Source organism: Desulfosporosinus youngiae DSM 17734, assembly GCF_000244895.1.
Classification (GTDB): Bacteria; Bacillota; Desulfitobacteriia; order Desulfitobacteriales; family Desulfitobacteriaceae; genus Desulfosporosinus; species Desulfosporosinus youngiae.
Genome location: NZ_CM001441.1, coordinates 1 through 230,686, shown reverse-complemented (window position 1 = coordinate 230,686; position 230,686 = coordinate 1). Strand labels below are relative to the sequence as shown.

The following is a 230,686-nucleotide window of genomic DNA, read 5'->3' as shown; positions in this document are numbered from 1 at the left end:
TACTAATATAAAATTACCACTATGTACAGATTGGAGAAAAAATGATTTATCTGGACAACGCCGCTACAACCCTGACAAAACCCGATTGCGTCAAGAAAGCCGTTTTGCGGGCCATGGATACGTTTGGCAACGCTTCACGCGGAGCACACACACCAGCTCTTGACGCCCTCCGTATGTTGATGGAAGCACGGATAGCATTAGCCTCGCTCTTTGGGCTTAGTGACCCTATGCGCGTTGTATTCACACCCAATGCCACTGTCGCCTTAAACATTGCCATTTCCGGAATCAAGGGACATATTGTCACAACCGCCGCGGAGCACAACTCGGTACTGAGACCCATTTACAGGCATGAAAATTATACCATTGTTCCTTGTGACAGCTTAGGATGTATTTCGATAGATGCAATTTCCTCTGCCATCCGGCCAGATACTGAGGCAGTGGTACATACACATGCTTCCAATGTCACAGGCAACGTATTCGACATCCAGTCCATCGGTGAATTATGTACAGCACGTGGTGTGCACTTCATTGTAGACGCCTCACAAAGCGCCGGACTTTTGCCTATCGATATGAAAAATATATCAGCACTTTGCTTTACAGGCCACAAATCACTCTTCGGGCCCCAAGGCACCGGCGGGCTCTGTTTAGGGACCAATTACATGCCTCAATCCTTATATGTTGGAGGAAGCGGCCATCATTCCTTCGACTACAAACATCCCCAGGAATTACCCGATGCACTAGAAGCCGGTACACAAAATGCACACGGGATCGCGGGACTGTTAGCCGGCGTACAATATTTACAATCCGCCGGACTATCGACCATTCATAACCAGGCAGATACATTGGCACGCCTGTTTGCACATTCGCTTGAAGATACTCCGGGAGTCACACTATACGGCGATTTAGCTGCGCCTCTCCGTGCACCCATAGTCTCTCTTAATATCGAGGGATATGATTCCGCTCAAGTAGCGTTTCAGCTTTTTGAGAAGTATGGCATCGCGGTGCGCGCGGGAGCCCATTGTGCACCATTGATCCATAATGGGCTCAGCCTGTCAGGCTCCGTCCGGTTTTCTTTCTCGCATTTCAACACACGGGAAGAGACTCAATTCGCTATCGACGCCGTTCGTACTTTGGCTAACCGATAATGGAATAAATACCAAATTTTCATGGACACACTTACTTATAATGATTTCATAGAGCCATATTTTGAAAAAGTAACGACCTGCTTCCGCCGGTTTCCCTAATGTTCTCCAGGTAGCAGCAAAGCGCTAAAAAATCTTCATATCGATTAATTTTAGCCAAATTTCTCAAATCAATAAGAATACCGGATCTTGAGTGTTTTATAAATTCCATATTTGACAGTTTTGTTTCCTCAAACAATCCGCTTTTCCAATTGTAGATGCATGGTGCGAAATCCTGCCAGTTTTGATCAAAATACTTAACTTTAGCGTAGCAAAGTTTATAGATGTAAAAGATCATGCCTAAAGGAGATGATCTCTTGGCAAATTTATGGCTGAAGTATTCTTGTACAGGCTGGTGCTCATGGTGCCGTTCCCAGTAAAGACGGGTGTTGCTTGTCAATTGGTACTTGTCTAATATCTCACACTTTTCTTCTCCGAGTTCATGCCTTAGATAGTCATTCCTGGTCTCCTGTGAAGAAGTTTTTAATAATTGGTAATTCAATGAGAACCCTCCTTCAAGAATAGACTCTATAAGACGTTGACTGACAATCTGTATAATTGTTTAATAATGATTTTATATTACTTACTAATTATATATATCCATATTCTATTTTACAAGAATATAAATCAAATGATAGGTCTGGGAACTATATCCATACGGACGAATCAAATGAGCCAGACGTTATGACGATCTGGCTTAGTTGTCTTGAAGTTAAGATGTATCTACTATCTTTAGAACTGTGTCATCACTGTTTCCGTCTTGCTTATAACCTTCATATTCAAAGCCAAAATAACATCGTACAAGGTATTGAGCTCAATAATTTCGACATTCTTAAATCTAGAGGTATCCTTGACGGTATGCTTGGCAACATAAACGCGCTTAAACCCCATCCTGTCGATTTCACGTATTCGAGCTTCAATAGCAGGTACCTTTTTCAGTTCTCCTGTTAGCCCTACATCCGCAACAAAAACGATATCATTAGGGATCGCTTTGTCCTTTACCGATGAAACAATGCACATGATGATAGCTAAGCTTACCGATTGTTCTTTGAGTTGCAATCCGCCCGTCGTTTTTATAACGACATCTTTATCGTAGAGGCTAATTTTACCTCTTTGCTCAAGAATAGCTATCAGAGTATTTAACTGATCTTTTCTCAAACATTCCGCAATTCGGGATGGATAGGGAGTAAACGACTTTGAGACAAGACTTTCAACTTCAACAATAATAGGTCGTGTTCCTTCTTTGATCACTGTTAAGGCGCTGCCCGAAACCGATTGCCCCTCTGCTCTTTGGGTCATAAAGAACTCAGACGGATTATCAATGGATAGCATTCCCCGTTCGGTCATTGAGAAGAAGCCTATTTCCCCTGTGCTGCCAAACCGGTTCTTGGAGCACCAAGCTGCCCTTAATTCCTCTCCATTTTCTCCATTAAGGATTAATACGGCATCAACCAAATGCTCAAGGGCACGAAGTCCTGCTATTTCGTCTTCTTTCGTCATTTGTCCGACCATGATCACCGCTCTGGGACGGCTGCTATTTTTGGCAACCTTTAAAAGTTCGTTGGCACATTCCATGGTCTGAATAGGTGAGCCGGGACGAGAATTATGTTCTTCGAGGGTAAAGGTCTGAATGCTGTCAATAATAATCAAATCAGGGTCTAGCTCTTCCATAGAGGCCAGCACATGATTCATACTTGTATCCGAATAAATCCATATGTTGCTCTTGCTTCCATTCAGGATACGATCGGACCGATTTTTAATCTGACTATCGCTCTCTTCAGCTGAAGCGTATAAAACCTTGTAGCCCTTCTTGGCAACATCATCCGCAACCTGTAAAAGCAAGGTTGATTTTCCTGCACCAGGCCTAGCTGTCAAAATAATAATGGAATCTTTAACGATACCTCCTCCAAGAACCCTATTAAATTCACGGATGCTTGTCACAATACGATCACTATTGCCAGCTAAAACGTCAGATAGCTTCTTCGGATAAGTCTTTCTCTTACTCGGGGAAGCCGATATTCTGGGTTGACTCTCTGACTCTTCGAAGGTATTCCATTCCTCACATTTTGGGCACTTCCCCAACCATTTAGGACTTTCTGATCCGCAATTAGAACACCTATAAATTACCTTGGTCTTCATGCAACACCCCATTTCCATAAAGAATTCAAAACCCTAACAATAACACTCCTATTAAAAAATAGCATATTCATTTTTAATGAAGCAGGGGCAATTCGCAAATTGCCCCTGCTTTCCTCAATTATTCTTGTTTCATTACCACACTAGCTTAAATCTTGGAAAACTTCATTTTCCCCTCTTCAGCTTCCACACGAACCCGATCTCCGTTTTTGAATTCTCCTTCGAGTATTTTCTCAGACAGAGCATCCTCGATCAGCCGTTGAATGGCCCGACGAAGAGGACGAGCCCCAAAAATCGGATCATTCCCCTCCTTGGCAATCAATTCGATGGCACTTTTCTCAACCTGAAGCTCCAACCCATTTTCAATCAGACGCTTATTAACTTGGCGAACCAATATCTCTGAGATCTTCATCAAGTGTTCTGCTTGGAGGGAATGGAAGACAACCAGTTCGTCAATCCGATTTAAAAACTCCGGACGGAAGGAGCGTTTTAATTCTTCCATAACATGTCCCCGCATATTTTTATAATCAGTCTTTTCATCCTTTTTGGCAGCAAAGCCCATGGCTTCTTTTTTAAGGAAAGAGGATCCAACATTGGATGTCATAATTATGACCGTATTTCGGAAGTCAACAGTTCTTCCTTTAGTGTCTGTCAGACGCCCATCTTCAAGGACTTGGAGCAATATATTGAAGGCCTCAGGATGTGCCTTTTCTATCTCATCCAACAAAACGACACTATAAGGTTTTCGTCTTACCGCCTCTGTGAGCTGACCGCCTTCGTCATGTCCGATATATCCCGGAGGTGCTCCCACAAGTCTGGAAACCGCATGTTTTTCCATATACTCTGACATATCAATGCGAATTAAGGCTTTTTCATCCCCGAACATCCCTTCAGCCAAAGCCAGCCCAAGTTCAGTCTTGCCAACCCCTGTGGGCCCAAGGAAAATAAAGGAACCGATTGGCCGTTTCGGGTCTTTCAGGCCTGCCCGGGCACGGCGTACTGCCCGAGCCACTGCGGTCACAGCATCCTCTTGCCCAATAAGCCGTTGATGAAGAAGATCCTCAAGATGCAGCAGCCGCTCACTTTCTTCTTCCGCAAGTTTTTTAACAGGAATTCCTGTCCAGCTCGCCACTATTTGGGCGATGTCATCTCCAGTAACCATGACATTTTCTTTATAGCGCTTATTTTGCCACACATCTCGTTGTTCAGCCAGTTCACTGCGAACTTTCTGTTCCTGATCCCGGATTTGGGCAGCTTTCTCAAATTCTTGACTAGAAACGGCTGCTTCTTTTTCTTTTTTTAAGCGTTCCGCTTCTTCTTCGAGTAATTTTAGATCCGGAGGAGCAGTATAACTAGTGAGTCGAACACGTGATGCTGCCTCGTCCATTAAATCAATCGCTTTATCCGGCAGGAATCGGTCAGAAATATAACGATCAGATAGACGCGCGGCGGCCTCAATCGCCTCATCCGTTATCTTCACCCGATGATGGGCTTCGTAACGATCTCTTAGACCGCTTAGGATTCCTATTGCTTCCTCTACGGTTGGCTCACCAACCGTAATCGGTTGGAAACGACGTTCTAAGGCTGTATCCTTCTCGATGTATTTGCGGTATTCTTCTAATGTTGTAGCCCCGATGCATTGCAGTTCACCTCTGGCTAAGGCAGGCTTTAAGATATTTGCAGCGTCAATTGCGCCTTCTGCAGCTCCCGCTCCGATCAAGGTATGGAGTTCGTCAATAAAGAGTATGATATTCCCGTCCGCACGGATCTCTTCCATAACCTTTTTCAGGCGCTCTTCAAATTCTCCACGGTATTTGCTTCCAGCTACCATTGCCGAAAGATCTAAGGTGATAACCCGTTTGTTGACTAAAATTTCCGGCACTCTATTGTTAACAATACCTTGGGCCAATCCCTCGGCAATGGCTGTTTTGCCAACCCCGGGTTCTCCAATAAGGGCCGGATTATTTTTGGTTCGTCGGCTTAAGACCTGAATGACCCGTTCTATTTCCTTTTCCCTTCCAATCACGGGGTCCAGGCGTCCTTCGCGTGCTTGTAACGTAAGATCCCGGCCAAATTCATTGAGCGCAGGTGTATTCACCGGGCCAGCGTTCTTAGAAGCGGGAATAGAGCTAGGCGTTGGTATTGCTGAGTCATCTAATTCTCCACCTAATAATTTGATAACTTGTTTCCATACCCTTTCAGGACTTACGTTGAGGTTCGCTAAAATACGGGCTGCGATGCCCTCCCCTTCCATAATGAGGCCTAAAAGCAAATGCTCGGTTCCAATATAATTAACCTCTTGTCGATGAGCTTCCTCATTCGCCAATTCTAAAACCTTTTTAACCCGGGGTGTAAACCCAACATCTCCTTTAAAAGGCTGACCTACTCCGGCAATTTGTTCAACCTGACTGTGTATTTTAGCAAGGTCTAAATTCATGGCTATTAAGGCTTGGGCAGCAATGCCTTCTCCTTCTTGAATCAGGCCAAGCAAAACATGTTCTGTCCCTACTACTTGATGTCCCATTCGTTTGGCTTCACTATGAGCTATCGCTAATACCTTTTGGGCACGTTCAGTATAACGTCCTTTCATATTCTTTCATCCTTCCTATTCGTAGACTTATATTTAAGAGCAGAGAAATCCAGGCATTTTAATGATCAATCAAAGTAAGCGCGCAGATTAATCATTCTTTCTCGTATCATTCGAGCCCGTTCCTCGTCCCGTTTGCTGGGATCAAGTTCCCGATCGAGGATGTATTGCAGGCATCCCGGGCGGGTGTCGACGATTAACGTGGCAAAGCAATCTTTAGTCTTGGGCAATATTCCCATATCGGATCCTAACCTATCATGGGACAAAAGATGCATGGCATCTTCTGAAGAGAGTAAGCGTGCATTTTGCAGAGCACCTCGTGCCCGCCAGACCTTATCCTCTAGAAGTATAGGCATTTGCTGGCGGAGGTGTTCTCGCGCTTGAAGCTCATGCTCTACGATCTGTCTGGTGACCGCATCTAAATGTGTCAGAATATCTTCTTCACTTTTTCCAAGGGTAATCTGGTTGGAGATTTGATAAATGTGGCCGAAAGCCTGAGAACCTTCCCCATATAACCCTCGGACCGCTAGACCTAACCGAGCAGCCGCGCCTAAAACCTGTTGAACTTGCTTTGTAATAGCCAAGCCCGGCAAGTGGACCATAACTGAAGCTCGAAGTCCCGTCCCTACATTTGTAGGGCAAGCTGTGAGGTACCCTTGACTTTCTCTATAGGCAAAATCCAGTTTCTCTTCCAAACGATCATCTAAGGCTGTAGCCAAGCGATGGGTTTCTAATAGCTGATTACCCGGTAAAAGAACTTGAAGCCTTAAATGGTCTTCTTCATTAACCATTAAAGCATAACGATGATCAGAGTTCAGAGCTACACCACATGAACCTGTTGTGCTGCCTAAACTAGGGCTAATTAAATGCTTTTCAATAAGCACTTGCTTTTCGACATTACTCAGCTCGGTTAAGGGCATATAGTGTAGTTTCTCATTATTCCCATCTATATCACCCAAAACCTGGGAAATATTTTTTTCAACCTGATCGGCACTTTCTTGGTTCAAACCCTGGGGAAACGGATAATCCTCAAGGTTACGTGCTAATCTCACACGACTGCTGATAACGACCGGAGAATCGGTTTCGCTCATCCAAGCACTTTGTTGTAAAAGTAGCTCCTTACGAATCACATTTTTCCCCTCCCGTCGATTGCTCAATTTTGCGAATCTGATCCCTGACGATAGCGGCCTCCTCAAAGGCTTCCTGCTCAATCAAGGTCTTAAGCTTTTCTTTAAGTTGTCGTTGTTCCACACGATTTCTGATCTCAGCTCCTCGCCTGACGGGAATCTTGCCTACATGCTGCCCTCCGCCATGAACACGTCGGAGCAAGGGTTCAAGCTGAGTTTCAAAGGTTTCATAACAAGTACTGCACCCCAACTTTCCGGCTTGGGTGATTCTAGAAAAGCTAATTCCACACTTAGGACACTTCATCTCCATCGGTTGCTCTTTTGCAGCAGCATTAAAACCAAAAAGTGCTTGCAAAAATTCCGGTACAATCGCAGGATGAAAAACAAAACTTACTTGTTGGCTTTTTTTAGCGCAAGTCTCGCAAAGATAGACCTCCCGTGTCTGTCCGTTTTCCGTTATAAACAACTGCATAATTGCTTCTTTCTGTTGACAATGTTGACAAAGCATTCTTAACTCCTCCTTTACACCAAATCATCCCGGCTTAACGTTGTTAATATATCCTTCATGAGACGAGCTCTCAAAGAGTCCCAATCTCTGAATTCCCCACTTAAATTGTTTCCAGAAAGCACGCTCTTAATCAGTGCTGCTTCCCTAGGGGTTACTAATTCTTCATCTAAGAGCCGTTCTACCAAAGCATTCGATCGGTCACGGGAAAGCCGCTCTCCAATCAATTGACGCATAACCTGTTGATACTGCCCTTCAATTCCCAGCCCTAAGCGAATAATTCGCAGATATCCTCCGCCCCCCCGGCGGCTTTCGACTAGATACCCTCGTTCAACTGTAAAACGAGTATCTAAAACATAGTTAATCTGGGACGGAACACATGCAAACTCACCCGCAAGTTCACTACGTTGCAACACAATATATCCTTCTGACGTATTTTCTAGAATCTGTTTCAAGTATTCTTCAATGCGATCCGCTAGGTTTCCCATTGCTTATGTCTCCTTGTCACGTAATATTTCTAGAATACAAATTATTGACCTTTCCTGACCTTAATTATATGATACCCAAAATTGAGTGATTTTGCAAAGATTTTTATAAAAAAAATCAATTGGGAAGGGCATGCCTGAAAAGCTTGCTCCTTCCCAAAAAATCAAATTATTTTTTGACAATTACTTTGAAAATAAGACAAAGTACAACCAAGAGGATAGGGTTAAAAAGCCAACACTGCCCAGCAGCCAAATTACAGGCTGACCCTCAATTCTTTTCGAATGAATTCTTTTTTCCTTTGATGAATCCAGTTGTACTTGTTCAGGCTTGGGAATGGTTGGCTCATATGGTGATTTGTTTAATGATTCATTAAGTTTGCGCATTCCAGCCCTGGACGAGGTAACTCGGGGCAATATATCAATCCATTGTAGTGAGCCTTTAAGCATAAGTTGAAGTTCTTTGGGACTGAGCCAAACGTATTTCTCTTTCATGGTCTCCTCCACCCGTATTCGATCGATCCGATTAAGATAAGGTTTCCAAATCTAAAACTTTAACCCATTCTGAGAATTCGCTGCCTACGAAAAAAATCCCTGCAGCATGTGCAGGGACGTTATCCTGAAATTTCTACAATATAGACCGATATCTTCCATCATTATGGTTTATGAATGTGCGTAACTTAATTGAACAGTCAATCATTTATCCTGGACGACCAAGTTCGCTTATATAACTATTAATTCTCTTGGAGTGAACGAAAGATACCTGGCGCCCCTTTCAGCTTCAATGACAACCGTATCTTCAATCCCTACCGCTCCAATACCTGGAAATACGAACTTAGGTTCGATTGCCACTACCATTCCAGCTCTCAGCACTTCTTTAGATCCCTTACTGATAGTCGGAAGCTCATCAAGCTCTAGTCCCACCCCATGCCCTACAAAGCTCACCCTACTTGTACCATAGCCCATAAAATTATGTTCATAAGGAGTATTTTCACGAACCCAGGCCAGGATCTCTTCATAGACTTCTCCTGCAACTCTCCCTGGGATTAAGGCACTACGAATTTTCTCTTCGACGCGCCTGGCTGCCTCATAGGCCTTAATCAGCTCTTCAGATAAAGAGCCCAGACTCAAGATCCGAGTTTGATCAATCTGATAGCCATGGACCACTGTGACCATATCTACAACGATTGGTTCTCCTCTTTGAATCGGCACCATAGAGGCACCATTCGGATGGGAAATGGAGATGCCTTGTCCTGTAACCGGTCCATCGAAACAGCCAGATGCTGCTGCCCGAGCTCCTGAAGTGACGGCACCAACATGAAACTCCGAATTAAAACCACGCATTCGGACATGACCACCGTGACCAAGCGCCCTAGCTTTACTTTCAAGCAACCCTTCAAGCTGAACTTCAGTCATTCCAGGGTGAAGAATTTCCTTGGCAAACTCTAATACCGCAGGTAAGATCTGCGCACTTTCCTCGAGTCGGGCTAACTCCCAATCGGACTTTGCGGCACGCTGTCGACGGATCTCAGCAGAAACATCAACCAAAGTAACGTTGGGAAATGTTTTACGATAGCGCTCAAATTGATTGACTGAAAGAACATCTAGTTCTAAGCCAAGTATTCCCGGTAAGGGGAGTCCAGCTTCCTGGATATTATTTGGGATTTTCGATATGCCTTTAAGGGGTAAGACTTCCCACGAACTTTCTTTCTGAGCTCTGGCAAAATCCCGATAGGCCAGAACGATTGGCTTACCTGTAACCGGAACGTAGAGATGAACATTTTGGGCAGTTCCTGTATAATAGAGGGTATCCGCTCGTTGAACCAATAGTGCTCCTTCAATTTCCCTCGTTTTCATACTGACCTGGAAATCGGCAACTCGTTTTTCTAATTCCTTTACAGGTACTTTCATTCCCTCTCCTCCGATTTTGTGTAATATTCTGAATCTTATAGCTACTATTATGTTCATAATCCCTTGAAATTGCAAGTTAAATTATCCACCTAGTGAAGTAAACTATAAAACACCCACTTGGAAGGAGTGGGTGTCTTAAATGTGGATAGATTAATAGTTCTCAGGCAGTTCCTCAAAGTATCCCTGAGGATGTGCACAGGCCGGACATTCATCAGGTGCTTCCGGGCCTTCGTGGATATAGCCACAGTTTGTGCATTTCCATACAGTTGACGTGTCCTTTCTGAAAATGGTTCCTCTTTGAATTTCATCAGCATAATGATCGAAACGAGTCATATGGTGCTTCTCGATTTCAGCAATTGTTTGAAAGGCTCTTTTAATATCTGCAAATCCTTCCTTTTCAGCAACACTGGCAAACTTTGAATATATTTCTGCCCATTCTTCTCTTTCACCGGCAGCCGCAGCTCTTAAATTCGTCAAAGTATCTTGATAAACTAACGGATAATCGGCATCCACATGTATAATGTTAGTTTCTTCCCGGGTATGGGCAACAAGCAACTTATAGAACACCTTGGCATGTTCCTTCTCATTGTCAGCCGTTTCCTCAAAAACAGCTTGAATATGTTGATACCCTTCTTTCTTAGCCACACCAGCGAAAAAAGCATAACGATTGCGCGCTTGAGACTCGCCTGCAAAGGCATCACTTAGATTTTTGAATGATTCGGTTTCAGAAAACTTCATGCTTCACACTCCTTTTCAAATAGTTTCTCATATAGGCTGCTATTTATGCCTATTTAGAGGTTTTGCTTTCATTCGATTCGAATGCCAAATTATCATAGTCATAAAAAAACTGACAGACGCCAGCGACCTTCTGCTAGTTTTAATAAACTTAAGGTGGTCTTTATTTTGAAATTCAAACCTTTAAATATTCCCCGGCCCGTATTAATTCTAATTATTGGCGGATTTATACAGTCCACTGGCAATTCTCTGATGTGGCCTTTGAATAGCCTTTTTATGCATACAGTTTTAAACCGCACCTTGACAGAAGCCGGCACCCTTCTTGCCCTTCAATCCGCAGTTTCTTTACTTGGTCAAATCTTGAGTGGTTTTTTAGCCGATCGCTATGGACCCAGAAAAGTAATGATTGTCGGGCTTGTTGGCGCAGTTCTTTTCCTCGGAGCTATGGGTATTCTACCGATCTGGGGAGTTTACGCCCCTGCGCTTATACTCTTTGGCTTAGCCCAAGCATTTATCTTCGTTCCACTTTATACACTGTTAAATGCAGTTTGGCCGGAAGGTGGGCGCCGGGGCTTTAATCTTCTATATGTCTCCAATAATGCGGGGGTAGCGGTCGGTACCGCCATCGGAGGATTTATTGCTCAGGCTTCGTTTCGTTTCGTATTCTCTCTCAATGCAATCGCTTTCCTAATCTATCTGATCTTAGTGCTCATCGGTATTTCTGAACGCAGCGCGCCCACTCATTTGTTATCACCGAAACAGCAACCTCAGCAGATCACTAAAGACAAGAGCTTTAAAGTGCTTCTAACCTTAGCAGGGGGGATATTCCTTGTCTGGGGCGCTTATGTTCAGCTCGTAACGATTCTGCCTGTTGTAATGACCCAGTACGGTTTTTCTCTCGTTTCTTACAGCGTGCTTTGGACGCTCAATGGTATTTTTATCGTGACGTTACAGCCTCTTTTAACTTCAGTAATTGAAACTTGGGCCCGCTCCTTCAAACGTCAATTTTACCTCGGTGGACTTCTCTTAACTATTGGATTTATAATCCTGTTAGGAAAGTTTCCATATTGGACCTATGTTTTAGCGATGCTCATTATTACGCTGGGAGAAATGCTTATTCTACCCGCTGTTCCTGCTGCCGCAGCTCAGATTTCCCCGCCGGGAAAAGAGGGTGCTTATCAAGGGTTTGTCGGAGGTGCTACATCTGGAGGACGTATGATTGGCCCCTTTTTCGGTGGAATAATGTATGACTTTGGCGGGGGCTCTAGTGTATGGCTGCTCGCAATTTCCTTTTTAGGCATGTCAGCGATAATCTTCTTCATCTACGGTAAAGCTGTTCAAAACTTTCTTCTTGAAAAGGAGACCAAAGAACTCAAAATCGAATGTTAAACCTTAACTCCCGGCTAAAAAAATCTTCACCAGATTAACTGTTAGAAAGGAAATGACTATGTCAAACTACACAGTCCCTTATGGTTTCTGCCCAGTATGTGCCGAACCTCTGGAAACGTCGACTATTGACAACCATCTTCGCAGCTCATGTCCTAACTGTTCCTATATCGATTGGGGGAGTTTCTCCCTCGGGGTCGGAGGGATCCTTTGGAACGAAGGCAAAGTCCTTTTGGTTCAACGTGCCCACAACCCTGGCAAAGGAATATGGACGATCCCTGGAGGATATGTGAATCAAGGAGAATCCATCGGGGATGCAATTGTACGCGAAATGCAAGAAGAGACCGGTATCAAGGCAAAACCTCTTTCAATTATTGCCCTACGAGATCGCCCTTCAAATTGTTCAACCGAAAAACATGACACCTATATTATTTTTCAAATGAGCTTGCTTGAGGGAACTCTTCACGCTCAACCAGAAGAAGTCAGTAATTTGGGGTTCTTTACCTTTGAAGAATGTCGAACCCTTAAGATCTCCTCGTTGACTCTGAGTGCCATCCAGGCATGTCGCTCTATTTCTCAGGGCCTCATCTTAAATAAGGACGCGGATCTTATAGGCAGGTTATCAACTCTCTATCAAATCTCATCCAACTGGTCTATTTAGCTATTATCCTCCTTTTCCTTCTTCATTCCATCAAATAAGTGTCTTATTGCCGCAATTGGATGAGTATATATCATCTTGGGACCCGAATAACGCATTATCTCTTGGATTCGTTTACGCATTTGCGGTTTATAGCAATGCACCGTACATTTAGCACAGGTTGGTTTACTTTCTTGAAATTTGCAATGAGAGAGACGAGTCATAGCATACTCTAATAATTCCTGGCAGTCTGAACATAATTGTCTTTCAGGGCGGTGATGAGCTTTACAGTATAACTCGATCATCATCTGTACCGTTGATTTTTCACGCTCTAACCTTGACATTCCGAAACAACTCCATTTCTCACTTTATCATCTAGTTTGCGCGATGCATGTTATCAGTAAATCAGGGGATTATAGTTGTGAAACTCTAAAGGGGGTAAAAACGAAATGGCTAAGAAAACTAACAATAAATCGCGTAAACCAGATAACACAGAGAAGATTCCCTTCCCCCATGATTCTGATAAAATTGGCAAAAATGTATCAAAAGACCGGGTGTAAACCCGGTTTTTTCTTTTGGAGAGTCTTAGTTGCATAGCCTATATGAATAAACCCTAAGCTTTAATTAATAAGTCCCGAATCTTAGTAACCCTTTGATGCGCCTTCATAAGAAAATTCTCTGGCGAATCTTCACGCTCTTCGTTCGTTGGATAAGCTTCAAGGGTCAAATAACCGCTAAACTTTGTGGGAAAGTGTTTAGTTACTTCATTCCAATTAATAATACCCTGTCCAGGAAGCCAATGCCGATCTTTTATCCCATCATTATCCGACAAATGCGTCGCAACTAATCGTCCCCCATAGTTATCTAACAGATGGAAATCCTGCTTATCCGTTAAAAAATAATGGGAACTATCATAACAAAACCCTAAATATTCCGATTGAATTTTATCAAGTATATAGGGAACATTGTCACTCCTTTGAGTGTTTTCTATGGCGATTGTTACTCCAAGCTTCTCGGCAGCTTTTACGAGTTGCAACATACTTTCTACGCCATATGTATTAGGAACTGGATGATTGCCGTCCTCTGTCAAGTGCATGACCATGATGGGTATTTTATGCTTTGCGCAGGCATCAAGCCAATGAAGATGGCTCTCAATCATTCGGGATCGTTCCAATTCTTGCTCTGACCACAACTCACCCGAGTTATTAAAGGGAACATGAATATTCTCAACAATTAACCCCATATCCCTAACTAACTGAGGCATGCTCTCTTTTTTTATCGGCCATGGCATTTCTTCGTCTTCCCACCATATAGAAGTAGCTGTAAACCCGGCTTCTTTGATCAGACGAATTCTGTCTTTAAAAGGAAGCATATAACCAAACCACGAAAATATCCCCAGCGGATACTGACCCATCTTTTGATTCACCAACGACAATCCATCCCTTCACTATTGTTTGAACAGATTTAAGAATTCCTGCGGAATATCTGTCTCATAACGAACCTCTTCTCCAGTGATCGGATGCTTAAACGCTAAAACTCGAGCATGAAGTCCTAGTCGCGCAATAGGGTGCTTTGTCGCCCCATACTTCTTGTCCCCAATTACACTATGCCCTATATCTTTCATATGGACACGAATTTGATTTTTTCTTCCAGTTTCTAATTTTACTTCTAATAAAGAATAGTGTTTATTCTTCTTAAGGACTTTATAATGTGTTATTGCTTTTTGACCATCATTAGGAGTGCGGCTGGAGTACATAATAAACGCTTTGTTCTCCTTCAGCCAAGAAGTGATCGTTCCTTGCTCCTTGCCCACTGTACCCTCCACAACAACCACATAAGTTCTCTCTAAAACAGCTTCCTTCCAAGACGTTTGCATGATTTGCTGGATTTTCTCACTTTTCGCAAACATCATCACCCCAGACGTCTCTCGATCAAGACGATGTAAGATAAAGATCTTGTTCTTTGGATCCCTTTTCTTAACATGCTCACTTAAGATACTATAAGCTGTTTGCTCTCTTTCTGTGTCCGTTGCAATGGAGAGCAGTCCGGCCTGTTTTTCAATGATTATAATATAGTCATCTTCTAATACAATATTTAGACCTTGAGGCTGCTCTTCTATTAATACTTTAGCCCAATTGACCACAACTTGCTGCCCTTTTATGAGGGGATGATTAAATTGGGTGATGACTTCATTGTCCACTGAAATTTGACGATGAGCTAAAAGCGACTTAATATCTTTACGGCTTTTAGCCGGAAATTCTTCCGTTAAAAACTTCATTAGCTCTGAGGGTGTGGTTACTTCAATATAAGTACATTTACGTTTTTCCTTATTCATACTAAACTTAGCTTTACCACTTGGTGTATGCATACTAGTTACCCCTTTATCCAATTTCTAAACATCCTCATAAATAACTAAACAAAGCAAATTCTATCAGTTACCATAAAAATGGTCAATAAACTCCCCACTCTTCCTACGGCCCTTAAACCAATCATACCCAAATTCTAATCTCTGCATAGCTTATAGTATAAGTTATAGTCTTTAAGACAACGCAAAAAAAGGACCATATTAATGGCCCTTTTTAGTCAGAGAAGCACTAATTATTTATATTGGTTTGCTAATCTCTTTTTAAGGTTTTCTGCTACACTGGCAGGATCAATGGGATTTCTGGCAATTCCACTTTCAATGGCTGCTCTTGCAGTTGCAGCTGCAACTGCTGGGGCTACCTCTGGATTCAAGGTGCTAGGCATAATGAAACTCGCATTAAGTTCCTCCGCAGAGACACAATCCGCAATGGCTTTAGCTGCAGCGATCTTCATAGCATCATTGATGTCAGTTGCTCTAACATCGATAGCGCCACGGAACATTCCAGGGAAGGCTAATACATTGTTGATTTGATTAATTACATCAGACCGACCAGTCGAAATAACTGCGGCACCTGCTTCGATAGCTCGTTCAATCGGCCAGATCTCAGGAATTGGGTTGGCCTGACAGAAGCAAATAGGATCTTTGGCCATCGATTTAATCATATCTTCATTAAGTACATCTGCTGCTGAGACGCCAATAAACACGTCGGCACCTACAAGTGCTCCGGTAAGATCTCCGCTATACTTATCCGGGTTGGTTGCCGCAGCAATTTGTTCTTTCCAAGGATTCATACCTACTGTCCGGCCTTCGTAAATGGCTCCTTTTGTGTCACACATAATGACATTTTTCAAACCAACGCTCATCAAGAGTTTAATAATTGCGATTCCAGCGGCCCCTGCGCCATTTGCGACAACTTTGACATCTTCGATTTTCTTGCCGACAACCTTAAGCGCATTATAAAGTCCGGCCAAGGTGACAACCGCCGTTCCATGCTGGTCATCATGGAAAATAGGTCCTTTAAATATTCCGCGATTTTTGAGGCCTTCCTCGATTTGGAAGCATTCAGGAGCTTTAATATCCTCTAAATTAACTCCGCCAAACGTAGGAGCCGTTAATTCGACGATCTCAATGATTTTGTCAACATCCTTAGTATTGACACAGATCGGGAAGGCATCTACATCTCCAAAGGTTTTGAAGAGAAGAGCTTTACCTTCCATAACCGGCATGGAGGCAGCCGCCCCGAGATCGCCAAGTCCAAGAATAGCCGTACCGTTAGAAACAATGCTGACAAAGTTGGCATGGTTGGTATAAATATCGAGGTTTTCGATGTCTTTGCCGATCTCCTTAACAGGTTCCGCGACTCCGGGGGAATAAGCGAGAGTCAAATCGTCTCTGTCTTGTGCCGGACACGTTACCCTAACTTCGAGTTTACCTGGTTTCACTGCATGAAATGCCAAGGCCTCTTCGCGAAGATCCTTAATACGGCTCATGTTCATCTTCCTCCTTTTAACCCTTTTTCTAATTTTTACCTAAGAAAATCCTACACCTATTTTAATAAACAAGCAAGAAATTGTTTGGTCACCTCATTTATAGAGGTAACCAAACAATTATTGTGCAGTTAATAGTGTCTTACTTAGCGTTTTTAGCATCAATCTCAGCTTGAGCTGCTAAGATATCTTTAGCATTTTCATAAACAGGGGTATCCACCATCTTGCCGTTATAAGAAACGGAGGCCTTACCCTTAGCAATACCCTCTTCTTCAAACACTTTCACAACGCCAGTAGCCCACTCAACATCGGCAGGATCAGGAGAATACATACGATTGGAAGGCTCAACTTGTCCTGGGTGAATGATCATACGCCCTTCATAACCCATTTGACGTCCTTCCGCTACGTTTCTTTCAAAAGCTTCAATATTCTTGAAGTCTACGAAAGGAGCATCAATAGCGATGATTCTAGCTGCACGGCATGCAACTGCCACGTGAGCACGACCGTATTGCTGCTCTACCCCTTCATTGGTTAGTTTAACGCGCATATCACGGCAATAGTCTACCGCACCGAAAATAGCGTTAACATTACGTTTGCTTGCTAAGCAGCACTCTGCTGCATTAATGATTCCCTTTGCAGTTTCAAGAAGCATAGAGATCTTAACTGACCCTACTTCTAAGCCACGACGACGCTCAAGTTCTTCAAGTTTCCAATCCAGACGTTGTACGTCTGCAGCACAACCTGTTTTAGCTAAGGTTACTCCATGCAGTCCTTCATGAACAATAGCTTCTAAATCATCGTTGGTTAATTCTGTTTCCCAGTTATTAATACGTACAAATACTTGTGCTCCACCTTGGGCAGCATATTTGAGGTTTTCGGCAACAATTTTACGAGCAGCTTCTTTTTCAGCCGGTGGAACAGAATCCTCAAGGTCAAGTGTAATAATGTCAGCCGGGAACTCAGGAGCTTTTGCCACCATTTTAGGATTGTTTCCAGGAATATACATAATAGATCTCATAATCGCCATACTATTTTACCCCCTAATAATTTTTAAATATAATCTAGGTAACCCTAGAAAAGCTATTCTTAGTGAGCTTACTCTTTAATTTTTTCTTTTAAGATTAATGGAATATCGGTTGGAGTCTCAGCAACAAACCCTCCAGCCTTTGTAACCGCTTCCATTTTACTTTTAGCGGATCCACGACCACGTTCTACGATATTAGAAGCATGGGAGAATCTCATACCTGCAGGCGCCCACGCACCAGCTACATAAATTACAAAAGGCTTTGTAAATTTACCAGATGCAATAACTTCAGCACACTCCTCTTCTTGTGTACCGCCGATCTCAGCATAAACTGCCACACCCTTTGTCTCTGGGTCCGCTTCAAATAAGGGCAGTAAATCCGCCATCGAGGTTCCTAAGACCGGCTCTGTCCCTGTATGAATTACGGTACTTACCCCAAATCCGCCTTCTCTGAGCAACCAGGGAATGGTTCCCGACTGACCACCACTTCGAGAGAAAACTCCAATATTACCTCTTTGGAAGAATTTATTAGCCCACTCTTTATTTCCCCCAAGCCAGCCTACGACAGCTTCACCTGGCGTAATTATTCCGATAGACCCAGGTCCCAGAAGTCTTGAACCTTTCGATTTTGCATAGGCTATCATTTCCATAATGTCATGGATTGGAGTGCCCTCAACGCAAGGGATAATATTCTTAACTCCCGCGTCAACTGCTTCGTAAACGGCTGTTTTTAAGATTTTTCCCGGAACAAAGATAACACTGAAATCGATTTCTCCTTGTTCTCGGACAATCTCCTTTACGGTGTTAAAAACAGGAATGTCATGAACCAGTTCTCCTGCTTTTCCCGGGCTGGTTCCTCCGATTACTCTCGTACCGTATTCTTTCATGTATTTTGTCCGAACGGACCCTTCCCGACCTGTGATCCCTTGGACGATAACCTTGGTACTCTTATTGATCAAAATGCCCATTTTCATCCCTCATTTAACATTTTGCTTCGTTCTATCCAGACGATAATACTAACTTTGCCCTTGACTATTGGCGCTTTAGAAGGTACTCATCCAAACCTTTAACAGGAATGTCAATGGTTATAGCATTGTTGCCTTTGGTCTTACAAGCAAGTTCACATGCTAAACATTCAGTTCCGAGACGCAAAACCTCTTCCGCATCACGGTGTGCGACAGAAGCTCTGCCTTGGTCATCAATCCCAAGCAAGCCTCTGGCAAACTTTTTGCATGCGTCGACACATGCCTTAGTTTCACATGTATCACACTTGCTGGTATCGATTTTGACAGTGAGAGTTTTTTCTGCGAATTCCAGCACAAGTTTCCCCTACTTTCCTTGAGATTCTTTCTCAGCTCGATAGTCTTTACTAAGAGCCAAGAGTCTTTGTCCAATGAATTTAGTATCAGTTACATACTCTTTACCATAAATTTCGATTCTTTTGCCTGGTCCATCAGGAGTCATAAGATCCGCAAGACCCGTTCTGAGAATCTCCAGTGATTCATCTTCCCTGTTGCCACAGAGCAGAAGAACACATGGCAGCCCCGGTTTCTGAGTTGGGAGAATTTCTTGGAGTACTTTAACAATCGCGTGAGCATGATGCCACTGTTCCTGATTGGCCATCATGAAACCGCCGAGCAGATATCCATCGATATTTGGCTGAGATAGAACACTCTTGGCTACACGATAAATCTTTGATCCGACTGGGTTACCACTGGTGTCTGCATAGTTTGCCGGCTTAAGGCCCACTTGATTCAAAGCGTCCAGCCCCATCATTGCTGAGCCGCCGCCAATGGGATGATAGCCAATATAACCAGGGCTTACCTCATCATAGCCCATATTCATGAGGAAGCCTGTGCCGCGAGCATCAGTCTCTTCAATACTCCAGCCAATCAGGTCTAACTCTGTAGGAGCGCCGGGCAGGTCCCTGGCAATTTTGATACCGAACTCCGGATGACGTCCAACCGAACTATTGTCAATTTCCATCTTGCAATCTGCGCAAACTAAATTGCCGCTTCCCGTCATTACAAATGGATTTATCTCCAGCGTTTGGCAATCTAATTTCTTGTAAGCCTGTGAAAGCTTTGACAAGAAACTTGCAAACTTATTCAAATCTTGAGCGGGAATTCCAGCTCGGGCACAGACATCAAGCGCATCATATATTTGCAGACCATTGATCGGATCAATATTGACTTTGAATAGTAATTCCTCAGGAACGCTTTCAATCTCCATTCCGCCCTCGGCACTAAACATGAGCATTGGAGAACGGGCTTCTCTGGCACCATTGATTACGAAGGAACAATAATACTCTTTTTTGATATCCAGTTTTTCCTCAATAAGAACCTGTTTAATAGGATTTCCACCGATGGTTTTAGCAAGAATTTCTTCAGCAGCAGCTGCCGCCTCATCAGGAGTATTAACTAATTTCACAATTCCCGCTTTACCACGTCCCCCGGCTTGAACCTGTCCTTTTACAGCAACAGCCTTGCCAATCTCCTCTGCAACCTTTTTGGCTTCTTCCGGAGTAGAGGCTACACGTCCTTGTGGCACCGGCAGTCCTGATTTTCTAAGCCATTCTTTCCCTTGGAATTCTAGAAATTTTGCCATACATTATCACTTCCATAATGAAATTTTCTGCAACTTTAGGTCGCCCTGAGAAGACCAGTTATTGTACTAGACATAAACCCTCTAGTAATTTCGGTACCAAATCGTAAAAAGAGAACCGTCCCTCCCTTCCACTTTAGATTCTTGCAAGTTCGAGAGGCTTATAAACGCTGCTTCCCTATCACATAGTAGTAGTAATTACAAAGAGGAGTGGAAAATTTCCGGGAGACGATTATTTGTTTTATATCGTGAAACCCAGTTTCATTTTCCCTTAGGACCATTATCCATCTTATTTGCTAAATAGTCAACAGTATAATTTGAATATTTTTCGTAATTTTGAAATTAAGTTTCATTTTTAAAGCTTGACTGTCTCCACAGGGACCGGACCAGCAATCCCAATGAAAATAAACCGATCTTTCCCTGTATTGCGCATGCCATGTGTTTGACCCGCCTTAGCAAGGATTGCCATCCCTTTGTTTATTTCTACTTCTTGATCTTCTCCTGCAAAATAAAGCCCGGACTCGCCCTCCAGGCAAATCCATACATCGTCGGCATTAGGGTGTTGATGAAGGAATACTTCTTGGCCTGGTTCTAAACACCACATAGCACCTAAGGTTTTATCCGTCTGATAAACCATCACTTTCTGGGGTATGTTTGCATCAAACTGTGCTAAATCATCAAGTTTAAAGACCCTGTCTTCCATAAGTTCACCTCCACTTATTGTTAGTCAACGGGTAAATATCTATGTATACTGAAAATTTCGACAATTTAAGTTGATTCTTAGCTTTCTCACCAAGACTTCCTTTATATTAGTTTACCGCTTCTTTAACTATTAAATTCACGTTTTTAATATAGCTGTTTGAAGCTACCTACTCTTATTAAGCCTGTAAGGATACAGCTCCAGTGTAAGAAGCACTAGAGCTGTATCCACACGCTACCAAAAGATCGATAGCCAGCCCAAACTCGCATACAGATTTCTCTGCTGTATAGACTCGTTCTGCTTCGTCATGGTTTTTTGGGTCTAAAATTACTATCTGCAAATTGAAGTCTTTCTTCTTACTTTATAGGTCGATGACCTTCCCTGGGTTAAAGCGATTGCTCGGATCAAAGCTTCTCTTAATCTTTCTAAAGGCTTCCATAGCAACGGGTGTAAACTCGGAATGAAGATACCCCTTCTTAACGAGTCCGATCCCGTGCTCACCACTTATTGTGCCCTTGAGATCAAGAGCCATCATACAGAGCGCCTGCTCGGCAGCATGAACGGTTTCAGTTTCCTCTTTATTCCGTTGATCGAAAAGAATCAGCGGATGGAGATTTCCGTCACCGGCATGGGCCACAACTCCGATCGTCACACCAAAATCCTTGGCTACCTTAAGAACTCCTCCAATCGCTTTTGGGAAATTACTCCTCGGAACCGTAATGTCATTAACACCATAGGATGGTCTGACGCGGGCAACAGATCCGAAAGCACTGCGCCTTGACGTCCAAATTTGATCCACTTCAACTGCGGTTTGAGCAACTTTAAATTCTTTGGCAATTTTTTTAGCTATGTCACCAATCGTCTTAACTTGCCCGTCCATATCTTCCGGATATCCGTCAACCTCAATAATGAGAACAGCTCCGGCGTCACGGGGAATCCCGGCATGAGTAAAATCCTCAGTCGTATTGATAAGCAAATTATCCATCAATTCCAGAGTCGTCGGAATAATACCGGCAGCAACTATATCGGCAACCGTCTGAGAAGCATCTTCAACTTTGTCGTAAATAGCCAGCATTGTTTTCTTGGCTCTTGGCATCGGTATGATACGGACGAAAACTTTGGTGACCAATCCTAGAGTTCCTTCCGCACCAACAATGATCCGAGTCAAATCATAACCCGGCTCACTTTGGAAATTACGCCCGCCCGTTTGAATGACTTTGCCATTCGGGAGAACGACTTCCAGACCTAAGATATAATCTCGGGTAACCCCATATTTAAAGCATTTCGGTCCACCGGAGCATTCACCAACATTCCCTCCTATTGTTGAGGCCTTAAAGGAGGAGGGGTCGGGAGGAAAATAGAATTTTTTCTTTTCAAGTTCAACTTGAAGGTCAAAATTGATCACTCCAGGTTCAACGACTGCTACAAAGTTTTCAGTGTCTATCTCATGAATTTTAGTCATTTTAGTAAAGCTAATCACTACAGAGTCTTGAGTAGGAATGGTTCCACCGCTCTCATTCGTACCAGCACCCCGGGGGACAAGTTTAATATTTTGCTCGTTCATCAATTTGACGATTTCTACGACTTGTTCCGTTGTTTGAGGAGAAACGACTCCTAACGCTTGACCAGATAATAACGTGCCGTCATAACCATAGGTCAACAGGCCAACTTTATCTGTAACCACGTTTTTCTCCCCAACAATTCCCTTCAACCGCTTAACAACCGCTTGGCTTAACATATTCAGACCTCCTTCTTCTTAAGCCTCTAGACTTACCCCAGGGTTGAGAATCCCTTTGGGATCAAATTGTCGACGCAGTTCACAGAGCAAACCTGTGGTTTGCTTCCACATTTCCGCATCATTGTAAACTTCAGCTTTGAGCTTATGACCCAAGAGGCCCTTCACGTTCCCGCCCAGGGACATGGCCAGTTTATTCACTTTTCTGGCTAAATCAAGTTTATCGGTTTCCTCTGGCAGAGCCAAACAAACATATCCGAGAAGTCCTTCGACAATTACGCCAGGATAAGCCCCCAGATCTCCTGTAAACGCTTCGAGCTGTGCCAGAGCTTGAGGCATTTTCATCGGGCCAACTGTAAACTCCACGGTTCGCTCCGGTTTAGCATTGAGGTCGGCGCGGACCTTAAGCCAGCCATTGATCACTTGATCATACTCAACCTCGTCCTCAATGATCTTTACATCAGAACCTCCGCCTAAGGTAAGAACTGCAGCAACTTCATTAGCGATGTTTTTACCCGACTCTTTAAATCCTTGCAAATCAATAATCACAAGTTGCCCTTCCGTTCCGGGTTTAGCATTTTTTGCCAGAGATGCATTGATGAGATTCATCCGGGTCGGCTGCACATTCCGCTTAATCAAAGTATTGAAGGTTTGATTCGCCTTATGCATAGATGGGAAAGTTCCAATCACTGCTTTTTTAGCCTCCGGTGCAGGTAAGAGCTTCACCAGAAGTTTGGTGAAAATCCCAAATGTTCCTTGGCTTCCGACAGCGAAGTGGATGAAATCTAAACCAGAAACGTTCTTAATACATTTATTGCCGATATCCAGGATTTCCCCTGTCGGGAGAACCATTTCAAATCCTAAAAGGAACGTCCGAGTAGGGCCATATTCAAAGGATTTAGAATCGGAATCTCCAATCGCAAAGCAGCCGCCAACCGAACTGGTTTCGACTTCATAGGGCTCCGGAGGAAAGTTTAATCCGGCTTCCGAAACTTTAAGAAGAAATTCTTTATGAAGAAGTCCCGGTTCGACGACCGCCACAAGGTTTAGCTGATCCATTTCTAAAATCTGGTTCATCCGGGACATAACCATCGCGATCCCACCCGTAATCCCCTGGGTATCGACGACTGCCCCGCCTACCGCTAATTTCACATTCTGTTCATTGGCCAATTTGACGATACTTGAAACTTCAGACGTTTTCCCAGGTAAGACGACAACTGCAGGCTTACCTTTTCCTTTTAGGTATCTAGCCATTTCTGAAGGAGAGTCGATGACATTGGCATCACCGACAATCCCCTTTAACTTACTGATATTAACGTTACTCATGACTACCCGCCCTTCCACTCATTTACTAGAACTTGCGGTCAGCATGTTCCGCAAAGGGAAATTTTCAATTTTCGGCCAGACCATGATGAGTTGTAATGGTCAGACCTTATATAAAGTTAATGTAATTCTTACGTTCAATTAGTCTTCGTAAGCTTTAGCCATTAAATCAGCAACATGCATAACCTTTTGTTTTTGGCCGGCTTTATTTATGCCGCCTTGAAGTCTCAACATGCAAGCCGGGCAACTTGTAGCCACCAAATCCGCATTGGTATCCTTGATGTTTTGTGTCTTCTGATCTGTGATATCGGTTGATACCTCATGATAGAATGCTTGTATTAAACCGGCTGCCCCGCAACAACGGTTAGCTTCAAACATTTCCTTATAGTCAACCCGAGGAATCATTTGCAGCAATTGCCGGGGCTGCTTTGTTACCTTAAGACCCCGAACCATGTGGCAAGGATCATGATAGGTGACTGTTAGAGGACTTGAATTGTGAAGTTTGCTCTGATCGACACCAATTTTGTCCATATATTCGGAAAACTCAACCACTTTTTCACAGAACAATTTAACTTTGGGGAGATAGGACGGCTCATCAGCAAAGAGCTTCAGATAATCATGTTTAAGCATCGCGGCACAGGACGCGCATGCGGAGAGAACAACTTCGGCATCCTTATACTTATCTAAAAAAGTATTTATAGTTTGGCGGGCGTTTTCTTTCGCTGTTTCGAAGTCACCATAGCAATATTGCGGAAGACCGCAGCACACTTGATCTTTTGGAATAATAACCTCACAGTCATTCTTCGTTAAGACCTTAACCACAGAATGAGCGGTTTGGTCTAAGGAGTAATTGAGAAAACAGCCCACATAAAACCCAACTTTATGCTTCGGCTGCTGCACCGTAATCCTCTCCGGGACCTGGTCCAAAAAAGGCTTTTTGGCAGTAGGGAAGTTTTTAATATCAATACCGCGAAAATAATCCAGTCCGTCAAGTTTATTGAGGACACTTTTGCCCATTCCTCCGAAAAGACGGAATCCCATACCCAACCTTTTCGGACTTGCCAAGGTTTTTAAAGCAAAGGACTTAGCAAATGGCTTGATTCCTTTTCTTAGTTTCAGATCTCGCCGCGCTGCCATGACAAGTTCATTGCCATGTACACCGTTTGGACAAGTGACTGCACATTCTCCACACAACAAACAACTCATGATAGAATCTTCATACTCTTGATTAGGTTCTAATTTCCCATCGGCGACAGCTTTGATGAGCTGGATTCTGCCGCGTGCAACCATTGTCTCTTCCCCGGTCAATTTATAGGTCTTACAAGCTGTATGGCAGCCACCACACTTGTTACACGTGTTTAGCATTTCATATACGTCTGCTAAAACTCCCACTGATCCTTCCCCCTTCATTTACAGCTTTCAAATATAGACCTGACACCTTGATTTGTCGCTCCTTTCCCTCAAACTGTCAATTTGTTTCATTTATCAAAACATTGTTTCAAATTACTTATGACTATATTATTGCTCTATATGCCTCAATCGTCAATAGAATTTTTCAAAAATTTTAGTTTTTACTCACATTTTTACAAAAACCCTATCTCCCTTTTATTACTTTTGGTAAAAGCCAAACCCTAGTTTAGCCGAGATCAATTCTCCTGACTTTTTCAGCTCTTCCCCAATCCACTCAATTCCCTTTTCATCAATCCTGCTTGCTGGTCCGGAAACACTGATCGCTCCAATCGCCCGCCCAGAATAGTCAAAAATAGGGGTTCCTAAACATATGATTCCTATCTCATTTTCTTCCCTTTCAACAGAAATCTTGCTGAATCGAATTTCTTCCAAGCCCGTCAATAAGATTTCCGGGTCTGTAATGGTGTTAGGAGTATATCTTGTCATACCTTTAAGCTCAAGAATATGCCGAACCTCCTCTTCCGGTAAGGTTGACAGTATTGCTTTTCCTACTGCTGTACAATGCATTGGAGCTCTGCGTCCTACTTTAGAATGCATACTAACCACTTGAGAACTTTCTGCTCTGTCGATGTAGACAATTTCTCCGTCGTCAGGAAGCACCAGGTGGACGACTTCATCAAGTACCTTTACTAAGTCACTTAGAGCAGGAGCCGCAACTTTCCGTATTTCCAAATCGTTAAAGAAGCGAATTCCCAGTTCAATAATTTTGATACCCAATTGATAGCGCTCACTATCGGACTTTCTCTCCACATAGCCTCGATGACACAAAGTTTGTAAAATTCGGTGAACTGTACTTTTGTGCAGGCTAACACGACTTCCAATTTCTGTAACCCCTAACGGTTCCTCAGCATGAGCCAGAACTTCAAGAACATCCAGCGACCGTTCGAGGGTTTGCACATATTTTTCTGACACGGGTAGATCCTCCAATCTGGAATAAGTTTCAATATATAAAACTATGTTTTAATCTTTTCTGTAGTATGATCTTTTTTTATACTTTAGTCAATACTAAATTTTCAAATTAGATAAAAAATAATTAATGTGAATAAAAGGATCTTTGATAATACTAGTTATATTAGCTCTCTAAGCCATTTCCAGTCTAACCTTGCTCCCACTCCCGCCATCCTGAGCGGGAGTAAGGATCAATCTGCGAGAAAGGCGATTTTTTAGTTCCGGCACGTGACTGATAATACCAATCGTTAGGTTTTGCAGGCGAAGTTTCTCAAGTGTATTCATCACATTCTCCAGAAGATTCGCATCCAGCGTTCCAAACCCTTCATCGAGGAAAAAAAACTCCAAAGGCGATTCTCCACGGAGCTGGATCTGGGTAGATAATGCCAAGGCAAGGGCTAACGCGGTTAGGAAGGTTTCTCCACCTGATAGACTGCTTACAGGACGGCGTACTCCACCGTTAGCATCGTCACGCATAATAAATCCACCCTCAGCATCGACTTCCAAAGCATAACGTTGGTTGGTTAACTGTTTCAAACGTTCAGATGCATGGAGAGATACATTGGTTAATTGTTCTTGCGCAATGAATTCAACAAAAGCACTTCCTTTGAAAACCGTCTGTAAGGTTTTGAGTAAATTTTGGTGGTGGTTAAGGGAGCTTCGTTCACATTCCAAGCGCATCCATTCTTCATGGGCGGCTTTGAGTTTTTCCAGCCTTTGTTGGCCGGCACCCCGCTGTTCGCTGACTTCAGTATGAGCCTCTTGAAGTTTCTTGAGCCGAACCGGCCAAGCCAGCCATTCCTCGGGAAGAAGACATCGCCCGTTAAGTATCTCTTCCACATCGTCCCGTTTTTGTTTATTGACCAATACGTTTTGTCGATAGCTTGAAATAGTCTGTTCCATTTTTAACCGCTCCGAGCCTTCACATAAGGCACTTTGGGCCGCTGCCGCAGTCGCAAATTTTGCTGTCTGAAGACCCAAGTCCAGCTTTCTCTGAGCTATTTTAAACCCTTCTTGAGTTAACTCCAGGGTTTTATAGCTGACTGCCTGAGTTTGTTCCGCCTGTTTGCATACCTCTTTAGCCTGCTCATAAGCCTGCTTAAATGCTTCTTCCGTCCCTGTTACAAGGGACAAGTCGTGTTTAACTTGCTCAATTCGTTCATTAGCGGGCTTTCCTTCAGTTAACGTATCCCATTTCTTCTGAAGTTCTTCTAAATCACGCGCCGCTTCTGTACCTACAGTTTTTAGATTTTGGAGTTCCAGTTCACAGTTGGTCTTTTCCCGAGCGAATCCCTCCAGAGCCTCGTCCTCTTTCCGCAGCTCTTTCTCAAACCCAGTCAATTTCTGATTTAAAGCGCTTAATAACTCATCCCAGTTTGCGTATTGCTTTTGCAGTATCACGATATCGTTTATCCCAATCTCACCACGCAAATTATCTAAAACATCTTTTCGCTGTTTTTTATCATCCAGCAGTTGGTTTAGACGATTGCGAAGCTCTTTTCCCACTCCCTCTAACGTTGCAATTTGGGCACCCGTTTTATGCAGCATTTTTTCTGCTTCAGCTAGCTTTTGCTGGGCATCCTCCAACTGCCGGTTCCATTTTTCTTGATCCGTTCTCCACAAGTTCAAGACCCGTCGTTGGTTAGCTAACTTATTTTCTTGTTCAATAAGCTCGGCCTTTAGAGTGTGAAGATTCTTATTGCGGTCTGCCTCAGTCAATTCCTCACGATAAGCAACTACAGCACGTCCTTTGGCCGCAACAAGATCTGTTTGTTTTTGCATCAACTCTTTTTGGGACGACATCTGAACCTTAGCTACGGCAAGAGCAGTCTTAGCTTCCGCACTTTCCCTTTCCCCATTCCGGAGTTCTATTGAAGCCCGCTCAAGTTCAATCCTCGCCTTGTCCATCCTCTCATTTTCCAATCTCTGAGCAGGTTTGGGATGGTGAATTGAACCACAAACCGGGCACGTTTCACCTTCTACCAAGTTTTCAACCAGTAACCCAGCAAGGTTTTCTCGCTTTAGCTCTTCCACTTCAGCCGTTTTTCTCTCAACAAATAATGTTAAATCGCTAACAGCTTTCGAAATCTTATCCATGGCCTTTTGCTTAATTTCTATATCAGCTTCTGATTTTCGGCAGCCCTCCAAGATTATGTGCAACCGCTCTTGTTCTTCGAGTTCTTCCTGCTCAGCACGCTCAATATTAGCGATCTTATGCCGATCACGTTCCAATCCTTGAGCTTGTTGACTTAAGATTTCCTCCTGAATGGGTGGGTCTTGGTGCGTCCCCATCAAGGTCTCTTTCAGTTGCCTTACTATCCTCTGCGCAGTATGAACATCCCCTTGAGCCATCTGCAATTCTAATTGCCGCTCTTCAATTTCAGATAAATTTCTGTCCAAGTCCTTTTGCAAGCCCTCCACTTGCTTAGCGACCATCTCATACCCTTCTAAGGTTTGGGCAGACTCATTAACCCGCCTCCTTTGGGCAGGATCGACTGTAATTTGGTTAATATGATTCTTTACATCTTGTTGCTGTTTTTGAATCTCTGCTTTTCTATCGCTAGCGACTTTAATCGTTTGCTCTAATTCCTTCCGAGTTCGGTCAAGCACGCTGTATTTGAGACGTGCTTCATTTAAGCGTCCTTGCCGTGCTTGAATCTCACTTTCCAGTTCTTTGGCTTGCTCAAGTTGTTCTAATCTGCGCAGACAGAAAGGTTCGGTCTCTTGCCGTTTTTGATTTGCGGCAAACCATTTACCTTCGGCAGTTTCCTTATCGAGCTTGGCCGCAATAAGCTGCTTATCTGAGTCTTCGGCCTGATCTCTGGCCTCTTTAAATCGCTGTTCTGATACTGTTATTTCCTCCAGGAGTGACCGAATTGATTCTGCACGTCCAGCTAGGCCTAAGCGTTCCTCAAGTTTAGTAATGTTTGGATTTTGCAGCATCAGCCCGGCCTCTTCGTGCTTAAGGTGCTGCAGCTGCTCTTGAAGACTCCAGATCATCTTTGCTTCGTCATACTGGATGTTTAAATTATATAACTCTTTGGAAATCTCTTCAGACTTTGCAGCAATACTTTTTAAATTAGCCTCTGCTTCTTTAACCCGCTCTGCCGACGCATCTCCCAAACCCTGTTGCCTTTGTTCTACACCGTTTAGGTTGAATCTGGTATTCTCCATCATTTCTGTAAGACGAGCTGTTAGTTCCCTTCCATAGGCTTCAAGGGAAAATAGCCGTTCTAACATTAGCCGTCTATCCTTAGGTTTAATTGTAAGAAACTCTGCAAATTTACCCTGAGGAAGAACCACGGCTCGCGTAAAATCCTGAACATTAAGACCTAACACCGCTTCGATTTGTTTAGTCATCTCATCGGCCTTGGAGGCCAAGACCGTTTCAACTTCATCAACTATTTTAACAAATCGACAAGTCGAAGCTTTAACCGTACGCTCTCCAGAGCGTCGATAAGCCCTTTCTGCACGGTAAGTTGTCCGTTGATCCCCTTCAGCTAATGAGAAGGTATATTCTACACTAAGTTGAACTTCCGCATGATTAAGAATTCCCTGGGTATTGTTAGCCGCCCGTTCGACGGTTCCGTATAGGGCCAAGGTGATGGCATCAAGGATTGTCGATTTTCCGCTGCCAGTTGAACCAAAAATCCCAAACACGCCGGTTTCACATAATTTTGCAAAATCTATTTCCTGAGCTTCTCTAAAGCTGTTCAAACCAGCTATTCTTAAGTAAATCGGCCTCATGCTGTTTCCGCCTCCTCATCCCCTCTTCTTTGTGTCTTAATGCCTTCCGAAAGTGTAGCTTTGTCTGAATCAATCAAGGATAAGAATAAACTGACCAATTCCTGCTCCGGCTCTGCTCCGCCCATTCGCTCCTGGTAAAATTTACGAAAAAGCTCATCAATAGGCAGTTTTGAGCGAGCTTCCGCAGCGAGCTTCTCGGTTTCAGGAAAAACGGGACGGATATTAATAAGACGTTCCCTCCGCTGGCGCAGATTATGGATATCCTGAGGCTGAAGTGCATTTGTCACAAAGACCTCTAAATCAATCCAGGCATTAAAATCCCTGCCCTCATCGATCCACTGCTGTACTTGACCCAATCCCTCTTTAGCCTGCCATTTGACAAGAGGATAACCGGCGCTTAAGAAGATTTCCCGGGTCGTCACCTCTTGACCGGGAAAAGCCTCGACAAGAATTACGGATTTGGCATACCCTGTTTCTGAAAAACTATAGGCTAACGGAGAACCAGAATAACGAGTTGGTACAGCTGTCCCTTTGACCGCCTGAGCACGGTGTAAATGACCAAGGGCAACATATTGTGCACCAATGGGCATCGCCTCCGCTTCGACAGTGGGAGCACTTCCCAATTGAATTGGACGCTCTGACTCAGACTCCAGCCCGCCTCGGACAAAGAGATGACTCATACCGAGATTGACCGCATCTGGTCGAAAGTGCTGCCCAAAGGAGGAGAATAGCTGCTGCACTCGTTTAGAGTATTCTGCACGAAGGATTTCTTCATCTAAGCTTTCAGTTAGAACTTCATTAAGTCTGGACTCAGAAGGGTACGGCAACATAGCAACAATGGCCGGATCAGGACAGCTAGGAATATGTAACTCCGCCCACCCTTGGCCAGCGGCGACTCTTGTAACCCTTCTCTGATTCGACTGGGCTAAGAAAGTAGGACTAGGCGTCAATATCTCTCTGGGAAGGCCGTATAATGTTATTCCATTCCGCACCGCAAGAGGGCTCGACGCACAAAGTCTCTCCGGATTGTCGTGATTCCCGGCGATTGCCGCTACGGCCCGGGTTCCGCCGGCCGACAACCGATTTAAAGCATCATAAAAAAGTTCTTCTGCAATGGCAGGAGGATTAACTGTATCGAAAACGTCGCCCGCAATCAAAACAAGATCCACTGCTTCATCTTCCACAATCCTGCAAAGTTCATTAATAAACTTCACTTGTTCCTCAATCCGGCTGCGCCCCTCAAGCGTACGTCCAAGGTGCCAATCCGAGGTGTGTAAAATCCTCATTAGTTACTAGCTCCTTTCATACTATCTCTATAGTTTCATTATAGAGCATTTCCCAGCCAAAAAATTGTGGTCTTTTTTAGAAACAGGCAAAGCTATACACCCCTGAGAAATTTTCTATACATGCTTCTGCAGCATATAGATTAGGATCGAACTATATGTTATCCTTATTCAAAGGATTAAAATGGTTACAAATCAATCAGTAACGAGAAAAGGAATAGAAGCCATGGCAGTACAAGCGGATTGGAAAAGACTACTTGATGATGAAATAAAAAAGGACTATTATCTTCAATTATTAGCTTGGGTAAAAAACGAATATCGACATAAACAGATCTTCCCTAAGAAGGAAGATGTATTTAACGCTTTGGTCTTTACCTCATACGAAAATACTAAAGCAGTCATTTTGGGACAAGACCCCTATCCTAATGTTGGCCAGGGAATGGGACTTAGTTTTTCTGTTAATATTGGAGTACCCTTTCCCAAATCACTTCAGAATATATTCAAAGAACTCCAGTCCGACCTAGGGTGTAAAATACCTAAACATGGCTCACTTCGAAAATGGGCAGAACAGGGTGTATTGCTCCTCAATACTTCACTTACCGTTGAAGCCGGAAAGCCCAATTCTCATCAAAACAAGGGTTGGGAGATCTTTACAGATAGAATCATTTCGTTAGTTAACGATAAAAGTGATCCTGTGGTCTTTATTTTATGGGGTAATAATGCTCGTTCTAAGAAGAGGCTTATTACCAATCCCCATCATTTAATCATCGAATCTGCTCATCCAAGCCCCTTATCTGCCAGCAGAGGTTTTTTCGGAAGTAAACCGTTTTCCCGAGCAAATAACTTTTTAATCTCTAATAATAGAGTCCCCATTGACTGGCAGATCGAATAATTCAATAATCGCTGACTATCCAGGCTTTGATAAGCTTTCCTATAGATGTTGAAGTCTACTTTTAAGACTTAATCCTATGATTTACATAATTAGAATTTAAAAACTTCGGACTATGGGTTTACATAGTCCGAAGTTTTTCGTAAGTCGTGCATTCCTTATACTATTATCGAACTATAATATTTATCCCTTTACCCACACTTTGAGTACCCACAGTGTGTGCATACGACACAGCCACTTTCGTGGTTAATGGATTTACCACACTCTGGGCAGGCATTCGCAGAAGCGACTTTGGCTCGGGCCTTTTTCACAGTAACCTTTCCTGAAGGGGCAGACCCCGGTTTATCTGGGCCGGTACCTTCACGTACTAGCGCTGTTTCCTTGGCTTTCATCTGGACATCGGAAAAATTAATCCCAACTTCACTGTATTTCCTAATGACACGAGCAATAGCATCCGGGCAAGATGTGACATTAACCCCCTCGCGTCGTATACAAGCCGGGCAGCGTATTCCTTTAACCTGCTCAGTAATTGCATCGACCGATAGGCCTGAACGCAGTGCAATAGAAATCAAACGAGCGGTTGCCTCAGATTGGGATGAACACCCCCCGGCACGACCAGTATTCGTAAAGACTTCACAAATTCCTTTTTCGTCTGCATTAACACTCACATAGAGGTTCCCACAACCAATTTTAATTTTCTCTGTAACCCCTACAGTCGTCGTTGGGCGCGGGCGAGGGACAACCGTATTTACTTCCGGAATAAACGGTGTTTTTGGAATAACCCACTCGCTTGATTCTTCAGTTTCACTTTGTCCCGCTGAAGTTCCTGTGGAAAGCACTTGTTCTTCCCGACTGCCATCGCGATAGACGGTTAAACCTTTACAATTCAGTTCATCAGCCAATCGATAGGCCTCAGCTATTTCTTCACGTGTGGCAGAGTTAGCAAAATTAATGGTCTTTGAAACAGCATTATCCGTATACTTCTGAAAGGCGGCCTGAATACGAATATGCCATTCGGGCGCAATCTCTTGAGCTGTAGTAAAAACTTCCTGTACCCAGTTTGGGACTTCAGGCAAGCCCAGGACAGTCCCTCTATCGGCGATTTTCCGCATGAGTTCCTCAGAATAAAAGCCAAATTCTTTAGCAAAGGCTTCAAAGAGTGGATTAACTTCGACTAAGGCCGTTCCATCCATCACAGTTTTAGTATAAGCTACCGCAAAGAGAGGTTCTACTCCACTAGAAGCACTACAAATCATGGAAATAGTTCCTGTCGGAGCGATCGTTGTTAAAGTGGCATTGCGCAGTTTCATAACTCCGTCATAAATAGAGCCTTCATAGTTCGGAAAGGTTCCCCTTTCTTCAGCTAAACGTTGGGACTCAATGCGGGCTTCTGTTTGAATGAATTTCATTACTTTCTCTGCATACTCGACAGCGTCTTCAGTCGAGTACGAGGCCTGAAGCAAAATGAGCATATCTGCAAATCCCATGACACCTAGGCCAATTTTACGATTCCCTTTTACCACTGTTTCAATAATTTGCAGAGGATACTGATTCGCATCAATTACGTTGTCCAGAAAACGGACAGATAGTCTCGTTACTTGACTCAGTCTTTCCCAGTTGATGACCATTTTTCCGTCTTTTTCGATCACCATTAGTTTTAGATTAATCGAGCCTAAATTACAGGCTTCATTTGGAAGCAAAGGCTGCTCACCACAAGGATTTGTAGCTTCAATTTCCCCTAACAACGGGGTAGGATTCCCTTCATTTAATCGATCAATAAAGACAATCCCCGGTTCTCCATTTTGCCAGGCATGATCTACAATTTTATTAAAGATTTCCGGCGCAGATAATTGCCCGACTGTACTGTTAGTATGGGGGTCAATTAAATCATAAGGACGCCCCTCTCGAACAGCTTGCATAAATTTGTTCGTAATTCCAACAGAGATATTAAAGTTTGTAATTTCTTTGTTATCTTCTTTGCATTGAATGAAATCTATAATATCAGGATGATCCACCCGGAGAATTCCCATATTGGCTCCCCGTCGAGTACCTCCTTGTTTAACTGCTTCCGTCGCCGAATTAAACACTTTCATAAAAGAAACCGGACCGGAGGCTACTCCACCCGTTGAACGAACCATGCTGTTTTTAGGGCGTAAACGAGAAAAGCTGAAACCAGTTCCTCCACCCGATTTATGAATAATGGCCGCATTTTTTATTGCATCAAAAATCTCTTCCATGCTGTCTTCAACCGGCAGAACAAAGCAAGCGCTCAATTGGCCAAGATCTCGCCCTGCATTCATCAGGGTAGGCGAGTTCGGCATAAACTCGAGATTGGCCATCATGGTATAAAATTCTTTGACCAAAGCTTTTGTTGCTTCTTTGCCCTTCCCATATAGATCCTCTTCAATCCTTGCGACTACACTAGCTACTCGATAAATCATATCCTCAGCAGTTTCGACTACTTGTCCATTTTCTTGTTTTAAATACCTTCTGGCCAATACAACTTGTGCATTAGGCGTTAAATTAACCTTCGGCCAGTTTTTTGGTGCTTGTCCCACGAAACTCAACTCGTATCCCCAACTTTCCTTCATCACTATTTAAACTAATCTCTTTTGTTAATAGTACCCCGCTTCTCGATAAGTTCATGTAACTCTTCCATAAAGCGTTGTATGTCTTGGAACTGACGATAGACCGAAGCAAAACGTATGTAAGCAACCTCATCCATATTAAATAATTGCTCTAACACAGCTTCTCCAACTTCTGAACTGGACACCTCTCGCTCATGACGGTTACGCAGTCTCTTTTCAATCACAAAGGCTGCGTTTTCGATTTCTTCTATAGAAATCGATCGTTTTTCACACGCCCTGAGCATACCGGCCATCATCTTAGAGCGAGAAAAACCTTCTCGTCTCCCCTCTTTTTTTACAACAACAAGGGGAGAATCCTCAAACTTTTCAAAGGTGGTAAAACGACGCAAACAGCGTTCACATTCCCTACGTCTACGGACCGCAGATCCTTCTTCAACTTGACGAGAATCATGAACTTTTGTTTCCTCGTTTCCGCAGAATGGACAGTGCACAACTCCACCCCCAACATATAGTGCCCCTATGAATTTAACCACACTATATATTGTGTGTCAACACTCTCTTAGGCTGTTATTTTGCCCTCTTCTTCTCTCCCTCGCTTATTTCTATTCACAATCGTTTTCTTTCCTTAGATTTCTACATAAGCTACTTTTATTAATTCAAAATAGTAATCCTCATGTAAAAAGGGCAAACTAGTTTTGTTGATATTAGATAACCGGTTATCTTAGGAAGGAGTGACCTAAAAGTGATTAAGAAATTTCCTGAAAGAAACGCCAACCCTAATACTAAGCCCATTCCATCCCGTCCGGAAGATCAGCCCAGCATGGATTCAAGAGACGGACATGGATTATCCAAAGAAGAAGCCTTAAGATCCAAGAAGTAAGATTGGTGAACTACGAAATTTAGTATATTTAAAAGAAACGCCCTTCACTATATAAAGCGGCAGTCTTAAAAGCAGACAAAAAGGAGGCATCCAGATTAGGATACCTCCTTTTTGTCCTTCATACACCATAGCAAAGAGAGCATCATTGCGGCTCCCTTTGCTATGCTATTTATCGTTAGATGAACAAGTTTACTATACGTTAATGCTTTCTGTGAGCTCTTCTGTAGCAGCTACCTCGGCTTTCGCACCAGCATTTTCTTGGAGCAACATTCTTTCTCGCTCTTCATCAACTAAGTAACGACGCAAAACTTTCCCTACAGCCGTCTTGGGCAAGCTCTCACGAAATTCAATCTGCTTAGGAATTTTAAACGTCGCCAGCTTATCTTGGCAATAGTTCAAAATCTCCTCTTCTGTTACGTTAGATCCCTCTTTAGTAACGATATATGCCTTAACCATTTCTCCCCAATACGGGTTAGCAATTCCGGCACATACTGCCTCTCTCACAGCCGGATGAGTATAAAGCACTTCTTCCACATCGCGCGGATAAACGTTATAACCACCACTGATAATCATATCCTTCTTCCGGTCAACAATATAGAAAAAACCATCTTCATCTTTATAGGCTATATCTCCCGTGTAAAGCCAGCCATCTTGTAAAACAGCTGCTGTCTCCTCAGGTTTTTGCCAATATCCTGACATAACCTGATCCCCTTTAACCACCAGTTCCCCGATCTCCCCCGCCGGGAGTTCCTTTTGTCCCGTCTCTAAGTCCATAATTTTAGCATCTGTATTCGGTGCTGGAACACCGATTGAGCCAACGCGGGAATTAAATATCGGATTCAGGTGAGTAGCCGGCGAAGCTTCCGATAAACCGTAGGCCTCGACCAACCTTCCGCCCGTTAGTTCCCCAAAACGAATCGCAACTTCTTTAGGAAGCGGGGCTGATCCACTTAAACAACACCGAATTGATGAGACTTTATATTCCTTAATCCGGGGGTGATTAATGACTGCAACATACATGGTCGGGGCACCTGGAAAGAACGTCGGTTCATAATCATTGATGTGTTGAAGCACGGCATCGATATCAAACCTAGGCAGAATAATCATAGCTCCTCCGGATAGTATTGAAAAGTTCATACAAGCTGTTAAAGCGTAGATATGGAATAAAGGTAACACCGTTAATATTCTTTCTTTTCCCTCATGACCCACAATCCATTCCCACGCTTGTAAGGCGTTGGCTACAAGGTTATAGTGGGTTAACATAACCCCTTTAGCCGTTCCGGTCGTCCCTCCCGTGTACTGCAAAACTGCTGTATCATTAGATTGGCATACAAACGGAGGAGTCTCCAACTCATCTATACTTGGATCAGAGAGTTTTTCCTCCAGATCAATATAGACAGGATTATCTGCTAATCCCAACCCCGCTAATCCAGATACTTTGCTTAAATAGTCTAAGGCGATAAATTCAAGTCCTACCTCCGCTTGAATTGGGGAAATTCGGGGCAAAAGCGGTGGTATAGAAACGATTCCTATAGCCCCGGAATCTTGTAATAAAGCTTTTAATTCACTTTCCACATAGAGAGGATTCGTCTGTACGACGATTGCTCCTACTCTTTGAATTGCAAAGAATGAGATGACCCAGTTAGCACTATTAGGCATAAATATAGAAATTCGATCTCCTTTTTTTACTCCTCTTTGCCTAAGTACTTTAGCCATTCGCTCAATAAGACTGTCCATTTCTCTATACGTAATTGTTTTTCCCCCGAAAATCAATGCTGGGTTCTCAGGAAACTTTAACGTTGTTTGTTTTAACATTTCAACCAAGGTTATTTCAGGAATTTCTACCCGCCTCCGAACATTGAGCTCATAAAAACGAAACCATGGTTTTTCAAAGGTAGCTGCTTCCATATTCCCATCCCCCTTCGAGTCTTGAATGTTTACTCATTCATTTTCAATTTTAGCACATCTTTTTCTGTTTGAATATGGATTTATCTCAATATTCTATATATTATTATTATTCAGTTAACTCATTCTTGTTACTATCTATTTTTGAGCCTATACTGTGTACTGACACATTTACGTTTTTTTTAAACGGTAATTTCAAAACTATTCAACCTGCTATCAATAAAATCAGGGTATAATATAACAAAACGCTCATCCTTTCGGATAAGCGTTTTTTCTTTGAATGCATAAAATTACCGTTATAGCCTATTGAGACCTTAGTAAATCATTCTTTAATAAGATAAAATTTGTTATCTTGTATATTGTAAAATAGTGGTGCAACTAATATTTTCGGATATCTTAATCTTAATCGTGCAGCCTCACTTAAAACAAAATCTATTTCGTTGCCAATTTCATACATTGGAGCAAAATTCATATAATGCTCCTCTGCATATTTTTTGTTCCATCCTGCATTTTCAACTAACCCCTCAATAAATTTCTCCTTTTTGGAATAAAGATTTACCATACCACAATTATTATGGCCTAGCAGAGCTATGGCCTTTACGCCGCCAATAGCAATCGCATACGATACTTTAAACTCACTGTAACGTAAATTCCCCCCACCGCTGCGGATTATATAGGCAAAATTATCTGGAATGCGAAGATATTTCCGATTATCCATACACATTCCTATTAATAATTGCGCTTTCGAATATGAATCAAATGAACGATGAAGATTATGGTATTCCAAAAGAAGCCCAACCGGGGTTTCTCTATATTCTGGAAAAATATCGTCCTTACTTGATACGCGAATTAATTTGTCCACTTCACCATTCCCTTCCAAACAAATCCAAATTCCGTCCAGAGGACTTTATTTTTTGATCTCCAAACAGGAATTGACTTCTAATTGTTGGTAAGCTTCACATTTGATCATATCGTAAACTTCTTTAAGGGGTATCTGCTGCTCTTCTGCTAGTCTTCGGCAATCCTCATATTCTGGAGCCACATTACGCAGGCTATCCTGATAACGGGCAACTTTCACCTTAGCTTGACCTAGCTTGGTTTGTATAGTCCTAATTTCATAAGGCAGCATATACTTGATCACAGGATAAACTCTAACTCCGATGGATGTTGTCTCAGAAAATATCTGCTGATAGAATGTTTCCAATTGGTGGGTATGAATCAATAAACTTAAGACTATGGCCGGGCGATTTTTCTTCATTTGGATTTTTCTCAAAAAAACATCCATCGCCCCAGCTTTAAGGAATTTGTTAATCAGGTAATCATAGAACTCCGGGTTCATGTCATCGATATTGGCTTCCATCATCAGGGCTTCTCCTTGGTGGACATGTCCCTTGCCGCCATAACGAATATGTCCGTCGGAACCAACGTGATCCAGTTTTTCACCAATGGTTACACGCAGCAAGTTTGGAATGACTAAATCATGCCCACCTGCCCCATAACCGGTGTTATCAACCCGCATCGGCGGCATATTGCCGAAATTCTGACAATAGGTTGTAATAATTGCCGCTCCGGTTGGAGTCACTAATTCTTTTTCAATATCCTTCGAATAAACAGGAACTCCTTGCAATAGTTCCAGGGTCGCAGGTGCAGGAACTGGCATGATGCCGTGGGCACATTCCGAAAAACCGGTTCCGGTATGCACTGGTGAAGCATATACTTCCTCAATCCCCAGCCTCCACAAACCGATAACTGAACCAACAATATCAATAATGGCATCCATGGCTCCGACTTCATGAAAGTGAATTTTGTCAACAGAGGTTTGATGTATTTTGGCCTCAGCTTCAGCCAAGCGAGTAAAAACCTGGATACTTTTTTCTTTAACAACTTCCGGCAGCGTACTACTATTAATGATTTCCCGAACATCCCGCAGATGCCGGTGTACATGGCCTTCCTCCGTTAAAACGTGTACCTTGGTCCCGCTGATACCTTTTTTAATCACTTTTTCCCTTTGCAATTGATAACCAGTCAACGGAAGCTTGGCTAAATCTGTTTGCAGTTGCTCCCAATCTAAACCAGCATCAACTAAAGCACCTAAGGTCATATCTCCACTTATCCCGGCAAAACAATGAAAGTAGGCGATTCTCATACATCGACCTCCCCTAATTTATTAATTAAACTGGCCTGATAACCTGCACCGAAACCATTATCGATGTTAACCACACTGACACCACTGGCACAGCTGTTCAGCATAGCCAGCAATGCGGCCAAGCCGCCGAAACTGGCACCATAACCAACACTGGTGGGCACAGCAATCACCGGTTTGTCCACCAACCCTCCGACTACACTGGCAAGGGCTCCTTCCATTCCAGCAACTACGATTAAAACCCGTGCGGCCAAAAGCTTATCTTTTTGGCTTAATAAACGATGAATACCGGCTACCCCTGTGTCATAAAGGCGTTCCACCCGGTTGCCCATTACTTCGGCGGTAATAGCCGCTTCTTCTGCGACAGGAAGATCTGAGGTTCCGGCACTGAGCACTAAGATATGTCCTCGTTTTGCCTGTTCACCCCGTCGTATCACAATTAAGCGAGCTAAATCATAATACTCAGCGTTAGGAATTCGTGCAGCAACAGCTTCATAAACATCATGATTAGCCCTAGTGGCCAGAATGTTCGTATCTGCTCTTTCGGCCAGCTTTTCGGCGATGGTAACGATTTGTTCAGTTGTTTTGCCTGCACTATAAATAACTTCAGGAAATCCTTGCCTGAGCTGGCGATGATGATCGATTTTAACAAAGCCCAAATCTTCAAAGGGCAGATCCTTCAATTTTTCTAATCCGGCATCCACACTAATTTCGTGATGCTTGATTCCTATGAGCAAATCACGCAGGCTTTTTTCATTCATACGTTTTTGTCCTCTTCATTTAAAGTTTCATTCATACTCCCCGTCCGGTAACCTTGAAGGTCCATGGTAACATAACTAAAGCCACAAGCTTTTAGCTCCTCAACAACTTGGTCTACTTTTTCTACCATAAGCAGGAATTGATCCCGGGGGATCTCGATCCGGGCAATTTCACCATGGTGACGTAAGCGAAACTGTTGAAAGCCCAAGGAACGCAGCAGCATTTCTCCTCGATCTACTTGGGTCAACTTTTCTTTCGTTATTCTTGAATTATACGGAAAACGGGAACTAAGGCAGGCAAAGGAAGGCTTATTCCAAGTTGATAAGCCCATTTCCTTAGAAAAAAAACGAATTTCCGCCTTAGTGATACCTGCTTCTTTCAGAGGACTGCGTACGCCCAATTCTTTGGCTGCCTTCATTCCCGGTCTGTGGTCATTTAAATCATCGAAATTGGAACCATCAAGCACGTAATTTATTCCCTCATCCTTGGCAACTGTCAGCAATTTGGAGAATAGTTCATTCTTACAGTAATAGCACCGGTTTGGCGGATTATCCGCAAACCCTTCAATCTCCAATTCTTCCGAAACGATTAGTTTATGTCTGGCCCCTAATTCGCGAGCCAGTTTTTGAGCTTCCGCCTGCTCCTGAGCAGGATAGGTTGAGGAAGTCGCTGTGACCGCTAAGGCTTTGTCGCCCAATACTTCCAGCGCAACTTTAAGCAGAAAAGTACTGTCAACTCCACCTGAAAAAGCAATAAGGACACTTCCCATATCCCTTAAGTTTTTACGCAGTTTATCCAGTTTCTCCCTATCAACTGCTTTCATCAAATTCCCTCCTGTACCTTCCAAATGTATTTGAATTTTAGTTGCTCTATCTTATCGGCTCAGATCAACTCGCTTAATTGACAAGTCGTAAGTCCCGTTATGCTCTTATTTAGGGAGCAGCGGGCGACAGTCGCCGCCCGCTAGCTTATTTTTACTTCTAGATCCTTTAAGAACTATACCAGAATGAGGAATTGAGGTAATACCTATTTATTTTGCTGCTTCAATAGCTTCAGAATTCTCAATCTTGTCAGCTCTAAAGTCCGCTCTTTCAACTATGAAAGAGGTCAGGAGACCAAGAAAGATTGCCCACAGAGGAGCTCCGATATTCAAGATCGAGAGGTTTGTAACCGCGATAAAGAAAGCGACTAAAGCACCCATTCTAAATTTGCCGGCAAAAGCTCCTTCAAAGGCACTTCTAAAGACTTCAAACATAGCTAACCCTGCTAAAACAGCCGTAAATTCTTTGGGAACCATTTTCACCGAGTCTACAATAATCTTGGCCAACAATGCAAAGGTTACCCAAAAGACCCCTTCTGAGAAAGCCGCGATAAAGCGGAACTCTTTCTTTTCACCCGCGGCAGGACTAGCACAAATAGCCGTACTCGGACCCGCAGTTACAGCCGGATGAGCTCCGAATAAAGAGTTAATAAAGGTGCCGATAGCGGGTACCACATACATGGCATTGATCGGTACTTTATATCCTGCGGCCATGAGAACCCCAACCGCTTGAATGTTTTGAACTCCAATGACTAAGAAAAAGAGAGGAATACTGATATCTAAAATTGCACGCAAGCTAAACGTCGGCAATGCTAAAACCGGTTTGGCGATTTCCAAGGATAGCGGAATGGGCGTAATCAGATTAAAGAATCCCAGGGCAGCGATTCCGATAATAATCGCGACAACAATCGGGGGAACCTTTTTAGAGAAACCTTTAAACGCCATTGATAGGAAAAACGCGGCTATCATGACACCATAAATTTGAGGCATATTAATAGCTGCGGTAAACATACTTGTAGCAAAGCTTAATAATACACCGCCAACCATGCCCAACATGACCGGTACAGGAATGCGCTCCACCAATTTCTTCATAACCCCTGTTAAGGTAAGCACTAAGGTGACCACAGCCACTACAATATATGCACCTATGGCCTCACTAAAAGCAAAATTCGGGAGTATCTTCGCGAGCATGACTGCTCCTGGGATACTAAACGCTGTAACAACCGGGATACGGTAACGCAAAGACATAAACATCGTCGATAGTCCACCAATAAGGTAGATTCCCAGGAGCCAGGAAATAGCTTGGGCGTCCGTCAAACCGCCTGACTTAGCAGCGTTCATAACAATCAGACCTGGTCCCATAGTGCTAAAGAGGGTAGCTACTAAACCTGTGGCGATGGCAGCAGCATTTTTGTTTTTCCATAAAACTCCCAAACTTTCCCGTAAATCATATCCCTTTTCAATGATCACATAATTTCCTCCTCTTTATCCGCTTCAAACCTCTTACTTCTCTATGCTCCGGCTCCCTACTCACAGCCACCATAGCCCAGCCGATATTAACAATCTTCGCTTTCCACATCAAGACTAAAATCAAGTAATGGAGCATCAAGAATGGCTCGACCAACATCGATAATATCCGGTCCAAGTGCTGCGATGTTCTTTAATTCTTCCGCAGATACCCCTCCGGCAAAGGCTAACTGTACACTTTTTCGCCAGCCATCTGCTGCGGCGGCAGCCCTTACAGCCTTAAAGTCCTCCAGACTACCGGTATCCACCATCAAAATGCCTGCCCCGGCCTGTACCGCTGTTCTGGCCTCTTCGACAATATCTTGGGCCTCACCTCGTAATTGGGCGACTACCAACCGGTCTGGGTCAAATAATTTTGCCCGGCCTACAGCCTCGGCAACTCCGCCAAACATCCGGATATAGTTTTTGTCTAAATAAACAAAGGGTTGTTCGGACATCCGCAGTCCTGCCCCACTTGTTATAACCGCCTGGCGTAGTTCTCCTTTAGTAGATTGACTTATCTTTTTCCAAGCACCGCAAACTACTTTTACCGGATTGGCCTTTCTGACGATGTCTGCGGTGGCAGTGGCTACTCCGGAGGGTTTTCCAATGACCCCCATAAGAGTTTCTTCTGCCTTAGTAACCATCTCAGCATCCCCTCTAGCGGCAAATACCGCCGTACCGGGAACTAGCAATGTTCCTTCGTGAGCGACTGATATAACTTCCAATCCCAGTTCCACCGCCAGTTCTTTCATCCTGGCTACTCCTGACAGTATTCCATTTTCCCGGGCTCTGATTGCGAAGGAATATGACCTATCTTTAAGTGGTTTAAACAAAAACTCTCTCAACTCCATTGCAATCACCTCCTCCTATATAATCTCCGTTTTTTTACAAGCGCTATCCCTGATTGATATCTCCTGGCCTATCCTTATTACTCCAGCTCAGATATCTCTGATGTCCGCTATAACCTTCTCTCCCTAATTGAATTGAACGGGTTCTTAAGGCAGATTAGTCAGCACGACATTACCTGTACCTCTTACCAACACTGTATCCGTGATACGAGGACCGCCAAATTTCGGTTCGTAAATTGTCGGAAGCAACAAATCTACCACCATATTTTCCTGAATTACGTGGCCTATTCCCTTACCGATCACGGGATAAAATTCCGACTGCCTGATTCCTACACCATAGCCGATTACTTCCATAAACTTCTTTGCATAACCATGGTCGTGAATAACCTTAGACACTTTCTCAAAGATTTCACTAGAAACCGCCCCCGGTTTCAATGCTTCTATCCCAACGTTTTGGGCCTCGATCAGCAATTTATAAATATCATTTATCTCCCGGGCAACTTCTCCTAAAAATGCAGTACGACACATTTTAGCTACATACCCTTTGTAAGACGCACCCAAATGAATTACCACAGGCTGATTATTTTCGATCACATAGTTGCCGGCGTAAGGATGCATCAATTGCTGACGGTCGTGCCGCAAAACCTGCATGCGGAATGTTGCCCCCTCTGATCCCGCTTTGCGCATGGCATACTCGGCCTCTGCAAGAATGTCTGTTTCTTTAATCCCTGGCCGAAGGGATTCCATGGCCGCTTTCATCCCTACTGCAACAAACTCAGCAGCTTTTGAAATGTAGTTAATTTCCTGTTCACTTTTAATTGAACGCAACCTGTAGCATGCTTCCGCAATATCGCCGAAATAGATTCCGGGTACGGTATCGCGCAGGCACTGAAAATCCTTTAAATTAATAAAATACCTGGTGAATCCAATTCGCGGATTGGAGATGCCCAGATTTAGTACCATTTCGGCGGTTTTTTGACTGACATTCTCGTTCGGAAAGAAATAAGGAACCACTTCCAGCCCTGATTGATCCCGCATATGGCGAGCGTCCAACCACAAGCAAATTAGTTTCGGTTCACCTTGGGCCGGAACAATCAGAGCTCCTCCTTCAATGTCTTCACTGTTTGCAAAGTAGATTAGATTCTCCCTATCCATAATGACGGCGGCATCCAGTTCGTGAACCTTCAGTTCCTGTTGGAGCGCGGCAATTCTCTTGACAACAATCTCGTTCATAAACACTGCTCCTCATTATTCGAAAAGGGGGATATTATTGCCCCCCTTTTTCATATAATCTTGCAAGGTTAAAGAATGTGGGATTAGGCTTTCAATTCCAAAATAGAAAGATCGACACCCCTTTGCTTGAGCCACTTTGGCAGAAGCTCCTTATCAACCTTTTCACTGACCAGCGGGGCTCTTTCGATCAAAAGCTTAGCCAATGATTCGCTGACATTTAGACCGCCCATAGCGCCGTCAAAGATAATGACTTGATCTGTTCCGCTGACATTGTAGGCAAAATCCATGGCATTTTCTGCAGTTCTAGCGGTTACGGCATAATCCATATAGCCAATATTCATGGAATCCGTATCAAATAGTTTTCCCTGCTCATCGCCCACGACAACAGTCGGAATATTCTTAGAGAAGAATTCGGAGGGATATCCTGTCCAGGCATAGTTATGCACACACATTTTGATCGCGGGGTTCATGGGAGGGGTCTCCTCCAGCAACGGCTTTCCGTTCTTACGATAGAAAGCCTCGGTATACCAAGTATAAGAGGGCAATGGCGTATTAAGGTCATATAAATCGGAATTGGCACCCAGGAAATTCGCATAAATAACTCCCGCTGAAAATACATAGGGTACCGGGCAAGGGAAATCGAGAACCGCAATACATTTGTCAATTTCGCCGAATAAAGTCATAATCTTTCCGTACAGCTGGCAGCCAACAAAGGTCGCCCGGTCATTAAGGGCGTACAGATCGTTGTCACAGTCCGCACCGATTACACCATGGGGCCCGCAATTTAGAAAAGCAGCAAAGGCAAATTTGCTTTGCACAAACTCGGACTCGAAAATAGCACGGGCAGTAAAGTTTGCGGCACGGGGCCCAAGGTTCTGATGGTAGGTACTGCGGGTTTCACAGCGCGCATAGGACATACCAAAGGGTTTTACAGCTTTATCAACCTGTCTGTGGAAATGCACTTCACGAACGTCAGTATGATGGGCATGAATGATCCAGGTTGCGTCATAAACCCGCTTAAGCCCGTAAAGAGTTCCGATTTCGGTCTCAATAGCAATCCCTTCATCGATGGGAGCTACTCCGACTGCTTTTCCTTTATAATAGGTGTCTAAGCCATAACGCTTCATATATTCTTCCGTTTCACGGAAGCGCATGCCTACACCCGCACGCAGCCGAATATCCGTGCAGCCGGTTCTTTCTGCTACAACATCTCTGATTGCCTTAAGCAGCTCTGCATAGGGTTCGCCGCCAAAAAGAGTGAATCCATGGTGGGAAGCCAGGACATTAACGGAATGTTCCGGTTTGATCATACTCATGTCGACCTTCATCAGGGCATCATGGGCAGCTTGACGAACATCATTGATTGCATCCGGTCCACCCGGCAGGAGCACAGGAGGCAGATCCGGGAACAATTCGCGCAGATAAAGAGAAACCATTCCAGGAAGTTCGGAAACACGGGTTTTTACAAGTTCCGGGTCAATGCCATACATAGAAGGTTTGGGAGGAATCGGCTTAATTGGTGCGTGCATCAAATCCTTATAATTCATTACATATCCTCTCCTTCCGCTTTAGTATTAACAACGCGATCCAATAAATCTCTATCTTCTTGGAAATAGAAACCTCTCTTACTGTATTTCTCAACAACCGTTTCAGGAAGAGTCCAGGCAGTAGGGGTAACGCCGTACCACTGCCAACCATTTTCAACCCGTTTCAGCTCAAGGCCTGCAGCTTCGATCATCCGAAGCAGGGGCTGTACACATTCAATCGTGCAGCCTGTGCGAATACCGGTTCTTGAGGATACTTCTTCAGGGGTTTTCGCTCCTTCCAGGATAGCAGCGGCAACTTCTTCAGCACGCACACCCACACAGTAACATAAGATCTGTTCCGGATTGAGATGGGCTTTTTCACACATCTCACGAATTGCTTTGGCATCATGCTTGGATGCGTCCACTCCGATGGTAAAGGGTTCCTCGCGCTTAACCATTTTAATCGCATAGAATGGGCAGCGGGATTCGCAGTTGGTGCATCCTCGACATTCATCCGCCTTTACATTGGCCTTCTTATCAGAAACTGAAATCGCTAAAACCGGACAGACTTTCTCGCATACTTTACATCCCCTGCACACGTCGTGCTGTACTTCGGCCAACAGGGTTACTCTTTTCATCTGTCAAACCTCTCCCTTCATTCTTGTCATACGGCATTCCCTTGATTAACGTCCAAGCACAATCTGCTCCTCTGTCAATCCCCCCTCTCGGACTCCCCCATTTCTGTGGAATTATCCCTCTGATTTTTTGTTCTTCTGAGATAATTCAAACGCCACATCTATGATCATATCTTCCTGTCCGCCTACCATTCTCCGCTTGCCCAGTTCCACAAGAATATCCCTGGGATTCAGTCGGAATTTTTCAGCGGCTTTATAGGTGTGGAGTAAAAAGCTAGAGTAAACACCGGCATAGCCCAACATTAAAGAAGCGGTGTTAATAACCTGGGGACGCTGCATGATCGGCTCGACAATTTCCTCTGCTACGTCCATGATGCCGTTTAGGTTAATCCCTGTGTCATACCCTAACCGGTCCAGCACCGCACATAACACTTCATTCTGGGTATTTCCGGCACCCGCACCCAGACCGCGGCAGGTAGCATCCAGGTAGACAGCGCCTTCTTCTACAGCAGCAATTGAATTCGCGACAGACAGACCTAAATTATTATGAGAGTGGAAGCCAATCGGAATATCAATCGCTTTTTTGAGGGCACTGACTCTGGCTCGGACATCATCCGGCAACATATAACCTGCTGAATCCGCGAGGTTAATATAATCCGCGCCGCAGTCTACAAAAATTTCAGCTTGCTCAACAATCTTTTCCGGTGCTGCCATATGGGACATCATCAGGAACCCTACCGTCATCATTCCGATGCTCTTGGCATATTTGATATGTTGAATCGCGATATCCGCTTCGGTCACATGAGTGGCAACCCGCACAGCCTGAGCACCATTTTCCTTGGCTTCCTGCAAATCTTCTATCGTCCCAATTCCGGGAAGCAGCAGAACTGTCAGCTTGGCGTTCTTAACCACCTTGCTGGCCGCCTTAAGTAGTTCGATTTCATTGGTTTTTGAGAACCCATAGTTGACGGAAGAACCGGTGATGCCATCTCCATGGCTCACTTCTATCAGACTGACACCAACCTTATCCAATCCTTCGGCGACTGAGGTTACCTGATCAACCGTAAAACTATGACTGACCGCGTGACTCCCATCTCGAAGCGTCGTATCGACAATATTAATTTTTCTTTTTTCCATTTAGTGTTCCCCCTCCTTGTTCAACAGATTCTCTGCTACTTTTTCGGCAACAGCGACGGCTGCCTGATTGATGATATCAAGGTTCCCTGAATACATGGGTAAAAAGTCGCCGGCACCCTGTACCTGAACAATTACGGTAACTTTGTTTCCATCTATGACAGGGGGAACACGGAGCTTATAACCGGGCACATAGGCTTGAACTTGCTTGACAATCTCATTAACGGATTCAATGATTTTTTTCTCATCCGGATTCTTTACTATAGAATAAATGGTATTGGTCATCATAATGGGCGGTTCGGCGGGGTTCAGAACAATGATGGCTTTGGCTTTGTCTGCACCGCCAACGATTTCAAGAGCCTTTTTGGTCGTCTGAGTGAACTCGTCAATGTTGGCACGGGTTCCCGGGCCTGCGCTCTTAGAGGAAAGGGCCGCCACAATCTCGGTATACTCGGAATCCGCAACCCGGTTAATCGCATGGGCAATGGGAATCGTTGCCTGTCCGCCGCAGGTTACCATGTTAAAGTTATCCACATGGGCCAAATTGTCAAGATTGACACAGGGAACCACGTAGGGGCCTACTGCAGCAGGAGTCATATCCATAACGATTTTGCCTGCAGCTTTTAATATGGGTGCATTATATAAATGCGCTTTTGCACTTGTTGCATCAAAGACAATCTTGATATCGGGGTCCGCGGCCACAGCGCTGACACCTTCCAGTGAAGTCTTAAAGCCCAGTCCGGCTGCTCTTTTAATCCCCTCAGATTCCACGATACCGGTCATTAAGTGCATTTGCAGATGTTTGCTTTTCATAACCTTATACATCAGGTCAGACCCGATATTTCCGGGACCGATGATGCCTACTTTGATTTTCTCCATTCTCCTTCTCCTTCTATAACTGTTATTTAAATTTAGCCGTCACACTACCCATGCCGTGAAAGGTTACCGTAAAGCTGTCATTTTTTGCAGCTGGAATTGCAGCAGTGACTGCACCGGCCAAGACGATATTTCCCTCTTTCAGTTCAATATCAAATTCAGACAGTTTATTCGCCAGCCAAGCAACCGCTGCCGCAGGATTCCCCCACACTTCCGCGCAGGTTCCGCTGTTAACCAGTTCCCCGTTCTTCTCTAATGTCATGCCCGTTAAACGCATATCCACATCACCAATCGGCGTCATGCGTCCGCCCAAAATGAAGCGGGCACTGGAACCATTGTCAGCAATAGTGTCGGAAAGCGTAATCTTCCAGTCCTTAATCCGGCTGTCAACAATTTCAATGGCGGGAACCACCCAGTCCGTAGCATTATAGACATCAGCGATGGTTACACCGGGCCCGCGCAAGGTTTTCTTAAGACAAAACGCCAGCTCCCCTTCAACCTTTGGCTGATTCAGTTCATCTATCGGGCAAAAACCGCCCTCCAGCACCAGCATTTTATCGGTCAGGTGACCGTAATCTGGTTCATTGACATGCAAGAGATTTTGCATGGCTTTGCTGGTCAGCCCTACCTTCATGCCAATCACTTTTTCCCCTGCGGCAACTCTTTTGGCAACATTTTCGAGCTGAATGGCGTAAGCGTCTTCCACCGACATATCCGGATGGGAGGCGGTCAGCATTTCAATCTGATAGTGTCCTTTTTCAGCGTCAAGCAATTCCTGGGCAATTTTATTACAGTCCATACGTTTTCTCCTTCTCTCCTACGAAAGTTTATTTAAGCCATGATGATCATGGTGGAAACCCTTTTTCATTAGTTTTTCCGCAAGTACCGCAGCGATTTGTTGAGCAGTGACCTCTTTATCACAGTTGCGTTTCAAACATTCCACCAGTACGCCCGCGGCGAGCCGGACTTCGTCGTTGGGGCCGGGAAAGGAAACCATCATGGACGGACCCACTGTTCCCACCGCGATTCGCACTCCGTCCTTAACATGGCGTCCCGTTCCCTGTTGAAACTTGACAATATACGGCGTCGCTGCCTGGGGATCGACCCGCAGCACACTTTCCACAGTTTTGTCCTTGTCCTCGGCACCTACACCGCCGGTGGTAATAATCAACCCAAAGGCGCGGGAAACCGCATCGGAAAGCTTAAATTCCATATCGTCCAAATCGTCTTCCATAACATCCCCGATGGTCACTTTATAGCCTTCTCCCTCTAAAAGGTTTTTTAAATAGGGAGTATTAGTGTCCTCAATCAAATTCTGTTTCAGTTCAAAGCCCGTCGGAAAGATGATCGCTCGCTTTGAAATACGCTCTTTAATTTCATCCACCATGTGGTTGACTGTCGTGCTCATTTCCACCGGATTTTCCCCTTCCAGACAGATCAGACCGAGAATCCCGTTGGAGTGCAGGCAGGAATCCTCGTAGAGGCGGACGCCTTTCAGTTTGGCAAGCGCGTCAAGCACCGCCCGCTCTTTACCAATAATGTTTTCAGTGGGAATATCGTTTTCCATAATGTCGAGGGTGATATGGTCCGGACGAACATCGACCACCAGTACTTTACTTCTTTCTAGCCCCAGCACATCCGCCACCGTCTGGGCGAGCTGAGTCAAATTTACATGATCGAGGGTAATATGGTTGATCCAGAGTTCCGTTTTTTCCAAAAGATTCAAACCCATCTTCAGAATCTCCTTTCGTCTTAAACGTTCAAATTTCAACATCAAAGTTAATATTTTTCCATCTTATTTAATGATTTATGCACTAATAGGATAGAAGAATCATCAATAGTTCGTCATTAACGAACATCGTTCGGATATTATCTTGGAAAAATAGCGTTCTTTTTAACGCCACTTTAACCCTGTTTAAAAGAGTACAATTTTCTAAGATATTTATCATCATATTATTCTGTCGAATTCGTTATTACCGAACGTCGTTCCGATATTACTCCTGAAAAAATAGCGTTCTTTTAATACGCCATTTAACTCTGTTAAAAAAGAAGTTTCATAGGATTTTTAGTCAGCCTCTATACCCTAGTCTTTGTGAGATCTGGAGAGCGTGATATTGTACATCCTTGGCGATAGCCTCAATTTGTTCTAACGGCAACCGAACTGTCGGAGCGGAAACACTAATGGCCGCCACCGGCTGATTCATATAATTGAAAATTGGAGCTGCGATACAACGCAGGCCAGTCTCAATTTCCTCATTGTCAACAGCATATCCCCGTGAATGAATACGCTCCAGTTCGCGGTACAATTCCTCTGGATCCGTGATTGTATGTTCTGTATATTTTTTGAAATCTCCTTTTGCAAAAACCTGCTTCAATTCATCATCGCTCAAAAAAGCCAGGATTGCTTTGCCCACACCTGTACAATGCATAGGGGCGCACTTACCTGTCTGGGAATAAACAATTACAGCCTCGGGGGCATCAACCTTATCTATATAAACAATCTCATCACCATAATGAGCGGCCAGATGCACGGTGGTATTGTATTTACCGCCAAGCTCCTCACAAAATACTTTGGCTTCGTTTCGCAAATCCATGCGGTTATACACCAGAGTGCCCAGCTCAAACAGCTTGATTCCCAGTCGATAGCGTTTTGTTTGGGGATTCTGTTCCAGATAACCTTTTGTAAGCAGTGTATTCACCAATCCGTAAACCGTACTCTTGCTTAGCTGCATTCTTTCGGAAATTTCCGAAATACCTAATTCTATAGCTTGTCCTTTAAAACATCCAAGAATATCTAACGCCCGATCTACAGACTGCACGATTACACCTGATGCACTTGCCATTAACATTTTCCTTTCAATTCAGAAAGCCAAAACCGTGATATAAAAATTTGACTTCATAGCAAATTATAAGGTGTGCTTTCAAAAGAGTCAATATTATTTCATGTATTATACATCTGAAACTTTTTCCAAGTAAATCATTGCTTTCAGTCAATACCTGATCACCACTGTTCAAGGGTCTGTGGTATTCTACCCTTTATTGATTCCTGCACCTTCAAAAGCCCGGCCACATATTCTATCAATAAAGGACGGAAAAGGTCATGAATGATGTGATCATGGAACGTACACCCCTTGTGATCGCGGCTGTCAGCGAAAAGAACCAGGCGATCAAGGACAGAGATCAGGCCCGCGCGGAAAGGGCCTCAGGCCATTAAAGTTTTGCGCTTAGCATTACCAAGTTTTAAGTGCAGTGATGGGCCTGCTTTGAAGCAGATAAAACTCCCCTGCGCCATAGCTCCACTCAATATCTTGAGGTACTCCGTTGAAATGTTTTTCTATCCGAAGACATAGACAAGCCAGTTCCCGAACCTGCTGGGAGGTTAAACACCCTCGCGCAGGACGCCCAGTATGAGGGAGCAGTGAAGAGGATTGTCCCTTCTGCGGAGCAGGAGTGAATTTAAGAACTGCACCATCAGGACGTCTGGCAAGCCATTGATCAGGAATGATTTCTCCTTGAACCAACGCTTCCCCGACACCTTTTGCAGCATTAATGATCAGCTCACATGAGTCGTTTAAAAGAGGGTTAACCGTAAAGACCACTCCGGCGACCTCATGCGGTGCCATTTCTTGAATGACCACGGCAAGAGCGACTTCACTCTCGCCAAATCCTTGTAAGGAACGATACTGCACTGCCCGGGGTGCCCAAAGTGAAGCCCAGCATTTTTTTATGGCATCGAGAACGGCATCTTCCCCTTGGATATTAAGATAAGTTTCTTGTTGACCTGCAAAACTTGCACCGGGTAAATCTTCTGCTGTAGCTGAGGAGCGAACAGCGACTTTAGGGCAACACATCCTTCTGTAAGCTTCCAGGACTTCTGCCATTACTTCATCAGGCAAGTAAACATTTTCTATTTCCATCTGAATCTTAGAAGTTACAGCTTCTAAAGCCGCTAAGTCATGGACGTTAATTTTCGGTAAATGAACATCCGTTATGCAACGCCGGTAGCCATCAACGGTTAAAACAAAACCCTGGGGTACTTTCATTCCTGCTAATACTAATTCACCTAGATTAGCCCCTTTTCCGCCAGCTAAAGATAGGTCTTCTCTTCTTAATTCTTGAAGCAACCGTACATATTTCATGGCAATATCTCCATTTAGCTATTTTACTTTAGGTATTCTCAATCTAGGACTTGAATCTTTCCAGCGGCTCCGTCCACACGGACACGTTGCCCATTATGCAATATCTTTGTTGCCTTAATCGTCCCGACTACCGAAGGAAGTCTGTACTCCCGAGCAACGATTGCTGCGTGGCATAATGCTCCACCCGAATCGGTGATTAACGCCGCCACATGCGGAAATAGAACCGTCCAAGTCGGAGTCGTTAAAGGACAGACTAAGACTTCCCCTTCCTGGACCAAGGGGAACTCTTCAGCCGTATGAATAATGCGCACGGGTCCTTCGGCAACTCCTGGAGAACCTGGGGTACCAAACAGCTCTCCCTCAGGAGATAGCTCCATCGTGGCTTCCGGTTCTGCTTCAAGAAGGGAAAATTGTTTTAGAAAAATCTTCATCCCCTCCGCTGCAAGAGGGGGAAATACATCTAAAGGGAGTTCGATGGGCATTTTTCCAATAGTCTGTGGAGGTACTAAGGAGAAATTTTTGGTATGTTCAGCCTTCCTCTCAGCCACCAGCCCTTTCAAGCTGGCAAGGGTGTAATCTCCTCTCAATGCTGAGAGTAACTCTTCTCGATATAGGAATAGAGTGTCCTCCGGAGAATCAAGAATACAATCCTGAACAAATCTTCTGCCAGCCTCAATTGCAGCATAACGCGTATAGCTAAGGGGAACGGTCCATAAAATGTAGTCATGAATTTCGCTTAAGGGTTGAGCTTGCTCTGCTAATTCAAGCCAGGCGTCAAACTCCTTCCGATCCGCTCCCGTTAAAGTGCTGCGGAGTTGATTGATCCGCTGAAGTCGGTACACTTGAAAGTCAGAGTCTTCTTCTGTCATAGAGTCATCTGAGTCCATTAACCCCTTGATAATCCCAACCACGATCTCCGGCATCTCTCTCCACGTGGGTGTGAATTCAAAACTATCTGCAGGCCGATCTCCCTCATCTTCTAAGAATTGATCGAGTTCTTCCTTAAACCAAGTATTAGCTAGACTTTGAAGTGCTTTTTCGCTAGGTAAAGAAGACAAACTATCGCTAACCGTCGGGTCTGCAGCAGCACGCCGGGCCAAGGTTAAAAGACGATTCGTTGTGTTTAATACTGCAGGATCATTCATCTGAACCAATTCGTAAGCTTCAAAATTTGTTAGATTAAGAAGCTTTTCGCATGCCTCCACCCAGCGCCCACGTATGTACATACCAAGCGCGACAATTTTTACATGCAGATTCCAGGACCAGCATAAAAAGTCATAGCATTGATCAAGGTGATTGGCCAGTTCTTCTAAACTCGCATTGGCGCGATCAAAATTCCGAATCGGCTCGAGACGCTTCCGAGCTTCCGGCTCCCATACATCCTTCCAGGCATGGACATGATTCTCAAACCCTTTTTCCTTAAGAAACTGTCCAAAACCCAAGACCCGGCTGCGGAGCTTCGGGTTAATCCGCCACAAATGAAAAAGAAACGGAAACCGCTCCATAATCGCCGGAGTATCTCCCCCAATGGGCTCAATACGTTGAAAGACATAGCCATGGAGAACAAGATAGGCATTTTTAAGAGAAGGCATAGACCATTCCTCATAAGCACGAGCAGACCCGACTTCGACAGGAATGAGTCCATAAGAGACAAAAAGTGGGTGTACCGGCCTCGGCCAATGAATATTATCCCGCATCCAGAATCCCTTAGCTTCCCAAAGAGACATTTCTTTCTACCTCCCCCAATTTTATAATTGATTTCTCACGGTTTTAACAACGCACCTGATAAATAGGTGTTAACTGCAGATAGAAGAGTAGATAAGAGGTCGTTTTGTTGACCATAATGATACCATCTCACCGTGTGAACTATATATAATCCCTCAATATCGCTGGCAAACTCCTGTGGAGGTCGTTCTCTTGTTACTACTCCAGCGATCTGACCACGTTCAAAGGCTTCTGTTATCATCCTCCGAAAGAGAGTCCCATTCGAATGTTCCGGCGTTCGTCCACGCTTCATCTTTTCCAGTAGGGTGACTAAGTAGAGTTCTGGTCTTTTTAGGGTCCACTCGACAGCACTAGCAATGATTGCCTGAATTTGATTATCTGTTCCTGAAGTGGCAGCAAAAAAAACATCAACTTGCTTTGCTGTTAATTCTTCTGTCTCGTAAAATATCTCAAGTGCTAAATCTTCTTTTGTCTGAAAATAATTATAGAAAGTTCCCCTTGCCACCCCGGCTGTGCCAGTAATCTCCTCAATGGTTGTTTCCGTAAACCCATTAGTCCTGAAAAGCTCTTCACCGGCTCGTAAAAGGGCTGATTTAACTTCCGCCTTTTGTTTATCTCTTAATTTCATTACAATTTTCCCCTCAATTAAAATAATAAATGGAAATAACTTTGCGCAAATAATATACACTGTACATTAAATGAATTAATTCATTATATTTACAAACACTTCAACTGTCAATAATATGTTTTTCATTACTATAATTTAAATGCCGGATACAAGACCTTCCCCTTGTATCCGGCATTTAAAACAGCAGCTTCTATATCCAAATTAAGTCTGAAAAAACTCATCCGAGTTGAAAAAGTTCCAATATCAGTTCATAGTTCAACTAAAAACCCAGCTGCCGTTTTAGAACCGATCAATCTAAATAGCCCACTATATCTGATTCTGATAAGCAAGACCTTATGGAGATATACTCTCTCCTAAAGATCTTTGAATTCATAGGTTATATTCTTGCCCATTACCGTCACCTCAAGATAGTTTGCTGCCGTGGGCTTTTCCTGAGAAAAATCAGGGATACTAAAACCGGCATAGGAACTATAGCGAACTCCCCGATCCAATTCACTTTGATTGCCCCCCCCCTGAAACAAGACCCAGACATTTTTTCCGGTTTTCTGCCGATATTCGGCCAAGATATCCTTGAACAGCTCACCTTCTTTGGCATTAATAAACCTAGCCGGAGGGTCCGACATGAGGATAAAAACATTGCTGCCAGCTAAATTGTCTAATTCCTCAAATAGCCATAGCCATTGTTCCGGATCACTTCTCCGAAGGCCGCCTTGGCTGGTATCCAACTGAATAAAGCTGCAGTTCTTATAATTATAGGTTTTATATTCAGCTTCAGTAATTAGGGCAGGTTTCTCAATATCCCTGACAGCGGAGATAGCTTGGCCGGTATAAACTGCCATGTCCAAATTTTCATTAATATAGCTGGTCATTTTGTTCAACCATTGATCTTCCAGAGTAGTATCGCTTTCCTGGCTACTGCTAAAAACAGCAAACTTAAAATTATCAGGACCTGATACAAACTTTATTGCCCTATTGGCCTCATCTTGGGGGATGGAATCCTGAGGTATTTTACTTGGGTCAATGACCGGATGATTGACCACCCTTGCCGTAAGGTCATCAAAATAAATCTTTCCCGAGCCCTCAACAGGATCACTAGCTTGCACATAGAGTCTCCTGAGCTTGGTTGGCTTCTTGATCTTTTCCAGGGAAACCTCCATTCTCTGCCAACCTTTCCAATCTAATTTCGGAGCAATTTCCAACGAATATCTTTTTCCTGTGTCATCCAGGACTTCGCCAAGAATCCGGTTTGAATTTTCGCGAGTATTGTAAATCCAGACAGCTAACTCGGAAGTGTCAGAAGCAAGGGAAAGTCCCGCTCCTTTAAAAAGCAAGGAGACTTCACCCGAACTATTCGTGTCGAAGAAATCGTAGACTAATTGTCCTGAAGTATTTCCTCCGTGTACCTGATCCGGGGAAAGCTGAAAACTCCCCTGGGCTATCTGTGGGTTAGCTTGGAATGAAGCCTGGTCGTCTTCGAAGGCATAGATTGTTTCAGTAGAATCTTCATAAATCGATACCGCAGTATAGGCATGGACATCCCCAACACCTGCTTTGATATATCCTGCACCAACAGTAGTCGCTTTAAGAGTTCCCTCTTGGAAATCCTTAACTTCCCCGCTCACTGCCCACTGAACATCTTCCGGCTCAATATTCGCCTTAAAGCCCTGTTGGTCGTAGCCTGTCACCTCAAGGGTTTGGCTCTCTCCAAGCGCTATCTCTAACTTATCTGAACTGAGTTCAAGCTTGACGGGAGCACTTAAAGAGCGGATATCCAGCTCGCCTGTTATTTTCCCTACTTTAGCAATCACTTGGCCCTGGCCTATGGAGGTGGGCTGAAACTGATTATCTATAAATCTTCCTTCAATTCCCCTTACACTCCATTCTATCTGTTGAGGGTTAACCATTACCGGATTAGAGAAGCTGTCCACTCCCCTAAGTGTATAGTTTCTTGAAGTGTGCACAAAAACATTAGGATCTTCGGTTTCCAAAATCAGCTTGGCCAGAGGAGCCGGAGAGGCCTGAGAAAAGACTCCGATACCGTTGGCAACAGAACGCAAAGACCCCTCGGAAGGTATATTGACAAGGTCTAAGCTGGAAGTCCCCGGCTTTCTGGCTACCATGGTAGTAGATCCGCCGCCATCAAAAGCTAAAGCATTGTAAGCTCCCAACTCCTGCATGAGTTGAGCAGACTCGGTTTGGGTAAGTCCCACACTATTATCCTGTCTGCCATCCACCGTGACCAAAATCAGTTGTTTTCCATCCTGAGAACTTCCTGCCAAGGTTCGAGGGTTTTTCTTATCAAAGCCGCCAGTGCTATAAGAAAAAACCTCGGGAATCTGCCCCTCCTTGACCAGTATGGAGGAGCCGGTTGCCGACATTTGCAGGTCAGACCAGTCCGGGTTGGAGGTGACGGTAAATTTTGCTGGTTCTCCCGTCCGAAAGCTTTCCAGAAGTTTGACAGCTTGTTCTCCCCGAGAAATCACAACATAACCTTCAGCAGGTATCGTTGAGGCAGGCAAGGCCTGGCGAACTTCGATGACTCGTCCCTGGGAAATAAGAATTTCCACCAAATCAGGATACTTTTCCGAAGCTCCGAGAGTGCTAGGTCCCCATTTATTATCCAACACGGTAATATCCATATATTGCTGACGGCTGGGCTGGTTGTACTGAGCCACCACAAATGAAGCATTGTTGAATCCGGTCAAAGTAAGGGAGTTTTTCCAATAATTAAAAAGTATCTGACCGGAATTATCGAGAGAGAAGGAAGCCATTTCATCGTTGTTTTGATTGTACCAGCCAGCTGTGGCTAAAAGGTCTCCACCTCGAACGAGGGGGCCGTCAGGATATCCGGTACCACCACCCATCGGATTAAAGAAACTGGCGTTCACGGCGGCTACCGCACCATTTTTCTCGGCTAAAGCAAGGACTGTGGAAAATGCATCCGTGATCCGGCCATTAGCCAGGGTATCTATTTTGATATTAGGATTCGTAGTATCAATACGCAACACTTTGATGTTTAACCAACCGTCGGCTGTCAAGCGGGAGATATGTTCCAGTGTTGCTCCATCTGTGATGGTATGTTGAGAGCTAGTCTCATAGAGAGTCTTCGGTTGGGCCAGCGCTGTACCGGAAATTGTTATGACAGCGAAGGCTGTTGCCAGAAAGGCTACCAGCACTTTTTTTAAATAAGTCATTCCTTTCCTCCCTGTTCGATTTTTCACAATAAGGTCTCAGCTTTTCGATGCTTGAAATTGGCCACTAAGCATTCTACTAGGTATTCTACAATTCTTGAGAAATTCCTCTTAAAATACACAACACTCTGACAATCCTAGCGTATGTACTTGGAAATACACCATTGCCGCAGTATTTGTCAAGACATTTTAATTAACCTTGACACTAATCTACAAATGAAAGTATTTTAGCTCATGGATTCAGCAATTTTTATCAACATGTCTCGATCAGCGCCACTACAAAAAACTCTGAACCAATACTCACCATCAGACCAGTGGACAAAACGAGGTGATGCTGTTTCTGTCTGAAAAACCATTAGACCATCGTATCTACCGATTTTCACCTTTTCTACGGTGAATCCTTGGTCCGGGTTAACAATTGTTACATCAGATGAATTTGTTTGCCGGATATCCAGTAATTCAAACTCTTCCTCACTGATTCTACCAGCTCTATCTTTGACAAGAAACTTTTCAGTAACTCTTATGGCAACTGTTTCGGCCGAGCTAAAGCGACCCACTAAAGTGGGGGTATCGCCGTTCAGAGTTACGCCTTCAGGAAGGTAGGCAGGAAGTCTGATTGGCATTTTAGCAACTTGTTTCGCATGGGAAAGCGTTGTTGGTAAAAAGAGGGTAGGGGTTACTTCTGCTACCTTTTCACCGATATTTTGCACAAATGTTAGGGTAAAGGTACCTAGTTCATTTTTCAGAAACCAGGACTTCTCGATATTGGCAACAGCAGGAGTTATCGTACAAAGGGGTATACTAAGAGCCAGCAACAACACGGCGGCAGCTAACCCTATCCTGCGTATATACCGTCTTCTCATACGTCGAAACCCTTGCTTTGCTTGAATATTCTCCCACAATCCTTGCGGTATTTCAATGCCGTCTACCGCTCTGTGGAGCCCTGCTCTTATAAGACTTTCAGGCATGGTTGGCACCTCCCAATATCTTCATCATCTCAGGAAAATCCTTTCGCAAACCTTCCCTGCCCCTATTTAAACGAGACTTTACAGTGCCTAATGCAATGTGCAGGGTTTTAGAGATTTCGTCTTCACTTAGGTCTGCATAGTATCGAAGTACCAAGGGGACCCGTAATTTGGCTGGTAACCTTTGAACTAACTCCCAAATTTCAATGCACTGTTCCTTACTTATAGCAACAAATTCCGGATCGTTCGCCGACGGCGACAAACTATTAGGGATTTTATCCGTTGGAATTGGCCAGCGTTTCAGTCTCCGAGTCAATCGCATTGCTTCGTTAACTACTATGCGATAAAACCATGCTCGGAAGGATTCACCGTCCCGAAAACGGTTTATATTCTTGAAAGCCCTGAGAAAGGATTCCTGGCAGACATCTGCCGCAATATTCGGATTTCTCACTAAAATAAGTGCCGTTCCATATGCGAACTGAACATGTTGCTGATAGAGTTCTGCAAATGCGGCTTCATCCCGAATTTTGCACCTCCGAATGAGTTCTACCTCTTCACTAGGCATTTATGAACAACTCCTCCCTCCTTGATTAACGACTCACTAGTAATACCCTTGTTTAGTGAATTTAGTTCCATTGTTAGATAAGTTTTTTTACTCTTTGTTTTCACAGAAACAAGGCTGGAAAGTCTCATGCCTCCAACCTTTAATTTCTATTGAAATAATTTCATCGGTTGCTCCTACGGCTATGCATTTGGCATACGTATAAAGTCTCGAATACTTTTATGGCAAAGGCCATCTCGTAAGCTCTTCAGTTTCCAGATTAATCCGGCCAAAACCAATCGGCTGGCCCGATCTGCAGAACAGACCAACTAACTCTGGATAGATTGTTGCCAACAATATTTAGTCCCAAAATCTCCCGGTAGTACATACCCTAATATATAAACTGTAAGGGGTGGAAATAAAGTAGTATTCCCTAATGAACAAATGCCCATTGTTGGATCCCTGCAAGCAATACGGGAGGGATCGCACGACTTGTCTAGGGAAAAACTTCTTCCTAAATAATAAGAAAATACGACTCGCTGGGAAGGCTGGCGATAACTATGAAAATTGGTATACCAAGAGCACTTTTATATTATAAATATAAGCACCTCTGGGAAACGTTTTTTGATGAACTGGACATTGATTATATCGTAAGCCCAGAAACAAACAAGGACATTATTGGTAAAGGCATAACCTATGCTATTGATGAATCGTGCTTGTCCTCCAAGATCTACCTTGGACATGTGGAATGGTTAATGGATAAATGTGACTATATTCTCGTTCCTCGTATTTCAGACGGTAGTGATGGAACGGTGTGCACCAAGTTTCAAGCCCTTTACGATGTCGTGGTCAACACTTTCAGAGATAGTCATCCTAATTTATTATATTATAATATCGATCCTGAAGTTGCTGATTTTGAGATGACCGCCTTTCTCAAAATGGGTAAAGCCCTTGGCAAAAGGAAGTCTCAAAGCTTATACGCCTACCTTATAGCCAAGCAAGTTCAAAAAAGGGCCCATTTAAGAGAGATATATGAACAGGAATGTTTGCTAAGGGAAAATAGGCTTAAGGTTAAGATCTTATTGATAGCACATTCTTATAATATTTACGACAAATATATTGGTGAACCTATCACCAACTTTCTACGTGAGCTGGGGGCTGTTCCGGTCATTGGCGATATCGCTCCCAAACGAGAGGCTATAGTCAAGTCCGGCGAAATCAGCCAGACATTACCCTGGGCCTTTAACAAAGAGCTGGTTGGTTCCATCCCAATTTACAAAGACAGAGTCGACGGCATTATCCTAATGAGCGCCTTTCCCTGTGGACCGGATTCTCTGGTTAACGAGATCCTTATCCGACGGATCAAGGATAAACCGATCCTCAATCTCATGATTGACGGACAGGAAGGAAACGCCGGAATAGAAACCCGTTTGGAAAGTTTTGTCGATATTATCCGGTTTAAAAAGGATGATCTTCATGGATAAAATTAAAGCAAGTATGCCTCAGCTAGGCAACTATTCCACTCCAATGGAGGTCTTATTCACTGCAGGATTCGGTGTGGAATATATTGTACCTCCGCCCATCACCAAAAAGACATTAGCTCTAGGAAGCCGTTACAGCCCGGATTATGTATGTGCTCCTTTCAAATATAACCTCGGAAACTATATCGAGACGATTGAGGCTGGTGCAAATACCCTTGTCCAAACTGATGGTGTATGTAGACTAGGTTATTATGGAGAGCTTCACGAACAAATCCTCCGGGATTTGGGGTATAAGGTTCAGTTTGTAAACATGGCCAAGTTTCAAGACCCAAAACCAATCAAATTTTACAAAGGGTTTAAAGAAATAAACCCGGATCTTTCCCTGAAGAAACTAGCGAAAATCATCCCAGTTGTATTAAAGATGATTGAGTATATCGACGAGGCTGAAGACTTCATCCGTAAAAATATCGGCTTTGAACGTGAGATAGGCACCTTTGACAAAGTTCATGCTGATTTCTTAAACGATCTGCGTCCTGTCCGTGACCAGAAAGAGCTTAAAAACACATACCGGAATTATATGAAAACTTTCCAAGAAATTGAGATCAAAAAGCCTAGACATCCTCTGAAAGTAGGGATTATCGGGGAATTTTACACCATTATGGAGCCGTTCAGCAATTATTATATAGAGAAAGAACTGGCGCAAATGGGGATTGTCGTTGACAGATGGCTGAACGTTTCCAATACGTTGCTTCATTATCCAAAAAAGCAAATTGAAGTGCATATTGAAGATTACGCCAAATACCAGATGGGTGCTACCAGCATGGCAACCATAGACAGAGCGTTGGATTTTGCTAAAAAAGGCTATGATGGCATCATTCATGTCAAGTCCTTCGGCTGTACACCGGAAATCGATGCCATACCAGCTCTACAGAACATCAGCAATGATTATAAAATTCCAATTCTCTATTTTAGCTTTGACACTCAAACTAGTGAGACGGGTTTCAATACTCGTCTTGAAGCCTTTTACGACATGATCATCATGAGAAAGGAAACAAAGAAATGAGCAAGGCCTATTTGGGAGTCGATATCGGATCAATTTCTACCAAAGGATTAGTCATGGACGAAAACAATCAGATTAAGGCAAGTGCTTATCTGTGGACAGAGGGAGATCCTCTGTCAGCCGTCAAACGACTATTGTCCGTTCTGAAAGCCCAGCTTGACGGCAATGAAAAAATTGTCGCCGTTGGCACCACAGGCAGTGCCCGCAAACTCATAGGCGCAATGACGGGTGCCGCTGTAGTAAAAAACGAGATAACTGCTCACGCTATGGGGGCAATGTCTGTTCATCCTGATGTCCGTACGATTATTGAAATAGGCGGTCAGGATTCTAAATTGATTCTGATCGAAAACGGTATCGTTATCGATTATGCCATGAACACACTTTGCGCCGCCGGAACGGGTGCTTTCCTATCCAGCCAGGCCCAGCGCCTGCACATCAATATCGAGGATTTTGGGAGCATTGCCCTACAATCTACTAAAGCGACACCCATTGCTGCCCGCTGCACAGTTTTCGCAGAATCCGATCTGGTGCACAAAGCCCAAATGGGCTATAAGAAAGAGGACCTTGTTGCTGGTTTATGCAAGGCCGTTGTTACCAACTATCTCAATAATGTGGGTAAGGGAAAAAAGATCGTCCCTCCTGTTGTTTTTCAAGGTGGTGTAAGCAAGAACGCAGGCGTTATTAAAGCCTTTGAGGAATCACTTGGAATGCCCGTCACAGTGGATCCTAACAGCCATTTGACCGGTGCCCTCGGCGTGGCAATTCTGGCGAAAAAATCGAGAGTTGAAAGCGAGTTCTTCTTCGACATCACTGATATCGAATTTAAAACTATGAGTTATGAATGTAAGAAATGTTCCAACAACTGTGAAATCATCTGCATTTACAGGGAAAATGAAATCATAGACGCCTGGGGAAATAAATGTGACAATGGAGCGGTCCATAGATCTCAATCTCATCTTTCCACTATCCGTACGTGTTAGAGACTTTCACCATTAAATTATGCCCATGCAGGACGAACCACAAAAGGCTACCCCTTTTATGAGGCAGCCTTTTTGCTTGTTTACCTGGCGATGACCTGCTTTCCCAGGGGCTATGCCCCAAGTATCCTTGGCCCTGGAACGAAAGGCGGACGAGCCTTTCGCCACACTGCGACTTGTAACGCACACTCCTGCAGTGTGGATTCTTAACTTCCGTGTTCGGTATACGAAAAGCACGATAGTGTCCGGTGGACAGTATCGCCGAGCCACCCACCCAAAAGGAAGACTTCGTGGCGAAGGAATGAGCTTTTCGCCACACTGCGTCCCCAAACGCATTCTCCTGCAGTGTGGATCGAACGGGTGGAACCCCGGACCTCGCTGCTTTCATTATGCAATACCACTATCACTGATACACGCTGATACACAAAAAGGCCATCTCGTTAGAGATGGCCTTTCGCTTGTTACCTGGCGATGACCTGCTTTCCCAGGAGCTATGCTCCAAGTATCCTTGGCCCTGGAGGTCTTAACTTCCGTGTTCGGTATGGGAACGGGTGGAACCCCTCCGGCATAATCACCAGATGCTGTGCGACGTTCGAGGCGCGATGCTCGAAGTTCGAACTTGAATTGTTTTCTTCGAAAACAAGCATTAAAGATGTTATTCTTTAATCCCTATTCTCTCAAAACTGCACAGAGTCGTTTATCTAGTATCGTCTTAGAATTTGAGCCACTCACCTAGCGTACTCGATTTAGGTCAAGCCCTCGACCGATTAGTACCAGTCAGCTCCACACGTCACCGTGCTTCCACACCTGGCCTATCTACCTGATCTTCCTTCAGGGGTCTTACCAGCTTTTGCTGTGGGAAATCTCATCTTGAGGCCGGTTTCGCGCTTAGATGCTTTCAGCGCTTATCCGCTCCGAATATAGCTACCCAGCTGTGCCTCTGGCGAGACAACTGGTACACCAGGGATTCGTCCATCCCGGTCCTCTCGTACTAGGGACAGATCCTCTCAAATTTCCTGCGCCTGCGACGGATAGGGACCGAACTGTCTCACGACGTTCTGAACCCAGCTCACGTACCGCTTTAATGGGCGAACAGCCCAACCCTTGGGACCTACTACAGCCCCAGGATGCGATGAGCCGACATCGAGGTGCCAAACCTCCCCGTCGATATGGACTCTTGGGGGAGATAAGCCTGTTATCCCCAGGGTAGCTTTTATCCGTTGAGCGATGGCCCTTCCACTCGGTACCACCGGATCACTAAGCCCTACTTTCGTACCTGCCCGACTTGTTGGTCTCGCAGTCAAGCTCCCTTTTGCCTTTACACTCTTCGCGCGATTTCCAACCGCGCTGAGGGAACCTTTGGGCGCCTCCGTTACTCTTTAGGAGGCGACCGCCCCAGTCAAACTGCCCACCTGATACTGTCCCCAACCCCGCTTCAGGGGCCTAGGTTAGAACTTCAGTACAAAAAGAGTGGTATCCCACCGGCGACTCCACCAAGGCTGGCGCCCTAGCTTCTCGGTCTCCCACCTATCCTGTACATTTTATACCAAAATCCAATGTCAAGCTGCAGTAAAGCTCCATGGGGTCTTTCTGTCCTGTCGCAGGTAACCCGCATCTTCACGGGTATTACAATTTCGCCGAGTCCCTCGTTGAGACAGTGTCCAGATCGTTACACCTTTCGTGCGGGTCAGAACTTACCTGACAAGGAATTTCGCTACCTTAGGACCGTTATAGTTACGGCCGCCGTTTACTGGGGCTTCAATTCAAAGCTTCGGGTTGCCCCTAACCTCTCCTCTTAACCTTCCAGCACCGGGCAGGTGTCAGCCCCTATACTTCTCCTTTCGGATTTGCAGGGACCTGTGTTTTTGTTAAACAGTCGCCTGGACCATTTCTCTGCGGCTCACTCTTCAGTGAGCGCCCCTTCTCCCGAAGTTACGGGGCTATTTTGCCGAGTTCCTTAACGAGGGTTTTCTCGCGCGCCTTAGGATTCTCACCCCATCTACCTGTGTCGGTTTACGGTACGGGCACCTGGTCACTCACTAGAGGTTTTTCTTGACAGCCTGGAGTCGGTTACTTCGCTACTTATGTTCGCTCCCCATCACGTCTCAGAGTCTCGCAGGGCGGATTTGCCTACCCTACCTCCTACTCGCTTGGGCGTGCTCGACCAACGGCACGCTTAACCTATCCTTCTGTGTCACCCCATTGCTCAGACATTTCCAGGTGGTACTGGAATTTCAGCCAGTTGTCCATCACCTACGCCTTTCGGCCTCGGCTTAGGTCCCGACTTACCCTGGGCGGACGAGCCTTCCCCAGGAAACCTTAGATTTTCGGCGGGAAGGATTCTCACCTTCCTTTTCGCATACTCATACCGGCATTCTCACTTCTATCCACTCCACCATTCCTTACAGAATGACTTCTCTGCTGATAGAACGCTCCCCTACCCCTGCGCATCAAGCGCAAGCCATAGCTTCGGTGATACACTTGAGCCCCGTTACATTTTCGGCGCAGAACCACTCGACCAGTGAGCTATTACGCACTCTTTAAATGGTGGCTGCTTCTGAGCCAACATCCTGGTTGTCTGTGCAATTCCACATCCTTTCCCACTTAGTGTATACTTTGGGACCTTAGCTGATGGTCTGGGCTGTTTCCCTTTCGACTATGAAGCTTATCCCCCACAGTCTGACTCCCAATCTAAATCCAATGGCATTCGGAGTTTGATAAGGTTCGGTAACCTGGTAAGGCCCCTAGCCTATTCAGTGCTCTACCGCCATCGCTCATCAATTGAGGCTAGCCCTAAAGCTATTTCGGGGAGAACCAGCTATCTCCGTGTTCGATTGGCATTTCACCCCTACCCACAGCTCATCCCCTGCCTTTTCAACGACAGTGAGTTCGGGCCTCCAGTGGGTTTTACCCCACCTTCACCCTGGCCATGGGTAGATCACACGGTTTCGGGTCTACAGCATGCAACTTTCGCCCTCTTCAGACTCGCTTTCGCTTCGGCTCCGGCTTCCCGCCTTAACCTCGCTGCATACCGTAACTCGCCGGTTCATTCTACAAAAGGCACGCCACTACACCAACGTGCTGTGACTGCTTGTAAGCGCACGGTTTCAGGTTCTTTTTCACTCCTCTTCCGAGGTGCTTTTCACCTTTCCCTCACGGTACTGGTTCGCTATCGGTCGCTAAGTAGTATTTAGCCTTGGGAGGTGGTCCTCCCTGCTTCCCACGGGGTTTCACGTGTCCCGCGGTACTCAGGATTCCCTCACAGTTTGGTTTTCTTTCGTCTACAGGAGTGTTACCTTCTTTGCTCGACCTTTCCAGATCGGTTCGACTAGAAATCCATTCTTAAAAGAGGGTCCTACAACCCCGAATCCCGAAGGATTCGGTTTGGGCTCTTCCCGTTTCGCTCGCCGCTACTCAGGGAATCGATGATTCTTTCTTTTCCTCCGGGTACTTAGATGTTTCAGTTCCCCGGGTTGTCTTCTTTAACCTATGGATTCAGCTAAAGATAACCGGACATGACTCCGGTTGGGTTGCCCCATTCGGGTATCCACGGATCAAGACCTGCTTACGATTCCCCGTGGCATTTCGCTGTTAACCGCGCCCTTCTTCGACTCTTAGCGCCTAGGCATCCACCGTACGCCCTTAGTAGCTTGACCTATTGATCGCTACGTCTAGGTTTACTCAAAACTTGCGTTTTGATGTGAATTCTTTGACTTTACTAGTTTTCTTCTCTATGCAGTTTTCAAAGAACATATGAGAATACACAAAATGCACGGCTCGACGTACGAGATAATATTAATCTAATAATCCTATCATTCGTCATCTTATTGCATTTTTCTAATTGAGTTCCTAGAATCAGCACTACTACCGAAGTTCTCTCGAACTTCGAATTTCGCGCTTCGGTAGCTCGATATGATTGGTGGAGGTAAGCGGGATCGAACCGCTGACCTCTTGAATGCCATTCAAGCGCTCTCCCAGCTGAGCTATACCCCCACAATATTGAGTTACCCTTCTGGTCTCTCAAAACTAAACAACAGCTCTCTCCAATGAGTTGCCGATCCCTCGGCTTGAGTCTTGCGACTCGTATTGATCTCTCGTCAAACTCAGTTTCTCAACCTTACTCTCCGAAAGAACCGACCAATAGGATGTTCGTCTAAAGCCTTAGCTCTAAACCGTTCTCCTTAGAAAGGAGGTGATCCAGCCGCACCTTCCGATACGGCTACCTTGTTACGACTTCACCCCAATCATCGGCCCCACCTTCGACGGCTAGCTCCCTTTCGGGTTACCTCACCGGCTTCGGGTGTTGCAGACTTTCGTGGTGTGACGGGCGGTGTGTACAAGGCCCGGGAACGTATTCACCGCAGTATGCTGACCTGCGATTACTAGCGATTCCGACTTCATGCAGGCGAGTTGCAGCCTGCAATCCGAACTGAGACCGGCTTTCTCGGATTGGCTTCACCTCGCGGCTTCGCTTCCGTCTGTACCGGCCATTGTAGCACGTGTGTAGCCCAAGACATAAGGGGCATGATGATTTGACGTCATCCCCACCTTCCTCCGGTTTATCACCGGCAGTCTATCTAGAGTGCTCAACTTCACTTGTTAGCAACTAAATACAGGGGTTGCGCTCGTTGCGGGACTTAACCCAACATCTCACGACACGAGCTGACGACAACCATGCACCACCTGTCTCTCTGCTCCCCGAAGGGCACCCCCATGTTTCCACGGGGTTCAGAGGATGTCAAGCCTTGGTAAGGTTCTTCGCGTTGCGTCGAATTAAACCACATGCTCCACCGCTTGTGCGGGCCCCCGTCAATTCCTTTGAGTTTCAACCTTGCGGCCGTACTCCCCAGGCGGAGTGCTTATTGTGTTAACTGCGGCACAGAAGGGGTCGATACCCTCTACACCTAGCACTCATCGTTTACGGCGTGGACTACCAGGGTATCTAATCCTGTTTGCTCCCCACGCTTTCGCGCCTCAGCGTCAGTTACAGTCCAGAAAGTCGCCTTCGCCACTGGTGTTCCTCCACATATCTACGCATTTCACCGCTACACGTGGAATTCCACTTTCCTCTCCTGTCCTCAAGATCTCCAGTTTCCGATGCACTCTCAGGGTTGAGCCCTGATCTTTCACACCAGACTTAAAAATCCGCCTACGCGCCCTTTACGCCCAATAATTCCGGACAACGCTTGCCCCCTACGTATTACCGCGGCTGCTGGCACGTAGTTAGCCGGGGCTTCCTCCTTGGGTACCGTCATGTGAAATCAATCTTTTCAACCTCACCGTTCTTCCCCAAAGACAGTACTTTACAATCCGAAGACCTTCATCATACACGCGGCGTTGCTCCGTCAGACTTTCGTCCATTGCGGAAGATTCCCCACTGCTGCCTCCCGTAGGAGTCTGGGCCGTGTCTCAGTCCCAGTGTGGCCGTTCACCCTCTCAGGCCGGCTACTGATCGTCGCCTTGGTAGGCCTTTACCCCACCAACCAGCTAATCAGACGCGGGTCCATCCATAATCGATAGCATATTCAGAGGCCATCTTTCCTTAAGTCGTGATGCCACGTCTTAAGATTATCCGGTATTAGCCCTCGTTTCCAAGGGTTGTCCCGGCTTTATGGGTAGGTTACCCACGCGTTACTCACCCGTCCGCCACTAAAACTTTCTCTGAGTAAACTCTTCGAAAGTCTCCGTTCGACTTGCATGTGTTAGGCACGCCGCCAGCGTTCGTCCTGAGCCAGGATCAAACTCTCCAAAAAAAGTTATTTCACTTCTTCTAGAAGAAGATGATTGACTCATGATTTCTTTTGAAACTCTTGCGAGTCTCTCTCATTGGCTGTCCTTGTTGTTTAGTTTTCAAAGACCATTTTTTTCTTGCCCTCAGGGCCGGAATTACATATTAGCATTTTCAGCTTACGCTGTCAATCACTAATTTTCGCAACAAACATTCAACTACCATCATGCGTTTGCTTTAGGTCGTTAATTTTGCGGCACTTCGATATATTACCATTTGATGATTGTATTGTCAATCACTTTTCCGAGTTATTTCTCAATTTTTTTCGGGAATTTGAATTTTTAGTAAAATTAAACCCTTCTGATTTTCAATAAACTTTAGTAGAGACAACACTTACTTCCGGAGACACTAAGTAATCTCTACGACGAACTGCTGCCTGACAGCAGTTCGTCACTTGTGTTAACCAGGATTAGTTTGAGAGTTATGCTTGGAATTTAAGCAGATAGTAGTTTTTCTTTCCCCGCCGTACGACAAGATATTTACCATCTAATCGATCCAGCTGAGAAATGGTTGCTTCTACGTTAGTATTACGAATATCGTTAATATAGATTGCACCATTCTCGATTGATTCCCGAGCTTGACGTTTTGAAGAAACCGCTCCCACTTGAACTAATGCATCAACTAGACTGGTTTCTGGAACTTCAATGGTCGTTGAAGGCACATCACTAAATCCCTCTTCAATCTCCACAGCGGTCAGACTCCCAAGTCCTCCTCCAAAAAATGCATTTGAGATTTTCTCTGCCCGCTCGAGCGCCTCCTGCCCATGGACTAGCTTTGTTACATCTTGTGCCAAGGCACGCTGCGCTCTTCTCTTTTCAGGCTCTTTTTCTACCCCTTGGGCAAGTTCTTCAATTTCTTCTATAGTTAAGAAGGTAAAGTATTTCAAAAACTTAACAACATCTTGGTCATCTGTGTTCAACCAAAATTGATAGAATTTATATGGAGACATCTTCTCAGCATCTAACCAAACTGCTCCTCCTTCAGTTTTGCCGAACTTTGTTCCATCACTTTTAGTAACGAGAGGTAAGGTTAGGCCGTGCATTTCCTTTTCTTCGGTCGAAGTCCGGCGAATTAATTCAATTCCGGAAGTAATGTTACCCCATTGGTCACTGCCGCCAATCTGCATCTCACATCCATACATTTCATTTAGTTTTAAGTAATCATAAGATTGCAGAATCATATAGCTGAATTCCGTAAAGGAAATCCCTTTGCTTAAACGGGACTCGACGGAGTCCTTGGCAAGCATCGCCCCCAAGGGGAAGTTTTTGCCGATATCCCGCAGAAATTCAATGACTTTAAGGGAACCCAGCCAGTCATAATTGTTGGCAAGTATCGCAGGATTGTCCTTTGTTTCAAAATCCAGGAAACGGCCGAATTGATCCTTAATCTTTTGCGTCCACTGTTCAACAACCTCTTGGGGATTTAAGGTCCGTTCGGATACTTTTCCGCTTGGATCACCGATTAAACCAGTCCCTCCTCCTACTAAGGCGATCGCTTTATGTCCAGCCAGTTGGAATCTCCTTAACACTAAAAGTGGCAGCAAGTGTCCAATATGCAAGCTGTCCGCAGTTGGATCGAATCCACAATAAAGCGCCATTGGCCCTTTGGCTAATCTGTTACGCAGTGCATTCTCATCTGTGTGTTGATAAACAAGGCCTCGATCCTTTAACTCTTTAAACATGTCCATACACTTAATCCCCTTTTATTTTTTAGATTGATTTGGCGCGAAGGGCATCTTGAACCTCATTAATTAAGCCAACTTCGAAATCGGGCTTAAAAACAAGGAAGTCCCTCAACAAAACGTTGAGGGACGAAAACACTTCCGCGGTACCACCCACATTGAATCCGTTTTTGAACGGACATCCAGCTTCATCAGCGATAACGAGCTGATCCGGGAGCTTTTCAGACTCCGGTCCTGAGGCGTAACCCTTGGTTTCTGGGCCGGTTCGCACCTAACACCGGCTCTCTGCAACCTTCCGCCAAGATCTTTCTCAGTCATACCATTGACACTATCCACATAAGCTTACATTTGATTATATTATACAGATTCTCCGGCATGCTCGCAACTCCTGGACACACATCTGTCCGGCAGCGAAACTATCCGGAAATAGTACATGATTACTTAGAAGTTCCTAGTCCTTGCAAAAGTATGATATAATTCTAAGAAATTAAATAGCGTCTAGCCTCATTCTTTTTATTTATAGGAGGTTGTCTTATGCCGTTGTCCCGAAAACCAAAGGATCCTAAGCGCTCTAAGCGCCATTCAAAACGACTTCGAATTATACTCTTGTCAATCACGTCCTTAATTGCACTTATGATAGCCGGCTTAGCAATTTTTGTGGTAGTTGCAGCGGCCGGCACCCCAAAATGGGATCCTGCCTTACTAGATAACACCAAGCAATCCTCGTATGTTTATGACAAAGACGGCACCCAATTTGCTCTGTTGCACGGATATGAAAATCGCCAAACTGTAGAGTATTCGAATATCCCCGACCTTGTTAAGGAAACCTTTATTGCTGTGGAAGACAAACGCTTTAAACAACACTTTGGTGTTGATCCTATTCGGATTGTCGGTTCCGCTCTGAATGATATCCGAACCAGAAGCACCAGAGAAGGGGCCAGCACCATTACTATTCAACTTGCCAGTAATGCCTTTATCGCCAACCCTAACGAGGATAGCCTTATCCGAAAGTTACAGGTAAAAATTCAGGAAGCGATTCTTGCTATTCAACTGGAACGGGAATACACCAAAGAAGAAATCCTTACGTTTTACCTAAATAGAATCTTCCTTGGCGAGTCGTCCTTCGGGATCCAAGCTGCTGCCAAGACTTACTTCGGCAAAGATTTAGATGATTTGACTCCAGCTGAAGTTGCTTTGTTGGCAGGTTTACCACAAGCCCCCAGTCAATATAATCCCTATTATCATCCCGATTCAGCCAAAACCCGACGCAATATTGTCCTCAGCGTAATGCGGGATGCCGGCATTATCACCCCAGAAGAGTACGATAAAGAAAAGGAAGTCCCTTTTACCTATGTCCAGTCTATGAAAGAAAGCCGCGGTGGCGCTCAGAAAACAGAAGTTGCTAGTGCAAGCTATAAGTTTCCTTATTTTGTGGATTACGTTATCGAAGAACTTGAAACAACCTATAATTTAACTCCTGACCAGATTTTCAGCGGGGGGTTGCATATTTATACAACCTTAAATCCAAAAATTCAAAGCGCCGCTGAAGCTGCCTTTGCAGATCCGGCTAATTTTCCCCAGGGGATCAATGACAAGAAAGTCGAAGGTGCCATGACAGTTATCGACCATTCCACCGGAGAAATTCAGGCAATGGTCGGGGGCAGGGACTATACACCGCGAGGCCTGAACAGAGCCTGGCAATCCAAGCGACAACCGGGATCAACCATTAAACCATTAGTCGTTTACGGTCCGGCCCTTGAAAAAGGTGGATATTTCCCCGGAACCGTTCTTGATGATATGCCTGTAACCTATAACTTTGGCGGAAGCTCCTGGTCTCCGACTAACTTTGATACGGCAACTAAAGGCTGGAAAGGCCTTATTACCATGCGTTATGCTGTCGAACAGTCTGTCAATATCTATGCAGTTAAACTCCTTGACCTCATTGGAGTCGATTATGGCTGGTCGTTTGGCAAGAATAATCTGGGACTGCCTCTTGAACCAGAAGACCAGGTTTTAAGTCTGGCATTAGGTACAACACATGCAAGTACGCTGGACATGGCAGCAGCTTACGGGGTTTATGCCAACAACGGGGTTAGCATCACAGATCACGCAGTAGTGCAAGTCTTAGACTCTAAAAAAAATATCGTGGTTGACCCTAAGGTTACCAAAAACCGGGTGATGAAGGAAACAACCGCCTATATCATCAACAGTATGCTGCGCAGCGTCGTAACCAGCGGCACAGGAACCAGTGCCCAATTCGGGAACTGGGCTGTTGCAGGCAAAACCGGTACATCTTCGTTACCTGATAACCTCAAAAATAAGACCGGTAACACGGATGCGTGGTTTGCCGGATATACACCTATCTACACAGGTATTGTTTGGATGGGTTATGATTCCAACCCTGACCTGGATAAAAACGGGACTCCAGGACCCTATTATTTGCGCAGCGTGTACGGCGGCGGCTTCCCGGCTAAAATCTGGAAACAAGTCATGACGGCTGCTCATCAGGATCTCACAGTACAGACCAAATTTGAACAACCCTCAGGAATTGTTAGTGGATCCTTTGATACAAAGTCCGGACTCCTTCCCAGCAGCTTAACCCCCTCAAGCTTTATCGCGACGGAGATAGCTGCTCAAGGAGACTTACCCACTCGGATCAGTGATGTCTGGATTCAAAAGGATGTTGATGCAGATCATCCAACTATGTTAGCCTCCCCGAATTCGAAAAACACCATTACCAAAACCTTTTTAAATTTACCGAATCGTAACCCCTCCTGGACTTGGCCTTCCAATGAAGCGCCTTACAAACCTCCGACAGAGGTGGCTCCCGATACAGTTACAGATCCTACTGACGATCCAAAAAATCCCGACGACGATCTCCCTCAAGATACTTCCCTCCCCACACCTGTGCTTGGGGATGTCCAATATAATACCAAAAACTCACGGGTAGTCATCCCGATTACCGGACCACCAGGAAGTCAGAAATATTCCGCTGTCGTCTATGTACAGCGCCCGGGTCAGCCTATTGGCAGCATTCCGGTTAAAATCTCCAATGGAGCCCTTTCATTTACGTTAGCAATAGACGACAAAGCTCCCGGTCCTGGTTCCTATTTCTTCCGGGCCTCATTCCAAGACCCCAAAAAATCAGAGGTTGGTCCCTCTTCCAATTTGGTTAAATTAGTACTGACCAATTAGTATGTGAGTCTGTTACAAAAACGAGCTGAAACCTTCGACGAAGGTCTCAGCTCGTTTTCACTACACCAAGTGTGTATCTTCCTTACTTTAGTTCTACAACCGTCACTCCGGAATCTCCCTCGCCGTACTCTCCCAGCCTGAAACTTCGCACATGAGGATGCCCTCTCAGAAATTCCTGTATCCCCGCTCGCATAGCGCCGGTTCCTTTGCCGTGAATTACATAAATCAGACCGATTCCGCCGAGAACAGCATCATCCATATATTTATCTAAGGCTTCCCTGCCCTCTTCGACAAGCATTCCCCGCAAATCTATTTCGCTGCGGATCTCTTCTGCTTTTCGCACCCCAATGCCCATTTCCCGTGAATATTTGGGCGTGACTTTTTTCTTTTCCTCCTGAGCCAATTTTAATTCTGTCAGTGGTACCATGACTTTCATGATACCCGCCTGTACAAGAACTTCGCCACTGGCATTCGGAAGCTTCACGACTTGCCCTTTCTGCCGGAGCTTGGTCATATAAACTGTCTGCCCCAGCATGATCTGATCTGCAGTCAATTCACTGCCTGACCGTTTTACTTGCCGGCCATGATCTAACTTTGCTGATATACGGTGAAATCCCTGACGGGCTTTTTCAATATCTTGCTGCTGCTTGTTTTCCTTTTTTAAAGCAGCTTTTAACTCTTCAATGATGGCATCGGCTTCCCTTTTGACTCCTCGAATAAGCTCGTTTGCCTCATCCCTTGCCATAGCCATTAATAGTTCAAATTCTTCATCTAAACGTATTGACTTTTCTTCGAGTGCTTTCGTTTGTTTTTCAACCGCACGCCGCCCTGTTTCGGCCTTTTCCTTCTCTAATTCAATCTCTCGGTGGGTTTCGCCCAAATTTTCGATAAGGTCGGCCACTTGCATTTCCCGCTCTGTAACAAAGGTATTGGCCTTTTCCAAGACCCGCTCACTTAAACCCAAGCGTCCTGCAATAGTGAAAGCATTGCTTTTCCCGGGAATACCAATTAACAAACGATAGGTCGGACGCAAGGTTTCAGTGTCAAACTCTACGGAAGCATTTTTGACTCGTGGGGTTTCGTAAGCAAATGTTTTTAGGGCTCCATAGTGGGTTGTTGAAACAGTTCGGCATCCTCGTTCATGCAGTTCTGCAAGAATACCCATCGCAAGGGCTGCCCCTTCTGTCGGATCTGTCCCAGCTCCAACTTCATCAAGCAATACCAAAGAACGCCCGTCTGCCCGATTAATAATTTCCACGATGTTTTTCATATGCCCTGAGAAGGTACTTAGGGATTGCTCGACACTTTGTTCGTCGCCAATGTCGGCAAATATCTGAGTGAAAACTCCCATGCGCGAATCACTTTCCGCGGGAATTTGTAAACCAGATTGATTCATAGCTGCCATGAGTCCGACAACTTTGAGAGCTACCGTTTTCCCTCCAGTATTAGGCCCGGTAATCACTAAGGTATCGAAATCAATCCCTAATTCTAAGGAAAGTGGAACAACTCCGCCACTAATTAATGGATGCCTGGCTTGGACGAGCTTCATTTGCTGCCCTGCAACCAATTCGGGGGTACCTGCATTCATAGTTACACTTAAATGAGCTTTGGCAACCACAAGATCTAATTGAGCTAAAGCCTCATGCAGATCTGCAATCTCATCCGCACGAGCCTCGATTTGAGCTGAGAGCATTTGCAGAATCCGTTGAACTTCACGTTGTTCTTTCAAAATCACTTCACGTAGTTCGTTGCCTAAATGAACCACCGGCATGGGTTCAATGAATAAGGTTGCTCCGCTCGCCGATTGATCGTGGACAATACCGGGAAATGAAGTGCGGTATTCTTGCTTGATCGGTATTACATAACGATCCGATCGCTGTGTAATAATAGGATCTTGCAGCATTTTCTGATAACCGGAGTTCCGCAAAGTTCCTTCAAGGCTTTCCCGAATACGGTTCTGCAAACGGTTTATAGATCGCCTTAAGTCCGCCAGTTCCGGAGAGGCATTGTCCGCCACCTTTCCATCTTCTGAAATACAGCGGGTGATTTCATCTTCGAGAACCTTTTGCGGCTCGATGGGAAACACGATATCCCATAGCCCGGGAAACTCCTCTCTGGATTCCAGCAGGAGTTGTTTTGTCTTGCGTCCGACTCGCAGAGTGTCCCGGATTTCAAGAAGTTCTTCTCCTTGAATCACCCCTCCACGTAAACATCGCTCTATATAGGACCGGATTTCTTTAGATCCGCGGACGGAAAAAAGCGGATTTCCTCGCAGGAGATTCTTTGCTTCTTCCGTCTTTTGCAGCTCTGTGCGAACCCATTCCAACTCGACATAAGGTTTTAAGCCAATGGCTAATTCCTTTGCCCGCGGAAGAATACAGTATTCGGCTAAACGTGATAATACTTTTGGAAAGTCCAGTTTATTAAGGACCTTATTATCGATTTCCATGGTTCCTCCTTCATTCATTCGAAACACCCATATTATCCAAGAAACCTGCTTCGCTGAAGCCTCACGCTCGTGAACTCGTTTAACAATTGATAAAAAGAATGTAAACTATAACACGCCGCGGAAGAAATGCCCTTTTGTAAATCCTTCGGGGAAAAGAGCGGCTAACTCAGACATCCCGTCATTTGAGGCGGACATCCCTTTCTTGCCGACCTTTAATCCATCCCAGGCCTCATTAAACAAACGTACAATCTGATGAACTTGTGTGGGCGTTTGTCTTGTCAATTGCAAGCGAATCGTTGAAAATCCCATACGCCGTATTTGGGCGAGCTCTTCATAGAGGTTAAGGATTTTAACATTAAAAAGGTGCATCCGGCACTCCTGGTCGGTTTCCACCGGAAAATCATAACGCATGCGATCACGTAAAAAGTAAGGTTCTTTTACACATGCTCTGTTACAGTGTTCACCTTTTTTTCCTCCCAGAGTTGACCCTACTGGGCAGTATTCACTCACCATCATCTCCAGATCTCCAAACACAATGACCTCCGCACCCTGCCATTTAGCTAAATGAGCAAGTTGTTCATGGTGCAGCTCGGGAGAAAGGGTTATCTTTTTTGCTCCTTGCCGATAAAAATAGGCAAGACTTGCTTCATTAAAAACATTTAAGGAATAATCCACTTCAAACGGCCAATCCGGATTAATAGACTTCAATAGTTCCAACTCACCGAGGTTGGCAACCATTACGTTTGGAGTTTCTCCCCACCCGGCTGCTTTTTTTAAATCTAAGAGAAGCCTTTCACTCTGAGCTTGATTCAGTACACGCGGCAAACGCCACACACAATCAATTCCCTGCCTTCTGCAAGTTTTAATACTAGTCTGAATCTCTTCCAAAGAAAAAGCGCCCCGTGAGCGCCAATGCTCGCCCCCAATCAATACCCGTTGTGCTCCCGCTTTCAGAGCGGCTTCCATTGTTAGCCTATCGCTGACCGCCACAGAAATCTGAGGGACCGTATCTGTATTTTTATTAAACCTTGCACGATCATCTGCCTGACGTTGTTTCCATTGCTGAATTCTCTGCTTATATACTTGCTTATCAACCCTTTGTCGCGGTTCCGTTTTTAATAACCTCTCAACTGCTAAGCGGCGCATTTCGTTAAGCTCACTAACGGGGAGCATAATATCCTCATCTATCTCCAGCTCCAGCTTGTCTAACCAAAAGGGTGTTGTCCCTAATCGTCCCAACTGCTGAAAGGCGTAGTCCAACGTCAGCGGCCTCTTCAAAGCCTTCTGAGCTGCGCTCGCCGAAAAAACCGTGGTTGTACGCCGGGCGTCTGCCACCTCTAAGCACAATTTATCCCCTAGATGTCCGGATAACCGCATGGTTAACGGGCTTTTCCGCTGTTCTCGGCCCTCTTGAAAACTTTGTCGGGCTTTTTCCATGAGTAACGCATCATTGGTTTTAAAAACCCTGTCTCCAGATTGTGCTGTTCCGGAAAACTCTATCTGTACGGTTTCCCCTGGCACTCCTCCATTAACCTCTTTTCCATTGTTCCAAATCAGACCAACAGTAATCCCTTCCCGCCCGCGGCCTGTCCAAAATTCGATTCCATCTCCCGTGTGCAATTTGGACTCCAGCTTAATGGACAATCGTCCATGTTCTAAGCGGACCACTCGGCCGAGACGGGTTCCCCGATTATTGGGGCGGCTATAGCTCATAAGCTCTGCGCCTTGGTTTTCTCTTAGATAACCCGTCGTAAACTCCCGGTTAAATACCTGTAATAATTCCTGATGCTCGTCTTGGGTCAGCAACGGCGCAGCTTCGCTGCCATCTTGCTGATCCCCGATACGATCTATAGCTTGCCGATAGAGCCGAATGACCGTTGCTACGTATTCTGGCCGCTTCATTCTGCCTTCTACTTTAAGAGAGTGAATGCCAATTCGTTTTAGCTCAGCCAACTCCTCCGCTAAATTCAAATCCCGGGGACTTAATAAGTGTTCTCCAACATTCTTCTGAGCCAACAGGTCCTGCTTCTCGTTATTAACGAGCTGATACGTCATCCTGCAAGGCTGGGCACAAGTACCTCTATTTCCGCTCCGCCCGCCAATAAAACTCGACATCAGGCACTGTCCTGAATACCCTATACAAAGTGCACCATGCACAAAAACTTCAATATCCAGCGGCGTCTTATCTGCGATCTCTTGCATTTCCTTAGCCGAGGTCTCCCGTGCCAGCACAACCCGGCTAAAGCCAAGAGATTCCAAGTGATGAACACCCCAACTTGTGTTCACGGTCATTTGCGTGCTGGCATGGGTCTCCAGCTCGGGCAGAATGGTCTGAATTAATTCTGCAATCCCTACATCTTGCAAAATCACGGCGTCGGCCCCTATTTCGTATAAAGCATGAACATAATCCATCAACTCCTGAAACTCCTGGTCGGCAATAAGAATATTCACGGTCACATATACCTTAACTTGGCGTTCATGGGCATAGCGAACCGCCTTTTGCAGCTCTTCCAGGTCAAAATTCGCAGCGCTTGCCCTTGCACTAAAGTTTTTCCCACCAAGATAAACAGCATCGGCGCCGTTTTCTACGGCTGCTTTAAAGGCCTCAAAACTTCCCGCCGGAGCCAAAAGCTCCAGGGGCGGTGACTGTTCGGTTATTAGTTCTTTCATTCTAATTAACGTCTCCTGTTCGACAGTAGCTTAATTGATATCTATCCCTGCTTAGCTCAGGGCGCTACTTAATTATAATTGTTTAGCTTTCATTTGTACAATTGAGGTAAAACCAAAAATTATTATTGACACCTTTAATCAGATACCTTAAGATAAAAATAATAAAATACTGGTAGCATGGTAGAACAGTAGGAGTTGGGCAACGAAGCACTTCTGCGGAGGTGTATTTTTTATGCCCAAAATTATGAAGGAGGTATTATGGTGAAAAAGCTATTGGCATTCGGGTTAAGTTTAATATTGTTGCTCAGTTTAGCAGGATGTGGCGCCGCGAAATCTGAAACCGGCTCAACCGGAAATGGGGATCAAAAACAAGTAAAGATTGGTATCGTTCAAATTGTTGAACACCCTGCCTTAGACAGTGCTCGTGAAGGATTCCTGGAAACACTTAAAGCAAACGGTTATGAAAAAGATAAAAACCTCACACTTGACTATCAAAATGCCCAAGGGGATCAGTCCATGCTCCAATCGATTACCCAAAAATTCTCCTCTACTAAGTTGGATCTTGTTTTAGCCATTGCTACTCCTTCTGCCCAGGCTATGGCAAGTGCCAGCACAGATATCCCTATTTTAATCACCGCTGTCACGGATCCGGTAGAAGCAAAACTTGTGAATAGCATGGATAAACCAGGGAAAAATGTTACAGGTACCACAGATATGAACCCTATTAAAGAACAATTTGAGCTCATGAAGACCTTGGTACCTACCGTAAAAAAAGTCGGAGTTATCTATAACGCAGGAGAAGTAAATTCTCAGGTGCAAGTCGCCATAGCGAAGAACGTTGCCGCTGAGCTTGGCTTAGAGATTGTAGAAGCAACCGTCACCACCAGTGCTGATGTTTTACAAGCCAGCCAATCCTTGATCGGAAAAGTTAATGCAATCTATGTTCCCACTGATAACATGGTGGTTTCTGCCGCTCAATCAGTTGTGCAGGTCTCACACAAGAACAAAATCCCCATTATCTCCGGGGAGAGCAGCGTTGTTGATAAAGGCGCTTTAGCAACAATCGGCATCAACTATAAAAATTTAGGAAAACAAACCGGTGAAATGGCGCTTCGGGTCCTCAAGGGGGAGAAGCCGCAAGATATGCCAATTGAAGCACAAAAGGACTTTGATACGGTGCTCAATCAATCAGCCATTGATTTGTTTGGCATAACGGTACCTGAGGAAATCTCGAAAAAGGCCACTTTTGTTAAATAATATAGAAGCAACCTGTCTTTGATATCAGTCGGGATCCCACTTCTACAATTAGAAGTGGGCATCTCGCGTTTAGATGAAAGTCATAGTTATGCCATAGTTGCAGCAAATATAATTGGGGTGTTGAAGATGTTCGCTAAAATAGCCCTCGGTACAATGGAGCAGGGTTTAATGTATGCTATCATGGTTTTAGGTGTCTATCTGACGTTTCGGATTCTCGATTATGCGGACTTGTCTGTGGATGGGAGTTTTACGCTCGGTGCAGCTACTGCAGCGATGATGATCGTTAAAGGGACTGACCCATGGTTGGCCACTGGAATGGCGTTTATTGCCGGGACCCTCGCCGGGTTATTTACGGGAATACTTCATACCAAGTTTAAAATCACCCCTTTACTCTCAGGAATTTTAACCATGACTGCACTCTGGTCTGTTAATCTGCGAGTGATGGGTAAAGCTAATATTTCCCTCCTTGGATCACGAACCATCTTCTCCGACTTTTCTAAGCTGCCATTCATGGAAGAGTACGGTATCTTGGTGCTCAGCTTGATTTCTGTGGTATTCCTGGGGACTGTCATTTATTTATTCCTGCAGACTGAATTGGGACTTGCCTTACGGGCTACAGGGGATAACGAACTAATGATTCGAAGCCTTGGGGTGAACACCGATTTTATGAAGATCCTTGGACTTAGTCTATCTAATGGATTAGTCGCCTTTTCCGGAAGCTATGTAGCTCAGAATATGCAGTTTGCTGATGCCAGCATGGGGGTAGGGATGATCGTTGCCGGATTAGCATCCGTAATTATCGGGGAAGTGTTGATAGGAACCTCTTCGATTGGCCGGACCATCATTGCTGTAATCTGCGGCGGCATTATTTATCGCGCGATCATTGCGCTCGTCTTGCAGTTAGGCTTAGCACCGACCGATTTGAAATTAATCACATCGTTCATCGTTATCATTGCCTTAGTTTCTACAAGCTTCCGAAAAAAGCTTGCGTCTCTGATTGAAGGCCGGCAAGGAAAGGAGGCTCATTAAAATGCTAAACGTTGAACAGGTGATGAAAGTTTTCAACCGTGGAACTATCAACCAAAAAATAGCTTTGGATAAGGTTAATTTGGAACTCTTACCCAATGATTTTGTTACGGTCATTGGGAGCAATGGAGCCGGTAAATCCACTCTTTTGAACGCCATTGCAGGAAATTTTCCGGTGGATTCCGGAAAAATCTCCATCGAGAGTGCCGATATCACGGGTCTTCCTGCGCATAAACGAGCAGATTTGATTAGCCGGGTTTTCCAAGACCCTTTATCCGGTACGGCAGCCTCCATGACCATTGAAGAAAATCTTATCATGGCCTTTCGCAGAGGAAAAGGCCGGCGCTTACGCCGCGCCATTGGTTCTAAAGAAAGAGACTTGTTTCGCATGGAACTGGAGAAGCTCGGTTTAGGACTGGAAAACCGCTTAACCAATCGTGTCAGTCTCTTATCAGGGGGACAACGCCAAGCTTTGACCTTGCTTATGGCGACCTTGCTAAAACCTAAGCTGCTGCTGCTTGACGAACACACTGCGGCCCTCGATCCCAAGACGGCTGAAAAGGTCCTGGCATTAACTGCTGGTGTGACAGAACAACAACAACTCACAACCTTGATGATCACCCATAATCTTGACCACGCCCTCACCTTTGGGAATCGGACGATCATGATGCACGAGGGTCGGGTAATTCTCGATATAAAAGGACAAGACCGCACTAACATGACCATAACCCGTTTACTCGAGATGTTCGAGAAAGCCAGCGGGTCCCATATAAATAGCGACCGCATGATTCTGGCTTGATTCAAAAAGAGGGTAATTTACCCTCTTTTTGAATTTATAGTGGATTGAACTCTAACAAATTAAGATAGTATTTATCTAAAGCCGAATACGTATCTCGTCTGACTGTCAAAAAAACACGACTAGGCCAGTTTGCCTAGTCGTGTTTTATTTCATATCTACCTCATGCTACTCTGTTTTTTCTCCAAGCAGCTGCATTAAAGTTTCCTGTTCTTCTCGCAGTTTAGCGAGTTCATCGGCTAAATTCAAAGCAGTCAGAACTGCGGTCTGGTGAACACTCAAGCGAGGTAGCCGTTGAGCGATCAAGCGCATCTTTTTATCAACTTCATGCGCTAACCCTTGGATATAGGATGCTGTTCCCTCACCGCGGACCACATGCTTTTCTCCAAATATCTCAACGGTGATTTTAACTGGTTCATGTGCCACAATTTCCCCTCGCTCTCATTGTACTGCCGCTTTTCTCTATTTTCGCCGTTCCGCGCCGAAATCCTGCTGAATTCCCTCTAAAATACGCGAATTAAGTAGGTTTACTTCTTCATCTGTCAGTGTCCGTTCCAAAGACTGGTAACGTAACGAGAATGCTAAACTCTTGTGCCCATCGGGTATAGGATTTCCAGTATACACATCAAATATTTCGACTTGCTGCAATAAATCCCCGCCCAGCTTTTTCATTTTAGCCATAACTGCTTGAGCCGAAGTCTCAACAGCTACGACAATCGCCATATCCCTTTGTATGGCAGGGAAGCGAGGGATCGAATGAGCGCGCACAATTTGTCTGACCCGAGCAAATAAAGGAGCCACTTCTAATTCGAAAACAACCGCTCGTTCCAAATCCCACTCCTTTTCCAGCGAAGGATGGATTTCGCCAAGGAAGCCCACACACTGATTCTGAAGGTAAATATCCGTCGAACGTCCCGGATGTAATAAAGATTGGTTTTCAGCGACCCGGTATTCCAGTTTAAGCCCAAATTCCTGCGCTAACCCTTCTATAATACCCTTGAGATAATAGAAGTCATAATTAATTGGTTGGGTAAGCCAGTGCCTCTCACTCTTTCCCACAGCAACCCCGGCCACTCGTAATTCTTCTCGGGGAAGCTTCTGCAAAGGACGTTCGTCTCCCCAATAGGTATTCCCGATCTCAAAAATACTTACATCCAGGTTACGGCGTGCCACATTGCGAGCAGCTACATCCAGGAGCCCTGGTACAAGAGATGTACGCATAACTCCAAGTTCCTCCCGCAATGGATTGAGCAAAGGAATCGAGTGCTTTTCACTTCCCCATTGGGCATCGGATTCCGCACGGGTAAATGTGTAGGTCAATACCTCGTCCATCCCTGATTGTGCCAGAGTCTTCCGTAATCGGCGGCGAAACTCTTGTTCAGGGGTTCTCCTGCCCTGAGTCTGATCTCCTTGCGGCAGAGTGGTTGGAATTCGGTCGTAACCTATCAGCCGGGCAACTTCTTCCATCAGATCTTCTTCGATCTCAAGATCCGAGCGGTAAGTTGGAATCTCAACCTGGAATAATTCGCCGTTTTCCTTATATTCAAAGTTTAAATCTTCCAACACTTGCTGGATCTCGGATCTCTTAAGCTCAAATCCTAAAACAGTTGACGTATGCTCAGTCGATAGAGTAACTTGACGGCTGGCCGGAAGGTGCCTGACTTCATCTACAAAAGAAACAGGGCGTCCAGCCCCTAAGTCTTGGAGCAAATCACAAACCCGCCCTAAGGCCGCCACAACTCCTGAGACATTGATGCCCTTTTCAAACCGGTTCGAAGCCTCCGACCTGAGACCCAAGCGACGGCTTGTCCGGCGAATACTGACAGGAGCAAAATGAGCAGATTCAATCATTAACCGTCTCGTATCCTTCGTTACTTCACTGTTTAACCCACCCATAACCCCGGCTAAACCCAAAGCTTGACGGTCGTCCGCAATCAACAAGGTATCTTTATGCAGGGTCCGCTCGACCCCATCCAAGGTCACAAGTTGTTCTCCCGGATAGGATGTCCGGACATGAACATCTCCTTCAATCTTATCCCTGTCAAAGGCGTGCAGCGGTTGTCCCATTTCCAACATAACATAGTTCGTAATATCCACAATATTGTTAATGGGACGAACCCCTGCGGCTTTAAGTCGTCTCTGCATCCACTCCGGTGAAGGTTCTATACGGACATCCTCAACCACTAATCCCGCATAACGCCAACATAATTCTTGATCTTCGATAACAATTCGAAGATCTGTGGCGGTTGGAAGGGAGAATTTTTGATCTTGCTCTGCCCACTTCGGCAAATGGGGTTTTTTCCCAGTGAGAGAGGCCACTTCACGGGCAACATTGACCATCGCCAAACAATCCGGCCGGTTCGGGTATAGCTCCAAATCCAAGACACTGTCTTCACGCCCTAAATAGTGACCAAAGTTCTCTCCAATCCGTGCTGTCGGAGGCAAAATAAGGATTCCGTCCGCACTGCGATCTAATCCGACTGTCTCATCAAGCAGAAGCTCTTCACGGGAGCATAGCATTCCCAGGGAAACAACCCCTCTAAGTTTCGACTTACGAATAGCGAGATCATTCGGAAGGTTTGCTCCTACTAAGGCTACTGGAATTCGATCTCCGGTCAGCAAATTCTGTGCTCCAGTAACAATCGTTACTTCCTCTTGACCCACATTTACAGCACAAATCCACAGCCGGTCGGCATCAGGATGTTTTGTCAAACTAAGTATTTCCCCGATAACTACTTTTTCAAATCCCTTATTCAGGTTTTCGACGTCCTCAACTTCAATTCCGCCGCGGGTTAGAGTTTCTGCCAATTCTTCTGCACTCTGGTCTATATCAACAAGTTCGCTTAACCATTCCAAACTAACTTTCATGCCCGTTCCCCCTTAAAACTGTTGCAAGAATCGTAAATCATTATCAAATAAGAGCCGCATATCTTCAATTCCGAACTTCAGCATAGCGATGCGCTCTACTCCCATACCGAAAGCAAATCCCGTGACTTCCTTCGGATTATATCCGCCCATTTCCAGAACCTTCGGATGAACCATACCCGATCCTAAAATTTCTATCCAACCAGTTCCCTTACAGAGCCGGCACCCTGATCCCCCACAAAGCATGCAGGAAACATCCACTTCCGCACTTGGCTCGGTAAATGGGAAAAAGCTGGGTCTTAAACGAATTTCTCTGGACTCACCGAACATCTCGCGAGAGAAATTGAGGAGAATTCCCTTGAGGTCTGACATGCGGATTCCATGGTCAACCACGAGCCCCTCTACCTGGTGAAACATTGGGGAATGGGTCGCATCATCATCATTACGATAAACCTTTCCCGGAGCGATTATTTTCACGGGAAGGTGAGGATGAAGCTTCTCCATCGTTCGTATCTGTACGGGGGAAGTCTGAGTTCGAAGCAGAATCTCCTCGGTGATGTAAAAGGAATCTTGCATTTCACGAGCCGGATGTTCCTTAGGAAGATTAAGCGCTTCAAAATTATAATAATCCGACTCAATTTCCGGGCCTTCGGCAATTTGAAAACCCATACCTAAAAAAATATCTTCAATTTCTTCGATCACTTGTGTAAGGGGGTGATAATGTCCCCGGGAAACACGGATTCCCGGCAGGGTAACATCAACTCGTTCTTTAGCCAATCTCTTCTGCAAAGCCACCGCTTCTAACTCTATACTACGTTCTTCCCACGCTTGTTCAAGCTGACTACGAACCTCATTCACGACTTGGCCCATGATTGGTCTTTCTTCAGGGCTTAAGCTTCCCATTTGTCGAAGCAAGGCGGTTAAAGACCCCTTTTTACCAAGGACTTTCACTTTAAGCTCTTGGAGTGCTTCAGGCTTATCCAACTCACTTAGTTCTTTTAAGGCCTCTTCTTTGATGCGCAGTATTTCACTCTTCAAGTAAATCACCCTTTCCAAATCCATCCCGAACTTTATCTATTGCATAAAGAAAACTTGGCTGGTACCCGAAGACACTGTCTTCGCACGTATTAACCTTTCTTGCAGCCGCAGGCGCGGCGGCAGCCTTAGTTGCACTTATGCTTAGCAAGTATATAACGCAAGTTTATACTTGCTGATAGTATTAATAAAAACCCCCGCCCCTCAAAAGGGACGAGAGTCTATTCTCGCGGTACCACCCTAGTTTAGCTAATTAAGCCACACTTAAGTTCCTGTTAACGGCGGAAACCGGGCCTGCCTACAAATCAGCAGGCCACTCCCAGGCGAAACTTAACCTCTCAAGCATTAGAACCCCTGTCTAGCATCGGAGGTGGGTACTTTCTTAGCCGGCTTACAATCTTGGCCATGCCTTCCTGAGAAGAAAATACACCTTTTAACCTGATCATCGCTTTATCTGACAATTAATACTATTACTATGTTCTCCAGAAATTATAGCATATTCCCTCTGGGTTTTACAAGAAACCCCTTTGACGAACAATCTCATAGAGCAGAATCCCTGTAGCCATCGCCACGTTAAGGGACTCAACTTCTTGGGCCATCGGAATCGTAACCCGCTGGATATCTGCCTCCCTAAATGCTGGAGATGGACCCTTCCCTTCGTTACCAACGACTAGGGCAAGAGGACCCCCGGATAGCTTTGTCTGAAAAACAGGGACCCCCTGTATATCCCCCATAAAGACATTTAATCCCTGTTTCCGACAAAAGTCCAAGATCTCTTCCGGCTGTTTGCCCGACAGAAGGACTAAAGAGAAAACAGCCCCCATAGTGCTACGTAACACCTTAGGGTTATATAAATCGACAGTCCCCGGAGTCAAACAAACATACTGAACTCCCGAAGCCAAGGCCGTACGCAGAATTGTACCCAAATTCCCGGGATCCTGAATCCCGTCCAAAATAAGCATCACTGCTTCCGGATTAATATGTAAATCTGACCATGAATAGTTGGCTTGTCGAACAACGGCCAGAATTCCTTGGGGTTCTTCAGTTGCACACATTTTACGAAGAACCCGCTCATCCACTTCCTCGAAGGGAATCCCCCGCTCAATCAGCTTTCTTAGTAAAGGCTGCCACTCTGCAGGCTCACGTTCTAAGCAAACATAAACCTTTTTAATGGGCGCATTTCTAAGCACCCCCTCTTCAACGAAGCGCCATCCTTCAATCACAAACAATTGGGCCTGCTCACGGGCTTTGCGCCTTTGTAAAGAGACGACATATTTTACCTGCTCGTTTTGCAAGGACTCAATCATCGTTATGTCACCTCCTAGTAAAAGCAACTCATAAGTTGCCTCTACCTAATACCAAAAAGAGGATGCCTTCGCACCCTCTCTGTTTTATGCTTTGATTTGTACTTTGGCGACATTGACGATTTCTGTAAACGCTGCTGCATCGCTAATCGCCAGTTCTGCCAGCATTTTACGATTGACAGTAACTCCAGCCTTTTTTAAGCCATTCATCATACGGCTATATGATAAACCATTCATGCGGGCGGCTGCATTGATCCTAGCAATCCAAAGCTTACGGAAGTTGGCTTTATTATCTTTTCTGTGAGCATAGGAATAAGCTAAAGACTTCAGAACCTGTTCATTCGCGGGACGATAGAGTTTACTTTTTCCTCCGCGATATCCTTTTGCTAATTTTAATATCTTTTTATGACGTCTATGTTTGGTCACGCCTTTTTTTACACGGGCCATTTTGAAGACCTCCTTTTACCTCAAGTTTTTATAGATAGGCGACGATGCTTGCAATTCGTTTTGCATCGCTTTTATGCATTACGGTTGATTTACGTAGATTTCGTTTTCTTTTCGGAGACTTCTTCTCCAAAATGTGGCTTGTAAACGCATGCATGCGAACAATTTTGCCAGTTCCTGTTTTCTTAAAGCGCTTAGCTGCGCCACGGTGAGTTTTCATTTTTGGCATTTGCGTTATCCCCCTTTTGCTATTAGTCGTGTTTAGTTGAAGCTAAAATCATAATCATGTTTCGACCCTCGAGTTTTGGCTCACGCTCCACAGCGCACTCAGCTTTGCAAAACTCAGCAAGTCGGATACATAAGGCTCTGCCCAACTCTGGATGGGTGACTTCACGTCCGCGGAACATGATTGTCACCTTTACTTTATCCCCATCCTGAAGGAACCGTTGGGCATTGCGAGCTTTGGTTTCAAAGTCATGGTCCTCAATGTTCGGACGCAATTTGACTTCTTTGATTTCCATGCTTTTTTGCTTTTTACGAGCTTCTTTGTCTCGTTTAGCTTGCTCATACTTGTACTTGCCATAATCCATTAGTTTGCAAACCGGAGGTTTGGCCGTCGGTGCGATCTCGACCAGATCTAACGATTTTTCGATTGCCAGGTTCAAAGCATCTCTAGCCGTCATGATCCCAAGTTGTTCCCCTTCTTCGCCGACGAGACGGACATCCCTTACCCGGATTTCATCATTAATTCTTAAGTCCTTGCTAATAAGGAACCACCTCCTAAAAATTTTTATAGTAAACAATAACAAAAAAGACGGATGTATACCACCCGTCTTCCAAACAATCGCGAGCAAACACTTGGCTCAGGACCAGAAGATACCTTAACGACAATCGCCGTAAGGTGAGAAGCGGATGGCTTCTGCTTGACTTAAATATCTTACATCAAAAGCTTTCTCTTGTCAATTCCTTATATTTCTAACCTTTATAATAGCTTATTCCTTATTCCCCGATCTCATTGGTTGGGAGCTATTCATAGCTTACAAACATCTTAATCTTCTTTGAGATTAACTTTCAGCATTTTCTTACTCTTAATTTCTTCTTGAATAAGCACTATAAACTCATCAATCGACATCTTTTCTCCGGCGTTCCCTTGTCCGTACCTTCGAACGGCAGCCATGTCCGTCTCTGCTTCCTGATCCCCGACAACCAATGTAAACGGAATCTTCTCTGTTTGAGCCTCCCGAATTTTATAGCCGATCTTTTCTTTGCGCTCATCTGTTTCGACTCTTATATCAAGTTCGTTGAGGCGGGAAGCAATGGATTTAGCATAGTCATGGTGCCGCTCACTAATCGGAAGGATACGCACTTGGACCGGTGCCAGCCAAACTGGAAAAGCTCCCGCATAATGCTCTGTCAAAAGAGCAATAAACCGCTCAATACTTCCATATACAACCCGGTGAATCATAACCGGACGATGTTTTTGACCGTCTTCTCCAATATAGGATAAGTCAAACTTCTCAGGCATCTGAAAATCAAGTTGAATTGTGCCGCACTGCCAAGTCCGATCGAGGCAATCCTGCACATGGAAATCAATCTTAGGGCCGTAGAAAGCCCCGTCACCTGGGTTAACCTTATAATCGATACCTTTCTCTTCTAAGGCCTCTTGCAGGGATCTGGTAGCTGTTTCCCAATCCTCATCCGAACCCATAGAATCTTCAGGACGGGTCGATAATTCCACATGATAATCAAAACCGAAAATCTTGTAGAAATAGTCAACGAGCTCAATAACCCCGATAAGCTCCTCCTTAATTTGTGATGGCAGCATGAAGATGTGAGCGTCATCCTGAGTAAAGTTTCGAACCCGGAGTAACCCGTGGAGAGCACCCGAAAGTTCATGCCGGTGCACAAGTCCCAGTTCCCCCACTCGAAGCGGCAGATCACGATAGCTGCGCATTTTTGTCTTATACATAATCATGCCGCCCGGACAGTTCATAGGTTTAACGGCAAAATCCTGATCATCAATTTCTGTGAAATACATATTATCTTTATAGTGATCCCAGTGTCCTGATTGTTCCCACATGGATCGATTCAAAATAATAGGAGTCTTAATCTCTTGATATCCGCGTTTACGGTGTTCCTGCCTCCAGAAATCTTCTAACGCATTGCGTAAAACCATGCCTTTAGGATGGAAGAATGGGAACCCGGGACCCTCGTCGTGTAAGCTAAAAAGATCGAGTTCTAAACCGAGCTTACGATGATCACGACGTTTAGCTTCTTCCAATTTAAAAAGATGATCCTCTAAATCCGAAGCTTTAGCAAAGGCTGTTCCGTAAATGCGCTGGAGCATCTTATTTTTTTCGCTCCCCCGCCAATACGCGCCTGCTAAGTTCATAAGCTTAAACGCTTTAATGTTCGCTGTCGAAGGTAAATGGGGGCCGGCGCAAAGATCTGTGAAATTTCCTTGAGTGTACATAGAAATCGTCGCATCATCCGGCAGACCCTCAATAAGTTCAACCTTGTATTTTTCACCCAATTCATTAAAATGGGCTAAAGCCTCAGCTCGAGAGACTTCCTTCCGTTTAAATTCATACTTTTCCTTGACAAGACGGTTCATTTCCTTCTCAATACGCTCTAAATCATCCGGAGTAAAAACATGTTCAGAATCAAAGTCATAGTAATAACCTTTAGCAATCGATGGTCCGATCCCGTATTTTGTCCCTGGAAATAGATTGCCTACCGCTTGGGCCATCAAGTGTGCCGTAGAGTGCCTTAAAACATCTAATCCTTCATCACTATCTATGGTTATGATCTCCACTTCCGCATCTTCTGTAAGCGGATGAGTCAGGTCTTTCATCTTATCATTGACTTTACCGGCTACAGCTGCCTTCGCCAATCCCCGTGAGATGGATGCCGCAAGCTCCGCTATAGTGGTTCCTGGTTCAACCTCGCGTACAGAGCCGTCTTTTAAAGTAACCTTAATCACTGAAATCACTCCTTATCTATTTTATAATAAAAAACTCCCGTCCCTAGCAGGGACGAGAGTTTACTCCCGTGGTTCCACCCAATTGAAAGGCTATAAAACCCTTTCACTCGATCTCCCTTAACGCGGGGTACGGCTAAGCTTACTCATTTCAGCCTAACACTCAAGGGTGGTTTTCTCCTTTACGCTCGTGAGGAATGCTTTCAGCCTTTGGCATTCCCTCTCTTGCACGATGAATGTTCAGGGTACTGTCCCTTTCAACGCTTTATAACTCAATATGCCGATATGATTAAGCCATTAATACAATGCCTTGCCCTAGTTGCAATGAACTTGTTTATTATAACAAAGAAATCTCTTATCTGTCAAAACTTTTCACACAAGGAACATCCTTGACAATCATGTACACGATCTCCAAAAACATTACGAATGGTTTGGAGTGTATCTTTATAACCTTCATAACGGATATGCAACGTGATTTCCCTGGGTGCAACAGCAATTAGTGCGCTAACCAATAAATCTTCATACCCTAGCTCATGAACATTGTCAAGTTGGTAGTCTTCAAGAAACTGGTGGGTTACTTTAACTCCCTCACTGTTATAAAGGTGAAACTTACCTTGTGGGGTCATTCCAACATGCAGATACTCTAAGCGGGGTTTCTGACTATCTACAAAATGTTTCAGCAGCTGAATGAATTCTAAGTACTCCTTTTCCAGGATATATTCATCAATGGCGAATTCTACCGCTTTATTCACTTCTTTTTTATACTCCTGGGCACGAAACCTCAGGAACCCCTCGATATCAAAAACAGAACTGTGATCCAAGCAATTTAATATCTGCGTTACTAAGCTGGTTTTACGATTCACACGATATCCAGTGACTTGCCCTAAGCCTTTATTCAAATACTCCAAAGCCTTCTTAAGTAATAACTCCCAATTTTCTTGTTTCAGATAATGCCTTTTTTTCAGGATCTGGACAACGTGGTCCTTTTCCCAATGATGCAGGATCGTTTCTGCTAAAGCATTTGCTAAATAATAGCGGTGGATTTTTTGAACCACATTCTCATCTTCCGCTGCTTCCAACGAAGAATCTTGAAACTGACACTGAATAATCCAGCGTTTCCCCTGGCGGTGTTCTATGATTTGAAAAGGGAGTTCTTCTTGTTCGCGCAGTTCTCTTAAACGTTCACAAATACTCTCCCGATAATATTGCGTTCCTAGTTGCACGGAATGTTCCACTGGCACCCCTCCATAGTAAAGTATATGACTTACTTCCAGCCATATTTCGGTTGGGCCAATCTTTAGGCACATTTAATTTTTCAAAGTGCCCCGGATATTCCATAATATTTCCAAAAACGCAATATTTCATTCTTGGGTAAAAACCTGTCGGGGGGACGGGGTTATTGACACACTGTAAGTGCACCAATAACCCCGTCCCCCCGACAGGTCTTCTCATTGTTAGGCTTGGGACTTAGTTAATTTAATCTCCTGCAGTTTCTAGGAGTTCCAATACATAGTTGGGCAGAGCGAAGCATCCTTTGTGAATTTCTGTATTGTAATACTTCGTTTTAATTCCGAGACTATTCCAAGCCTGCTCATCTATGTGAGTTAGTGGATCATAGGTTTTAGAGGCAAAACCAAACAGCCAGTGGCCCGACGGATAGGTTGGAATATGAGCCTGATAAACCCTGCAAACCGGGAATAACTGCCGAATTCGTTTATGTGCCCTTTGCATTGCCTTAGCATCATCTTCGTAATAAGGACTTTCATGCTGATTAACAAGGATGCCGTCATCCGTTAAGGCCTTATAACAGTTACCATAAAACTCCTTTGTAAACAGCCCTTCCCCCGGTCCAAAGGGATCTGTAGAATCAACAATGATTAGATCATAAGAATTTTCCTTGGAGCGGACAAATTTCAGACCGTCTTCAAAATACAACTGTACTCTGGGATCGTCTAACTTACAAGCTGTCTGAGGAAAATATTCTCTGCACACATCCACAACCATCTTGTCTATTTCCACCATGTCAATCTTTTCAATGCTACTATAGCGCGTCAGCTCTCTCACTGTCCCGCCATCCCCCGCACCAATGACTAAAACATTTTTAATCTTGAGGTTGGTCGCCATAGGCACATGAACAATCATATCATGATAAATAAACTCATCCTTTTCTGTAATCATCATAAATCCATCCAGGGTAAAGAAGTTACCAAATTCTTTAGAGTTAAAAACGTCAATTCTTTGGAATTCGCTCTCACCCGTGTAAAGAGGCTTTTCCACTTTGATGGAAAAACGAACGTTTTTTGTGTGCTGTTCTGTATACCATAATTCCATGTTATACTTCCTCCACAACTCTAATGTTTTCAATAGCCATGTCCTCTGTACCTGTCAAGGAACTGCCTTTGGCCTTGGCGTAAGAGATATAATCGATGATTTCACCTGTTATCCGCTCTCCTGGTGCCAGAATAGGTATCCCTGGAGGATAGCACATCACAAACTCCCCACTTATAAACCCTGAACTCTCCTTGATAGGTACAGAATGTTGCTCTGCGTAGAACGCTTTCTGTGGTGTCATTACCACCTCGGGATTAATATACTCATGATCAAGCATTCCCTTTTTATCCTTCGTATATAGTCTTTTTATTTCAGATAGAGAAGAAACTAAACGTTCCAAGGCCAGGGCCCGATCCCCGACAGAAATGATGGCCAGAATATTACCGATATCACCTAACTCGATCTGGATACCGTAATCATCACGAAGAATATCATATACCTCAATTCCTGCCAGCCCTATTTCTCTGGTATGAACAGAAAGCTTGGTGTGGTCAAAATCGTACACTGAATCTCCATTAATGAGTTCTTTGGAAAAAGCGTAGTAACCTCCAATTTTATTGATTTCCTCCCGGGCATAATTGGCAAGCGCAGATGCCTTTGCAAAGATGCTTTTTCCTGCTAAGGCCAAATTTCGCCTGGAAATATCCAGAGAAGACAGCAGGAGGTAGGATCCGCTAGTCGTCTGGGTAAGATTTATGGTTTGCCGTACATGGCCAGTGCTAAGACGTTTACCTTTTAATAAAAAGGAACTTTGAGTCAGGGAACCGCCTGTTTTATGCATACTTACAGCCGCCATATCAGCTCCTGCTGCCATCGCACTGACCGGCAGGTTGTCACCAAAGTAAAAGTGAGATCCATGCGCCTCGTCCACAAGGACATACATATTATGACGATGGGCAAGCTCCGTGATAGTCTTTAAATCAGAGCAAATACCATAATAAGTAGGGTTATTAATAAAAATTGCTTTAGCATCGGGATTATTTGCAATGGCTTTTTTTACATCGTCTATGGACATACCTAAAGGTATTCCCAAGGTTTTATTAACGCCTGGATTTACATAAACAGGAATGGCACCGCTGATGATAAGAGCATTGATGGCACTTCTATGAACATTTCGCGGCATAATAACTTTTTCGCCCTGCTTACATACGCTCATAATCATCGCTTGAACAGCTGATGTGGTGCCATTAACCATAAAAAAAGCATGATGTGCACCAAAGGCATCGGCAGCCAATCCCTCAGCCTCCTTGATTACAGAGACTGGATGAACAAGGTTATCCAGCGGTTTCATGGAATTAACATCCACCGAGAGACATTTCTCACCCAAAAACTCAGTGAGTTCTAAGTTTCCTTTGCCTTGTTTATGTCCTGGCACGTCAAACGGTACCACCCGCATGGATTTGTATTTCAACAGCGCTTCATAAATCGGCGCCTTATTTTGACGAAGTAAATTCATAAAACCACCACCCTTCTCTAAGGAATAATCACCAGGTATACTTCGATATAGCATTTTCAGCGCTCTACGAGCATCTAAACTCTCTCATAAAACATGCTAAGTATAATCACAGAAACTTTCAATGTCAAAACAACTTTAACAAAAGTAAATACCCATTGACCTAAATCAATGGGTAATAAGCTCTCGTGTCAACAGACAGGTCTATTATTAAGATTACCTTAGTTTCATATGGTGGGTTTGAGAGGACTCGAACCTCCGACCCCCGCGATGTCAACGCGGTACTCTAACCAGCTGAGCTACAAACCCATATGGTGCCGATGACCGGAATCGAACCGGTACGGATGTTAAGTCCGCGGGATTTTAAGTCCCGTGCGTCTGCCAGTTACGCCACATCGGCAAATTAATTTGGAGGCGGCACTCAGATTTGAACTGAGGAATAGAGGTTTTGCAGACCTCTGCCTTACCACTTGGCTATGCCGCCAGGGATTTAATGGAGCGGGTGACGAGATTCGAACTCGCGACTTTCACCTTGGCAAGGTGACACTCTACCACTGAGTTACACCCGCGTGGTGCCTCAGGACGGAATCGAACCGCCGACACGAGGATTTTCAGTCCTCTGCTCTACCGACTGAGCTACCGAGGCATAATGAGTAAGATTGAATATGGCGACCCCGATCGGACTTGAACCGACGATCTCCTGCGTGACAGGCAGGCATGTTGACCACTACACCACGGGGCCACTGCTGAGGTCCGAGGTTTGATGCCGCAGTCCGAACTTTTCAGACTTCGAAGCATCTTTCCGCTAACCTGCTATATGTCAGTCGTCAAAGGCATACATCCATTCAGGCTTCTGACCCCTGACTTCGGACTTCTGTTTTGGTGGGCGATGACGGGCTCGAACCGCCGACATCCTGCTTGTAAGGCAGGCGCTCTACCAACTGAGCTAATCACCCGAGAACTGACGATTATCAGTATACACAAAAAACGGCAATGTGTCAAAGCTTTTTTTACAATTTACACGTATAAATCATCTAATTTTTTAAAAAAATTACTTGTAAATTACACACAACATATGGCTAATGGAGAACCCAGCTTGTTTCTCTAGAGTTAATTTGTGGATACCTTTTTTTGTTTTATAGTAACTTCATCAATACTCAGTGAACGAGTATGTTTAGTGTGTGACCATTGTTTGTCTTTACGGTTTATAAAGCCTAGAAACACAATTGGAATCCAGCTATATATAAAGACCGGATAGAGAATAAGCCCTACATAGGAACGCCAAGGAAGCCGGTCAAGGGCCAATGCTGCTACTGGATAAAGATACTGAAAAGCCGATAGAATCTGCCAGCCCGTCCAAGGCATTACTAACGTAAACACTTGGGTGTAATGGGATTGTAATGCAGCAATGAAATTAGTTAACATGAAAAAAGTAGCGATCATCACAAGGGCAGGCTGAAAGAGATGAATGGCAGCATCAAAATACATGATTTTCTTTTCTCTTATTCCTTTGATGATTAGTGGAAAGAAATACCGTCCTGCTACATCTACCTGCCCCTGTGCCCATCGTTTCCGTTGATTCCACGCCTGTATAAAGGTCAATGGCTTTTCATCATAAACCACGGCATCATGAGCCCAGGTCGTTTTAATACCGTGGGATAAGGCTTTCATACTAAACTCAAGATCCTCAGTTAAAGATGTAGCACCCCATCCAAATTCTTTTAAAACGTCTGTGGAAATACACATACCTGTCCCACCTAAAACGTTTGAGAGACGACCCGTATTTAATCTAGCAAGCTGAAGCATTCGATTCGTTACCCAAAATGCGATAGAAAACGTATTAGTCACCCAAGTATCAAATGGATTTTTCGAATCCAAATAACACTGAACTATTTTATGTCCTTGGCAGAGCTTACTGTTCATTTCAAACAGGAAGTTCTCTTTTACGAGGTTATCCGCATCGAATATAACGATTGCATCATACTGACGCTCCATCTTGAATAATCGATAGAACATCCACTCCAATGCATATCCTTTGCCTCGCTTCTCAGTATTAAACCGACGATGAACAATTGCACCCGCATTTTTAGCAATTAAGGCGGTCTTATCCGTACAATTGTCGGCGACAACAAAAATATCATATAAATTCTTCGGGTAATCAAGTCTAAGCAGGTTTTCAATTAACGGGCCAATAACAGCCTCTTCATTATGGGCAGCAACGACTATTGCAAACGTCTTCTCTGATTTATGTATCTTAATCTCCGGCTTCCGATATAGTCCAAACATTGAAAGAATGAAGTAGTAAAAGGTTAAAAAGATAATAATAGTTTGAACTGGAATCATGATAACATTAAATATTTGTGTACCTGCAACTCCAGATAAAAAATCCACAGATTCAACCCCTTTCTTAACCCATAAAATTTTAACATAGGACTGTTCTCTATGCAAGAAAATAGATACGACAATAATAGACAGATTGTCCACCTGCAACTTATTGTTACTGTTGAAGTCGTATGATGTTTTTCTTCTTAGTTAGTCTTAACTTAACCGGTACTTAGCTTGTAACTTCTATTTATCTTATTAAACTTGTATTTAATCTTATCTTAAATTAGAACTATAGTATGGATACATTTCTAATTAATTTCATAATTCTTTAAAACTTACTCATAGGTTTTTAGGAATAGACAGGTTCAAAAAGCTCAAGGTTTGAATTGCAAACATTGAAATATAACTCCCAAAGTTTTATATTGGGCAATAATGCTTAAATATGTAGTGCTCGCCATAATAAATTATCCTCAATATAAACAACGAACCGATATCTTTAATATATCAGCGACGTTCACTTAGCTTAAGCAGGCAAAAGGTGATAAGTGATCCGATAAACAATAGGAGGAGAAAGCTTGCTTTTATTCCAAAAGCGAGTGAATACCAATAGACTTCTCCAACCCGCGGGCCGGATACCCACGGAACAAACAACCGAAAAATATAAGCAAACCCTGCTCCTATTACGACAAAAAGTAATACGGCCGAAATCAATGATAGTATGCCCACAACACCTGTAGGCGTATCCAATCTCCAACGACGTATTATATCGCGTTTCATCCATTGTAATTCTATATTAAGTATTCTAATCTGTCTACGCCACATCTTCCTCACCTCACAACTATCTTATGAGAGAATTGTCAAAGTGTTTATGGCAAAAATTGAAACTCATTAGGTACATTCGTTTGAGTATAAATGCCAATAAATTTGGGTATAATCGCGAGCAAGGAGGTGGTTTATCATGCCAGTCCCGGCGCCGGATGGGAAATTTGTACATTGTTCCTATTGTGACCAAAAATTCCGTTTTGGATATGACGCAAATCGTCATGAAAAAGAGAAACACTCCGAGCAACTGAATTCATCTAGTTAATAACATGTGAGTATTATGACATAATTAATTTAAGAAACAAAATTCTTAGCAGACAAGTAGAAGGCTACCTTATAACAGTTGAGGTAGCCTTCTACTTGTCTACCGGCGATACAATAGACTCCGGTGGGGACTATGGCCGCACGGCGTCCCGTGGCGAATACTCCTGCAGTGTGGATCGAACGAGTGGAACCCCGACTCCCCAAATTCGTCTGCGCAGACGAATTTGGGGCACACCCTGATGAGATGACAAAGTCAAAACACCTCATTAAGAGATGGCCTTTCGCTTACCTGGCGATGACCTGCTTTCCCGGGAGCTATGCTCCAAGTATCCTTGGCCCTGAAGGTCTTAACTTCCGTGTTCGGTATACGAAAAGCGGATGAGCTTTTCGCCACACTGCGTCCCCAAACGCATTCTCCTGCAGTGTGGATCGAACGGGTGGAACCCCGGACCTCGCTGCTTTCATTATGCAATATCACTATCACTGATACACAGAAAGACCATCTCTAACGAGATGGCCTTTCGCTTGTTACCTGGCGATGACCTGCTTTCCCAGGAGCTATGCTCCAAGTATCCTTGGCCCTGGAGGTCTTAACTTCCGTGTTCGGTATGGGAACGGGTGGAACCCCTCCGGCATAATCACCAGATGTCTGAGATAGTCGCTTTCTTTCGAACGCTGTTCTCTCAAAACTGCACAGAGTCGTTTATCTAGTATTGTCTTAGAATTTGAGCCACTCACCTAGCGTCCTCGATTTAGGTCAAGCCCTCGACCGATTAGTACCAGTCAGCTCCACACGTCACCGTGCTTCCACACCTGGCCTATCTACCTGATCTTCCTTCAGGGGTCTTACCAGCTTTTGCTGTGGGAAATCTCATCTTGAGGCCGGTTTCGCGCTTAGATGCTTTCAGCGCTTATCCGCTCCGAATATAGCTACCCAGCTGTGCCTCTGGCGAGACAACTGGTACACCAGGGATTCGTCCATCCCGGTCCTCTCGTACTAGGGACAGATCCTCTCAAATTTCCTGCGCCTGCGACGGATAGGGACCGAACTGTCTCACGACGTTCTGAACCCAGCTCACGTACCGCTTTAATGGGCGAACAGCCCAACCCTTGGGACCTACTACAGCCCCAGGATGCGATGAGCCGACATCGAGGTGCCAAACCTCCCCGTCGATATGGACTCTTGGGGGAGATAAGCCTGTTATCCCCAGGGTAGCTTTTATCCGTTGAGCGATGGCCCTTCCACTCGGTACCACCGGATCACTAAGCCCTACTTTCGTACCTGCCCGACTTGTTGGTCTCGCAGTCAAGCTCCCTTTTGCCTTTACACTCTTCGCGCGATTTCCAACCGCGCTGAGGGAACCTTTGGGCGCCTCCGTTACTCTTTAGGAGGCGACCGCCCCAGTCAAACTGCCCACCTGATACTGTCCCCAACCCCGCTTCAGGGGCCTAGGTTAGAACTTCAGTACAAAAAGAGTGGTATCCCACCGTTGACTCCACCAAGGCTGGCGCCCTAGCTTCTCCGTCTCCCACCTATCCTGTACATTTTATACCAAAATCCAATGTCAAGCTGCAGTAAAGCTCCATGGGGTCTTTCTGTCCTGTCGCAGGTAACCCGCATCTTCACGGGTATTACAATTTCGCCGAGTCCCTCGTTGAGACAGTGTCCAGATCGTTACACCTTTCGTGCGGGTCAGAACTTACCTGACAAGGAATTTCGCTACCTTAGGACCGTTATAGTTACGGCCGCCGTTTACTGGGGCTTCAATTCAAAGCTTCGGGTTGCCCCTAACCTCTCCTCTTAACCTTCCAGCACCGGGCAGGTGTCAGCCCCTATACTTCTCCTTTCGGATTTGCAGGGACCTGTGTTTTTGTTAAACAGTCGCCTGGACCATTTCTCTGCGGCTCACTCTTCAGTGAGCGCCCCTTCTCCCGAAGTTACGGGGCTATTTTGCCGAGTTCCTTAACGAGGGTTTTCTCGCGCGCCTTAGGATTCTCACCCCATCTACCTGTGTCGGTTTACGGTACGGGCACCTGGTCACTCACTAGAGGTTTTTCTTGACAGCCTGGAGTCGGTTACTTCGCTACTTATGTTCGCTCCCCATCACGTCTCAGAGTCTCGCAGGGCGGATTTGCCTACCCTACCTCCTACTCGCTTGGGCGTGCTCGACCAACGGCACGCTTAACCTATCCTTCTGTGTCACCCCATTGCTCAGACATTTCCAGGTGGTACTGGAATTTCAGCCAGTTGTCCATCACCTACGCCTTTCGGCCTCGGCTTAGGTCCCGACTTACCCTGGGCGGACGAGCCTTCCCCAGGAAACCTTAGATTTTCGGCGGGAAGGATTCTCACCTTCCTTTTCGCATACTCATACCGGCATTCTCACTTCTATCCACTCCACCAAACCTTACAGTTTGACTTCTCTGCTGATAGAACGCTCCCCTACCCCTGCGCATCAAGCGCAAGCCATAGCTTCGGTGATACACTTGAGCCCCGTTACATTTTCGGCGCAGAACCACTCGACCAGTGAGCTATTACGCACTCTTTAAATGGTGGCTGCTTCTGAGCCAACATCCTGGTTGTCTGTGCAATTCCACATCCTTTCCCACTTAGTGTATACTTTGGGACCTTAGCTGATGGTCTGGGCTGTTTCCCTTTCGACTATGAAGCTTATCCCCCACAGTCTGACTCCCAATCTAAATCCAATGGCATTCGGAGTTTGATAAGGTTCGGTAACCTGGTAAGGCCCCTAGCCTATTCAGTGCTCTACCGCCATCGCTCATCAATTGAGGCTAGCCCTAAAGCTATTTCGGGGAGAACCAGCTATCTCCGTGTTCGATTGGCATTTCACCCCTACCCACAGCTCATCCCCTGCCTTTTCAACGACAGTGAGTTCGGGCCTCCAGTGGGTTTTACCCCACCTTCACCCTGGCCATGGGTAGATCACACGGTTTCGGGTCTACAGCATGCAACTTTCGCCCTCTTCAGACTCGCTTTCGCTTCGGCTCCGGCTTCCCGCCTTAACCTCGCTGCATACCGTAACTCGCCGGTTCATTCTACAAAAGGCACGCCACTACACCAACGTGCTGTGACTGCTTGTAAGCGCACGGTTTCAGGTTCTTTTTCACTCCTCTTCCGAGGTGCTTTTCACCTTTCCCTCACGGTACTGGTTCGCTATCGGTCGCTAAGTAGTATTTAGCCTTGGGAGGTGGTCCTCCCTGCTTCCCACGGGGTTTCACGTGTCCCGCGGTACTCAGGATTCCCTCACAGTTTGGTTTTCTTTCGTCTACAGGAGTGTTACCTTCTTTGCTCGACCTTTCCAGATCGGTTCGACTAGAAATCCATTCTTAAAAGAGGGTCCTACAACCCCGAATCCCGAAGGATTCGGTTTGGGCTCTTCCCGTTTCGCTCGCCGCTACTCAGGGAATCGATGATTCTTTCTTTTCCTCCGGGTACTTAGATGTTTCAGTTCCCCGGGTTGTCTTCTTTAACCTATGGATTCAGCTAAAGATAACCGGACATGACTCCGGTTGGGTTGCCCCATTCGGGTATCCACGGATCAAGACCTGCTTACGATTCCCCGTGGCATTTCGCTGTTAACCGCGCCCTTCTTCGACTCTTAGCGCCTAGGCATCCACCGTACGCCCTTAGTAGCTTGACCTATTGATCGCTACGTCTAGGTTTACTCAAAACTTGCGTTTTGATGTGAATTCTTTGACTTTACTAGTTTTCTTCTCTATGCAGTTTTCAAAGAACAGTCTGGTTTAGGCTGCGTTAGAACTAAGTTCCGCAGTGCTTCACCAGTCAAAAATATTAGGACCGTCAGTCAAGCATGTCTGCTTTTCCTACTCAATCCTTTGTGAGTGAGTTTCCATATAACCAACTTCGTTTACCCGGTTTCCCCTATCCTTTCGGACGTCGGGCATCGGATTTCAGACCTCGATTACCTGGTCTCTCAAAACTAACAACAGCTCTCTCCAATGAGTTGCCGATCCCTCGGCTTGAGTCTTGCGACTCGTATTGATCTCTCGTCAAACTTAGTTTCTCAACCTTGCTCTCCGAAAGAACCGACCAATAGGATGTTCGTCTAAAGCCTTAGCTCTAAACCGTTCTCCTTAGAAAGGAGGTGATCCAGCCGCACCTTCCGATACGGCTACCTTGTTACGACTTCACCCCAATCATCGGCCCCACCTTCGACGGCTAGCTCCCTTTCGGGTTACCTCACCGGCTTCGGGTGTTGCAGACTTTCGTGGTGTGACGGGCGGTGTGTACAAGGCCCGGGAACGTATTCACCGCAGTATGCTGACCTGCGATTACTAGCGATTCCGACTTCATGCAGGCGAGTTGCAGCCTGCAATCCGAACTGAGACCGGCTTTCTCGGATTGGCTTCACCTCGCGGCTTCGCTTCCGTCTGTACCGGCCATTGTAGCACGTGTGTAGCCCAAGACATAAGGGGCATGATGATTTGACGTCATCCCCACCTTCCTCCGGTTTATCACCGGCAGTCTATCTAGAGTGCTCGACCTTACTCGTTAGCAACTAAATACAGGGGTTGCGCTCGTTGCGGGACTTAACCCAACATCTCACGACACGAGCTGACGACAACCATGCACCACCTGTCTCTCTGCTCCCCGAAGGGCACCCCCATGTTTCCACAGGGTTCAGAGGATGTCAAGCCTTGGTAAGGTTCTTCGCGTTGCGTCGAATTAAACCACATGCTCCACCGCTTGTGCGGGCCCCCGTCAATTCCTTTGAGTTTCAACCTTGCGGCCGTACTCCCCAGGCGGAGTGCTTATTGTGTTAACTGCGGCACAGAAGGGGTCGATACCCTCTACACCTAGCACTCATCGTTTACGGCGTGGACTACCAGGGTATCTAATCCTGTTTGCTCCCCACGCTTTCGCGCCTCAGCGTCAGTTACAGTCCAGAAAGTCGCCTTCGCCACTGGTGTTCCTCCACATATCTACGCATTTCACCGCTACACGTGGAATTCCACTTTCCTCTCCTGTTCTCAAGATCTCCAGTTTCCGATGCACTCTCAGGGTTGAGCCCTGATCTTTCACACCAGACTTAAAAATCCGCCTACGCGCCCTTTACGCCCAATAATTCCGGACAACGCTTGCCCCCTACGTATTACCGCGGCTGCTGGCACGTAGTTAGCCGGGGCTTCCTCCTTGGGTACCGTCATGTGAAATCAATATTTTCAACCTCACCGTTCTTCCCCAAAGACAGTACTTTACAATCCGAAGACCTTCATCATACACGCGGCGTTGCTCCGTCAGACTTTCGTCCATTGCGGAAGATTCCCCACTGCTGCCTCCCGTAGGAGTCTGGGCCGTGTCTCAGTCCCAGTGTGGCCGTTCACCCTCTCAGGCCGGCTACTGATCGTCGCCTTGGTAGGCCTTTACCCCACCAACCAGCTAATCAGACGCGGGTCCATCCATAATCGATAGCATATTCAGAGGCCATCTTTCCTTAAGTCGTGATGCCACGTCTTAAGATTATCCGGTATTAGCCCTCGTTTCCAAGGGTTGTCCCGGCTTTATGGGTAGGTTACCCACGCGTTACTCACCCGTCCGCCACTAAGAATTTCTCTAAGCAAGCTTATCAAAATTCTCCGTTCGACTTGCATGTGTTAGGCACGCCGCCAGCGTTCGTCCTGAGCCAGGATCAAACTCTCCAAAAAAAGTTATTCAAACTTCTCACTTGAAGAAGATGATTGACTCATGATTTATTTTGAAACTCTTACGAGTTTCTCTCATTGGCTGTCCTTGTTGTTTAGTTTTCAAAGACCATTTATTTTCCTTGCCCCCAGGGCCGGAACTACATATTAGCATTTTCAACTTATGTTGTCAATAGCTAATTAGTAATTCGCTTGTAACTAAGGAAACTAATTTTTAACGTGATAATGCGCGTTTTACGGCACCTAGCTATAATAACATTTTTCAGCATATGCTGTCAATAGTTATTTTAACCGCTTTTAACCACCGTCACTCTCGCTCTTAATCTGCGGAGCAACGTTTGTAATAGTATCATGGTATCAATGCGCCGTCAAGAGACTAATAGACTCAGAGTTTAACTAAGACATTTCATTATTACAACTTAGGCCCGTCCATAATTTGCTAAACATATGATTTTATTCTACACTGAGAAGTATTAACACTACCAAAACCAAGTCCACATTTTCTATATTTAAGCAACAGGAGGATTCGTATGCAAGGTAATGTAAATGAACTTTTGAATCAAAAAACTTGGGCAGTAATCGGCGTATCTAATAATAAAACTAAATATGGCTATAAGGTTTACGATCAACTTAAAAAATTAGGTTACTCGGTATTTGCAATTAATCCCGGGCTCGAGAGTATAGACGGAGACCCTTGTTATCCTTCCCTAACTGCCCTACCGAAGAAACCTGATGCGGTGAGCGTTGTCGTTCCTCCCAAAATCACCGAACAAGTTGTCAAAGAATGCAACGACCTTGGAATCTCAAAGGTCTGGATGCAACCTGGCAGCGAAAGCAACAATGCAATCCAAGATGGCAAAGAGCATGGAATTACAGTGATTCATCACGAATGTGTTTTGATTCATACACGTAATAAAAGTGTATAGTAATGATAAGAATAACTTTAAGAAACATAAAACAACTAAAAACCGCACCAATCAGGTGCGGTTAACTATTTTTATGGAGCGGGTGATGAGAATCGAACTCACGTAGCTAGCTTGGAAGGCTAGTGCTCTACCATTGAGCTACACCCGCAGGTGTGGTAGCAGGGGGGGGATTTGAACCCTCGAATGAGCGGGTATGAACCACTTGCCTTAGACCACTTGGCTACCCTGCCATGGCTCCCCGAGTAGGACTCGAACCTACAACCTACCGGTTAACAGCCGGTTGCTCCACCATTGAGCTATCGAGGAATATATACATTTGGCGGAGAAGGAGGGATTTGAACCCTCGCAGCAGTTACCCACTCTAACGGTTTAGCAAACCGTCCTCTTCAGCCACTTGAGTACTTCTCCAAGATTTGCTTATTTGGTGCGGAAGACGGGACTTGAACCCGTACGGAGTTACCCACACGCCCCTCAAACGTGCGCGTCTGCCAATTACGCCACTCCCGCATGTCTGGAGCCATTGACCGGGATTGAACCGGTGACCTTATCCTTACCAAGGATACGCTCTACCAACTGAGCTACAACGGCTTATCTGTAATTTTGTGGTGCGCTCGGAGAGATTCGAACTCCCGGCCTTCTGATTCGTAGTCAGACGCTCTATCCAGCTGGGCTACGAGCGCACGTTATGGAGCGGGTGACGAGATTCGAACTCGCGACTTTCACCTTGGCAAGGTGACACTCTACCGCTGAGTTACACCCGCAAATTGTATGGTGGGCCATCCGCGACTCGAACGCGGGACACCCTGATTAAAAGTCAGGTGCTCTAGCCGACTGAGCTAATGGCCCTTAATGGCTGGGGTGGGAGGATTCGAACCTACGAATGCCAGAGTCAAAGTCTGGTGCCTTACCACTTGGCGACACCCCAATCTATATATTAAGTCCGAGCATTGCTCAAAGACCCAATAACTTGGTTGCGGGGGCCGGATTTGAACCGACGACCTTCGGGTTATGAGCCCGACGAGCTACCGCTGCTCCACCCCGCGACGAGTTTAGTGTTTGGCATACAACAATCGTTATCCGAATTATCGCATTCCTCATGTTATATTACCGGAATTATCATTTCCAAAATCTATCTCTTAACCAATTGCCATTCCATCTTGAACAACAATCTCCGAACCTTTGATAATGGTGGGCAGGGATGGATTCGAACCATCGTACCTCGCGGAACAGATTTACAGTCTGTCGCCTTTAACCACTCGGCCACCTACCCATGCTGTCTATTAATATGGCGACCCCGATCGGACTTGAACCGACGATCTCCTGCGTGACAGGCAGGCATGTTGACCACTACACCACGGGGCCGTGTCTGGTGGGCGATGACAGGGTCGAACTGCCGACATCCTGCTTGTAAGGCAGGCGCTCTACCAACTGAGCTAATCACCCTTGGGCTCTATTCTGGTGACCCGTACGGGATTCGAACCCGTGTAACCGCCGTGAAAGGGCGGTGTCTTAGACCGCTTGACCAACGGGCCACTTTTGAGAACTTTTTTAGTATAGCTGAAGGTTCCCAAAATGTCAACTCTTTTTGATCAGATATTATAAAAAAAGTTGCTATTCTTTAAAATCCTTTACCATTCATTGTCGATCTAAGGTTATCTGGCTTTATTTATCAACTAAAAGATATATGACTCTAGTCTGACCCTTATCCTCTCCTTCGAGATAGACGTTTATACCTCTGTCCTTTAATTCAGTTACTCGCATGGATGCCTCTTTAAGAAGTTCCTCGCGCTTACCATAAACTCGGGAGTTAACCGGACAAACGGCAACACACCCGGGCTCTTCGCCTCTTTCCAAGCGATGACTGCAAAAAGTACATTTCCCCACTTTACCGTTTGTCATGATTTTCATTCCCCCATGGGGACATGCGGTTACACAAACATGACACCCAAGACACTTTTCGTCATCTTGAATCACAAGCCCATCTTCCTGACACTGAATAGCACCTGCCGGACACACCGTTTGACAAACCGGGTCTGCGCAGTGTCTGCATGACTGAGGATAATAATAGCGTACCAAGTGATCCTTGAGATGTTCCCTTCGCCATACTTTTAAATACCAATCTCCTGTTTGTAAACCATTTTCCTGTTTACAAGCAACGGCGCAACTCATACACGCGATGCATCGTGACTCATCAACTAACATAGCATGCTGACTCATGATTCTTGACCCCCTTCGGCTTTAGCATTACACATGATGTTTTTGCTAACTAAATTACCTCCAATAGGATCAGCAGCTACTGGAAAAAGAGTATTGGCCGGTACTTGCCCATAAGGAGATTGTAACCCGAAATATGGTTGGGTTGAGAGGAACCCCCGCGGTACTGACAAGGTTATCTTCGCCGGCAAAATGACCGATCCTGCAACCGTCTCCACTCTAACTTGGTCTCCTTCCCCAACTCCTATCTCTAATGCGGTCAGAGGATGTATTTCCACATAAGGTTTTTCCATTTCATTAGCCCAATCACTATATTGGCATTCCGTATGGTAGTGGCTTGCCACCTTATTCGTGCTAAAGATATAAGGATATTTCTCTCGGCTTACTCCCATATTCCCCGGGGCTTCAGTGGTATCTACGTAATCAAGCGGCGCATCACTTACTCCTGATAATTCAACTTTGCCGGTAGATGTTTTGAACGTTCCACTCGGAAATAAGCGCACGGTTTCCTTACCAACTTCAGAGCATGGAAAATGTATACCGCCGGGGGTTGCCAGCATCCGTTCCCTGCTAATACCAGCTACATTTTTATTGTACTTCCTTTCCAGCTCCCAAGCCGCTTCAGGAGAATCCGGGAAATAGGATGACGGCAAACCCATTCGCTCTGCCAATAGCCGGTAAAAATCTCCGCCAGATTTTTCTTCACCAAGTGTATCAACCACTTTATTTTTCCACTGCAAGACTCTATGCACACTAGCCTGAGCTCCGGCTTCTTCCAACCAATGGGTCGCAGGGAGAACTATGTCAGCTAGTACAGCAGAATCATCCAACACCAAGGTATGGCTGACCACAAAATCTAATCCTTTAACTGCTGTACGCATCCGTGCACTGTCGGGCCAAGTTACACAAGGATTCCCTGAAATCAAGAGCATTTTGACATCTCCCTCCAGCATGTCTTTATAGAGGGTACTAGATGATCTCTTACGATCAGGTTTCATAACATCCTTCGTCTGGATTAAATTGCTGATGCCGCCGGTATTGTTGATGTGTGAAATAATCCCTGATCCCGGTTTACCGATATTACCGAGTATAGCCATCAGGCTTTCAAATGCCCAGATTGAGGCCCCCGCATTATTAACACAAACAACACCTCGCCCTTCAAACAACATGCCTGGTCTTAGTGTCGCTAAATCTTCTGCTAATCTCTCAATAACATTTTGAGGAACTCCTGTGACCTCTGCTGCGCGCTCAGTGGTAAACGAACTCACATCCTGGGCTAACCTCCCGAACCCATTAGTATGTTCAGATACAAACGTTGGATCATAGAGGTTATTCTTGATAACATAATTCAGTAACGCCATACCTAAGGCTGCGTCAGTCCCCGGTCTGATTTGTATGAATAAGTCCGCTGCCTGAGCCGTTTCTGTGAAGCGGGTGTCTATGACCACGATACGAGTCCCTGACCGCTTAGCTTCCGTAATCCAATGAAACTGCCCCGCCTTTGTTTGGGCGGCGTTGTTGCCAACTATCAGCAATAGTTTAGAATTTAGGACATCCGAGAGAGGGCTTGTTCCTGAACCGTCTCCAAAGAGTTTTTTGCGCACATTCACCTCTGAGTCGGTGCAGATCGGCCCAGTCCCATAGTTCACAAGACCGGTTAAGGAGGAAAATATGCTATGCGCCAATTTACTGTAAGATCCACCTACTTTGGAGGTAATCCCTACAATTGATCCTGAACCATTCTCTTTAAGATAATGATTATATTTTTGGGCGATCAAATCTAAAGCCTCGTCCCAACTTATTCTTTCAAAAGTACCATTAACCTTTTTCATAGGATATCTGACTCTATATGGTCCATAAAGAGTTTGGGAAATTTCCATAGGTTTAGGACAAATTTTCCCTTTATTATAGGGGTTTTCAGGGTCACCAAATACCGCCTTGATTTTTCCATCCTGATCTAAGCTGATTTTTATCCCGCAACCACCGTTACAAAGACAGCAAATCGATGGACGCAATTCCTGGTCATGTTTTAATGGTTTACTGCTTGAAGTTAAGGCGCCTGTTCTTACGTATGAACCCACTTTACTGCCCCCCTTTATCTAACGGCAAGTATCCAGGATATACAATTGGATTTACCAACATTTTATTAAGATAATTAACGTTAATTTTCGCCCTCTTTCGAATTAATCCGCTCAAAATACCTGCCCCTTCGATATCTCCCACCATAATCATTCCTACCAAACGTTCATCTTGAACTACAAATTTTCGATAGAAGTTCTTATCAGGCTCCGATGCTCTAAGCACACTGCCTTCTCCAGGCGGCAAATTCACACGTCCGGCAGAAATAATTCCTACTCCACCGATTACGGCGGAGTTTACGGCCAGTGAACCATGATATTTACGTTTAATACCCGCCATATTGCATCCAGCGATGATTCCTTGTTCTGTCGCAGAAGGCCAAATAGCATTCACACATTTTTCACCACTTAAAAGATCGAATGCTTCAGCAACATCACCAGCAGCGTAAATATCACTTACGGATGTTTGCATATCATCATCAACAAGAATACCGTAATTCACGGCTACTCCACTGTCACTCACTAGCTTTACATTAGGGCGGACACCAACCGCTCTAATAATCATCTGACAGGGGATCTGTTCGCCGGTATTCAGAAGTACACCTGAGACCGCCATACGTCCATCCCCATCCTCTTCACCTAACACTTTGGTTACTTTGGTATTTAGGAGGACTCGATAGCCTTCTTCTTCCAACAATCTTGTTAGAATCTCGGCAGATTCTACATCAATGGAGTGACGCAGAACTTGAGGTGCGGATCCTACAATTGTCACATTAATACCCAGTTCATGGAGTCCGTGAGCTCCTTTAAGCCCTACAAGACCGGCGCCCATAACAACAGCAGTTTTTGCCTTTGGGGCAAACCTTGCCACTGCTTTAGCATCATCTAAAGTGCGCAGTTCAAAAATTCCCTCTGCGTCACTTCCCTCAAGAGGAGGGTTAAAGGGAGAAGAACCCGTCGCAATCAGCAACTTGTCATAAGTAACCCTCTCGCCCAAGGCTAACAGGACACTTTTGGAATTAGGGTCCACCCGTTCAACGTATCCCACTCGAAAATCAATTCCGGTTTCAGCATAGAAAGCTTTATCCCGAATGTACATCATCTCTTCCGAAATTTCATTTCCCAAATAATAGGAAGTCAGACAACGGGAATAAGGTAAACAATCTTCGTTCGAAATCATAATTATCTGTCCATTGGGATCTAAACCCCGAATTGTTTCTGCTGCGAAAACACCCGCCGCGCTATTGCCGATAATGAGATAGCGCATATTAATCACCCGCAACTTTCATTTCATATTCTTCCGGAGTACCATAAAATAAGGCTTGCTGAGAACATGATGCAACGCAGGGCAGAGTCTTTTCATCTTTGCAAAGATCACATTTACTCGCTTTTTTAATCTCACTACGCGATGCAATTGCGCCAAAAGGACAAACCATAATACACATCCAACAGCCTACGCATTTATCCGGGTTGTGAAAAACCTCACCCATCGGGGAAAACTTCATTGCTCCGGTCATACAGGCTCTTACACACATCGAGTCAGTGCAATGCTGGCATATTGTAGCCCAATATTGATTCCCTGATTGTCTTACCCTAATCCGCGGCTGCGGAGATGGCCGTTCCAATTTGGACATGAATAGGCTTTGAGATTGGGAATGTTTTTCGAGGCATGCTGCTTCACAAGCTTGACACCCGTCGCAATGTTTTGATATAAAAAATAGTTTTTGCACACGCATCATACCTTTCTCTTCCAAACTAGAGCTCACTGAAGAATACTTCTTTTGGAAGGCATATAATTGTTAGATACTAATCCCCACTAGAGGCAACACATACTTCAGCCCAATACAGATCAAGATGACTGCGAGAAACATTTTCATATAACGCGCGTTGATATACTTTGAAACGCCTTTATTGTAAGTATTTTCACATTTCAAAATAGCCCTTTGCCCAGGACCAAGTTTTCCTCCTTTCATAATTTAGCTTACTGCGTATCTAATTTATCAAATTACTGACAATATTGATGTCTAACTCTCGACCATATAAGTGTCTTATATCTTACATTTATAGAATTTTTAGCTTCTCTAGTTCGAGACTCATATTTTATCCTTAATCCTTAAGGTAGAACATGGAATATTTCCTTACATACGTGGTTCTTAACGTTTAACGAAACGAACATAAGGAAAGGAAGGATAATGCCTTGCTTGAATTAGTTAATCTTAAGCAAAAAAAAATCGCCTAAATCATTAGTTTAGGCGATTTTTTAGGTTAAGTGTTATTATAACTATTAATCATATTTTTTATTGAGATACTTTTTGCGCAAATAGCTTGAATAACAAACCGCTAACGGATTATGACCCAATACCCGGTCCTTAACTGCGTAGGTGGTGACTGGTACTTTTGAATACTTATTGAACAACATATCATGACCTACACACAACCCTACGGCTATATTAAGTTCTGTTCCATCATGTTCCAGAACCTTAGCTTGAAGTATAGGATCACAAATAACTTCAATTTTATCCTCTTTCACTTTGGGAATTTCATAGTCCTCTTTCTTAAGTCCACCTATTTTACAACAAGCGGAGTATACCTCAAAATGTTGGGATAAAATCTTTTCTAAGATTTCAGCTTCATCAGATAGACCTACACAGAAGGCCATTCCAAGTTTCTTATAACCCATTTTCTTAGCAAACATAATCAATTCATCAAGACGGCTGAGATTGTTACCATGTACCGCTTGAAAACAGCCGCTGAGCCGATGAAAGGGTTTATTTTCTTCTTCAAAACATTCATCGAGTGTATACTTGCCCCCAGTGCAATCAAAGGCTTCTTTATCGCACATATTTTTAGTCTTCATTTTGCAAGACGCACATTTCATTAAGATCCCTCCTTAATTTTATAACGCAAGCTATAATTTAGGATCAGTTATTAGATACTAATCCCCACTAGAGGCAACACATACTTCAGACCAATATAGAACAAGATGACTGCGAGAAACATCTTCATATAACGCGCGTTGATATACTTTGAAATGCGGGCTGCTACGACTGTACCAATAGCAACACCGGCTAATTCAAAGGCTAGAAACTGAAGATCCAAAGCGCTGCCCATGGAAAGATAGTTCAGAATACTGGTCGAAGAGGATACTAAAATGGAGAGAACGGATGTTCCGGCGACAATATACATAGGGAATCCCATAACACTGGTCATAAACGGTACTAATAAGAATCCGCCGCCGACCCCTAACGATGCAGAGAGAACAGCAACTAAAAGCCCTGTAATGAAAACCATAATAGCGTTGTAGTTGAATTCCTGACCGGCAAAGGTAAAGGTATTTTGAAGACCGATTTTTTTGAAATTAACTCCAATTTCCTTAAGCTCATTCATTTTGCCTGAAGCCTTCAGCTCTTTAACTTTTGCAGCAAAGGTATCATTGGCAGATTTTACTGCTTTTTGACTGTCTCTGAATTTAGCGGTGCACTCATAGGCAATACGTATTGAAATACCCAAGGTGACTATCCCGAAGTAAGGCTGGAAGGTCTTCATATCTTTTAATAAGCTGTGCGAAAGGGAAGAGCCCAGGATTGCTCCGACAATTCCACCCAAGCCAAGCACTATAGCGGTAGGTACAACAATTCGCTTCTCACGAAGATACAGAGGAGTTCCAACAATAGGGCTGACCAGGGTTAAAATCTGGTTCATGGGTTTGACCATATTGGCATTTTTAAGTCCGAAAATACTCATATGACCCACACCTGCCAGGATGCCACCGGCTGCTCCTACAGATGTAAAAACATATCCTACAAAGATACCCCAAAGAATCAAACCAATGGGATTAGCGTCTACACCAGCTAATGCAAAATGCATAACATCTTCCTCCAATTTTATTGAATTTTAGTTACTTCTGATCCTCTAATAAAACCAACTTCACCAAATTTGTCCAACCTGGACTTTATTCGCTTTACAAGCGATTTCCCTAGATGAAATAAAATGTACATAACGATGTATGCTCCAATTATGCTGACCTGCCAGCTTACAAACGGAATTGTAATGGTCGGCCATCTCAAGCTAATTACCAAAATTATAAGAACGTGAGGAACTAATTTGTAAATTGAATCTACCACTACAGCTGTCAGATAATCAAAAAATACTTCCCTCATTTCCGTCTGAAGGGATTTATAGGCCTCTGCATCTCCAATATCAACCGCTACATCTGAGAGCTCGTCTAATTCCTGATATCGTTCTTTATAGTGCTGGACTTTTTTAGTATGGGGGTCCTTAAGGAATTTCACTAGTTCAGAAACCTTCCTCATAGCTAAACTCCTCTCTTGCAAAGATTTTCACTTTCTAAAATAGCCCTTTACTCAGGACCAGGTTTTCCTCCTTTCGCTTACTTTATATCTGCTATGTATTTAACTTATCAAACTCTAGACAAAATTAATGTCTATAGTTTGACTATATTTATGTCAAATATCTTGCTAAATTTATGTCGCATCCCTTACATTATTTAGGTCCTCTACGCGACCTTGTTTATGTCATGTGTATGACTATATTACTTCTTGCATCAAGCCTACACATTAAGAGAGGCTAGCAATTTTATGCCAGCCTCTCTTAGACAATCCATTTACTTAGCTTATCCGTATCTAGAATATATACTTCTTTCTCTTCAATGGCGATACTGTTTTCTTGTCTGAATATATTAAGCAAAGAGGTAACAGTCTGTCTTGAGGTTCCTATCATACAAGCAATCTCTTCATGAGTTAAGCGAAAGCCTATTTTCGTACCTGTTTGGGTTTCTACTCCCGCACGTTCGGTCATTTTAAGAAGTAGCATCGCCAGTCTTCCGGGGACTTGAAAGCAAACCATCTCTTGAATAATTGCTTCGGCCTCTCGCATTCTGACACCTAGGGTTGTAGCAACCTTAATTGCAATGGACGGATGGTTTACCAGCAATTCTTCAAAACGCGCGTTACGTACAACTACCAAAGTGGCATCGTTGATGGCACCAGCAAAACAGGTTCTCTCACCATGGTACAAGGTTTCAGCAAGACCCATTAACTGCCCCGAAGTTCTCATACTTCCAACTGTGACTCTTCGACCATCCGGAGTTATTCTGTATATTTTTACAAAACCTTCTTCTATTAGGTATATCCGATCAGCTGTATCCCCTTCAGAAAAAATTATTTGCCCTTTAGTATAATGAACTACGGTTCCATATTCTCTGATAAGGTCCTTTTCATGATCATCCAACTCTAACGCTTCATGATTAATACATTCCATTCTAGATCTACCCCTCCATATATTTATATTATCACAAATTTCTACAAAATTACCACTCCAATTATGGTGTTGCAAAATATAATCTCATTCCTGCTGCTAATTACTATAATAGGGCCTATAATATCGTTATTCATAAAAAAGCGCGCGAATTGTTCAGAAATTATAAGTAGTGTTAACATTATTTGCCTCAAGTATTTAAATTCAACATCATAGGAGAGCAGACCGATTACTCTGGCATTTGTACGTTCCACATGGAATTTTTTAATTCCTTTACTCCAGACTGTGATGAAGCACAGTTACCGACTATTCCTATTTTTCGGCATAAGTTTTGCACGAATTATTAAGGAGGCATCCAACCAGGGGCATTGGTTCTTTAGGATCCGGTTTTTAGGGTATGGATTCGTTCCCTAATAGTTATGATTATCCTGATTCCATTATACATGAAAAGCCGCACTGCATTCAGTGGGACTTTCTGTCCTCATAGACAACCTAAGTTATAAGACCTTTGAATTAGAATTTATAGTTTTTTATTCAGCTCGTAATTAAATAGTTATGATGGATGTCTTATGAAAAGAGAACAGGCATCAAACCCCGCATTCAAAGAGATTGGAGATAAAGCAAACGCGGCCTTGGGACGGGTTAAGTATCACGGGCATACAAGAATTTATCATGTACAGGAACTCTAGAATCGGCAACTTGAAACTTTACCACCATAATTTCTATACGTCTAGTGAAAATGATAGAAGATGTTGTCTGTAGCAAAGGGATCTTTGGCATGTCACAGGTATTAATTATTTTCAACAAGGTTATTTCCATACAGGAAATATATTGGCAATGTAGAATTTTATAATGATTAGAACAGTTTTCGATAAAAGGAGTGAAAGCGGATGGATTTAAGTAATAGACGACTCGGGTTACAGGTCACGGCATTAATGATATTTATTGCTTTGGCAGCAGGCATTGTTGGGGGAATTGGGATCTACGGCATGGCTCAAATGCACGAGACTTCAGATCAAGTTTATCAAGACGATGTAATTCCTATGACGCTTCTTGCAGACATGCATTTTCGCGCTCAGACCTATCGTTCAAATGTCGTATTGGCTGTGAGCGCTCGCACACCTGAAGAACGGCAGAATTTCGTAAGTCAAATTAATTTGCAAAGGAAAGCTTTAGAGGAACACATAGCAAGCTACGATGCCCTTACGAAATCAAGTGAAGAAGAAGATTCTTGGCAACAATTTAAAGTTGCTTGGAATGATTACGTAACGGAAGCTCAAACTACGATTGAGCTGGCTGAAGAAGGCCGAATGGAGGACTCTAAAGCCAATATGTTCGGAATCGCCGGAAACAAAAACCAGATAGCCGGAGATATCTTGCAAAAGATGGTTGACTCAAAAATGGATAAAGTCAACACAAACACTACCGTAAAAATGAACTCAATCTTTAAAAAGGCCTCCCTGGTTTCAATCATTCTTATTGCAATTGACGTCCTTATCAGCATTATCATTGGCTGGCTCCTAAGCCGAGCCCTCAGCAATATGATGCATAATTTGCTTCAAAATGCGAACGAAATTGCCTCGGGGGATGTAGCTCGAAAGAAGAAAGCCCCCTGGAAGGTTTGGAATCGCGAGGAAAAAGAACTTCAAAAAGCCTTTGGCGATATGGTGGTCTCTCTGAGAAACATCATAACGAATGTGGCCAACATGTCCGGTCAATTGGCTCAGACTTCTCAAGAGATGCATCTCGGTGCTGAGCAATCGGCACAAGCCGCGGAACAAGTTGCCACATCGGCAAGTGAAATAGCTAATGATGCCGAAAATCAGGTTAAGGAAATGATGGAAAACCATGAACGAATGAATCAAGTGATCGATAATCTGAACCAAACGGAACAGCGTGCCGAGAAAGTAAGTTTTGCCTCCAGGCGTTCCGCCGAGCTTTCCCAAAATGGCAATCTCGCACTGAATCAAGTGGTCACGCAAATGAATGAAATAGAAAATCAGGTCCATAATCTAAGCCAAGTGATTGGAGATGTGGATGAAAAGTCAGAGGAAATCGCTAAAACAGTGCAAATTATTGATAGTATAGCCCAACAAACTAACCTTTTGGCGTTAAATGCAGCAATAGAAGCTGCGCGTGCTGGAGAAAACGGACGAGGATTTGCGGTTGTAGCGGAAGAAGTCCGCAAACTGGCTGAACAAGTACAAACAAGCTTGATCGATATTTCCCAGCGCGTACAAGAAATGCAACAGGTTTCCCGCAGTGCCCATCAAGGAATGAAAACCAGTGTCGAGAGCGTCAATCAGGGAAGTGCTTATTTGAAGGAGATCTCTCATCAATTTAATGTAATTCTTGGTTCGGTAGAAGAAAGTGCTCGATTAGCTCAAGACATTGAAATAACCGTACAAAAAGTGCAACAGGATGGGGAACAAATAAAAGTCGGCATGCAAAAGGTGGTCAATCGGGCCGAGTCTACTTCTGTGGGAACTCAAACCACAGCCGCAGCGGCAGAAGAGCAAAACGCCTCGGTCGAGGAATTGTACGCCTCGGCAGAAAGCTTAAAACAACTAGCATTAGATTTGAAACAATTAATTAGTTACTTCAAACTCTAGAGAGGCACGCAGAGAGACTACCTCGTTAGAGATAGTCTCTCGCTTGTTACCTGGCGATACGAAAGCCTCCAGAGGAGACTTTCGCCACACTGCGTCCCCAAACGCACGCTCCTGCAGTGTGGATCGAACGGGTGGAACCCCGGACCCCGGTGCTTTCATTATGCAATATCTCTAAACACAAAGAGACCATCTCGTTAGAGATAGTCTCTCGCTTGTTACCTGGCGATGACCTGCTTTCCCAGGAGCTATGCTCCAAGTATCCTTGGCCCTGGAGGTCTTAACTTCCGTGTTCGGTATGGGAACGGGTGGAACCCCTCCGGCATAATCACCAGATCTCTGAGATAGTCGCTTTCTTTCGAATGCTGTTCTCTCAAAACTGCACAGAGTCGTTTATCTAGTATTGTCGTTAGAATTTGAGCCACTCACCTAGTCATTCGCAATCCCGAAGTCCTTCGCCCTCAGCCTCTCCGTCCTTTCGAACCTCGCGCCTCGCACTTCGAACCTCGCCTTAGGTCAAGCCCTCGACCGATTAGTACCAGTCAGCTCCACACGTCACCGTGCTTCCACACCTGGCCTATCTACCTGATCTTCCTTCAGGGGTCTTACCAGCTTTTGCTGTGGGAAATCTCATCTTGAGGCCGGTTTCGCGCTTAGATGCTTTCAGCGCTTATCCGCTCCGAATATAGCTACCCAGCTGTGCCTCTGGCGAGACAACTGGTACACCAGGGATTCGTCCATCCCGGTCCTCTCGTACTAGGGACAGATCCTCTCAAATTTCCTGCGCCTGCGACGGATAGGGACCGAACTGTCTCACGACGTTCTGAACCCAGCTCACGTACCGCTTTAATGGGCGAACAGCCCAACCCTTGGGACCTACTACAGCCCCAGGATGCGATGAGCCGACATCGAGGTGCCAAACCTCCCCGTCGATATGGACTCTTGGGGGAGATAAGCCTGTTATCCCCAGGGTAGCTTTTATCCGTTGAGCGATGGCCCTTCCACTCGGTACCACCGGATCACTAAGCCCTACTTTCGTACCTGCCCGACTTGTTGGTCTCGCAGTCAAGCTCCCTTTTGCCTTTACACTCTTCGCGCGATTTCCAACCGCGCTGAGGGAACCTTTGGGCGCCTCCGTTACTCTTTAGGAGGCGACCGCCCCAGTCAAACTGCCCACCTGATACTGTCCCCAACCCCGCTTCAGGGGCCTAGGTTAGAACTTCAGTACAAAAAGAGTGGTATCCCACCGGCGACTCCACCAAGGCTGGCGCCCTAGCTTCTCGGTCTCCCACCTATCCTGTACATTTTATACCAAAATCCAATGTCAAGCTGCAGTAAAGCTCCATGGGGTCTTTCTGTCCTGTCGCAGGTAACCCGCATCTTCACGGGTATTACAATTTCGCCGAGTCCCTCGTTGAGACAGTGTCCAGATCGTTACACCTTTCGTGCGGGTCAGAACTTACCTGACAAGGAATTTCGCTACCTTAGGACCGTTATAGTTACGGCCGCCGTTTACTGGGGCTTCAATTCAAAGCTTCGGGTTGCCCCTAACCTCTCCTCTTAACCTTCCAGCACCGGGCAGGTGTCAGCCCCTATACTTCTCCTTTCGGATTTGCAGGGACCTGTGTTTTTGTTAAACAGTCGCCTGGACCATTTCTCTGCGGCTCACTCTTCAGTGAGCGCCCCTTCTCCCGAAGTTACGGGGCTATTTTGCCGAGTTCCTTAACGAGGGTTTTCTCGCGCGCCTTAGGATTCTCACCCCATCTACCTGTGTCGGTTTACGGTACGGGCACCTGGTCACTCACTAGAGGTTTTTCTTGACAGCCTGGAGTCGGTTACTTCGCTACTTATGTTCGCTCCCCATCACGTCTCAGAGTATCGCAGGGCGGATTTGCCTACCCTACCTCCTACTCGCTTGGGCGTGCTCGACCAACGGCACGCTTAACCTATCCTTCTGTGTCACCCCATTGCTCAGACATTTCCAGGTGGTACTGGAATTTCAGCCAGTTGTCCATCACCTACGCCTTTCGGCCTCGGCTTAGGTCCCGACTTACCCTGGGCGGACGAGCCTTCCCCAGGAAACCTTAGATTTTCGGCGGGAAGGATTCTCACCTTCCTTTTCGCATACTCATACCGGCATTCTCACTTCTATCCACTCCACCATTCCTTACAGAATGACTTCTCTGCTGATAGAACGCTCCCCTACCCCTGCGCATCAAGCGCAAGCCATAGCTTCGGTGATACACTTGAGCCCCGTTACATTTTCGGCGCAGAACCACTCGACCAGTGAGCTATTACGCACTCTTTAAATGGTGGCTGCTTCTGAGCCAACATCCTGGTTGTCTGTGCAATTCCACATCCTTTCCCACTTAGTGTATACTTTGGGACCTTAGCTGATGGTCTGGGCTGTTTCCCTTTCGACTATGAAGCTTATCCCCCACAGTCTGACTCCCAATCTAAATCCAATGGCATTCGGAGTTTGATAAGGTTCGGTAACCTGGTAAGGCCCCTAGCCTATTCAGTGCTCTACCGCCATCGCTCATCAATTGAGGCTAGCCCTAAAGCTATTTCGGGGAGAACCAGCTATCTCCGTGTTCGATTGGCATTTCACCCCTACCCACAGCTCATCCCCTGCCTTTTCAACGACAGTGAGTTCGGGCCTCCAGTGGGTTTTACCCCACCTTCACCCTGGCCATGGGTAGATCACACGGTTTCGGGTCTACAGCATGCAACTTTCGCCCTTTTCAGACTCGCTTTCGCTTCGGCTCCGGCTTCCCGCCTTAACCTCGCTGCATACCGTAACTCGCCGGTTCATTCTACAAAAGGCACGCCACTACACTAACGTGCTGTGACTGCTTGTAAGCGTACGGTTTCAGGTTCTTTTTCACTCCTCTTCCGAGGTGCTTTTCACCTTTCCCTCACGGTACTGGTTCGCTATCGGTCGCTAAGTAGTATTTAGCCTTGGGAGGTGGTCCTCCCTGCTTCCCACGGGGTTTCACGTGTCCCGCGGTACTCAGGATTCCCTCACAGTTTAGTTCTCTTTCGTTTACAGGGGTGTTACCTTCTTTGCCGAGACATTCCAGTCTTCTTCAGCTAGAGATCTTCACTTAAAAGAGGGTCCTACAACCCCGAATCCCGAAGGATTCGGTTTGGGCTCTTCCCGTTTCGCTCGCCGCTACTCAGGGAATCGATGATTCTTTCTTTTCCTCCAGGTACTTAGATGTTTCAGTTCCCTGGGTTGTCTTCATCAACCTATGTATTCAGTTGAGGATAACCGGACATGACTCCGGTTGGGTTGCCCCATTCGGGTATCCACGGATCAAGACCTGCTTACGATTCCCCGTGGCATTTCGCTGTTAACCGCGCCCTTCTTCGACTCTTAGCGCCTAGGCATCCACCGTACGCCCTTAGTAGCTTGACCTATTGATCGCTACGTCTAGGTTTACTCAAAACTTGCGTTTTGATGTGAATTCTTTGACTTTACTAGTTTTCTTCTCTATGCAGTTTTCAAAGAACACTTATAAAAACAATGGTGGAGGTAAGCGGGATCGAACCGCTGACCCCCTGCTTGCAAGGCAGGTGCTCTCCCAGCTGAGCTATACCCCCATTTTCGATGTTAGTCGTCAAAATTCAGTTCATACGTTCATATGACACCGGTTCTGCTCGGTCATTGCTGACCTCCGGCTTCTGCCCTCTGACTTCTTGAATTGGTGGGCCTAGATGGATTCGAACCATCGACCTCACGATTATCAGTCGTGCGCTCTAACCAACTGAGCTACAGGCCCATTAAATTTGCTGAGTTCCCATTACTAATCGTGACTCTTAATTCTCCATTCGAACCACGATTACCTGGTCTCTCAAAACTAAACAACAGCTCTCTCCAATGAGTTGCCGATCCCTCGGCTTGAGTCTTGCGACTCTTTGTTGATCTCTCGTCAAACTCAGTTTCTCAACTTTGCTCTCCGAAAGAACCGACCAATAGGATGTTCGTCTAAAGCCTGAGCTCTAAACCGTTCTCCTTAGAAAGGAGGTGATCCAGCCGCACCTTCCGATACGGCTACCTTGTTACGACTTCACCCCAATCATCGGCCCCACCTTCGACGGCTAGCTCCCTTTCGGGTTACCTCACCGGCTTCGGGTGTTGCAGACTTTCGTGGTGTGACGGGCGGTGTGTACAAGGCCCGGGAACGTATTCACCGCAGTATGCTGACCTGCGATTACTAGCGATTCCGACTTCATGCAGGCGAGTTGCAGCCTGCAATCCGAACTGAGACCGGCTTTCTCGGATTGGCTTCACCTCACGGCTTCGCTTCCGTCTGTACCGGCCATTGTAGCACGTGTGTAGCCCAAGACATAAGGGGCATGATGATTTGACGTCATCCCCACCTTCCTCCGGTTTATCACCGGCAGTCTATCTAGAGTGCTCAACCTTACTTGTTAGCAACTAAATACAGGGGTTGCGCTCGTTGCGGGACTTAACCCAACATCTCACGACACGAGCTGACGACAACCATGCACCACCTGTCTCTCTGCTCCCCGAAGGGCACCCCCATGTTTCCGCGGGGTTCAGAGGATGTCAAGCCTTGGTAAGGTTCTTCGCGTTGCGTCGAATTAAACCACATGCTCCACCGCTTGTGCGGGCCCCCGTCAATTCCTTTGAGTTTCAACCTTGCGGCCGTACTCCCCAGGCGGAGTGCTTATTGTGTTAACTGCGGCACAGAAGGGGTCGATACCCTCTACACCTAGCACTCATCGTTTACGGCGTGGACTACCAGGGTATCTAATCCTGTTTGCTCCCCACGCTTTCGCGCCTCAGCGTCAGTTACAGTCCAGAAAGTCGCCTTCGCCACTGGTGTTCCTCCACATATCTACGCATTTCACCGCTACACGTGGAATTCCACTTTCCTCTCCTGTCCTCAAGATCTCCAGTTTCCGATGCACTCTCAGGGTTGAGCCCTGATCTTTCACACCAGACTTAAAAATCCGCCTACGCGCCCTTTACGCCCAATAATTCCGGACAACGCTTGCCCCCTACGTATTACCGCGGCTGCTGGCACGTAGTTAGCCGGGGCTTCCTCCTTGGGTACCGTCATGTCCTCTCAATATTCTCAAGAAGACCGTTCTTCCCCAAAGACAGTACTTTACAATCCGAAGACCTTCATCATACACGCGGCGTTGCTCCGTCAGACTTTCGTCCATTGCGGAAGATTCCCCACTGCTGCCTCCCGTAGGAGTCTGGGCCGTGTCTCAGTCCCAGTGTGGCCGTTCACCCTCTCAGGCCGGCTACTGATCGTCGCCTTGGTAGGCCTTTACCCCACCAACCAGCTAATCAGACGCGGGTCCATCCATAATCGATAGCATATTCAGAGGCCATCTTTCCTTAAGTCGTGATGCCACATCTTAAGATTATCCGGTATTAGCCCTCGTTTCCAAGGGTTGTCCCGGCTTTATGGGTAGGTTACCCACGCGTTACTCACCCGTCCGCCACTAAGACTTTCTCTAAGTAAACTCTTCGAAAGTCTCCGTTCGACTTGCATGTGTTAGGCACGCCGCCAGCGTTCGTCCTGAGCCAGGATCAAACTCTCCAAAAAAAGTTATTCAAACTTCTCACTTGAAGAAGATGATTGACTCATGATTTCTTTTGAAACTCTTGCGGAATTCTATAGAATTCCTCTCATTGGCTGTCCTTGTTGTTTAGTTTTCAAAGACCATTTCTGATTCGCATCCCTTATAGGACCGAGTTATATCTTAGCATTTAAAACCGCTGTTGTCAATACTAATTATTATTTCTCACTCCTATTTTTCAAGGGCCTACCACCTTGTTTACGCCTGTTTCAAGTATTTTCTCAAGCGAACAAATATTACTATACTATAACCACATACTTCTTATCAAATATCATTTAAGATGATAATATCCTTATTATGACCAAAAATGTTAATTTTTCTTCATAATACTAAGCATATTTCTATAACACGTTATATTTTACACTATTTTTATAGTTTTTGCATTTCACCGTTCTCTGGAGTTTAAAAAACTAGCTAAGAAAATAAAATAGCTGTCCAACACTTAGGCGGACAGCTTAATTTAAACACTCTTAATTTAACCACTCAAGATCATTCTTCAATACCTTCATCATCTTGGACATTCTCATCTCTTGGCCGCATCGTCGGGAAGAGGATGACATCTCTAATTGAGGCAGAATCCGTTAACAACATAACCAAACGATCTACCCCGATTCCTAGCCCACCTGTAGGCGGAAGTCCGTACTCTAGGGCCTGGACAAAGTCTTCGTCCATGATATGGGCCTCATCATCCCCTTTAGCCCGCTCAGCAGCCTGTGCTTCAAAACGTTGACGCTGATCAATAGGATCATTCAACTCAGAGAAGGCATTAGCTAGTTCACGCCCATAGATAAACGCTTCAAACCTATCCGTATATTCAGGTTGCATAGCGTTACGCTTTGCTAACGGGGATATTTCTACAGGATGTCCAATGATAAATGTTGGTTGTATCAATTTTGGTTCAACGAACTCTTCAAAAAACTCGTTAATGATTTTTCCACGGGACGAATCCGCTTCCACATGTAAACCTTTTTCTTGGGCAATAAGTCGGGCCTGCTCATCCGTTAAAATTTCTCTGAAATCAACGCCTGAATATTCTAAAATACCGTCAAGCATCGAAAGACGACGCCATGGAGTTTTGAATTGAAGAGGTTGCCCTTGATAAGTAATTTCTTGTGTACCGTGTACTTTTTGAACAATATGAGCGATCAACTCTTCTGTCAATTCCATAATATCTTCATAATTTGCGAAGGCTTGATAGAGCTCCATCATTGTAAACTCAGGATTGTGCTTAATTGAAATTCCCTCGTTCCTGAATGTACGGCCAATTTCAAATACCTTTTCAAGCCCCCCGACGATAAGGCGTTTTAACGGCAATTCGAGAGCAATACGCAAATAAAGATCTATATCGAGGGCATTGTGATGGGTTATGAAAGGCCGTGCCGCGGCTCCACCAGGAATTGTATGTAACGTGGGGGTCTCAACTTCAAGGAATTCTCGTTCCTCTAAGAACTCTCTCATATATCGAATAATTTTACTTCGGGTCACAAATACTTGACGAACATCTGGATTCATAACTAAATCCAAATAACGCTTGCGATAGCGTGTTTCTACATTCGTTAGCCCATGGAACTTTTCCGGAAGCGGGCGCATTGCCTTGGAGAGCAATAAAACGTCTCGCGCATGAATCGATATTTCCCCTCGTTTAGTTCGAAATACCTTTCCTTTTACCCCAACAATATCCCCAACATCAAATTTCGTAATTAAATCAAACATAGTCTGGCCTAATTCGTCCATTCGGATATAAATTTGGATACGTCCATTAAGATCTTGAATGTGTGTAAAGATAACCTTACCTTGATCACGCTTGCTCATGATCCGGCCAGCAATGCTTACTTCTTGACCCTCTAACTCTTCAAAACGCTCCAAAACCTCGGAGGTTTTATGTGTGCGCAGGTAGCGATCCGCATAGGGTTCAATATCTGCTTGGCGAAACATCTCAAGTTTTTCTAAGCGAATTCGCCAGAGATCGTTGGTATTCTCCATCCTTATTCCTCCATCATTAAATTCCTTATTATCAATTTTACCAAACTTAAACTTCGCTAAACAAGAAACGATAGCTTATTGCATTATTGCCTTTAAAATATGTATTTTATCAAGTATGCTCTCAGAAATCAAACCATATTTTGGCTGAGAAAATCAATAAGCAAAGTGCAGCATCTGTACGTGGCTAAACCCAGTCACAGAACACTGCACTCTTAAGAAACCTTGGCAGATACCAAGCTTAGCGAAGGCAACCGCCTTAGTTGAAGTTACACACCGAGATTAGACACCGCCAAGGACGGCAAAGGTGTCGTGATGATATCGATGTCCTGATTGAGATTTTACTTAATATCCAGAATTTGATAGTGCAAAATTCCTGCAGGAACATTCACTTCAACGACAGACCCTTTAGATTGACCTAAAACTGCTTTTCCAACTGGAGATTCATTAGAAATTTTATTGGTACCCGGGTCTGCTTCAGCAGAACCGACAATGAAGTACTCTTCTTCCTCACCAAAGTCTAAGTCTTTTAGAAGCACTTTTGTCCCTATCGCCACAACATCGGTTCCTTCTAGTTCATCAATAATTCGGGCATTCCTAAGCATTTTCTCAAGAGTAATAATCCGTCCTTCAATAAATGCTTGATCATTCTTAGCATCATCATACTCTGAGTTTTCACTAATATCTCCAAAGTCAATGGCCTGCTTAATACGCGTAGCGACTTCACGTCGCTTCACAGTTTTAGATAGTTCCAACTCTTCCTCAAGTTTTTTGAGGCCTTCTAATGTTAGAATAACTTCTTTTTCAGCCATAGTTTTCTCGCTCCCTTTTCTCGTCCTACGCTTTGCGCTTCTATAAATTACCTACACGCGCTTTGAAACGACTTATATGCGTAATTCCTTTAAATCTAGGAACTCTTAAAAGATTCCCCATTTACATTACTCGTTATTATAAGGACCTTGCAAAATATTGTCAAGGATACAGGTCTTATCCATAACGACTCAGGTTGTCGAATTTTCTCCATTTAATACAAAATACAATTGCTTATTCTAAGATTCGGGTTAAAACCGCTCGCATTTCCTCAGGTGATCGGGTTTGCATAATCTCATCACGGATTTTTGCTGCTTTTTGAACACCTTTAATATACCAGACGGCATGTTTTCTCATTTCATTAAGACCGATTCTTTCCCCTTTATAACGCAATACACGATCGAAATGCTGCAATGCAATTTGTATTCGTTCATTTATTGGCGGTTCGGACAAAAGGATACCACTCTTTAAATAAGCCTGGGTACGCGGAATAAGCCACGGGTTTCCCAGTGCACCCCGTCCGATCATAACCCCGTCACATTCTGTTTCCTCAATTAATCTAGCGGCATCTTCAGGTTTAGAAACATCCCCATTCCCGATAACCGGAATACTTACTTCTTTCTTCACCCGCCCAATCCATTTCCAATCCGCATGACCTGAATAGAATTGTTCACGAGTTCTAGCATGAACTGTGAGCATTTGGACCCCTGCCGACTCCAGCGCTTTCGCCATCTCTATGGCTACAATCTCTTGGTCGTTCCAACCAAGACGAATTTTTACTGTCACCGGTACATTTACAGCCTGCACTACTGCTGATGCAATTGCCTGCGCACGGGGGATATCCTTTAGCAGTGCCGATCCTTCACTATTCTTGACAATTTTCGGAGCGGGGCACCCCATATTAATATCAATAACGTCCGCACTGGATTTTATAGCCAATAAAGCTGCACGCGCCATTGTCTCAGGATCCGAACCAAACAACTGAACGATCCTCGGTTCAGCTTCTCCGCTTAAATCCAGCATTTTCAGAGTTCTTGAGTTTTGATAAGTCAACGCTTTATCACTTATCATTTCCGTCCAAACATACTCTCCGCCCACCGAACGGACAGTCTCGCGAAATGCTTTATCCGTCACCCCAGCCAAAGGTGCCAGAAATACAGGGACTCCAAGATCATAATGTCCTAACTTCATATTCTTATTCCTCTTAGTTGCTATTTCCTGTTACGTTCGTAGATTAATAGAAGTCCCTCAAGGGTTAAGAAAGGGTCAACCGTTTCAATCATTTCCGATTCCTGGGAAATTAACCTAGCTAATCCACCCGTGGCAATAACTTTGGTTTCCGGTCCCAATTCCCCTTTCATACGTTTAACGATTCCATCTACTTGGCCGGTAAATCCATAGTATATCCCGGATTGCATTCCAGCTACCGTATTTTTTGCGATAACAGACGTTGGCTTAACCACCTCTATGCGGGGTAATTTTGAAGCCCTCTGAAATAGTGCTTCAGTCGATATCCCAATTCCTGGAGCAATAGCACCGCCTAAATATTCTCCGCGTTTTGATATCACGCAGAACGTAGTTGCAGTTCCAAAATCTACAATGACAAGCGGTCCTCCGTATTTATTATATGCGGCCACAGCATTCACAATACGATCTGCCCCAACCTCTCTGGGGTTATCATAAATAATGGGCATTCCGGTTTTGACGCCAGGCCCTACAACAAGAGGCTCTACTCCAAAATACTTCCGGGCAAGAGTTTCCAATGTGGGCATAACCGGCGGAACTACCGAGGACATCACAACTGCCTTGATTTCTTGAAAAGTTAACCCGCTTAAATCGAATAAGTTTCTAATAACCACTGCATACTCATCCGTAGTACGGGATTTATCAGTAGATACCCTCCAGTGATGAGTCAACGTTCTCTCATCATAAACCCCTAGAACAATGTTGGTATTACCCACATCAAATAATAGAATCATAAGAACTCTCCTTTGATTAAGTGATTCCTCTTTCCCAATTCGCTCGCGTCGTAGCTTTAATCTCACCCAGATCAAGGCTAAAATCCATAGCCTTGACCGAATGGGTCAAAGCACCAATTGAAATCAAATCAACCCCTGTTTCAGCTACCTGACGCAGGTATTCCTCCTGTATTCCCCCTGAGGCTTCAACAATTGCCCGCCGATCTATATAAAGAACTGCTTGCCGCATTTCTTCTATTTCCATATTGTCCAGCATAATCACATCGACACCACATGCTACTGCTTCTTCCACTTGTTCGATGGTTTCACACTCAACTTCAATCTTAACCATATGCCCGATTTGAGCCTTTACCCGCTGAACCGCTTCCGTTAATCCGCCCATCGCTGCAAGATGATTATCCTTTAACATTACCGCATCATAGAGGCCAAATCGATGGTTCTGTCCTCCTCCAACCCTGACTGCATATTTCTGTAAAGCACGCAATCCAGGAAGAGTTTTTCGGGTATCCACAATGTATGTTGAAAGTCCGGCAACCTGGTCAACAGCACGTTTCGTTGCGGTAGCAATTCCTGAGAGATGTTGTAAAAAGTTTAATGCCGTCCGCTCTCCCTGCAAAATACTGCTTAATGGACCTTCCAGCTCAATTACAACGTCACCGATATTTACTCTATCCCCGTCTTTAACTAATATATCAACCTCAATTCGTGAATCTACACGCTGAAAGACCTGCTTAACCATCGATAACCCTGCGACGACGCCTTCCTGCTTAGCGTATATTTTGGCCATACTACTTAAGTCATCCGGGAAAATCCTTGTGCTCAGGTCCCCCGTCCCGATGTCTTCTTTCAATGCCCGATCAATCAGCTCTTGAAACTGGAACGTAGCGTACATTATTATCCTCCTTATGTTGAAGAGAGTGCTTTTGCCAAGATTCGTCAAACCGAGAGGGATAATCTGAGCGAAAATGCCCGCCTCTGCTCTCTTTACGATCTAAAGCAGCTTTGGCGATAACGGCCCCAACCGTCAATATATTAGCTGTTTCTAATCCCTCCACAGAGCGTGTTGGCAAGACTTGGCGATCCCAACCCATCAGTGACTCGGCAGCCTCCCTGAGACCCGTCTCATTTCTCAAAATCCCCACTTTATTCCACATCAACTCTTGAACCCTGGTCCGTAAATTTTGGGCATCTAACGGTTTCAACTCATTAAATCCGGTTTCTGTCAGACTTTGACTTCCTTCAGGACTACGAACGTCTTCCCAAGAAGGACGCCGGCCCGGACTCTTACATTTAATTTTGTCTGCAATTCGTGCCCCAAAAACCAAACCATCCAGCAAGGAGTTGCTTGCTAAGCGGTTTGCGCCGTGAACCCCATTACAGGCACATTCCCCTGCCGCATAAAGATGAGACAGACTTGTTTCTCCATAAGAGTTTGTCGCAATCCCGCCCATCATATAATGAGCCGCTGGGGCAACCGGCAAAGGCATGGTTAATACATCCATCCCATAGTCCAAACAGGTTCGGTGTATGGTAGGGAATCTTTCTAAAATTCGTTTTTGTCCGATCGGCCGGAAATCTAAATAAACCGGGCCATGATTCATTTCCTGCCAAATCGCTCGCGCAACAATATCCCGCGGAGCGAGTTCTTTACCTGGGACATCTTCCATGAAGCGTATCCCGGCAGAGTTTACTAAATGTGCGCCTTCACCGCGCACTGCCTCCGAAATAAGAAAACGTGGTGCATCAGGTATCAATAAAGCGGTAGGATGGAATTGAACAAATTCCATATCCATCAAATCTGCTCCGGCACGCCAGGCTGCCGCCATTCCATCACCTGTTGCAACACTGGGATTCGTTGTAAAACAATAAACTTGCCCTAACCCTCCAGTGGCCAGAACAACTGAATTTGCCAAATGCCCTTCCAGCTCTCCGGTTTCTGAATTAAGAACCAAGGCTCCAAGAATATGCCCTTGACCATTTTCTAAGAGATCCACCACAAAACGTTCTTCTAAAGTGGTTACATTAGGACTTGCCTTCACTTTGGCAACTAAAGCCCGTTCAACCTCCCAGCCTGTGGCATCCCCTAGGGCGTGCAGTATTCTCCTCTGACTATGTGCACCTTCACGGGTGAGAGCAAGCTCCCCATTATGGTAGTCAAACTGAGCACCCATACCTATCAGTTCTTCGACACAAACAGGTCCCTCTTCAACCAAGATCCTTACCGAGAAAGGGTTGCAAAGCCCTGCACCTGCCAGCAGTGTGTCCTCAAAGTGCAATGTGGGGGAATCTGCTTCATCAATCGCTACCGCAATTCCGCCCTGAGCATGTTCCGTATTGCTTTCAGCAATTGTTTTCTTAGTAAGCACTGTCACTTGAAATTGTTCACTGGCTTTAATTGCAGTATACAGGCCTGCAATCCCGCTTCCCAACACAAGTACGTCCGTATCAAAAACCTTCACCCTTGATTTAGACCAAGGGTATATATATCGTCTCAATGCGCCCATCCCCTGCTCTTCTGCTGCTTATAAAGCTAGCATTCGCTCTAGTGTTGCTTTGGCTTTAACTCGTATTTCCTCTTTCACTGTCACACGCGGAGAGAGAGTTTTAAGCGCATCCCTTACCTTCTCTAAGGTCGTCATTTTCATATTCGGACAAACCAGACGTTCTGAAGCGAGATAGAACTTTTTCTCCGGACAAACTTGATGGAGCCGGTGTAAAATCCCTGACTCTGTTCCCACGATAAATTCCTGAGCCTCAGAGTCCTGGGCATACTTGATCAATCCTGCCGTGGAACCGACATAATCCGCCTCTTGGCAAATGTCTTCCCGACATTCCGGATGTACGATGACTTTAGCTAATGGATGCTCTTTTTTGGCTGTCTGAATGTCTTCCATCGTCAATCGGTCGTGAGTTTTACAGTACCCCGGCCAAAACTGAAGGGAACGTCCAAGACGTTTTGCCGCGTAACGGCCAAGATTTTCATCTGGAATAAATAAAATATTATCTCCCTCTAATGACTCTACTACTTTTACGGCATTAGATGAGGTACAGCAAATATCGCTCTCCGCTTTGACTTCCGCAGAAGAGTTAACATAACAAACCACCTGAACTCCAGGAACCCTCTTTTTATAAGCCCGTAAGCCGTCGGCATCGACCATGTCCGCCATGGGGCAGCCCGCCTTCTCTTCAGGCAGTATCACAACCTTATCCGGTGATAGAATCGCTGCGCTTTCCGCCATGAAATGGACACCACAAAATACGATAACTTCCGCGTCCGTATCGGCAGCTTGTTGGCTCAGTTGCAGGGAATCCCCGACAAAATCAGCAATATCCTGAATCTCAGGTCTTTGATAATAGTGAGCTAAGATAACTGCTTTGCGGTCGTTCTTCAGAACTTCAATTTCTGCTGCTAAGATCTCAAATAATTCTTGGCTAATGGTATGCTTCATAAACTATTACACCCTTCCTGCAGTGGCAGAATCCTTTTTAAGGATTCTGTCTTTTGACTCAGATTATCAAGATTCCCGTCCATGAACTTCTTCCGACGAAATCTTAGTTTCACAGTTATTATTATCGACAAAGACAACTTTAGGGGTATACTCACGTGCCTTTTCATCACTTAACACTGCATACGAAATAATAATGACGACATCACCCACTTGCACCTGCCGAGCTGCAGCACCATTTAAGCAGATCACACCGGAACCTCTTTCTCCCGGAATAACATAGGTTTCAAATCTGGCTCCATTATTATTATTTACAACTTGTACCTTCTCATTGGTTAAAAGATCCGCGGCCTCCATTAATGCTGTATCAATGGTTATACTGCCCACATAATGAAGATTTGCTTCAGTTACAACCGCTTTATGAATCTTTGATTTCATCATCGTTCTAAACATCATGCTCAACCTCCACGACTTTGTTATCAATTAACCGGGTTGTCCCAAATTTCACCGCTAAAGCCAAGAGAACCGGTCGCTTGATATCCGTTACTTTGGATAAGTCATCTGCATCCCTTACTTCCACATAGTCAATCACGCCTTGGCTCTCAAGGGTGATCTTCTCCCGCAGCTGCCTTTCAATCTTCTCGGCTGATCGCTGTCCTCCATGAATGCTGGTTTCCGCCTCGTTGAGACTCTTGGAGAGAACCAATGCTTCCTGACGTTGTTCCGAATTCAAAAAAATATTGCGCGAACTCAGTGCTAACCCATCTTCTTCACGGACAATCGGGACAGGGCAGATCTCAATCGGAAGATTCAGATCTGTTACCATACGCTTAATGATCAGATACTGCTGATAATCTTTCTGACCAAAGAAGGCCAAATCGGGTTGAACTATGTGAAATAACTTACTCACCACAGTTGTTACTCCACGGAAATGACCCGGCCGAGAAGAACCGCACAGCATCTTATCTAACTCACCTACTTCTACAAAGGTGAGCATCGGCCGCGGATACATTTCCTCAACGGTTGGATGGAAAAGTACATCAACTCCCGCTTCCTCCACTAAATGAGCATCCCGTTCCAGATCCCTGGGATAACGGGACAGATCTTCATTAGGGCCGAACTGTAATGGATTAACAAAAATACTCACCACCACAAAGGCATCCGTTTGTTTGGCCTGCTCAATTAATGCCAGATGTCCCCGATGTAAAAAACCCATCGTTGGTACTAAAGCAATTTTTCGCCCCTGTTTTTTTTGCGAGATTATGATCTCGCTCAGTTCAGCAATATGCGAAGTTCTCCTCATCTTTAACTCCACCTTTTTCATCGAAATTTGAGTTCTCTTATTCTTCACTGAGTAAGGATTTCAGCAAGTTTAACTGCTCTGACGGGTAGGTTGACCCCTGAATCGCCCTCTTACCCTCCCCTAATTCCAACGCCTTTGAACCCAGTCTCTTATAGATGTCCACAAGGTTTGGCGGCAGCTGTTTTAAGTGCCCTTGTACCACTTGTACATCTCCGCGGGCAATTGGGCCCGTTAGGGCCTGAGGTAACCCCACCTGTTCTAAATTAGAAAGAGTTCCTTTCATCAGCGGCAACAAAGAATCTAAGGCTTCCTTCCCTTCAATTCCTGCTTCAGCAAAAAGCTCTACCGCTAATGAAGCAAGGACCGCCAAATAATTTGAGGCGACTACGGCACCAGCATGATAAAGAGTCTTCTGATCTGCCCTAATTTTATGGGAAATTCCGCCAAGATCGTTTACGATCCTCTCTCCTAACTTTTGATCTTCTCCTTCCACCCCAAAATGAGTTCCGGAAATAATCTCCAAGGCATTATCGACGCTTGCAAATGCTTGCAGAGGATGTAAAGACAGACAACGTACAGGTAAGCCCTCCTGAACACGTAAAACAGTCGAAGGGATTGAACCGGAGCAATGAATCCATACCTGCCCTGGAATAATTAGACCCTTGGCAGTCAGGCTCTCTGCGATTGATCGAATCATTCCATCTTGTGTAGTAATAAACAAAATCTCAACATCAGGCACCAGTTCTTCTAAAAGAAGATGCTCTCTCTTGATATAAGTACAAAACCGTTCATAGGAAGAATGACTTCGGGTATGAACCCCCACACATTCATGCCCGGCTTTAGTTAATTGCACTGCTAAAGCAGTACCTACTATTCCAGCGCCAATAATTCCAAATTTCATCCCGTTCCTCCCCCCTTAAGCTTTATCTGATCCTCTTGAATAACTTGTCCAATGCATAAAAAAAACCTCCACGAGCGTGAAGGATTATATCCCCCGTCTCGGTCACCAAACGATCCAAGCGGTATTTAAATCAGGATAAGATAGTATGCACTTTTCCCATAATCTTGCCGCATAACAGCTATAATTCCTACCTAAATCCAGTACAATTCGGAAACGATATTGTCTGATATAGGTTTTGCTTTAGTCACTAACTAAGGGGATGAACCTTACCTTCTCCTACAACCTCATTAATAGATCTTCCTGATGGTAAGATAAGTTCGGGCGCGATCTCGCGCAAAGGAGTAAGCACAAAGGCACGTTCTTCCAGGTAGGGATGAGGCAGCTTAAGTTCTTCAGACTCATTTACTCTATTATCATAAATTAACAGGTCAATGTCAATTGTCCTGGGGCCCCAATGTACTTTGCGTTCTCTTCCTAATCTCAGCTCAATCTCTTGACAAACATGAAGAAGATCCAGGGGTTCAAGGCTTGTATCGACCTCTATGACCTGATTCCAGAATAGAGGCTGATCAATACCACCCCATGGTTCTGTTTCATAAATACGAGATGAGGCCGTAATTTTAGTATCAGGACCCGCCAGAGCCAAGATCGCCTCTTTCAGATAATAAGCTCGATCCCCCAGATTACTGCCCAATCCTATAAACACTCTCATGCGCTTCACCTGCCTCGCCAAATCTCCACAGAAACATCTCTGAAAATCCCGGGGATTGGGGCCTGGGGTTTGTGTACTTCCACCCGTACAGACGCACAGGCAAAGCCCCCCAGAACCCTTTGGGCAATCTCTTCGGCCAATCGTTCTATTAACAGATAGTTACCCTCAGTAACACATGTCTTAATGACATCGTACACCTCTCCATAATGAACCGTATCCTCTACTTGATCGGACGCACCCGCTTTCCTTAAATCGAAGAAAAGATCTATATCAATCAAAAACCGCTGTCCCAAGACTTGTTCCTCCGGCAAGACTCCATGATAAGCATAGAATTCCAGCCCGCGAAGATGTATAACATCATGCTCCAACATAGTGAACTCCCCTCTGTCCCCTCACGATAGCATCAGCCATTTGTATCGTCCTTAGATTTTCCTTAACATCGTGAACACGGATGATGTCTACCCCAGAAACAACTCCCAGAGCACTGGTTGCTAATGTCCCCTCTAAACGCTCATCCACCGTTAGATTCAAGGTGTTTCCAATCATCGATTTGCGCGATGCGGCAAGCAGCACCGGGTGTCCCAGTGTTTTAAACTCCGCCAGACGGGACATGACCTCAAGATTCTGTTCGGTTGTTTTTCCAAATCCGATTCCCGGATCAACAATTATTTGATCTCCCGATAATCCATGGGCCTCAGCCAACTCAATGCTTTTTCGTAAAACGTTAAAAATGTCCCCCATCAGGTGCTGGTAGGCCGTTCCGTTTTGATTATGCATAACAATCACAGGTACTTTATAATCCCCAACAACACGTGCCATATCCGGGTCTTTTTGCAGTCCCCATACATCATTAATGATATGGGCACCTGCTTCAAGAGCTTTAGCCGCGACACCCGCCTTATAGGTATCTACCGAGATAGGAACAGCTACCCGCTCTAAAAGAGTCTTGAGTACGGGTTCTAAGCGCCGCCATTCTTCTTCGGCACTTACGCCCGCATAATTGGGCCGGGTTGACTCCCCTCCCACATCTATAATGTCAACCCCTTCTTCAACCATACGTTCTGCCTGAGAGATGGCATTTTCAAAATTATTGAACCTGCCCCCATCAGAAAATGAGTCTGGAGTTACATTTAAAATCCCCATGACAAGGGTGCGTTCTCCCAGTGTCAATTCCTTTCCCCGACAATTTAATATTCGGGCTTTAGGCGGTTCCAGAGCACTCAGCAACTGCTTGAGGGCATGTCCGATCGTCTTAAGTCCAAAAGGTTGGGCTAATACCTTCGCCGCCAGGCGTTCCAGCTGCCGAACTGTCCCAAGTAACATAACATCTGTGGCATCGACATTATTAATAATTACATCCCGGTGGACTGCCGCGTCTCCTCCGACCGACAGCATTTCTTGTTTAAGGATATGAGCTACACGCAAAGGTACCTGCTCCAGCTTTATGGCCCGCCCTAATCCTTTTCCGGCCATTTGAGCAATCCCTCCCGGGTCAGATCCAATCTGCGCCAATGCCCTTTTAGCCTCTGGCAAATTGTCCATCGTAACCCACCGCATACCATATGTTTGCATTATTATTCCTCCACTAATAGATAATCTGTGTCATCTCAGGCTTAAACTTGTAGCATTGTTTTTGAGCGGAACAATATCGACAATCTCTGGCCCAATCGTCCGCTATGGCCAGCGCTTCTCCTAACAGGGACAAATCGTCCTCATAGTGCCGCCGATGTTCGCGAATCCCTGCTAAGATCACCTGAATATCGGCAGAACTGAAGCCACATTCTTTAAGCAAGGGAAGCGCCAAGCGGGCACTTACCTCCGCGTGATCTTCTCCCGTTTGATATTCTACCCACCGCCCAATATCATGAAGCAAAGCCGCGGCGTATACCCCTTCTTTGGACAGATCCCTATTCCCTTTTTCGAGCAGATAAGCGTAAGCGATGCGCGCGACGTTTATCCCATGTTCGAAACCATGTTTACAAAAACAACGTTCTTTTTCTAATTCGTTGATTGTTTCTATATAGCGATTATAATCTTCATGGTCAAGCAGCTGATTGACACGGGCCATAGAATCCAACATGCGTCCCACTCCCCAGATTTTATCCCACTTAAATTATGGCTCAGGTGCATCCAGCGGTTTTGCTGCACTAAAGGTATATGCCCCCTTGTAGGACGGGATAGTCAGGACCTTTCTCGTAATGCTCACTGTCATCCCTCTTTGTTTGAGGTAGACAGCTTCAAGCTCAGAAAAGTAATCCAACAGCGTTTCCTGGTTGCCTATGGCACTTACTTCATAAGGAGTCCCCTCTGAACGATTCACGGGAACTTGGTTGACTAAAATCGTTGAATTTCCACTTAAAACAATCGCCGTAGAGCCAACAATTCTTTGACCGTTTATGCTGATTGCCTCTGCACCGGCTAACTTCAAAATGTTAATCATCGTTGCGATGTCATTAGTGTTCAGCGGAAAGGCAACCTTTTTATTGCGGTCGTCTATGCTTATCAGTATACCAGGACCTTCGACGGCTTGGGTTCCATCCAGCATTTGCAATTGTTTTAAGTGGACCAGCAGCTGAGGATCTGTCCCCACCTGTTTACGGGCTTGATCCAGCTTTGCCGACAATTCTTTATACTGCTCCTGAAGCTGAGCATTTTGCTCCTGAGAGTTTTGCAGCACTGATTTCATTCCGGACATCCGCTGCTGACTAATTTGTTCCGCAGCGGATACATTCTTTTGAGTTTGAGCCTGAAGGGCAATTAAAAAACCCAGAGCAATGGCGACCATCGTGACAGGTAAGGCTAAGGTTCTTTTCCAACGCTGCATTATGTCCCCTCCTTAACTGGTTCGGCAAAACGGTAATTTCGCAATTTACCCGCCGGAACCCTAATTTCCTCCAAAACCTCCAGTTTGCGGATAAGTCCATACTGTTCCTGATATTCCTCCAGTCTATACCAACCATAAAACTTAAGGGCGCCTGATAAATTGTGCGAATCACCGATGGCCCCGATTATATAGGGGGGCATTTGGCGGGTACCATTGATTTGAATGAAAGACCCACCGCAGAACACTTCCGTATGGGTTGTTACACGCTGACCATTCACTGCGATGGCTTCCGCTCCCCCGTTCCAAAGGGCATTCAGGATCTCCCGGATATATTCTTCGTGAATGTAATAATTATTTTGGTCTCCCTCCCCAGTAGCAGCACGGGGTGAGTCATCTAAAGTGATTTGTACACCCGGACCAGTGAGTTCGATTAAGCCGGCATTCATCATCGCTTCTCTTACTTGCTGATTTAGCAATGCCGATGCACTTTGACCCTGAGCATATTTGATTAATTCCTGCTCTATTTTCGCATTTTCTATAGAAAGCTGTTGATTCTCCTGCTCTGTCTTAATCAGATTAGGGATAGCCGTTTCCTGCGCTGTTATCTGACTCCCTGCGGCTCCCTGAGCTTTAATCAGAATAAAAAAAAGAAAGCCGAGTAAAACAGAAGCCATACCCAGTAATGAACGTTCTTTTTTGTCTAAATGCATGGTTGCACCTCCCATAAAACGGATTTTAAAAAGAAACTTTGAAAAAAAGGACACCCGAACGGGCGTCCCTTATTCCTTTACCGACTCCAAGACACCCACTCTATAAGGGTGTTCAATATTCTGCTCCGGCTTGAGCTGAAGGAGTTACTCGCTCAGCCATTCATCCCCTGCTTTTTGGTAATCCACAAGTTCTTCAGGTTTAAAATAAAGCCCAATCTCACGTCCTGCGCTCTCTACCGAGTCCGAGCCGTGAATAACGTTCCTGCTGATATCCATCCCATACATTCCTCGAATAGAACCTGGATTTGAGTTGGCCGGATTTGTAGCACCCATCAGCTCACGTGCCAAGGCGACAACATTTTTGCCTTGCCATACCATGGCAACGACGGGCGAAGACATAATATAGCTGACCGTTGGTTCAAAAAACCCTTTGCCGCGGTGTTCTGCATAATGAGCTTCAGCCAAAGTACGATCTACCTGAATGAGCTTCAGTCCTACGAGTTTGAAACCCTTTTTCTCAAACCGTTGAATCACCTCTCCAACCAATCCCCGCTGAACTGCATCCGGTTTTAGCATAAGAAATGTACGTTCCATATCCTTCTCTCCTTTATGATCCTTTAATTTATAAGGAATTCTGCATCACTGAATTTTATTGAACTCATTATCTATCACTTGACCAGGCATTTCAATATCTTGCTTGGTTTTTGTTTCTGTAATAGTGAATGTCGTTTCATCGACTTGTTCACTTTCCTCAGCTTTATCCTTAAACTTCTCCATCAAAGCTGCAAAATCTTTGACATCAAGGGTTTCTTTCTCCATCAGCGCTTCAGCTATGGCATGCAATTTATCGATATTCTGTTCAATCAGATCCTGCGCCTTTTTGTAACATCCATCAATAAGACGTCGAGCCTCTTTATCAATTGAATAGGCCACGGCATCGCTGTAACTCCGGTCACGGGAAATATCCCTTCCTAAAAATACTTGTTCTTCTTTGTGCCCAAAGGTCAGTGGACCTAATTCCTCGGACATTCCCAATTCTGTAATCATTTTGCGAATTATCCCTGTGGCCCGCTCCAGATCATTGGATGCACCTGTACTGATTTCACCAAGCACTACCGCTTCGGACACACGACCACCCAGCAACATGACTACTTGATCAAGCAGCTGAGACTTTGTCATATAATTACGGTCTTCTTTAGGAAGAAGAAGAGTGTACCCCCCTGCCCGCCCGCGCGGAATAATCGAAACCTTGTGCAAAGGATCTGTATGAGTAAGAAGTTCTCCCAACAAAGCGTGCCCCGCTTCATGATAGGAAACGAGTTTTCTTTCAAATGGACTTATTACCCGGCTTTTCTTCTCCGGGCCGGCAATAACCCGTTCAATAGACTCTTCCACCGTTTGCTGTTTAATCTGAGTTTCACTCCGCCGGGCAGAAAGCAATGCCGCTTCATTTAATAAATTCGATAAATCAGCGCCTGTAAATCCTGACGTTTGACGGGCAATAACTTCAAGATCGACATCCTTCATCAGCGGCTTGCCTTGGGCATGAACCTTCAGGATCTCCGCGCGTCCTTTAACATCAGGCACATCAACGATAACCTGCCGGTCAAAACGTCCCGGACGCAGGAGAGCCGGGTCAAGAACATCAGCCCGGTTCGTAGCAGCAATGATAATGACTCCATCGTTGCCATTGAACCCATCCATTTCTACCAGAAGCTGATTCAGGGTCTGTTCACGTTCATCATGTCCTCCGCCTAAACCTGCTCCCCTTTGACGACCAACCGCATCAATCTCATCAATAAAAACAATGCAAGGGGCATTTTTCTTAGCTTGTTCAAACAAATCCCGAACCCGCGAAGCTCCAACTCCCACGAACATTTCCACAAAGTCTGAGCCGCTGATACTGAAGAACGGTACTCCTGCTTCTCCGGAGACGGCGCGGGCAAGTAAGGTTTTACCTGTTCCCGGAGGTCCGAATAACAAGACCCCAGTGGGAATCTTGGCCCCTAAGTCATTAAACTTCTTCGGCATCTTCAAGAATTCAACCACTTCCTGAAGTTCCTCTTTAACCTCATCCGCACCGGCTACATCGGCAAAGGTCACCTTTTTCTTATCTTCTCCAACCAAACGCGCCTTGCTCTTTCCGAACTGCATTACCCGATTGCCGCCGCCCTGGCTCTGCTGCATCATAAAGAAGAACAAACCGACGATGACAATAATAGGCAGCATGGTTGTCAGCAAACCTACCCACCAGGGTGTCTTCGGAGGTGGTTCTACGACAAAGGAATCAACGTGAGCGGATAAATCTGATGTAAGCTCTGGATCAGAGGCCAGCCCAATCACCACATGTTCTTGATCGTCCTTCATGGTGACTGTATATTTGGTTGAATTGTTTTCGGCAACAGCAACAACCTTTTTTACCTGTTCTTCAACAACTGCCTTTTTAAAAGCGTTGTAGTCCATACCCACCTCTTTGCTAACCGGAGGGGTCGACCACTTGATTAACATTATCGCCATGAGAATGATAAGTATATAAATTGCTGCATTCTTTAAGACCTTCAAATAGGGTCCTCCTCTCTAGTTCGGAAGCTGCCTCATCAAGAAGCAATTCTTCATATTATACCATGCAGGTTCAGTTTTTACAATGAATTCAAATAGAACGCCCTATCCGGGATGTGAGGATACAGACTATTTTTTCGTCCTCATTATCTGCACGATATAGCCCGCTTTGACGAACACCGGGAATCCACAGTACCTCTGCTTCATCGGCAATCAGGGGTATCCGATTTCTGGCATCATCCGCTATCTTGGCTTCCTGAAAAACCTTCTTAAGAGATTTATGCCCAACTCCCTTAAACCACATTTTATCCCCTTCTTGGCGAGTACGGCATACCAAGCTTTGCTTGGAAACCTGAGTCAATAAATCACTGCTGAAAACGGCTATTTTGTTTTCCCTCTTAGTATGAGAGTTTACCGAAGAAAGATTCCATTCTTTCAATAAACTAATAACCATTCCCGAACCGGGAATTTCTACGGATTGTCCTATGACTAACGGAATTTTATAGTTAAGCGCCTTTTGTCCGGCATCAATATGTGAACGGCAGAACTGCAAACCTTCATCTGTCAGCTTAACCCTCATGCCTGGTAAATCCTGAGACCAGCCAGGTTTCCCTTGAGCAGCCATAATCATCGCCACATAGGTGAAACCCAGTCCACGAGGTTCTTGGGTGACCTGCATTGCCGCTTTACGCAACAGGCGAGATAGAATGGCAGCAGGCTCTTTAAAAACGTCAAGCTTTAAGCAGATTGTTCCCTGAGAGTCTTGATAGTGATACTGATCCCATGCAGCTTTCACTTGCCGGGTTATGTATTCTTCATCCCAACGCAACAGTTCTCCCGTACGCCCCAGGGTCTCTTGTATACGTGAATTGTAACTTCTCTCCAATTCCGGGAGCAGCTCCAAGCGGATCCGGTTACGCACGTATACCGGTTCTTGATTTGAATCATCAAGAGCATAGGGTACGGCTTCTCTTGCACAGTAATTCAGAATATCTGCTTTTGTAAAGCTCAGTAATGGCCGAATGATTGAGCCTTTGCTGGGATACATTCCTGCTAAGCCCGCAGTCCCACTCCCTCTAAGCAAACGATATAGGATCGTCTCAGCCTGGTCCCCAAGGTGATGGGCCGTAGCCAAAAGAGAACATCCTTCCTTAAGCATATCTTCTTTCCACCGCGCATAACGCCACTCTCGAGCAGCCTCTTGAAAGGATTGCCCCATGCTTTCAGCATATCTTTTAGCATTAAAACGATGAACAAGACAAGGAACATTCCACTTCTTGGCCATGTCTTGAACCATAACTGCTTCAGCATCGGATTCTCTTCGAACCCCATGATGCACATGGGTTAAAACAATGGAGACACCTCTGCTGCTTTCTTCCTGTGTATACCGCCAAAGCAGATGACTTAAAGCCATTGAATCGGGTCCCCCGGAGACTGCGACCATAACTCTGGTACCAGACGGGATTAATTCAGGCAGTATGTATTTGCGCAATTGCTCGTACATCTTGCGCCCCCTTTTAGATCTATAAGTATAGCTTCCACGGAAAAATATAGTTTCAAACCTTTTAACCCTAACTATTTTATCATTTTCAATCAAAACAAACACTTATTTATTCTCTTCTCAGTGTAATTTAGATTAGAAAAGGCCCTGAGCTAACTCAGGGCCGATAATCCGTCTCTATAACAAGCAGGGAGAATTCATGAATTGCCCCCCGCCGAATCCTAGAACAATCCCATTACTTTACCGGTTTTGGTGTCAACGTCAATTCTTCTGTAAGCAGGGTCTGAACCAGTACCAGGCATCAGGCTGATTGCGCCGGCCATAGGGCAAAGGAATTTAGCTCCGCCATAGACTAAGACGTCACGGATTGGCAATCTCCAGCCTTTGGGTACGCCTTTCAATGTGGGATCATGGGATAGGCTCAAATGGGTCTTCACCATCATGGTGGAGAAATCCGCATAATATGGATCAGACTCAAATCTCTTAGCCTTAGCTTCTGCTTCCGGAGCCCAATCCACACCGTCTGCACCATAAACTTCTTTAGCAATAAGCTCAACACGCTCACGAAGCGGCATTTCCAATGGATAGAGGCACTTGAATTGAGATTCTTCTTTGCAGGCATCCATAACGGCATCTGCCAATTCCAAAGCACCATCTCCGCCGTTGAGCCAGTGATCGGAATGAGCGCAGCGGGCTCCTGCTTCTCTAACGATTTTCTTAATTAAGTTAATCTCTGCTTCGGTATCCGTATAGAAACCGTTAACGCAGACAACCGGAACAATTCCGGATTTCTTAATAATATTGAGGTGGTGAAGCAGGTTAGCACAACCCTTTTCCACCAGTTCAAGATTTTCTTTGGTATACTCTTCAGGCAATGGACGGCCTGGTACAACTTGTGGTCCGCCGCCATGCATTTTAAGAGCGCGAATTGTTGCTACAAGCACGGAAACGTTCGGCTTTAAGCCACCCAAACGAGCTTTAACGTTCCAGAACTTCTCAAATCCGATATCTGCAGCAAATCCGCTTTCTGTAACATGATAATCGAACATTTTCAGACCAAGGCGGTCAGCAATAACGGAGGACTGACCAATGGCAATATTTGCAAACGGACCGGCATGAACCATGACCGGTTGACCCTCAGCAGAGTAGCAAATCGTTGGGTTAATGGTGTTGCGCATCCAAGCAGTCATTGCGCCATCAACTTCCAAATCCCTGGTGGTAACAGGTTGGCCTGTTTTACTATAAGCAACAATAATTTTACCGATCCGCTCTCTGAGGTCCGGAAGATCTTTCGCCACAGCCAGAATAGCCATTAACTCTGATCCGACAGCAATCCCGAATTTAGATTGCATTTGGAAACCGTCTTTTTTACCGCCAATACCAATGATAATATTTCTCAGGCCTTGAGCAGCATAGTCAATAACCCAGCCCATTTCAACGTTTTTAGGGTCTATGTCTAACCGCTTCAAACCTCTTTTGGCTAATTCTTCATCAGTATAGTTAGCCTCATGCTGCATACGGGCATTAAGGGCAACCATGCACAGATTATGAGCGTTCATGATATCATTGATATCTCCTGTGAGACCTAAGGAAAACTCAGTCATTGGAATTAGCAGGGCGTTGCCGCCGCCGGCAGCGGTACCCTTGATATTCATAGTGGGGCCGCCGGATGGTTGACGTACTGCACCGCCAACGTTTTGACCTCTCTTAGCAAGTCCCTCGATAAGTCCCAGGGTCGTAGTTGTTTTTCCTTCTCCTAATGGAGTTGGGGTAATAGCGGTAACTTCAATATACTTACCATCGGGCTTATCTTTTAGGCGCTCCATCATTTTCAGGAAATCGACTTTAGGGGTTCTCCCGTAAGGAATTAGTTCGTCCTTTTCGAGATTCAGTTTTTCTACCAGTTCCTCCACTGTAGGCATGTTTTTTTCGGCCTCTTCGGCAATCTGCCAGTCCTTAAGTTTAGTAGCGTCCCAAGCCATCTCTAAATCCGCTCCCTCAATTAAATTTTCTACTTCCCTTTATAAAACGGAAAGTTACCCGCACCACTTGTTAACCTAAGTATATAAAGCGTAGGTTCTCTATCCCTGATTCTATCAACGTACTTTTAATAAACGTTAAAAATACTTTTCAGGGGTTTCCTAAACTAAACATTTCGAATTTTCGGTATAACACTCAGGTGCCGGGTCAGTCTCTTTAAAGACATAATAATTTGATTCGACACACATTTCTGTTATCCTGCTTTTAGAATGTTCTTTTCCCTGTAACTTTTGTCACTCACTTGTCTTTTTTTATAATCTAGGACCCCCTTGCTGCTGTGAACACTGTAAAATATAAAGAATTTTTTAACTTTTCAGTCTAATGAATATAAGTCTTTCGTTGACTCCAACCAAGTTTTTAACTGTAAGACTAGACGAAAGTAACAGTTTGTCTTCAAACAATTATTCACTCCAATAGTTTTTTCGAATTACCATGACTATTCCATCATCGTCCAGAGTTCCGCCGCTTAAGCGCCGAGCTTCTTCACCAATGAGATCGGCAATTTTTTGAGATTTATCCATAGGCGGTGTTTTCTCTAAAAAATCCTTAATCCAATCCGTTCCTTCTTTTGAAACATCCTGAATTCCATCCGTTAATAATATCAATGCTTCTCCACTCTGCATCTCCATTTCAATCACGGGCGTATCGATCTGGTTTAAGATGCCTGCCGGAAGGCTCGAAGATTCAATTGTTTTTACTCCGTCCGGACCTATCAGATATGAAGGTGAAGCACCCACCTTGATTAATTTTAAATCAACGGATTCTAAATCCAGAATTGCCATATCGATTGTTACGAAACTTTCTTCGGGTGAGCGCAAAACCAAAATAGAATTGAGGGCCTGAATGGCTCCTTCCGGTTTGAACCCTGTTGTTAAAAGCTGCTCAAGAAGGGTCAATGCCGTTGCACTCATCTTGGCCGCATTTTCCCCTACCCCCATTCCATCACTTAACACAAAGGCATGTTCCTTCGTGGAAAAGGCGATAGAAGCATAATTATCCCCACTCATTCCATTACCGGTTTTGGTAAACATTGATATTCCCACATCAAGAAAAAAGCGGCGGCGGCGGGCCAAATTCGAAGGTTTAACGACTTCCCAGTTATGCTGGGTATGAAGTTCCTTGGCTAGATTTCCAATGACCTGCGAGACATTAAGAAATTGACGGGACAATGCCTCTTGATTGAGGAGCAAGCGGCGGCGCCAGGTTTCCTGATTCTTCTCTTGCTCAATAATAAACTGAACTCCCAACAGCATCTCTTTTAATCGCCCACAGTGGCGTTTCCATTCTATTGGCAGGGATTGCAAACTAAGGTCAGTCTCCTTCTCAACTAAACCAAAAAGTTCAAAGAAGATATGGTATGTTTTGTAAAACTCTCTGTTCCAGCACACATCCATGGTCGGGCAAGAATGACAGACACGCTCCACCAAAACATTCATAAGTTCAGGAACTTCCGGGCGCATCTCTAAGGCTTCTGTCTCTGATGCCTGATAACTTAGGGCAATTTGATCAAAAATCTCTGACAGGGCCTTTACTTTAGAAACAGTGGTTTCTACCTCCGGAATCACCTTTGGCTTCAAAAAGCTCTTTTCGGGGGTTGCTCCCGGCCATAGTAAAAAGAGGAAAAGCCCCACTGTGGAAGAAATAAGTTGAGAATAAATTGCTTCCTGCCTTAAAAAGATAGTAAGCATCAGCATTACCGCAATAAAGGCCGTTCCAATTCCCAGTTTACCAAAGCGCCGAAAAGCTCCCGTACAAAAACCCGCTAGTCCATAGATTCCGGCATCCACCAGATTTTGAGTGTCAATCGCTAATTGGGGCATAAAACCAAGTAATGCTCCTACGCCTGCCGCAGTCCCCGCTCCATAGCGTTCTGATACAAATAAGGTAAAGAAACTTAACAAGACAACGGCAAAATTGATCTCCATAACTTGGACCCCTTGCAGACCACTAATCACACCAATGAGGATAAATAGCCAGGCAATTCCTTGTTCACGCTGGAATTCCGCTCTCCAAATAGCCTCCTGATGACATAAGGCAAACCAAAAAATAATGGCACATCCTCCAGAAAGCACCCCTTGCAGACCCATTGTTAAAAGAGCATAAAGATTAGGATTTGCTAAACAAATAGCAAGATAAGCAACCAAGGTCGTTATTAAACATGTCAAGGTAACCAAATAGATTCCCTGGTTCTTTTTCTTACGTATCGGAGGCATAATTACCATTAAAGTGGCCAAGACAGCCACACCTTGTAACGTAAAGGCTACGTCGTTTAAGGAAATCAATCCCACAAGAACACCTAACAAACCAAAGGCAAACCCTTTCTCCCCTCTCAATATCAAGGCCGCTCCAAACGCAACTCCAAAGGGATGAAGGCCCAAAACACTTCCCCGAGCCAACAACCCTCCTAAAACCATCGGAACAAACGCACTCTCAATTGAAATTCTGCTTCGCAGACCTTGATCTAGTTTCAACGTTGCCCACTCTGCCATAACGTCACCTCTTAACCATTTATTGGCAATATTATAACTCAAGTGATTAGCAAAGCTTGTCTAGTAAAGTCAATAAAACACAACAACTTTCGACGTCATTCCTTGTAAAACTTTCCATAGTTCCGCTATAACACTATACGCCCAATAAATATGCCAGCATTTTCACTATTTGAAACTAAGAAAACCGCAGGGATTCACGAATTGTCCCTGCGGTCCTTCTCACTATCTAAAGAAAACTTGGCTGGCACCCGAAGGCACTGTCTTCGGGCGGCAGCCTTAGTTGCCCTTATACTTTCTGGCAGTATAATAAAAAACCGCCTTTCGGCGGTTATTATTTTAGTATCTGCTTGATCCTCTACCTCCACGTTTAGAGTCCGTGGCCCGGCGAAACTCAGTTTGACGTTCATCACTGTCTTTTATAAACTTAGCCAGTTTATCCTCAAAAGATATCGTTGGCGGAAGACGGCGTTCACGACCCACATTACGAACGGTGGGGTTTGCTTGCTTGATTGAGAGCCCAATCTTTCCCTTTTCATCAACATGAATAACCTTTACCTTAACATGATCCTGTTCCTTCAAGTAATCTCGAACGTCCTTGACATAGGCATCAGCGACTTCCGAGATATGTACGAGTCCGGTAACTCTATCCGGTAATTCAATAAATGCTCCAAAGTTCGTGATCCCTGTTACGACCCCTTCAACAATACTGCCAACGTCAATGGCCATACGAAGCAAACTCCTCCTTGTGATGATCTATCTATACTTAACCTCTATTATATGCAGTACATTTCCTGCCTGTCAAGGCTAATAAGGGCAATGTATAGTACTAATTCTTGGGAGAAATGAGAATTTCACCTTGTTTTACGAGACCTAGCTGCTCCCGGGCTAACTGCTCAATATAACTTGGGTTGTTCAGCCGTGCAATCTCATCATTCAGAAGTTTCTCTTGTTGAAGCAATTTAACCTTTTCTTGATTTAATTGAGCTAATTGCTCTTCAACCTGAGAGCGAAGTTTCCATATTTGCCAAGCCGAGCTTCCCACAACTATCATGACTACGCATAATATCAATACAGAACTGCGACGAATCCGAACCCTTGGGCGATGTTTAGAGTTAATCTTCAGACGATCCGTCTTCATCCAATTCCTCTCCTTCTAAACCAAGTTCACCACCTGGAATAATACAAACGATTTCATACCCTTTACTTCTGGCGCGGGTTAAGAGAGTTGCTACAGAACTCTGGCTGAGATGAAGTCTTTTAGAGATATCCTCCAGCGACTTTCCACTTTCCTTAAGCATCACTGCTTGGCGTTCCCGAAAACTTAGTTTTTCCAAACCCCTAATTTCTAGATGCACAGTGGCACGCCCTTGCTTAAATGTTATACACAAATTGTGGATAGTTTGTGGACAAATACCCTACAAACTATGGACAAACCAATTACAAAAGTGACGAATTAACTCCATTATAGCCACTCACTATTCAGGAATCAAGCCCCCTGGTAAATTTTAGTGATTTATTCTGGGGGGTAAGAACCCCTTCCACCACTCTCTCAACCTCCTGTTAATACGCATAATCCGCTCAACAAGAATAATCTCTCCGATCCGATAGAGAAGCATGCTTAACCACCGTAACATCGCATACGGAGGTCTCATGATAAGTACCAAAGCCCTGACCGGAATCATGATGGCTCTGTGGATAAGATTTGCCAGAAAGGATATCAATCTATAGAAACCGTTAAAGCATCGTAGAGAAAAACGACTCAATAATCTTAGATATAGTGCCAGACCTAACAAGCTGCCCCAAATAATATAAAAACGAAAGTCCAGAGCATTTGCTCTTTCAAAAAAGCAAAAAAGAATACCCATAGCAACCAAAGAAAATAATACATCCCCGCCAAACGTCAAGATTCGTCCCCAGTTTAGCCATTTTCGAAATGAGCGGTAAAAGTCAAAAACCAATCCAACTGCTGCTCCCCCAGTGATTATCCAAAAAAAAGTCTCAAATTCTGAGATTGTTATTCCTCCTTTCTTTTTTCCCTCTTCATGCTATGGAGGAATCCTTATTCTTAACGGAATACTCTGTTCAAAAATCCCCGGCGTGAAGCATCGCCGGAATTTCGATGATAAACTAACGCAGCGACAAAGCCTTGTAAATCCACTAACCCCTCCTCAAGATTGAGCAACTTTATGCCTAACTGCTCCCCTTTGACACTTAATATCCCAAGTTCAGTTTCAAGGACAATTTCCTTGGGGTCAAAGGACTGAACTTTTCGAACCCCTGTCAATTCGATAAGTTCTCGATTTTCCATGACAAGGCGATGTCCTTTGGGAACTTTGTCAACCATGCCCCATCCCCCTAACTCTTTTTCTTCTTATAACCCTATTCACAGACCCCGTCCTTTAGACTAGGATTCATTTATCTAATCTACTCCGGGAGCGTGTAGACCTCAAAGTCAGGCGGCTTCTCCCACAGGAGTGAACTCATCGCATGGAGAGGTGATAAAAGCCCACAAACCGGTGCGGGGAAACGTAGCCACGGGTTCACATCAGGTACTACCCAGAGGTTTGGCGGAGTCCCGCGCCGGTGAGTGGGCGAGCCTCGGAGTGCTGAGTGAACGGATGTGGGAGAAGCCGCCCGACCCGAGAGACCTATTTTCATTCATCAGTGGTGCTGCACAGCAGCATGGTAGTCTGATATATAAAAAGACAGAGTCTTAAATTAAGACTCTGTCCTTCGTTCATCACGAATCGTTTCGTAAAGTGCCTGTGCTTCGTTGGCTTTAACACTATTTGGAGTTGACAGCACCCGAACCTCAATCACCCGATTTGCAAATTCCAAAGTGATACGGTCCCCTATTTTAACTTCTGCTGAAGGTTTAACTGTTTTTCCGTTAATTGAGATCTTCTCTCCAACACAAACATCTTTAGCAACGGTTCGCCGCTTTATAAGCCGAGATACTTTCAGATATTTATCAATACGCATATAGGCCCTGCTTCCTCTTAAATAAACTATATTCGCGAACAGATCCAGTGCGGATATACAAAATCAGGTTCCAGAAAGCACCTGGAACCTGATTTATCACCGGTCCGAAGACTCATTTTTGCACTGCGTCCTTGAGAGCTTTACCTGCTTTAAATCCAGGTACCTTCGCTGCTGGAATTTGGATTTCTTCCTTAGTTTGTGGATTTCTTCCGGTCCGCGCAGCACGTTCTTTGACTTCAAAGGTTCCAAAACCTACCAGTTGGACTTTTTCACTTTGTGCCAACGATTCCTCAATCACTTCAAAAACAGCTTTTACTGCCTTTTCTGCATCCTTCTTGGACATGTCAGCCTTCTCCGCAACCGCGCTAACTAATTCAGCCTTATTCAAAATGAGTCCCTCCTAAATAACTGATCTACTACGTAAAGTATATTTCGCGATAAATGGCCAATCTCCTGCTTTTTTTAGAGTATATTATACCTGATTACCACTTTTTTCTTGGGATTTTGCTTTTTCCCAAAAAATATCCATTTCACCGAGCGAAAGATTCTCAAAATCCGAACCTTTCTTTCCACTCAACTCAACCATTTTCAGAAAACGGTTTTGAAACTTATGTACAGTATCCCTGAGAACTTCTTCAGGATCGAGTTCTAAGAACCTGGATAAGTTGACTATGGCAAACAACAAATCCCCTAGCTCTTCCCGGATTCCAGCTCCCTCAGCCATTGCACTTTCCAGCTCATGCAATTCCTCCAGAACCTTACTCCAGGGACCCTTCAGATCCGGCCAATCAAATCCTACCTTAGCCACCTTGCGTTGAGTCGAAGAGGCCAGCATAAGGGCCGGCAAACCCTTGGGGTCATTAAATAAGTCCGGCTGCCTATTGTTCTCCTTCTCTTTAAGCTTGATTCTATCCCAGGTTAAAATGACATCATCTGCCGTTTCAGCCTTCTCTTCGCCGAAAACATGAGGATGCCGGCGAATCATTTTTTGAATAACTCCTCGAAGAACATCTCGGATTTCGAACTCACTCGCCTCTGAAGCAACCTGAGCATGAAATACTACTTGCAGTAATAAGTCTCCCAACTCTTCACATAAATTATACATATCTTTTTCTTCAATTGCTTCAAGAACTTCATAAGTTTCTTCAATCAAATATTTTTTTAATGTATCATGTGTCTGTTCTCTATCCCATGCACACCCTCCCTCTGAACGCAACGTTCTCATAATGTCAGCTAACTTGTAAAAAGAGATGACCTCCGTATTTGGCGGTATGACAATCGTTGTGAGATGATCAAATTTCCCATGATCCATTTGGTAAAGCGGAAGCTTGTCCACTTGTTCTAAGGCGGTTCCCAGCGCTTGGACTACGTAGACCTCTGCCTCATCCGTATAGGCATTCATAAGGTCTAATTTAACCTCAGAGGCAATTAATTTATCATACACTTGAGGAATAACCAGCCATTCCTGCCCCGTCAGTGCAGCGTCTTTAAGTCCATCGTAATTTTTTATCAGTACTCCCTCAATCGGGTCGAATTTTAGGACTCTAAAAATCTCGTCCACAAAGCTCATGGCCGGATGGATAATGACCTTATAGTCTTGGGTAAGCCTTTCCCCAATCAGTTGTACCGTCTTTTCCGCAACCATAGGATGCCCAGGCACTGTATAAATCACCACAGAGTTCTTCTGCAATTCTTGGCGCAGCTTCTCCGTAATTCTTTCATAAACTGCCTCAAACGAAGTTTCAACTGCATAGATTTCATCGAATGACTCTACACATATTCCCTCAGCCTTTAAATCCTCAATACATGGGTGCTGAGCCGTACGCGCAAAAACCTTGTCTGCATTACATATAAGGCGGTAGTCTCCGAGAGTTAATTGATTAAGACCGGCCGGACCCAATCCGATAACATGAAGACAGGAAGACATTTTTTCACCTCCTAAGGTATTTTACCACAAATTGCTGAATTAAAAAAATAAAGCGGCGAACCGCTTTATTATGTAGCTCATATTATTGTTCCATCTGCTTGGCCAAGAACGCAGCAGCTGTCTCAACTAACTTAACCTCTAAATCTCCCATCTTCATGTTAGGATCTTTCGACATAAGGATTACCGCACCTATTGGATCTCCTTGGGTAATAATCGGCGCAACAACTTCACTGGTGAACTTGCAATCTTCATCTTCATTTTCGAGGCAAGTTTTGCAAGTGGTATGTTCCCCGGCTGAACCAATATGAATGGTTTTTCGTTCTTCCATGGCTTGTTCAACGGCCGGCCCTATTGCTTTATTCAGATATTCTTTTTTTGATGCTCCAGCCACTGCGATAATCGTATCCCGGTCAGCGATACATGTGATATGACCCGTAGCCTCGAATAACGAATCCGCATATTCCTTAGCGAATTCCCCTAATTCACGAATGGGAGAATACTTCTTTAATATGACTTCTCCTTCCCGATCGACGAAAATTTCCAGCGGATCTCCTTCTCGAATACGAAGTGTCCGACGAATTTCTTTTGGAATAACAACACGACCGAGGTCATCAATCCTTCTTACAATACCAGTTGCTTTCATAGGTGCACATTCCTCCTTTGCCGCTCCAAAAAATCATTTATTCTTTGTCCTTTTCGCTAGCTTAAATTCAATGATAGTATATATCTAGGGATTGCCAATTATTCATTATTTTCCAATGTAAAAAAGAAGAAGGCATTTTTTTATGCCTTCTTCTGCCCGATTTATTAACTCGCAGGCTTATATCCTTGAGAATACTCTATTTTTGCATTTTTACGAAGTTCATCAAAATACGTTTGAAACTTCGCGTCTTTGGCCTGATTTAAAGCGTCCTGCCCAACTTGACCTTGGACTTTAGCATACTCTGGTGCAGCCGCAACGGTATGCTCTTCAACCTTGATGACATGATAACCAAATTCCGTCTTTACAGGTGCCGTCGAAAACGTACCCACTTTTTGGGCGAAGGCCGCCGCTTCAAACTCTGGAACCATTCTGCCCTTGGTAAACGTTCCCAGATCCCCTCCGGACTCCTTTGCCCCCGGTTCAATGGATTTTTCTTTAGCAAGCTGTTCGAAATCAGCTCCGGCGCTAAGTTGAGCAATGATTGCTTTTGCTTCATCCTCAGTTTTAACAAGAATATGCCGTGCTTTTACACTTTCGGGCTGACTATAATACGAAATATTTTTATCAAAAAAAGCCTTGACCTCTGTTTCATTCACATTGACATCACCCGTAACCTTTTCATAAACCATTAAAAAATTTCTTAATTCAGGTTCCGTCATACCCTGTTGTTTTAGGGTGTCTTGAAATGTCGCTTCGTTCCCCATATTTTTCTTAATAATCTCTTCTTGCTCTTTTACTTTTGCATCCTCCGAATTAAGAGAAAGGTTCTTAACTTCCTGAGCAATAAGTTCTCCTTCAATCATTCGCTCTAATAACATACTTTTAATCTGAGGCAGTGCCTCTTTCCCTTGGTCAGTATCAAATTTCATACCCTGTTTTTCATAGACTTTTTGAGCTTCGCTGACTCGGACATCATAATCCTTAACCAGAATTGGAGTTTCGTTAACTTTAACCGCCCATTTACCGCCAACCAGCGAAGAACATCCCGTGGTCATAATCATCAACGCCAGGACTCCAAAAACAAATCCCACGCGGGGCTTTTTCATATTGACACACCCTTTCAATTTGACATGAGAATAGTATATCAAGGAGTTGTCCTTGAAGCAATGTCGTTAAATGTCGTAAGCACTCGTCGGGCCGCCTCGATGGCCGCCTCTTGACCAAGGGTACGGATACGAATTCTGCATTCTAAATTTCCATTCGGCATCGTCTTAAATGACAGTGGATAGGGAGAAGCGGTTGCTATGGACATCAAATTCTCTCCCGTAAGGTAACCGATATCTGACAAAAAGCGAAGATTCACATATTGTTTGGCTTGTTGAATTTGTTCAATTTTCAACGAACTTGCGAGTAACTTAATTCGAATAATCTCAACAAGCTGCTCAACCTCCCGCGGCGGAGTTCCAAAACGGTCCACCAGTTCATCCAACATTTCACTGAGTTGATCCTCGTTGCGCACCATAGCCAGCCGTTGGTATAAAGTGGCCTTGGTCTGTCTATCAGCAACATAATCATCCGGCAGGAAGGCATCAACTTGGAGTTCAATACTCGGCTCAACGACCTCTTCGATCGTTTCTCCCTTAAGCTCCTGAACCGCTTCCTTAAGCATCTGACTGTACATTTCAAATCCTACTGCAGCCAAATGACCGTGCTGCTGCGCCCCGATTAAATTTCCGGCACCACGAATCTCTAAATCCCGCATTGCAATTTTAAATCCTGCCCCAAATTCTGTGAACTCCCGAATAGCTGCCAAGCGTTTTTCGGCAACTTCCGTGAGGACTTTTTGCGGCTTATACAACAGATAGGTATACGCTTTACGATTGGACCTCCCTACGCGGCCACGCAATTGATAAAGTTGAGACAACCCAAAGCGATCAGCCTCATCAATAATCAGCGTATTAGCATTTGGCATATCCAACCCCGTTTCGATAATCGTGGTGGATACTAAGACATCCATCTCATGTTCAAGAAAAGCAAGCATGACTCGTTCCAGATCTCTCTCACGCATTTGCCCGTGGGCAACCCCAAACTTCGCTTCGGGAACCAATTCATTTAAGAAATGGGTAACCTGATCCATGTCCTCTACCCGGTTATGCACATAAAACACTTGTCCTCCACGTTGAATCTCACGCCGTATTGCCTCCCGGACCACATCCGCCCTAAATTCAGTAACGTATGTTTGCACAGGATAACGTCCTTCCGGCGGAGTCTCAATGACACTCATATCCCGAACACCCACCAGCGACATGTGTAAGGTTCTCGGGATCGGAGTTGCGGACAGAGTCAGTACATCAACATTACCTTTTAAGGTTTTTAGTTTTTCCTTGTGGGCAACCCCGAACCTCTGCTCTTCGTCTATCACTAATAGTCCTAAATCATTGAATTTGACTGCCTCAGAAAGAATACGATGTGTACCAACTATGACATCAATCCGGCCTTCTTTCAGACCCTGGATTATTTCCTTTTGCTCCTTCTGGGAGCGGAAGCGGCTCAACATTTCGATGGTAATCGGATACCCCGTAAACCGCTCTTTGAAGGTATTAAAATGCTGCTGTGCCAAAATAGTGGTTGGAACGAGGACCGCTACCTGCTTACTATCCATCACAGCTTTAAAGGCTGCCCGAAGTGCAACCTCAGTTTTGCCATATCCCACATCTCCACAGAGCAAGCGATCCATAGGACGCGGACGCATCATATCTGATTTCACATCCGCAATACTCTGCAGCTGATCCGGAGTCTCTATATAAGGGAATTTCTCCTCAAACTCAGTTTGCCACACATTATCTTGAGAAAAAGAGTGCCCTTTGACAGACTCTCTCTGCGCATACAGTTTGAGCAAATCAATAGCCATTTCCTTGACAGCACTGCGAGTTTTCTTTTTTACTTTGTGCCACTCGGATCCGCCAAGTTTGTAGAGTTTAGGCAGGGTTTCCCCGGCGCTTCCTAAATACTTTTGCAGGAGATGCAGTTGATCCAGCGGAACATAGAGCCGGTCTTCCCCAGCATAGCGGATCCCAAAATAGTCCTTAGCGATACCGCCTACTTCCAGACGTTCAATGCCGGTAAATTGACCAATCCCATGGTGAACATGTACAACATGATCCCCTTCCTTGAGGTCGGAGATAAAGACATTCTTTTTGACAGGTGTGTTGGGTTTCTTGCTGACCGCTTTGCTCTCTCGTTTGTAAATCTCAGTTTCTGTGAGAATAACTAATTTGCCAAGGGGCAACTCAAAGCCCTGATCAAGGGAATAGGGATAGATATAAACATGCCCTTCCTCAATAGGATCCTCAAGTGCTTTACGAGATGCCGCCACCCCGCGATCCTTTAAGCCCTGAATTAGGCGCAGGGCATGATCCTCGTCACCAACAAAAAGCGCTACCACATTCCCTGCATCCTTACGATGCACAATCTCGTCTACCAATTTACTTGTTTTTCCCATGAAGCCCGTTAATGGGCGGGCGTTTAGGTTAAAGATCCGCTTCGGAGAGAGCCCAGGAGCCTGCCTCAATAAACTGGAAAGACCGATTAAGGGATGTTGCCCTTTATACCTTAATAGCTCATCGTAGGTGATAAACTGTGACTCCGGATGAACAAACCCTTCACCCCGCTCCAATTGTCCTGTGAAATCCAACAAACGTTCATTGGACTGAAATTCCAGTTGCTCTTTTAAGCGCAGAGGCTCATCTAAAATAACAAAATGCTCATCCGTTAGGTATGAGAAAAAGGGTACGAGCGGAATATTTGCAAGGCTTAAAAAGGGATATACATTTTCGTCCAAAATTCCCTGGTCTAATCGCTCTGCTAAAAAATTAACCTTATTTTGCAAACGTTCTGCAGAATCATTTTTCCCGGAACGTTGAAGACGTCCGGTCATTTTACGAGCCTCTGCTTGAATGGCAAAACGAAGTTCTCTTAACTCTTCCTTGGTTATGATATATTCCATAGCAGGGGAAACCAATACCTGGTTCAGGGAACTAGTGGATTTCTGGGTTCCCAGATCGAAGGTCCGAATCGAATCGACTTCATCGTCGAAAAACTCAATCCTTACCGCTTCTCCATCCAGAGGGGCAATATCTAAGATCCCTCCTCTTAAAGCGAACTGACCCTGACCTTCAGCCGTCTCAACCCGTTCATACCCTCCGGTGGTTAACAACGAAAGAACTTCGGACAAGTTATGCCTTTGCCCTATCTCAAAGGTCAATGAAAACTCTTTCCAGCGTTTGGACGGGAATAGACGTCGTTCAACAGCCAGCACCGAAGCCACTACGGTACATTTCCGGTTGTGGGCCAGTTGGTTTAAAACACGAACTCGTTCAGATGTTGTCTCCTTGCTTCTGCCCAATATCTCAAAAGGAAGCCATTCTGTCATTGGCAGATGCAGAATGGTTTGATCCGTACACCATGTCCGCAAGTCATTTGTCCACTTTTGAGCCTGCTCCTCCGAATAGGTCAGGATTAAGCCCGGTTTAGACGTCTGAAAAAGCTGAGAGACAAAAGCGGCCTTTTGACTTCCTGTCAAATCATAAATCATTTGGGGCCATTCTCCTTGATTTAAGGACTGATTAATCTCCTTAATATCGAGCCCCCGTCGAAGGTAACTGTGAATATTCAAAATGTCCATCCTTTCGGGTATATAGAAAACTTAACTGGCACCCTTAGCAAGTATCTGACTCAGGAATGCTTTCTGATAGTATTACAAAAAGATGAACGCCCGTTTAGGACCCCCATTTGCCAACTCCTAATACCCAAAATAAGGGTCACAGCGGCGTTCATCTTTATTTTTCTCGCCTAGTCGCCGATACCCTTAAAACTGGTCGCAAGGCCTTTATTAATGATAAATAATACGAGGTTTTGTTTCCATCTCATGCAAACAGTTTGTGCAGAGTGCATAGGCAACATTTCCAACGATATCCATTATAGGGTCCGAATTCTGACTGGTCAAGTCATCTAACTCAATCTCTCCAATAATACGATCACAAGCATGACACACCTTAAATATCTTCATCTCGCCATAACCTCCCATGCTAGTAGAATTACCCCAAGCATAGAAGCTTATACTCAGCTCAACGATGGTATAAATTCATGGCCCGCTCAGTTTCCCCTTTAATCCATAGGTAGACAGCCTTTTCCGCACGCTCTAATGCCCCATCCAACAATTCAAGCTCTCCTTCGGCGAAGGGAGCTAATACATAGCGTGCTGAGTCCCAATCCTTCGGCGGACGGCCAACCCCCATTTTCAGCCGCCATATTTTTTCGGATCCCAATTCAGCCTGAATGGATTTGATCCCATTATGTCCGCCGGAGCCGCCCTGATCCCGAAGGCGAAGTTTGCCAAGGGGTAAATCCATATCATCTTGAACGATCAAGATATTCTCTTGAGCAACTTTGTAAAAGTGAATGAGCTCAATGACTGAACGTCCGCTCAAATTCATGAATGTTTGGGGCTTTAACAGAAGCAGCCGTTCTCCTTCTACATAACCATCAGCCAGTAATCCCTGAAACTTAGAGCGAAATTGCAGCTTATGAACCTCTGCCAGAAGATCTACCAGTAAGAAGCCCACATTATGGCGCGTCTCGGAGTATTGAGACCCAGGATTGCCAAGACCAACAATAACCTTCATTCTAATCTCCTCCAAAGCATATTCATCCCTTACTATGAATACAATCATTAAGAACAAAGAATAAGAAACCAAGCATCACCAATAAAGGGGGTGAATTATGAAACCCAGCCGAAAATTTTTGTCATTACCAATCATTTCCCTTCAAGAAGGACAGCAAATTGGCTATGTAAAGAACTTAATTTTAAATGCCTCAACCAAGTCTCTGGCTGCGATCGTGGTAGACCCTAAGGGCTTTTTTAAGGACCAACGAATTATCCCCTACTCTAAAGTCGTCAGCGTTGGCGATGACGCAATCACTATCGGCAAAGAATCTCACGTTGAAAAAACCTCTAGTCTTCCCGAATTATTAGAATTAGTCAAAGAAAAACTGACCATCATCGGCACAAAGATGGTCACAGAAACAGGCAAAACCCTAGGAACCGCTGACGAATACTATGTTGACCCAAGTACCGGTGAAATAACCCAGATCGAGATTTCGGGCGGTAAGCTCGAGGGATTTCTCAATGGCAAGGCGTGGATTTCTGCAGAATACGTTACGACTATCGGGCATGATGTTATCGTGACCCAAAAAGGAAGTGAGAATTCTCTAACCGTATCTGATAAAGGACTTAGTGAATCCTTTAAAAATCTGATCCACACCACGTCTCATCTGGCTTCAGAAACGACCCACACCATCAGCAGCTACTTTAAAAAAGATAGAATAAAGCCTACTTCCCAAGCCGTACAGGATAAACCACCTGTTATCTTTCCAGAAACTGAAACCGAAACAATTCTGTCACCTGAGGAAACTATCCCGGAAATACCTACAACCAAAAACCCCCAGGGGTAATACCCAGGGGGGTCTTTTTAACTAAAGAGTTTACTGACCGAAAGATCCTCGTGAATGCGGACAATAGCTTCACCTAAAAGCGGAGCTACGGACAATACCTTGATCTGAGGAATCACTTTCTCCGGGCCTAAAGGAATCGTATTCGTAATAACGAGTTCCCGAATAACTGATTTCTCCAAACGTTGGATCGCCGGACCAGATAATACAGGGTGCGTACAACATGCGTATACTTCCTTAGCCCCCCGATCAACAAGGGCTTGGGCCCCCTGAGTAATGGTTCCCGCTGTATCGATGATGTCATCGATCATGATCACGGTCTTCCCTTTCAGTTCACCGATAACATGCATAATTTCCGAAACGTTGGCTTCCGGACGCCGCTTATCGATAATAGCAAGGGTAGCTCCAATCCGTTCCGCGAGGTCTCTGGCTCGTGTAACTCCACCTAAATCCGGAGAAACAACACAGAGATTTTCAAGTCCTTTTTCCCTGAAATATTCTGCCAGAATGGGAACACCGGGCAAATGATCCAGTGGAATATCAAAGAATCCTTGAATTGCCGGAGCGTGCAGGTCCATGGTTACTACGCGGTCCGCCCCTGCCGTCGTTATTAAGTTTGCCATTAATTTCGCTGTAATCGGGTCACGAGCCCTTGTCTTACGCTCTTGACGGGCATAACCATAGTAGGGCATCACAGCGGTAATACGACGCGCTGAAGCCCTGCGAATCGCATCAATCATGATCAGTAATTCCATGATGGTATCATTGGTTGGATGGCAAGTTGGCTGAACAACATAAATATCTGCCCCTCGAACACTTTCATCAATGGCCAGACATGTCTCCCCATCCTGGAAACGTTTTAGCTTTGCTTCACCAAGCGGTACCCCTAAATAGTCTACGATTTCTAGTGCTAATGGCCGATTAGCATTCCCACAAAAAATCTTAAATTCTTTTGCCGCCATGCCTCTTTTTGCCCCCTATTTCATCTTTTCGCGCTGCCAATTTTCTTTGACCACCTGTTGGCTCCGTTCAACTGCTAAGGCTCTTGCCGGAACATTCTTCGTAAGGGTAGACCCTGCACCCGTAACGGCATAGTCCCCCACTTCCAGGGGAGCAACTAAATTTGTATTACTGCCGATGAAGGCATGGTCACCGATTTTTGTAGGATGTTTTTTTGTCCCGTCATAGTTACAGGTAATAGTACCTGCCCCAATATTCGCAGATTTTCCAACGTGTGTATCTCCAATATAGCTCAAATGGGGTACTTTTGCCCCCGTTTCAATCCAACTATTTTTGATTTCCACAAAGTCTCCTACTTTTACTTCCGCTTCCAGTCTTGTCCCCGGACGCAGATAGCTGAACGGACCAATATGACAGCGTTCTCCAATCACCGCATCTCTGGCGACGCTATTAAACACCTCCGCGCCGCGTCCTACTGTACAATTCTCAATACTCGTCTGAGGACCGATCACAGCATCCTCTTCAATCCGGGTTTTCCCCAATAAGCGCGTAAACGGCAATAACGTAACATCTTGGGCCAATTCTACGTCTGCATCGATAAAGGTTGAGGCAGGATCTACAATCGTAACTCCTTCCGCCATCCAGTGCTCAAGAATGCGTTTGTGAATAATCCCTTCAGCCTCAGCTAATTGACCCCGGCTATTTATGCCCAACGCTTCGTGAGAATTCGGAGTGCAATAAGTCAATACTTTTTTCTCATGCTTAAGTAAAATATCAAAGACTTCCGTTAAGTAGTATTCCCCTTGTGCGTTTTGAGTTGTAATTTTTGTCAAAGCCTCTTTGAGTGCAAGCCCTCTAAAACAGTATGTCCCAGTGTTGACTTCCTTAATGTTTCGTTCCGCAGAGGTTGCATCTTTTTCTTCAACAATTTTAACAAGGTTCTCACCTTCTTTAATTATCCGACCGTAACCAAATGGCTGTTCCATATAGGCTGTTAAAACTGTAGCGCTGGCCTTTTGCGCCTGGTGCAATTCAATAAGGGCTTCTATGGTCTCAGATCTGAGCAGCGGCTGATCTCCACTTAAAACAAGAATGGTCTGATTGTCATCCAAGTAAGGTATGGCTTGCCTGACAGCATGCCCTGTACCGAGCTGTTCCGTCTGAACGACCATCTCCGCTCGCTTGTTAATACAGGCTTCAATATTCTCCCGTCCATGCCCTACAATAACCAGAGAACGTTCAATCCCAGCATGGTCAACCATATCTAAGACATGTTCAATGAGAGTTTTCCCAGCTAATGAATGCATGACTTTGGGTAACTTAGATTTCATTCTTGTACCTTTACCTGCCGCCATGATCACAGCTACCAAATTAGACATAATCTAATTCGCCTCCAGCTTTAGTTTAACCTCTACTTATTTTATATACCCGTAAAGTATAACTTTCAGATAGCATAAGTGCAACTAAGACTTCTCTATCTACAGTCATCCATAGTTTATTACCCCAAAAGTTGTTTATTCGCCAAATTAGGCAAGAATCCTTTTTTCTCATAAAAATGTATTAAGAAGTAAGATTTAGACATGTGGAAGGGGACCTAACTGCAAGGTCCCCTTCCACATGTCTAAATATCTAAAATCAGCATGTCAAATGGCTTCTTGATAAGCTTTTAAAACAGCAGTTTGAATCACTTCCCGTGCCACAGCAGAAATGGGGTGGGCGATATCACGAAATTCCCCTTCAGGAGTTTTACGGCTGGGCATGGCGACAAAAATACCATTCATACCTTCAACGACTTTAACATCATGGACAACGAAAGCATTATCAAAGGTTACCGAGACGACTGCTTTCATCTTTCCTTCAGTATTAATCTTCCGAACCCGCACATCGGTAATATTCATTATGAATCACCACCCTTCCTTTTCCGGGCCTGTTCATAATAATATTCTCTGTATGGTAAAAAAATCCTGCCTGAAATTTAGGAAAATTTCTATTAACTTAATAAAATTATTCTATAGGGTAATTCTCAGTAACTAAATACAGGTACAACCGATGTTTTTCCTGAGTGCTGATTCAATTCCTTCAGCTGTAAAAGAGATAAGTACCCTTCAACAAGCTTAGGCTCCGCAGTAATTTGGGATTCTACCAGAATCCCAATGCCGACGACGTCCGCTTCAAACTCTTCCATCAATGTCTTGATTCCTAAGGCTGTTCCGCCGGCTTTCATGAAATCGTCAATAACAAGGACGCGCTGCTGTGGTTCTAACGCCCTTCGAGAAAGGGACATAGTTTGGATACGCCGGGATGATCCGGAAACATAATTTATACTGACAGAAGAGCCCTCTGTTACTTTATTGCCGCTGCGGATAACAACCATAGGTACTCCTAAAGCCTCTGCTGTAACAAGAGCAAGAGGAATTCCTTTCGTTTCAATGGTAACCACGACATCAGGCTTCTTATCCCGGAATGCGCCGGCGAAAATTAAGCCTAGCGGACGTAAAACTGAGGGATCAAACAAGATGTCGGTCATATAAAGAAAGCCTCCGGCCAGAATTCTCTCTTTATCGTTCAGACGTTCAGCCAAGCTGCTCAGTACTTGCGAAGCTTCATCTTTCGATATTTCCGGAATGTAACGCACTCCTCCGGCCGCTCCGGAAATGGTTTCGAGATGACCATGACCTGACAGCAAAAGACTGGCCTTGACTGCCATCAGATCCTCACTTATTGTGGATTTAGCCGTCCGAAACTGCTCAGCAAATATGGTTAAAGGGGTCAGGACATTGGGCTTTAACATCAACACCTGGGTGATAGCCACCATCCGTTCCGCTCGTTTCATCTTCTCCACAATCATTTATCCACCTTGTTCGGATCATTCTTAATACTAAGCACATCAAACATGACATTCTCGGCTGTAACAATATGTGCCATTGCTAAAGCCTGAGCTTCCTCGCTGTCATGCCTTCTTAACGCTTCAACAATCATACGGTGCTCTTCAAGAGCAAGTTTATTTCGCCCTGGAACAGCTAATGAGGTTGCTCTAAAACGTTGAATCTGTTCCCGTAAATTAGCCAGGATTTGAATTAGACGCTCATTCCGGCTGGCACTATAGACTAAAGCATGAAAATCCGTGTCAGTCTTCACAATTTGCTCCAGATCCATTTCTCCCTCGTTAGCTCTATAGAACAATACCCGTTCCATCTGTTCCAATTCATCCTCTGTAATACGCTCTGCTGCCAGTCCTGCAGCTAATCCCTCAAGTGCTGAACGAATCTCAAATACATCTGCCACATCTTTTGAGGAAACACCAGCAACATAAGCTCCTTTACGAGGAATCATAACCACAAAATTCTCGAGTTCCAATTTCCTGATTGCTTCACGTACAGGGGTTCGGCTAACCCCCATTTCTTCAGCCAGCTGAATTTCCATCAACCGCTCTCCTGGTTCGAGAACCCCACTTAAAATTGCCTCACGCATAGACTCAAAAACAATCTCCCGCAAAGGCTTGTAACCGTCGAGTATAACCGGCAGCAATCGTTTCCCCACCAAACTATCCCCTTTCAATCGTATTATTAAATAGTCGTTGTTGCCCAAACATAGTTTAAACCCTTTTTTCTCAACGTTTCTGCCACCTGCATGGCGTGTTGCTTTCCCTTGGCAACTCCAAATACACTAGAGCCGCTGCCAGACATCAAGGCTCCATAACACCCTGCCTCAAGCAAGTGTTGTTTATAGTCTAGGATATGCGGAACCAACTGAACCGAGGCCGGCTCAAGATTATTATACAGCAGCTCTGCAATTTGCAGTGCCGAGTCCCCTGTTAAGGCCTTTTCCCAATCCGCTCTTATTAAACGCCCCGTCTGCCCAACTGAATCAAACCGGCGGTAAGCTTCTCCCGTGTTCACTCCAGTATCAGGCTTAACCAAGACAAGGTCCAATTTCGGAGCAGCCGGCAATCGTTCAAGTCTCTCACCCCGTCCGGTCGCCCACATCGTTCCGCCTTGAAGACAAAAAGCCACATCTGCTCCACATCCGGCCGCCAGGGTAAGAAGTTCTTCCGTACTTAAAGGTTCTCCATAAAGCTGATTTAATAAACGAAGAGTTGCAGCAGCATCCGTGCTTCCTCCTGCTAATCCGGCCTGAATGGGAATATGCTTTTCGATCTCAATTTCAATTCCTCTTGCTAATCCACATTGTTCTAAAAACTCCAGGGCTGCCTTATAGGCTAAGTTATCCGAACCACTTAATGCTCCGCAACGACATACAACCTCTTCCCCATGACGACGAACTCGAACAATATCATGTAAATCGATTGATTGCATGACACTTTGAAGCTCATGGTACCCATCTTCTCGAATTCCTTGAACAGCTAAGGCCAGATTAATCTTAGCATTTGCGAACGTTGTGAGAAAAGACTCTTCCATTTTCACTACCTCTTCCGAACATTGCCACAGTATTTCCTTTCATTATACATATTTTTAGGTTGGAGTTCCAGCATTTCTCGATGTAAAATCTCAGCTATAAATCAGCAAACCGATAGGGGCGAAGATAATCCCCGCCCCTCCTGACATTAAAAATCTTCTTTCTATGTCTGTTCCTAACGTTCAAAATTCCCCGCCAACAACCCAATCACTCTGAGCGGCTACATAGGACAAGGCTTTTTCTAATTCCATTCTCTTTCGAATTTCTTCTTCTATCGGTTCCAAGTGCTCATAAAACATGACAAACGTATCTCCTGGAACACAGCTGTCAAGTCCTGCACAAAAAGCTTCTATTTCCGGCAGTACGATGGTTATCATCTTAGGGTCCATGCCACTAAGTATCGCCTCATCATAGATAAGCTGTGCAACCTCCCCAGGCTTTCGTCCCCTTAAATCATTATCCTCTCGAATAATTAAACGCTGAAATCCTTTTGCCGCAATCCGCCCGACTTCACGCACGGTCTCATCCGGCCGGTCCCCTGGTACAGTAATGCATCCGACAAGGGATTTCTTTTTAAAGTGTTTGAGTGTGTTAGTAATCTCTTGAATTCCCGCCGCATTATGACCATAGTCAACGAACACTTTCACCCCGCTGACTTCATATAAATTGAGTCGTCCGCGATTATGTTCCGCATCGGAAGAGAATTCCTGAAGTGAATTCCGTATGGCTGTCGTGCTTATCCCCAATGCCCATCCTGAGGCGATGGCTGCCAGGGCATTTTGAATATTATGTTTGGCTTTGCCATCCCACGTCACGGGAATCTGTTTTACAGAGCATATCCGAAAGGTTTGAGACCCTTGACAAAGCAGGATCATGCCCCTTCGCACAAAGACCGCTGTTCCGCCTTTCCCTAAGTGTCTGCGAATATGAATATTATCTTTCTCTGTACTAAAAAAGATAACTCTTCCTTGTGTACGTTCGGCCATCTGAACAACATGAGGATCATCAGCATTCAGTACCACATAGCTATGGGGCTTGACTACCTCTGCAATAAGGCTTTTCACATGCGCAATATCTTCAAGCGTCTCTATTCCATATTGACCTAAATGGTCTTTTGAAACATTCGTAATAACCGCCACATCCGCATAATCATACCCTAAGCCGGACCGTAATATTCCACCCCTTGCCGTTTCCAGAACAGCTACTTGAACTTGTGGGTGTCTCAGGACAGCCTTCGCACTCTCCGGTCCGGTCATATCCCCTTTAATCCACATTTTTTTATTAATATATATCCCATCTGTCGATGTCATCCCCACTAAAAGCTGTTGATCTGTAAGCAATTTGCTGATCATACGAGTGGTTGTTGTTTTGCCATTTGTGCCACTGACAGCAACAATCGGGATCCGTCCATTTCCGGAAGGTATCACCTGTTCTACTATTGCCTTACCCACATTTCTTGCCTTTCCTTTACTGGGGAAATGATGCATACGAATACCTGGGGCCGCGTTGACTTCAATGATATGACCACTTCGCTCCCGGTAGGAGGCCTCAATGTCCTCGATCACTAAATCGATGCCTGCCACATCCAACCCAATCAGCTTGGAGGCATAAACCGCTAATTCAACATTATCAGGATGTACGAGATCCGTTACATCCTCGGCGATTCCCCCCGTACTTAGATTAGCACTGTCCCGCAGATAAACTGTTTCCCCTTTGGCAGGAACGTATGCCAGAGTTAAATTCTTGAGTGTCAGGTTCAGAAGTACCACCGAATCAATCTTAATTTTTGTTAAGACCTTCTCATGATCTTCCCCGCGCAGAGGGTCAGCATTGGTCTGAGCAACTAATTCTTCAATGGTCGATCGGCCATCCCCTATCACATGAGCCGGGACCCTCTTGGCTGCAGCAATAAGACGATCCCCTACTACAACCAAACGATAATGCTGTCCCTCAATATATTCTTCGATGATTACCCATTCTCCAAAACTCTGAGCCAGTTTAAAGGCAGCTCTAACCTCAGCAATATTTGTAAGCTGAAGTGTTACTCCCTTCCCCTGATTTCCGTGCAAGGGCTTAATGACTACAGCGGTCTCCATTTCGAGAAACGCTTGGACAGCCTCCTCTTCCGTATGAACAATATGTCCACAAGGGACGGGCACCCCACCCTCGCTAAGTATTTTTTTGGTCATTTCCTTATCACAAGCGATATCAACCCCTATACTGGAGGTCGCATCAGTAACGGTTGCCTGGATACGCCGTTGATTTCGGCCATATCCCAACTGCAATAGGCTCCCCCCATTGAGGCGATGAACTGGAATCCCCCGTTCCAGACAAGCTTCAACAATTACTTGTGTAGAAACCCCCAATTCATATTTAGCCATCTCTCTTTTAATCTGGTTTACCGCTTGTGATACATTAAATGAGTTTTGGTTCAGAAGAGTATTTACCAGTGAAAAGCCCTGTTTAAACCCTTCAATTGCGCCTGCTTTAGCTTCGTAATTAAAGATAATCTCATACCAACCCGGTTTTTCCAATATCGCCATGGTTTTGCCATATTTAATAGTTTGTCCCGCTTGAGTTAAAAGTTCTATAGTAACATGTTCAATTACATGTCCAATAAGGGTCCCCTCTTGCAACCTCTCTAGAAATCCGCCTGCCTTACCCCTTGAGCAATGGTGCTCAAGCAGAGTCGGCAAATGTTCGACCAGTCGATGACGAAAATCCTCCAGTTCATCAGTAAACCGTTCCGTCCATTCTTGGAGATCCACAACCGCTCGAATAATTGGGCGATGGCTGTAAACATTTGCCCCTTCGATTGCTTGGATTTCTCTAATCTCCATTTTGTTATTGTTCCTCCTTAAGCAGCGATGGATAATTTTCCTCCCCTAGTTTAAACCTTTTTTCCCCTAGGTATTCCCTTTTAGTAATATTCGTTGCCTTAAAGCCGGGAAACTCTGTTTTTTAAATCAAAGCCAAAGCCCTCTGATAGTACATGCATCAGAACCGGGCTTAAGACAAGAGCTTGCCCGGGAGTGGTTTCTGAGACATTCGTAATAGTGGACGTCGACGCATCGATGACTGTCACTGTATTGCTGCCGATGACCGAGAAGCTTGCATCTGACTGCACTAAAATAGCTGTATCTTCATCAATCCCCACCCCAAGAACATAGGGATTCTGAGAAATTGCTGATAAAAGTCTGCCTGTACGCCCACGCTGAGCAAAATGCTGATCAACAACCACAGAACGAAGTAACCCAAGTCCCGGCGCCATCGTTATAGTATCTTTTTTAGCTGTTCCCGCTTCCCCGCCGACAATCATGGTATCCGACATAACGGATGCGCCTGCACTGGTCCCCGCAATGATGATTCCTTGTTTATACATCTGCTGGAGCTTTCGGCCAAGCAGGGTTCCTCCCAATAATCCTGTAATCCGCAATTGATCACCCCCTGTAAAAAAGATCCCTGTCGAGTTGGCAAATTCCTTTTCAATACCTGGCCTGTTCGCTTGAGTTCGGTCAGAAACATCGAGAACTTGAACTTCCTTAGCCCCTAGTTCCAGAAACAAAGCATGATACTCTGTCCCTACCTGAAGCGGGTATTCTGTGGCTGCTGTCAGCACCGTAATACGACTCTCCCGGCCGCCTGACTCCTGAATAAACTGCTTAAGAATTTTGCACTCGTTTTTTTTATCTTCTGCTCCGCCAATAATGAGCAGTTTTCCTTCTACATGTTCCGCCAAAACTAATCCCTCCAGTCCAATAAGCTGCAAACTTCCAATGGAAAAACCATCGGAACTAAACTCCCTATAGTCTCCGCCTGGAATAGGTTTAATTATGCAACGAACATTCAGAAATTGACGACATACCATGAGATAGAATCTAATTACCTATAGAAAGGAGCGTCTGATCTATGCCCTACCGAAGAATTGTTATTTATCCCTCGCATAGATTGCTTGAACTTTATGATGGGAACCAGAGAATTTGTTCTTATCCTATCGCAGTAGGCAAACCATCGACTCCTACTCCCCCCGGCAATTACACCATTGCCACGAAAGTAATGCACCCCGGCGGAGTTTTTGGCAGCTGTTGGCTGGGGCTATCTATCCCTCATTATGGCATTCATGGTACAAATAACCCTTCAAGTATAGGGCAGGCAGTTTCCAAAGGCTGCATTCGTATGCATAACCACGACGTTGAAAATCTATATCGGCTTGTCGAAATAGGAACCTACGTCACTATTCAGGCATAGTTGAGAAGACAAGAAGACAAGGGCACCGTCCCCTTGTCTCTTGTCTCTCGCTCTTTACTTAGGCTTAATAAGGGCTCCTGGGATATCCCCGCCTCATCTGTCCCCGGGTTTCAACTCCCCCGACTCCATCCGTACCTGTAATTGTGTGGGTCAAAATATCCTTGACACACACAACTTGATCGGTCGGGGTAAAAGCAATTCGCTCAACTATAAAGACAGGATCAAAGGCATGGATGAGCATACGCTTCGGTGATGAGGCAAAATTTGCGCCTGCCGCAAGGATGGCTTCGTAGTTGGATTGGCAGGCGCCTGCAAAAATTACCAACGCATCCCTATTATGTTGAAATCGTCTGGCTTCTAAGACAGATTCCACAAAATAGCGGGAACTGCGATAGCTATCCATACTATGAAAATCCTTTTTTCCGGAAATCAACCCGTCATGACCTGTCAATACCAGAATATCAGCTGGGTTTTCTTGCAAAATCTTACGTATGACTCTGGGCTGTTCAATTTCAGATTTGCAAATCCCTTTAGCATCAATTCCCATTTGTTTATAGGTCTTGATACATTGCTGCAAATATTCCTGGTCTCCATCAAGCTGCAGCACCCGTCCCGGTATCTCAAAAAATTCTCTCTGATCATCTAGTTCCACTTTGCGCTGACTGGTCAATTTGTTTAACCTTTGATAAATCATTTTATGATCTTCACGCTGATAATTAGCAACCTCAATAGGACTCTTCAGTACAAGGTCAGAGATAGGAGCATCCGCAAGCAGTCTTAGATTAAGCCCTTTGAGAATTGCGGAATATTTACCTCTTGAATTTCCCTGTATCCGATCAACGTGAAAAAAGATATCCTGTTGATGGGATAGACGTGCGACAATATCTCCAACCTGAACCATAACCAAATCCTCCTCTTCCTTTTTGTTGCTATATACTATGTCGAATAAAACAGAACGGCATATATTATAGCAAGTTTAACTTAAGAGGGGGTCAAACGATGTTCGCAACGATTATTCCCGCTAAAAATGAAGAGAAGAGCATCTTGGCAGCTTTGACCACCATTCTACGACTTCCTATCAGCCACATCATTTTAGTTCTTAACGGCTGCACGGACCGGACATTTGAACTTGTCCGCTCAATTCCTGATACTCGTATTCATATTCTCTATTTTTCAGAACCACTAGGAATTGATATACCGAGGGCGATTGGTGCACTTTATGCACGTTCTTTAGGCGTTAAGGGAGCCCTCTTTGTCGATGGGGATATGTCCGGGGATATTTACGAGAATCTTGTTCACCTTCTTACGTCTATAGAATCAGGAATTGATGTTGCTCTCACAAATTGTTATCCCTACATTCCCCATCGTCAAAAACTCGCTAATGTCGTCCTTAGATTTAGAGCGAAGCTTAATCGGGAACTGGATTTATTTAAACGTCTTGGCCTCGCAACCCCTACTCATGGACCTCATGCCCTTTCTGAAAGAGCCTTACAGCTTCTCCCTCTTGAAGCCATTGCCATTCCCCCGCTCACCTTATACTGGGCTAAGAAAAACAATTTATCGATTAAGGTAGCCACATCCATCCCTCATGTAGCACTGCACTCTCCCCGGAAACACCGTCGTCATGCCCGTCTGATTGCCGAAACAATCATTGGAGATTGCCTAATGGGATTATCTTTAGTTCAAGGCAAACCTATGTCCCGCTCACTGGGCAAACACAAATTGCTTGGCTACCACCCGGAACGACGTTTTGATCTCCTCCAGTATTGGGAGCACTCCCTTGAATCTCGAGGAACATTTTATGAACAGCATATCATTGTACCAGGATCATCCTCCTCTATTTCAAATCCCGGCGATCATTTGTCGGATCTATAACTACTGACTTCTTAATTTCGGATCAATATTATGCTCCTGAAAGTATTGGCTGATCTTATCCTTTTCGTCAACTTGCACATGCACAATCGGTTGCAATTTTCCCTCTCGTACACCACTCCACTTCATGTAAATCGTCTGATTATAGGATTTATTTAAGATAGGATCAGTATATTGTAAGTCCACAACCACGTAATGCCCATCAATATTAAACTGTTTAGGATAAATCTCCTCGCCGGGTATAACTAAAACCAGGCTTGAGGACGCATCTTTAGGAATCTCATTGACAATGGATGCTTCATCAAGATAAACCGGCTCAGCAGATAATTGTTCATCAAAGACGACAGTCTCACTGGAAAGATTAACGGCTGGATGTACTCCTACGTTATTAAATCTTAACTCTAAACTAAGCTCATTGCCCAACTCTACCTTTGGAGATTCTTTCAAGACAAAAAAAGGACGTGTGGTCTCCTGTTGAACTTTCCAGGCGGCAACCGTTAAATAGACCGTAATCAATGCCGTAATGGCAAGCACAGATGTTGCTGTCGTTGCAATAATCGTCGACCATTTTTTTGCTCCATGTTTAATACCCTTTCCCAACCCCTGTTCACCCTCCATTATCTTCAACGTTTATCTAAATTTAGAACCTCAAGCGTGCTTCGAGCAGCAAATTTCAGGCCCTTTTATAGTTTGGCTATTTTCTGTCTTTTATGCTCACTTAGGTTCAAATGTTGTCAGGAAAACGAGGGGGTGCGACGGGGGGACGGGGTTGTTGACACACACATTCGTGTGTGTCAACAACCCCGTCCCCCCGTCTTAAGGCTTGGATTGAAACCTATATTCATAGAAAAGCTTTCGATAGCACCTGAAATTCCTCGATACTTAGCGATTCCGCTCGCCGGCTGGCAGAGATGCCCACGCTCTGCATACGTTCTATCACATCATCTTTTTTTATCCCTAAACCACCGGCCAGGGAATTTCCCAGCGTCTTTCGACGTTGACTGAAGGCAGCTTTCACTACCCGGAAGAAGTCCTTTCTATTCATATCAAATCCTGGGTAAGAGCAAAGGTCCAGCCTGATCACAGCAGATGTGACCTTTGGCGCCGGCCAAAAAGCACTTGGCAAAACATCCATTACTTTCGTAACCCTGGCAGAGATTTGAACCGCGATCGATAAGATTCCATAGGTTTTACTCCCTGGTGATGCAGCGATTCGATCCGCGACTTCTTTTTGAACCATGATTGTCATTCCCCTTAGCTGCTTTTCCTGTTCCAGAAAGTGCATAATTAGGGGGCTAGTGATATAGTAAGGCAAATTTCCTATCAGATAACCCATCTTCTCTCCCCATAGATCTTTAAGGTCCAGCTTTAAGGCATCTTGATGAATAAGCTCTATGGGATGCCCTTTTAGCTCTTTATTTAAAATGCTGATCTTATGGTCGTCTAACTCGACTGCCCACATTTTCTCTACCTGAGGAGCAAGAACCCGGGTTAAGACTCCAAGGCCAGGACCGATTTCTACCAGAGGGACATCTGGTTGTAATGTACTGGCTGAGATAATATGTTCAATCACTTCGTCACTGATCAAAAAATTCTGACCCAAGGATTTATGAGCACGTGCCCCATGTTTTACGAGACGTCGTGTGTATTCAGCTGCGTTCTCCACACTGCACCTCCTCTATCGCTTGAAGAAACTCCTGCCGAGTGATTCCAAAACGATTTAATCGATGCAAAAATTGTTTAGCATTAGAATCTCCGATACCTAACTTGCGTCCAAGAGTTACCCTATATTCACTGGCCTTAGCGGATCCCGCCAGACCCATCAGCACTAAATCCTCGATGGTAAACTCTTCACCAGACGTTCCCTGATCTTGTTTAATATGGGCAAAAGCATTACGAATTTCTTGCAGAGCGGCATTTTCGACTCCGATATCTCCCTTTTTGGTTGCTGCTTTTCTCGTTAGATAAACATGCTTCGCTTGAGGGACATAAGTTCGGATACGATTGCGAATCTGCTCGCCCACAGTATCCGGATCTGTAAAAACGATAACCCCCTGTCGCTTGGCCATTTCCGAAATGTATTCCAACGTCTTCTTTGTTAATCCATACCCATCCGTCCAAATTACATCAACTTCTCCAAGGGCGAGGCGCACTGCATGCGCATCATTTTTTCCTTCTACAACGATTAGTTCCTTTATCATTTTAGATTCCTCCGTTTAACTCTTATATCTTAACCGAGAATGTCCAAATACTCAAATTTTCGGCAGAGCAAAGTACGGAGTACCACTCATTAAAGGATAACGAGAGCGAAAGATTAGTTTCCTTCGCCCTCGTTATCAGTATATTACGTTATTTCTTTTCCCTTGTTTCCTTATTTGTTCCATAGGTTTTTATGAGCTGTTCCCAGATCTGGGGATCTTCCATCCCTAAACGCCAAATGGCCACACCGTGTAACTTGTGTTTCAGTGCATCATCCATTTTTGCTCTTAAACTAGCGATGTTCTCAAAGTAAACTTCGTGACGTACTCCATTGGCCGTGTAGGTAAACTGTGGAACTTTCGCATTAGGATCGGTAACTATTTCAACACCATGTTTTTTCGCACGCTCAACAGTTTGAGCATAGGACAGATAATCCGGCATAGTCGGTTTATTGGTTCCCCAGTCAAATGAATAGACAGGGAGACCCATAACGATTTTTTCCTTAGGTATTTTTCCAACCGCAAATTTGATAACCCTATCGACCCATCCCTCAGAGGCGATTGGTCCTTGGGTAGTTCCTAAGCCATGTTCATCATAGGTCATCAGAATAATTTGGTCAGCTGATTTTCCAATCGCCGCATAATCATAAGCACCTGACCATAGATCTGATGGATAATCCACGAACTTGGCAGGGATAGAAATATTTAAGACTTTATCTTTTGCTTGTAACCCTTTCTTAAGCTCTGCAACGAAGGCTGAAAAATTTTCCCGGTCTCCGGGAGGGGTTTTTTCAATGTCAATCGAAATTCCGTCCCAATTATCTTTGGTCGTCAGGTTAACTAAGTTGTTTACTAAGTTGGATCGTTTCCCAGGGTTAGATAACACAGCATGGGCCAGGTTCTCATCAAAGCCAACCGTTCCTTTTAGCTTCATGTTATGGATCAGGGCATAGGCTTTAGATCCATTTTTTTGAACCTGATCTTTAATTTTTAAATCAACGTCGCCGGTTGTGATAACCTTTCCGTTGGTATCAAAAGAGTACCAGAAAAACGCTACTTCATCTAATAATTTGGCATTTTTTAAGGTTGTTTCTTTTGAGCTTGGTACAGGTCCCTCCTGATCAGTATAAAATCCCATGACAACTCGCTTCTCCGGACCTAACACGGAATCACGCGTTGACCCTGCCTCAGCTTCCGGCAGTTGTGCCGTTTGCTCCGGTGGTGCATCGGGAGCAGCTGGTGGCTGTACATTGTTACACCCTGTTAAGGTAAGGCCAAAAATCAAGGCACTACTCGCCAATAAAGTCAGAAACCGTTTCATACTGCACTTCAACTCCTTAATCTAGATTCGGTAACTGACTTTATCTTCCCCTCTAAAAAAAAGGTTATGTATCTAAGCCTAAAGCGTTAATATCCTATTTAAGCTAATTATGGAAGTTCAAAATAATTGGCAATTCCTTTGGCAATTGCTCTGGCCAGCTGTTCCTGGTACCAAGTTTGCTGTAGTTTTTTTTGTTCTTTTACACTGGACAAATATCCTACTTCGACAATTACAGAAGGCATGCTGGTATTTTTAATAATGTAAAAATCGCCAGGTTTTGCAATCCTACGATTCATCCCGGATATTTTTATCAGTTCTTGCTGAATTAATTCTGCTAACCTTTTTCCAGATTCAGATTTATAATGGTAAAATGTTTCCGCACCCGAATTTTGACCGGTCGCAGTTGCATTTACATGCAAACTGACAAAAATATCCGCATGCTCTTGGTCAGCCATTTCAATGCGATGATTTAAATCAAGTTGCTTCTTTGTCGATTTCCCCTTTACTCCATTTGGAACATAATCCAGATCTTCTTCACGGGTAAGAAAAACTTGAATCCCGCTAGGCAGCAGCATTTCCTTGACGATCTGGGCAATTTGAAGATTAATGGCCTTTTCATAAACACCCTGAGGGGTAACCGCTCCCGGATCATATCCCCCATGTCCGGGATCAAGCATCACCACATATCGGTTTTCAAGTTGACTTACTACAGCGGTTGAACCCTGCCAGAATACGGAGAGTACCAGGCTCCCCATAACCCCAATGACAAGTATTATGGCAAATCTCGTCCCTATGATTACCTTTGGCCATCGCATTCAGCACTCCCCCGTTTCGCGATTCTCTTATATGAGTATGTGTCAACAAATAAACTTATACTTTCAGGCCGCCAAAAAGAGAGAGCCCCCGCATCAAAAATGCCAAGGCTCTCTTGTTTGATCTATAGTGAACGAGTTTCATTTATTGGACATAAACTGTCACAGTACGAACTCCCCATGATAGTGCTTCCTGTTGAGAATTCATGTAAAGGTCGATACGATTGCCTTTGATCGCTCCTCCTGTATCTAAAGCGCTGGCAGAACCATACCCCTCGACATATACTTTTTTACCTAAAGGAATAATCCTGGGATCAACTGCAATTATTCCACTGCGGACCGAAGCCCCTGTTGCAGTTCTCCCACCAGGTATACAATAGGCAGTTGCTTTCATAACATACGCCCGCTTAAAATTAATCGTATTCCCACCCCGCGAAATTGAGGTTTGAGTACCACGCGAAACAACTTGATTGGTTGGGGGAGTAACCACTCGTTGACCGATTACTACCCGGTCAACCTCTTTTCCATCCTCTAAGGTTAGTCTGACCGTCTGTTCTTGAAGACCCTGAGAGCCACGGCTGACAATTCTGTCCGGTAACCCTACCGGATAGTCGGCAGCCTGAGCAACCGTCTGAAAAGGAATCTCACTTTTTATCGTCTCTACTTTGTAGGCAACCCGTACCACGTTCAATTGGTCATTTGGTTCTAAGATATGGTCAAGGGCCAATGAAACCTTATCCATAGTACCTAAAGCGATTCCAAGCTTTTTAAGTGCTTCGCCAACCGTACGCGGTGCCAGATACGTCTCATACTTGTTACCATCTGCACTAACTTGGATGGGGATCGACCTTCGTACTTCAATATCCATACTATCCGTCACAGAATCTGAACGCTCTACATTGACTTCATCCACATCTTTAATCTCCAGGGCATACCTTGCTGATATCTCGCTCAAAGCTTCTCCGACCGTTTCTTTTGCCGTTCGTGTGTTGAACAGTTGCCCATCGACTGAGAGCTGAACCGGTACACTAGTTGCAACATCAATGGTCATCTCATCCGTAACTGGTGTATCTCTTGAAGGACTTACGATATCTTCCGGATAGAATTCAAGCTTAGATGAATGCTCTAGCGCCTGACCCACAGTCCCATAGATCGTCGTAATACGCACCGGGTTTCCATCGATATTGGCATTAATGGTTTTTAGATTGTACAAAACTGCTATGGCGGAAATCAGAAAAATAGTAAATACAACACCGGATATTTGGACAATACGTGATGTCCGAACTAGGTTCAATGCCTGAGTTCGAGTCAACTGAAACATTAAATCCCTCCAAACCCTGATAACAACTTCATTTTAAGTTAAAAGTAGTCAGTTGTCAAAGTTTTTTACATTTTATGGTTATTATCTAATTTAATACATGAACGCGAACAGACTTTCTTCCCCAGTCAATGCATTGACGAAGGGTAGAGAAAAACACATCAATTTTTTGTCCCCGGATACTTCCGCCAGTATCTGCCGCTATAGCATATCCATATCCTTCAACATAAACCTTGCTTCCCAAAGCAATCACTTTAGGATCTACAGCAATCAAGCCCTCTCTTGGCTTGACACCAGTTGCAGTATTATTTCCTGTATACGTATAAGCCGTAGCTTCAACCTTCAAGGTTTTACTGATATTCAAGTTAGCTAAATCGACATCTTCGGCAGGTTTTGATTGAGGGTTTTGAATAACGACCTTTTTCTTGGGAATAGGTTTTGTGTTGCGAATAATGACTTCTTTCTTTGGACTTATAAGTTCAAATGAGGATAGTACTTGTTGTCCGATAGGTTGTCCATCAGCCTCAAATGTTTTTACGACTTTACGTTCGATTCCTTTCTCCCCTTTTACCTGTATTTCACTCGTACCTGGGGGGAGCTTATCTGACTCAATGTATTCGGTGCCATAGGGGAGCTGCTGCTCAACGGTTTCGATTTTACTCATTACCCTTGTCACCTGTTCACTGCTTGGGGCTATTTGATCTGCATTCGTACTTACTAATCCCCGGCTGATTTGCCCCTGCCGGGTTAGCCCTTGCCTATTTAACCCCCGGCTGCTCGCTACTCTTATAAATGAGCCATCTATCAGCTCTTCCATTCTTACATTTTCTATACTTAAAGAGTGTAACTTAGGTGACGGCGGCACGGCTTTTTCAAGGTATTGTTGGTCTGAAGCGGAATATCTCGTTCCGGCGACTAAAATCGCTAAACTTCCAAAATATGCACTCCATACTTTAGTTCTCCGCCAATAATCGGAATACGTAGTAATCGGCAAAGAATACATTTTATCCCTCCTTATCAAAACCTATGACATCACCTAAAAAAAAAGAACCCTCCATAATGAAGGTCCTTTAAACAAGTCTAAAAGCGCGTTCTGCATTCTGCATGGTTTGTAATGCCGCATCTTCAACGCTTAAGGTTTTTAGTTCAGCGAGTTTCTTGACTATTTCCAGAACATAAGCGGGTTCATTACGCTTCCCCCGTCGCGGCTCAGGACTTAAATAGGGCGAATCTGTCTCCACAAGGATTCGATCGATTGGGGCACGCTTGGCTACTTCAACGGTATGCCGGGCATTCTTATAGGTTACCGGACCAGCAAAGGACAGATAAAATCCCGGCTTGAGAAGAATCTCCGCCATTTCCCAGGATCCCGAAAAACAATGGAATACCCCTCCATAAAGGGGCGGATGTGCCTTCACAATCTCCAAGACATCCTGATGGGCATCACGATTGTGAATAACAATTGGTAATCCAACTTGATTGGCTAATTTGATCTGTTGAATAAATATCTCTTTCTGAATCGGACGAGGAGACAGGTCCCGGTAATAATCCAGACCAATTTCGCCCCAAGCTAATACCTTTGGTTGCTTAGCTAAGGTTAAAAGTTCATTCCAGGTTTGTTCTGTGACCCCTTCCGCATTGTGTGGATGAATACCTATTGCGGCATAGATGAAATCGTATTTTTGCGCTAATTCCACCGAACGCCGGGAGGAAGGGAGATCATACCCTACATTCGTCACTCGCGAAATCCCCGCCGACTTCATTCTAGCCAGAACATCCTCAAACTCTCCCGCAAAACTGGGATCATCGATGTGTGCATGTGTATCCCAAATCATTTAACTCGTGCCCCTCCGGGAAGTTCCTTGTTAATTGTAAGAACTTCCAACTCATCTCCCAGCGAGGCAGCTAATATCATACCTTGAGAGGGAATTCCTCTTAGTTTGGCAGGTTTCAAATTGGCAACTACAACAACGGATTGATTGATAAGATCTTCTGATGAATAATGTTTGGCAATCCCGGAAACAATCGTACGTACTTCACCTGAAATTTCCACTTCTAACTTCATTAATTTATCTGTTTTTTCTACTTTTTCCGCGCTTAATATCTTGCCGACACGCAAATCAATCTTGGCAAAATCCTCAATGCTGATTTCATCTTTGATCGGCTCAAACTCAAGTATCGGGGGCTGACCATTTTCTATGGTTTCCTTTTGATCCACTGGTTTTGTCTCCTCTTCCATTAATAATTTTGATATATCAATTCTTGGAAAGAGCGGTTCTCCTTTTTGAACTTTGACACCGGATTCCAGGATACCCCAGCGATCTGCCTCTTCCCATTGGATAAGCTTCTCATCCTTGCCAAGGAGCGTACAAATTTTGGCTGGTAATCCGGGCATAAACGGAGCTGTTAAAATCGCCATAATCCGAATACACTCCGCGAAGGTGTAGAGAACCGTGTTCAGGCGTTCTCTCTGGTCTTCTTGTTTAGCTAAAGCCCAAGGAGCAGTTTCATCGACATATTTATTACACCTTGCCACAAAACGCCATATTTCTTCAAGTGCGCCGGCAGGGTCGCAGGCACCTAAACGTTTATCAACTGCTTTTTTAACCTCCGCACTCAGAGCCTTTAATTCCAGCTCCAGCTCTCCATCCTGTCCGGGACAAGGAATCATTCCCTCCCGATACTTGACAATCATTGCCAAACTCCGAGAGATAAAATTCCCAAAGTCATTGGCCAAATCACTGTTTAGACGTTCAACTACATTGTCCTCAGAATAAGTGCCGTCTGTGCCTACTTGCATCTCACGCAACAAAAAATAACGGATGGCATCCGAACCATATCGTTGGATTAAGGCGAACGAATCCTGCACATTTCCCCGTGATTTAGAGATTTTTCCCCCATCCTTTGCCAAATACCAGCCATGCCCGTAGATAACCTTCGGGAGAGGAATATCCAAGGCCATTAGAATAATCGGCCAAATTATGGCATGAAAACGTACAATATCTTTTCCCATAATATGAACATCAGCCGGCCAATAGCGTTTATAATTTTCTCCATCAGGGTAACCCAGCGCAGAAATATAATTAATCAACGCGTCCAGCCAGACATACACCACATGTTTGGGATCAAACGGTACTTTAATCCCCCATTGAAAGGTGGTACGGGAAACACAGAGATCCTCTAAGCCACTTTCAATAAAGCGAATCATTTCGTTACGTCGTGAAATTGGCTGAATGAATTCCGGATGATCTTTAATAAAGCTTAGCAACGCATCCTGGTACTTGGAAAGACGAAAAAAGTAACTTTCTTCCTTCAATAGTTCTACTTCGCGGCCACAATCCGGGTTAGGGCATTTTCCCTCAACCAATTTGTTTTCCATCCAGAAGGTTTCACAAGGAGTACAATACCAGCCTGAATACTCCGACTTATAAATATCTCCTTGCTCATAGAGCTTAGTAAAAATCCTTTGTACAACCTTTTGATGCCGCTCCTCTGTTGTTCGAATAAAGTCATCATTAGAAATATCTAAGGCACGCCATAAATCTTTAAAGCGCTCAACAACACCATCCACATAAATCTTAGGATCGGTCTGGTTCGCTTCTGCGGTACGAACAATTTTCTGCGCGTTTTCATCGGTTCCAGTGAGAAAATGAACTTGATCACCCAGCAATCTATGATAACGAGCAAGTGCATCTGCTGCAACCGTAGTATAGGCTGTTCCAATATGCGGGCTTGAGTTGGGATAGAAAATTGGAGTTGTTATGTAATATTTCACGTCAGGTCTTCCTCTCAATATCTTTTTTAACTAAGTTAATTAATGGAAATTCATATCTGTCAAGTATATCCATAATTAATGATTTCTATGTAGGAAGGGCTTTACTGGATTAGGTTCTTTAATTAGGTTAATAATACCATAAAAACTCAAAAAAAATGGGTTGACTTTATATGGAACGATTGGTATCATAAGTCTGTAGTTTTCTGTCGAAAGTTGTTGTAAGGGGAGTGGGGAAAAAAATGATGAAATCAACTGGAATCGTGAGAAAAGTAGATGAACTTGGTCGTATCGTTTTACCGATAGAACTTCGACGTACTTTAGGTATTGACGAAAAAGATGCTCTGGAAATTTATGTGGACCAAGAAAAAATCATTCTCAAAAAGTATGAGCCTGCTTGTGTATTTTGTGGTAATGCCAGCGATATTCAACTTTTTCACGGTAAGAACGTTTGCCGGGAATGTGCCGTTGCTATGGGAGAAAATGTTGCTGCCAGTGATTCAAAAGCTGTATAATTTTAAGTACATAGAAGTTTAAACCAGTACCTTTGAAGGCCTTGAGGCCTTCTTTTTTTAATGTTCATCATCCGGCTCTTGTTCGCTGCTAAGCAAGGCTTGATAGACCTCGGATTTTTTTATACCATAACGTTTTGCCACTTCTTTCATGGCCTCTTTCTTGCATACGCCCGAGTCTACTATTTCCTTAACCTCTGAACACCACTCTTTTGGGCCTCCTACAGGTTTAACAGGGACGTATGGCGCCAGGATAATACAGCATTCTCCACGGGGCTCAGATTTCTCAAAGGACTCGATCAACTCCAGAACGGTTCCTCTATGCACCTGCTGATGAAGCTTTGTCAACTCGCGCACGACAGCAGCCGAACGATCAGCAAAGTACTCTGACATTCCTTGTAGAGTTGCCAGCAACCGGTGAGGGGCTTCATAGAATATCTGGGTCTGGGGGAGATTAGCAAACTGCTCCAGGCTTCGTTTCCTCGCTTTTGATGAGGAAGGCAAAAAACCGTGGAAAGCAAAATGATCCGCGGGCATCCCGGATAAGACCAGAGCTGTGAGAGCAGCATTAGGTCCGGGTAAGACATCAACCGGAATATTCTCGGCGAGACAAAGACGTATAACCTCAGTTCCCGGATCCGAAATTCCAGGCAGACCTGCATCAGAAATCAGTGCAATCGCTTGACCGGATTTAAGCTTTTCTACCAATTCCAAGGACTTTTTCTTTTCATTATGTTCATGATAACTTATCATTCGTGTCTTAATCTGATAGTGTTGCAATAGCTTTCTTGAATGACGTGTATCCTCCGCAGCAATCAGGTCCGCTTCCCGCAAGGTATCCAATACTCGCAAGGTAATATCGCCTAAATTGCCGATAGGGGTCGCACATACATATAATGTACCTTTAGCCAGCATGCCTTCTACTCCTTGTAGGCCAATACCCCGGGTATTTCCCAGGATTATTTTAGTCCTTTCTCAAAAAACCCATACAAAACAGGCAGTCCCCTTCTAACGGCTGGCCAAAATGAAGATGACAGACATGGAAGCCTTCCTGGTATAGACGGACAAGATTATCATGGGCGACTCCTTGAATGTGCTCAGCATTGGCAATAACACGTTTAGTTTCTTTTTCCGGAAACGTACACTCCCGCCTTAACTTTGTATTTTCATCCTCTAACGCTTGAACATAGGGTTTTAATCGACTTACTTCTTCTAATAAGGAACGCAACTTCTCTTCCACTTCCGTAAGGGCCTGCGTCAATTGGCTCATACTTTCTCACTCTTTTCTTTGGACTTTTCCCCTTTCTTATTACGTTGAGGCTTCCCCTCAGGTTTGGCGGCAAAGACACTTTCTGCACGGGAATTCTGGTCATCCGGGATTTCAATTACTTTATGCCCCGCTTGAGAGTTGTGACGGCACTGCTCTTTATCCTCGGATTTATAGCACCCATTTTCATATTTTAAACAACACATGAGGCGTCCGCAAATTCCAGAAATTTTGGTGGGATTTAAAGAGAGCTTCTGATCTTTAGCCATGCGAATCGAAACCGGCTCAAAATCTCCCAAAAAGGACGTACAGCAGAGAATCCGCCCGCAAGAACCAACTCCACCGAGCATTTTTGCTTCATCCCGCACCCCAATTTGCCGGAGCTCTATACGAGTCCGAAAGATCGCCGCTAAGTCTTTGACTAATTCTCTGAAATCCACTCGTCCTTCTGCCGTAAAGGAGAAAATAATTTTATTGCCATCAAAGGTATATTCAACATCCACCAATTTCATGGGCAGATGATGTTCTGAAATCTTCTTTAAACAAATTTGGAAAGCATCTTTTTCTTTAATCCGATTCTGTTCAACAAATAGTTCATCCGCCATGGTTGCCTTACGCATTACCTGTTTCAGCGGCAGCACCACTTCTTCGTCAGCAACTTGACGAGCTGGAATTACCAATTCCCCAAATTCGATACCCCTGGCTGTCTCAACAATTACTTTATCTGATACAGCAAGTTCCAGATCACCAGGGGAAAAATAATAGATTTTCCCTGCGTGTTTAAAGCGAACGCCTACGACTTCAATCACAGCGACTTCCTCCTCGTTGAAATAATTCTAATGCTAACACTTCAATCACTAATCTCGGATTAGCTTGTTGTCGCAGTTCATCGATCGCTTTTCCGATAGCCAAAAACTCAAAAGGATAGGACGCTTGAACAGCCATTACCTGCAAATAAAGAAGGGCTTGGTTCTTTTCGATCGGGAAGAGTGCAAAGAGTTTTAGAAAATCCCTTTCTGCTATAGCAGTTCTTATGGTTCCTACCCATTCTTGCACTAGTAATACGCCATGCTTAAGAATATCTTCAGCTAATTTCTGGTTTTTACCACTAAGGCGAAAGGCCAGAGAAGCTTCTTGATCATTCACCTCACCTAATCCCCTTAACCAGGTTTCTTCAGTAAGATCGGGAAAGTAGACCAGCTGGGCGCGACTCTGAATCGTTGGTAAAATAGCTTCTGCATTCTCGGCACATAAGATGATTATAGTCCGGTCGGGCGGTTCTTCAATGACTTTTAACAATGAATTGGCAGCGGGCAAGGTTAAGAGATCCGCTTGTTCGACAACAGAAACTTTATAATTTCCTTCATAATGTTTAAGGTACAACTTCTCTTGCCAGGCAAGGACCTGTTCGATTCCGATGCTCGTTTTAAGAGGTTTCAGCCATGATACCTCCGGGTGATTTCCACTTAGAATTTTACGGCATACAGCACACTCTTGGCATGGCCCCTCTGCTGTAGTATAAGAGCAGTTTAAAAACTGTGCCAGGCGAAGAGCCACCTCTCGTTGATGAAGTGCACTTCCTCCATGAAACAGCAAGAGATGAGCCAATCGGCTTTCACGTGCTGCTTTTTCTAAAAGTGCTAACCTCATCTCTATACCACCTCAATGATCGAAATTGTACGGCTTTGAAAACCTTCCCACCCTTGCCAGCGTCCTTCTTCAGCGGTGAGCAGCATATTCAGCACTTCATAGGTCATTTCTTCACCCATTACAACAAACGGAATTCCAGGCGGATAGGGAGAGATCGTCTCCCCAACGATATGGCCTAGACTCTCCTTAAGGGGGATTTTTCGTTTGCGGGCAAAGAATGCTTCACGCGGAGAGAGAACCGGGTGAGGCAGCGGAAGATTTAATCCGCCGGGTCTCCCCTGGCGATTTTCCAAGACAGTCGATCGCATTGAGGATGAGGAATCTCTTAAACTCTCGAGTCCTTTTATCAGCCTTTGCACATCCTCCGGCGTATTTCCAATGCCTAACAGGCAAAGAATGTTTTCCTCATCCCATAATTCCGGTTCTATTCCAAAACCTTCTCTGAGATATTCTACACAGCGGGGAGCCGGAACTCCCAGCGGAGATGTATTAATAAGTACTTTTGACCAATCCACCCCATGAATGCCAAACGTCCCGGCATCCGCTGGTGAGAGAATACGAAAATCCATTCCCACCTTCCGATGAAGATCATCGACTGCTTCTTTAAGACACTCCCAGCGCCATAAATCCAAAGCAAATTCCCCGGCCCGTTCCAACGAAGACAGAAGCAAATAGCTTGGGCTTGAGGACTGTAAAAGTTCCAGCCCTTGTCTCAAACGGGTACGCGAGACCCTAGCTCCCTGGACATGTAACATTGCCGACTGAGTTAAGGCACTTAAAGTCTTATGAGAACTATGCAGGACAAGGTCCGCTCCGAGCTTTAAAGCACTCGGTGGAAATAGAGGGCTAAGATAATGTGAACCATGTGCCTGATCCACAAGCACAGGTATGCTAAAATCCATTTGCGCCTTTTCTACTAATCCGCCTAAGTCAAAGACAGTTCCATAATAACTGGGATAGGTAACATGACAGGCAGCTGCTTCTTGCCAGGATATTCTTTGGTTTGCTGCATTAAATCCCAACGGAAGATTAAAATCCGGATGAATTACAGGCATTGCATAGTCTGGTTTCAATCCACTTAAAACCAGACCGGACATAACAGAACGATGAGAGCTTCTTTCTACTATCACTCGTTTGTCATCCGTATCTCCTAAGGCCAGAAACATGGCCTGATTGCCAACTGTCCCTCCATTGATAAGGAAAAAGGTTTCCTCTGCTCCGAAAATATCGGCTGCTTGTTTCAGTGCTTTTGCAATAATTCCGCTGGGGGAATGAAGCATATCCAACCCGGGAAGCTCGGTTAAGTCGAAGCCTGGAAAATCGGAGCCATTAAAAAACTCCTGCCGTCCTTTATGGCCAGGAGTATGGAAAGAGCAAAATCCTTGTTTATGGTAACGGCTCAATCCTTCTCCAAGATCACCCACTGAACAATAAACCCTCCATTTATCTAACTAGTCTAAGCAAGACAATTCATGAATTATTCCTGCTAAATTTACGGTATTCCTTATATTTTAACACGAATTAGAAAATATTTCATCTTTAATGAATAAGGTGTAAATAGGCAATAGAGCACTGGAGTCCGCTGGGGAGAATTCATGAATTGCCGATGCCGCAAGCTTATCAGAGTAGCTGTTCATGCCGCTAAGGCTGCACATCAAAGGATGGAAACGAGAGCATCCGGAGTCGGGCAGCTTCGTCCACATCCGCTCACCGCAACATTCCGAGGCTCGCCCACTCGCCGGTGCGGGACTTCGCCAAACCTCAGGGTAATACCTGATGTGAACCCGTGGCTCCGTTTCCCCGCACCGTCTTGTGGGCTTTTACCGCCTCTCCATACAATGGGTTCGCTTCTGTGGACGAAGCTGCCCTGCTTGCGGGTCTAGGGATTTTTCTGCATGTCTTTAGGGTCTTTGGTCTGTAATTTTTCAGAGTAGACGCCTATGCTGCTGCCGCAGCACCATCAGAAGATGAAAAAGATTCCACGAAGCCTTACCAGCCTCCCCCAAAGTTCTGCTTACATTCCCAACAAACTGGCTGAAGGAGCGCTTGTCTGCTAAGCGGATGCGTCAGTGGAGCCGCGCTAAGGCGAGCGCAGACGGTTCGCGTCCCCGTAGCGCGCCGCAGGTTCACATGCAGAAATACCCAGAGGTTCGGACGCGCTCGCGAACCGTCCAGCGAGCCAGCGGCGGAACTCGCAGACGCGTGCAGACCGAAGACACCGTCTTCGCACGGGTTAACAAAGCTGAAAAGCGCTCCGCCCCAGAGCCAGGCAGTAGAACCGACCTCCTGTCTAACCCAAGAGGCTTTTTTCAGAGTGGGTAAAAACTAATAAAAAATTCCTTTAATTAAAAACATAAATTCCTGATATTCCGGCGAACCCTGCTCTGCTGTAAACAGCTCTTCTTGGCAATCTGAGCAGAAAAACATCCCTTGTACTCTAAATCCATCATACAGACCCTTTTTCGGGACCTGTGCACAACGATAACACACGGGAAGGACCTTTCCTTCGTGTGAAGTATTTATCTTGCCTTCAACCTTCTCTTTAATGATCTCCATCATAATTTGATCCTCCTTGTAGGGGCAATTAACTTCTACCTCTAGTCTTGCCCCTCTCCCGCAGAATTAGTCGCGCTGCTGCTCGACATTCCAGAATGATGAACTGTGACTTTAATGTCTAAAGCAACTGGAAAATCCGCTATCATCTCTTGCCATTGATCTTTAATTGTCTTCCAATAGGCTGCATTTTTCTGTTCAATATGCCGCCCTATGCCCAAAAAATCAAGCCCTAATTCTCGCTGCTTTTTAATCGCAGCCTCACATTCTTGCTCAATAACCCTGGCAAAGCTCCTTTCTGACTCTTTGACTAATTCTACCCATTCCGGCCCCGATAGTTGTTTCTTTAATCCCAGAATTTCATCGATGGCAACACTTGCATTAATCTCGTACCGCAATTCCATTTTTTCGTTGCTTGCTTTGACTTTGTACTTTGTACTGGATTTTATAACTTGCCCTCCAAACCTTACACCGTTTTCTTCAAGATCCGCTGAGTCTATTAAACGATTTATAATATTATCCTCCAGCCACATATACCCTTTGGTTTCTTGATCGGTCAGAAAACTCCCTAAGCGATCCCCGCTCATAACCCCAGCGCCATCTATTCTCATCTCTCCGGCCTCACCTTGGCCTTCTGCACTATATTCAATGCCCTCTCCTGATTTTACACTTTCAACGACCGGAAAAATTGGCGCCGTACTTTTTCTGCCCTGAATGGTAAGATAATGCCCCAAGCGTACCGTTGGGAAACTCGATATTTCATCTCCGCCTTCAATGTTATTTTTAATAGCAATCCCAGGCAATAATCCCGCGCGTAATTTTAAGTTTAAAATATCCTGAGCTTTCCCTTTAACTAAAACTAAGTACATTGATCGGCGAAATTCAGAAAAGCGCTGTGTGAAATCCAATATATCATTAAAGCCTCCGTTTTTTGCCACACTCTCGCCAATTAGTATCACCTTCAGTGAACCTATAAAAGGGGTCCGATAGGTAACTTTGGCAATTTTATCAAAAGCATCCCTGGCACTTTTAGCTTCCACACTAAATGTCCGGTCCATAATCTCTGCACTATTTCCTCCAGTTTTTTTTACCCTTGCATATTGTGCCGTAATGAGAAAAGAATCCGGTTCTTGCCCAAGATCAAACCCTACTGCTAATAAAGGTGCCAACTGCTCAACTTCCCGCTTACCCCAACACCCCGGCAACAACAAAAGGCCGGTAATCAGGATCACTATAAGTCCTGTCCTGCGTCCTTTGCCTCTTTTCATTAAATACCCGCTCCTTTCTTCCAGCGTGAGAATCCCCAAAGGGCAAGTATCCAAATGGATGCAAACGGTAAGATGAGATAATCATCGACAAGTCCAATTTCCGTAACTAATGAAGGTCCTTTTTCAAACCTGAAAGCAATCCCCATAAATATGGCTCCCACTGCGAGGTTCCATTTTAACCCTTTCAACTTAAAGACAGTTTCCAAGCCCCAAGTTACTGTAAAAAAGAAGGCGCTAATCTTTATAATCAAAGCCCCTAACCAAGCTCCCAAAAATAAAGATTCAACTCCGGCCACCGTGCGGCTTACTTCCACCATCTTTCCTAAGACAAGTAATCCGTAGACTAGACGGATGGTTTCCAGCGGTCCAAATACCAACATCTGGATTAAGACGACCAACATATTTAGAAATCCTACTAATAAAACGGCCCGCCAAACTCCTTTTTTCAATTGTGTAAGTTCCTGCTTACCGGTAGGCAGAAACGTAAGAATTCCTGCTGCAAAAAGAATGTATTCCATAGCAAAGGGCATTGCTTTAAACCCCCCTAAAAAAAGCGGCTTTATTCCTTCACCTAAAATAGGCAGCGCTTCTCCTGGTTCAATGCGCGGTATGGAGAGCACAATATTCAAAATTAATGCGACCACAATCAGTGGAAAAATCACTTCTGAAAAACGAGCAAATACTTCGATCCCCGAACTAACCAAGTAAAAAACGATCAGCAGTCCTCCAAGATAGAACATTCCAATAGGGACAAGTGGCATAATCACAGACTGATAAATATTCCCTACTTGGGCCAAGAGCAACCCTCCAAAATAACCCGTAATTGAAATATATAGTATGCCGATGATTTTACTAATCCATTTTCCAAAAAGTATTTCAGTAACCTGCAATAAATTTTGGCCCGGATACTGTTCCATAAGCAAAATTACCATTAAGCCGTAAGGAATTCCCACAGCCATGCCAGGCAAAATACTCATCCAGCTATCCCGGCCGGCAACATTAGTCACGATGGATGCAGCGGGGAGAAAGGTTGTACCCATAAGGACCGCTGCCCCTGTAATCATAAATTGATGTGACGAGATTCTTTCCATTGTTACCCTTTCCCTCCTGATTGGGCTTTCTTCCAGCGTGACACACCCCAAAGAACCGGTATCCAAACAGATACAAAAGGCATTATCAGATACTCGTCGACAAATCCAATTTCTATAATTAAAGAAGGTCCTCTTTCATACATGAAGGCTATTCCTAAAAATACGACACACATAACTGCTCTCCATTTTGATCCCTTCAAGCCAAAAATAGTTTCTAAACCCCAAATCGCCGCGAAAAAGAGAGACCCAATTTTTATTACAGCGGCACCAAACCAAACCCCCATAAATAAGGATTCAACTCCGGCAACCGTCCGGCTTATTTCCACCATCTTCCCTAAGACAAGTAACCCATAGACCAAACGAATGGTTTCCGTTGGTCCAAACACAAGGAGTTGGATTAAGACAACCAACATGTCGAGAATACCCACCATGAAAACTACTTTCCAAATCCCCCGCCTTAATTGACCAAACTCTCGCTTCCCAACCGGCACAAAAGCAATAAGTACGGCTAAGAAGAGCATATAAGTCATTACAAAGGGCATTACCTTGAATGCTCCAAGAAAAATTGGTTTAACCCCCTCGCTCATAATCGGCATAAGCTCCCCTCGCTCGATTCGAGGAATAGAGAAAACTATACTTTGAAGTAAAGCAATTACGATCAGTGGAAAGACCAGTTCGGAAAAGCGAGCAAATACTTCGATTCCGGACTGTATCAGAAGGAGAACGAGTAAAATGCCCCCCAGGTAGAACAGCCAGAGCGGGGTTAACGGCATAATCGATGCCTGATAAACATCCCCCACCTGCCCAAGTAACAAGCTTCCCAGATAAACAGTGACTAAAATGAATACGGAACCTACCAGTTTTCCGATCCATTTACCCAAGAGCATTTCCGAAATCTGTAATAGATTTTGGCGCGGATACTGTTCCGAAAGGGAAAGTACCATAAGACCGTAAGGAACTCCCACTGCAAATCCAGGTAAGACACTCATCCAGCCATCCCGGCTGCCGGCTAAAGTGACTATTGATGCTACCGGGAGAAACGTAGTACCCATAAGTACGGCCGCTCCTAAGGTTACAAATTGATGTTGAGAAATTCTTTCCATGGTTACCTCTTTCCATTTGACCGGGGTTCTTTTACGTCGATCAGATGGGGACGACGCTTCAGCGCCCACCATGGAGCCCGGACGAAGGTATCCTGCAGAAAGGCCCGGATACGCAGCGGGGCTATAGGACTAGTGTAAGGCACCCCAAAAGAACGAAGGCTCAGCAAATGGATAATGATAGCATAAATTCCCACAGCCACTCCAAAAAAGCCAAGAATACCCGCCAAAATCATAAGCGGAAATCGAATCAGCCGAACTGCAAGGCTCAAATCATAATAGGGAATAGCATAACTGGCTACGGCAGTCAGTCCAATAATGATAACCATCAGCGGGCTGACTAAACCGGCGGTCACAGCTGCATCGCCGATAATAAGTGCCCCGACAATTCCAATCGTCTGCCCAATTGGCTTTGGTAAACGAAGCCCCGCTTCCTGCAATATTTCTAAAACAATTGTCATGGTCAGCGCCTCTAATAACGCCGGAAAAGGTACCCCTTCCCGCCCTGCCGCAATGCTCATCAGAAGATCTGTGGGTATAATTTCCTGGTGAAACGTGGTCACTGCAATATAAGTGCTCGGAGCTACAACAGCTACAAATGCGCCTACATACCTCACAAAGCGGGAAAGGATTGCCGTCATGGCCCTTTGATAATAGTCTTCATTGACACTTAAAAACTGAGTCAAGACTGCGGGCAGCAATAGCACTATGGGGGTTCCATCAAGCATAATGCCCACTTTTCCTTCCAAAAGCTTTCCTGCCAGAACATCCGGCCGCTCGGTATAAGCAATTTGCGGAAAGGGAGAATAGGGGTTATCCTCAATCATTTCCTCAATATATCCAACGTCAATGACACTATCCATCTTGATTTTACTTAATCTTATCAAGACTTCGGAGATAATATCCGGACTCGCTATTTTTTCAATATACGTAACCACAAGCTCCGTATTTGTCATGTCGCCCAGTTTCAACGATATTATCCTTAAGGCGGGGTGTTTGATCTTGCGTCTTAAAAGGGAGGTATTAATACGAAGAGTTTCCGAAAACCCCTCATGAGGTCCTTTGACAATCGACTCGGCGATTGGTTCATTTACACCACGATTCGGCCATCCCCTGGCACCAATCACAACTGCCTCAGTCAAGTCTCCAAAAAAAATAACGGAGTCCCCGGATAAAATGCTATCTATGGCCTCACTCATCTTAGATATTTTTCTTAGTTCTATTCCTGGGATTAAGCTTTGCATTGTTGTATCGACAACATTGGCTAAGGTTACTTGGGACAATTCCCGATTATTGGACAAATCACCCATAAGAGGCTTAAGTACAAAGTCGTTGATTATTTCTTTATTAATAAGTCCATCAACCACTACTAACATACAGGGAATTCGTTCTTTTCCTTGAAGGGAAAACTCCCGGAACACCATATCGCTGCTTTTCGATAGAATTTCCTTTACCTTTTGTCCGGATAAAGGCTTATTCAGATCTTCGTCAAATGCATACGAGGGGGATTTACGTATCTTACGTTCTCCCTTTGGACGTACGGTGAGCTCTTTGAACATGTTCATCCAACGCTTCATATTGTCTCCCTCCAATCTAACTTATTTTGTCCGACTATGAGTCGTTTATTCTCCGGTAAGGGCAATCGATCCATTGCCAGCAGTCCTCAAAGCCCAGCCCCTACCTTCTTTGATCTTAAAAATACCTATCTGATATTACTTTCAAAAAATAAGACTCTTACCTTATACTAATTCTAAGGTAAGAGTCATCCTGTAACCTTTTGATTTACTCTGCCATCCGATTGGATTTACTCTTCAAGCTTCCCGCATTTACAAGCGGGACTCCATACTCTGCTTACCTGGATTTATATAATTGATCCATGATGACAACCGATAAATACATCCAAAGGATTGATGCCGTTGAAAGCAATAGGAACCAGCCTTCTTTGATCCAAATCAGATTTAAACGATACCCAATATAATAAACAAAATACAGCATGGCAATCATCAAAAACTTATAAATTTTATTCAGCCTTAAAAAATGAATCACTATACAAGAAAAGGCTAATAAGTTGAATAGAAACCATACTATAAAAAACCGGCTGTGAATGGGATCACTAAAAAGAGTTGTACTATAATCAATATGCCTTGTTAACATCAAACCCCAATTTAGAGTGATATTATCAAGCGGAAATAATCCCAAATAAATATATCCATAATAATAAATAGGCTTTACGCCTTTAATAATCTTAAGGTATATTATTTTAGCTAACCAGAACGACAAGGTCAGCAGAACTACGGTCATCCATGTTTGATACCAATTATGGCTGTAGATTCCTAGTGCCAAAAAAAGTGTTTCAATAAGTCCATAGATCCCGGCAAGTATAAAATACCAATAATACCTTAAATTAAGAACCGTAGCCAAGACTATAGTCGCCGATACAGAAAACTGAGAAAAAAGATTGCCCGCAAGGACATCATGAAATTGAATTGGCGGATTCTGAAGCAGTTTTGGATAATAAGTATACCCTTCCAGAAAAATAAGAATTATAGTTTCAAAGTTAAGAGTGATTCCCAAGATAGTCAGGTAAAAGGCCAATGTAAGACTGCGATTTTCTGACTTAGACATAAAATAAACTATTTCTAAGACCGTTATAAGACCTAATATTACATACCATATTGTATTCGTCCAAAAATCCGAGTTCATATGTACTCTCCAAATTTTAATTTTGATTAATTTATAAGACCAGAAATTAATTGCGTAAGAGTTCCAACGATCATGGCATCCATTTGGTAACATAAAAGAGGACTATCTCGAATAGTAGTCCTCTTTCTGTAAGCTATTCAAACGTCTTATCGCTATTTTCGAACGCTTTTTTTATAAACCTTAATTGCAGCATCCGGGCATACGAGTTCACACATATTACAACCAATACAAGGAATTTCTTCTTTCACATGGGGTGCAGGGGTTCCATAGACACCTAGCTTATCTGACCATTCCAAGGTTTTGACCGGGCATTTTTCGATGCATAAGCCACAACCTTTGCAGAGGTGAGGGAAGATTGTCCATTGGGCTTTTGGTCCGTCTATGGTGATGGCGTTATCCTTTAAGGACACAGGAGGTCCCTCCTTTCTCAGTGGCATCTCGCGGTGGAATATCTTAATTACTTACTAAGAGTTCTTCGATAATCTCAGCACCGCGTTCGAGTGCTTTGAAATTCAATTCCCGAAGCTTTGGATTTTGCTCAAACTTATACCCCAGTTTTGACTCTAATGCCTTTCGGGCATCTTCTAAGCTTAGGATACCTGTCGCCTTGAGGGTAGCACCTAAAATGATAACATTAAAAACCCGGGGATGAAGCTCTTCATTCGCTGTTTTTAAAGCGGGAATTGCCAAAACCCGCTTTGCATTCTGAGGCAGATATTCATCAGCCCCTTCAATGGAAGCCTCATAAACAAAGATTGTCTCCCGGCCGACATACTGTTGACAGCGAACAACAGCACGCTCACTTAAAGCAATGACAATGTCTCCTTTTTCGAACTTTGGCGCACCTATTTTATCCTCCGAGATCTGACAAAATGCTATGGAAACTCCACCCCGTTGCTCTACTCCAAAGTTAGGAATGTAGAGAGCCTCTTTTCCTGCATCATTAGCAGCATTCGTCATAATTTGGGCTACGGATTGAACCCCTTGACCACCTTCACCTGCTAAAGCAATTTTAATGACTTTTGCCACGTTACCTACTCCTCCTTCTTCGTGGGAACCTTAAGTTCTCCGACTTTAAAGAATTTAGGCATTTCCTGCTCTACGAAATTCCAGGTATCCTTAGCATTCGTGCTCCAGTTGGTTGGACAAGAGGAGAGAATCTCCACGAACGAGAAGCCATTGCCTGCTATTTGATTCTCCAGGGCACGCTTAATGAAGGTCTTAAGCTGACGGACATTAGCCATTGTTCCACGAGCGACATAGGCCCCTTCACGAACTATGGCGGCCACCATTTCCGGTCCTTGCATTGGATAGCCGGTTTTATCAATATCACGCCCATAGGGAGATGTCTCTGTTTTCATGCCAGGCAATGTGGTCGGTGCCATTTGACCGCCCGTCATTCCATAGTTAGCGTTATTGACGACAATAACGGTAATTCGTTCATTTCTCATAGCAGCATTAACTAAGTGCTGGGATCCAATGGCATAACCGCCGCCATCCCCCATATAGGCAATCCCGATCCGATCCGGGCGGGCACGTTTGATTCCGGTAATAACCGGTCCTGTCCGGCCATGATGGGTTTGAACGGTATCACAGTTAAAGAAGTCCCATGTAAGGAGCGAACAACCAATATCGCAGCCAAAAACTACTTTGTCTTGAATTCCAAGTTCGTCAATTGCTTGCCCAAGACCTTTCAAGACTAATCCATGACCACAACCGGGGCAAAACTTATGAGGTTTTGTTTCTTGCCTCCATGATTTCGGCATATTTAATTCGACCGTCATAATAAATACCTCCTCCCGTACAAACTAAACAGTGGTTTTAAGTTTCTCGACAATTTCTTCGCTCGTAATTCCCACTCCGGGTTTGAATAATGTCTCAATCGGCACAGTCTGACCATAGATGCTTTGGGTTACAAGGCGGTAGAACTGTCCCTCCGCAGACTCTGCTAAAAAGATACGTTTTGCCCCGTCTAAAGCCTTCTGAAGCGCCTGAACGGGAAATGGACGCAGCGTAACCGGTCGGAAATACCCTGCTTTAATTCCCTCTGCACGCAATTCCCGCACCGCAACTTTTGCAGACCGGCTGACAATACCATGCGTAAGGACGATAATCTCGGCATCTCCGCAATCAAATTCTTCATGTTCGGTAATTTGAGGCGTCATTTCATCATAGTCTTGCTGATACTGCTTGATCACCTCATATAGTTCTTCTTCAGTATTATAGGTATTGCGCAGGAGTGAGGGATCACGGTCAACTCCAGGCATACCAGGTTGTCCGACTAAAGGTTCCGGCTGAACCATTTTGATTCCCCGGGACTCCGGATCATAAATCATTAAGGACTCCCGCATTTTAGCCTGATAACCGTCCCCTAACACAAACGTTGGAAAACGATATTTCCAGGCCATGTTAAACGCTTTGATCGTATAATCAAAGAGGTCCTGATGTGTTGCTGTAGAGTAGACAATGCGGTGTCCTTCTCCATTACCGCCATAAGTTGTTAAGTTAACCTCTTGTTGGGAGTAAATAACCGTCGCGGTTGACGGTCCTCCACGTTGTTGAATTACCATAACCGTCGGAATTCTCATGGCCTCCGCCATGGAAATTGGTTCTTGCATTAGAACGTTTCCAGGTCCGCCTGTTGCAGTAAAGGCTTTGGCTCCCGATAATACTCCTCCCAACGTGGTGAAACCTGCGGAGAGTTCATCCTCTGTTTGTAAAAACTTTTTATCAAACTTCGGAGCTAAACGTGTCCAATAGTGCATAACTTCGTTTTGAGGGGTAATAGGATAGCCGTACATGATATCCGCCTGGGCAGCCAGCGCAGCCCATGCACAAACTTCATTACCCGTCATAAACGCTCTTTTTTCTCCCTCAATTGGTTTTTTTACTTCCATAGTAATTTGCACCTCCAAAAATTCCGAAAGAAGCTCTATGAACAATAATCTTCTGAAATAGGATGAAGATTACCAAAAGGCGTGGGGCATAAACCGTTTAAGATAACGAACAGGGTGCCCTAACCCATCACTTAAGCCTAATTGTGCACGAAACTGCTCATCCGCAGTCGTCGCAACGACAGGAATGTTTAACGCTTCACCCACTTTAGACACTATCAACGCCCCTTCTTGTATGAAGGAAAGGGACGTTTCCTCTCCTAAGTGAGAATTATTAATCAATCCGTGTACCGGTCCCAGTTCACGTGCATAGTCCAGCATATCCTGATAGGTACCCGTTAATGGACGGCCAAGATTAAGCACTAACAGAACCATGAGGTCCGGGTCCTCCCAAGCTCCTTCAATAATATTCAGAGTCTTTGATCCTTGCACCCCATACCCGATATCTATGATAATGCTCCCGGGGCGCTTGAGTACCCACCTCATGTCCGGGCGGATAACTGAACCGGCTTCTCCTAATCCCATGGTTTCTGAGGTCGCCCAAGCCACAACATCAAGCCCGAGCCGCATGAGTTCATCACGAATTGGACGTAAGGTATAGGTGGGTTCAACGGTATCTAAATCTGCCAAAGTAATTGGCTTTTGAACCTCTGAACTATGTAACAATTCCAGCGCTCTATTCACCGCACATTCACTTTTTCCGCTCGCATATTCTCCCACATATGCTTCAACAATCCGTCTCAGGGTCTCACCTCTTTGTTGATTTCTAAAGTATTTGGCTACGCAAAAACAAAATTTGGGGAACTACTGTTAAATAGTTCCCCATGCACACTTTCTGTATACTTATCTTTAGACTATTTTATTGAAAACTTTGCCGGCATCAAATCGCGGATGATGGTCATGGCTCGGACAGGACGTTCGAGATTAGACACCACCACGGATGGTATAGGTTCCTGACATCGTCTAAATTCCTAGCAGTTGTAATACAGATAGGGCTAAAACTCCGGGAAATCCTAACAATCCTACAAGTACAATTGTAAATAGATTAATTGGAATATCAAAGCCTATAACACTTAATAGTATGTTGAAAAGCCATAGTCCAACAATTCCGCCTAGAATATGTATTAAAACCTTAAGAAATACTCGGGGTTGTCCTAGTGACGAGCGAACTATTAATCCCAATAAAATCAGGAATAGTCCTAAAAAAACAAAGGTCATGGAAATCCTCCTTTGCCTATTGCGTAGTACATCATATGCGCGTATGGACAAAGTAGAACTAATTGCCGGGGCCTTTGTAGTAAAAAAAGAGAGCAGGCTAACCTGCTCTCTGATCTATATAGCTATTTTACAATTTTAGTCCCACTTTTGCTCAGCAAGACGCTTGTATGAGTCATAGCGTACTTTTGCATATTTCTCAGCACCCGCAAAGAGTTCCTCCGCACTTTCCGGGAAGGTATTTAATAAGGAGGAATAACGAACTTCACCCATGATGAAATCACGGAAGGATGCACTTGGCTCTTTGGAATCTAAGCTAAATGGATTCTTACCTTCATCAATAAGATCTGGATTGAAGTGATATAGATGCCAATAACCAGCCTCAACTGCTTTCTTCGCTTCCTGAACACTCTTGGTCATGCCGGCTTTAAGACCATGATTGATGCAAGGAGCATAAGCGATAACCAAGGAAGGTCCTTTATAGGCTTCTGCCTCTTTCAAGACTTTGATTGTTTGAGCCATGTTAGCACCTAAAGCGATCTGTGCAACGTATACATATCCATAGCTCATAGCAATCATACCCAGGTCCTTCTTGCGGATTTTCTTACCGGCAGCGGCAAATTTAGCAACGGCTGCTCTGGGAGTGGACTTGGAGGACTGTCCGCCTGTATTGGAGTAAACCTCGGTATCCATAACAAAGATATTTACATCATCTCCGGAAGCTAAGACATGGTCTAAGCCGCCGAATCCAATATCATAAGCCCAGCCGTCTCCGCCAAGAATCCATTGTGATTTCTTGATGAGATGATCTTTCTTAGTCAGGATTTCTGTCAGAACCTTATTGTCTCCAGCATATCCATTTAGTCCGGCAAGGATTTTAGCTGCTGCGGCTTTAGAGGCATCAGCGTCATCCCATCCTTTGAGCCATTCCTGGAAAGCTTCTTTCAGATCAGCACTAATATCCATTTCCAAGGCTTCTGTCATTAATTTAAACAGTTTTTCCCGCTGTTGGCGAACGCCCAAATACATACCATAACCGAACTCAGCGTTGTCTTCAAACAAGGAATTTGCCCAACTGGGTCCTTTACCTTCCTGATTCGTAGTATAAGGTACGGATGGCGCACTGCCGCCCCAGATCGAGCTGCAGCCGGTAGCATTGGCAATCATCATTCGATCGCCGAATAACTGGGTTATGAGTTTAACGTAAGCAGTTTCTCCACAGCCTGGGCATGCACCGTTAAACTCGAGTAAAGGCTGAGCAAACTGACTGCCCTTAACGGTTGTCACATCGAAGAGATTACTCTTATTTTTGAGGGTTACAGCATACTCCCAATTGGCAATTTGTTGTTCCATTTGTTCAGCGGCTGGTTTCATAACCAGAGCTTTAACCTTGGCCGGGCATACTTCAGCACAGTTTCCGCATCCTGTACAATCCAAGGTACTCACTTGCATACGGAATTGCAGCCCTGCAGCTTCTTTACCAATGGCTTTCTTACCCACGAAGGACTCAGGAGCATTTTTGGCCTCTTCTTCGTTCATTAAGAATGGACGAATTGCTGCATGCGGGCAAACATACGAACATTGATTACATTGGATACAATTATCGATCTGCCATTCAGGCACGATAACACCAATACCACGTTTTTCAAAAGCAGCCGTTCCGACGGGGAATGTTCCATCTTCACGTCCTAAGAACGTGCTTACCGGGAGACTGTCCCCTTCAAGAGCATTCATCGGACGAAGAATGTTCTTAATGAAATCCGGTTCTTCGACAGCCGCAGCAGCCTGAGCCTGAGCGTTGTCCGCATTTTCCCAAACAGCCGGAACTTCTACTTTGACCAGGGAAGATACACCCATATCGATAGCCGCAATATTCATATCAACGATGTTTTGACCCTTTTTACCATAGGTTTTTACAACGGAAGCTTTTAGATAATCAACAGCTTCTTCCACAGGAATCACGTTAGCGAGCTTAAAGAAGGCTGCTTGCATAATCATGTTGATGCGGGAACCAAGACCGATTTTACGAGCAATGGAAACGGCATCAATGATGTAGAAGTTAGCTTTGGATTTGGCAAGAGCTTGCTTCATAGAAGCCGGAAGTTTTTCATCCAATTCTTCTGGCGTCCACTGACAATTCAAGACAAAATTTCCACCTTGCTTGAGTCCTTTTAAGAGGTCATATTGATTGACATAGGTCTGATTATGACAAGCAATATAATTCGCGCCGGTTACATAATAAGGGGACTTAATTTGCTTTTTGCCAAAACGAAGATGGGAAACCGTGATTCCGCCTGATTTCTTACTGTCGTATTGGAAATAGGCTTGAGCATAAAGCGGGGTGTGATCCCCAATGATCTTAATGGCTTGTTTATTAGCACCGACTGTTCCATCAGCACCTAGACCCCAGAACTTACAGGATATGGTTCCTTCGGGAGCAGTGTCAATGATTTCATCTTCTGCTAAGGATTTATTAGTAACATCATCGATAATTCCAATGGTAAAACTATCGACTGGGTTTTCAGATTTAAGATTCTTATAGACCGCTAATACTTGGGATGGGGTTGTATCTTTGGATCCTAAGCCATAACGGCCGCCAACAACCAATGGTTTGATATCGCTTGTATAGAAAATATCCTTAATATCCAGATAAAGAGGTTCGCCCGTAGCACCAGGTTCTTTGGTACGATCAAGAACTGCAATACTCTTAACTGTTTTCGGTAATACTTTAAAGAAGTAATCGCTGGAAAAGGGGCGATATAAGTGAACCTTAACAACCCCGACTTTTTCCCCTTTTGCTACGAGGTAGTCAACTGTTTCCTCGATCGTATCACAAATAGAGCCCATGGCAACGATAACGTACTCTGCATCCTCCGCACCATAGTATTGGAAAGGATGATATTCACGGCCAGTGAGTTTTTTGTATTCCTGCATATAGTGTTCGACAATGTCTGGAATAGCATCATAAAAACGATTAGAAGCTTCCCGGCCTTGGAAGTAAACGTCCGGATTTTGAGCTGTTCCACGTAGAACCGGATGTTCGGGATTTAAAGCTTTGTCGCGGAAAGCCTGTACTGCATCCATATCTAAAAGCTTGCCAATTTCTTCATATTCCGGAACTTCGATTTTTTGAATTTCATGAGAGGTGCGGAATCCGTCAAAGAAATGAAGGAAAGGTACTCTGGATTTAACCGTAGCCAAATGCGCAATAAAGCCTAAATCTAAGGCTTCTTGAACATTATGAGAAGAAAGCTCTGCAAATCCTGTGGCACGTACTGACATAACGTCTTGATGATCCCCAAAAATTGATAAGGCATGGGTTGCCAAGGCACGAGCGCTGACATGGAATACGCAAGGCAAAAGTTCGCCGGCAATTTTATACATATTAGGGATCATTAGCAGTAAGCCTTGAGAAGCGGTATAAGTGGTTGTTAAAGCCCCAGCCTGCAGGGAACCATGTACTGCTCCAGCAGCTCCAGCCTCAGATTGCATCTCGACAACCTTAACTGTTTGCCCAAAGATGTTTTTACGTCCATGGGCAGCCCATTCGTCAACTAATTCGGCCATTGTAGAGGATGGAGTGATAGGGAAAATAGTAGCGACTTCCGTAAACGCATATGAAGCGTGAGCGGCCGCCTCATTCCCATCCATGGTTTTCATTTTTGCCATTAATTTTTTCCTCCTAATCATGTGATTAATTTAATTTTAGGACTTCATAGTTAAGGGTCTACTTAAACCAACGATCCCTGTTTCAATTCCACTTAAGGAAGAGAAAATCAGGCATTAAAAGATTGAATTTTTACGAAACTGGTACAAAAACATGCTGAGGGAACGTATTCAGGTCTTGCCTGAATAGTCCCCCTTTGACACAGTATAACTTCAATTAATATACTGGTCAATATATCTGACAAGTTTAGTTTTTCACAAATAGGGACTTCTATAAAAATAAACCCTAAATTTAGACTAAAACTTCAGACGGAGGTTCATCTCCATCTGAAGTTAGGTTCTCTTATAAATCTCTTCGTCCTTCCAACGCTCGTGCAATCGTAATCTCATCAGCATATTCTAAATCTCCGCCTACAGGCAATCCATGCGCTATTCGGGATACCCTTATTCCCATAGGCTTAAGTAACCGGGCTAAATATAAAGCGGTTGCTTCTCCCTCAACAGTAGGGTTCATCGCCATAACAACTTCTTTTATTCCATCTAACCTTTTTAAAAGCTGATTAATGGTCAATTGCTCAGGGCCAATACCATCCATTGGCGAGAGAACACCATGCAGAACATGATATACTCCTTTAAATTCCCTGGTCTTCTCCAGAGATATTACATCTCTGGGATGCTCAACAACGCAAAGAGCAGTCTGATCTCTTAAGGTATTTTGGCAAATAGCGCAAGGGTCTTGATCTGTAAAGTTTGAACAAATCGAACACTTCCTGATATCCCGATTAGCCACTACAATAGCCTTTGCTAAATCCTCGGAAACTTGAGGTTGTTGAAGCAGATAGAAGGCTAGACGACCTGCTGTTTTAGGCCCAATACCAGGTAAGCGGGCCAAGCTGCTGATGAGATCTCCTAAAGGCTGTGGGTATTTCAAAAAGTCCATAAATCACCTAGAACAATCCGGGGATTTTTAAACCGCCAGTCAGTTTACCCATTTCATTGCTGGTCATTTCCTGAGCCTTCCTTAAGCCTTCGTTTAAGGCTGCTTTAATCATATCCTCGAGCATTTCTACATCCTCCGGGTCGACAGCCTCAGGCTTGATCTTTAACTCGACCAATTCCATTTTTCCGCTGACAACAACAGTTACCATTCCTCCACCGGAAGAAGCATCCACGGTTTTGGTTTGTAGTTCCGCTTGCATTTTAGCCATATCTTCCTGCATTTTCTGGGCCTGTTTTAGCATCTGGCTCATATTACCGCCCATACCGCCACCCATTCCTTTGAAACCAGCCATTTTCAAACACTTCCTATCTCTTGTATTTATTCACTCTGAGTTTATAAACTCATCAGAATTATCTGCTTCTGAAAACTCAGTTAGTCTGAACGCGCAGACAGTTTTAGTCTCTTACCACCACAAGATCCGCGCCAAATATGTCTTTGGTTTTATTAATTAGGTCCTGTTCTTCCAAGTTTTGAGTCTCTGGATTAGGTTCAAATTCATTTTCCATGAAATTTTGTAAGGTCAGAGAAGTGCCAAACAATTGTTTGAGAACCTCTTCAACCGTCTGCCGATTTTCAGCTTGATTGACTTTATCCTTATGAAAGGAACACCCTTCCCGAAAAAGAATGGTTAACGTATTTCCTTTAAGCTGGGCCGGCTTTCCTTCCATTAAAAAGGCTTGAGTGGATTTTTTGCGTTTTTTTACTTGTTCCATAACCTCATTCCAGCGTGCCTGGATAACTTCTATGCTTATATCAGGCTTGTTTTCTGAGGCAATGTTCTCTAAACGTATGTCGTCCTTTGAATTCACTGTTTTCACTATATTATTTGGTATATTCGTCCGGCCCGTTTTGGCACTAATGAGAGGCTTACTCTCAGGAACCTTCTTGGGGACGGCCGCTGCATCTTGAATCTGTTGTTCAAGTACGGACAGCCGTCTTAGGATTTCTTCCTGATCATTAGTGTTTGCCGGCTGACTTCCATGAATCGTCTGAACCAGCAAAAGTTCTGCTGCCAGTCGGGCATTTGACGCATATTTAAGCTGACCTTCACCTTGCAATAAGATGGTTATCCAGCGCAAAATACGAGAAATTCCAATTTGCCGGCTTTGTCCAATCAGGCGATCTTGAATATGGGGTGCTGCCGCAGGCGTCTCTCCCGTTGCAACCGTCAGAAGCATTTGACGCAGGTAATCTAATAGTTCTCGAATGATCTGCCGGGGGTCTCTTCCTTGCTGGATGCCCTCAGATAATAAACCCAAACATTCAGAATAATCCGATGACGAAATTGTATCTATTAACTGGGAACTATAGGTCTCACCGACCATACCCAGGACCAGATACACCTCTTCAACCCCGATTGGATCATCCTGTAAAAGGCATTGATCTAAGATACTCAGGGCATCCCGAAGTCCTCCTTCCGACTTTTGGGCAATCACTGTTAAAGCACCCGAATCTACCTGCCGCTTTAATGACGAACACACATCGGCCAGACGCTTTTGGATATCTATAACCGGAATTCGATGGAATTCAAAGCGTTGTACGCGTGAAAGAATTGTTAAAGGTATTTTTTGAACTTCCGTCGTAGCTAAAATAAAAACAACTTGAGGAGGAGGTTCCTCTAACGTCTTAAGCAAAGCATTAAAAGCCTCTGTAGTCAACATATGTACTTCATCAATAATATAAACCTTATGTTTCCCTTGTATCGAGCTTAATTTTATAGTTTCCCGTAAATCCCGTATTTCATTGATACCGCGATTTGAAGCTGCATCGATTTCAAAAACTTCTATTGCTGAACCATGGTCAATACTGACACAGGAAGAGCAATGATTACAGGGTTCTTGACCATTTCGTTGCTCGCAATTTAAGGTCTTAGCCAGAATCTTAGCAGCCGTCGTTTTACCGGTACCTCTCGGACCGCTGAATAGATAGGCATGGGCAATCCTGTCCTGCTTTAGGGCATTCATCAAGGTTTTGGTAATATGCTCTTGACCAACAATGTCTTTAAACAACTTCGGACGCCATTCACGATAAAGCGCTAAATAAGCCATGCTTTCACCCTCGATAAATAGAGTGTATCATATATAAAGAAAACCCGGCTTCGCCGAGCCTTAAACGCATACTTTCGATTGAGGCGAACCGTTGGTTGCCCTTATGCTTAGAAAGTATATAACGCAAGTTTATACTTTCTGATAGTACAAAAAAGATGGTACTTGACCACCTTTATCTCTTTATTAAATAGCCGTACACCCTTGATCGAACCATCACCTCCGAACGTTACCTTGATCGGCAACTCGATTCAGGCAACCTTACGGCACACAAAACGCTCTCCTTAGTGCTGCTTCCGTCAAGATCTGACACGGTTCGAAGTGTTCTGTTGCGTAAGACCCAAATCTCATTGCTGCCTTACAAGGACAGCTTCACAGGTGTGGACCTTTCTTGGGAATTCCACCTTGCTAGAGCGGGCTGCAAGTTACAGGGAACCGCTACCTCCCCGTCTAGTACGGCTAAAATCAATTATATCAAACTCCAGGAAACTTGGCCAGCGCCCGCGAAGACACTGTCTTCGCACGAGATCAGAACCGCCATGGATGCATGCCATAGTTTTAAAAGAGCCGAAGTTAAATACTTTGGCTCGAAACCATCTAAAATGGCGGAGAGAGAGGGATTTGAACCCTCGACACCGGTTACCCAATGTACCCGCTTTCCAGGCGGGCGCCTTCGACCACTCAGCCACCTCTCCAAGTGTTCTCCAAACAACAAAACAATATTGTTTTTGACTAATTTAGTGAACAAGAGAGATTATATCGCAAATAAACACGCACGTCAATGGTTAAAGGGCTGTAAATATATGTATCGTTGAATTTCTTTGCTTAAATTAGCTGATCATTGACTATTTTCTCCTTAAATATCCTACAGTATGCTTTTTATCATGGATAATTATTATCTATTTGACACTGCCAAAAATGAACTTTCACCAAATGAAAAGAAGCAAATTAAGCAACGTTTGACAAATGAAATGGCGAAACTAGGATTTTTTAATATGTAAATTCTGAGGATCTTTAATTTCTAATGCCAAATTATCCGGTTTAAATAAACGGCTATCTCCTAACTTAATCGCTAGAGTTATTTTTACGACTCCAAATACAATGTGAGATAAAAAGGTAGCTAGAGCATCTTTAGGTTTGACAGGGAAAATGGAAGTGGCACCAATCCTGGATGAAACTCCATATAAAACCGCCCATTCAGCAGCACCTAATCCGGCCCCTTTCAGGACACTCTTATCTTTACCCATAAGAGTAAGCCAATATATACAGGTAACACCCAATCCCATAGCGATCATATTATCGGCAATTATACCTACTGCTTTTCCATAGGGCGATGCCATATCCGATTTTTTCAGAAAAATCCCCGCGGCCGTTGAGTAACCATTACTTTTAGAAAAACCTATTTTGTTAGAAATCTGTTCCACCGTAATTTTCGCAAGATTACCTCCCAAACCAGATATGGCACCTAACCAAAATCTGTCCGTAATCTTCTTCAATGTAGTTTCACCTCTCATATCTGTATCTTTAATACGTTAGTTAGTTTTTCCATAAGTTACATTATATATTACCTCCAAATTATGCTAGAGAAACCATCGCCGGCATGTCAAAGGGCCTTTTACACTCCGCATGGTTGATTTTTATTATAATATCTTAATTTTCATTTGCATTCTTACCTTTAATACTATAACAGTGTATGGTACCACAGAAAGCATTAGGATTGTATTTGCTTCTTCAATTACAGCTATATTAATGATCTTTCCAGTATATAGGCTTTTGAAACATAAGAATTCGTCAATATTGCAAAAAGTAATCGCTGCTTTTTATGGCATCACAATGGTTTCTACCTATGAATACCATTGTACAGGGCCTGTATTGACTTGCTCGGTTCGATTCCCAATTCAGTTTTAAATAATTCCCGTACAGCCTGATAATGGGTGACAAAGGTAACCTGGTTCTTTTGAACAAAGTAACATTTTAATAGCAGTTCATGGGCAACTTCGCTAAAAGGGAACTTTTCCAGGATATTTTGAAGGATTCTTTCGGCTGCGGCATAATCATTTTTCGTCATGTAGTATCTTGCCATGGAAAATGCCAGTTTATAATATTTTTGAGCATATGCTGATTTTTGAGGCAAAGACCACAAATAGCCGTTATCCTCCAGGTAATCGCCCTTATATAATAAAAGCGCTTTTTCATAGGTTTCTACTGTACCCTCCTCAACAGGCAGAGAGGAAGATGCATAGGACTCAAACTCAACCGTATCAATACCTACTTGGGGAAGACTCAGCCAATAGCAGCCATTGATAAAACTGAAATCAAACTTGATATTGGCTGACGATAAAACCTTTTTCATCTTATAGATGGTTGTATGTAATTGAATATCCACCTTTTCCGCATTATATTCCGGCCAGAGGGCTTCACAGATTCTCCATTTAGGAACTTCCCTATCCAGATTTTGCAGCATATAGGCAAAAAGTTCTTCCGCCTTGGAAGTGCGCCATTTAACGGGACGCTTACTTGCAGCTCCGTATACCAGGAATTTACCGAAGCAACAAATTCGCCCATTATCTGGAGGCTTATGCTCAGAGCCCGCTGACAGACCCTTTCGTTTGATCAGGCGGGCCACTGTTTGCTCGATATCTTCAAAGGTTAGTGGTTTTAATAAATAATCTAACGCGTTAACCCGGAAGGCATTCAAAGCATATTGATCATAAGCGGTTACAAAAATAATTTCAACATCACTGATGATTGCCAGAATATTTTCAGCTAACTCCAGACCGTTTGTTTCCGGCATTTCAATATCCAGAAAAGCAACATCCGGCTTTACCCTTTTTAAGCTGGCTAAGGCATCCGCCGCACTGAGAAAGCTGTCAATAACCGTTACCTGTCCGGTTCTTTCAAGCAATAGCTTCAGGACATTGATCGCCGGTTCCTCATTATCTACAATAATTGCTTTTAACATAATGCACTTTTACCTCCTGAAATAGATTATTATGAGAATTGGCTATGTTATAAAGTGTATTAGCAATACTTTGCCGGTATATTGAACGATATTGCTGTTCCACGGTCTTCTGCACTTGAAATATCTAAATCCACACCATAGAAGCTTAATAGCCTGCGTTTAATATTCGTCAAACCGACGCCCCGGCCTTCAAGTTTCGAATTCGTCAAATCGTCCAGTATATTAGCAGCAATACCGAGACCATTGTCTATGACCTGAATATTGATCCGATTCTCACATTTCGCCAGGTTTAATGTAACCTTTCCTCCCTGGTTTCGTTTCATCAAACCATGCCGGATGGAATTTTCGACAATCGGCTGGATCATGAGAGGCAGAATGCAATAATCTAAGACAGAAAAATCAATATTGTATTCTGCCTCAAGCCGTTTGCCAAACCTGGCCTGTTCTATTGCTACATAGGCCTTAACCAGCCTGATCTCTTGTTCGATCGTGATAGAAGAATAAGTGCTGGAGAAATCGAAACTGTTTCTTAAAAAAACCCCAAATTCTGAAAGCAGCTCTCCCGCCTTGGCAGGATTGGTATAACAAAAAGAGCTGATCGTATTTAAAGCATTGAATATAAAATGAGGCCTGATTTGCGCCTGCAGAAAAGCTGTTTCTTTTTCCAGAAGCAAGTCCATGGAACTTTTCAACTGAACAAGCGTATTAACCCGGGATTTAAGTTCCCGGGCTTCAAAGGGCTTGGCGATAAAATCATTAGCCCCCGCCCTAAAGCCGGCCTCCAGCTCATCAGGCAAAGCTTTGGCGGTCAGCAAAAGGATCGGAAGCTCAAGGGGGGAATAAACTTCCCTGATTTTACGGCAGGCTTCATAGCCGTCCATACCCGGCATCATGACGTCAAGGATGCAAAGATCGTATTGTAAAGCACCTTTGAGGAGCAGCAAAGCGGATTTTGCATTCCCGGCAACGGTAACATTGTATTGGCAGACCGTCAGCATATTTAAGAGGGCCTTCAAATTAGAGTATTCATCGTCCACGGCAAGGATAGAAAACTTGCTTCCAACATTGACCGTGTGCGGCAGCTTTTCATAGGTCAAAGACGGGGATAAGTCATACCTCTCATAGTTTCCCGGTAATGCTTCCAAAAGCCTATTGTCTTTGACAAGAGGCATTGAGAATGTAAAGCAAGCCCCTTGTCCCGGTTCCGATTGTGCAAAAATCCGCCCTTGATGAAGCTCAACGAGTTGTTTCGCTGTCGCCAAGCCCAGGCCCGTACCACTCACATCGGCCGGTTGTTCCTCAAGCTGTTCATAGGAGGTGAAAATATCTTTTAGCTTGATTTCAGGGATACCTATGCCTGTATCTCTGACTTCAATCCAAAGAAAATCTCCATCCTGATAGCAATCAAGGGAAATGCTCCCTTGTGCTGTGAATTTGATACTATTATCCAGCAAATTGGTTATAATCTGCTTTAGTCTGTTTTCATCCGCCATGATCATGTATTGATTGGGCGGTATTTTATTTTCAAGGGTAAGGGACTTCCCTTTGATCAGATAACGAAAAATTTCCAGGGTAGACTCCACTACCTGATGCACGTCCAGGCAGATGATATTTAATTTGATATCCATGACTTTCAATTTGGAATAGTCCAGAATATCATAAACCAAAGTGGAAAGCCGTTTCCCTATACTTGTGATCAACCGGATGTCTTCGGCCTGCGCCGCATTTAAACTGCCGCCCGCACCGTCCAGAAGGGACTGGGAAATATTGATAATGCCGTTTAACGGCGTTTTCAATTCATGGGAGGTTTTAGCCAAAAAATCATCCTTAAGCTTATCTAAAATAGATAGCCTTCCACTGAGTTCTTCAATGGTTTGATAGGAATTTTCATATTTCTCGGACATGTACAACGCCAGAGACAGAATAAAAATCGGCTGAAATACTGGAACAAAAAGATTTGGTTCCAATGGCAGTATAATAATGAAAAGACTTATTATTAAAAGAACAGCAGCACTGATCATCGCAGTATAAATATAATATTCACCTTGAACCTTTTTATGGATATGCTGCTTAATGAGCATATGGAGAACTACAATAACTACATAAGCATTACCCAATAAATTAATCAGGGGAGAATACTTTGATAAATAAAAATCAGTAAAACAAGTCGAAAGAATAAGACTTACTGCAATTCCGTCATTGATCATAGTGACTCTGCGACTATAAGACACATTAAACGTAAGATATATAGACTTGTATAAAGAATATAGGCTTAATATCAAAGAAAGAGCTAAAATTTTTGCTGCAGCACCGTATGTTAAAATTGGAAAAGCATAATTTAAAATTGATTCAGAGTATGTGCCGGCATGAATAGCCGCAAATAAGCAATAAGAAGCAAAAAACATTGCCTCACGATGGTTTTTTCTCTGCAAACCTAATCCGAAAAAGTAAATTGATATGATAAACATACCGGAAATCAAGGATGTATCGATAAAGAAATTATACATCCGTAATGCAGTAATAGATTGTTGACTGCCAAAATCTATCCCGTAAAAGATACCGCTTTTAGCATAAGTGAAATTAGACACTTGAATAAGGATATCAACCTCATCTTTGTTGGTACTAAAGTAACCGGTATCTGCATAATATCTCGGTTCGGTTGTTTCAGGTGAGTATCCGGGAACTCCGCAGGTCAGCACTTGCCGGTCATCAACGAAAATTCTGGCCGATGCAGCTATACATAATATTTTTATCCCATAACTCTGACCTTTTTCGGGAAGCAATAGTTTAAGACGATAGGTGGCGGTTCCATAGGAGGGTAAATTTTTGCCCTGGATTTGATAGGAACTCCAAGTTGAAGGAACCTTTTGAATAGTTCTTCCTGCAGGCTGATTGCTCATAAAATCATCAGGAGTGAGAAGCTGTCCATAATAAAATTCCCATTCTCCGTTCAATTTTACCGTTTTGTCTTTGCCTGGATCATAATTTGACAGATCCAGCGTACCGTTGACAGCTTCAGGCGATTTTGAAGACAGCAGACGGATACCCGGGATGATAATACTTACGGTCATGATCATTAACATACTATAAAAAAAGTATTTTTGTACTTTCATATTATTCATAACAAAGAACCCTTCCAAATAATTAGGCCTATTGCTATATTTTACTTCAAGATGAGAAATTTTAACAGACAGTTTATAGGTCTTTTCGGGAAAATGTCCAGAAAATGTTCAGAGTTCATTGTTACTATAATAACGACTTTTAGGACCTTTCGCCTAGGCAGTATGACCCATCGTCCTCGTGTGATTTGTAGATAACTGTGCTCAATAGCTATAAGATTCCATAAAAAACTGCTCAAAGCCAAATGTATTTCAGCGTATTTTGTGTCTTGAGCGAAGCGAAAGGAACGGATATAAAATGAAAAGCCCCTTTCGGAGCTTTAAGTGGAAGGATATCGGTGATATTGAACGTGGCAGGCCTGCTATGGGGGAGAAAATGCATGTGGCTGTTTACAGGATGTTTCACTATTCTCTCCGCGGCGTCCTGGAGAAAAGCTACGGGAAAGAGGCAGTCAAACATATTTTGGTAGAAGCCGGCCGGGCAGCGGGAAAAGAATTCTGCCGGCATGAACTTAACCCCAAGCTGCCGCCGCAGGACTTTTTTCATTTACTCAAACAGAAAATGGCTGTACTGGGGATAGGGCTTCTTGAGGTTGAACATGCGGACTTTGAGAATATGATCTTTATTCTGACGGTATCCGAAGACCTTGACTGCTCGGGTCTGCCAGAAACCGGCGAAACAGTGTGCAATTATGACGAAGGCCTGATCATGGGAATTCTGGAACAGTATACAGGCAAGCAATTCATCGTCCGGGAAACGGACTGCTGGTCAACCGGGGATTGGACATGCAGGTTTCATGTCGTGGCCATCTAAATCAAATAGATATTAGCAATAAAAATATCATATCCCTACAAAAGAGATAGATTCAGATGAATAGAACTTAAGGAACTCACTAAATAAAGGGAGAGGTCGGCAATGAAGATTAATAGTTTAACAAGCAAAATATCAGGATTGATGGTAGGATTTGTATTACTCTTTATGGTTACAGTTCTTATTATTATTTCTTCAACTGTAGATGGTGTTATCAGTCAAAGCATAGAAAATGAACTTAAAAACAAATCACTTGTTCTGAACAGCGATATTGAAAGCATGAAGCAAAAAGCGTTAAATGCTTCAAAATGGCTGGAAGGTTCGCCCAGACTGATAAGTGCGCTCCAAAACCAGGACCGCCAGGGATTGCTGGAGCTTGGACAATTGGCGCTTACGTCCTTTGAAATGGATTATCTTGTGATTACCGACAAAGAGGGAAATGTATTTATCCGCGCCCATGAAGCCGACAAATATGGCGACAGTATTGCTAAGCAAATTAACATTCAGAAGGCTTTGCAAGGGGAACAATCGGTGGGAATCGAAGAAGGAGCCGTCGTAAAATATTCAATTCGGGCCGGCACGCCGCTGAAAGATAAAGACGGACAGATTATCGGCGCCGTGTCCTTGGGCTATGTCCTTTCCAACAACGAATTTGTTGATAAACAAAAAAATATTTTCAATTGTGATGTGACTGTATTTTCAGGTGATGAAAGAATCGCTACGACAATTGAAGATGAAAATGGCAGCCGCCTTACCGGCTCAAAAATGGAAAATCAGGAGATTATCGACACAGTGTTAAATAATGGGGAAGCCTATTATGGTGAAGCAACCATAAACGGGGAAACGTATTTCACTACCTATACGCCAATTATTGATGTTACGGGGAAAAGCAGCGGCATGCTTTTCATCGGTCAAAGATTTGATGTCGTAACAGAGCTTACTCAAAAACTAATCATCAATCAAGGTGCTATTATGGCTGTTTTAGGAATCATCATCGGTATTTGCGTGGTTTTGATGTTCCGAATTATGATTATACGCAAGATCCAAACCATTACCGGCATGTTGAGGGACATCGCCGAGGGAAACGGCGATTTGACCAAACGGGTAGCCGTCTCCGGCAAAGATGAAATTGGGGAGATGTCCAGCTATTTCAACCTATTTATTGAAAGTATTCATCAAATGGTGAAGAAAATCATTTCAGAAACCAATAAAGTTAATACAGCAATCATTGAGACTCACCAAAATATTGGGTTGCTCACGGACGAGTTGGAAGACGCAGCGGCGACTGTGCAGGAATTGTCGGCAGGGATGGAGGAAACCGCTGCTTCGACCGAAGAAATTACCGCTACTTCCAATGAGATTGCAAATGCAGTGGAAACTGTTGCGGTAAAGGCTCAGGAAGGAGCCTTATCCGCTAATGAAATCAGCCAAAAAGCTGTCTCCTTAAGGAGCAGTTCACTTGAACTTCAGACCGAGGCTGACCAAACCCGTTTAACCATTAAAAAAATGATGGATGAAGCCCTGGAAAAAACCAAAGAGGTGGATAGAATAAAGGCCTTGTCCGAGGTCATTTTGCAAATATCCGCGCAAACTAACCTGCTGGCTTTAAATGCGGCTATCGAATCTGCCAGAGCCGGAGAAGCCGGAAAGGGGTTTTCCGTCGTTGCCGAGGAAATACGAAAGTTGGCTGAAAACTCCAAAGACACAGTAAAGGACATTCAAAATACACTGGGTACTATGTTTGAAGCTGTCGATAACTTGGCTGACAGCTCCAGGCAAACCCTGGAATATATCGAGACAAAAGTGGTGGACAGCTATAAGGAATCCGTCCGTGTTGGTGAAAACTATGATCAAGACGCTCAATCCATTAATAATTGGGCCACGGAATTAAGCGCGACTTCCCAAGAGCTTCTCGCTTCAATAAAAATAATATCGGATGGGATTGCCGAAATAGCTAGGGCAACGGGAACCGGTTCCGAGGGAACGAATCATATTGCCGACAAAGTATCGAAGATAAAGAATAAGGCCGACGAAATCAAAATGGAAACGGACAATGTCAAAGAAAGCGCCGACAATCTTCAAAACCTGGTTAAGACATTTAAAGTATAAAAATTTTAGTTTATCAATGATTCAAATCCTTTGGAGGAGTATTTCATGGAATATGGGCCATTAATAGTTTCATTGTTGTTTTTTATTGTATTTGCCGTTTATCTGTTTTTCGGAATATATATCATGCATTTGAATTCTAAAGCGAGCTTAAACAAGTCATTTCTGACTGTTTGTATTTCTTTGTGCCTATGGTCTTTTGGATTTTCCATAGCTAACTCTGCTTCAAATCCAGAGATCTGCTTATTCTGGATAAGAGTTTCCGCAGTATTTACGTTAATCCCAATCCTGGCGATTTATCATTCAATTAAGCGTTATGGCTTGATCCACCAGGAAAAAATGATCTCAGAACTGTCATTTGATTTTGTGAGCGTCAGCCAAGCAAACTTTCCTGAGAAAGCCAACCATCTTCTCAGCACAATGGGCCAATTTTTTCAAGTAGACCACACCTATGTGTTCTTGTTTAATCATGAAAATAATACAATGACCTATACACACGAATGGTGTAATCAAGGAATAGAACCAGAAATAGATAAAGTCCAAGATGTGCCCCTCAGCATGTTTCCCTGGTGGATAGAGCAGTTAAAGAACAACAAATTGGTTTGCATTGAGGATGTAAGCCAACTGCCCGCTGAGGCCGGCACAGAAAAGGAACAGTTTAACCGGCAAAAGGTTAAATCCCTGGTTTCAATTCCTATTGCGGGGAACGAGAATGTCCAGGGTTTTCTCGGAGTCGATACGGTCATGTCGTTTAGGAAATGGTCTGCCGACCATATTAAACTGCTCAAAATCTTGGCTAATCTGCTGGCCGACGGTCTTATAAAAATCAAAGCTGAAAAAGAGATCGAATTTCTGGCTTATTACGACCATCTGACCGGCCTTCCTAACCGGACCTTGTTTGCGGACAGGCTCAGCCAAGCTATTTATCTGGCCAAACGGTCCGGAAGGTTTGTCGGCGTCATGTTCATCGACCTGGACAGTTTTAAGACGGTGAATGATACTATGGGGCATAATGGCGGAGATATGCTGATTAAGGAAGTGGCGCAGCGTTTAGTACAGCGTTTGCGAAAAACGGATACGGTTGCCCGTTTTGGCGGTGATGAATTCCTGATTATGATTAATGACATCCCGGAGGCTAAAGACATTGCCAGAATCGCCGGAGGCATCATGGCATTGTTCGAAAGCCCCTTTAATTTATCGGGACAAGAATTCTTTATTACGGGCAGTGCAGGTGTCGCCATTTATCCGGCGGACGGTGAGAACGCGGGAACATTAACCCAAAGTGCCGATATCGCCATGTACAAAGCCAAGGCCAAAGGTAAGAACCGATATGTCTTATACACTGAGAATATAAGGGATGAAGTTCGGCAGAACATGATACGGTCCAACAGCTTATACCGCACTCAGGAACGGAAAGAGCTGACCGTTTATTGTCAGCCGCAGGTTTAATACTTGCTATAGATCAGATAAACCCGCCCTGGAAAAGCTTTATTACGATGGAGCCATCGTAATATGGGACCAGGTGCAGGGATTAGTATTACTATAAATAGAATTTGTTACTCTCAAAAAATTAGTAAAGAAAGGATTAATCGCTATGGATTGTGTGAAATTGCCAGGTTGTCCTTTTTATAATGACAGGATGCCTATGGACCATGGGATTGGGTCAATCTATAAAAAAAAGTATTGTAAAGGGGACCATCACCTTTGTGCAAGGTATAAAGTAATTTGCGAAGCGGGCGAACGTTTTGTCCCTGCCAATCTTTACCCTAATATGCTGGATATTGCCGAAACTATAATTGCCTCGGTGAAAAAGGGATGAGCTGCCAATGCCTTCATAGGGACAGTCCATGATAGGAAAACTTCAAGGTGGTGTGGAAATGGATGCTTTTATTGCCAGACAGCCTATTTTCGACAAGAGTATGAATATTTACGGGTATGAACTATTGTACAGGCAAAGCGGGAATAATTATTTCACCGGCATTGATGACGATCAGGCCACAGCCGAATTGATTTACAATGCTTTTCTTGTCATGGGGCTTCAGGACTTAACGGATGGGGCCAACGCCTTTATTAATTTCTCCAAAGAGCTCATTGACAGCGATGTCCCTTTTTTGCTGCCTAAGCAGAACATTGTTGTGGAAGTTCTCGAACGGGAAAAAGTAACTCCGGCTACGGTAGATGCCTGCAAAAGGATTAAAGCGATGGGATACAGGCTGGCTCTTGACGACTTTGTATTCAATCAAGACAATCTGCCTTTAATCGAGATGGCGGATATTATCAAGATAGAATTTCCGGCTGTAAGCAGATATGATCAAAACAGCCTTATCCAGAGATACAGAACAAACGTAAAATTCCTGGCGGAAAAAATTGAAACTAGAGAAGAGTATATACAGGCGTCCGAAATGGGCTATGACCTGTTTCAAGGGTATTTTTTCAGCAAGCCGTCTATTGTCAGGTCTAAAGAAGTCGCAATGCTTAACACCAACCTATTTAGTATACTTGAAGAGCTGAACTCTCCCGAACCAAGCTATGAGATTATCGCCACTATTATTGAAAGAGACCTGGGACTTTCGTATAAGCTTCTGAAGCTTGCCAATTCAGTTTATATAGGCGCAAGAAGTAAGATCAAATCGATTCCTCACGCTTTGTCCTATATAGGCATTAATGAAATGTACCAGTGGATTTCACTTATGATGCTGAAGGATATGCAGAATGTTGAAAATGCCGAACTGATTAAACAATCGCTCATCAGAGGAAAGCTTATGGAACTTCTTGCTTCCGAACTGTATCCTAATGGGGAGAATTCCGAGTTCTATTTTACAGGAATATTTTCTTCTATTGAAGTTTTATTAAACAGCCAGATAGAGCAGGTTTTAAAAGGGCTACCCTTATCTATAAATGTTAAAAACGCTTTATTGGGTAAGGATAATGAGCAGCGAAGATTGCTAAATTTTGTTCTGAATTGGGAAAAGGCACACTGGGAAAAAATTGCCGATCAATATCCGATGAAAAATGAGTTTATGAAGCTATATTTAGAAACATTAAAGTGGGCAAAAAAGTTAAATTATTAAGTTTAGATAGGTGATTTGATAATAGAGTAAAATGATTAAGCTAAAAGATGTTTAAGTCATTTTAATGGCGGGAGGCCACCGACTTATAATCTTGGTCATGTTCTCCAGGAAGGATTTGAGCTGCTTGCGCAGTCTTTCCTTCATCTCCTTATCCTTCCTGGTCAGCACGGTCAGCAGCAACGTGAGCTGTTCAAAGGAGCGGTGAATATTGCTGCGGTGAAATTCAAACAGGGATTCGGCCTGCCGGGTATAGTATTCGGGATCAGGGTTTTCAAATCCGGAGGCCGTAAACTTGGGAAATTCGGGAACTGTGAAACCGGAGGCGACGAGCACGGGAGCAGAAGAGCGCGTGCGGGCGGAGCGAGCTTTGGCGAATGCCGTTTCGGAGGTCTGGGGGGATTTAGGGGATTCAGCGCCTGCAGCGGGTATAGAGATACTCTCAGTTTGGAGGCTTTGAGCGGCTGCCGGCGCTTCTTCTTTTAGGCTCTTATCCGAATTCGCCTCTTTCTCAACGGATCTCCTCCGTCCTGCCCGGAATTTTGACGTTGCCTCTTCCACCCGCTGCTCCAGGCTCCGGACCTGGTCGGCAAGGTCGCTGATTTTAAGGACCATGGTGTTCAATGCCTTTTCCAGATCATCGATCTTCCTCAGGGCCTGATCGAGTTTTTGCAAAGATGAGGTGTGCTCCTCGTCTTCGTCAGCCCCGGCAACTCCCACGGCCCGCTTAAGCTCGCGGGAAGAGAGGTTCCCGACATCGTTGTGAGCCATAAAGTCCGCCCGTAGTGCTTCCGGGACGTCAAGAAGGATGAGGGCGTTGGTATAGGTCAAATTAGACAGCGCTGACCAATTTGGATCGGCTTCAAGGTCAGGGGAAGCGCCATAGGCTTCATAAAGCTGAATCAGCCGCCCGGCTGATCGTTGAGAATAACGGACGGACTTCGCCAGCCATTGGCCCCATTCCCCGTGCCGGACCAGGGCCTTGGCTTCCTTCAGGCGCCCTCCGATCTCAATGGCATTAGCCAGCAGAGTCCTTCCAGTCTGATGGTTGATTGTGTTTATTTCATCCGCGATAATCCGCGGGGTGCGTTCCGCTGTGGGAGTCATTCGCGCATCAATCCTTCCTGGTTGCTTTCTATACAATACGCACCCAAGTTTAGGAAGGTGCGGACTTGCTTGCGGGAACTCCGGAAGAAACAAGAAAAAGCAGGAAATATCCCTGCTTAAAAAAAACAAATCCGCATACACAGCGGGTTTTAGACAATTATGTGATAACAGTTGAAAAAAGATTTTTGAGCTTAATCTGGATTTATAGAAAAAGGCTATCTTTTATAAGTGCCAAATTATAGGTCAAATGATCTTCACCGTTTACAATAATTTGCTTGCACTTTAATAACTTTTGCCAATCATCGTGTTTTGCTTTGCTTCTCATTGAAGTATTTCCAGTGTCATAAGCTGCTGCCCACTCAATAAACTCCAAATGATTCTGGTACATATCTCCACCAAACTCTATGCGTGAACCAAAGCATTGCTGCTCTCTTTCTTTCAGTCGCTTAATACGAATCTTACTAGCCGTTATTACCCGAACTGCCAATGTGAAATATGGAATCAAGTCATCTCCCCAATCCACAAGCGAACCGGAAATAATGACCTTATCTGATTCCAAGATATCTTTCTCCATCATTTTAAGCCGCTCTGCTTTTTCCCTTTTTTCTATGTATTTTGGATTTGTTGGAAGCCAGAAATAATCATCTGTATCCATAAAAGTATATCCCAGCTGTTCTGATATAAATTTGCCTAAGGTAGTTGTCCCCGAACCTGAGGCACCATAGATATGGATTACACTTCTATACACATTTGTCTCCTCAATAGATTCGTATTTACATATAATGTAATAGCCTTAATCTATTATACCACGCTTTATCAAGAAAAAAATACACCCCCTTGGCGGAGGAGGTGGGACTCGAACCCACGGACGGCTTATACCGTCAAACGATTTCGAGTGTTGCGGATTTATCGGAAATAAAAAGAATTCAAGCGAAGTTATTGGAATAGTGCGGCAATAAAGACGGGTCATGGAATTGTCTGTATCCAAAAGAAACCGCCAAAATGCTTTTTTAGAAGGAATGACATCTTATAAGTCCCTGCCCTAATACTCCGCAATAAATTACTTTAACTTCCACTATTCATATAATACTTCCAGGTAGCGATCCAGTCGTTCCTCTACATATTGGCTGATCATCATCACCATTGAATCTACGCCTCCATCCCGGTAGTAGTCATCGAACGCATCGTAATACCGTTTTCGGTCTGTAAATTTAATATTAACCGGTAGATAGCCGTTTTGCATCAAGTCAAAATTCATAATCAGCCTGCCTGTTCGTCCATTGCCATCAATAAAAGGATGGATCCCTTCAAAAACAAGATGGAACCATGCGATTCTCTCCAGGGGATGCATTGTTCCTCTTTTTTTGTTACAATCCTCAATCAACTGCTCCATCTTCTTCGGAATAATATAAGGCTGCGGTGGCTCATGGGCTGCCCCCATGATGCGAACCGGAATACGACGATACACTCCCTTATCTTCAGGCCGGTCTATCAGTACAAGAGAATGTATTTCTTTTATAGTCCTTTCTTCCAAAGGAACTCTATTGCTTACAAGCTGCTGCACATATACAAAAGCATCCCGATGCCCTACAGCCTCCAAATGGTCTTTCAGTGGTTTCTGGTCAATGGTAATGCCCTCTAAAACCAAAGCTGTCTCCTGGAGCGTAAGGGTATTACCCTCAATTGCATTCGAGTTATAAGTAAACTCAATCATAAATTCATCGCGTAAACGGGCCGTCTCACCCGGCGTCAGAGGCCTGCAGGCATCAAGTTTCTCTTTTTTTAAATCAATTCGCGTAAACAGCGAACGGTACTGTACCGGCACTGCTTTACCCCGCAGTTTTCTGCCGTCTATGGGCTTTTCAGTATCTGCAGGAATCAAATAGGAACGGCCTTTTTTTATAACGCCGTTAATCCGTTCCTGTTCGCACAAGATACGCACGCGCCGATCAGTAAGCCCCCATTTTTCAGCGGCTTCTTTGACTTTAATATATTCCATACCGCTATACCTCATAATAAAATTACATGTTTTTCCAATTATTTAATTATAACATAATATCGGAATAATATACAAGCCATTCTCATAAAAAAATGAGATCAATTGTTCCTTTTTGATTTAAACTATCAGTAGACAAAAAGGGTCTTCGCTTTAATTGCGAAGACCCTAAGTATATTATGTATGGCGGAGGAGGTGGGATTCGAACCCACGGACGGCTTACACCGTCAAACGATTTCGAGTCGCTCTCGTTATGACCACTTCGATACTCCTCCGTATATGATAACGCTTAAAAACCGCGCAATCCTCTAAAAAACCTTTTTAAAATAGAAGAGCATTCTTCTTCTAATATTCCAGCAACTATGTCAACCCGATGGTTCCATAGCGTGTAGTCCAGCACATTCATGACTGAACCTGTGGCTCCGCCCTTTAGATCCGCTGCCCCGTAAACAAGCTGCTTTAAACGGGACTGAATGATAGCTCCGGCACACATTGGGCAAGGTTCTAAAGTAACGTATAGAGCAGCATCCGTTAATCGCCAGGAATCTAGTACTTCGGCAGCCTTTTGAATGACTAAGATTTCAGCATGTGCTGTCGGATCGTTCCTCTGTTCTTTTTCATTATGCGCTTCAGCAATTATTCGTCCATCGTAAACAATCACTGCTCCAATTGGAACTTCTCCTTGTTCAAAGGCCATTTGAGCTTGTCTAAGCGCCATTCGCATCCAATCTTGATGAAGCATAATTACCTCAATTTTGGTGACCCCGGGAGGAGTCGAACCTCCGCAAGACAGGGTTTAGGAAACCCCCGCTCTATCCACTGAGCTACGAGGCCTTATTAGCGTTCATAAGGAAACTTACTTCAGATATGCATCTGAAGTATAATTTAAACTTATTTACTGTGGCTAAATGTGATATTTTAATTGGTGCGCTCGGAGGGATTCGAACCCCCGACATTCAGATTCGAAGTCTGACGCTCTATCCAGCTGAACTACAAGCGCACAATGGTTACCTATCACTTATGGCGGAGGGGGTGGGATTCGAACCCACGGACCCCTTGCGAAGTCACCGGTTTTCAAGACCGGGTCCATAAACCACTCGAACACCCCTCCAAGTAAATGACCGAATAAAAGCATAACACATACACTCGGAAAATTCAACTATTATTGCCTACTATTTTTTAACATTCTTTATTTATTAACTATAAAACACCGGGCACATAGCTGAGCTTATCCGATATATTCCACGCCCATATATGGGAGCAATGCTTTAGGAACACGTACCCTACCGTCTTTTTCCTGGTAATTTTCCATAATAGCCGCAACTGTGCGTCCGATTGCTAAACCGCTGCCATTCAATGTATGAATAAACTCCGGTTTACCCTTAGGTCCTCTGCGAAAACGAATGTTTGCCCGACGTGCTTGGAAATCTTCAAAGTTACTGCAGGAAGAGATTTCCCTATATGTATTAAAGCTGGGCAGCCATACTTCCAGATCATAGGTTTTAGCAGATGAAAAGCCGAGATCTCCCGTCGATAATGCCATAACCCTATAGGGTAGTTCCAGCTCCTGAAGAATGCTTTCGGCATCCCTTGTCAGTGACTCAAGTTCCTCATAGGAATTCTCAGGAAGCGAGAACTTTACCAGTTCTACTTTATTGAATTGGTGTTGGCGAATTAGTCCCCGCGTATCCCTTCCTGCTGAACCGGCCTCCGAACGAAAACATGAACTGTATGCGCAATGATGAATCGGCAATCGACTGCCATCTAATATTTCTTCACGATAGAGATTCGTTACAGGAACCTCTGCCGTAGGAATTAAGAAATAGTCTGTTCCGACAATCTTAAAGGCATCATCTTCAAATTTTGGCAGTTGGCCTGTTCCCATCATAGAGGCACGATTAACCATATAAGGAGGGAGAATTTCCGTATATCCGTTAGCTGTGTGACGATCAAGCATAAAAGAAATAAGAGACCGTTCCAGCTTAGCACCTAACCCTTTATAAAAGGTAAAACGAGTGCCGGTTACTTTACCGGCTCTGACAAAATCAAAAATATCCAGTTTTTCGCCAACCTCATAGTGAGCTTTCGGCTCAAACTCAAAAACACGGGGAGTTCCCCAACTGCGAACTTGAACATTGGCATTCTCGTCTGAACCTACCGGCACAGAAGTGTGAGGTATGTTTGGAATTTCATAAAGTACTTTTTCCATTTCTCGTACGACGTTAGCTGTTTTTTCCTCTAAGTTTTTAATGGCTTGACCGACTTCTCTCATTTCTAAAACGAGACTTTCGGCATCCTTTCCTTTTTTCTTGAGATGCCCAACTTCCTCAGAAACTGAATTACGACGGGCTTTTAAAGTCTCAACTTCAAAAAGAAGTTTTCGCCTTTCTTCTTCTTGTTTCAAGAAGTGATCAAGGCTAATGGAAACATGACGCTTTTCTAATGCTTCCTTAATCACTTGAGGATTATTACGAACAAACTTGATATCCAACATACTAAAAACCCTCCCATGTCTAGAACATGTTCTGTTTTTGCTTAATGTTCATCGATCATGTTCAAAAAATACTGATGAACTCTATGATCCGGAGTAAGTTCCGGATGAAACGCACTGGCCAATAAATTTCCTTGTCTCACAAAGACAATTTTGCCATCATATTCTGCCAATATACCCACATTCGGCGCGACTTCCCTAAGGTATGGTGCCCGGATAAAAACGGCACGTAAGGGTTTATGACCTAAAGCAGGTACTGAAAGATCCGTTTCAAAACTTGCTACCTGTCTTCCGAATGCATTTCGTTCTACTACTGTATCCATAAGGTTTAAACAATACTGTTCACTATTCACAATAGTTTTACTAAGTAATATCATACCTGCGCAAGTTCCGAAAATAGGCATATCCTTAGCGCCAAGCTCCTTAATTTTTTCACCCATCTCATCTATTCTCAGGAGTTTACCAATGGTTGTACTTTCCCCACCCGGAATAATAAGACCCTGTATTCCATCAAGATCACTTGTTTTACGCACTTCTACAACTTCGCAACCCAATTGTTCCAGAACCTGCCGGTGCTCGCGAAAAGCACCTTGCAGTGCCAATACGCCAACACGCTTTTTCATTCTTACCAACCCCGTTCTTGCATACGCTGGGATTCGGCCAATGTCGAAATTTCAATTCCTGACATAGGTTGTCCTAAATCTTTGGAAATTTCCGCAAGTAATTTTGCATCTTTATAGTGAGTTGTTGCCATAACAATCGCCTTCGCCCGTGCTTTGGGATCCCCTGATTTAAAGATTCCCGAACCGACAAAAATACCATCTACGCCTAGCTGCATCATCAAAGCTGCATCAGCCGGAGTAGCAATACCTCCTGCAGCGAAGTTTACAACGGGCAGTTTTCCATGCTCTGCCACATAAAGAACCAAATCATAAGGAGCACCCATATCTTTGGCAGCTGTCATAAGTTCCTCTTTAGGCATTAACGTTAAAGCACGAATCTCGCTCATTACTGTACGCATATGCCGAACCGCTTCAACAACATTACCTGTCCCAGGTTCCCCTTTGGTACGGATCATAGCAGCCCCTTCTCCGATCCGGCGCAATGCTTCACCCAGATTGCGGCAGCCGCAAACAAAGGGTACTTTAAAGTCATGTTTATTAATATGATAAGCATCATCTGCAGGTGTCAATACTTCAGATTCATCAATATAATCCGCACCTAGAGCTTCTAAAATTCTTGCTTCAACAAAATGTCCTATACGAGCTTTTGCCATAACAGGAATAGAAACCACAGCCATTATATTCTGAATGATCGATGGATCAGCCATTCTCGCTACTCCACCTTCAGCACGTATATCAGAAGGAACACGCTCCAGAGCCATTACTGCACATGCTCCAGCCTCTTCTGCAATAATAGCCTGCTCAGGGGTCGTTACATCCATAATAACGCCGCCTTTTAACATTTCGGCAAGTCCTGATTTTACTTTAAATGAGCCAATATCAGTCATTAATAGTTCCTCCTAAAAATTTGTTAGTTCGATGTAATGTTTTCTAATTCCAGTATGGTAACACCTTGCGCGAAATTTGTCAATTTTAGTACTATTCTTCTAGATTCTCAGGATTATCACCTTCTCCAATAATTTCTTCATCACTCATCAGAACCTTAGCAATTGCCACAACACTGCTATTATCATTGGTGCGCATAGCTAAAACCCCTTGTGCAGAACGTCCTTGATTTGAAATGCTCGAAACGGGAATACGAAGCATAATTCCATTATTCGTTATCACCATCAACTCATCTTCAACTTGTACAACTTTAATTCCAACTAAGGTTCCCGTTTTGGCATTCAATTTCATGACAATGACCCCTCTGCCGCCACGTCCTTGAACACGGAATTCCTTTAAATCTGTGCGCTTGGCAAATCCGTTTTCACTCATTGTTAAGAGTTCTCCTTCATTACCAATGACGTCCATACCGACAACAACATCATTTTCTTCAAGCTTTATTCCTTTCACTCCACGAGCTGTGCGTCCCATATAACGCACATCAGACTCCGGAAAACGAATAGCTATTCCATGTTTTGTTGCCAGAAGAATATCATCTAACCCTTGGGTTAGCTTCACACCGATAAGCTCATCTCCTTCATCCAGGGTCAGAGCAATTAAACCATCTTTTCGGGATGAATCATATTCCTGCAATGCTGTCTTCTTCATAATTCCTCTTTTAGTAGCGGTTATAAGGAAGAAATCAGGACTATAATCTTTAATTGCCATGACTGCCGTAATCATTTCGTGCTCACCTAAATTTAAAAGGTTTATGACAGCAGTTCCCTTACCTGTACGACTGGCTTCGGGAATTTCATAGGCTTTTAATCGATACACTTTTCCCTGTGATGTGAAGAAAAGAATGTAGTGATGGGTTGTCGTAGTAAAGAGATGTTCTACAAAGTCTTGTTCTTTGGTAGCCATCCCATGAACCCCTTTGCCTCCCCGATTCTGGCTCTTATAGGTATTTAGAGGCAATCGCTTAATATATCCATAATGTGTTACAGTAACAACGACATCCTCTACGGCAATAAGATCTTCAACGTCCATTCTACTGACATCGATCGTGACCATTGTCCTACGGGCATCTCCAAATTTGCGATTAATCTCTTCCAGTTCGGTCTTAACAATCCCAATAACCATAGCTTCCGAAGCCAGAACTGATTTCAGATAAGCAATCGTATTCATTAATTCCTGATATTGATTTTCCAGTTTTTCCCGTTCTAAGCCGGTCAGGCGCTTTAACCTCATATCAACAATAGCTTGGGCCTGTTTTTCACTTAAGCCAAACCGGCTTATGAGGTTTTCCCTGGCCGTGGATTCATCCTTTGAAGAACGAATCGTCTCGATAACTTCATCAATATGATCCAGCGCAATCCTTAGTCCCTCGATAATATGGGCTTCAGCTTCCGCTTTATTGAGTTCAAATTTAGTTCTTCGGACAATAACATCCTTTTGATGTTCAATAAAATAATGAATCATATCCTTAAGGGTGAGGGTTCTCGGCTGGCCATTGACTAAAGCCAGCATATTTACGCCAAAGGTATCTTCTAACTGGGTATGTTTATAAAGCTGATTTAAAATAATCTTTGGATTTACATCACGTCTTAACTCGATGACTATACGCATTCCTGATCGGTCAGATTCGTCCCTTAGGTCGGTAATTCCATCAAGTTTCTTGTCACGGACAAGGTCGGCTATTTTTTCTATCATACGAGCTTTATTGACCATAAAAGGAATTTCTGTGACGATAATACGGTTTTTACCAGACTTCTCCATGGGTTCAATCTGAGTTTTGGATCGTATTTTTATCGAACCTCTGCCGGTTTTATAAGCAGATATAATTCCTTCGTGTCCCATGATCGTTCCGCCTGTCGGAAAATCCGGACCTTTTACATAGTTCATCAGCTCATCAATTGATAACTCAGGATTGGTCATCAAAGCAATTGTAGCTTCGATAACTTCCGATAAGTTATGAGGCGGAATATTCGTGGCCATGCCAACGGCAATTCCAGATGAACCGTTCACAAGCAAATTTGGAAATTTAGAGGGCAATACGGTAGGTTCTTCTTGTTTCTCATCATAGTTGAGGTCAAAATCCACAGTATCTTTATCGATATCGGCCAGCATATAGGTCGCCAATTTGGCCATACGCAACTCAGTGTAACGCATAGCCGCGGCAGAGTCTCCATCAATTGAACCAAAGTTTCCATGGCCGTCAACCAGTGGATAGCGGCTGGCAAAATCCTGCGCCAGACGCACAACCGCATCATAAATCGAAGAATCCCCATGGGGGTGAAATTTCCCCATGCAATCCCCAACAAGACGTGCGGACTTACTATATGGTTTGTTAGGAGTCAGACCCAACTCATGAAGAGTATATAGTATTCTGCGATGCACCGGTTTGAGCCCGTCTCTGACATCAGGCAAAGCACGGCTAACGATAACACTCATCGAATAATCGATAAATGATTTTCGCATTTCTTCCGCAATTTCGATAGGAAGGACTTTCCCCCCCGTTAGTTCATCTGCCATGAATGAGCACTCCTTTAAGCATCTAGATTACGAACATCTTTTGCATAGCGATTAATAAAATCCCGACGAGGTTCAACCTTATCGCCCATAAGAACAGAAAACATTTCTTCAGTCCTCATGGCATCTTCCATAGTCACTCTTAAAATTGTTCGGTTTGCAGGATCCATCGTGGTTTCCCATAATTGATCAGGATTCATTTCTCCTAAACCTTTGTAACGTTGAATTTCTACTTTATCCCGACCTATTTTTTCGAGGGTGTTTGTTAGTTCAACATCGGAGTAAACATATTGAATATCCCGTCCCTTTTTAATTTTAAAAAGAGGGGGCTGGGCAATATAAACATAATTATTTTCGATAAGCGGCCTCATATAACGATAAAAGAAGGTCAGCAATAGTGTCCGGATATGAGCACCATCTACGTCTGCGTCTGTCATAATGATTAGTTTATGGTAACGTGCTTTGGCAATATCAAAATCATCCGATATACCCGTTCCCATCGCAGTAATCATTGCCCGAATTTCCGCGTTCCCTAATATTTTATCGAGTCTTGCTTTTTCTACGTTTAGAATTTTTCCACGTAAAGGAAGGATTGCCTGAAACCGTCGATCCCGTCCCTGTTTTGCAGAACCACCGGCGCTGTCTCCCTCAACTATATACATTTCACATAAATCCGGTTCTTTCCAAGAACAATCCGCCAGTTTCCCGGGAAGGGAGGTTCCCTCTAAAGCGCTTTTACGGCGGGTCAACTCTCTCGCTTTACGGGCAGCATCTCTGGCACGGGCTGCCTGAACGGATTTATCAATAAACTTCCGGGCAATTGCCGGATTTTCTTCGAGGAAAATAGTTAAACCTTCTCCGGTTGCAGAATCGACAATACCTCTTATTTCACTATTACCCAGCTTGGTCTTTGTCTGTCCCTCAAACTGAGGATCAGGAACTTTGACAGAAATTACGGCTGTTAACCCTTCTCTAATATCATCTCCGGAGAGATTGGAATCTGTTGCTTTAAGCATATTATTCTTACGGGCATAATCATTGACTACCCTGGTTAAAGCTGACTTAAAACCTGCCTCATGGGTTCCCCCTTCTTGGGTATTAATATTATTGGCATAGGAAAATAAATTTTCAGCATAACTATCATTATATTGAATACAAACTTCAACCTGAACATTATCTTTAGTTGTTTCAATATAAATTGGCAGGGGATGTAAACAATCTTTACTTTTATTAAGGTATATAACAAAATCCTGAATACCGCCTGAATGTAAAAACGTTTCTTTAACGTTTGAACGTTCATCTGCTAAATTAATAGTAATACTTTTATTTAAAAATGATAATTCCCTCAGTCGATGGGCTAAAATATTAAAATCGTAAACAGTATCTTCGAATATTTCTGAATCAGGCATAAATTTAATCTTTGTTCCACTGGTTTCGTTTGTCCTAATCTTTATCAACTCAGTGGTTGGTTTACCTTTGGCATATTCCTGACGATAAACATGCCCGCCCTTAGAAACTTCAACAACCAACCACTCGGATAAAGCATTGACAACACTCAGCCCTACTCCATGAAGCCCACCGGATACTTTGTAGGCACTTTCACTCCCGCCGAATTTTCCTCCGGCATGTAATACTGTCAAAGCAACTTCCACTGCAGGTTTACCTGTTTTAGGATGTATATCTACAGGAATCCCGCGTCCGTTATCTACTACGGTTATGCTATTGTCTTCATGAATAAAAACATCAATTTTATCACAAAAACCTGCTAAAGCCTCATCAATACTGTTATCAACAATTTCATAAACCAGGTGATGCAGACCACGCAGACCCGTAGTACCAATATACATACCAGGACGCTTACGGACAGCCTCTAAACCTTCAAGCACTTCGATTTGCTCAGCATTATAATGATCACATGTTTCTTGAACTAGTTGCTCTTTGTTTTCTTGCAAAGCTGTTTCCTCCTATAGAACTTGGTTAAAGCCAAGAGATGGCCATAACTCGAACAGAGATGTCCGAGTTTAGAAAAGTATCATGATAACAAGACACCATGATGGCCGAATTTGACTGGCAATTACCATAGTTACATTTAAACGTTGGTCATTAATCAGCATGACTCAAATAAGAAATCCTTCATCCTGATTAGTGTTATTTATACATTATGACTTGTACCAAAAAATACCTTCAACCTTATTATTGTACACTAAATCTTTAAACGGATCAATTTATAACAAATTCATCTCAAGACTTAGGTATCATTTCCAATTCCTATAAATGAACGTTTATATAAAGTTACCGAAGAAATCGGAGAAAAAAACAAATCATTAGTTGTCACAATCAACGTCTTTTCTCTTCCTTTTTCAGATATATAACGGATATTTTTATAATGCTTTTTCATGTTATCTAAAAATATTTGGTTTATTTGCCCTACCTTTGCCATCTCTAAATCGATTATGGCAACGATGTTATCCTTTTTTATTAAGACATCTCCGCCAAGATGGATATACAATTAAGTTTCCCTCCTTATATGGCCTTGTTTAACACTGTAAAGGGTTCCTGAGTCCAGGTGATTATCTGCACTTGTCATAGTGATGAGAGTTTGTATTCGGGAAGATTCAATAAACCTTATTAAGTAGTCTCTCCTAAAACGATCCAATTCAGACAACACATCATCGAGTAAAAGAAGGGGATATTCCCCTTTTTCTTGTTGTATCAGTTCTAACTCCGCTAGTTTTAAACTTAGGACTAAGGAACGCTGCTGCCCTTGTGATGCATAAAGTCGTCCCGGCTTACCATCAAGAAGGATTTGAAGATCATCACGATGGGGTCCGACAAGAATTAGTTGCCGGTCTATTTCTTGTTCCAGCTTTTCATCCATCAATTTTGAAAATTCGGAGATAGCCTCAGCCGCAGTTTTCTTGCCTAAAGCATTATAATGAACCTGTAATTTTTCTTTGTTTGATGTCAGGCTTTTATAAATAGGGTTCGCTGCATCCTGTAAACGTTGTGTCAAGTCTGCTCTGTTCAAAATAATTTTTTTGCCTAACTCAATAATTTGTTCATTCCAAAGTTGTATCTGAGAGTATTTAAAGTGTTTTTCTGTATATGACTTTAGTAAAGCACCTTTCTGTTGAATCACTTTATTATAAGCATTAAGAAGGCTTACATGTCCCGGACGCATTTGGGCAATATGTAAGTCTAAAAATCTTCTTCTTTCCGAAGGCCCTCCTTTAATCATAACAAGGTCATCCGGAGAAAAGAAGATTACGTTAATCGTACCTACAAAATCTGACAAGCGCTGACATGATACTTGATTGATTCTAACCATTTTTTTCCTGTTTTTATAATGACTTTCTAAATATACTTTGTTTTTATTCAGGATAAATTCTCCATAAAGATGAAACTCATTTTGCTCCCAACGCAAGAGTTCTTGTTCTCGGTGAACTCTGTAAGATTTACCTGTTAAAAGATAATAGATGCCTTCAATAATATTTGTTTTCCCCTGGCCATTATCTCCTATTAATATATTTGTCCCAGGCATAAATTGGATAGATTCGTCTACATAATTACGAAAATTTTGCAGGCTAATATTATTTATCATCATAGTTTCAGTTAGGACGTTCTTACAGGCAGCACAAGATAAATATAATTTGGATTATCTGAAGGACGCATTACTCCTGGGCTAAATGGTCCGGATAATTCAAATAAAATGCGTTCACTATCTATAACTTTTAAAGCGTCAATCAGGAATTTAGCATTAAAAGCGATTCTTACATCTTTACCTTCCATTTCTACGCTAATCTGCTCAGATATTTTGCCTAACTCAGTTGTTTGATCAATTCTCAACTCATTATTTTCGACATTTATCCTTACAATATTAGCACTGCTCTTATCACGGGACAACAAGGAAGCTCTTTCTACAGCGTCAAGAAATTCTCTTACAGCTAAATATACTTTTGTTTCACATGTTTGAGGAATTACTTGTTTATAGTTGGGAAATTGGCCTTCAATTAGCCGTGAAACTAAATATATAGACCCAAATTGAAACACTACTTGATTATTACTATAACTGATCATTAAGTCTTCATCTTCGTCTCTTAGTAAGCGATAGATTTCTGATAGAGTTTTAGAAGGAATAATTCCACTGAATTTGGTTTCTTCGGAATTTGTTATTTCTGAAATAATATAAGCTAATCGATGTGTATCCGTAGCTACTAAGCGAATCGTTGAGTTCTCAATCTGCAAAAGTATGCCATTAAAAACTGGTCTGTTTTCTTCAGCAGCACAAGAGAAGATAGTCTGTCTGATCATATTTTTGAAGATCATTGTGGGCAAGGAAAATGATAAAGGTTCTATAAGATCCGGAAGCAAGGGGAATTCTTCAGGGTCATAGCCGTTTAGGACAATTTTTGACTGGTGATAACAAATTGTAATTGCCTGATCCCGTTCTTCTAATGAAATGGTCGTATCGGGTAATTTACGAACAACTTCCGTAAAAAGTTTAGCAGGAACAATCATTGTTCCCTCTTCAGTAACTTGAGCCGGAACGTCACAACGGATTCCTATTTCAAGATCAGTAGCCGCAAATTGTAAAGACTGGTTTTCAGCCTGAATTAAAATTCCTTGAAGTACAGGTAATGGATTTTTGTTAGATACGGCCCTTTGAACAGCATTTACACCAGAAAGCAGTGCATCTTTTGAGCAAAAGATTTTCATAATAAGCTTCCCTTCCTTTGATCTCCTTGTTCTAAACTGGGATTATCATTAATAAGATAATAGATAGTAGTTGTAGTAGTATTGCTTGTCAATATGTGCATAAGTCTATAGACATAACTAAACTGCTGATAAAAGAGATGTTGAAAAAGTTGTGGACAAACGGATGATATTATCCACGTGTCCACATACAAATTTTTTTAAGCTTTTATCAACAAGTTATTAACATTAAATACTTCTAATCCGATTGAATCTTTTGAATGATTTCATTGACTTTTTTCTCTAGTAATGGATCGTTAATCAAAGCCTGTGTGATTTTATCGTGTGCATGCATAACCGTAGTATGATCTCTGCCACCAAATTCTTCTCCGATTTTAGGTAAAGAGAAATCAGTAAGCTGGCGGGAAAGGTACATAGCAATTTGTCTTGGGAATGCTACGGCGCGGGTTCTTTTTTTAGCTTTAAAATCATTAGGGGATAAGTTAAAAAATCTTGCGACAGATTCTTGGATTATATCAATGGTTATCTGTTTAGTAGTATTAACAGGAATAATATCTTTTAATGCTTCTACGGCAACTTCAGCGGTTATAGGGATTGAACTAAGTGAGGCAAAGGCCATGACCCGGATAAGTGCTCCTTCAAGTTCACGTATATTGGAACGGATTTTGTCAGCAATATAAACCATCACTTCATTAGGAACTTGCAGATTTTCCATTTTCGCCTTTTTGCGCAGAATGGCTATTCTGGTTTCAAAATCAGGTGCTTGAATATCAGTGATTAAACCCCATTCAAAACGGGAACGTAAACGGTCTTCTAAGGTTGGAATTTCTTTTGGTGGGCGGTCTGAAGAAATAATGATTTGTTTATTAGCTTCATGAAGTGCATTAAATGTATGGAAAAACTCTTCCTGAGTCCGCTCTTTGCCAGCTAAAAATTGAATATCATCGATCAGAAGAATATCAACATTTCGGTAATGATTGCGGAATTCTTCGGGGTTCTCATCCCGGATTGAATCAATTAATTCGTTGGTAAACTTCTCGCTGGAAACATAAATAACTTTAGTATTGGGCGACCTTTGCAGGACATGATGACCTATAGCATGCATGAGATGAGTTTTTCCTAAACCAACCCCGCCATAAATAAAAAGAGGATTGTAAGATTTAGCAGGGGATTCTGCTACAGCCAATGAAGCTGCGTGTGCGAAACGATTACTATTACCTATGACAAAGGTATCGAAGGTATATTTGTTATTCAGGAAATTTGAAATAGGTTCAATTTGCTTAGGTATTGAAGGAGGAATAAGCTCAGATTGAATGATATCCTCACCATAAGTACCACTCGCAGGGGGTAAAATAAAACGAAGACTGACCGAATGGCCTAAAACAGATTGAACAGAGGAACGAATCATAGGTGCATAACGACTTTCCAACCAATCCTTAGCAAATTCATTGGGAACGCTAATGACAAGTGTATCTCCATCAATACTAAGAAGTCGCGTAGAACTCAACCAAGTTTCAAAGCTTGGCTTAGAAAGTTCACTTTTTAGTTTTCCCAGCGTTTCCTGCCACAATAAATGGAGTGAGTTCGGCTGTGGTGGCATTGACGGACCTCCCTTGTCTAAAAATGAAAAAATAATGACAATAAAAAAGTTATACACAAACTTATACACATTTGTGGATAACTTAAACAAATTACGTGTTGTGAATAAAAGAAAACACGAATTGTTGCGTCGTCGGGTACTGTAAAATTATAATATCAAGTTTTCTTGGGGTTATCAACAGGAATATAGTCGGTTTAGAAAATTATTCACACGTGGATAACTTTTTGGCGGAAGAGTTATCCACACTATGTCAAAGTCCTTTGCTTGACAGATCAAAATTCGTTAGAGTATAATCTCTAAGTAATGTTGTTGATTGATATTGAATGTCTTTTCGTTTGAAATAAAGGAGGTGTCGTTAAATTGAAGAGAACCTACCAACCGAAGAATCGGCGTCATAAGCGTGTTCACGGTTTTTTAAGTCGGATGAGTACGCCAACGGGGCGAAATGTTATAAAGCGCCGTCGTTTAAAGGGTCGGAAGAAGTTATCAGTTTAAGGCCGCAATTATGTGGCC

Annotated in this window: 186 protein-coding genes, 30 tRNA genes, 9 rRNA genes, 1 other RNA gene, 1 pseudogene and 2 other annotated features; of the genes and pseudogenes, 25 read left to right on the top strand and 202 right to left on the bottom strand. The window is 44.2% G+C overall.

The window, feature by feature from the left end; genetic code table 11:
• Window positions 1-41 precede the first annotated feature (41 nt).
• A complete protein-coding gene (locus tag DESYODRAFT_RS01130) occupies window positions 42-1,145 on the top strand; it encodes an aminotransferase class V-fold PLP-dependent enzyme (protein ID WP_007778322.1) in 1,104 nt (367 codons plus the stop codon).
• A gap of 46 nt (window positions 1,146-1,191) precedes the next feature.
• On the opposite strand, the gene DESYODRAFT_RS01125 is transcribed toward DESYODRAFT_RS01130, so the two are convergent.
• The 9 genes from DESYODRAFT_RS01125 to rbr form a co-directional block, all read right to left on the bottom strand.
• Window positions 1,192-1,683: a hypothetical protein gene (locus DESYODRAFT_RS01125; RefSeq protein WP_007778319.1), complete on the bottom strand. Its 492-nt coding sequence runs from the start codon at window positions 1,681-1,683 to the stop codon at window positions 1,192-1,194.
• Between the two features lie 230 nt (window positions 1,684-1,913).
• A complete protein-coding gene (radA, locus tag DESYODRAFT_RS01120) occupies window positions 1,914-3,320 on the bottom strand; it encodes a DNA repair protein RadA (protein WP_207636358.1) in 1,407 nt (468 codons plus the stop codon).
• 145 nt (window positions 3,321-3,465) lie between these two features.
• Window positions 3,466-5,907, bottom strand: coding sequence for an ATP-dependent Clp protease ATP-binding subunit (locus DESYODRAFT_RS01115; protein WP_007778314.1), 2,442 nt, complete (start codon window positions 5,905-5,907; stop codon window positions 3,466-3,468).
• A 65-nt stretch (window positions 5,908-5,972) separates the two neighbouring features.
• Window positions 5,973-7,034: a protein arginine kinase gene (locus DESYODRAFT_RS01110; RefSeq protein WP_007778312.1), complete on the bottom strand. Its 1,062-nt coding sequence runs from the start codon at window positions 7,032-7,034 to the stop codon at window positions 5,973-5,975.
• A complete protein-coding gene (locus DESYODRAFT_RS01105; RefSeq protein WP_007778310.1) occupies window positions 7,024-7,539 on the bottom strand; it encodes a UvrB/UvrC motif-containing protein in 516 nt (171 codons plus the stop codon). Before DESYODRAFT_RS01105 ends, DESYODRAFT_RS01110 begins: the two co-directional genes overlap by 11 nt.
• A 14-nt stretch (window positions 7,540-7,553) precedes the next feature.
• Window positions 7,554-8,024 (bottom strand): CtsR family transcriptional regulator, encoded by a 471-nt coding sequence (locus DESYODRAFT_RS01100; protein WP_007778307.1) that lies wholly within the window; start codon window positions 8,022-8,024, stop codon window positions 7,554-7,556.
• Window positions 8,025-8,204: 180 nt separating this feature from the next.
• Window positions 8,205-8,513: a hypothetical protein gene (locus DESYODRAFT_RS01095; protein WP_007778304.1), complete on the bottom strand. Its 309-nt coding sequence runs from the start codon at window positions 8,511-8,513 to the stop codon at window positions 8,205-8,207.
• 228 nt (window positions 8,514-8,741) lie between these two features.
• Window positions 8,742-9,929 (bottom strand): M24 family metallopeptidase, encoded by a 1,188-nt coding sequence (locus DESYODRAFT_RS01090; RefSeq protein WP_007778300.1) that lies wholly within the window; start codon window positions 9,927-9,929, stop codon window positions 8,742-8,744.
• A 150-nt stretch (window positions 9,930-10,079) separates the two neighbouring features.
• Window positions 10,080-10,667 (bottom strand): rubrerythrin, encoded by a 588-nt coding sequence (gene rbr / locus DESYODRAFT_RS01085; RefSeq protein ID WP_007778297.1) that lies wholly within the window; start codon window positions 10,665-10,667, stop codon window positions 10,080-10,082.
• A gap of 165 nt (window positions 10,668-10,832) precedes the next feature.
• Here rbr and DESYODRAFT_RS01080 point away from each other — a divergent pair, with 165 nt between their 5' ends.
• Window positions 10,833-12,053 carry an MDR family MFS transporter gene (locus DESYODRAFT_RS01080; protein ID WP_007778294.1) on the top strand — a complete coding sequence of 407 codons (1,221 nt, stop codon included), beginning with the start codon at window positions 10,833-10,835 and terminating at the stop codon, window positions 12,051-12,053.
• Between the two features lie 58 nt (window positions 12,054-12,111).
• Window positions 12,112-12,711 carry an NUDIX hydrolase gene (locus DESYODRAFT_RS01075; protein WP_007778292.1) on the top strand — a complete coding sequence of 200 codons (600 nt, stop codon included), beginning with the start codon at window positions 12,112-12,114 and terminating at the stop codon, window positions 12,709-12,711.
• On the opposite strand, the gene DESYODRAFT_RS01070 is transcribed toward DESYODRAFT_RS01075, so the two are convergent.
• The 16 genes from DESYODRAFT_RS01070 to DESYODRAFT_RS01000 form a co-directional block, all read right to left on the bottom strand.
• The gene (locus DESYODRAFT_RS01070) at window positions 12,708-13,031 is read right to left on the bottom strand and encodes a nitrous oxide-stimulated promoter family protein (RefSeq protein WP_007778287.1); all 324 of its coding nucleotides are present in this window, start codon (window positions 13,029-13,031) and stop codon (window positions 12,708-12,710) included. The two genes, DESYODRAFT_RS01075 and DESYODRAFT_RS01070, sit on opposite strands and share 4 nt — an antisense overlap.
• A 269-nt stretch (window positions 13,032-13,300) precedes the next feature.
• Entirely contained in the window at window positions 13,301-14,101 is an 801-nt protein-coding gene (locus DESYODRAFT_RS01065) for a sugar phosphate isomerase/epimerase family protein (RefSeq protein ID WP_042339215.1), read from the bottom strand.
• A gap of 33 nt (window positions 14,102-14,134) precedes the next feature.
• Window positions 14,135-15,076 carry an RluA family pseudouridine synthase gene (locus tag DESYODRAFT_RS01060; RefSeq protein WP_007778279.1) on the bottom strand — a complete coding sequence of 314 codons (942 nt, stop codon included), beginning with the start codon at window positions 15,074-15,076 and terminating at the stop codon, window positions 14,135-14,137.
• Window positions 15,077-15,285: 209 nt separating this feature from the next.
• Window positions 15,286-16,542, bottom strand: a complete 1,257-nt coding sequence (locus tag DESYODRAFT_RS01055) for an NAD(P)-dependent malic enzyme (RefSeq protein ID WP_007778276.1) — start codon at window positions 16,540-16,542, stop codon at window positions 15,286-15,288.
• A 139-nt stretch (window positions 16,543-16,681) separates the two neighbouring features.
• Window positions 16,682-17,566 carry an HpcH/HpaI aldolase/citrate lyase family protein gene (locus DESYODRAFT_RS01050; protein ID WP_007778274.1) on the bottom strand — a complete coding sequence of 295 codons (885 nt, stop codon included), beginning with the start codon at window positions 17,564-17,566 and terminating at the stop codon, window positions 16,682-16,684.
• A gap of 68 nt (window positions 17,567-17,634) precedes the next feature.
• Window positions 17,635-18,531, bottom strand: coding sequence for a succinate--CoA ligase subunit alpha (locus DESYODRAFT_RS01045; protein ID WP_007778271.1), 897 nt, complete (start codon window positions 18,529-18,531; stop codon window positions 17,635-17,637).
• Window positions 18,532-18,595: 64 nt separating this feature from the next.
• Window positions 18,596-18,883, bottom strand: a complete 288-nt coding sequence (locus DESYODRAFT_RS01040) for a hypothetical protein (RefSeq protein WP_007778268.1) — start codon at window positions 18,881-18,883, stop codon at window positions 18,596-18,598.
• A gap of 9 nt (window positions 18,884-18,892) precedes the next feature.
• Window positions 18,893-20,170, bottom strand: coding sequence for an ATP-grasp domain-containing protein (locus DESYODRAFT_RS01035; RefSeq protein ID WP_007778266.1), 1,278 nt, complete (start codon window positions 20,168-20,170; stop codon window positions 18,893-18,895).
• A gap of 352 nt (window positions 20,171-20,522) precedes the next feature.
• On the bottom strand, window positions 20,523-20,870 hold the full coding sequence (locus DESYODRAFT_RS01030; RefSeq protein WP_007778263.1) for a cupin domain-containing protein: 348 nt from the start codon (window positions 20,868-20,870) through the stop codon (window positions 20,523-20,525).
• Between the two features lie 175 nt (window positions 20,871-21,045).
• Window positions 21,046-21,207 (bottom strand): hypothetical protein, encoded by a 162-nt coding sequence (locus tag DESYODRAFT_RS28565; protein ID WP_169315907.1) that lies wholly within the window; start codon window positions 21,205-21,207, stop codon window positions 21,046-21,048.
• Window positions 21,208-21,228: 21 nt separating this feature from the next.
• On the bottom strand, window positions 21,229-22,605 hold the full coding sequence (locus DESYODRAFT_RS01025) for an FAD-binding oxidoreductase (protein WP_007778259.1): 1,377 nt from the start codon (window positions 22,603-22,605) through the stop codon (window positions 21,229-21,231).
• Between the two features lie 18 nt (window positions 22,606-22,623).
• Window positions 22,624-23,928, bottom strand: a complete 1,305-nt coding sequence (locus DESYODRAFT_RS01020; RefSeq protein WP_007778257.1) for an FAD-binding oxidoreductase — start codon at window positions 23,926-23,928, stop codon at window positions 22,624-22,626.
• A 138-nt stretch (window positions 23,929-24,066) separates the two neighbouring features.
• Window positions 24,067-25,317 (bottom strand): (Fe-S)-binding protein, encoded by a 1,251-nt coding sequence (locus DESYODRAFT_RS01015; RefSeq protein ID WP_007778254.1) that lies wholly within the window; start codon window positions 25,315-25,317, stop codon window positions 24,067-24,069.
• A 216-nt stretch (window positions 25,318-25,533) separates the two neighbouring features.
• Window positions 25,534-26,307 (bottom strand): IclR family transcriptional regulator, encoded by a 774-nt coding sequence (locus DESYODRAFT_RS01010; protein WP_007778251.1) that lies wholly within the window; start codon window positions 26,305-26,307, stop codon window positions 25,534-25,536.
• A gap of 168 nt (window positions 26,308-26,475) precedes the next feature.
• Window positions 26,476-30,090 carry an AAA family ATPase gene (locus tag DESYODRAFT_RS01005; RefSeq protein WP_007778248.1) on the bottom strand — a complete coding sequence of 1,205 codons (3,615 nt, stop codon included), beginning with the start codon at window positions 30,088-30,090 and terminating at the stop codon, window positions 26,476-26,478.
• Window positions 30,087-31,376, bottom strand: a complete 1,290-nt coding sequence (locus DESYODRAFT_RS01000) for a metallophosphoesterase family protein (protein WP_007778246.1) — start codon at window positions 31,374-31,376, stop codon at window positions 30,087-30,089. Before DESYODRAFT_RS01000 ends, DESYODRAFT_RS01005 begins: the two co-directional genes overlap by 4 nt.
• Window positions 31,377-31,599: 223 nt before the next feature.
• Between DESYODRAFT_RS01000 and DESYODRAFT_RS00995 the strand changes: the two genes are divergently transcribed.
• Window positions 31,600-32,265 carry a uracil-DNA glycosylase gene (locus tag DESYODRAFT_RS00995; protein ID WP_042338076.1) on the top strand — a complete coding sequence of 222 codons (666 nt, stop codon included), beginning with the start codon at window positions 31,600-31,602 and terminating at the stop codon, window positions 32,263-32,265.
• 188 nt (window positions 32,266-32,453) lie between these two features.
• Here DESYODRAFT_RS00995 and DESYODRAFT_RS00990 read toward each other — a convergent pair whose 3' ends face one another.
• Together DESYODRAFT_RS00990 and nrdR are read right to left on the bottom strand one after the other, a co-directional pair.
• Entirely contained in the window at window positions 32,454-34,853 is a 2,400-nt protein-coding gene (locus tag DESYODRAFT_RS00990; protein ID WP_207636373.1) for a vitamin B12-dependent ribonucleotide reductase, read from the bottom strand.
• Window positions 34,854-34,864: 11 nt separating this feature from the next.
• Entirely contained in the window at window positions 34,865-35,341 is a 477-nt protein-coding gene (gene nrdR, locus DESYODRAFT_RS00985; protein ID WP_007778239.1) for a transcriptional regulator NrdR, read from the bottom strand.
• Window positions 35,342-35,592: 251 nt separating this feature from the next.
• Between nrdR and DESYODRAFT_RS28560 the strand changes: the two genes are divergently transcribed.
• Window positions 35,593-35,730 carry a hypothetical protein gene (locus DESYODRAFT_RS28560; RefSeq protein WP_007778236.1) on the top strand — a complete coding sequence of 46 codons (138 nt, stop codon included), beginning with the start codon at window positions 35,593-35,595 and terminating at the stop codon, window positions 35,728-35,730.
• Between the two features lie 192 nt (window positions 35,731-35,922).
• Here the strand turns inward: DESYODRAFT_RS28560 and DESYODRAFT_RS00980 are convergent, their stop codons facing one another.
• The 21 genes from DESYODRAFT_RS00980 to DESYODRAFT_RS26460 form a co-directional block, all read right to left on the bottom strand.
• Window positions 35,923-37,638: a long-chain-fatty-acid--CoA ligase gene (locus DESYODRAFT_RS00980; RefSeq protein ID WP_007778233.1), complete on the bottom strand. Its 1,716-nt coding sequence runs from the start codon at window positions 37,636-37,638 to the stop codon at window positions 35,923-35,925.
• A 319-nt stretch (window positions 37,639-37,957) separates the two neighbouring features.
• Complete coding sequence (locus tag DESYODRAFT_RS00975) at window positions 37,958-38,497, bottom strand: carbonic anhydrase (RefSeq protein ID WP_042338074.1); 540 nt, start codon at window positions 38,495-38,497, stop codon at window positions 37,958-37,960.
• A gap of 45 nt (window positions 38,498-38,542) precedes the next feature.
• Complete coding sequence (gene larC, locus DESYODRAFT_RS00970; protein WP_007778228.1) at window positions 38,543-39,781, bottom strand: nickel pincer cofactor biosynthesis protein LarC; 1,239 nt, start codon at window positions 39,779-39,781, stop codon at window positions 38,543-38,545.
• Complete coding sequence (gene larB, locus DESYODRAFT_RS00965; protein ID WP_007778226.1) at window positions 39,778-40,539, bottom strand: nickel pincer cofactor biosynthesis protein LarB; 762 nt, start codon at window positions 40,537-40,539, stop codon at window positions 39,778-39,780. Before larB ends, larC begins: the two co-directional genes overlap by 4 nt.
• Window positions 40,536-41,360 carry an ATP-dependent sacrificial sulfur transferase LarE gene (gene larE, locus DESYODRAFT_RS00960; RefSeq protein WP_007778222.1) on the bottom strand — a complete coding sequence of 275 codons (825 nt, stop codon included), beginning with the start codon at window positions 41,358-41,360 and terminating at the stop codon, window positions 40,536-40,538. The genes larB and larE overlap by 4 nt, the downstream gene beginning before the upstream one ends.
• A 207-nt stretch (window positions 41,361-41,567) precedes the next feature.
• Window positions 41,568-42,827: a benzoate/H(+) symporter BenE family transporter gene (locus DESYODRAFT_RS00955; protein WP_007778220.1), complete on the bottom strand. Its 1,260-nt coding sequence runs from the start codon at window positions 42,825-42,827 to the stop codon at window positions 41,568-41,570.
• Window positions 42,828-42,913: 86 nt separating this feature from the next.
• Window positions 42,914-43,717, bottom strand: a complete 804-nt coding sequence (locus DESYODRAFT_RS00950) for a nicotinate-nucleotide diphosphorylase (RefSeq protein WP_007778217.1) — start codon at window positions 43,715-43,717, stop codon at window positions 42,914-42,916.
• Between the two features lie 144 nt (window positions 43,718-43,861).
• Window positions 43,862-44,947 (bottom strand): M24 family metallopeptidase, encoded by a 1,086-nt coding sequence (locus DESYODRAFT_RS00945; RefSeq protein WP_007778215.1) that lies wholly within the window; start codon window positions 44,945-44,947, stop codon window positions 43,862-43,864.
• A gap of 83 nt (window positions 44,948-45,030) precedes the next feature.
• Window positions 45,031-46,494 carry a hypothetical protein gene (locus DESYODRAFT_RS00940; protein WP_007778212.1) on the bottom strand — a complete coding sequence of 488 codons (1,464 nt, stop codon included), beginning with the start codon at window positions 46,492-46,494 and terminating at the stop codon, window positions 45,031-45,033.
• Window positions 46,494-47,111: a 4Fe-4S binding protein gene (locus DESYODRAFT_RS00935; RefSeq protein WP_007778209.1), complete on the bottom strand. Its 618-nt coding sequence runs from the start codon at window positions 47,109-47,111 to the stop codon at window positions 46,494-46,496. Before DESYODRAFT_RS00935 ends, DESYODRAFT_RS00940 begins: the two co-directional genes overlap by 1 nt.
• A gap of 111 nt (window positions 47,112-47,222) precedes the next feature.
• Window positions 47,223-48,245 (bottom strand): 4-hydroxy-2-oxovalerate aldolase, encoded by a 1,023-nt coding sequence (gene dmpG / locus DESYODRAFT_RS00930; RefSeq protein WP_007778206.1) that lies wholly within the window; start codon window positions 48,243-48,245, stop codon window positions 47,223-47,225.
• Window positions 48,246-49,121: an acetaldehyde dehydrogenase (acetylating) gene (locus DESYODRAFT_RS00925; protein WP_007778203.1), complete on the bottom strand. Its 876-nt coding sequence runs from the start codon at window positions 49,119-49,121 to the stop codon at window positions 48,246-48,248.
• A 22-nt stretch (window positions 49,122-49,143) separates the two neighbouring features.
• A complete protein-coding gene (locus DESYODRAFT_RS00920) occupies window positions 49,144-49,917 on the bottom strand; it encodes a 2-keto-4-pentenoate hydratase (protein WP_007778200.1) in 774 nt (257 codons plus the stop codon).
• 18 nt (window positions 49,918-49,935) lie between these two features.
• The gene (locus DESYODRAFT_RS00915) at window positions 49,936-50,850 is read right to left on the bottom strand and encodes a molybdopterin-binding protein (protein WP_007778198.1); all 915 of its coding nucleotides are present in this window, start codon (window positions 50,848-50,850) and stop codon (window positions 49,936-49,938) included.
• Between the two features lie 337 nt (window positions 50,851-51,187).
• Window positions 51,188-51,961, bottom strand: coding sequence for an IclR family transcriptional regulator (locus DESYODRAFT_RS00910; protein WP_007778193.1), 774 nt, complete (start codon window positions 51,959-51,961; stop codon window positions 51,188-51,190).
• Between the two features lie 387 nt (window positions 51,962-52,348).
• Window positions 52,349-53,257, bottom strand: a complete 909-nt coding sequence (locus DESYODRAFT_RS00905; protein ID WP_007778190.1) for a PEP/pyruvate-binding domain-containing protein — start codon at window positions 53,255-53,257, stop codon at window positions 52,349-52,351.
• Between the two features lie 38 nt (window positions 53,258-53,295).
• Entirely contained in the window at window positions 53,296-54,984 is a 1,689-nt protein-coding gene (locus DESYODRAFT_RS00900; RefSeq protein WP_007778188.1) for a PEP-utilizing enzyme, read from the bottom strand.
• 35 nt (window positions 54,985-55,019) lie between these two features.
• Complete coding sequence (locus tag DESYODRAFT_RS00895; protein ID WP_007778185.1) at window positions 55,020-55,610, bottom strand: TetR/AcrR family transcriptional regulator; 591 nt, start codon at window positions 55,608-55,610, stop codon at window positions 55,020-55,022.
• A 353-nt stretch (window positions 55,611-55,963) separates the two neighbouring features.
• Window positions 55,964-58,804: a phosphodiester glycosidase family protein gene (locus tag DESYODRAFT_RS00890; protein WP_007778182.1), complete on the bottom strand. Its 2,841-nt coding sequence runs from the start codon at window positions 58,802-58,804 to the stop codon at window positions 55,964-55,966.
• Window positions 58,805-59,028: 224 nt separating this feature from the next.
• Window positions 59,029-59,769: a DUF4367 domain-containing protein gene (locus DESYODRAFT_RS00885; RefSeq protein ID WP_007778179.1), complete on the bottom strand. Its 741-nt coding sequence runs from the start codon at window positions 59,767-59,769 to the stop codon at window positions 59,029-59,031.
• Window positions 59,762-60,331 carry an RNA polymerase sigma factor gene (locus DESYODRAFT_RS26460; protein ID WP_007778176.1) on the bottom strand — a complete coding sequence of 190 codons (570 nt, stop codon included), beginning with the start codon at window positions 60,329-60,331 and terminating at the stop codon, window positions 59,762-59,764. Before DESYODRAFT_RS26460 ends, DESYODRAFT_RS00885 begins: the two co-directional genes overlap by 8 nt.
• A 536-nt stretch (window positions 60,332-60,867) precedes the next feature.
• Between DESYODRAFT_RS26460 and DESYODRAFT_RS00875 the strand changes: the two genes are divergently transcribed.
• Genes DESYODRAFT_RS00875 through DESYODRAFT_RS00865 form a run of 3 tightly spaced genes read left to right on the top strand, consistent with a single transcriptional unit; the run spans window position 60,868 to window position 63,828 of the window.
• A complete protein-coding gene (locus tag DESYODRAFT_RS00875; RefSeq protein WP_007778172.1) occupies window positions 60,868-61,791 on the top strand; it encodes an acyl-CoA dehydratase activase-related protein in 924 nt (307 codons plus the stop codon).
• Window positions 61,784-62,851 (top strand): hypothetical protein, encoded by a 1,068-nt coding sequence (locus tag DESYODRAFT_RS00870; protein ID WP_007778170.1) that lies wholly within the window; start codon window positions 61,784-61,786, stop codon window positions 62,849-62,851. The genes DESYODRAFT_RS00875 and DESYODRAFT_RS00870 overlap by 8 nt, the downstream gene beginning before the upstream one ends.
• Window positions 62,848-63,828 carry an acyl-CoA dehydratase activase gene (locus DESYODRAFT_RS00865; RefSeq protein WP_007778167.1) on the top strand — a complete coding sequence of 327 codons (981 nt, stop codon included), beginning with the start codon at window positions 62,848-62,850 and terminating at the stop codon, window positions 63,826-63,828. The genes DESYODRAFT_RS00870 and DESYODRAFT_RS00865 overlap by 4 nt, the downstream gene beginning before the upstream one ends.
• A gap of 460 nt (window positions 63,829-64,288) precedes the next feature.
• Here DESYODRAFT_RS00865 and rrf (DESYODRAFT_RS00860) read toward each other — a convergent pair.
• The 6 genes from rrf (DESYODRAFT_RS00860) to DESYODRAFT_RS00835 all read right to left on the bottom strand — a co-directional run bounded on the left by rrf (DESYODRAFT_RS00860) (window position 64,289) and on the right by DESYODRAFT_RS00835 (window position 71,565).
• Window positions 64,289-64,404, bottom strand: a 5S ribosomal RNA gene (rrf, locus tag DESYODRAFT_RS00860).
• A 168-nt stretch (window positions 64,405-64,572) separates the two neighbouring features.
• Window positions 64,573-67,481 (bottom strand): 23S ribosomal RNA (locus tag DESYODRAFT_RS00855).
• Window positions 67,482-67,742: 261 nt separating this feature from the next.
• Window positions 67,743-67,818 (bottom strand) — tRNA-Ala (locus DESYODRAFT_RS00850).
• 192 nt (window positions 67,819-68,010) lie between these two features.
• Window positions 68,011-69,578 (bottom strand): 16S ribosomal RNA (locus tag DESYODRAFT_RS00845).
• The 16S, 23S and 5S rRNA genes sit together here with 1 tRNA gene alongside, the layout of an rRNA operon.
• Before the next feature lie 456 nt (window positions 69,579-70,034).
• Window positions 70,035-71,300, bottom strand: coding sequence for a tyrosine--tRNA ligase (gene tyrS / locus DESYODRAFT_RS00840; RefSeq protein WP_007778165.1), 1,266 nt, complete (start codon window positions 71,298-71,300; stop codon window positions 70,035-70,037).
• Window positions 71,301-71,322: 22 nt separating this feature from the next.
• Window positions 71,323-71,565, bottom strand: a complete 243-nt coding sequence (locus DESYODRAFT_RS00835; RefSeq protein WP_007778164.1) for a hypothetical protein — start codon at window positions 71,563-71,565, stop codon at window positions 71,323-71,325.
• A gap of 263 nt (window positions 71,566-71,828) precedes the next feature.
• Here DESYODRAFT_RS00835 and DESYODRAFT_RS00830 point away from each other — a divergent pair, with 263 nt between their 5' ends.
• Entirely contained in the window at window positions 71,829-74,489 is a 2,661-nt protein-coding gene (locus DESYODRAFT_RS00830; protein ID WP_007778162.1) for a transglycosylase domain-containing protein, read from the top strand.
• Window positions 74,490-74,571: 82 nt separating this feature from the next.
• Here DESYODRAFT_RS00830 and DESYODRAFT_RS00825 read toward each other — a convergent pair whose 3' ends face one another.
• Together DESYODRAFT_RS00825 and DESYODRAFT_RS00820 are read right to left on the bottom strand one after the other, a co-directional pair.
• Window positions 74,572-76,938 carry an endonuclease MutS2 gene (locus tag DESYODRAFT_RS00825; protein WP_007778160.1) on the bottom strand — a complete coding sequence of 789 codons (2,367 nt, stop codon included), beginning with the start codon at window positions 76,936-76,938 and terminating at the stop codon, window positions 74,572-74,574.
• A 105-nt stretch (window positions 76,939-77,043) separates the two neighbouring features.
• Window positions 77,044-79,608 carry a U32 family peptidase gene (locus tag DESYODRAFT_RS00820; RefSeq protein ID WP_007778157.1) on the bottom strand — a complete coding sequence of 855 codons (2,565 nt, stop codon included), beginning with the start codon at window positions 79,606-79,608 and terminating at the stop codon, window positions 77,044-77,046.
• Window positions 79,609-79,866: 258 nt separating this feature from the next.
• Here DESYODRAFT_RS00820 and DESYODRAFT_RS00815 point away from each other — a divergent pair, with 258 nt between their 5' ends.
• From DESYODRAFT_RS00815 to DESYODRAFT_RS00805, 3 genes are all read left to right on the top strand, one after another.
• The gene (locus tag DESYODRAFT_RS00815) at window positions 79,867-80,865 is read left to right on the top strand and encodes an ABC transporter substrate-binding protein (protein ID WP_007778155.1); all 999 of its coding nucleotides are present in this window, start codon (window positions 79,867-79,869) and stop codon (window positions 80,863-80,865) included.
• Between the two features lie 126 nt (window positions 80,866-80,991).
• The gene (locus DESYODRAFT_RS00810; protein WP_042338068.1) at window positions 80,992-81,894 is read left to right on the top strand and encodes an ABC transporter permease; all 903 of its coding nucleotides are present in this window, start codon (window positions 80,992-80,994) and stop codon (window positions 81,892-81,894) included.
• A gap of 1 nt (window position 81,895) precedes the next feature.
• Window positions 81,896-82,690, top strand: coding sequence for an ABC transporter ATP-binding protein (locus tag DESYODRAFT_RS00805; RefSeq protein WP_007778152.1), 795 nt, complete (start codon window positions 81,896-81,898; stop codon window positions 82,688-82,690).
• 165 nt (window positions 82,691-82,855) lie between these two features.
• Here the strand turns inward: DESYODRAFT_RS00805 and DESYODRAFT_RS00800 are convergent, their stop codons facing one another.
• The 22 genes from DESYODRAFT_RS00800 to DESYODRAFT_RS00685 form a co-directional block, all read right to left on the bottom strand.
• Window positions 82,856-83,113, bottom strand: a complete 258-nt coding sequence (locus tag DESYODRAFT_RS00800; RefSeq protein WP_007778150.1) for a cell division protein ZapA — start codon at window positions 83,111-83,113, stop codon at window positions 82,856-82,858.
• A 36-nt stretch (window positions 83,114-83,149) separates the two neighbouring features.
• Entirely contained in the window at window positions 83,150-85,555 is a 2,406-nt protein-coding gene (gene pheT / locus DESYODRAFT_RS00795) for a phenylalanine--tRNA ligase subunit beta (protein WP_007778147.1), read from the bottom strand.
• A 12-nt stretch (window positions 85,556-85,567) separates the two neighbouring features.
• Entirely contained in the window at window positions 85,568-86,590 is a 1,023-nt protein-coding gene (gene pheS, locus DESYODRAFT_RS00790; RefSeq protein WP_042338066.1) for a phenylalanine--tRNA ligase subunit alpha, read from the bottom strand.
• 509 nt (window positions 86,591-87,099) lie between these two features.
• Window positions 87,100-87,894 carry a TrmH family RNA methyltransferase gene (locus DESYODRAFT_RS00785; RefSeq protein WP_007778143.1) on the bottom strand — a complete coding sequence of 265 codons (795 nt, stop codon included), beginning with the start codon at window positions 87,892-87,894 and terminating at the stop codon, window positions 87,100-87,102.
• A gap of 84 nt (window positions 87,895-87,978) precedes the next feature.
• Complete coding sequence (gene rplT / locus DESYODRAFT_RS00780) at window positions 87,979-88,338, bottom strand: 50S ribosomal protein L20 (protein ID WP_007778141.1); 360 nt, start codon at window positions 88,336-88,338, stop codon at window positions 87,979-87,981.
• 28 nt (window positions 88,339-88,366) lie between these two features.
• On the bottom strand, window positions 88,367-88,564 hold the full coding sequence (rpmI, locus tag DESYODRAFT_RS00775) for a 50S ribosomal protein L35 (protein WP_007778139.1): 198 nt from the start codon (window positions 88,562-88,564) through the stop codon (window positions 88,367-88,369).
• 22 nt (window positions 88,565-88,586) lie between these two features.
• Window positions 88,587-89,102 carry a translation initiation factor IF-3 gene (gene infC / locus DESYODRAFT_RS00770; protein ID WP_007778137.1) on the bottom strand — a complete coding sequence of 172 codons (516 nt, stop codon included), beginning with the start codon at window positions 89,100-89,102 and terminating at the stop codon, window positions 88,587-88,589.
• Window positions 89,103-89,135: 33 nt separating this feature from the next.
• Window positions 89,136-89,266 (bottom strand) — a sequence feature (ribosomal protein L20 leader region).
• 117 nt (window positions 89,267-89,383) lie between these two features.
• Complete coding sequence (thrS, locus tag DESYODRAFT_RS00765) at window positions 89,384-91,318, bottom strand: threonine--tRNA ligase (RefSeq protein WP_007778136.1); 1,935 nt, start codon at window positions 91,316-91,318, stop codon at window positions 89,384-89,386.
• 45 nt (window positions 91,319-91,363) lie between these two features.
• Window positions 91,364-91,585 (bottom strand) — a binding site (T-box leader).
• A gap of 92 nt (window positions 91,586-91,677) precedes the next feature.
• Entirely contained in the window at window positions 91,678-92,550 is an 873-nt protein-coding gene (ytxC, locus tag DESYODRAFT_RS00760; protein WP_007778134.1) for a putative sporulation protein YtxC, read from the bottom strand.
• 241 nt (window positions 92,551-92,791) lie between these two features.
• Window positions 92,792-93,646: a polyamine aminopropyltransferase gene (speE, locus tag DESYODRAFT_RS00755; RefSeq protein WP_007778128.1), complete on the bottom strand. Its 855-nt coding sequence runs from the start codon at window positions 93,644-93,646 to the stop codon at window positions 92,792-92,794.
• A 1-nt stretch (window position 93,647) separates the two neighbouring features.
• Window positions 93,648-95,102, bottom strand: a complete 1,455-nt coding sequence (locus DESYODRAFT_RS00750; RefSeq protein ID WP_007778124.1) for an aminotransferase class I/II-fold pyridoxal phosphate-dependent enzyme — start codon at window positions 95,100-95,102, stop codon at window positions 93,648-93,650.
• Window positions 95,103-95,331: 229 nt separating this feature from the next.
• Window positions 95,332-95,408 (bottom strand) — tRNA-Val (locus tag DESYODRAFT_RS00745).
• 3 nt (window positions 95,409-95,411) lie between these two features.
• Window positions 95,412-95,499 (bottom strand) — tRNA-Leu (locus DESYODRAFT_RS00740).
• A gap of 9 nt (window positions 95,500-95,508) precedes the next feature.
• Window positions 95,509-95,583, bottom strand: a tRNA-Cys gene (locus DESYODRAFT_RS00735).
• Between the two features lie 10 nt (window positions 95,584-95,593).
• A tRNA-Gly gene (locus DESYODRAFT_RS00730) sits at window positions 95,594-95,668 on the bottom strand.
• A 1-nt stretch (window position 95,669) separates the two neighbouring features.
• A tRNA-Phe gene (locus DESYODRAFT_RS00725) sits at window positions 95,670-95,745 on the bottom strand.
• Between the two features lie 20 nt (window positions 95,746-95,765).
• Window positions 95,766-95,841 (bottom strand) — tRNA-Asp (locus DESYODRAFT_RS00720).
• 138 nt (window positions 95,842-95,979) lie between these two features.
• Window positions 95,980-96,055 (bottom strand) — tRNA-Val (locus tag DESYODRAFT_RS00715).
• A 154-nt stretch (window positions 96,056-96,209) separates the two neighbouring features.
• Window positions 96,210-97,490: a glycosyltransferase family 2 protein gene (locus DESYODRAFT_RS00710; RefSeq protein ID WP_042338062.1), complete on the bottom strand. Its 1,281-nt coding sequence runs from the start codon at window positions 97,488-97,490 to the stop codon at window positions 96,210-96,212.
• Between the two features lie 1,550 nt (window positions 97,491-99,040).
• Window positions 99,041-99,156: ribosomal RNA gene (gene rrf, locus DESYODRAFT_RS00695) — 5S ribosomal RNA — on the bottom strand.
• Window positions 99,157-99,263: 107 nt separating this feature from the next.
• Window positions 99,264-102,172: ribosomal RNA gene (locus DESYODRAFT_RS00690) — 23S ribosomal RNA — on the bottom strand.
• Window positions 102,173-102,630: 458 nt separating this feature from the next.
• Window positions 102,631-104,198, bottom strand: a 16S ribosomal RNA gene (locus DESYODRAFT_RS00685).
• 527 nt (window positions 104,199-104,725) lie between these two features.
• Here DESYODRAFT_RS00685 and DESYODRAFT_RS00680 point away from each other — a divergent pair.
• Window positions 104,726-105,121, top strand: a complete 396-nt coding sequence (locus tag DESYODRAFT_RS00680; protein ID WP_007778111.1) for a CoA-binding protein — start codon at window positions 104,726-104,728, stop codon at window positions 105,119-105,121.
• A gap of 74 nt (window positions 105,122-105,195) precedes the next feature.
• Here DESYODRAFT_RS00680 and DESYODRAFT_RS00675 read toward each other — a convergent pair.
• The 24 genes and pseudogenes from DESYODRAFT_RS00675 to DESYODRAFT_RS00565 form a co-directional block, all read right to left on the bottom strand.
• A tRNA-Gly gene (locus DESYODRAFT_RS00675) sits at window positions 105,196-105,269 on the bottom strand.
• A 5-nt stretch (window positions 105,270-105,274) separates the two neighbouring features.
• Window positions 105,275-105,351: transfer RNA gene (locus DESYODRAFT_RS00670), tRNA-Met, on the bottom strand.
• A gap of 1 nt (window position 105,352) precedes the next feature.
• Window positions 105,353-105,427, bottom strand: a tRNA-Asn gene (locus tag DESYODRAFT_RS00665).
• Window positions 105,428-105,438: 11 nt separating this feature from the next.
• Window positions 105,439-105,529 (bottom strand) — tRNA-Ser (locus tag DESYODRAFT_RS00660).
• 14 nt (window positions 105,530-105,543) lie between these two features.
• Window positions 105,544-105,628 (bottom strand) — tRNA-Leu (locus DESYODRAFT_RS00655).
• Window positions 105,629-105,633: 5 nt separating this feature from the next.
• Window positions 105,634-105,709: transfer RNA gene (locus DESYODRAFT_RS00650), tRNA-Thr, on the bottom strand.
• Window positions 105,710-105,724: 15 nt separating this feature from the next.
• Window positions 105,725-105,801, bottom strand: a tRNA-Arg gene (locus DESYODRAFT_RS00645).
• A gap of 6 nt (window positions 105,802-105,807) precedes the next feature.
• A tRNA-Gly gene (locus tag DESYODRAFT_RS00640) sits at window positions 105,808-105,882 on the bottom strand.
• An 8-nt stretch (window positions 105,883-105,890) separates the two neighbouring features.
• Window positions 105,891-105,967, bottom strand: a tRNA-Lys gene (locus tag DESYODRAFT_RS00635).
• 4 nt (window positions 105,968-105,971) lie between these two features.
• Window positions 105,972-106,046 (bottom strand) — tRNA-Gln (locus DESYODRAFT_RS00630).
• 43 nt (window positions 106,047-106,089) lie between these two features.
• Window positions 106,090-106,164, bottom strand: a tRNA-Met gene (locus tag DESYODRAFT_RS00625).
• 143 nt (window positions 106,165-106,307) lie between these two features.
• Window positions 106,308-106,391: transfer RNA gene (locus DESYODRAFT_RS00620), tRNA-Tyr, on the bottom strand.
• Between the two features lie 16 nt (window positions 106,392-106,407).
• Window positions 106,408-106,483 (bottom strand) — tRNA-Asp (locus DESYODRAFT_RS00615).
• Between the two features lie 5 nt (window positions 106,484-106,488).
• A tRNA-Val gene (locus DESYODRAFT_RS00610) sits at window positions 106,489-106,564 on the bottom strand.
• A gap of 13 nt (window positions 106,565-106,577) precedes the next feature.
• A tRNA-Glu gene (locus DESYODRAFT_RS00605) sits at window positions 106,578-106,653 on the bottom strand.
• Window positions 106,654-106,783: 130 nt separating this feature from the next.
• Complete coding sequence (locus DESYODRAFT_RS00600) at window positions 106,784-107,338, bottom strand: 4Fe-4S dicluster domain-containing protein (RefSeq protein WP_007778109.1); 555 nt, start codon at window positions 107,336-107,338, stop codon at window positions 106,784-106,786.
• Entirely contained in the window at window positions 107,335-109,416 is a 2,082-nt protein-coding gene (locus tag DESYODRAFT_RS00595; RefSeq protein ID WP_007778107.1) for a molybdopterin-containing oxidoreductase family protein, read from the bottom strand. Before DESYODRAFT_RS00595 ends, DESYODRAFT_RS00600 begins: the two co-directional genes overlap by 4 nt.
• 1 nt (window position 109,417) lies before the next feature.
• Complete coding sequence (locus DESYODRAFT_RS00590; RefSeq protein WP_007778105.1) at window positions 109,418-110,680, bottom strand: NAD(P)/FAD-dependent oxidoreductase; 1,263 nt, start codon at window positions 110,678-110,680, stop codon at window positions 109,418-109,420.
• A gap of 1 nt (window position 110,681) precedes the next feature.
• Window positions 110,682-111,047, bottom strand: coding sequence for a 4Fe-4S dicluster domain-containing protein (locus DESYODRAFT_RS28960; protein ID WP_282433058.1), 366 nt, complete (start codon window positions 111,045-111,047; stop codon window positions 110,682-110,684).
• Window positions 111,048-111,212: 165 nt separating this feature from the next.
• Window positions 111,213-111,317: pseudogene (locus DESYODRAFT_RS29700) on the bottom strand (sulfite exporter TauE/SafE family protein); the annotation flags it as partial.
• A 380-nt stretch (window positions 111,318-111,697) separates the two neighbouring features.
• Window positions 111,698-112,291 (bottom strand): DUF1847 domain-containing protein, encoded by a 594-nt coding sequence (locus tag DESYODRAFT_RS00580; RefSeq protein ID WP_007778100.1) that lies wholly within the window; start codon window positions 112,289-112,291, stop codon window positions 111,698-111,700.
• Window positions 112,292-112,341: 50 nt separating this feature from the next.
• Window positions 112,342-113,280 carry a sulfite exporter TauE/SafE family protein gene (locus tag DESYODRAFT_RS00575; RefSeq protein WP_007778097.1) on the bottom strand — a complete coding sequence of 313 codons (939 nt, stop codon included), beginning with the start codon at window positions 113,278-113,280 and terminating at the stop codon, window positions 112,342-112,344.
• Between the two features lie 17 nt (window positions 113,281-113,297).
• Complete coding sequence (locus DESYODRAFT_RS00570) at window positions 113,298-113,726, bottom strand: hypothetical protein (RefSeq protein WP_007778095.1); 429 nt, start codon at window positions 113,724-113,726, stop codon at window positions 113,298-113,300.
• Between the two features lie 298 nt (window positions 113,727-114,024).
• On the bottom strand, window positions 114,025-114,693 hold the full coding sequence (locus tag DESYODRAFT_RS00565) for a Crp/Fnr family transcriptional regulator (RefSeq protein WP_007778094.1): 669 nt from the start codon (window positions 114,691-114,693) through the stop codon (window positions 114,025-114,027).
• A gap of 887 nt (window positions 114,694-115,580) precedes the next feature.
• Here DESYODRAFT_RS00565 and DESYODRAFT_RS00560 point away from each other — a divergent pair.
• Window positions 115,581-117,302 carry a methyl-accepting chemotaxis protein gene (locus DESYODRAFT_RS00560; protein WP_007778091.1) on the top strand — a complete coding sequence of 574 codons (1,722 nt, stop codon included), beginning with the start codon at window positions 115,581-115,583 and terminating at the stop codon, window positions 117,300-117,302.
• A 217-nt stretch (window positions 117,303-117,519) separates the two neighbouring features.
• On the opposite strand, the gene rrf (DESYODRAFT_RS00555) is transcribed toward DESYODRAFT_RS00560, so the two are convergent.
• From rrf (DESYODRAFT_RS00555) to yabP, 31 genes are all read right to left on the bottom strand, one after another.
• Window positions 117,520-117,635: ribosomal RNA gene (gene rrf / locus DESYODRAFT_RS00555) — 5S ribosomal RNA — on the bottom strand.
• Between the two features lie 176 nt (window positions 117,636-117,811).
• Window positions 117,812-120,720: ribosomal RNA gene (locus DESYODRAFT_RS00550) — 23S ribosomal RNA — on the bottom strand.
• Between the two features lie 109 nt (window positions 120,721-120,829).
• Window positions 120,830-120,905: transfer RNA gene (locus DESYODRAFT_RS00545), tRNA-Ala, on the bottom strand.
• 102 nt (window positions 120,906-121,007) lie between these two features.
• Window positions 121,008-121,084: transfer RNA gene (locus tag DESYODRAFT_RS00540), tRNA-Ile, on the bottom strand.
• Between the two features lie 238 nt (window positions 121,085-121,322).
• A 16S ribosomal RNA gene (locus tag DESYODRAFT_RS00535) occupies window positions 121,323-122,890 on the bottom strand.
• Window positions 122,891-123,413: 523 nt separating this feature from the next.
• Window positions 123,414-124,907 carry a lysine--tRNA ligase gene (gene lysS, locus DESYODRAFT_RS00530; RefSeq protein ID WP_007778089.1) on the bottom strand — a complete coding sequence of 498 codons (1,494 nt, stop codon included), beginning with the start codon at window positions 124,905-124,907 and terminating at the stop codon, window positions 123,414-123,416.
• Window positions 124,908-125,245: 338 nt separating this feature from the next.
• The gene (greA, locus tag DESYODRAFT_RS00525) at window positions 125,246-125,716 is read right to left on the bottom strand and encodes a transcription elongation factor GreA (RefSeq protein WP_007778086.1); all 471 of its coding nucleotides are present in this window, start codon (window positions 125,714-125,716) and stop codon (window positions 125,246-125,248) included.
• Window positions 125,717-125,948: 232 nt separating this feature from the next.
• Window positions 125,949-126,905 (bottom strand): tRNA dihydrouridine synthase DusB, encoded by a 957-nt coding sequence (dusB, locus tag DESYODRAFT_RS00520; RefSeq protein ID WP_007778084.1) that lies wholly within the window; start codon window positions 126,903-126,905, stop codon window positions 125,949-125,951.
• Window positions 126,906-126,925: 20 nt separating this feature from the next.
• Window positions 126,926-127,693 carry a type III pantothenate kinase gene (locus DESYODRAFT_RS00515; RefSeq protein WP_007778081.1) on the bottom strand — a complete coding sequence of 256 codons (768 nt, stop codon included), beginning with the start codon at window positions 127,691-127,693 and terminating at the stop codon, window positions 126,926-126,928.
• Between the two features lie 16 nt (window positions 127,694-127,709).
• Complete coding sequence (gene nadC, locus DESYODRAFT_RS00510; protein WP_007778078.1) at window positions 127,710-128,585, bottom strand: carboxylating nicotinate-nucleotide diphosphorylase; 876 nt, start codon at window positions 128,583-128,585, stop codon at window positions 127,710-127,712.
• Window positions 128,551-130,197 carry an L-aspartate oxidase gene (nadB, locus tag DESYODRAFT_RS00505; RefSeq protein WP_007778076.1) on the bottom strand — a complete coding sequence of 549 codons (1,647 nt, stop codon included), beginning with the start codon at window positions 130,195-130,197 and terminating at the stop codon, window positions 128,551-128,553. Before nadB ends, nadC begins: the two co-directional genes overlap by 35 nt.
• A gap of 18 nt (window positions 130,198-130,215) precedes the next feature.
• Entirely contained in the window at window positions 130,216-131,142 is a 927-nt protein-coding gene (gene nadA / locus DESYODRAFT_RS00500; protein WP_007778072.1) for a quinolinate synthase NadA, read from the bottom strand.
• Window positions 131,143-131,208: 66 nt separating this feature from the next.
• The gene (gene panD, locus DESYODRAFT_RS00495; RefSeq protein ID WP_042338055.1) at window positions 131,209-131,592 is read right to left on the bottom strand and encodes an aspartate 1-decarboxylase; all 384 of its coding nucleotides are present in this window, start codon (window positions 131,590-131,592) and stop codon (window positions 131,209-131,211) included.
• On the bottom strand, window positions 131,585-132,442 hold the full coding sequence (gene panC / locus DESYODRAFT_RS00490) for a pantoate--beta-alanine ligase (RefSeq protein ID WP_007778066.1): 858 nt from the start codon (window positions 132,440-132,442) through the stop codon (window positions 131,585-131,587). Before panC ends, panD begins: the two co-directional genes overlap by 8 nt.
• Before the next feature lie 37 nt (window positions 132,443-132,479).
• On the bottom strand, window positions 132,480-133,343 hold the full coding sequence (locus DESYODRAFT_RS00485) for a Rossmann-like and DUF2520 domain-containing protein (RefSeq protein ID WP_007778063.1): 864 nt from the start codon (window positions 133,341-133,343) through the stop codon (window positions 132,480-132,482).
• A gap of 247 nt (window positions 133,344-133,590) precedes the next feature.
• A complete protein-coding gene (folK, locus tag DESYODRAFT_RS00480) occupies window positions 133,591-134,055 on the bottom strand; it encodes a 2-amino-4-hydroxy-6-hydroxymethyldihydropteridine diphosphokinase (protein ID WP_007778060.1) in 465 nt (154 codons plus the stop codon).
• 5 nt (window positions 134,056-134,060) lie between these two features.
• A complete protein-coding gene (gene folB, locus DESYODRAFT_RS00475; protein ID WP_007778057.1) occupies window positions 134,061-134,426 on the bottom strand; it encodes a dihydroneopterin aldolase in 366 nt (121 codons plus the stop codon).
• A complete protein-coding gene (folP, locus tag DESYODRAFT_RS00470) occupies window positions 134,413-135,627 on the bottom strand; it encodes a dihydropteroate synthase (protein WP_007778054.1) in 1,215 nt (404 codons plus the stop codon). The genes folB and folP overlap by 14 nt, the downstream gene beginning before the upstream one ends.
• Window positions 135,628-135,640: 13 nt before the next feature.
• Window positions 135,641-136,135 (bottom strand): HD domain-containing protein, encoded by a 495-nt coding sequence (locus tag DESYODRAFT_RS00465; RefSeq protein WP_007778052.1) that lies wholly within the window; start codon window positions 136,133-136,135, stop codon window positions 135,641-135,643.
• Between the two features lie 33 nt (window positions 136,136-136,168).
• Window positions 136,169-136,879 (bottom strand): DUF881 domain-containing protein, encoded by a 711-nt coding sequence (locus DESYODRAFT_RS00460; protein WP_007778050.1) that lies wholly within the window; start codon window positions 136,877-136,879, stop codon window positions 136,169-136,171.
• Window positions 136,879-137,589 carry a DUF881 domain-containing protein gene (locus tag DESYODRAFT_RS00455; RefSeq protein ID WP_007778045.1) on the bottom strand — a complete coding sequence of 237 codons (711 nt, stop codon included), beginning with the start codon at window positions 137,587-137,589 and terminating at the stop codon, window positions 136,879-136,881. Before DESYODRAFT_RS00455 ends, DESYODRAFT_RS00460 begins: the two co-directional genes overlap by 1 nt.
• A gap of 144 nt (window positions 137,590-137,733) precedes the next feature.
• Window positions 137,734-138,183 (bottom strand): nucleoside-diphosphate kinase, encoded by a 450-nt coding sequence (gene ndk, locus DESYODRAFT_RS00450; protein ID WP_007778042.1) that lies wholly within the window; start codon window positions 138,181-138,183, stop codon window positions 137,734-137,736.
• Between the two features lie 45 nt (window positions 138,184-138,228).
• Window positions 138,229-140,151, bottom strand: coding sequence for an ATP-dependent zinc metalloprotease FtsH (gene ftsH, locus DESYODRAFT_RS00445; RefSeq protein WP_007778038.1), 1,923 nt, complete (start codon window positions 140,149-140,151; stop codon window positions 138,229-138,231).
• Between the two features lie 88 nt (window positions 140,152-140,239).
• Window positions 140,240-141,652, bottom strand: coding sequence for a tRNA lysidine(34) synthetase TilS (gene tilS, locus DESYODRAFT_RS00440; protein ID WP_007778035.1), 1,413 nt, complete (start codon window positions 141,650-141,652; stop codon window positions 140,240-140,242).
• A 218-nt stretch (window positions 141,653-141,870) separates the two neighbouring features.
• On the bottom strand, window positions 141,871-143,631 hold the full coding sequence (locus DESYODRAFT_RS00435; protein ID WP_007778033.1) for a formate--tetrahydrofolate ligase: 1,761 nt from the start codon (window positions 143,629-143,631) through the stop codon (window positions 141,871-141,873).
• A 459-nt stretch (window positions 143,632-144,090) separates the two neighbouring features.
• On the bottom strand, window positions 144,091-146,178 hold the full coding sequence (locus tag DESYODRAFT_RS00430; protein WP_007778031.1) for a SpoIIE family protein phosphatase: 2,088 nt from the start codon (window positions 146,176-146,178) through the stop codon (window positions 144,091-144,093).
• Between the two features lie 336 nt (window positions 146,179-146,514).
• Window positions 146,515-146,904 (bottom strand): S1 RNA-binding domain-containing protein, encoded by a 390-nt coding sequence (locus DESYODRAFT_RS00425; RefSeq protein ID WP_007778028.1) that lies wholly within the window; start codon window positions 146,902-146,904, stop codon window positions 146,515-146,517.
• Window positions 146,905-147,004: 100 nt separating this feature from the next.
• A complete protein-coding gene (locus DESYODRAFT_RS00420) occupies window positions 147,005-147,316 on the bottom strand; it encodes an FtsB family cell division protein (protein WP_007778025.1) in 312 nt (103 codons plus the stop codon).
• Window positions 147,291-147,533 (bottom strand): sigma factor-like helix-turn-helix DNA-binding protein, encoded by a 243-nt coding sequence (locus DESYODRAFT_RS00415; RefSeq protein WP_007778023.1) that lies wholly within the window; start codon window positions 147,531-147,533, stop codon window positions 147,291-147,293. Before DESYODRAFT_RS00415 ends, DESYODRAFT_RS00420 begins: the two co-directional genes overlap by 26 nt.
• Before the next feature lie 150 nt (window positions 147,534-147,683).
• Window positions 147,684-148,190: a spore cortex biosynthesis protein YabQ gene (gene yabQ / locus DESYODRAFT_RS00410; protein WP_042338052.1), complete on the bottom strand. Its 507-nt coding sequence runs from the start codon at window positions 148,188-148,190 to the stop codon at window positions 147,684-147,686.
• A gap of 53 nt (window positions 148,191-148,243) precedes the next feature.
• Window positions 148,244-148,522 (bottom strand): sporulation protein YabP, encoded by a 279-nt coding sequence (gene yabP / locus DESYODRAFT_RS00405; RefSeq protein WP_007778015.1) that lies wholly within the window; start codon window positions 148,520-148,522, stop codon window positions 148,244-148,246.
• A 130-nt stretch (window positions 148,523-148,652) separates the two neighbouring features.
• On the opposite strand from yabP, the gene DESYODRAFT_RS00400 reads away from it, so the two are divergent.
• Window positions 148,653-148,895 carry a hypothetical protein gene (locus tag DESYODRAFT_RS00400; RefSeq protein ID WP_042338048.1) on the top strand — a complete coding sequence of 81 codons (243 nt, stop codon included), beginning with the start codon at window positions 148,653-148,655 and terminating at the stop codon, window positions 148,893-148,895.
• A gap of 1 nt (window position 148,896) precedes the next feature.
• Here DESYODRAFT_RS00400 and DESYODRAFT_RS00395 read toward each other — a convergent pair whose 3' ends face one another.
• From DESYODRAFT_RS00395 to pth, 8 genes are all read right to left on the bottom strand, one after another.
• Complete coding sequence (locus DESYODRAFT_RS00395) at window positions 148,897-149,160, bottom strand: RNA-binding S4 domain-containing protein (RefSeq protein WP_007778012.1); 264 nt, start codon at window positions 149,158-149,160, stop codon at window positions 148,897-148,899.
• Between the two features lie 112 nt (window positions 149,161-149,272).
• Window positions 149,273-149,548, bottom strand: coding sequence for an HU family DNA-binding protein (locus tag DESYODRAFT_RS00390; RefSeq protein ID WP_007778009.1), 276 nt, complete (start codon window positions 149,546-149,548; stop codon window positions 149,273-149,275).
• An 84-nt stretch (window positions 149,549-149,632) separates the two neighbouring features.
• Complete coding sequence (gene yabN, locus DESYODRAFT_RS00385; protein ID WP_007778005.1) at window positions 149,633-151,087, bottom strand: bifunctional methyltransferase/pyrophosphohydrolase YabN; 1,455 nt, start codon at window positions 151,085-151,087, stop codon at window positions 149,633-149,635.
• An 82-nt stretch (window positions 151,088-151,169) separates the two neighbouring features.
• Window positions 151,170-151,730 carry a stage V sporulation protein T gene (gene spoVT, locus DESYODRAFT_RS00380; protein WP_007778002.1) on the bottom strand — a complete coding sequence of 187 codons (561 nt, stop codon included), beginning with the start codon at window positions 151,728-151,730 and terminating at the stop codon, window positions 151,170-151,172.
• 164 nt (window positions 151,731-151,894) lie between these two features.
• Window positions 151,895-152,836, bottom strand: coding sequence for a peptidylprolyl isomerase (locus DESYODRAFT_RS00375; RefSeq protein ID WP_042338045.1), 942 nt, complete (start codon window positions 152,834-152,836; stop codon window positions 151,895-151,897).
• Window positions 152,837-152,874: 38 nt separating this feature from the next.
• On the bottom strand, window positions 152,875-156,414 hold the full coding sequence (mfd, locus tag DESYODRAFT_RS00370) for a transcription-repair coupling factor (RefSeq protein ID WP_007777996.1): 3,540 nt from the start codon (window positions 156,412-156,414) through the stop codon (window positions 152,875-152,877).
• A 207-nt stretch (window positions 156,415-156,621) separates the two neighbouring features.
• On the bottom strand, window positions 156,622-156,798 hold the full coding sequence (locus tag DESYODRAFT_RS28555) for a hypothetical protein (protein ID WP_007777993.1): 177 nt from the start codon (window positions 156,796-156,798) through the stop codon (window positions 156,622-156,624).
• A gap of 58 nt (window positions 156,799-156,856) precedes the next feature.
• Window positions 156,857-157,414, bottom strand: coding sequence for an aminoacyl-tRNA hydrolase (gene pth / locus DESYODRAFT_RS00365; RefSeq protein ID WP_007777991.1), 558 nt, complete (start codon window positions 157,412-157,414; stop codon window positions 156,857-156,859).
• Between the two features lie 97 nt (window positions 157,415-157,511).
• Between pth and DESYODRAFT_RS00360 the strand changes: the two genes are divergently transcribed.
• The gene (locus DESYODRAFT_RS00360) at window positions 157,512-158,243 is read left to right on the top strand and encodes a PRC-barrel domain-containing protein (RefSeq protein WP_007777989.1); all 732 of its coding nucleotides are present in this window, start codon (window positions 157,512-157,514) and stop codon (window positions 158,241-158,243) included.
• A 17-nt stretch (window positions 158,244-158,260) separates the two neighbouring features.
• On the opposite strand, the gene DESYODRAFT_RS00355 is transcribed toward DESYODRAFT_RS00360, so the two are convergent.
• The 8 genes from DESYODRAFT_RS00355 to DESYODRAFT_RS00320 form a co-directional block, all read right to left on the bottom strand.
• Window positions 158,261-159,202, bottom strand: coding sequence for a ribose-phosphate diphosphokinase (locus DESYODRAFT_RS00355; protein WP_007777986.1), 942 nt, complete (start codon window positions 159,200-159,202; stop codon window positions 158,261-158,263).
• A gap of 15 nt (window positions 159,203-159,217) precedes the next feature.
• On the bottom strand, window positions 159,218-160,579 hold the full coding sequence (gene glmU, locus DESYODRAFT_RS00350) for a bifunctional UDP-N-acetylglucosamine diphosphorylase/glucosamine-1-phosphate N-acetyltransferase GlmU (protein ID WP_007777982.1): 1,362 nt from the start codon (window positions 160,577-160,579) through the stop codon (window positions 159,218-159,220).
• A 264-nt stretch (window positions 160,580-160,843) separates the two neighbouring features.
• On the bottom strand, window positions 160,844-161,098 hold the full coding sequence (spoVG, locus tag DESYODRAFT_RS00345; protein WP_007777981.1) for a septation regulator SpoVG: 255 nt from the start codon (window positions 161,096-161,098) through the stop codon (window positions 160,844-160,846).
• A 125-nt stretch (window positions 161,099-161,223) separates the two neighbouring features.
• The gene (gene purR / locus DESYODRAFT_RS00340) at window positions 161,224-162,042 is read right to left on the bottom strand and encodes a pur operon repressor (RefSeq protein ID WP_007777972.1); all 819 of its coding nucleotides are present in this window, start codon (window positions 162,040-162,042) and stop codon (window positions 161,224-161,226) included.
• Window positions 162,043-162,044: 2 nt separating this feature from the next.
• On the bottom strand, window positions 162,045-162,740 hold the full coding sequence (locus DESYODRAFT_RS00335; protein ID WP_042338041.1) for a GntR family transcriptional regulator: 696 nt from the start codon (window positions 162,738-162,740) through the stop codon (window positions 162,045-162,047).
• Between the two features lie 26 nt (window positions 162,741-162,766).
• Window positions 162,767-163,618 (bottom strand): 4-(cytidine 5'-diphospho)-2-C-methyl-D-erythritol kinase, encoded by an 852-nt coding sequence (ispE, locus tag DESYODRAFT_RS00330; RefSeq protein ID WP_007777968.1) that lies wholly within the window; start codon window positions 163,616-163,618, stop codon window positions 162,767-162,769.
• Between the two features lie 180 nt (window positions 163,619-163,798).
• A complete protein-coding gene (gene cphA, locus DESYODRAFT_RS00325) occupies window positions 163,799-166,456 on the bottom strand; it encodes a cyanophycin synthetase (protein WP_007777965.1) in 2,658 nt (885 codons plus the stop codon).
• A gap of 98 nt (window positions 166,457-166,554) precedes the next feature.
• Window positions 166,555-167,355, bottom strand: coding sequence for a cyanophycinase (locus DESYODRAFT_RS00320; RefSeq protein ID WP_007777962.1), 801 nt, complete (start codon window positions 167,353-167,355; stop codon window positions 166,555-166,557).
• A gap of 170 nt (window positions 167,356-167,525) precedes the next feature.
• Between DESYODRAFT_RS00320 and DESYODRAFT_RS00315 the strand changes: the two genes are divergently transcribed.
• Window positions 167,526-167,864, top strand: a complete 339-nt coding sequence (locus DESYODRAFT_RS00315; RefSeq protein WP_007777958.1) for a L,D-transpeptidase — start codon at window positions 167,526-167,528, stop codon at window positions 167,862-167,864.
• Window positions 167,865-167,928: 64 nt separating this feature from the next.
• Here DESYODRAFT_RS00315 and yabG read toward each other — a convergent pair whose 3' ends face one another.
• Entirely contained in the window at window positions 167,929-168,765 is an 837-nt protein-coding gene (gene yabG, locus DESYODRAFT_RS00310; RefSeq protein WP_007777955.1) for a sporulation peptidase YabG, read from the bottom strand.
• A gap of 98 nt (window positions 168,766-168,863) precedes the next feature.
• Between yabG and DESYODRAFT_RS00305 the strand changes: the two genes are divergently transcribed.
• Window positions 168,864-169,739: a glycosyltransferase family 2 protein gene (locus DESYODRAFT_RS00305; protein ID WP_007777952.1), complete on the top strand. Its 876-nt coding sequence runs from the start codon at window positions 168,864-168,866 to the stop codon at window positions 169,737-169,739.
• Here the strand turns inward: DESYODRAFT_RS00305 and DESYODRAFT_RS00300 are convergent, their stop codons facing one another.
• The 9 genes from DESYODRAFT_RS00300 to metG all read right to left on the bottom strand — a co-directional run bounded on the left by DESYODRAFT_RS00300 (window position 169,740) and on the right by metG (window position 179,160).
• Window positions 169,740-170,336: a hypothetical protein gene (locus tag DESYODRAFT_RS00300; protein WP_007777950.1), complete on the bottom strand. Its 597-nt coding sequence runs from the start codon at window positions 170,334-170,336 to the stop codon at window positions 169,740-169,742. It lies immediately after the preceding gene.
• Between the two features lie 241 nt (window positions 170,337-170,577).
• Entirely contained in the window at window positions 170,578-171,402 is an 825-nt protein-coding gene (rsmA, locus tag DESYODRAFT_RS00295; protein ID WP_007777948.1) for a 16S rRNA (adenine(1518)-N(6)/adenine(1519)-N(6))-dimethyltransferase RsmA, read from the bottom strand.
• On the bottom strand, window positions 171,386-171,937 hold the full coding sequence (rnmV, locus tag DESYODRAFT_RS00290) for a ribonuclease M5 (protein WP_007777945.1): 552 nt from the start codon (window positions 171,935-171,937) through the stop codon (window positions 171,386-171,388). Before rnmV ends, rsmA begins: the two co-directional genes overlap by 17 nt.
• 148 nt (window positions 171,938-172,085) lie before the next feature.
• On the bottom strand, window positions 172,086-173,255 hold the full coding sequence (locus tag DESYODRAFT_RS00285) for a glycosyl hydrolase family 18 protein (RefSeq protein WP_007777942.1): 1,170 nt from the start codon (window positions 173,253-173,255) through the stop codon (window positions 172,086-172,088).
• 107 nt (window positions 173,256-173,362) lie between these two features.
• Entirely contained in the window at window positions 173,363-174,070 is a 708-nt protein-coding gene (locus DESYODRAFT_RS00280) for an N-acetylmuramoyl-L-alanine amidase family protein (protein ID WP_007777941.1), read from the bottom strand.
• 142 nt (window positions 174,071-174,212) lie between these two features.
• On the bottom strand, window positions 174,213-175,388 hold the full coding sequence (locus DESYODRAFT_RS00275; protein ID WP_007777937.1) for a resuscitation-promoting factor: 1,176 nt from the start codon (window positions 175,386-175,388) through the stop codon (window positions 174,213-174,215).
• Between the two features lie 85 nt (window positions 175,389-175,473).
• Entirely contained in the window at window positions 175,474-176,388 is a 915-nt protein-coding gene (locus DESYODRAFT_RS00270) for a G5 and 3D domain-containing protein (protein WP_007777935.1), read from the bottom strand.
• A 67-nt stretch (window positions 176,389-176,455) separates the two neighbouring features.
• Window positions 176,456-177,220 carry a TatD family hydrolase gene (locus DESYODRAFT_RS00265; RefSeq protein ID WP_007777933.1) on the bottom strand — a complete coding sequence of 255 codons (765 nt, stop codon included), beginning with the start codon at window positions 177,218-177,220 and terminating at the stop codon, window positions 176,456-176,458.
• The gene (gene metG, locus DESYODRAFT_RS00260; protein ID WP_007777931.1) at window positions 177,217-179,160 is read right to left on the bottom strand and encodes a methionine--tRNA ligase; all 1,944 of its coding nucleotides are present in this window, start codon (window positions 179,158-179,160) and stop codon (window positions 177,217-177,219) included. Before metG ends, DESYODRAFT_RS00265 begins: the two co-directional genes overlap by 4 nt.
• Window positions 179,161-179,402: 242 nt before the next feature.
• Here metG and DESYODRAFT_RS00255 point away from each other — a divergent pair, with 242 nt between their 5' ends.
• Entirely contained in the window at window positions 179,403-179,672 is a 270-nt protein-coding gene (locus DESYODRAFT_RS00255) for an AbrB/MazE/SpoVT family DNA-binding domain-containing protein (RefSeq protein ID WP_042339202.1), read from the top strand.
• Window positions 179,673-179,729: 57 nt separating this feature from the next.
• On the opposite strand, the gene rsmI is transcribed toward DESYODRAFT_RS00255, so the two are convergent.
• From rsmI to DESYODRAFT_RS00130, 26 genes are all read right to left on the bottom strand, one after another.
• A complete protein-coding gene (gene rsmI / locus DESYODRAFT_RS00250) occupies window positions 179,730-180,584 on the bottom strand; it encodes a 16S rRNA (cytidine(1402)-2'-O)-methyltransferase (RefSeq protein WP_007777927.1) in 855 nt (284 codons plus the stop codon).
• Window positions 180,585-180,633: 49 nt separating this feature from the next.
• Window positions 180,634-180,939 (bottom strand): initiation-control protein YabA, encoded by a 306-nt coding sequence (locus DESYODRAFT_RS00245; protein WP_007777923.1) that lies wholly within the window; start codon window positions 180,937-180,939, stop codon window positions 180,634-180,636.
• Entirely contained in the window at window positions 180,936-181,745 is an 810-nt protein-coding gene (locus DESYODRAFT_RS00240) for a PSP1 domain-containing protein (RefSeq protein ID WP_007777921.1), read from the bottom strand. Before DESYODRAFT_RS00240 ends, DESYODRAFT_RS00245 begins: the two co-directional genes overlap by 4 nt.
• A complete protein-coding gene (locus tag DESYODRAFT_RS00235; RefSeq protein WP_007777916.1) occupies window positions 181,738-182,586 on the bottom strand; it encodes a DNA polymerase III subunit in 849 nt (282 codons plus the stop codon). Before DESYODRAFT_RS00235 ends, DESYODRAFT_RS00240 begins: the two co-directional genes overlap by 8 nt.
• Window positions 182,587-182,588: 2 nt before the next feature.
• The gene (locus tag DESYODRAFT_RS00230; protein ID WP_007777913.1) at window positions 182,589-184,010 is read right to left on the bottom strand and encodes an aminotransferase class I/II-fold pyridoxal phosphate-dependent enzyme; all 1,422 of its coding nucleotides are present in this window, start codon (window positions 184,008-184,010) and stop codon (window positions 182,589-182,591) included.
• A gap of 901 nt (window positions 184,011-184,911) precedes the next feature.
• Window positions 184,912-185,145: a sigma factor G inhibitor Gin gene (locus DESYODRAFT_RS00225; RefSeq protein WP_007777910.1), complete on the bottom strand. Its 234-nt coding sequence runs from the start codon at window positions 185,143-185,145 to the stop codon at window positions 184,912-184,914.
• A 38-nt stretch (window positions 185,146-185,183) separates the two neighbouring features.
• Entirely contained in the window at window positions 185,184-186,407 is a 1,224-nt protein-coding gene (locus DESYODRAFT_RS00220; RefSeq protein ID WP_007777907.1) for a Ger(x)C family spore germination protein, read from the bottom strand.
• Entirely contained in the window at window positions 186,407-187,498 is a 1,092-nt protein-coding gene (locus tag DESYODRAFT_RS00215) for a GerAB/ArcD/ProY family transporter (RefSeq protein ID WP_007777905.1), read from the bottom strand. The genes DESYODRAFT_RS00220 and DESYODRAFT_RS00215 overlap by 1 nt, the downstream gene beginning before the upstream one ends.
• 2 nt (window positions 187,499-187,500) lie before the next feature.
• The gene (locus DESYODRAFT_RS00210; protein ID WP_007777903.1) at window positions 187,501-188,601 is read right to left on the bottom strand and encodes a GerAB/ArcD/ProY family transporter; all 1,101 of its coding nucleotides are present in this window, start codon (window positions 188,599-188,601) and stop codon (window positions 187,501-187,503) included.
• Between the two features lie 2 nt (window positions 188,602-188,603).
• The gene (locus DESYODRAFT_RS00205) at window positions 188,604-190,175 is read right to left on the bottom strand and encodes a spore germination protein (RefSeq protein WP_007777901.1); all 1,572 of its coding nucleotides are present in this window, start codon (window positions 190,173-190,175) and stop codon (window positions 188,604-188,606) included.
• Window positions 190,176-190,449: 274 nt separating this feature from the next.
• A complete protein-coding gene (locus DESYODRAFT_RS00200) occupies window positions 190,450-191,301 on the bottom strand; it encodes a hypothetical protein (RefSeq protein ID WP_007777899.1) in 852 nt (283 codons plus the stop codon).
• A 152-nt stretch (window positions 191,302-191,453) separates the two neighbouring features.
• Window positions 191,454-191,711 carry a 4Fe-4S dicluster domain-containing protein gene (locus tag DESYODRAFT_RS00195; protein ID WP_007777897.1) on the bottom strand — a complete coding sequence of 86 codons (258 nt, stop codon included), beginning with the start codon at window positions 191,709-191,711 and terminating at the stop codon, window positions 191,454-191,456.
• A gap of 43 nt (window positions 191,712-191,754) precedes the next feature.
• The gene (locus tag DESYODRAFT_RS00190) at window positions 191,755-192,330 is read right to left on the bottom strand and encodes a 2-oxoacid:ferredoxin oxidoreductase subunit gamma family protein (protein WP_007777895.1); all 576 of its coding nucleotides are present in this window, start codon (window positions 192,328-192,330) and stop codon (window positions 191,755-191,757) included.
• 5 nt (window positions 192,331-192,335) lie between these two features.
• A complete protein-coding gene (locus tag DESYODRAFT_RS00185; protein WP_007777893.1) occupies window positions 192,336-193,085 on the bottom strand; it encodes a thiamine pyrophosphate-dependent enzyme in 750 nt (249 codons plus the stop codon).
• Window positions 193,086-193,109: 24 nt separating this feature from the next.
• Window positions 193,110-194,198, bottom strand: a complete 1,089-nt coding sequence (locus tag DESYODRAFT_RS00180; protein ID WP_007777890.1) for a 2-oxoacid:ferredoxin oxidoreductase subunit alpha — start codon at window positions 194,196-194,198, stop codon at window positions 193,110-193,112.
• A 69-nt stretch (window positions 194,199-194,267) separates the two neighbouring features.
• Complete coding sequence (locus tag DESYODRAFT_RS00175; protein WP_242833520.1) at window positions 194,268-194,879, bottom strand: hypothetical protein; 612 nt, start codon at window positions 194,877-194,879, stop codon at window positions 194,268-194,270.
• Between the two features lie 279 nt (window positions 194,880-195,158).
• On the bottom strand, window positions 195,159-195,413 hold the full coding sequence (locus DESYODRAFT_RS00170; protein WP_007777885.1) for a pro-sigmaK processing inhibitor BofA family protein: 255 nt from the start codon (window positions 195,411-195,413) through the stop codon (window positions 195,159-195,161).
• Window positions 195,414-195,548: 135 nt separating this feature from the next.
• Window positions 195,549-199,079: a pyruvate:ferredoxin (flavodoxin) oxidoreductase gene (gene nifJ, locus DESYODRAFT_RS00165; RefSeq protein WP_007777884.1), complete on the bottom strand. Its 3,531-nt coding sequence runs from the start codon at window positions 199,077-199,079 to the stop codon at window positions 195,549-195,551.
• Window positions 199,080-199,419: 340 nt separating this feature from the next.
• Window positions 199,420-200,016 carry a recombination mediator RecR gene (gene recR, locus DESYODRAFT_RS00160; protein WP_007777882.1) on the bottom strand — a complete coding sequence of 199 codons (597 nt, stop codon included), beginning with the start codon at window positions 200,014-200,016 and terminating at the stop codon, window positions 199,420-199,422.
• 7 nt (window positions 200,017-200,023) lie between these two features.
• Entirely contained in the window at window positions 200,024-200,368 is a 345-nt protein-coding gene (locus tag DESYODRAFT_RS00155) for a YbaB/EbfC family nucleoid-associated protein (RefSeq protein ID WP_007777880.1), read from the bottom strand.
• A 103-nt stretch (window positions 200,369-200,471) separates the two neighbouring features.
• The gene (dnaX, locus tag DESYODRAFT_RS00150) at window positions 200,472-202,124 is read right to left on the bottom strand and encodes a DNA polymerase III subunit gamma/tau (protein WP_007777878.1); all 1,653 of its coding nucleotides are present in this window, start codon (window positions 202,122-202,124) and stop codon (window positions 200,472-200,474) included.
• Window positions 202,125-202,315: 191 nt separating this feature from the next.
• Window positions 202,316-202,580, bottom strand: an RNA gene (gene ffs / locus DESYODRAFT_RS26855) — signal recognition particle sRNA large type.
• A gap of 144 nt (window positions 202,581-202,724) precedes the next feature.
• Window positions 202,725-202,816, bottom strand: a tRNA-Ser gene (locus DESYODRAFT_RS00145).
• Between the two features lie 285 nt (window positions 202,817-203,101).
• Window positions 203,102-203,617: a hypothetical protein gene (locus DESYODRAFT_RS00140; RefSeq protein ID WP_007777876.1), complete on the bottom strand. Its 516-nt coding sequence runs from the start codon at window positions 203,615-203,617 to the stop codon at window positions 203,102-203,104.
• Between the two features lie 344 nt (window positions 203,618-203,961).
• On the bottom strand, window positions 203,962-205,083 hold the full coding sequence (locus tag DESYODRAFT_RS00135) for a response regulator (protein ID WP_007777874.1): 1,122 nt from the start codon (window positions 205,081-205,083) through the stop codon (window positions 203,962-203,964).
• A 59-nt stretch (window positions 205,084-205,142) separates the two neighbouring features.
• The gene (locus DESYODRAFT_RS00130) at window positions 205,143-208,205 is read right to left on the bottom strand and encodes an ATP-binding protein (protein WP_007777872.1); all 3,063 of its coding nucleotides are present in this window, start codon (window positions 208,203-208,205) and stop codon (window positions 205,143-205,145) included.
• Between the two features lie 295 nt (window positions 208,206-208,500).
• On the opposite strand from DESYODRAFT_RS00130, the gene DESYODRAFT_RS00125 reads away from it, so the two are divergent.
• From DESYODRAFT_RS00125 to DESYODRAFT_RS00105, 5 genes are all read left to right on the top strand, one after another.
• On the top strand, window positions 208,501-209,016 hold the full coding sequence (locus DESYODRAFT_RS00125; RefSeq protein ID WP_007777870.1) for a V4R domain-containing protein: 516 nt from the start codon (window positions 208,501-208,503) through the stop codon (window positions 209,014-209,016).
• 102 nt (window positions 209,017-209,118) lie between these two features.
• On the top strand, window positions 209,119-211,122 hold the full coding sequence (locus tag DESYODRAFT_RS00120; RefSeq protein WP_007777868.1) for a methyl-accepting chemotaxis protein: 2,004 nt from the start codon (window positions 209,119-209,121) through the stop codon (window positions 211,120-211,122).
• 45 nt (window positions 211,123-211,167) lie between these two features.
• Window positions 211,168-212,568, top strand: coding sequence for a sensor domain-containing protein (locus DESYODRAFT_RS26450; protein WP_007777865.1), 1,401 nt, complete (start codon window positions 211,168-211,170; stop codon window positions 212,566-212,568).
• 145 nt (window positions 212,569-212,713) lie between these two features.
• Entirely contained in the window at window positions 212,714-212,938 is a 225-nt protein-coding gene (locus DESYODRAFT_RS00110) for a hypothetical protein (RefSeq protein ID WP_007777859.1), read from the top strand.
• A gap of 58 nt (window positions 212,939-212,996) precedes the next feature.
• Window positions 212,997-214,190, top strand: a complete 1,194-nt coding sequence (locus DESYODRAFT_RS00105) for an EAL and HDOD domain-containing protein (RefSeq protein ID WP_007777855.1) — start codon at window positions 212,997-212,999, stop codon at window positions 214,188-214,190.
• A gap of 51 nt (window positions 214,191-214,241) precedes the next feature.
• On the opposite strand, the gene DESYODRAFT_RS00100 is transcribed toward DESYODRAFT_RS00105, so the two are convergent.
• From DESYODRAFT_RS00100 to dnaA, 17 genes are all read right to left on the bottom strand, one after another.
• Entirely contained in the window at window positions 214,242-215,294 is a 1,053-nt protein-coding gene (locus DESYODRAFT_RS00100) for a DUF3102 domain-containing protein (protein ID WP_007777852.1), read from the bottom strand.
• Between the two features lie 202 nt (window positions 215,295-215,496).
• On the bottom strand, window positions 215,497-216,042 hold the full coding sequence (locus DESYODRAFT_RS00095; protein WP_007777850.1) for a P-loop NTPase family protein: 546 nt from the start codon (window positions 216,040-216,042) through the stop codon (window positions 215,497-215,499).
• Between the two features lie 327 nt (window positions 216,043-216,369).
• On the bottom strand, window positions 216,370-217,293 hold the full coding sequence (locus DESYODRAFT_RS00090) for a Fic family protein (RefSeq protein ID WP_007777848.1): 924 nt from the start codon (window positions 217,291-217,293) through the stop codon (window positions 216,370-216,372).
• A 181-nt stretch (window positions 217,294-217,474) separates the two neighbouring features.
• Window positions 217,475-217,565: transfer RNA gene (locus DESYODRAFT_RS00085), tRNA-Ser, on the bottom strand.
• A gap of 14 nt (window positions 217,566-217,579) precedes the next feature.
• Window positions 217,580-218,032 carry a tRNA adenosine(34) deaminase TadA gene (tadA, locus tag DESYODRAFT_RS00080; RefSeq protein ID WP_007777845.1) on the bottom strand — a complete coding sequence of 151 codons (453 nt, stop codon included), beginning with the start codon at window positions 218,030-218,032 and terminating at the stop codon, window positions 217,580-217,582.
• Between the two features lie 14 nt (window positions 218,033-218,046).
• Window positions 218,047-218,124: transfer RNA gene (locus tag DESYODRAFT_RS00075), tRNA-Arg, on the bottom strand.
• A gap of 89 nt (window positions 218,125-218,213) precedes the next feature.
• Window positions 218,214-218,290 (bottom strand) — tRNA-Arg (locus DESYODRAFT_RS00070).
• 21 nt (window positions 218,291-218,311) lie between these two features.
• Window positions 218,312-218,401: transfer RNA gene (locus tag DESYODRAFT_RS00065), tRNA-Ser, on the bottom strand.
• Window positions 218,402-218,518: 117 nt separating this feature from the next.
• Window positions 218,519-219,784 carry a serine--tRNA ligase gene (gene serS, locus DESYODRAFT_RS00060; RefSeq protein ID WP_007777842.1) on the bottom strand — a complete coding sequence of 422 codons (1,266 nt, stop codon included), beginning with the start codon at window positions 219,782-219,784 and terminating at the stop codon, window positions 218,519-218,521.
• 41 nt (window positions 219,785-219,825) lie between these two features.
• Window positions 219,826-220,404 carry a pyridoxal 5'-phosphate synthase glutaminase subunit PdxT gene (pdxT, locus tag DESYODRAFT_RS00055; protein ID WP_007777840.1) on the bottom strand — a complete coding sequence of 193 codons (579 nt, stop codon included), beginning with the start codon at window positions 220,402-220,404 and terminating at the stop codon, window positions 219,826-219,828.
• A gap of 2 nt (window positions 220,405-220,406) precedes the next feature.
• Window positions 220,407-221,291: a pyridoxal 5'-phosphate synthase lyase subunit PdxS gene (gene pdxS / locus DESYODRAFT_RS00050; RefSeq protein WP_007777837.1), complete on the bottom strand. Its 885-nt coding sequence runs from the start codon at window positions 221,289-221,291 to the stop codon at window positions 220,407-220,409.
• Window positions 221,292-221,382: 91 nt separating this feature from the next.
• On the bottom strand, window positions 221,383-223,863 hold the full coding sequence (gene gyrA / locus DESYODRAFT_RS00045) for a DNA gyrase subunit A (protein ID WP_007777834.1): 2,481 nt from the start codon (window positions 223,861-223,863) through the stop codon (window positions 221,383-221,385).
• A gap of 14 nt (window positions 223,864-223,877) precedes the next feature.
• The gene (gene gyrB / locus DESYODRAFT_RS00040; RefSeq protein ID WP_007777832.1) at window positions 223,878-225,812 is read right to left on the bottom strand and encodes a DNA topoisomerase (ATP-hydrolyzing) subunit B; all 1,935 of its coding nucleotides are present in this window, start codon (window positions 225,810-225,812) and stop codon (window positions 223,878-223,880) included.
• 296 nt (window positions 225,813-226,108) lie between these two features.
• The gene (gene remB, locus DESYODRAFT_RS00035; RefSeq protein ID WP_007777830.1) at window positions 226,109-226,369 is read right to left on the bottom strand and encodes an extracellular matrix regulator RemB; all 261 of its coding nucleotides are present in this window, start codon (window positions 226,367-226,369) and stop codon (window positions 226,109-226,111) included.
• Window positions 226,370-227,464: a DNA replication/repair protein RecF gene (gene recF, locus DESYODRAFT_RS00030; RefSeq protein ID WP_007777829.1), complete on the bottom strand. Its 1,095-nt coding sequence runs from the start codon at window positions 227,462-227,464 to the stop codon at window positions 226,370-226,372. It lies immediately after the preceding gene.
• A gap of 8 nt (window positions 227,465-227,472) precedes the next feature.
• Entirely contained in the window at window positions 227,473-228,576 is a 1,104-nt protein-coding gene (dnaN, locus tag DESYODRAFT_RS00025; RefSeq protein WP_007777826.1) for a DNA polymerase III subunit beta, read from the bottom strand.
• A gap of 235 nt (window positions 228,577-228,811) precedes the next feature.
• The gene (gene dnaA, locus DESYODRAFT_RS00020) at window positions 228,812-230,173 is read right to left on the bottom strand and encodes a chromosomal replication initiator protein DnaA (protein ID WP_007777822.1); all 1,362 of its coding nucleotides are present in this window, start codon (window positions 230,171-230,173) and stop codon (window positions 228,812-228,814) included.
• 360 nt (window positions 230,174-230,533) lie between these two features.
• Here dnaA and rpmH point away from each other — a divergent pair, with 360 nt between their 5' ends.
• Window positions 230,534-230,668 (top strand): 50S ribosomal protein L34, encoded by a 135-nt coding sequence (rpmH, locus tag DESYODRAFT_RS26850; protein ID WP_007777819.1) that lies wholly within the window; start codon window positions 230,534-230,536, stop codon window positions 230,666-230,668.
• Window positions 230,669-230,686: the final 18 nt, after the last annotated feature.

Bases quoted from the DNA above. Each gene is read 5' to 3' on its own strand.
- DESYODRAFT_RS00220 (WP_007777907.1), bottom strand. From the start codon at position 186,407: ATGAAAAGAGGCAAAGGACGCAGGACAGGACTTATAGTGATCCTGATT.
- DESYODRAFT_RS00270 (WP_007777935.1), bottom strand. From the start codon at position 176,388: ATGTATTCTTTGCCGATTACTACGTATTCCGATTATTGGCGGAGAACT.
- DESYODRAFT_RS01075 (WP_007778292.1), top strand. From the start codon at position 12,112: ATGTCAAACTACACAGTCCCTTATGGTTTCTGCCCAGTATGTGCCGAA.
- DESYODRAFT_RS01070 (WP_007778287.1), bottom strand. From the start codon at position 13,031: ATGTCAAGGTTAGAGCGTGAAAAATCAACGGTACAGATGATGATCGAG.
- serS (WP_007777842.1), bottom strand. From the start codon at position 219,784: ATGTTGGATATCAAGTTTGTTCGTAATAATCCTCAAGTGATTAAGGAA.
- DESYODRAFT_RS01025 (WP_007778259.1), bottom strand. From the start codon at position 22,605: ATGTTAAGCCAAGCGGTTGTTAAGCGGTTGAAGGGAATTGTTGGGGAG.
- ndk (WP_007778042.1), bottom strand. From the start codon at position 138,183: ATGGAACGTACATTTCTTATGCTAAAACCGGATGCAGTTCAGCGGGGA.
- DESYODRAFT_RS00915 (WP_007778198.1), bottom strand. From the start codon at position 50,850: ATGGGTTTGAATCTTTTGGAAAAAACGGAACTCTGGATCAACCATATT.
- DESYODRAFT_RS01115 (WP_007778314.1), bottom strand. From the start codon at position 5,907: ATGAAAGGACGTTATACTGAACGTGCCCAAAAGGTATTAGCGATAGCT.
- DESYODRAFT_RS00315 (WP_007777958.1), top strand. From the start codon at position 167,526: ATGCCCTACCGAAGAATTGTTATTTATCCCTCGCATAGATTGCTTGAA.
- DESYODRAFT_RS00155 (WP_007777880.1), bottom strand. From the start codon at position 200,368: ATGGCTGGTTTCAAAGGAATGGGTGGCGGTATGGGCGGTAATATGAGC.
- DESYODRAFT_RS00125 (WP_007777870.1), top strand. From the start codon at position 208,501: ATGAAAAGCCCCTTTCGGAGCTTTAAGTGGAAGGATATCGGTGATATT.
- DESYODRAFT_RS00810 (WP_042338068.1), top strand. From the start codon at position 80,992: ATGTTCGCTAAAATAGCCCTCGGTACAATGGAGCAGGGTTTAATGTAT.
- DESYODRAFT_RS00105 (WP_007777855.1), top strand. From the start codon at position 212,997: ATGGATGCTTTTATTGCCAGACAGCCTATTTTCGACAAGAGTATGAAT.
- nifJ (WP_007777884.1), bottom strand. From the start codon at position 199,079: ATGGCAAAAATGAAAACCATGGATGGGAATGAGGCGGCCGCTCACGCT.
- DESYODRAFT_RS01005 (WP_007778248.1), bottom strand. From the start codon at position 30,090: ATGAGGCCGATTTACTTAAGAATAGCTGGTTTGAACAGCTTTAGAGAA.
- lysS (WP_007778089.1), bottom strand. From the start codon at position 124,907: ATGGAGAATACCAACGATCTCTGGCGAATTCGCTTAGAAAAACTTGAG.
- larC (WP_007778228.1), bottom strand. From the start codon at position 39,781: ATGAGAATCGCCTACTTTCATTGTTTTGCCGGGATAAGTGGAGATATG.
- DESYODRAFT_RS00870 (WP_007778170.1), top strand. From the start codon at position 61,784: ATGGATAAAATTAAAGCAAGTATGCCTCAGCTAGGCAACTATTCCACT.
- DESYODRAFT_RS00110 (WP_007777859.1), top strand. From the start codon at position 212,714: ATGGATTGTGTGAAATTGCCAGGTTGTCCTTTTTATAATGACAGGATG.
- dnaA (WP_007777822.1), bottom strand. From the start codon at position 230,173: ATGCCACCACAGCCGAACTCACTCCATTTATTGTGGCAGGAAACGCTG.
- DESYODRAFT_RS00600 (WP_007778109.1), bottom strand. From the start codon at position 107,338: ATGAGTCAGCATGCTATGTTAGTTGATGAGTCACGATGCATCGCGTGT.
- DESYODRAFT_RS00865 (WP_007778167.1), top strand. From the start codon at position 62,848: ATGAGCAAGGCCTATTTGGGAGTCGATATCGGATCAATTTCTACCAAA.
- DESYODRAFT_RS00940 (WP_007778212.1), bottom strand. From the start codon at position 46,494: ATGAATTATAAGGATTTGATGCACGCACCAATTAAGCCGATTCCTCCC.
- dmpG (WP_007778206.1), bottom strand. From the start codon at position 48,245: ATGGAAAAAAGAAAAATTAATATTGTCGATACGACGCTTCGAGATGGG.
- spoVT (WP_007778002.1), bottom strand. From the start codon at position 151,730: ATGAAAGCAACTGGTATTGTAAGAAGGATTGATGACCTCGGTCGTGTT.
- DESYODRAFT_RS00895 (WP_007778185.1), bottom strand. From the start codon at position 55,610: ATGAAATTAAGAGATAAACAAAAGGCGGAAGTTAAATCAGCCCTTTTA.
- DESYODRAFT_RS01045 (WP_007778271.1), bottom strand. From the start codon at position 18,531: ATGGGCATTTTGATCAATAAGAGTACCAAGGTTATCGTCCAAGGGATC.
- gyrA (WP_007777834.1), bottom strand. From the start codon at position 223,863: ATGGCAGATGAACTAACGGGGGGGAAAGTCCTTCCTATCGAAATTGCG.
- DESYODRAFT_RS00815 (WP_007778155.1), top strand. From the start codon at position 79,867: ATGGTGAAAAAGCTATTGGCATTCGGGTTAAGTTTAATATTGTTGCTC.
- dusB (WP_007778084.1), bottom strand. From the start codon at position 126,905: ATGAAGTTAGGACATTATGATCTTGGAGTCCCTGTATTTCTGGCACCT.
- yabG (WP_007777955.1), bottom strand. From the start codon at position 168,765: ATGGTTCAGGTTGGAGATATTGTCGCACGTCTATCCCATCAACAGGAT.
- DESYODRAFT_RS01000 (WP_007778246.1), bottom strand. From the start codon at position 31,376: ATGAGGATTTTACACACCTCGGATTGGCACCTTGGACGTACGCTTGAG.
- DESYODRAFT_RS00210 (WP_007777903.1), bottom strand. From the start codon at position 188,601: ATGGAAAGAATTTCTCAACATCAATTTGTAACCTTAGGAGCGGCCGTA.
- larE (WP_007778222.1), bottom strand. From the start codon at position 41,360: ATGAAAGCAGTTGATAGGGAGAAACTGGATAAACTGCGTAAAAACTTA.
- DESYODRAFT_RS00265 (WP_007777933.1), bottom strand. From the start codon at position 177,220: ATGATTTGGGATACACATGCACACATCGATGATCCCAGTTTTGCGGGA.
- rpmI (WP_007778139.1), bottom strand. From the start codon at position 88,564: ATGCCAAAAATGAAAACTCACCGTGGCGCAGCTAAGCGCTTTAAGAAA.
- DESYODRAFT_RS00885 (WP_007778179.1), bottom strand. From the start codon at position 59,769: ATGCCTGAAAGTCTTATAAGAGCAGGGCTCCACAGAGCGGTAGACGGC.
- DESYODRAFT_RS00205 (WP_007777901.1), bottom strand. From the start codon at position 190,175: ATGAAGCGTTGGATGAACATGTTCAAAGAGCTCACCGTACGTCCAAAG.
- DESYODRAFT_RS00465 (WP_007778052.1), bottom strand. From the start codon at position 136,135: ATGTTGGATTCTATGGCCCGTGTCAATCAGCTGCTTGACCATGAAGAT.
- DESYODRAFT_RS00920 (WP_007778200.1), bottom strand. From the start codon at position 49,917: ATGGACTGTAATAAAATTGCCCAGGAATTGCTTGACGCTGAAAAAGGA.
- DESYODRAFT_RS28960 (WP_282433058.1), bottom strand. From the start codon at position 111,047: ATGTCCAAATTGGAACGGCCATCTCCGCAGCCGCGGATTAGGGTAAGA.
- pdxS (WP_007777837.1), bottom strand. From the start codon at position 221,291: ATGACTGATATTGGCTCATTTAAAGTAAAATCAGGACTTGCCGAAATG.
- DESYODRAFT_RS01095 (WP_007778304.1), bottom strand. From the start codon at position 8,513: ATGAAAGAGAAATACGTTTGGCTCAGTCCCAAAGAACTTCAACTTATG.
- DESYODRAFT_RS00820 (WP_007778157.1), bottom strand. From the start codon at position 79,608: ATGAAAGAACTAATAACCGAACAGTCACCGCCCCTGGAGCTTTTGGCT.
- DESYODRAFT_RS00305 (WP_007777952.1), top strand. From the start codon at position 168,864: ATGTTCGCAACGATTATTCCCGCTAAAAATGAAGAGAAGAGCATCTTG.
- DESYODRAFT_RS00135 (WP_007777874.1), bottom strand. From the start codon at position 205,083: ATGTTAAAAGCAATTATTGTAGATAATGAGGAACCGGCGATCAATGTC.
- DESYODRAFT_RS00130 (WP_007777872.1), bottom strand. From the start codon at position 208,205: ATGAATAATATGAAAGTACAAAAATACTTTTTTTATAGTATGTTAATG.
- DESYODRAFT_RS00255 (WP_042339202.1), top strand. From the start codon at position 179,403: ATGAAATCAACTGGAATCGTGAGAAAAGTAGATGAACTTGGTCGTATC.
- speE (WP_007778128.1), bottom strand. From the start codon at position 93,646: ATGGAATTATGGTATACAGAACAGCACACAAAAAACGTTCGTTTTTCC.
- DESYODRAFT_RS00875 (WP_007778172.1), top strand. From the start codon at position 60,868: ATGAAAATTGGTATACCAAGAGCACTTTTATATTATAAATATAAGCAC.
- DESYODRAFT_RS01130 (WP_007778322.1), top strand. From the start codon at position 42: ATGATTTATCTGGACAACGCCGCTACAACCCTGACAAAACCCGATTGC.
- DESYODRAFT_RS00515 (WP_007778081.1), bottom strand. From the start codon at position 127,693: ATGATTCTATTATTTGATGTGGGTAATACCAACATTGTTCTAGGGGTT.
- DESYODRAFT_RS00435 (WP_007778033.1), bottom strand. From the start codon at position 143,631: ATGGCTTGGGACGCTACTAAACTTAAGGACTGGCAGATTGCCGAAGAG.
- DESYODRAFT_RS00420 (WP_007778025.1), bottom strand. From the start codon at position 147,316: ATGAAGACGGATCGTCTGAAGATTAACTCTAAACATCGCCCAAGGGTT.
- nadB (WP_007778076.1), bottom strand. From the start codon at position 130,197: ATGGGCGCATTGAGACGATATATATACCCTTGGTCTAAATCAAGGGTG.
- tilS (WP_007778035.1), bottom strand. From the start codon at position 141,652: ATGTACGAGCAATTGCGCAAATACATACTGCCTGAATTAATCCCGTCT.
- larB (WP_007778226.1), bottom strand. From the start codon at position 40,539: ATGAATGAAAAAAGCCTGCGTGATTTGCTCATAGGAATCAAGCATCAC.
- DESYODRAFT_RS00910 (WP_007778193.1), bottom strand. From the start codon at position 51,961: ATGGCAAGTGCATCAGGTGTAATCGTGCAGTCTGTAGATCGGGCGTTA.
- DESYODRAFT_RS00100 (WP_007777852.1), bottom strand. From the start codon at position 215,294: ATGACTCCCACAGCGGAACGCACCCCGCGGATTATCGCGGATGAAATA.
- DESYODRAFT_RS00215 (WP_007777905.1), bottom strand. From the start codon at position 187,498: ATGGAAAGAATCTCGTCACATCAATTTATGATTACAGGGGCAGCGGTC.
- DESYODRAFT_RS26450 (WP_007777865.1), top strand. From the start codon at position 211,168: ATGGAATATGGGCCATTAATAGTTTCATTGTTGTTTTTTATTGTATTT.
- DESYODRAFT_RS00395 (WP_007778012.1), bottom strand. From the start codon at position 149,160: ATGCGTATTGATAAATATCTGAAAGTATCTCGGCTTATAAAGCGGCGA.
- DESYODRAFT_RS01065 (WP_042339215.1), bottom strand. From the start codon at position 14,101: ATGGGTCAGTATCCGCTGGGGATATTTTCGTGGTTTGGTTATATGCTT.
- DESYODRAFT_RS00575 (WP_007778097.1), bottom strand. From the start codon at position 113,280: ATGCATTTTGCATTAGCTGGTGTAGACGCTAATCCCATTGGTTTGATT.
- DESYODRAFT_RS00565 (WP_007778094.1), bottom strand. From the start codon at position 114,693: ATGGAATGTATTAATCATGAAGCGTTAGAGTTGGATGATCATGAAAAG.
- DESYODRAFT_RS01105 (WP_007778310.1), bottom strand. From the start codon at position 7,539: ATGCTTTGTCAACATTGTCAACAGAAAGAAGCAATTATGCAGTTGTTT.
- DESYODRAFT_RS00280 (WP_007777941.1), bottom strand. From the start codon at position 174,070: ATGCGATGGCCAAAGGTAATCATAGGGACGAGATTTGCCATAATACTT.
- dnaX (WP_007777878.1), bottom strand. From the start codon at position 202,124: ATGGCTTATTTAGCGCTTTATCGTGAATGGCGTCCGAAGTTGTTTAAA.
- DESYODRAFT_RS00830 (WP_007778162.1), top strand. From the start codon at position 71,829: ATGCCGTTGTCCCGAAAACCAAAGGATCCTAAGCGCTCTAAGCGCCAT.
- folK (WP_007778060.1), bottom strand. From the start codon at position 134,055: ATGAGAGTGTTTATAGGATTGGGCAGTAATCTGGGGGATCGAGCTTAT.
- DESYODRAFT_RS01100 (WP_007778307.1), bottom strand. From the start codon at position 8,024: ATGGGAAACCTAGCGGATCGCATTGAAGAATACTTGAAACAGATTCTA.
- DESYODRAFT_RS00425 (WP_007778028.1), bottom strand. From the start codon at position 146,904: ATGGCCATTGACGTTGGCAGTATTGTTGAAGGGGTCGTAACAGGGATC.
- pheT (WP_007778147.1), bottom strand. From the start codon at position 85,555: ATGAAAGTTAGTTTGGAATGGTTAAGCGAACTTGTTGATATAGACCAG.
- DESYODRAFT_RS00245 (WP_007777923.1), bottom strand. From the start codon at position 180,939: ATGAGCCAATTGACGCAGGCCCTTACGGAAGTGGAAGAGAAGTTGCGT.
- DESYODRAFT_RS00570 (WP_007778095.1), bottom strand. From the start codon at position 113,726: ATGAGGAAGGTTTCTGAACTAGTGAAATTCCTTAAGGACCCCCATACT.
- DESYODRAFT_RS00430 (WP_007778031.1), bottom strand. From the start codon at position 146,178: ATGGCAGAGTGGGCAACGTTGAAACTAGATCAAGGTCTGCGAAGCAGA.
- DESYODRAFT_RS00455 (WP_007778045.1), bottom strand. From the start codon at position 137,589: ATGCATTTAGACAAAAAAGAACGTTCATTACTGGGTATGGCTTCTGTT.
- pth (WP_007777991.1), bottom strand. From the start codon at position 157,414: ATGAAGGTTATTGTTGGTCTTGGCAATCCTGGGTCTCAATACTCCGAG.
- spoVG (WP_007777981.1), bottom strand. From the start codon at position 161,098: ATGAATATTACCGATGTGCGGGTTCGGAAGATTAATACTGAAGGAAAG.
- DESYODRAFT_RS00785 (WP_007778143.1), bottom strand. From the start codon at position 87,894: ATGATTGAGTCCTTGCAAAACGAGCAGGTAAAATATGTCGTCTCTTTA.
- DESYODRAFT_RS00275 (WP_007777937.1), bottom strand. From the start codon at position 175,388: ATGTTTCAGTTGACTCGAACTCAGGCATTGAACCTAGTTCGGACATCA.
- tadA (WP_007777845.1), bottom strand. From the start codon at position 218,032: ATGCTTCATCAAGATTGGATGCGAATGGCGCTTAGACAAGCTCAAATG.
- rbr (WP_007778297.1), bottom strand. From the start codon at position 10,667: ATGAAGTTTTCTGAAACCGAATCATTCAAAAATCTAAGTGATGCCTTT.
- DESYODRAFT_RS00090 (WP_007777848.1), bottom strand. From the start codon at position 217,293: ATGGAATATATTAAAGTCAAAGAAGCCGCTGAAAAATGGGGGCTTACT.
- DESYODRAFT_RS00805 (WP_007778152.1), top strand. From the start codon at position 81,896: ATGCTAAACGTTGAACAGGTGATGAAAGTTTTCAACCGTGGAACTATC.
- DESYODRAFT_RS01090 (WP_007778300.1), bottom strand. From the start codon at position 9,929: ATGAAAGTACCTGTAAAGGAATTAGAAAAACGAGTTGCCGATTTCCAG.
- DESYODRAFT_RS00580 (WP_007778100.1), bottom strand. From the start codon at position 112,291: ATGAAATGTGCGTCTTGCAAAATGAAGACTAAAAATATGTGCGATAAA.
- DESYODRAFT_RS26460 (WP_007778176.1), bottom strand. From the start codon at position 60,331: ATGCCTAGTGAAGAGGTAGAACTCATTCGGAGGTGCAAAATTCGGGAT.
- DESYODRAFT_RS00120 (WP_007777868.1), top strand. From the start codon at position 209,119: ATGAAGATTAATAGTTTAACAAGCAAAATATCAGGATTGATGGTAGGA.
- DESYODRAFT_RS00980 (WP_007778233.1), bottom strand. From the start codon at position 37,638: ATGGAAGCAGCTACCTTTGAAAAACCATGGTTTCGTTTTTATGAGCTC.
- DESYODRAFT_RS00680 (WP_007778111.1), top strand. From the start codon at position 104,726: ATGCAAGGTAATGTAAATGAACTTTTGAATCAAAAAACTTGGGCAGTA.
- DESYODRAFT_RS00990 (WP_207636373.1), bottom strand. From the start codon at position 34,853: ATGAAGGAAAGTTGGGGATACGAGTTGAGTTTCGTGGGACAAGCACCA.
- folP (WP_007778054.1), bottom strand. From the start codon at position 135,627: ATGCAAACATATGGTATGCGGTGGGTTACGATGGACAATTTGCCAGAG.
- DESYODRAFT_RS00560 (WP_007778091.1), top strand. From the start codon at position 115,581: ATGGATTTAAGTAATAGACGACTCGGGTTACAGGTCACGGCATTAATG.
- panC (WP_007778066.1), bottom strand. From the start codon at position 132,442: ATGAGGAGAACTTCGCATATTGCTGAACTGAGCGAGATCATAATCTCG.
- DESYODRAFT_RS01035 (WP_007778266.1), bottom strand. From the start codon at position 20,170: ATGGCAAAATTTCTAGAATTCCAAGGGAAAGAATGGCTTAGAAAATCA.
- rplT (WP_007778141.1), bottom strand. From the start codon at position 88,338: ATGGCCCGTGTAAAAAAAGGCGTGACCAAACATAGACGTCATAAAAAG.
- rnmV (WP_007777945.1), bottom strand. From the start codon at position 171,937: ATGATAAAGGAACTAATCGTTGTAGAAGGAAAAAATGATGCGCATGCA.
- recF (WP_007777829.1), bottom strand. From the start codon at position 227,464: ATGATGATAAATAATATTAGCCTGCAAAATTTTCGTAATTATGTAGAC.
- glmU (WP_007777982.1), bottom strand. From the start codon at position 160,579: ATGTCTAATTTGGTAGCTGTGATCATGGCGGCAGGTAAAGGTACAAGA.
- DESYODRAFT_RS00355 (WP_007777986.1), bottom strand. From the start codon at position 159,202: ATGGCGGCAAAAGAATTTAAGATTTTTTGTGGGAATGCTAATCGGCCA.
- rsmI (WP_007777927.1), bottom strand. From the start codon at position 180,584: ATGCTGGCTAAAGGTACATTATATGTATGTGCGACCCCTATCGGCAAT.
- panD (WP_042338055.1), bottom strand. From the start codon at position 131,592: ATGTTTAGAACGATGATGAAATCAAAGATTCATAAAGCGGTTGTAACT.
- DESYODRAFT_RS00170 (WP_007777885.1), bottom strand. From the start codon at position 195,413: ATGACCTTTGTTTTTTTAGGACTATTCCTGATTTTATTGGGATTAATA.
- DESYODRAFT_RS00225 (WP_007777910.1), bottom strand. From the start codon at position 185,145: ATGATGGAGATCATTAAAGAGAAGGTTGAAGGCAAGATAAATACTTCA.
- DESYODRAFT_RS00905 (WP_007778190.1), bottom strand. From the start codon at position 53,257: ATGAAATATGTACGGTTGCTTCAAGAATTAAGAAGAGAAGACCTATCT.
- DESYODRAFT_RS00285 (WP_007777942.1), bottom strand. From the start codon at position 173,255: ATGAAACGGTTTCTGACTTTATTGGCGAGTAGTGCCTTGATTTTTGGC.
- DESYODRAFT_RS00200 (WP_007777899.1), bottom strand. From the start codon at position 191,301: ATGAACTCGGATTTTTGGACGAATACAATATGGTATGTAATATTAGGT.
- DESYODRAFT_RS00995 (WP_042338076.1), top strand. From the start codon at position 31,600: ATGGCAGTACAAGCGGATTGGAAAAGACTACTTGATGATGAAATAAAA.
- DESYODRAFT_RS00590 (WP_007778105.1), bottom strand. From the start codon at position 110,680: ATGCGCTATCTCATTATCGGCAATAGCGCGGCGGGTGTTTTCGCAGCA.
- radA (WP_207636358.1), bottom strand. From the start codon at position 3,320: ATGAAGACCAAGGTAATTTATAGGTGTTCTAATTGCGGATCAGAAAGT.
- yabN (WP_007778005.1), bottom strand. From the start codon at position 151,087: ATGTCTTCCTGTCTTCATGTTATCGGATTGGGTCCGGCCGGTCTTAAT.
- DESYODRAFT_RS00950 (WP_007778217.1), bottom strand. From the start codon at position 43,717: ATGGAGTTGAGAGAGTTTTTGTTTAAACCACTTAAAGATAGGTCATAT.
- DESYODRAFT_RS00925 (WP_007778203.1), bottom strand. From the start codon at position 49,121: ATGGAGAAAATCAAAGTAGGCATCATCGGTCCCGGAAATATCGGGTCT.
- DESYODRAFT_RS00890 (WP_007778182.1), bottom strand. From the start codon at position 58,804: ATGACTTATTTAAAAAAAGTGCTGGTAGCCTTTCTGGCAACAGCCTTC.
- DESYODRAFT_RS01055 (WP_007778276.1), bottom strand. From the start codon at position 16,542: ATGAGCCGTATTAAGGATCTTCGCGAAGAGGCCTTGGCATTTCATGCA.
- DESYODRAFT_RS00485 (WP_007778063.1), bottom strand. From the start codon at position 133,343: ATGAAATTTGGAATTATTGGCGCTGGAATAGTAGGTACTGCTTTAGCA.
- recR (WP_007777882.1), bottom strand. From the start codon at position 200,016: ATGGACTTTTTGAAATACCCACAGCCTTTAGGAGATCTCATCAGCAGC.
- pdxT (WP_007777840.1), bottom strand. From the start codon at position 220,404: ATGAAAAAGCGTGTTGGCGTATTGGCACTGCAAGGTGCTTTTCGCGAG.
- DESYODRAFT_RS01050 (WP_007778274.1), bottom strand. From the start codon at position 17,566: ATGGCGATTATGAGATCTATTATGTATATTCCTGGAAACAATCCTAAA.
- DESYODRAFT_RS00375 (WP_042338045.1), bottom strand. From the start codon at position 152,836: ATGAAAAAGCCCCGCGTGGGATTTGTTTTTGGAGTCCTGGCGTTGATG.
- yabP (WP_007778015.1), bottom strand. From the start codon at position 148,522: ATGGTTGACAAAGTTCCCAAAGGACATCGCCTTGTCATGGAAAATCGA.
- greA (WP_007778086.1), bottom strand. From the start codon at position 125,716: ATGGCTGAAAAAGAAGTTATTCTAACATTAGAAGGCCTCAAAAAACTT.
- DESYODRAFT_RS00750 (WP_007778124.1), bottom strand. From the start codon at position 95,102: ATGAATTTACTTCGTCAAAATAAGGCGCCGATTTATGAAGCGCTGTTG.
- folB (WP_007778057.1), bottom strand. From the start codon at position 134,426: ATGTTGGAGCATGATGTTATACATCTTCGCGGGCTGGAATTCTATGCT.
- ispE (WP_007777968.1), bottom strand. From the start codon at position 163,618: ATGGAAGAGTCTTTTCTCACAACGTTCGCAAATGCTAAGATTAATCTG.
- DESYODRAFT_RS00180 (WP_007777890.1), bottom strand. From the start codon at position 194,198: ATGGAAGTAAAAAAACCAATTGAGGGAGAAAAAAGAGCGTTTATGACG.
- tyrS (WP_007778165.1), bottom strand. From the start codon at position 71,300: ATGGACATGTTTAAAGAGTTAAAGGATCGAGGCCTTGTTTATCAACAC.
- dnaN (WP_007777826.1), bottom strand. From the start codon at position 228,576: ATGAAAATCTTTTGCTCAAAAGATGCACTGCTTTCTGGTGTAAATGCT.
- DESYODRAFT_RS01030 (WP_007778263.1), bottom strand. From the start codon at position 20,870: ATGGAAGACAGGGTCTTTAAACTTGATGATTTAGCACAGTTTGATGCA.
- DESYODRAFT_RS00185 (WP_007777893.1), bottom strand. From the start codon at position 193,085: ATGACGGTCGAATTAAATATGCCGAAATCATGGAGGCAAGAAACAAAA.
- mfd (WP_007777996.1), bottom strand. From the start codon at position 156,414: ATGGACATTTTGAATATTCACAGTTACCTTCGACGGGGGCTCGATATT.
- nadC (WP_007778078.1), bottom strand. From the start codon at position 128,585: ATGTACGCTACGTTCCAGTTTCAAGAGCTGATTGATCGGGCATTGAAA.
- DESYODRAFT_RS00900 (WP_007778188.1), bottom strand. From the start codon at position 54,984: ATGTCTCTTTGGGAAGCTAAGGGATTCTGGATGCGGGATAATATTCAT.
- DESYODRAFT_RS00945 (WP_007778215.1), bottom strand. From the start codon at position 44,947: ATGAACGAGATTGTTGTCAAGAGAATTGCCGCGCTCCAACAGGAACTG.
- DESYODRAFT_RS00360 (WP_007777989.1), top strand. From the start codon at position 157,512: ATGAAACCCAGCCGAAAATTTTTGTCATTACCAATCATTTCCCTTCAA.
- DESYODRAFT_RS00825 (WP_007778160.1), bottom strand. From the start codon at position 76,938: ATGGAAATCGATAATAAGGTCCTTAATAAACTGGACTTTCCAAAAGTA.
- DESYODRAFT_RS01020 (WP_007778257.1), bottom strand. From the start codon at position 23,928: ATGAGTAACGTTAATATCAGTAAGTTAAAGGGGATTGTCGGTGATGCC.
- DESYODRAFT_RS28555 (WP_007777993.1), bottom strand. From the start codon at position 156,798: ATGAAGATATTTAAGGTGTGTCATGCTTGTGATCGTATTATTGGAGAG.
- DESYODRAFT_RS00935 (WP_007778209.1), bottom strand. From the start codon at position 47,111: ATGAAAAGAGTAACCCTGTTGGCCGAAGTACAGCACGACGTGTGCAGG.
- nadA (WP_007778072.1), bottom strand. From the start codon at position 131,142: ATGAAGCATACCATTAGCCAAGAATTATTTGAGATCTTAGCAGCAGAA.
- DESYODRAFT_RS00460 (WP_007778050.1), bottom strand. From the start codon at position 136,879: ATGCAGCGTTGGAAAAGAACCTTAGCCTTACCTGTCACGATGGTCGCC.
- cphA (WP_007777965.1), bottom strand. From the start codon at position 166,456: ATGGAGATTAGAGAAATCCAAGCAATCGAAGGGGCAAATGTTTACAGC.
- DESYODRAFT_RS00235 (WP_007777916.1), bottom strand. From the start codon at position 182,586: ATGAGGTTAGCACTTTTAGAAAAAGCAGCACGTGAAAGCCGATTGGCT.